Genomic DNA, 230,686 nt, shown 5'->3' with positions numbered 1-230,686 from the left:
AGTTCTTAGAAGAAGAAGTGGTGAATTTCATGGATGAAATGTTGACCGAAGAAGGAGATACAACCATGCATAACGATGAAGATCAAGAAGTATTTGAATGCGCTGTTCATGATAACGCTTGCTTCGATTTCATGTTCTAGTTTATGAGCTTCTTCAGCACTGATTTCTTTGTGGTTTTCTAGGTATGCTTTTAAAGCAGGTCCTACGGCACCAATAGAAATCGCGATGGATTGTGGGGACAACATTTTGCCGATACCAGCTGCACCGGAGTTAACTGCTGCCAACCAGAAACCAAGGTCTTCGAAGTTTGTAGGATCTAAGCCTTGGGCTGCAGCAATTTGAAGTGGGCCAAACAATACGTTGGAGTTTGTACCAGAACCAGTCAAGAAGGCACCTAACGCACCTACGATAGGTGCGAATAGAGGGTACAATGTACCTGTACCAGCAACCATTGCTTTTGCAATATCTGCAGTCATACCAGAGTAAGTCATCAATTTAGCTGTCATAACAACTGTGATGATTGTAAGGTATGTGAATTTCAAGTTTTTAACTGTGCTACCCAATGTACCGAAGATTTCGCCAGCTTTTGCTTTTTGGATGAAACCACCAACAATACCAGCGATAAAAATCATAATACCAGGAGTTGCAATCCATACGAATGTGTAAGGTTTTGCACCAGCACCTTGATAAATAGGTACAGATGTTTTAATGGACGCAAGAGGACCATTAATTGCAGGGAACAATTTAGAAGTTAATAACAATAATACGAAGATTAAGATGAATGGCATTGCAGCTACAAGGCCTTCGCCACCAGAAACTTTAGGGACTTCGCCAGTTTGTTTAACTGCGTATTTAGGATCATTAGGAGGCATGATTTTTGCACAACCAATGATAACTGCCATGATAACGATGGATGCAGAAATTACGGATAATTCTGGACCCATTACAGCGTTGATTACAGTTTCAGGAACTGCTAATGCTAAACCAGAAAGTAATGTTACAAGGAATACGCCTTTTAACGCTTTAATACCGCCACCAATAATCATAACAACAAAGAATGGAGCGATAAGGTTAAGCAAGAACAATTGTACGGAAATGAATGTACCTAAATGGCTTGGATCAAGGTTTGTTAAGGATGCCAATGTAGTTGTTGGAATCCCGATAGAACCAAATGTTGTTGGTACGGAGTTTGCAACGAGACATGCGATGATAGATTTAAGTGGGTCAAAACCTACGGCAACCATCATAGCTGCAGGAATTGCAACGGCAGTACCGAAGCCAGCCATACCTTCCATGAAGGCACCAAAGCCCCATGCAAGTAGTAATGCAAGTACACGAGTATCAGATGTTACAGAAGAAAGCATGGTTTTAATAGTTTCCATTGCTTTCGTATGTACTACCAAGTTATAAACGAAGATAGCAGCTGTAATAACTAATAGGATTGGCCAGATTGCCAATGCGGCACCTTCAAGGGCACCAGTGACCATAATAAATGGGTCAGCTTGGAATGCTGTAATAGCGATAATGAAAGAACCAATCGCAGCAACACTTGTTGCTTGCCATGCAGGTAATTTCAAGATGGATAACGCTACAATCAACCAAATGATTGGAGATAGCGCTAATAGAACGGTGATAGCACTCATTTCTAAGATCATCCTTTCAAGTAAAACAAAAATATATGCTCAACAGGACGACGTAGTTTAATCAATTTAATTGATGAATAAATCGCTATGATGTTAATTTGTAAAAGTTCAGTTAAAATAAAAGCTTACAATAAAATAACAGATATACTTATCATAAAAATTGATATAGTACATAAAATTTTTTAACCTCATAGCCTATGAGGTTAAAAACATAAGAGAGGGGACATAAACAGTGTTTATGTCCCCTTCTGTACTAACTACAAGTCCTTGTTAGGGCCATTACTAAGTTTAGGTATTAGTAGTTACCTTTGAACATTGTAGCAGGAGCTTCTGGTACATAATCGCCGAAGTAGGATTTGAAGTCTAGACCTAATTCATTGCAAAGGTCTTGAACTTCAAGCATTGTACCGTTAAGTACAGGGATGCCTTCAGCTTTAACTTTTTCAACGGATTCATGTTCTTTTTCGCCATGAGTATAGATACGATCTTGACCTTGAGCTTTAGGTGCTTCACGTAATTCTTGTAAGAATTGGGAGAAGTGTTTTTTGATTTCCGCAGGGTCACCGAAGAATTCAGGGTTGATAGCCATGAAGCCGTGGCAGATATTGGATTTACCACCAACCATACATTTGTTGGAAGTACCACCTTGGGACAAGATAGAGGAGAATAATTCAGCAATCATGCCGTTACCATAACCTTTGTGGCCCCCAAGAACTTCTGTAGCACCACCTAAAGGAAGGATACCGCCGCCTTCATGACGGGAGATGTTGCCCAATACTTCAGCTGCATCAGTGGAAGGAACGCCGTCTTTATTAACAGCCCAACCATCTGGAGTAGCTTTGCCCATTTTATTGTACATTTCAAGTTTACCACGAGTTACTACTGTAGTGGAGCAATCGAAGAAGAAGTCAACAGGATCAGCTGGTACAGTCCAAGCGATAGGGTTAGAACCAAGCATAGCTTTACGAGCATATGTAGGAACCATGATTGCTTCGGAGTTTGTACAAGAGAAACCGATTAAGCCTTGGTCGGATGCCATTTTAGCATAGTAACCGGCGATACCGTAGTGGTTGGAGTTACGTACGGATACGATACCAACACCGGATTTTTTAGCTTTTTCGATAGCCATTTCCATAGCTTTATGACCCAATAATTGACCCATGCCGTCATGACCGTCGATAACTGCAGAAATTGGAGTTTCTTTTACGATTTCAGGTTTAGCGTCGATTTTAATCAAGCCATTAGTGATACCTTTATGGTAACGAACCATACGTTGCATACCATGGCTTTGAATACCGAACAAGTCAGAAGTCAAAAGTACGTCTTGGATGATGTCAGCTTCTTTTTCGGAGAAACCAAATTTTTGGAAAGCGTCCATGCTCAATTTTTTTAGTGTTTCATAAGGGAATAACACAGTGTTTTTTGCGTCTGCCATCGTTAAAACCTCTTTTCAGAAAATATGTACCTGATATAGCTACTTCACATTAGATAACCATGAATTCAAAATGATTTCTTGTGAGTTCTATATCCTCTCAAATGACACTGTCAGTATAGCACAGAAACAAGTGAGATTGAATAGTCTTACAGTCTGAACGACATTACTAAATACGCATACGTACCGGTGATTTTTGTCACATAATCTATACGACACTATTAAAATGTCTGATTATACCTAAAACTATATGGTTATGACTTTTAGTAATGATTACATGATTTTTTTGAAGAATTTTGGTATTTTTATAGAACTTATTAGTATATCTGTTTAGGCATTGGACAAGAATGATAATGGATAGATATCGATAAAACTTGAAATGTCTAACTATATATATCAAAATAAATGATGAGGTCATAAATGTAATGTGATAATCGAATGCATTGATATACATAAAATAATCATTTCTAAAACCTTTTTAATTCAGAAGATGTGCAAAAGGTTATACTTATACGAGTCATACTATAATATAATATAAATATACATCCTATAGTTTATACAATTTATAAGCGAGGTGCTTATTATGAAAGAATATAAATCTGTATGCCCATACGATTGTCCCGATGCATGCGGTCTCATTGTATCAGTCGATAATAATAAAGTAATATCTGTTCGAGGGGATAGAGCACATGCTTTCACAAGAGGTACACTATGCCCTAAGATGGCACATTATGAAAAGGTAATCCATTCTCCATTGCGCTTGAAGTCCCCTATGAAGCGTGTCGGTAAAAAGGGAATTGGTGAAGATCAGTACACTCGTATTAGTTGGGATGAAGCCCTTGATGCAATTGTCAATAATTTCAAAGAAACTATTGATACTTATGGCAGTGAAAGTATTTTGCGTTACTCTTATGCAGGAACAATGGGGGTTATTCAGAGTCCTGCAGCAGATTATTTTTTCCGTTGTATTGGTGCTACAGACCAAGATCGAGGTATTTGCTCTCCTGCTAAACAAGCGGGGTTCCGTTCTGTTTACGGTGATACCTTAGCGATTAAACCACAAGAGGCGCAACATAGTGATCTTATCGTCTTGTGGGGGATAAATGCGACAGCCACAGATGTTCATATTTTACATGATGTGAACATTGCGAAAAAGAAGGGGGCTCGCGTTTGGATTATCGACACTCATAAAACTTATACTTTTAGCCAAGCTCATGAACATATTTACGTTAAACCAGGAAGTGATGGGGCACTAGCTTTAGGGATGCTCCATATCATTCATCGTGATGGCTTGGCAGATATAGATTTTATTAAGAAGCATGTCCAAGGCTACGATGAGTTGGTAAAAGAGGTGTTGCTTGACTTTACGCCGGGAAAAGCGGCTGAAATTTGCGGTGTTTCTGTGGAGCGGATGACTGAGTTTGCTCATGCTTATGCAAAGTCAAAAGCGCCGTTTATTCGTCTCGGCAGTGGACTATCTCGATATGGCAATGGTGCTATGACATGCCGTGCTATTAATGCCTTGCCTGCTGTGGTTGGAGCATGGCAATATCCTGGGGGTGGATTGTTGTCGAGTGCTAGTGGTAGTAAATTTATTGGCAAAGATGTGATGCAACAGGCTCATGTTCATGCGCCAGCTAAACGATTGATGCCTATGATTAAACTGGGTGAAATGCTTATAAACCCTGAAGGAACTAAAGTTCATAGTTTATATATCTTCTCTTCAAATCCGGCTATCACAGCTCCTGACCAGAATGTTGTACGTAGAGGGTTGATGCGCGATGACTTATTCACTGTGGTACATGAGCGTTTCTTTACGGATACTTGTAAGTATGCTGATATTATTTTACCAGCCACAACATCTGTGGAGCATGATGATATTTATAATTCTTATGGTCATTACACAATTGGGACGGGTTACAAATTGATTGAGCCAATTGGTGAATCTCGTTCCAACTGGCAAGTTATTGCTGAGTTAGCAAAACGCATGGGGTTGGAGGATGATTTTTTTGACCTTAGTGAAAAAGATCTTATTGAACAAATTGTGCGGACTTCGAGTCGTATATCCAAGAGGGACCAAGAGTTGATTTTAAATGGTGAGCCTGTGGAGATGACGGTACCTGAGAGTTATAAGATGGATTTCAAAACACCGTCTGGAAAAATTGAATTATATAATCCGCAGGATGTAGAACCATTAATTCGGTATATGCCTCCATATGGTGATAATGCACCGTTTTGGCTTATAAATGGTAATGATATTCGAATTTTGGACTCTAGCTTCTGCGAATTAGACTTTAATGATCCTGAGTTGATGAAACTTCGCATCCATCCAGAAGATGCAAAAATGTATAACATAAACGATGGTGCTGAGGTAGAAATCTATAACGATCGTGGCAGTGTAAAAATTAAAGCATACTACGACGATGAAGTACAGAGAGGGACATTGGTAACACTAGGTGTATGGTGGCAATCTCAATCGAGTGATCCTCACGTGGCAATCAATGCGCTTACCGCAGCTCGTCCTACCGATCAGGGATGGGGGAGCACCTTTTATGATGTACAAGTTCATATAAGAAATCTTTTGTAGTGAATGACCAATTAATAGTCTGTAATGATTACTGTAAAATAGGAATTTATCTACTTATTTCTATAAGTAAAAGTTAAAGTCTGTTACTTATGGGAATAACTCTATACGGATATAGAATAGTGAGGATATTTTTCTTGTATACCCAAGCCCCTTTAGATTATAATAGTAATATTATTTTTATATAACCTAAAGGGGGTTACATTTATGAATGGTAACGATAATCTGTCGACCCGTGCTTATCTGGCTATAGGCATGATGTTATTTGCCCTATTCTTTGGGGCAGGGAACTTGATCTTCCCAGCGGCCTTAGGTCAACAAGCTGGTGATAATGTAGGTTGGGCTTTGCTTGGCTTTGTGTTAACTGGTGTAGGACTTCCACTCTTAGGTGTTGCAGCAATGGGCTATTCTTCCTGTAAAGATGTTGAAGAACTAGCAAGCCGTGTTCATCCGATTTATGGCTTGTTGTATACTATTTCTCTTTACTTGAGTATTGGACCAATGTTTGCGACGCCGCGTACTGGTACTGTAGCTTATGAAATCGCAATTAAACCTTTTGCTGAAGGTTTAAGCATGAATATGGAACCAATTTTCTTGGCATTATTCTTTGGTATTTCTTTGTGGTTATCTATTAGTCCACAAAAACTTGTTAACCGTATCGGTAATATTTTGACACCAGCTTTACTTCTTGTAATTCTGTTGTTGATTGTTAAATCTTTTATTACTCCACTTGGTGGGTATGCGGCACCACAACCGGCATATGGTGATGCACCAACGGCTGTGTTACAAGGCTTCTTAGATGGCTACAATACAATGGATGCCTTAGCTTCCGTAGTATTTGCTATTCTTGTAATCGATTTTGTACGCCTCAGTGGTGCTACATCTCGTGCTGTGATTACAAAAACAGTAATGGAGGTAGGTGCAATTGCGGTAGGCCTTCTTGGTATCGTGTATGTATTTATCGCTAATATTGGTGCTACAAGTGTTGAACGCTTTGGTTTGTTCGAGACAGGGGCTCCTGTATTGTCCGTAAGTGCTAACTATTTGTTTGGTGAGTTCGGTCAAATCATCTTGGCTATCATCGTGCTGCTAGCTTGCTTGTCTACAAGTATTGGTCTTATCACTTCTTGCGGTACATATTTCCACAAGCTGACTCCAAAGATTAGTTACAAATTATATGTAGTAATTTTCTCTCTAGCGGCCTTTGGCCTTAGTATGTTTGGCTTGAAAACAATCATCAGTGCAGCAATCCCTGTGTTGATGCTCTTGTATCCGTTGACTATCGTAATCATTTTGTTGGCACTTCTTCATAATGTGTTCGGTGGTCGTCGTTGCGTATATGCATGGACTGTAGCGTTCACAATGATCTCTGCTCTTATGACTGGTCTTGAGACTGCAGGTATTGCACCTATAGCTTTGGAACAGCTCTTTGCTCAATATATTCCATTCCAAAGTGCTGGTATGGGCTGGGTAAGCTTTGCGGTATTAGGCTTTGTTGTGGGTCTTATCCATAAAGGTCTTGCTTCCGATAATAAGTAATAAAGATAAAGGCTCTATGCTTTCATTTTGTGAGAGTATAGAGCCTTTTTATGTTTTGATTGTTGTCATATAAAATTGATTTTGTGTGTAGAAGTTTCTATAATAAGGATAAATAAGGATATAAATGATAAAAGAAGGAAGGAAATTTTATGCGTAGTACTCATTGTTTACCTAGTTATAGTTTTGGAGGTCATGATGTATTTGACGCTATTCCAAAGTTTACAAAATTATATGGCAAGTCTGTAGCTATCATCGGTGGCGAAACAGCTCTTTCTAAAGCTTTGCCACACATTCGTCCAGTGCTTGATAAAGCGGGGATTAAGGTGCTAGATATTATCCACTTTGGTGGAGAGTGTACTTTTGCTCGAGGCAAGGAAATTGCACAAATGGCATCTGTAAAAGATGCGGACTTTTTGTTTGCTGTTGGTGGTGGTAAGGCCATGGATATAGTAAAAGTAGTAGCTATAGAGTTAGATGATAAACCATTCTTTACAATTCCAACCATTGCATCTACTTGTGCGGCAACGTCAGAAGTGGCAGCTGTATACACGGCAGATCATACTTTTGATGACGTAGCTTTTGTAAATCATCCTCCTGTGCACTGCTTTATTGATGCTGATATTCTCGTAGAAGCACCAAGCCGTTACTTGTGGGCAGGAATGGGAGATACTATTGCAAAACACTATGAAACTCATCTTTCTGCTCGCAATCGCGAGCAAGACTATAATACTCAGTTAGGCCTTACTCTAGCTTCTATGTGTAGTGAACCAATTTTAGCACATGGTATACAAGCCTATAAAGATAGTCAAGCTAATAAACGTAGTGATGCCTTTGATACCATTGCTATGACTGTTATCTTTACTACCGGTGTTGTATCAGGTTGTGTTCCTATGGCATATAATAGCAACATGGCTCATGCTGTATGTTATGGCTGTGTTACTAATAAAGAAACAGAAGAAAATCATTTGCATGGTGAAATAGTAGCTTATGGCTTACTTATTTTGTTAACCGTTGACCAACAAATGGATGAGTTACAACGGTGGTTGCCAGTATATCGCGAATTAGGTTGGCCTACTAAACTTTCACAATTAGATCTTACTGCATCGCATATTCCTCAAATTGTTGAAAAGGCTACATCTGTTCATGATATTGATGTATCTCCATATAAAATTACAGCAGATATGTTGACTAAAGCTATTCAATATATGGAATCTCTTGATTAATATGGTTTGTAACTATTTGTGTATGTTATGTGATGAGGTTATAAATGCAAGAAATTGTAAAGGGTGGCTTGTATCGTCATTTTAAAGGAATGTATTATTACGTGCTAGATGTAGCGACTCACTCTGAGACGGGTGAAAAGTTTGTAGTATATCAAAAACTGTATGATGAGCGCGATATGTATGTACGTCCCTTAGAAATGTTTTTGAGCGATGTGGATCGTGAAAAATATCCAAATGTAGCGCAAAAAGAACGGTTTAAGTTAATGAGTGGACGTGATTAGGAGGGACCGTGGAGCAGAAGTTTTTCTTTTTCGATATAGATAATACTTTAGCTGTATGGCCTGAAGGTAAAATCCCTGAAAGTGCTCAATACAGTTTAGATGAGTTAAAGCGTCGTGGTCACCGTGTAGCCTTAGCAACTGGTCGTATTCAAGTAGATGCTAAGCGTTTTGCAGAGCAAGCGGGTCTTACTGATTTTGTAGCAGATGGTGGTCACAGTATCACTGTTAATAATGAATTGGTATCTATGATAGGTATGGATCGTGATGCATGTATTAAATATTTAGAGTATTTAGAATCACATAATATTCCTTGGGCCGTAACTGATCGCAATAAACTCGGTCGTATTACGCCATATAAGGAAATTCTAGAGTGGCATCCTAATTGGGATGTATTTAAAACAACTGTAGACCCTAATTTTGATTTTCATAGTGTTGAAGAATTTTATAAGATTTATGTGTTTTTCAAGGAAGGAGAGGAAGAGGAGAAGGATATCGAGCATATGACACATAAGCTCATTCGTTATGGTGATGGCTGTGTTCTATATGAGCCTATGGAAAAGGCGTTGGGTATTCGTAATATGCTTGAATACTTTGGAATGAAGCCAAATCAAGCTGTTGTATTTGGTGATGGGTATAATGATTTGTCTATGTTTAGACCTGAGTGGCTAAATATTGCTATGGGTAATGCACGCCCTGAATTAAAGGCAAAGGCGGATTATATTACTACAGATTGTGATAAAGATGGTATTTATAATGCGTGTAAGCATTTTAAATGGATCGATTAATTATTGATAATTCCTCTAAATTAGGTGAAGTTTATATGAAGATTTGATTTTGTAGCTGTGGCTACAGAATTGGTGTAGTATAGTTAGTATAATGCGCTTAGTTTAATATTCATGTGTTAAAAGGAGAAGAGAAGATATGAACAATAAACGCAGATTATTTTCAACTTTACTTTGTGTAGCGGCATTGACAGCAGGTTTATTTGTTTCTGGTTGCGGCAGTGATAAAGCGGGTGGCATTGGCTCCGTAGTATCCTCCGTTGTTGATGGCGGTAGCGATGAGAAAGCAGCTGCTAAGCTTAATACACTTATTGATGCAACAAACAACTTCAATGGTGACAATGCAACTTGGGGTCAAAACTATGCAGACAGTTTGGCTAAATTAAAAGGTGGTTTCCAAGAAGGTGCTATTGGTCGTCAACCTCATTATGATACTTTAAAAGATGCTTTGGAAAAATCTAAAAAAGAAGGCTCTACGTTCAAAGAAGTTGATACAGAACGCGATAATGTATTAAATATTCTTAATGAATTAGTACCAACATTCAAAGATTTGAAAGCTTATGATGATTCTAAAGCTTACATGAACGATGGTGGTGCTAAAGGTAAAGAACTAGCAGCTAAATACGTAGCACAAGTAGAAAAATTTGATGCTGCTTATGCGAAGTTCAATGATGCTCTTAACAAAGCTAACACTGAACAAACTAAGAAACAAATCGAAAAATTGAAAAAAGACGGTAAAAAAGGCTATGCAGCAGCAATGGAATCTACGCTTCGCTTGACTAATCTTGTAGAAAATGTAGAAAAAGCTCCTAAAAATGCAGACAAACAAGCTGTAGAAAAAGAACTTAATGAAATTCAAACATTGCTTAAGAGCATAAATAATGATCGTGGAGAAGTGCTTGTTAACTCTTATAACTCTGTAGTTGGTTCTGTTCGTCAAGTACTTAACGATGCAAATGAAAACAACCTTAACGACATGATTGAGAATTTCAATAATTATATTGAGTCTTATAACAATACAACTCCAGATCAATTTGACTCTAAATAATCGAATTAACTACGTGATTATCTGAGGATTACAAAAACAGAGCTCCTTTGAAGCTCTGTTTTTTGTTGTTATTATTTATTGTTATATTATTTTTTTATATTTTTAATCTCAATAGTGCCATAATATGATATACTAAAAAAGAGCCGCTCATGGGTTGAGCGGTTTTTCTATGTAAATTTTAAATCTACATTTTAGTTAAATATAATATTAGTATTTTGGGGGACATATGAACTGGAAACGCTTGGCTTTATGCGCAATGTTGGGGATTACAGTGCTTGGTACAACTGCATGCGGTACAAACAGTGGTGAACAACCACAAGGTAACACCGTGAAAGCAGAAACTGTAGCTATGCCCAATTTTACAAACGCACCAATTGCTGATGAATATGCTATCTTTGATACAAACTATGGTCAATTTAAGGTTCGTTTGTTAGGGTCTAAAGCGCCGATTACGGTCAAAAATTTTGATTATCTCGTGAAAAAAGGCTTCTATAATGGTGTGACATTTCACCGTGTTATCGAAGGCTTTATGATTCAAGGTGGAGATCCTGATGGCACAGGTGCTGGTGGCCCAGGCTATACAATTCCTGATGAATTCTCCAATGATTTACACTTCAATAAAATGGGCGTTCTAGCCATGGCTAACCGTGGTCCTAATACAGGAGGATCTCAATTTTTTATTACCTTGGGACCTACGGATTGGTTAGATAATAAACACACCATCTTTGGTACTGTAGTACAAGGCATGGATGTAGTTGAAAAAATCGGCAAGGTTAAAACCGGTCGCAATGATAAGCCAGTAGAACCAGTAATCATCAATACCATTACATTGGAGCCGATTACTGATGATGCGAAAAATGGCAAATAAGAAAAGTACTTCTCAAGAGTCTCTTTCTGGTGAATGCGCATCTACACAAGAGGTACAAGGTATAATTGTAGATTGTGATACAATCTTGAACGACGCTAGTGTTCAAGGCGATGAATCAAAAGAAATGCACTATATTTACTTAGTGCGTTGCTCTGATGATTCTTTGTATTGTGGATGGACTACAGATCTCAAACGTCGAATAGATGCTCACAATGGACATATCCCAGGCGGTGCAAAATATACGCGAGGACGTCGTCCTGTGACCTTGGTATATGCTGAAAGCTTTCACCAAAAACAAGAAGCACAACGCAGGGAATATGCTATTAAACGGATGACGAAGAGTAAGAAATTGAGACTCATTAAGGGTGCAAAATAGTCCTTGATTATGGTATAATATGATGATTAATTACTACCACGGAGGTTGAAAATGAAGCGGGTTCTAGTGTCCGTAAAGAGTGTACAACGAGATATGGATGGCAAGGATACCGTAGTGGAACTGATTTCCCCAGGTACGTCACATGAAAAAGGTAATGCTCAATATGTGCGTTATGAAGAATCTAGTGTGACTGGATTGGATGGGGTTAAGACGACCATTAAAATTCATGATGATTCTATCGTGTTGCTCCGAACAGGGGCTGTCAATATGCGTCATCAATACGTCCGTGGTGAAGAACGTGAAGCCGTATATGAAACACCATATGGTGATTTACATATGGCTGTAAATACTCATGAATTAACAGTAGACTTTCATGATGGCGTAGGTCATGTTCATTTAGGATATGATATTTCCGTTGAAGGTGAATGGCAATTTTATAATCAGTTAGATATAGACGTGCGGGAGGATATAGAGCATGGACATGAAGGAAATCCTGAAATCGGGGATTGAACAGGCATTACAAGATACGATTAACAGCGGTGATTTGCCGGCTGGGGAATATCCAGAAATCGTTCTCGAAGTGCCACCTCAAAAGGAATTCGGTGATTTTTCTACAAACATCGCTATGCAATCCGCTCGTGTAGCTCGTCAAAATCCTCGAGCCATTGCTGAAGCTTTGATTAGTCATATGAATTTTGATTGGCTTGAACGTGCTGAGGTTGCCGGCGCAGGTTTTATTAATTTCTTTTTGAAATCTGATATGGTGTACGATACGTTAAAAGCCATTTTGAATGCTGGTACTGAGTATGGTGTTCAACCATTGCGTGCGCGCGATACAATTCAAGTAGAGTACGTAAGTGCAAACCCAACAGGTCCATTGCATGTTGGTCATGGTCGCGGTGCTGCGTACGGTAGTGCTCTTGTAAACTTGTTACGTGCAGCGGGTTATAATGTACAATCCGAGTACTATATCAATGATGCAGGTAATCAAATCGACAACATGGCTATTTCCATTGAGTACCGTTTCCAAGAGTTACAAGGTGCTACATTAGTATTCCCACCTAAACGCAATGAAGACGGTTCTATGCCTGAGTTCGATATTCCAGAAGGGGCGTTAGTGTTCCCTGAAAATGGCTATCGTGGCCCAGATATTATTGAAACAGCGAAAGCGATTGCAGAACGCGAAGGCTTTGATAAATTAAATGCTATGAACGAAGCAGATCGTGTAGCCTTGTTTAAGGAAGAGGGCTTAAAAGAAAAATTAGCTCGCTTAGAGGAAACATTAAGAAACTTCCGCGTTACTTTTGATAATTGGTTCTCTGAACGTACAGTTCATGAAACGGATGAGATTCATCATTCCGTAGAGGCATTAAAGGCCCTTGGCAAAGTTTATGAAAAAAACGGTGCTTTATGGTTAAAATCTACTGATTATGGTGATGATAAAGACCGCGTAGTTATTCGTGATAATGGGGTTCCTACATATTTGGCGGCAGATATTGCGTATCATCGCAATAAATTTGATCGTGGCTTTAAAGAAATGATTGATATTTGGGGCGCTGACCATCATGGCTATGTATGTCGTGTAAAAGCGGCTATGGCGGCATTTGGTTATGACCCTGATAAATTAACAGTATTGTTATTACAAATGGTAGCATTGTTCCGTGACGGACAACTTGTTAAATTGTCTAAACGTAGTGGTGATAGCGTTACATTAGATGAATTGATTGAAGAGGTTGGCGTAGATGCGTCTCGCTATTTCTTCTTGATGCGTTCCTTAGACAGCCAACTTGATTTCGATATTAACTTGGCAAAATCTCGCAGTAATGACAACCCGGTGTATTATATCCAATATGCTCATGCTCGTATTCACAGCATTTACAACCAAGTGCGTGAAGCTGGCATCGCATTTGGCGATTATAGTGAAACTGATTTCACAACACTTACAAGTGAAATGGAATTAGAATTAATTAAGAAATTAGCTGAATATCCGGAAGAGGTCGTTCAAGCTGCTGAACATCGTGCACCTCATCGTATTGCTCGGTACTTATACGATTTGGCAAGCATGTTCCATTCATTCTACCGTCAAGGTCGTATCATTGGCGTAGATCCAGCGTTGCAACAAGCTCGTCTTGGATTAATCACAGCGATTGCCCTCGTTCTTCGTCAAGGCTTGGGTATTTTAGGTATTTCCGCTCCGGAAAAAATGTAATAGGTGGGAGGCATCATGGCAACTAAGTATATTTTCGTAACTGGCGGCGTTGTTTCTTCTCTTGGAAAGGGGATTACAGCAGCATCTTTGGGTCGCTTACTAAAAAACCGCGGTTTCAATGTAACGATTCAAAAATTTGATCCATACATTAATATCGATCCTGGTACGATGAGCCCTTACCAACATGGTGAAGTATTCGTAACAGATGACGGCGCCGAAACGGACCTTGATTTGGGGCATTATGAACGCTTTATCGATATTAACCTTAGCAAACGTTCTAATATTACAGCTGGTAAAGTATATTGGTCTGTAATCAATAAAGAACGCAAAGGTGATTACCTAGGTAGCACTGTACAAGTAATTCCACATATTACAAATGAAATTAAACAAAATGTTTACCGTGTAGGTAAAGAGGATAATGCTGATGTAGTTATCACTGAAATCGGCGGTACTGTAGGTGATATTGAAAGCTTGCCATTTATGGAAGCTATTCGCCAGGTGAAAAAAGAAGTAGGCCGTAACGATGTACTTTACATTCACGTTACGTTAGTGCCTTACATCAATGCCGCAGGCGAGTTGAAAACAAAACCTACACAACATAGTGTAAAAGAATTGCGTAGCATTGGTATTCAACCAGATATTTTGGTATGTCGTAGTGAGAAACATATCTCTGATGATATGAAAGAAAAACTTGCTTTGTTCTGCGACGTAGAACCTGAAGCAGTTATTGAAAATCAAACTTGTAGCTCTATCTATGAAGTGCCATTGATGATGCAAGATCAAGGTCTTGATGATATTGTTATCAAAAAGTTAGGTCTTGAAGATCGTCCATGTGATATGACTGCATGGAAAGAAATGGTTCATAAGATCTTGAATCCTAATAAAGATATTACAGTTGCTATCGTTGGTAAATATGTAGCGTTGCATGATGCGTATTTATCCGTAGTTGAAGCTCTAGATCATGCTGGTATTGCTACAGGTACTAAAGTGAATATTCGTTGGATTGACTCTGAAGAACTTGATGATACTTCTGTAGATCCTAAAGAGGTATTTGAAGGTGTTGAAGGTATCATCGTGCCTGGTGGCTTTGGTTCCCGTGGTGTAGAAGGTAAAATTCGCACAATCCAATACGCTCGTGAAAACAATATTCCATATCTTGGCCTATGCCTTGGCATGCAATCTGCAGTAATGGAATTTGCTCGTAACGTATGTGGCATGGAAGGAGCAACCTCTAGCGAATTCGATGAAAATGCTAAGTACAAAGTAATTGACTTGATGAGTGATCAAGTTGATGTAGATAAAAAAGGCGGTACAATGCGCCTAGGTATCTATCCATGCAAAGTGGAAGCCGGTACGAAAACTCACGAAGCTTATGGGGAAGATTTGATTTATGAACGTCATCGTCATCGCTATGAGTTCAACAATGAATACCGTCAACAATTGACTGATGCAGGCCTTGTAATTTCCGGTACATCTCCAGATGGCCGTCTTGTTGAAAGTATTGAAGTAAAAAATCATCCATTCTTTATTGGTACACAAGCACATCCAGAACTTAAATCTCGCCCAAATAATGCACACCCATTATTCCGTGGTTTCGTAGATGCAATCTTAGAACTAAAAAAATAGATTAAAGCGATGGGATCTATTTTATCTATTATAGGTTTATTTATATTAGCTGCACTCAAACTAGAGCAGTTTGTATATGGTAAATCGGGAAAAGAACAATCTACAACTGGTCACATAGCACGAAGAGGGCTTGCTAATATAGCAGGTTTAATAGCTTTTGATCACGCTACTGTGAACAGTAAGTCTGTTGTAGTACGTAAAAAGAAGAAAGATGCTCAGAAATGAGCATCTTTCTTCTTTTTTTGCTTACATCGAAAAAAGTTGGGAAAATATATCGATAAATTTAAAAATAACGCTTGCAATATTGAATGATATTTGTTATTATATAGACAAAGATAGATATAGATATGGTGTTAAGTACACCAATATAAATATATTCGTTAAATATGGAACTCAAATAAGGAGGACATAACATGTCTATTATTGGTAAACAACTTCCTGAATTTACACTTGATGCTTTCAAAAAACCTGAATTGGTAAAAGTTAGCACTGCAGACGTGTTGGGTAAATGGTCTATATTCGTATTCTATCCAGCAGACTTTACATTCGTATGCCCTACTGAGTTGGAAGACGTACAAAACTCTTATGCAGAGTTGAAAGAATTGGGTTGCGAAGTTTACTCCGTATCTTGTGACTCCGAATTCGTTCACAAAGCATGGTCTGATGCTTCTCCAAGTATCAATAAAATCGAGTACTACATGTTAGCTGACAAAAAACATGAATTGGCTGACTTCTTCGATGTATTCCAAGAAGAATCTGCTATGGCTTACCGTGGTACATTCGTAGTAGATCCAGAAGGCTTCGTGCGTACAGCAGAAATTCATGATATGGGTATCGGCCGTTCCGCTGAAGAATTGGTTCGCAAAGTACAAGCTGCTCAATTCGTAGCTAAACATGGCGATCAAGTGTGCCCTGCACGTTGGAAGCCAGGTAAAGACACTTTGAAACCAGGTCTTGATCTTGTAGGTAAAATCTAATTAAGAAACTTATACTTAAATGCTAGAGTAATCTAGATAACTCCTCAAATGACATAAACACGGGCGCGCATCGTTTTCCTGACGATACGGTAAGTCCCAATACCAGATGAACCCTCTCCAATTCATCATGGTAAACCTCATATAACAAACTACAAACTATACGCAAAAGGACTGGTCTTCGGGCTGGTCCTTTTGTGTTGTTAATATCCCTTTATAAAAGTAGGGAATAAGTTCTTGCATTTTTATAGTGAGTGGTCTATAATGAAATTAATTCCTATTAATATGAAAGGTTTTATAAATAGCTTTATAAATATAATATAAGCACTTTTTAATATGGGTGTGTTTAACACTAACGTTTACAAAGAAAGGCAAGATATATGAGGATTTCCACAAAAGGTCGTTATGCATTGATGGTTCTCATCGATTTGGCAGAGCAAGGGCAAGATAAACCAGTTTCCTTGCGATCTGTGGCAGAACGACAAGGCATATCTGAAAAATACCTAGAAGGTATCGTAGCTCGTTTAGGCGCTGCTAACCTAGTGGATAGTATCCGCGGTAAATACGGCGGATATCGATTGTCTAAAAGCCCTAAGGAGTACACAATTATTGAAATATTGCTTGCTACTGAGGAATCGATGGCTATCATATCTACCCTTGATGAAGGGGTGAGTACTGATACAGTAATCAACGAACGCACCGTTGGTTTCTGGGCAGGCTTACAAAACTATATTCATGATTATTTAGAAAACGTAACCCTACAAGATGTAATTGATGGGACTTACGCAAAACTCGATACAAAATATGATAATTGGGATGGTTCTATTTAATAAGGAGTGACCACTATGTCTAAAATTGCAAAATCTTTTGTTGAATTAATTGGTAAAACACCATTATTAGCTGCTACACGTTTTGGTAAAAAATATGGTGCAAACGCTAATATTTTCGCAAAATTGGAATACTTTAACCCAGGAGGTTCCGTAAAAGACCGTATCGCAGCAGCAATCATTCAAGCTGCAGTTGAATCTGGTGAATTACAACCAGGCGGCACAATCGTAGAAGCTACATCTGGTAATACTGGTATTGGCTTGTCTGCTGTAGGTGCTGCGCTTGGCTATAAAGTTGTAATCGTAATGCCTGAAACAATGTCCATTGAACGCCGTAAATTAATGCTTGGTTATGGTGCTCAGCTCGTATTGACTGACGGTTCTCTTGGTATGAAAGGCGCTATTGCTAAAGCTAAGGAAATCGTAACGGCTACATCCGGTGCTATTGAAGCAGGTCAGTTCGTAAATCAAGCTAATCCTGCAATTCACTACAGAACAACTGGTCCTGAAATCTGGCAAGATACTGATGGTACTGTAGATATCTACGTATCTGGTGTTGGTACAGGCGGTACGTTGACAGGTGCAGGTCGCTACTTGAAAGAACAAAACCCTGATGTACATGTGGTTGCCGTAGAACCAGCAGATTCTCCTGTATTGTCTAATGGTAAACCAGGCCCTCATAAAATCCAAGGTTTAGGTGCTGGCTTCATTCCAGATACATTGGATACTAACATTTACGATGAAGTAATCCAAGTTTCTAACGAGGATGCTTTTGCTACATCTCAAGCCTTCGGTCACACAGAAGGTGTATTGGTAGGTATTTCCTCTGGTGCTGCGCTTTGGGCGGCTCAAGAAATGGCAAAACGCCCTGAAAATAAAGGCAAAAATATTGTAGTAATTCTCCCTGATACAGGCGAACGCTACTTATCTACAGCTTTATTCCCTGAAGTTTAATCACCTATCATGGTGAAAGCATAACAGTTGCTTTCTACTGGCTCAAACACATGGATGTTTCCCTGTATTTTACAGGGAGCATCCTTTTTTTCTGAATTCATTTGTTATTGTAATAGGTAATGTACTGAGTAGATAATAGTGCAGATTATTGATAGTGGGAGAGGGTCTTTTACAATAATATTTATTATTGAATACACAAAAAAATTTATAATTGTATATAAAAAAGGAGCTACTAGGTAGCTCCTTTAGTATTTTGGTATGTATTTAATTGTAATTATCTACCGTTTTTAACAATATTATCCATCCAGTTGAATAATTCTTCTAGATCGTAATCACCAGAATGATCTACATCAAATGGTGTTGCCATATCTACTCTGTACCCAAGGTCTTGAGCACGCGTACCTACGATTAAAGGAATTGCAACAGATGTATTGCTGTCAGCTGTGCCGTAACGGATACGATAGAATCGTGCATTTGTCGCAGCTGGAGAACCGAGATAGTTCATTGGGTTCATCATAGTAACAATCTTAGCATTTTCTACGTATACATCTTGATTAGTAGTTGTATCGTGTAATGCAGCAGTAATTGTAAAGTGATTATTATCTGTAGTACTTGTACCAAATAGACTGTTTTCACCAGTATCATTGGAGCGGGAGTCAAAGGCGCCTGGCGCTTTAGAACGGCTTACAAAGTGGTTATATGCTTCCCAGTTAATGTCTTTGATAGTCCCTGTTTTATTATCACGTACAAGGTATGTATGCTTAGATAAATCAGTACCTTTAGCTTGTGCTTTATTAGCAGCAGCAACGATAAATTCTTTTACATAATTTTTGAAAGTACCATTACCATTCTTATCGAGTTTTAGAACACGACCTAGAGAGTCACGTAATTGTAAGTTATTTACGTAATCAGGGAAGTGTTTACTAAGCATTTTGGAGTATGCTAGATCGTCTGCATTCAAGTTTACACGTTGCATTGTGCGTTGTGGTTGAGCAGGAGTACCGCCTACATTGGCTTGTGGTAATTCACCTGGGGACATAGTCACTTTATTAAAGGACGAAATGCCGTTATAACTCCATTCGTAAGCCATATCAGCTGCATCGAGGTTAGTGATAGGGGCATACGCAGATACTGCGTATACATTAGTTGCCGCGGTAGCTGCACCTAATGCTTGTAAATATGGTTGGAAGTCGGAGCTGTTACCAGTTGCACCTTGTAACAAGGATACACCACCGCCTGCACTTGTACCATTTGTGATAATGCGGTTTGCATTACCTGGCATAGCGGAATCGTTGGCGTGTAAGTAGGCTGTAGCCGCTTGTAAGTCAACGATTACTGCAGGGGCCTTACCGATGAAGTTGCCATCGGAAGCTTTATTGGTACGACCACGTGTAGCAGGGGAAGCTACTACATAACCACGGGATAATGCGTAAAGAACACTGTTAGGTTTACCATTTTCCATTTTTGGAGTCATAGCTTGACTTGGCATATAACCGCCTACCGCATTTGGCATGAAGATAGGGGCTGTTTGGGTGTTGTAACCGTTGATAGTGCCGTTGTTGAAATATTCCTCTGGTACATAAATGTTCATGTATTGCTGATCTATGTCGATTGGATTAGCCACGTAAGGGATGTACTCGAAGGCACGATATTTGATTTCCTTATTATCTACTGTCGTAGACATAGATTCGTAATTTTTCGCGTCAAAGGCAAGGCTAATCTTTGCAGATGCATTGGCTTGCAATGGTGGATCCATTGGTTGGGAAAGAATATTTTTCTCTTCTGTTACAGAAGAGCCTTTTGTAGAGGCTGTATTACGAGCATCTACATAAGATTGCGGTAATTTACTTTCTTGAACCTGTTTAGTCTCTGCCTCAGATTTAGCTTTTGCTTCGGCTTCAGATTCAGCTTTAGCTTTTGCCTCGGCTTCAGCCTGCGCTTTAGCTGCAGCATCTGCTTCTGCGTTAGCTTTTGCCTCGGCTTCTGCCTGAGCTTTAGCAGCAGCATCTGCTTCTGCTTTAGCTTTTGCCTCAGCTTCAGCTTGCGCTTTAGCAGCAGCGTCCGCTTCTGCTAAAGCTTTTGCCTCTGCTTCAGCCCGAGCTTTAGCTGCAGCTGCCGCTTCTTCTTTTGCTAGTTGTTCAGCAGCTAAACGTTTTTGTTCTTCTTGGATCGCAGCTTGTCTTGCAAGTTCCGCTTGTTTAGCAGCAATACGTTCTTGCTCTGCCTTAATAGCAGCTTCGCGTTCTGCTTTAGCTTTCTCGGCCGCGATACGCTCTTGTTCAGCTTTTAAAGCGGCTTGCCGTTGAGCCTCAGCTTGTTGAGCAGCAATACGTTCTTGTTCTGCTTTAATAGCCGCTTGACGTTGAGCTTCAGCCTGTTGAGCTGCCATACGTTCTTGTTCTGCTCTAATAGCTGCTTGTCGTTCGGCTTCGGCTTTAGCGGCAGCTTCGGCACGTTGGCGAGCTGCTTCTTCAGCAGCTAAGCGTTCTTCTTCAGCTTGTTGAGCGAGGATACGCTCACGTTCAGCTTTTAAAGCCGCTTGGCGTTGAGCTTCCGCTTGTTGAGCAACGATACGTTCTTGTTCTGCTTTAATAGCTGCTTGGCGTTGCGCCTCGGCTTGTTGAGCAACGATACGTTCTTGTTCTGCTTTAATAGCTGCTTGGCGTTGAGCCTCGGCTTGTTGAGCGGCGATACGTTCTTGTTCCGCTCTAATAGCAGCTTGTCGTTGAGCCTCGGCTTGTTGAGCGGCGATACGTTCCTGTTCAGCTCTAATAGCTGCTTGACGTTGCGCCTCGGCTTGTTGAGCGGCGATACGTTCCTGTTCAGCTCTAATAGCCGCTTGACGTTGAGCTTCAGCTTGTTGAGCTGCCGCCATATGCTCTTGTTCAGCGCGTAAAGCTTCTTGTCGTTGCGCCTCAGCTTGTTGAGCGGCGATACGTTCCTGTTCAGCTCTAATAGCCGCTTGACGTTGCTCCTCGGCTTGTTGAGCGACGATACGTTCTTGCTCTGCTCTAATAGCCGCTTGACGTTGCGCCTCGGCTTGTTGAGCGGCGATACGTTCTTGCTCAGCTCTAATAGCAGCTTGGCGTTGCGCCTCGGCTTGTTGAGCCGCTAAACGTTCTTGATTTGCTTGTTGCTCAGCAATACGGCGTTGTTCCTCTTGGATACGGATGCGTTCTAGCTCAGCCGCTTGACGGCGTTCTTCTGCAATACGAGCTTGCTCAGCTTGTTGAGCCGCAATACGTTCCTGTTCAGCACGTAAAGCCGCTTGTCGTTGTGCCTCGGTTTGCTGAGCTACCACACGTTCTTGTTCCGCCCGCAAAGCTTCTTGCCGTTGTGCTTCTGCTTGTTGTTGTGCTTGTAGTGCTGCTTGCCGTTGAGCTTCAGCTTGTTTTTGAGCGAGTTGTTGTTGATCAACTTGTGATACATTTTCTTGTTGAGCTGCTTCTTCCGCGGCTAGTTGAGCTAAACGTTCACGCTCAGCACGTTGAATATCGCGAATTGTAAGTCTTTGTTTGGCTACCACGGCTTTTGTTACTGTAGTATTAGATACAGTTAATGGCGCTATGGATTCTTGTTGAATAACAACAGGCGTACGCTGTACTTGTGTAGTTTGTACTTGTTGCTTACCATCTACTGGTTTCTCTACAGTAACAGGTTCAGTTTTTCGCTGTACATTTATCAAGCTGTGCATTGCTAATGTAGGTTCCATGACAGCCTTTGTATCTTTATTGACAACATACTGAGGTTGAGTTTGAACCTGTTGTTGAGATTGCATTGGTACTACTTGTTGCGGTACTGCTTGTAATGGTGTAACTTGTTGAGTTTGTATAGGGCTAACCGTTGCTGGTTGCATCACGTAGGATGGTTGAGGTTGTGCCATCGGTGGTGCTTGTTGTTGTACAATGGTGGCTGGTTGTGGTGTAGTTGGTAAGACTGGCTGAGTTGCCATTGGTTTCACGACTGGAGTTGCTACACTTGTAGTACTTTGTGTCGTTGATTCAGCACTGGTACTCGTACCTACTAAATCATTCATGTTAAGTGTAGGCTCTGCATGGGCAACACCACCCAGCGCAGCTGCGGCAAGAAATGCAGCAGTAACCTTACAATTTTTGGATGATTTCATGAATTAGTTCTCCGAACTAGATTTCTAATAATAATTTATAATTTTAAAGTTAATTAATATTTATATAGTTTAACATAAATCGATGTGATTGTACAATTTTGAGGACTTGCTTCCACTTTTGAAAGTAGTCTAGATTATAAAATATAAAATAATATTAATTATTTTTGAATATCAGAAAAGGACTAGATCACGTATACTTCTGAATTGTTGTTCCAAAATTGTGTCCAATTTTAGGTCAGTTCAGAATACGTATATTCTAGTCCTTTTACTATATCTACTGGTGTGACACCAGCTTTCACCATCGATAAGAGTCATTAATCAATTAGTCGCTAAATGTTAACTATTAGTTACTAACTGCTAATCGTCGAAACTCATCATAAACAATCAACAATTATCAGCCATCAATCAATCATATATAAGCTATAATTGATGGTTAATTTTAATGATTTATTTTGTGATACTATTTTTTAAGCTTGGCTTTACAAGTGCTAAGATAAAGCAAGCCACAACGGAACCGATTGCGATGGACGCAAGGTATAGTAGTGGATTACCAATTGTTGGTACTACAAAAATGCCGCCGTGTGGAGCGCGTAGTGTGCATTCGAAGAACATGGATAACGCACCGGCTGTACCAGCACCGATAATACAAGCTGGTAATACGCGAACTGGATCGGCTGCTGCAAATGGGATGGCACCTTCTGTGATGAAGGAAAGGCCCATGATGTAGTTTGTGATACCAGATTTACGTTCAGCCTCTGTGAAGCGGCTAGGGAAGAATGTAGTACAAAGAGCGATTGCCAATGGAGGAACCATACCGCCTGCCATGACAGCCGCCATAATACCGTATTCGCCAGTTGCAAGAGCACCAGTACCGATAACATAAGCTGCTTTGTTTACAGGGCCGCCCATGTCAACGGACATCATAGCACCAAAGATAAGACCTAACAATACGCGGCTCGTTGTGCCCATGGATTGCAAGGAGTCCATCAACCAGTGGTTAAGTGCGGATACAGGAGGATTGATGATAAAGGTAATGGCGATACCAATGAATAATACGCCAAGCACAGGGTAGAAGAGAACCGGTTTTGTACCTTCTAAGGCTTGAGGTAAACCAGATACTAATTTCTTAACTAATAATACCAAATAACCTGCTGCGAAACCGGCAATCAATGCACCTAGGAAACCAGAGCCACCTTGGTTAGCTAATAAGCCTCCAACAAAACCAGCTACAAGACCTGGACGGTCCGCAATACTCATAGCGATGTAACCCGCTAATACGGGTAACATGAAGCCAAAGGAAGCGCCACCGATTTGCATTAAGAAAGCTGCAAGAGGTGTACCGGAACCAAAGTTTTTAGGATTTGCTGGGTCGAATACATCGAATAAAAAGGCAAGGGCAATTAAGATACCGCCACCGATAACGAATGGCAACATGTGGGAGACACCATTCATCAAATGTTTGTAGATTTGACGACCAAAGTTATCTGCCGCATCGAATGCAGCCACTGCACCATTTTTGTCAGATGGGGAAGCATGGTATACAGGTGCTGTACCAGCCATAGCTTCACGCAATAACTCTTCCGCTTTATTGATGCCGTTCGCAACCTTAGTTTGAATCATAGGTTTGCCATCAAAGCGTGCCATCTCTACTTGACGGTCAGAAGCTACGATAATGCATTTAGCGTGCTCGATTTCTTCTGCTGTAAGAGCGTCTTTAACACCAGATGCACCATTCTTTTCTACTTTTAAAGAAACACCCATTTCTTTAGCTTTGCGTTCTAAAGATTCAGCCGCCATATAGGTATGTGCAATGCCTGTAGGGCAACCAGTAACAGCAAGTACATCATAATGCGGGTTATCTACAGAAATCTTAGGTGCAACCTTTTCAATTACTTCTGTAGCCTTCGCTTCGATAGCATCAGTAATACCAGTTGCTTTTTGATCTTCTGCACGTTTGATAAATCCTTCTACAGATGGATCAAAGTTTCCTTCTTCTTTAGCTGTAATGAGATCTAAGAATCGATCAACAGTAGCCGCTTGAATTAGGGCTTCTTTGAAGTCTGGGTCAATCACCATAGTTGCTAGTTTGCTCAATACCTCTACATGAGTGTCAGTGGCGCCCTCTGGAGCCGCAATCATGAAGAATAGGCGGGAGGGTTGACCATCAAGCGCTTCAAAATCTACACCGTTAGGCACGACCATAGCGGCTAGGCCTGCTTCTTTTACGCCTGCAGATTTAGCGTGTGGTGTGGCAATACCGTCACCAAGGCCTGTAGAACCAGACTCTTCACGAGCGAACACTGCTTTTAAATATTCTGCTTTGTCTGTCAAGTGGCCGCCTTTGTCCATCAATTCACCTAAGGTGTAAATGGCGTCAGCCTTTGTGACAGGATCTGCATTCAACAGGATAGATTGAGGTTTTAATAAATCAGTGATTTGCATATGTGTACTCCTTGATGCACATAAAATATAAAACTATTTAACTCGTACTTGTGAAAGCAGTGTTTCTACTTCTTCAAGGGTTGCGAGGTTTTCAGAGTAAGCGGAGGCAGAGCCACTGGAGATACCCCAATAGAGCGCCTCTTGTAAGTCACCCGTCTTTTCATAGCCCGTAATAAAGCCGGCTACCATGGAGTCGCCAGCACCCACGGAATTCACGAGAGTTCCTTTAGGGGCAGGACTTGTATATACAGTGCCGTCAGTAGCGACCAAGATAGCTCCATCACCAGCCATAGAGATAAGCACATGTTGTGCACCTTTCTCTTGCAATGCTTTGGCAGCTTCTACAAGGTCATCCTTTGTAGCGAGAGTGCGACCAAAGATTTCGCTAAGCTCGTGATTATTTGGCTTAATTAAAAATGGTTTATAAGGCAAGACTTTTGTGAGTAGATCTTTTGTAGCATCTACTATGATGCGGATACTTTTATGTTGTAAGCGCTCCATAATGAGTTCGTACATATCGCTTGGTAGGCTAGAAGGAATGCTGCCAGCAAGGATTAAGGTGTCCTTTTCGGTCAACGCATCAAGCTGTTTGTATAGAGCTTCTAATTCGTCGGTACTGATGATTGGGCCGCGGCCATTAATCTCTGTTTCCTCATTAGAGGCTTTTACCTTAACATTGATGCGGGTTAATCCTTCGCGAAGCCGGATGAAATCTTCTTTCACGCCGAATTTCTTGAGTTGTGTTACGATTTCTTCGCCAGTAAACCCTGCGATGAAGCCGAGTGCTGTCGTATCCATGCCAAGATTGTTGAGCACGATAGATACGTTGATACCTTTGCCGCCACCGAGAACGTATTCTTGGATGGTGCGATTAATAGTACCCGTCTTGAGGTGATCAAGGCGCACGATATAATCGAGAGCTGGATTAAAGGTAATAGTGTAAATCATACAATTTCCCCTTTTGAGATAATACTAATTAGCGTATGATCGGTTGATCTTGCTTCCGTAATCGTAACCAATAGATGAGTGGTACTAGATATAGGAAGAAGGCAAATGGTACATAACCTGCTGAACTTGTACCCATCATGACAACAGGCACGTAGGCAGCGATATTCCACGGTTGCAATGGAGCGATGAGAATACCGCTATTTTCAAAGTCTAGCATTACATCTTCGTCTTGAATACCTCGCTGTGCGTAGGTAATGCGCATAATAGAGTGCGTCATAACTACCGCAATAGCTTGGCTGCATCCAACCGCACCTGTTAAGAAGGCAAGACCTACATTGGCAGCAAATACATCGCTCCGTGTTTTAGCTCGCTCTAATAGTTGTCGTATATCGTTCCAGAAGCCAACCCCTTCGAGCATGCCTGAAATAGCAGTAGCCATAAAAATTGATAGGGTAGGGATAAACATCGTTTGTAGACCGCCGCCATGAATGATATTAGCTAGTGGATTATAGTGCGGTAGTTCAAAGCCTGTTAAAGTATACCATCCCAACTCTGAGAGGCTCGCATCCTGATTGGTATAGGCTAGAATGGCCGCCGCTAATGCACTTAGTCCGATAGGCCAACGGATAGATACTTTCAAAGGCAATAGACCAATGACGATGATGACTGGAATCCATAATGTCCAATCGATGTTGAAAATAAAGTGAATTGTATCGGATAGTAAACTATTTTCGTAATTGAGTGGGTACCACTGAGATAGTAATAGATACAACACTGTAGAGATGATGAGTGCTGGAATACCATCTTTAAACATAATGGGAATATTCGTCGATACCTTTGTATGGGTTAAGGTTGCTACGAGAGACGCACTAGATGATAGTGGTCCGTTTCGATCACCAAAGTAAGCACCTGCAATAATAGCACCGGCCACAATATTTTCTGGAATATTACCAGCTCTTGCCATGGTGATGAGTACGATGCCTATCGTTCCTACAGTGCCTAGTGCAGTACCTAACAACATACTCACTATAGCTGTTATTAAAAAGGCACAGACGATAAAGATAGACGGATCAATCAAATCGATACCTGTGGCGATGATCATAGGGATAACGCCTGCTGCTTGCCACATGGCGATGAGCCAACCGATAAGAAGGAAGATTTGCATCACCACGATGGACGTTTTAGCACCTGTCCACGATAGGTTTAATAGTTCCTTTGGTTGATATCCTTTGCGATAAAATACAAAGGCCATGATGCACCATACGACAATCAAGGCGTAACCAATGGCGATGCTATTGGCTACAGCAATGAGGATGACGAGAATGGATGTAAGTAGTCCTAAGAGGGGCTCTATATTCCGTGGCATGAGTGAGCGACCTTGTTGGTATCTTAGGAACGCATTTAATATAAGTTGTAACCACTTCATCTTAGTCGATAGGAAGTTCTGTTTCGAAGACTTCCTCAGCAGGGCCTGTCATGAGCACCGTGCCATCCTCCAAGTATGAAATATGCAATGTACCTAAATAGAGTTCCACATCTACTTCGCGGTCTGTTAATCCCTTTTCAAAGGACATAACGGCAGAGGCACAAGAGCCTGTTCCACAAGCTAAGGTAGCACCAGCGCCGCGCTCCCAAGTGCGCACCTTGATGTGTTTGTCGTTTACCACTTCAATGTAGTTTACATTTGTGTTAGCAGAGAAGGCATCGTGCTTTTCAAGGATTGGGCCTTGTGTTGTAACAGGAGCCTTTGTAATGTCATCGATGAATACCTCCGTATGAGGTACGCCGAGCAATACGGAGCTTACCGTTACGGTCTCACCGTTTACATCTAGGTCTACGTCGATAACCTTATCCATGTTTACATTCATAGGAATGTCTTGGGCATTGAAGAATGGTTTGCCCATGTCTACAGTAACTTGTGTGACTATTCCGTTTTCGATAGTCAAGGTAGGCTTCATTACGCCTGCCAAGGTTTCGATGGTGAAAGTCTCTTTCGTAGTTTCACCGTGTTCATAAGCGTATTTGGCAAAGCACCGAATCGCATTACCGCACATTTCTGCTTCACTACCATCGGAGTTGATGATACGCATGCGCACATCACAAGTTTCGGAAGGTACTAGGATGGCAAGACCATCGGCACCAATACCCGTACGACGATCGCAAAGGCGGATGGCGAGGTCTGTGTAGTCTTTAGAAGTCCCTTGTGTGTCGGCAAATAGGATGAAATCATTACCGAGACCATGCATTTTTGTTAATTTCATAAAGTCTCCTATCAATAAGTAAGACTTTCACCATGAAGCCCGTGAAAGTCTCATATGTATATTATTATATATTCTATATTATAATATTATATCATAAATAGGCCTTAAGCATGGCATGGAATCGTATAAATTTATAGCAAAATAAAGGGAAAATAAGGAAAGCTTACAGCGTTTATTAAGAGTTATAATAAAATAAAAAATGCCCCATGTGGAACGGTTATTTAAGGGAATATAGGGATTTGGATTACTTTATTGTTTAACCGAGAAATGATAAAATAAAAAGTAATGTAGCTAATCGTAATAGAAAGAGGAACACATATGCGAATTCAAGGGATTTCTGGATCTCGTGGCGTTGCAGTAGGCAATGTATATAGATATATTCAAGAGGAAATTGTCATTCCTGATTACACTGTAGCGGAAGACAAGGTAGAAGAAGAAATTAGTAAGTTTGCAACTGCTATGGCATCTACCTTAAAACAATTGGATACTATTCGTAAAAAAGCGTTGGATGAAATGGGACCAGAAGAGGCGGCTATTTTTGAAGCGCACATGCAAATCGCTCAAGACCCATCCTTGTCTGACGGAATTAAATCCCTTGTTGAGTCTAGCCATATGAACGTGGTAGCGGCCACGTCTCAAACAATTGAAAGCTTTGCCAATATCTTCCTTGGTATGGAAGATGCCTACATGCGTGAACGAGGTGCAGATATTAAGGATATCGGCGATCGTTTGATGCGCAATATATTAGGTATGAATCCTCGCGGTTTATCACATATTTCTGGCGAAGTTATCTTGGTGGCTCATGATTTGGCACCATCTGATACGGCTTCTCTCGATAAAAATGTGGTAAAAGGCATCGTCACTGCGGCGGGTGGTCCTACATCTCATGCGGCTATCATGGCTCGTACACTCGAAATCCCCGCTGTTATGGGAGTCGGCGATATTGAAAGTTTCGCTGATGGCGACAAAGCAGTCGTTCTTGGTACCGATGGTATCGTAGAAATCAATCCATCTGATGCGGATTGGACGGAGTATACAAATCAAGCGTTGGCGTTCCAAGAGGAATTAAAACGGTTGCGCGAATCTGCTAATCTTGAAGCTACCACCACTGATGGTCACCATGTAGAATTATTCGGTAACATCGGCAAGGCAAAGGATGCTAAATATGCGCTCACTATGGGGGCACAAGGTATTGGTTTGTACCGCACAGAATTCCTTTACATGGAAAACGACGAACTGCCTACAGAAGATGTACAATTTGAAGAATATAAAAAGGTAGCCCAAGAGATGAAGGGGCAACCGGTTATCATCCGTACCATGGATATCGGTGGCGACAAGGAATTAAAATGCCTTGATTTGCCAAGTGAAATGAACCCATTCCTCGGTTATCGTGCCATTCGCATTTCTTTAAATCGTCCAGATATCTTTAAGGTACAATTGCGTGCCTTGTTACGAGCTAGTGCGTTTGGTGACATTCACATTATGTATCCTATGATTGCTTCCGTTGAGGAAGTGAAACAAGCGAATGATATGCTTAGTGAATGTAAGACGGAGCTGGCGGCTGAAGGAAAGGATTTTAACAAGGATATCAAGGTTGGCATCATGATCGAAGTACCGGCGGCAGCTGTTATATCTCCAATCCTTGCTAAATATGTAGACTTCTTTAGTATCGGTACGAATGATCTTTGCCAATACACATTGGCAGTTGACCGTATGAACGAAGCAATCGGTAGCTTGTATCAACCATTGCATCCAGGCGTGTTACGTCTTATTAAGCACGTCATTGACGCTAGTCATGAGCAAGGTAAATTTACAGGTATGTGTGGTGAGCTTGCTAGTGATCCTGTGGCGACCATGATTCTATTAGGTCTTGGCCTCGACGAATTCTCCATGACTGCTTCTTCGATTCCTCTTATTAAAAATATCTTGCGTTCTGTTTCCAAAGCAGAATGTGAAGAGGTGGCAAATAAAGCACTTACTATGGATACAGCAGAAGAAATTACAGAATACGCTAAATCTGTATTAGCTGAAAAAGGTTTACTATAATCCAGTTTTGCCTTAATTGCCTTAAATAGAATCATTATATAGCAAATAAGATGTAATATACTTGAATTGAAATACTTGATATTGATACAATATATCTATTAGAACGTATGAGATAGGCACCACCTATCGAGATAGAAAGAGGTTATCATGAAAGAATTAACAGTAGAAATTACTAACGAATCTGGTTTACATGCTCGTCCTGCTACAGCCTTCACACAATTGGCTGCTAAGTTCACTTCCAAAGTGACTATTGCTGCCAATGGCAAAACAGCGGATGCTAAGTCTATCTTAACTGTATTGACTTTGGGGGCTACAAAAGGTACATCCGTTACATTGACTGCTGACGGAGCTGACGAAGATGATGCACTCGCTGCATTGAGCGAATTCTTAACAACTAACCACGATTAATATTGGGGTAATAAAAAGGACCCTACATTTTGAACTGCATCTCCCAAAATTATGTCTAATTTTTGGGTGCAATTCATTTGTAGAGTCCTTTTTTATTTACCCATATTTGCAAAGCGTTCTACAGCTTTTGTAAAGTCGCTAATGGTTTTTTCTACGTCACCATGTTCGATACCATCTCGTACGCAGTGGTTGATATGTCCTTCAAGAATTACTTGTCCTACTTTATGTAGTGCAGACTTAGCTGCATTAATTTGGCTCAACACATCTTCGCAGGGAATGTCTTCTTCAATCATTCGATCAATAGCTTGCACTTGACCTAAGATTTTACGCAATCGACGATGCAGATTTTCTGAATCCATACACTGTTTCATTTTACTCCTCCATAGGCATGTTTTTATCATCTCATACATTATACTCTATTTAAAGTTTTTAATACAACTTAATAAGTATAACTAATATGCATTAATCGGTATATACAGATGTATATATAGATATATTTTTTTCCGTACTATTGTAAGATATATTAAAATTATTTGTAGTATGAGCAGTGGTAAAAAACAAGTGCACTACATATCTTCTTCTTGATTGATGTGATACAATACATTTGATACACTTTATAATTGTATATGTATATAAGGTATTGTAGAGATGGCTAGATTATAACTAAATCCATAGGTGTTTATACTACAGACCTTTAAGAGATAGGTGAAAGAAATGAAAGTATTTCGCTACCTTCGAAATTTAGTGGTATTCGTGTTGGTTATGATCTTGGCCATGTTTATATATGATGGATACCATAGCTTTCAAGGGACAAATCGTGAGAGTAAAGCTCATACAATTGTTGAAAAACAAATAGAACAAAGTGAAGACACGCTTAGTCGTACGGATCGGATTATACGACTATTTACATTTAGAGATAAAGTACAGATAGCTCTTAATCAACGTGTTTCAAAAGAGCATTGGGTGAAAGGGGATGTTATTCCTGAGTATACAAAAAATGCACTAATTGCTATTGAAGATAAGCGGTATTATAAACATGGAGCTATTGATGTACTCGGTATTATTCGCGCCTTGTACACGAATGCCATAGCAGGTGAAACGCTAGAAGGCGGTAGTACTATTACGCAACAACTCGTAAAAAATCTGTTCCTTTCCTCGAAACGCATCATGAGTCGTAAGGTGGAAGAGGCCATCCTCGCTAGTGAAATGGAACATTACTACTCTAAGGAAGAAATCCTTACCATGTACTTGAATACCGTATATTATGGTCATAATTATTACGGTATCTATGAAGCTGCTCATGGCTACTTTGGAACGAGTCCTAGCCGATTAACATTGGGGCAAAGCGCTATGCTTGCAGCATTACCCAATGCACCGTCCTATTTAGATCCTTATACGAACTATGAAGGCGCAAAGGCTCGACAAAAGCTGGTGCTCGAACAAATGGTAGACCAAGGCATGATTACACAAGCCGAGGCAGACTATGCGTACGAACAAGAGCTGGAACTCGTTGAAGAATAATTAAATTACTATTTTAGAATCTCTGTTGGCTGATTAATAATTGGCTAATAGAGATTTTTTTGATACATTTGTGTTATTAAGATGATTTTTTAGAGAGAATTTGGAGCATAAGGAGCGTAGATATTGGATAATGTTGTATTAAAGCGCTATGAAAAGGGTAACTTTTCTTCTATCTATATAGGTGCAAAACCTATTATTAAGTTTGCCATGCTTAGGCTGGAGAATTTTATATTCTATTATTTAAGAGGCCCTGGAGGAGTAGATTATAAGTCTGAATTACTTGATGTAGATTCCTATGCTCGTGAAATCTTTTACATCGAACAAGCTGATGCTAATAAAATTGAAAACTGGATAGTTTATTATGATGATGAACATGATTGTATGGCTGTAAGACATTGCTTTTGGGATAAAGCCTTGGATAGAGAGTTAATAATGGCTGATGAATCGTTGCGAGCTACTGTTAGAGAAGAATATATTGTTGATACAATTCCACATATTTGTAATCAGACCATTGTCAGTGTAAATGTAATGGCGAAACATAATATTCTAAATGCTATAAATGCTTTTGATACAGCAATATCTAAGATGAATATATTGGAGTTATTTAGAAATGTAGATTACTCTACAGGTAATTATAAAATTTCTAGATCTTATGATTTAGACGTTCGCATTGAAGCTATTATTAATGAAGAACAAAATGAGCTTTACTCGATTATAGGTGAAATAAAGTCTTTTATCATTGAGACTTTAAAAGAACCCCTTGATACAACTGATGATTATAAGATAGCTTTAGATTACCAATTTTCGCCTATTGATCTAATTTAAGACCACATATTTTAAAGTGGAAATTAAAACTATATAAATAATGATTTGCTTGAACCAATAAATGATTTACAGGTATTAATAATTAGTAACACAAAAAGAGCTATAACATATGTTAGTTTAAAATTTTGTAGTTTTATTACTCTCGAATAGTTACGTTCCGAAAAGTATTATTTAATTGTATAAAAATAATACTTGCATTTATAATTATACAGGTGTATACTATTTTTTGTCAGAAGGAGAAAATGCCTGTTGGTGATAGAAGATACCACGGTGCTTTCACAATTATCTGATACTGTATTGATTATATGAGTCTAAATAGATAGTGGTTTATGAGGTGTTATCATGGGTAAAGCAAATAAAGTAGTACTCGCATATTCTGGTGGTTTAGATACTTCTGTTATCATTCCTTGGTTGAAAGAAAATTATGGCGCTGAAGTCATTGCTGTGTGTGTAGATTTGGGCCAACCTGAAGATTATGATGCAGTTGAGAAAAAAGCGATCAAATCTGGCGCATCTAAAGCGTACATCGTTGACGCTAAGGAAGAGTTTGTAAAAGATTATGTATGGCCTACTGTAAAAGCTGGTGCAATCTATGAAGGTAAATATTTATTAGGTACATCCTTCGCGAGACCTTTAATTGGTAAAATTCTTGTAGATATTGCCAAAAAAGAAGGCGCTGATGCAATCGCTCATGGTGCGACTGGTAAAGGTAATGACCAAGTTCGTTTTGAGTTGACTATCAAAGCATTAGCTCCTAACATGAAAATCATCGCTCCTTGGAGAGAATGGGATTTGAAATCTAGAACAGATTGCATGGAATATGCTGCTAAACACGATATTCCAGTTGTAGCTACAAAATCTCATCCATATTCTATGGACCAAAACGTATGGCATTTGTCCCATGAAGGCGGCGATCTTGAAAATCCAGCAAATGCACCTAAAGATGATGTGTACTTGGTAACACATACACCTGAACAAGCTCCAGATGAAGCTGGTTATGTAACTGTCTCCTTCAAAGAAGGTGTACCTGTAGCTGTAGATGGTCAAGAAGGTACTCCATTACAAATATTAGAAAAACTCAACGAAATCGGTGCACACTATGGTGTAGGCGTTGTAGATATCGTCGAAAATAGATTGGTAGGCATGAAATCCCGTGGCGTTTATGAAAACCCAGGTGGCTCTATCATCATGTATGCTCATAGAGAACTTGAATACCTATGCCTCGACAGAGCTACATACCACTACAAAGAACTCATTGCTAACAAATACGCTGAACTCGTATATGATGGCATGTGGTTCGCACCATTGATGAACGCGTTACAAGCGTTTGTTGACGAAACTCAAAAAACTGTAACAGGTGAAGTAAAACTTAAATTGTACAAAGGAAATATCATTTCTGCAGGTAGTACTTCTCCATATTCCTTGTACAGCGAAGATTTCGTAACATTCGAAGAAGATGATGTATACGATCAATCTGATGCAGAAGGTTTCATCAACTTGTTCGGTTTACCTCTCAAAATTAATGCATTGATGAAAGAGAAAGCAGGTAAATAATGGCTAAATTGTGGGGCGGGCGTTTCACAAAAGGCACTGATAAAGCGGTAGAGGATTTTACATCCTCTATCGCTTTTGATGCGCGGATGTACGCCGAAGATATTGCAGGCAGCAAGGCTCATGCGACTATGCTGGCAAAACAACATATTATCTCCGACGCAGATCGAGATGCTATTTTAGCAGGTTTAACGAAGATTAAAGATCAGATTGATAAAGGAGAGTTCCCGTTCTCCGTGGCTCTTGAAGATATTCATATGAATATTGAAAAACGCCTTACTGATGATATCGGTGAAGCTGGTGGTCGTTTGCATACAGGCCGCAGCCGTAATGACCAATGTGCAGTAGACTTGCACATGTACGTGCGTAAAGCTGTTGTGGAAATGGGTGAACTCATCGTAGATATGCAGAAGGCTCTCATCGAAACAGCTGAAAAGTATAGTGATGTTATCATGCCTGGCTATACGCATTTACAACGGGCTCAACCTGTATTGTTTGGGCATCATATGATGGCCTATTTCTCTATGTTGGAACGTGATTTTGATCGTTTGTTGATGGTATTCAAACATGCTGACATCATGCCACTTGGGGCCGGCGCATTAGCTGGTTCTACATACGGCATTGATCAAACATATACGCAAAAGCTTTTGGGCTTTTCTCGTATTTACGAAAATAGTATGGACGCCGTATCTGACCGTGACTACGTAGTTGAATTCTTGTCCTTTGCATCTCTAGTAATGATGCATTTGAGTCGTCTTAGCGAAGAGTTGATCTTGTGGTCTACCAATGAGTTCAATTTTATTGAACTTGATGATGCTCACTGCACGGGCTCTAGTATTATGCCGCAAAAGAAAAATCCTGACGTTTGCGAGCTGGTTCGTGGTAAAACAGGCCGTACCTATGGTCATTTGTTAGGCCTTTTAACAACTTTGAAAGGCTTGCCTCTTACATACAACAAGGATATGCAAGAGGATAAAGAAGGTATCTTCGATGCTATTGATACAGTACACTTCGCATTGTCCATTAATGCGGCTATGATTCGTGGTATGAAGGTCAATGGGGCTCATATGAAAGCAGTCTTGGATGACGACTTCTCCAATGCTACAGATATGGCGGATTATCTTGCGAAGAAAGGTGTTCCATTCCGTGAAGCCCATGAAATCGTAGGTAATGCGGTGCATCATTGCATCGAAAAAGGTTGTGTACTCCTTGATCTATCCGTAGAGGACTTCAAAGCTATTTCCAACCATTTTGATGCAGATATTCTTGACGCTATCTCCATCGAAGCTTGTGTTGCAGGTCGTAATAACTATTCTGGTACGGCTCCAGAATGTGTGGAACGACAACGTAATAATGGTAAAATCATTATCGCTGCTGAGGAAAAGCAAATTGCTGAATGGAAAGAAATCGTTGAATCTGTAGAAGAGTAGAGCTTAGTGCGGAATAAGTAGTAGATAAAAATAAAGAATAGTTATCAATAAAATCTGGAAAAATAAGATCGATATACATATAAGGATTTCATTAAGGGTCTAATATTGCCCATTATACTTATATGTATATCGATTTTTTATTTAAAAGCTAGACGATACCTATAAAGCCCAAAATTCTAATTGATAATCCACTATTAAAATGATGTATTTACATGTACATATATAGTGGACTGTGAGAGAATAATAGTCTTGTACTAGGACACTATAACCGTGATAGATAGGAAAAATTACATCTATACACAGAATAAAATGGGGTAAAAATATACTTTGCTACGATTAAAATGAGTTCTGTTCGATTTTGATGATAAATTACCTATGATTTATTCAATTCGTGTAATATGCCTTGTCCGCCAATAAAGTACTTTTATTTTGGTTTCATAGGTGTTATTATTTAACTCGTAATAAGAATAAAAACGGTAAATTCACATTCAAGCCCATCACAGCACGAACTGAATTTACTTAGCGGTATATATATTTTAAGTGAATTATGGACGAGAAAAAATTCACCTTAGTGAAAGGGGATTGATACATGAAAACCACCGCTAAAAAAATGTCTGTATTCCAGCTAACCACAATGGTAGCAGCCAATATGCTAGGAGCTGGGATCATTATGTTACCAACTAATTTGGCTCAAGTTGGTACTATTTCAGTTTTATCTTGGCTCGTGACAGCTGTGGGTGCGCTTTTACTAGCGTATATTTTTGCTCAAGCGGGTATGTTCTCCCAAAAACAAGGGGGCATGGGCGGTTATGCAGAACATCGCTTCGGTAAAACTGGACATTTTATGGCGAGCTATGCTTACAGCATATCTCTCATCATTGCTAATATCGCCATCGCGGTATCTGCCGTAGGTTATGGCGCAGCTTTCTTTGGTGTTGACCTCAATGCGACACAAACAAGTCAAGTAACAATTGTGCTCTTGTGGTTTGCAGCGATTCTAAACTTCAGAGGGAATCGTTTCACAGGTCGACTCAGCAATATGACTATTTGGGGCTCTATTGTTCCGGTTTTATTAATCGGTACAATCGGCTGGTATTGGTTTGATCCATCTATCTATTGGGCGGCATGGAACCCAAATGATCTTCCGCTTTATGATGCGGTAAAACAATCTATTTCCCTAACTTTATGGGGATTCCTAGGATTTGAGTCCGCAGCGGCTAATGCTGATGCTGTTGAGAATCCAAAGAAAAACGTACCTATCGCAACTGTGGCGGGTACATTAGCAGTGGCAGTGGTTTATATCTTGTCCACAAACGTTATGGCAGGTATTGTGCCTAACGTTGATTTATTAAATTCTAACGCACCATTCGGTTTGACATTCGTATACATGTTCAATGATACAATTGCAAACATCGTTATGGCTGCTATGGTTATTTCTTGCTTTGGCGCTTTGCTTTGCTGGCAATTCACATTGTCTCGCGTCTTCAAAAGTGCAGCAGAACATGGTTACTTCCCTAAAATATTCGCTCGTGTAAATAGCAAAGATGCTCCTGTTCGTGGTGTATTGATTTTACTCGCTGTTGAAACATTACTTACTTTATTCACTGCAAGCGAATCCTTGCGTGAGCAGTTTGAAATCCTAGTAAACTTAGCGGTTGTAACTAACGTAGTACCGTATGTATTGTGCATCTTGGCAGTACCTACAATGATGCGTATGGCTGGCGTAGCTGAAAGTCGTATTAAACGCTCTAATTACTTGTTCGGTATAGGCGTTCTTTACTGCCTATATGCAATCTACGCATGTGGCTTTGATGCTATGGTAGGTAGCGCAGTGGCAGTAAGCATAGGCTTGGTGATCTATGTTTTGCGTAAAGCGTGGGATACACGCAGAGCACACCGCTTACAACAAAGTATTGATTAACTGAATACATCTCGTCTTATTAGAGGCTATTACTTGGTAATAGCCTCTTTTTTATCATAATCATGCATTAGACTTATAATTAATGCGAGCTAGATATGAAAAAATATAAAGAGTATTATTATTAATCAAATTTTTGCTGTGTATAAAAAGATTTTATAATAAAGTTTTTACATTGCTTTATTATTATTAAAATTAATATATATACCGTCATATACAGTAAATATAATAAAAAATTATTTATATAAGTTAATTTATATAATTTTATGCAGGATTGTGAATTTAATCATTAATCAATATTTTTTATCAGTATAAAAATTATATTGAAAATATGCGAAATACATATACCCATAAGGGGTATATGTATTGTAAATAGAGTGTTAATATAGTATATTTATAATCGATAAAAATGAATGAACTAGTGAGTGTCGGTATTTACCGAGCGTAAAAGAGGAAAATGGGTGAAAAACCCATACTATGCAAATAGCTGTAATGAGGAGCAAGGTTTCATTATAGGGTCACTGGGAAACTGGGAAGGCCGAAATGTTGCGATGAATCAGAGTCAGAAAGCCTGCTCTAAAGGCATGGTATGCATATGCTGTGCTTAATTTGGGTTAGTCGGGCAACTAACCTTTTTTCGTTCCCTAGCCTTTAAGCTTCATCGCTATATAAAAAGCTAGTACCATTAGTTTGTCATTTGAATTGTTGTTAGTGTTTAGAGAGTTTAGGAGGCGCCTATGGGCAAACGCTTTGTCAAACAATTGGGGCAATTTATTGTTACCTTGTTTGGCATCACATTTTTGACATTTTGTCTCACCTATTTAGCACCAGGTGACCCAGTAACGATGTTACTTGAAACGGCAGATACTATCGTATCTCAGGAGCTTATCGATGAAACTCGAGCTCAGCTTGGGTTAGATAAACCATTTGTAGTACAGTATGCAAACTGGGTCGTCAATGCCGCACAAGGTGATTTAGGGATGAGTTATTCTGCTAAAAAACCAGTAGTAGATCGTATGTTGGAGGCTTTACCAGGTACATTAATGTTAGCGGGTACGGCTTTAGTATTTACGCTGCTCTATGCATTGCCTGCAGGTATTATAAGCGCCTTAAATCGTAACAAATGGGTTGATTATGTGTTGAGATTTCTATCCTTCGTAGGCGTATCTATGCCTACGTTCTGGTTAGGTCTTGTACTGATTTACATCTTCGGTCTTAAATTGGGCCTTGTACCGATTGCATCCTCTCGAGTGACTGCGTCTGGTGTTATTTTGCCCGCTATTACTTTGGCAGTTGTTGTTGGGTCTAAATACATGCGTCAAGTGCGGCTAGTTATCCTTGAGGAAATGCAAAAGGATTATGTTATTGGCGCTCGTGCTCGCGGTGTTAGTGAGATAAAAATTTTATTCGGTCATATTTTACCTAATGCGGTGTTACCACTCATCACTATTCTTGGTGTTGTTATTGGTTGGTTACTAGGTGGTGTGGCAGTCGTAGAAATGGTATTCTCTTGGCCGGGACTTGGGAATATGGCAATTTATGCTATTACTATGCGCGATTATCCATTGATTGAAGGTTTTGTGTTGTGGGTTGCTTTAGCATATATGTGTATTAACGCATTGGTTGATGCATCATATATCTTATTAGACCCTAGATTGAAAAGGGAGAGAGCATAATGGCAGAATTTATTCAAAAACATAAATTGTTCTCTTTCTATAGTGGGTTGATGATTATCATTGTTCTCATCGCTATCTTTGCACCCTGGCTTGCACCGGGTGATGCTTTCACCTCAAATATAAGTCAGGCATTGCAAGCACCAAGCAGCCAACATTGGTTTGGTACAGATAAATTAGGACGTGATGTATTATCTCGTATCATTTATGGTACTCAATTATCCTTGTTCATGGGCGTATCCATCGTCGTTATCATGGTGAGCATTGGTACTATCATCGGTGCTATAGCAGGCTATTTTGGCGGTAAAGTTGAAATGGTTCTTATGCGTTTAGCAGACATCATGTTATCATTCCCTGGTATCGTATTGGCTATTGCTATTGCTGGTATTCTAGGTGGTAGCATTGTAAATACGATTTTAGCCTTATCTGTTGTAGGTTGGGCAAAATATGCTCGTCTAGTACGTTCTATGACATTAAAAGTACGTGGTGAAGAATATGTAACGGCTGCGGTTATGATGGGGGCATCTACAGCAACTATCTTAAGACGGCATATTATTCCTAATATTATGCCTCTTGTTGTTACTACAGGTGCACTTGATATTGGGGCTATCATGATTGAGGTAGCAGGACTTTCTTTCCTTGGTTTCGGTGCACAGCCACCAACACCTGAATGGGGCCTTATGCTTAATGAAGGCCGCCAGTACTTGCAAACGAGTCCATGGCTTATGGCATTCCCTGGTATGTCGATTTTAATTGTAGTATCTATTTTTAATCTTTGGTCTGACTCCTTACGAGATGTAGTGGATCCTAAAAATCAAGGATAAAATTGTTTTTATCTTCATAAATTTGAACTTTCATCTAGTGAAAGTTTCATTATGAATGGTAGGAAATTATGTTTTTTCCATCACAACTATTTTAGATAGTGATGATGTTAAATGTTTTTATGTTTTGCATGTAGTTGTAAAAGGAGATTTTAAATGAAAAAATCTTGGAAAAAGGCTCTTTTAGCAGGTCTTAGCATTGTAATGATGGGTTCCTTCATCGCAGGGTGTGGGTCTGATAATAATGGTGCTGCTAACAAAGATGTATTAAAAGTAGGCGTTACTAACTTCGCATCCACATTAGAACCTACAGAAAACTTCTTCGCATGGGTTGTAATGCGTTATGGCGTAGGTGAAACATTGGCTAAATTTGACGAGCAAATGAAACCTCAACCATGGATTGCGTCTAAATGGGAGGTATCTCCAGACCATAAAACATGGACTTTCACAATCAATGATAAGGTGAAATTCTCCAATGGTAAAAAAGTTGATGCAGCAGCTGTAAAGGCATCTATTGAACGTGCTTTTGCAAAGTCTAATCGTGCGAAAACATTCTTCGAATATGACTCTATGGAAGCTAATGGTCAACAATTAGTTATTCATACAACAAAAGAATATCCTAATATGCCTGGTCTTTTAGCGGATCCATTGTTCCTAATCGTTGACGTCCAAGCTGAAAAAGATGGCCGTAACTTTGCGAAGGAAGGCCCTATCGGTACAGGCCCATATGTAGTTAAATCCTTTACTAAAGAACGTGCTGAAATGGTTGCGAACGAAAACTACTGGGATGGTACAGTACCTTTTAAAACTGTAGAAATTCCTTCTATTGACGACCCTAATACGCGTGCTTTGAGCTTACAATCTGGTGACGTAGATATGGCTGTTAACATCGGCCCTGGTGAAATTGGTTTGTTCCAAGGCAATGACAAATTCAAAGTAGATGAAATTGCATCTCTTCGTGTAGTATTGGCACGTATTAATCAAAAAGGTATTCTTGGGGACGATAAAGTACGCGCTGCTGTAATCTCTGCAACAGATCGTAAAAACTATGCTGATGTATTGTTAAAAGGTACATTCATTCCTGGTTCCGCTCCAATTCCACCATCCATGGACTATGGTTTCAAAGACTTGAAAGATCCAAATACATATAATCCTGAACGCGCTAAACAATTGTTAGCAGAAGATGGCTGGAAAGATACAGATGGCGATGGCATCCTTGATAAAGATGGCAAACCATTAACATTCAACTTCGTAGTATATAATTCTCGTGCAGAATTACCACTTTATGCAGAAGCTGTTCAAGCAGACCTCAAAAAAGTTGGTATCGACATGAAAATCAAAACAGTTGACTATAACTTGATCGATAAAATGGGTCAAGAAGGCGACTATGATATGCTTATCTCCAACATTGTAACTGCTAATACAGGTGACCCAATCTGGTTCTTGGCTAACTACTGGCATACAAATAACAATGGTTCTAACCCTCAAAATGGTTCTGGTTACTCCAATCCACAAGTTGACCAATTGTTAGATGCAGCTGAAACTGAATTCGACCCAGCAAAACGTCGTGACTATGCAATCCAAATTCAACAATTGTTGATGAATGATGGCGCTGCATTATTCTTAGGTTATCCTAAAACTAATATCGTTACTGGTTCTTACTTGAAAGGTGCTGTAATGTACCCAAGTGATTACTACTGGATTACTAGCAAAATTACAAAATAATGAGGAGCTATAATGGCAGAAAACATACTAACTGTAGAAAACCTTAACATAGCGTACCAAGGTGTGCCTGCTGTTATGGATGTGAACTTTACCTTGGAACGCGGTAAGGTATTAACCATCGTAGGCGAGTCCGGATCCGGTAAAACTACTGTGATCCGGGCCCTCATGGGCTTATTACCTGTAGGTGGCGAGGTTACAGACGGTACAATGATCTTTAACGGTCACGACCTTCGTACTCTATCCAAGTCAGAATGGAGAGCCATACGTGGTAAAGATATGGCGATGATCTTCCAAGATAGTGGTAGTGCATTAGATCCAATTGTTCGTATTGGTAAACAATTTAGAGAATTGTTTAGGTCTCATATTGAAATCACTAATGATGAATGTGATCGTCGCGCAATTGAGTTGTTAGAGTCTGTATCACTTCCTAACTGTGCGGATATGCTTCGCCGTTATCCTCATGAGTTGTCTGGTGGTCAACGTCAACGTGTAGGTATTGCTATGGCGTTAGCCTTAGATCCAGCATTACTCATTGGTGACGAACCGACATCTGCACTAGACGTAACAACACAATCTCAAGTGGTTATGCAAATGCTTGAACTAGCCAAAGAGCATAATTCTGCAATCGTTATGGTAACGCATAATCTTGGTGTAGCAGCGTATATGTCTGACTATATTATTGTTATGAAAAAAGGCCGCGTTGTAGATGCTGGTACACCACAAGATATTTTGGAAAATCCATCTAATGAATATACGAAACAATTAAAAGATGCTGTACCAACATTGGGAGGAGGTCGTTACATTGACTAATTATGCAGTAGAAATTAAGAATGTATATAAACGATTCCCACTTCCTACTGGTGGTGAGCTCGAAGCATGTAAGGATATTAATATAACTCTCGAAAAAGGTCAGTCCCTTGGTATTGTAGGTGAATCTGGCTCTGGGAAAACAACATTGGTTCGTATGATCATGAAGATGCTTCCTATTACGGAAGGCGAGATTTATGTAGATGGTGTAGAGATTCAACATATGAACTCTGAACAAACGAAAGAATATCGTAAAAAGATTCAAATGGTATTTCAAGATCCATCTGCAGCTTTTAATCCACGTATGAAGGTCAAAGATATCATCCTTGAGCCACTCTATAATTTTGGTCTTCTTGAAAAGGGAAAGGAAGAGCAAATCGCAGGTGACTATTTGGAAATGGTAGATTTACCACGTGAGTTTATGCATCGTTATCCTCATGAAATGTCTGGTGGTCAACGCCAACGTGTTGCCATTGCTCGTGCTATCGTTTTAGAGCCTGAAATCCTCGTATTAGACGAGGCTACTAGTGCTCTAGATGTATCCGTACAAGACTCCATTGCGTACCTTTTGGCGCGTTTACAAAAAAAGAAAAATTTAACATACCTATTTATTGCTCATGATATTGCCTTTATTCGTACGATGTGCCACAAGGTGGTCGTAATGTACAAAGGTGCTATCGTTGAAGAACTAGATGCTTTCCACTTGGCGGATGCAAAACATCCATATACAAAGGTTTTATTGAGCTCCATCTTTGAAATTGGTCAAGATCATAAGCCACTTACCTTGGATGAGGCTGCATTAGAAGCTTAGAGAGCTTGTTTTAAAACTTTTAAAAGTATAGCTTTGAAACGTAGAGGCTTAGAGCGGATAGGTAAACTTAAAATAGCAGTTAGTTTCAAGACTAACTGCTATTTTTTTATGTATAGTTAAGATATGAAATTTTTTAATAGATATATTGAAATGTTTCTCAAATTATACATTGTGTTAACACCTAATCTATAGTATAGTTGACTGTATGAAATATACCCCTATGGGTATAATAAGATATGCTCATATGAAGTGATGTACATAGATTCTCTCTATATTAACTATTGTAAAAGCAGGTTATATTTACTAGATTATGTTAATACAAAACATAGTGAGTATCTGAGCATAAATAGATAGTTAATGTGTGTAGAAAGGTTAGGTGTATAAATGAAAGGATTACGCAAGGCTTTACTAATAGGTATGACCCTTGGTATGACTATGCTCGGGACTGTTGGCTGTATGAATCAAGACTCTTCTTCATCTAATGATGTATTAAAGGTAGGGGCTATTAACTTTGCTGGCACATTAGAACCAACAGAAAATTATTTTAGTTGGGCTGTTGTACGCTTTGGTGTAGGTGAAACGCTTATCAAGTTTGATGATCAAATGAAGGCAACCCCGTGGCTTGCTACCTCTTGGAAACAAGGTGATGATAAATTGACGTGGACTTTCACTATCAATGATAAAGTCAAATTTTCAAATGGTAATAAATTGACAGCTGAGGCGGTAAAAGCATCTTTAGAACGGACCTTTGCTAAGAGTAAACGAGCAAAAACGTTCTTTAACTATACGGAAATTACTGCTAACGGTCAGGAGTTGACCATCAAGACTGACAAGGAATATTATAACTTGCCTAACTTGTTAGGCGATCCATTGTTCTTGATTATGGACGTGACAGCAGAAGCGAATGGTCGTGATATTGCAAAGGAAGGTCCTATTGGTACTGGTCCATATGTAGTATCTTCTTTCACAAAAGAGCGTGCCGAACTAAAACGTAACGATAATTACTGGGACGGTAAGGCTGGCTTTGCTAAGGTTGAAATCCCATCTATTAATGATGCAAATACGCGTGCTATGGCATTACAATCTGGTGATGTAGATATGGCTATTAGTATTGGACCTGGCGAATATAGTATCTTCCAAAATGATAAGAACTTCACTATCTACGAAATGGCTTCCTTGCGTGATGTATTTGTTCGTATGAGTCAAAAGGGGAAACTACAAAATCCAAATCTACGTGCAGCCCTCATTGCAGCGGCTGACCGCGAGTCTTATGCGAAAAATCTCATGAAGGATACGTTTGTAGCTGGTGCGGCTCCATTGCCACCATCTATCGATTATGGTTTTAACCAATTACGGGATCCTAATAAATATAATGTAGAGCGAGCCAAAGAATTACTTAAACGGGAAGGTTATGAAGATACGAATGGTGATGGCATTGTCGATAAAGATGGTGAAAATCTAGTACTTGATTTTTATGCCTATACAACTCGTCCTGAGTTGCCATTATATGCGGAAGCATTGCAAGCGGACTATAAGAAAATCGGTGTAGATTTACGAATTAAAATCGTAGATTATGCTGTCATCGACACATTAGCTCAATCTGGTGATTATGATATGATTATATCTAGTATTGTAACCGCTAATACTGGTCAACCAGTATGGTTCTTGAAACAATATTGGGGGACAGGCGTTGAAACTAATGGCTCTGGCTTCTCCAATCCTCGTTTCGATGAATTGTTGGCTCTTGGTGAAAGCAGTAACGATCCAGTGGTGCGTCGTAATGCGGTTATCAATGCTCAACAACTGATGTTAGATAACGCTGTAGCATTATTCCTTGGATACCCTAAAATCAATATTGTAGGTAATAAACATATTGATGGTATTAAGATAACACCGTCTGAATATTACATCATCACAAAAGATTTGAAAAAGAAATAAAGTTTGATGCTTACATAAAAATAAAAGGACTAGCTTACACGGGCTAGTCCTTTGTGTTATCTAACTATTATTTTTTCTCTATTACGTCTAAGTCCGCCATATTAACTGCATTGGCCTTACTAATCATTTTATTATACTTGGTAAATAATTGCGTATAAGCTTCGCCATATGACGAGTTGATAATGATGTAGTTGCGTGCCTCTGCCACAAATTCTTTTACTGAGTCTTGATACTCTCTTACTGCATTTTGTACTTCTGGTGTAGTACCAGGTTGTAATTTATTGAGGCGTTGTGTAATTTGTTGTAAGTTTGATTCTACCTTTTGGGTGTCTGTATTCCCATCTGGATCAATAAGGTCAATAGTTTGTGCGGTTATGAGATTTATCTCTATAAAGTTAACCGCATTTTCCCGTTTTTCTCCCTGATACTCAGTCATGCGCTCGTTATAAAGCTCATTATTACGGTTATCTAAAGCTAAATCTAATGCATTATATGTAGCATAGAACTGTTCAGCTAACGGTACATATTGAGCGGCTAGCTCATCGCTGCCTTTATAATTATCCTTTTCGTAACGACGTTCCACATAGTAAGATTGCAACTGATCTGCAATAGGAATAATTTGATCAAGCACTACGAGGACATCATTTGTCGCTTGGTTTACATCTTCGTAGGGCGTTGAACTATCTTGTTTTGCTACCTCTAATGCAGCTTTAAGTTCCTTATATTTAGGTAAGGTAATCGTCGTATTATGAGAACCATTGCGCAACTCTTCAAGCGTTGGTTGTAATTGGCTAGCATAGGCTACACTGTACGAGTTATATGCATCTAATGCAATAATATAAGGTCGTATGGCGTTGATTTTATCGTCAACGGTTGATCGATATAAAATTGTCGTTGTATTGGATGATAAGAGTGTATACACCCCATAGATCCCACCACCGATAATAGCAGCACCAAGCACAATGGCTGCTATTAACTTGATGTACCCCTTTTTCAACTGCGCACGCTCCTTGAAAACACACTAACTCTTTTGGATCCATTTGGACAGATTAATGCCCTAAGAGTAATTATTTACATTATATCACAACTTTACGTGGCAAAAAAGACGTATAGATACGATAATTATAAGGAAAAGATGAAAATGTTAGATTTGGACATGTATTTATATTTATAATTAGCGATTAAACGATAAATTAGGCTATAAACTGATTCAATAAATATACTTTTGAAAGTAACATTATATATTCTCTAGACGTTGCAGCTACGGCTGGTATAATAGCAAGTATAGTATTCATTATATGGGGAGTTCGTTATGTCAGAATCGAATCAGTTAATCAATTTTGCTACATCTTCGGAACTTATTGCTAATGGGGAAGGGCGTAATGTATTATCTGCTATTGAAGATGGATTACGCAATTGTGATGAGTTTTTAATATCCGTAGCATTTAATTGTATATCCCGTTGTAGTCGTATATAATAATATTAAAAGATTTGTATTTTTCGATATAATCAAAGAAAGGAGTACAACATGTCAAATTTTATCACTCCTAAAGAATTATTAGCTTGTCTCGATGGGGTCATCATTTTAGATGCTAGAGGATATCAAGATTATAAAAAAGGCCATATTAAGGGGGCTTATGCGGTAGATTTAGATAAGGATTTGACTGGTCCTTTAGGTGAGCATGGTGGTCGTCACCCATTGCCAGATATGGAACAGTTGGCTCATACCTTTGAGTCTTATGGCATCACTCGTAATTCAAAGGTTGTAGTATATGATTCTTGGCTATTCTTAGCGGGCCGACTTTGGTGGACGCTACGTTACATGGGTTTAACAGATGTACGCGTTTTGTCTGGTGGTATTGAACGTTGGGTTCGAGAGGGCCATCTCCTAACTAAAGAGCCGACCCCGTTACCTGCTGAACCATCTATCTTTAACTACGAGTTGCAAACGGATATGGTTATGAGTCGCGATGAGGTGCTCAAGGCTAGTGAAAGCGGAGATCATATTATCATTGATGCTCGTGCGCCATTTCGCTATGATGGATCTCAAGTAGATACGATGGATGGCATGACAGGACATATCCCTGGGGCTGTTAATCACTTTTATGAAAGCGGTTATACTGTAGATGGTCCTAAGTCTTTGAAAGACTTAGAGGCTGAGTATTACAACGAAATTTATCAAAATCGACCAGTTGTAACGTACTGTGGCTCTGGTGTGACTGCCTGCAATGCGTTGTTAACCATGAGCGAAGTAGGCCTTGAATCTGCTTTATATGTTGGTAGTTCTAGTGACTGGGTAACGTATGAAGGTTTTCCTCTTAGCACAGGTGTAGAAACATTAAACTAACATAGGAGGACGAATGAATTTATTAAAACAATTATTAACAGTCGTTGCCTTTGGTTATTTGTGTTATCACATCTATACCTTCGGACCAGGTATGTTTAATGTAACTGTATTAGTAATCCTTGTCTTGTCGGCGGTGGCTAACTATTTTCGTGAGAAACGTGAAAGCGATCTTAAAGCAAATGAAAATGCCCGCAAGGCTCGTGCAGAAGCAAGACATGCTAAGAAACATAAAAAGCAGTAGTATTGCTAACATATAATCCTTAGATTAGCTTACATTAAGCAAAAACTTGACGTATATTTTATGTGAAAGAGACTTTCACCAATTTAAATACGGTGAATATTATTAGATTGATGCGACGTATTGTAAAGGAGTAAGAATTGAAATTAATTTCTTGGAATGTAAACGGTCTACGCGCCGCTGTAACAAAGGGATTTATGGAATCCTTTAACGAATTAGATGCTGATATTTTCTGCCTGCAAGAAACAAAATTGCAACCTGATCAAATTTCTTTGGAATTGCCAGGGTATGAGCAATATTGGAATAGTGCAGTTAAGAAGGGCTATAGTGGTACGGCTGTATTCACGCGTATCAAGCCATTGTCCGTAACTAATGGCATCGGTATTGAAGAACACGATCAAGAGGGCCGTGTTATTACTGCTGAATATGATAATTTCTATTTAGTATGCTGCTACACACCGAATAGCCAACGAGAATTAGCACGCCTTGACTATCGTATGACTTGGGAAGATGCGTTCCGTAATTATCTACTTGAATTAGATAAGAAAAAGCCTGTAATTCTATGTGGCGATCTCAATGTAGCCCATCAAGAAATCGACCTTAAAAATCCTAAGACAAATCGTAAAAATGCAGGCTTCTCCGATGAAGAACGTGCTAAAATGACTGAGCTCTTAGGTGCAGGCTTTACTGATACATTTCGCCATCTCTATCCAGATGCGATTGAAGAATACAGCTGGTGGTCCTACATGGGGAAAGCTCGTGAACGAAATACAGGATGGAGAATTGACTATTTCATCACATCTAAACGTCTTGACGATAAAATCCAAGAAGCTAAGATTCACCAACAAATCTTTGGCTCTGATCACTGTCCAGTAGAATTGGTTATTGATCTATAAAATTTCAGCGAATGTAAATGCACAGCCTCATCTACGGATGAGGCTGTTGTAATAGCGTTAGGACTTTTACTATCGAAATATATATATTGTTGAAATATATATTTATGTTTGTATTCTTTATTGTTCGAGATATTTTGAAAACTGTTATTCAGAATAAGGAGATAATATGGCTCAAAAACAAAAAGCTGTCGTTCTATTTAGCGGAGGTGTAGATAGTACTACGTGTTTAGCCCTTGCTATTGAACGATTTGGTAAAGATAATGTGGTACCCTTATCGATTCAATATGGTCAAAAACATAGTAAGGAATTAGAGGCTGCTATAGCTATTTTAGAGTACTACGGCATGGAAGGTAAAACGATGGATGTTGCTAAGCTATTTGCCTTTAGTAACTGCTCCTTATTAGTACAATCTAGTGAAGATATTCCACAAGGTTCCTACAAAGAACAACAAGATATAGAAGGCAAAGGGATAGTAAGCACCTATGTACCGTTTAGAAATGGTCTATTCCTATCCGCCGCAGCATCTTTGGCGCTATCTCTAGACTGCGGTTATATCTATTACGGTGCTCACAGTGATGATGCGGCGGGTAATGCATACCCTGACTGTACAGAACAATTCTACAAATCTATGGGCGACGCCATCTTTGAAGGATCCGGTAAAGAATGCTCCTTAGAAGCACCATTCATTACTTCCAACAAAGCTGACATCGTAAAAGAAGGCCTACGCCTCGGCGTACCATACCACCTCACTTGGTCCTGCTACGAAGGCGGAGACAAACCATGCGGACACTGCGGCACCTGTATCGACAGAGCAAAAGCCTTCCACGCAAACGGAGTTGAAGACCCAGCACTATAATTCCCATAAACTGGCTTAGACAAGTAGTCGCCTTTTAGGCGGCTACTTTGGCAGGTCAAGGCCCTAGGCCGATGACCGGTTCGCCAGTGGAGCGATGAGGAAAGGTATCTGCCACCACCCCCACCTTACAATCTTGATACTAATCGTAGATGATCCTACAAGTCCGCCTTAATCCCAATTAATTGCGAAAATATTAGATATATGATATATTAGTACTGCCTAAAGGCGACAACTAAATAAGACAGTTTGAAACCATCCTGTCTCTAAACAAAACTACGGAAATTCATAAGCATTGTAAGCATGGTAGTTTTGCCATGCTTTTTTATTTTGAGGAGGTGAGTGTTATGATTTCTACACGCAAATTGACTATTTCTGCCATGGTTGTGGCATTGTACATCGTTGTACTGTATGTAACGCAAAGCGTTTCCTTCGGGGCTTATCAAATTCGTATAGCAACATCATTATATGCACTTGCTTATGCCTTTCCGTTCTTGGTAATTCCCATGGGGATTGGCAACCTCATTTCTAACTTCCTTTTCGGTGGTCTTGGCATCCTCGATATGATAGGGGGCTTTGGTGTCGGTGTAGTAACGACAGGCATCATCGTAGGGATGCGCAAGCTTGGCCTCAGCACTTGGTGGGCAATGCTTCCAATCGTATTTGTGCCAGCACTATGTGTACCAATGTGGCTCAGTCCATTACTTGGTCTACCGTACTGGCCATTAGTGTTGAACCTCATCGTGGGTCAAACTATTCCAGCGATTCTTGGTTCTGTATTGGTGAAAGTTTTGATCAGTCGTCCTAGCATGGCTGCATTATTAGGTGCTTTCAAATAAAACTAAAGAGAGGGCGTTAATTTCTATTCATATGGAGCATTAACGAATACAAATAAAAAGGCGTAAGCTCAAATCGAGCTTACGCCTTTTTTATGGCTAACATGTATGGAGGTATAGGAGTTTAGCAGTTATAGCCACGCCATCTAGTTTCAACTACGAGGCGTTCAAGAGCAACCATGTACGCTGCTTGACGAGGAGGTACATTGTATTTATGTTGCATTTCCCAAACAGCTTCGAAACTATTTTGCATATTCTTAGTTAATCTTTCATTAACTTCTTCTTCAGTCCAGTAGAAGCTTGCTTTATTTTGTACCCATTCATAATAGGATACAACTACGCCGCCGCCGTTAGCAAGAACGTCAGGGATGATGTCGATGCCTTTTTCATAGAAGTATTTATCCGCATCATTAGTAGTAGGACCATTAGCGCCTTCCAAGATAATCTTAGCTTGGATATTTTCCATGTTGTCTTTGTTTAATTGGTTTTCAAGGGCTGCCATGTATAATACATCAACTGGTTGAGCCAATAACTCTTGAGGTCCAATTGTAGTCATGCCTGGTTCGCTGTAACCTTCGAGGGAACGACCATGGGAGTTAGCATATTCATATGCTTTTTCAACATCGAGACCGTTAGGATTGTAGATGTTAACGCTTACGTCGCCGATAGCCACAACTTTTGCACCTGCTTGTGCAATGAGACGAGCACCTACGGAACCTACGTTACCAAAGCCTTGAACTGCAACAGTAAGGTTTTTGATATCCAAGTTTTTCTTAGCAAGGTAGCTTTGCAATGCGATGAGGCAACCACGACCAGTCGCTTCATTACGGCCTAAGGAACCGCCAACTTCGATTGGTTTACCTGTAACGATACCTGGGCTCCATTCGCCTTTTAATGTGCTGTATTCGTCAGCAATCCAGCTCATGATTTGAGCATTCGTATTTACGTCTGGTGCAGGAACGTCTGTATTAACACCGATGATAGGTGCAATACGGCGTACGAAGTTACGAGTTAAGCGTTCTAATTCACGAGGGTTTAAAGTTTTTGGATCGACTTTGATGCCGCCTTTACCACCGCCATAAGGAATGTTAGCGATAGCGTTTTTAATGGTCATCCAAGCCGCAAGTGCACGCACTTCGTTTTCATCGGAATCTGGATGGAAACGAAGACCGCCCTTAGCGCTACCACGCAATGTGGAATGTTGGCAACGATAGCCTTCGTATACTCGAACTTCACCATTATCTAATTGAAGAGGAACCGCTACTTTTAGTTCCCGTTCTGGGTGACGTAACACTTCGTATTCACTACGAGTATAGCCGAGCTTTTCAGCTGCTACGTCTAATGTGTTTAACATGTTTTCATATGGGTTATAACCGCTCATAATTACCTCCTGGATAATAGAGTAAATTAATAGTTTAATTAGTGCTAATTTTATCGCATACTTAAGTATTCGACATTGTAAACAGAATACCCTTTATATTTTCATAAATATATTCTATAGTTTTTGACCTTTGAATATTGTAAAAATATAGATAATTACTGTGATCTTTATCACGGTACAATCTGCTAGTGAACAATATTTTTATCTATGAAAATGGATACTTTTACAAAAAAATAAAGATCTATATTCTGAAAAATATAGACCTTTATATATGTACTAATAAACTATTTTGAAGATTATACGAAAAAGACTGGTGAAAGATACTTTCACCAGCCTCATACGTCGATATATTTTATTTTTCCACAGTATCTTCAATCGGAGTAGGAGGTACGGAGGAGTCTGTAGTTTGACCATCACCCCACCATACGATGCCGTACGTGTGGTTTAGAATAGAACGGTTAAATACTGGCGTTTCAATACCTGCTTTACGTTGTTTGATATAGTCATCAAGCGCAAGACCTGCTGTGCGCCCCATGCGTACGATGGAACTTACGTTAGTTAATACTAAGAAAGCCATGAATAAATCGGCTAGGTTCCATACGAGATCTAGAGAGGCAATAGAGCCAACAAATGTCATAAGAATTACGCCAATACGGAACAAATGTAGGTAGAATCGTTTGTTTGTTAAGTGGCTGATATTGATTTCACCGTAGTAATAGTTACCAATTAAGGAACTAAAGGAGAACATAACGATGAAAATGGCTACGGCTGTAGGCGCCCAAGACCCAAGCTGTTGAGCTAGATTATGTTGTACAAGAGCAATACCTGTTAGACCTGTAGTGCTGTAATCACCCACGATGAGTACGATGAAAGCAGAAGCTGTACAAATGATGAATGTATCAAGGAATACGCCGAATGCTTGTACAAGACCTTGTTCTACAGGGTGGTTAACAGCTGCCGTAGCGGCTGCGTTTGGAACAGAACCTTCACCGGCTTCGTTAGAGAAGAGCCCCCGTTTGATACCATTCATAACAGTAGCACCTAATAAGCCACCACCTGCTGCAACAGGCTCGAATGCGGAGGAGAAAATAGTATAGATTACATGTGGGAATTGGGTGATATTCATAATTACCACAAATAACGCAGTAGCAATGTATAGAATCGCCATGATAGGAACAATGATTTCAGATGCTTTTGCAACGCGGTTGATACCACCGAATATGATAATACCAAGAAGGACTGCTACTACAGCGCCTGTATAGGACACATCAAGGTTAAATACCTGGAGAGATGCAGCCAAAGTATTGGCTTGTACAGAATTATAAATCCAACCATAGGTAATACTGATTAAAATAGCAAATAGAACAGATAATGCCTTGTTGTTTAGACCATACCAAATATAGTAAGCTGGTCCGCCATAGAAACCGCCCTTAGCAACAGGTTCTTTGTAGATTTGTGCTAATGTAGATTCGATGAAGCCAGTGGCAGCACCGATGAGTGCGATAACCCACATCCAGAAAATAGCACCAGGGCCACCAAGTACAACGGCAATAGCTATACCTGCGATGTTACCAACACCTACACGAGATGCGGTACTAACACAGAATGCTTGAAATGAGGATACATGGTTCTTTTCTGTAGAGCTACCTGCGCCGTTAATTACGAGGCGAATCATTTCTTTAATCATGCGAATTTGTACAAAATTCGTTGTCATCGTAAAGAAGAGACCTGCGCCGATGAGAATAAAAATGATGAAATAACTCCATAAATAACCGTTTATGGTGGATATAGCATCATTGAGCATTGCTTCCATAAAAACTCCCTTTCTTATAAAAAATCCATATTTCATACTAATCAATGATATTGTATCAATTTCTATAGACTATGTAAAACAAAAATCCTTCACAAATAGGAAGGATTTTTGCTTTATATAGTATTTTTGTAGGATGTTGTTTATGCCTTAGTAAATTCTTGTGACTCTTCCATTCCTTGCAACAAGGTTTGTTCAGAATGTTCCATGTGAATTCGAGCTAGTTTGCGAGCTTGCGCAGCATTGTGAGAGGCAATGGCTTCCACTAATTGACGATGCTCCTCCCAAGTTTTTCTAAGACGACCTGGTTGGTTCATGGAGAAACTGCGGAAACGGTAGGTTTGTTCTCGTAAATTGTGAACAATATCAGCCAATCTTTCGTTACGAGAAGCGCGGTAGAGGACTTCGTGGAACTCTACATCCGCAGCGACGACGGATTCCATATTTTTGTTTTCCATATGATCGCCAATTTCTACGAGCATTCTTTCCAGCGTTTCGATTTCCTCTTCTGTAATGCGTTCTGCTGCAAGGCCTGCTGCAAGTTCTTCAAGGGCAGAGCGAATTTCAAATACTTGAGTGATATCCTTTAAAGATATGTTGGCAACGTAGGTACCGCGACGAGGAACCATAACGACAAAGCCTTCTAGTTCTAGTTTACGTATGGCTTCACGAATGGGGGTACGACTTACACCTAACTCTTCGGCAAGGGGAATTTCCATGAGGCGCTCCCCAGGTTTTAACACCCCATCTTGGATGGCTTGACGCAATGTTTCACTTACCACTTCTCTTAGTGGTTTATACGCATCGAGTCGTATAGGTTGTAACCGTTTTGTCATACTAAGTCCTCCTGTGTACATGTTTTAGTAATGAGTGACAGCCAATCATGACCAGCTGCTTTAATCTCTTCTTGTAATTGTAAGGCTTCCATAGGTTTGTTAAGTAATACTACCATCGTAGGACCGCTTCCTGTCATGATGGTTGGGTAACCACGGTTGGTGAAAAACTCCTTACATATTCCTAGTTCTTCGTGATCTGGGAATAATAATTCTTCGAAAGTATTAGCGCTACTAGTGAAAGCAGATTGTAAATCATTATTCTGAAGATGATTCAGAACGGTATCGATTGTTTTTGCGGTGGCATTAGATTTACCGTTGAAGCGACCATAAGCAACCGCTGTAGAAATAGATACCTTTGGCTTTACTAGTAATAGCCAATGTGCTTCTGGCGATTGGCTATAGGTTAACACTTCGCCACGACCAGTTCCGCGAGCTGTACCACCTTGTAGTAGGAACGGCACATCAGATCCTAGTGAGGCACCAATATTTAAAAGTTCCTCTTGTGTGAGCCGTAAGTCCCAAAAGCGGTTGAGACCTAATAACATGGCTGCTGCGTCTGCACTACCGCCACCAAGACCCGCTTGAATAGGAACGCGTTTTAATAGGTGGATGGCGGCACCGGCTTTACAACCCGTATAGGCCTGTATGGCGCGTAACGCTTTGAGCGCGAGATTATCTTCTCCATAGCTTACGAGTTTTTGCATGTAGTCAGGCAATTCGGGAGCGCCACCAGAAAATACTACGGAATGATGCTTAGCGAAATAAATAGAATCACTAAGGCGAATCGATTGAAATATAGAATCGATGTCGTGGTATCCATCGTCACGCTTGCCTGTAATAGCAAGCCCAATATTAATTTTGCTGCAACCGAGTTGCTCAAAACTTTTACTCATAATAGCCTCGTTTGTAATGTACAAAATATATGCAGTTTATATGTTTATTTTATACTGTTATAAAGTGATTGAAAATAACCATTAAGTGGTTTATGATGATTTTGTATATACCTGTTGTTTGATTATTAAAAGCATTGTAAACAGCGTATGTTTTAATTAGTTCATTATAGAATATTTATAGTGAAATGGCAATTTGGAGGGAGCTATGTTCGCCAAGTATAAAGATGTTGTCTATCAATGTGTCATAGTTGCTATTGGTTGTGCAATTTTTGGTGCTGGTTTAGATGCCTTTGTACTACCTCACAAACTGGTTAGTACTGGTATTAGTGGGGTAGGGTTGATTTTGTATTATCTAACGGGATTATCCGTTGGTTCTTGGAACGTTATTTTGAACGTCCCTATATTTTGGGCTGCTTGGAAGTGGCTTGGTAAACGTGTAGTGCTTAATACCTTGTATGGTACGCTCATGTTATCGTGGATGATTGATCTGTTTAGTTTCTTGCAATATGACATGATTATTAAGGATCCACTACTCAGTTCTATGATGGCAGGTATCACAACTGGACTAGGGCTTGGTATCGTCTACCGTGTAGGTGGTAATACAGGAGGCCTTGATCCAATTGCACTTATCGTTCGTAAATATTATGGCCTTCAAATGGGGTCCATTAATAGCGCTATCAACTGTGCCATCCTCTTAGTTGCTGTCGGCGTTGTTGGACTTGAAGCGGTAGCTGTAACTCTTATCAGTGTGTATGTGTATACTATTATTACAAATAAGGTGGTAATCGGCTTTAATCAACGTAAAGTTGCTTTTATCATTACCTATCGCACCGATGAAGTATGTGAGTGTATTATCAATAAGGTTGGTCGTGGTGCCACTATTATTAATGGTATTGGTGCCTATACACGGACGCCTAAGCAAATTGTGATGGTTGCAGTCAACTTGCTGCAGGTAAATAAATTGAAAGAGGTTATTCAAGAAGCGGACCCAAATGTGTTTATCTTGATTACTGATGCCCAAGAGGTTATCGGGCAAGGTTTTACTCAACCTATTGTTCCTGCGGAAATATCTAAACAGCTGAAATCAAAAGATAGAACTACCGAAGCGAACAATAATGTTGTAATAGATATAGATGAAAATAGTTGTAATAAATCAAAATAAAGAATTATGATAAAATCTCTGGCTGTTGTCATCTTATATTAATTATGTGTAAATATAATATTTTATGAATGATACATACATTTTGGAAATAATTTAATGTAATTGATCGAATATCAAGGTTGTAAAATGAGAGGGCTTGCCCTCAAGATAAGATTAGAGGTTTCTATGACTCACAAATTAGCAGGTACGCCTGTACAAGAACAAGATATTATCGATGTGCAAACCCTTGTGGATGCATATTTTGATAATGCTCCGGATATTACAGATCCGACACAACTCGTATCCTTTGGCACATCTGGCCATCGCGGTACATCTTTAAATAGTACGTTTACAGATTTACATGTGGCCGCTATTACACAGGCTATTTGTGATGGCCGTGGTCAATTCGGCGCTACAGGTCCGATTTTCGTCGGTCAAGATACACATGCTTTATCTCAGCCAGCCCTTGTGACGGTTCTAGAGGTCCTTGCTGGCAATGGTGTAACTGCAATGGTTGATTCCGATATGGATTTCGTGCCGACACCATCTATATCTCGTGCTATTATTCGTTATAATGAAAGCCACGATGATAAGGCTGATGGTATCGTGATTACGCCGTCTCATAATCCTCCAGATAATGGTGGCATTAAGTATAACGCTACCAATGGTGGTCCAGCGGATACGTTGATTACTAAATGGATTGAAACACGTGCCAATGAATATGTTCACGCATATTGTGAATTAGAAGGATTTAAACGTATTAGTATCGACAATATTGAACCCGACCAACAGGTTCCATATGACTATAAAGGTCTATATGTAGAAGAACTATCTTCTATCATTAATATGGAGGCAATCCAAAGTGCAAAACCTAAGGTCCTCGTTAATGCTCTCGGTGGTAGTGGGCTAGGTTATTGGCGTGCTATTAAAGAGCGGTATAATCTAAACCTAGATATTATTAATGATGAGTATGATCCGACCTTTAGCTTTATGACCTATGACCATGATGGTAAGGTACGTATGGATTGTTCATCTGAATATGCCATGGCTGACGTAATTAAACAAATTGGTAATTATGATCTCGCTGTTGGGAATGACCCTGATTATGACCGCTATGGTATCGTTAGTCCGTATGGGCTAGCTTCTCCAAACGCATTCCTTGTGACTGCGGCGGATTATTTGTTTACGACTCGTGGTTGGACAAATAAAGGGGTCGGTAAAACCGTTGTTTGTACCACTATGATTGATAAATGGGCTGCTAGTAAAGAGGTTCCTGTTTATGAGGTTCCAGTAGGTTTTAAATATTTTAGTTCCCTATTATTCGATGGTGAGATTGGCATTGGCGGTGAAGAATCTGCTGGTGCATCGTTCCTTAAAAAAGACGGTACCGTATGGACTACTGATAAAGATGGCATGGTAATGGCTCTCCTTGCGATGGAAATGTATGCCGTTATGGGGGCTACTGTTGACCGTCTCTATAATAATCTTGTTGTAGGGTGTGGCGATCCTCGATTTGGTCGTATTGATGCACCTTGTACAAAGGCGGCCAAGGCTAAGTTGAAACAATTAAATGCAAGCTCCATTACGGCTACCGAAGTAGATGGTGATGCGATTACTAATGTTCGCACTACTTCTCTGTATAAAGATATGCCTATCGATGGCGTTCGTGTGGAAACGGAAACGGGCTGGTTTGTAGCACGTCCATCTGGTACTGAAGATTTATATAAAATTTATGGTGAAAGCTATAAAGGGGATAAAGGTCTTATCGCATTGTTAACTGCTGGTGAAGAGATTGTAACAAGTGCTTTGTCTGACGAAGTGTAACATGTTGTTTTCACTAGAAAACTCATAAAGATTTCACTCATGAAAAATAATAAATGTGTTATAATATATTAATATAGTTTATTGAATGCCCTATACTGGCTATATAGTTTGTAGTGCTTAGAGAAGGTGATGTTATGAAATTAGTTGTTACCGTTGTCGGCGTAGACCGCGTTGGTATCATTGCTGGAGTTAGTACTGTACTCGCTAACTACGGTGTAAATATTATGTCCATTAATCAGACCATCCTCGATGGCGTTTTCAATATGATTATGATGTGTGAAACCAAGTCTGAAGATATGAAAAATCTTACAGCTATCCAAGAGGCTTTGACGACTCAAGGTAAAGAACTAGGTGTTGAAATCCGTGCACAACATGCTGATATTTTCTTGAGCATGCACCGTGTAGGATAGGAGGCACTATGTTATCTATCGACAATATTTTAGAAACGAATCAGATGATTCACGATAACAAGCTTGATGTTCGTACTATTACGATGGGAATTAGCTTGCTTGAATGTGCATCTAGTTCTGGTAAAGAGCTATGTGACCGTATTTATGACCGTATTACAAAAGAGGCAGAACATCTTGTATCTACAGGGGAAGATATTGAGCGAGAATTCGGCATCCCTATTATCAATAAGCGTATTTCTGTAACACCCATTTCTTTAGTTGCAGGAGGTAGTGATTTAACATCTTATGTTCCTGTGGCGGAAGCTATGGATCGTGCTGCAAAAACTGTAGGTGTTAATTTTATTGGCGGCTTTTCTGCGCTTGTAACAAAGGGCGCCACTCGAGCTGACCGCATTTTGATTGACTCTATTCCTGAAGCGCTGGCAACTACGGATATCGTTTGTAGCTCTGTTGCTGTGGGCTCTACTAAAACTGGTATTAACATGGACGCAGTGCGAGACATGGGAATCATCGTTAAGAAAACTGCAGAGCTTACAAAGGATAATGATGCTCTTGGTTGTGCTAAGCTCGTAATATTCTGTAATCCTGTAGAGGATAATCCATTTATGGCGGGTGCTTTCTTCGGGGTAACAGAAGGGGATAGTGCTATTTCTGTAGGTGTATCTGGCCCGGGCGTTGTAAAACATGCGCTTGAATCCGTTCGAGGTCAATCCTTTGACGTTGTAGCAGAAACGGTTAAACGTACTGCTTTTAAAATCACGCGCGTAGGTCAATTGGTAGCCCAAGAGGCATCTCGCCGCCTAGGTAAACCATTTGGTATTATTGATTTATCTTTGGCGCCAACGCCAGCTGTAGGTGACTCTGTAGCTCATGTTCTTGAAGAAATGGGCTTGTCCTCTTGTGGTTGTCATGGCACTACAGCGGCACTAGCATTACTTAATGATGCGGTGAAAAAAGGTGGTCTTATGGCTTCCTCTCACGTAGGTGGTCTTAGTGGTGCATTCATTCCTGTCTCGGAAGATGCAGGCATGATTGATGCTGTATCCTGTGGTAGTTTGACACTTGATAAATTAGAGGCCATGACATGTGTTTGTTCTGTAGGGCTTGATATGATTGCTATTCCTGGAGACACTACTGCTGACACCATTTCTGCTATCATTGCAGATGAATCAGCAATTGGTATGATTAATAATAAGACAACTGCGGTTCGTGTAATTCCTGTACCTGGTAAGACTGTTGGAGAGGTTGTTGAATTTGGTGGATTATTAGGTTATGCTCCTATTATCGAAGTGAGTCCATATAGTGCAGCCGAGTTCATCGCCCGTGGTGGCAGAATTCCTGCTCCTATTCGTAGCTTAACGAACTAATCCGTTTTTACAACCTACTTGTTGGAGGTGTCTTATGAGTGAATATGTGCTCGATTATGTGTGGGCCTTTGCACTAGCGCTCATCATAACCTTTGCACTTACCCCATTGGTAAAACGCTTTGCCGTTGCTGTTGGGGCAATAGATAAGCCTGATGCTCGAAAGGTGCATCATGGTGCGATTCCACGACTTGGTGGATTAGCAATCTTTCTCGGTTATGTGGGATCGGTTCTTTTTAACGATTCCATTCCGCATGATCATAAATTGTTTGGGTTTGTCCTTGGTACAGTCATTTTGGTGCTAGTTGGTATTTGGGACGACATTAAACAAATTGAGCCAAAAACTAAGTTAATGGGCCAAATTATAGCAGCCGCTATTTTGGTGGCTTATGATATTCGAGTAGATTTCATTAACCTTCCTTGGGGTGGTGTAGTATATCTCAAGTATTGGGCTATTCCATTGACTATTTTCTGGATAGTTGGTTTTACAAATATTGTAAACCTCATCGATGGCCTTGATGGCTTGGCTGCAGGTATTTCCTTTATCGCATGTATCGCTGTTTGTGCAATGACATTGCAACTTGGTCAAACTGATCTTGCTTGTATCTCTCTTGCTTTAGCAGGTGCGACTGTAGGTTTCTTGCGGTATAACTTCAATCCTGCAAAAATATTCATGGGTGATACGGGATCCATGTTATTAGGCTATACATTAGCAGCTATTTCCGTTATGGGCGCTGTGAAGACGGCGGCTATGATTGCTCTAGTGGTACCTGCCATTGTGTTAGGCTTGCCTATTTTAGACACCTTATTTGCCATTGTGCGCCGTAAAATCAGTGGACGTCCCATCTTTAAACCCGATAAAGGTCATGTTCACCATCGCTTATTGGCACAAGGATTAACACAAAAGCAAGCTGTATTGTTGATGTATGCAGTAACAGCTCTTTTCGGCGGTGTATCTGTTATCGTTGCAGAGGTCAATGCTTGGGTCGGCGCGACTTTGGTATTAGTAATTTTCTTGTGTAGTATTTATATTGCACGACGTCTTGGCGTTATCATGCATAGTGATGCGGCAGGGCATCCGTTACCACGTCCTACAATTGAACGCAGCGACTCGGATGATACCATATCCTTTGATCGCGATGAATTGGCTAAAGCCTTGGAGAATACTGATGATTCTCATAAGGAATAACCATCTGTGGGGCGCTTGGCGCCCCATTTTTTCTATCCTACTACGTTGGAGGCAACTATGTTAAAAGTTATGACAATCTTTGGTACAAGACCTGAGGCTATCAAGATGGCTCCTCTTGTAAAAGCATTACAAGCAGCACCAGATATGGAACCTATCGTCACCGTTACGGCACAGCATCGAGATATGCTTGATCAAGTACTAAACTTGTTTAATATTACCCCAGACTATGATTTAAATATTATGAGCCAAGGTCAAACACTATATGATGTAACTAATCGTGCTTTGATGGGCCTTAAAGATGTATTAGAAGAAGCAAAACCTGATGTGGTACTCGTTCATGGTGACACTACAACTACCTTTGCTGGGGCATTGGCTTCTTTCTACCAAGAAATTCCTGTAGGTCACGTGGAAGCAGGGCTACGGACAGGTGATATTTACTCTCCATTCCCTGAAGAGATGAATCGAAAATTGACGGGTTCGATCGCGACGTATCACTTTGCGCCTACTTCTAGTTCTGAAAGCAATTTAAAAAAAGAAAATATTAATACAGAACATCTTTATGTAACAGGGAATACTGTTATCGATGCTCTTGATACGACGGTACAAGACAGCTATGTATTCGATGATGCAGCTATTAATGCTCTTGATCCTAAAAAACGTACGGTTCTTGTTACCACACATCGCCGAGAAAACTTAGGTGAACCTATGCGCCATGTATATCAAGCCATTCGAGATTTAATCAATGAATTTGAAGATATTCAAGTTGTTTTCCCTGTACATAAAAATCCTAAAGTTCGCCAAGTTGTACAAGAGGAACTTGGTTCTGTGGAGCGTGTTACATTAATTGACCCTCTTGACTATGAACCGTTTGCAAACTTGATGGCTAAATCTTACTTGATTTTGACTGATTCAGGTGGGATTCAAGAAGAAGCCCCAGCTCTTGGTAAGCCAGTTCTCGTATTACGTGATACGACAGAACGTCCTGAAGCGGTAGAAGCAGGCACTGTTCGCCTTGTAGGTACTGATAAGGATGCGGTACATAAAGCCGCTTATGAATTATTGAGCAATGCTGAAGCGTATAAGTTAATGTCTAATTCTGTTAACCCCTATGGTGACGGAAAAGCCTCTGAACGCATCATTCAAGCGTTGCGACATGAATTCTTAGGTGATGCGCATCGTCCTGAACGTTTTGGTAAATAATATGGATAAGGATCTTGTGAAAGCCCTCGCCATGGCAACTTCGGCGGGGGTCACACTGGTCTCCTGTATAGGTGGTTTTATTTGGCTAGGTCATAAATTAGATAGTTGGCTACAAACGGAGCCACTCTGTATGGTCATATTTGGCCTAATAGGAGCTATAACAGGATTTTATATGCTATATAAACAAGTTAAGTAGTGAGGTATGTATGAATCAATATATAAAATTCATAGTGCGCGTGCTGCTGACTTGTTTTTTTATTGCCTTTTTAGGGGTGATAATACAGGTTGCATGCGGATTACAACACTATGTATGGGGCTGGCTGTGGGGCATTTTTATAATGGTGCTCTACTTGCTTAGCCTTGCACTACATGGTCAAGCAATTATATTAGGTGATCCTTATAAGGCTGTTCGTAAGGCGCGTAGACAGATGGTGTGGCGTCTTATGCTTGTTGGATCTTTAGTCGTATTAGGTTTGAAGATTCCCCATGTAGAAGCAATTAGTATGTTTGTAGCGATTGCACTTATCCAGCCTGCACTTTATATAGTGTATTGGCGGCTTAGTGGACGGTTCTAATTTTTATTATTTTAATTAAGAATTTTATTGCATTTAAATTAATGTATTGATGTGGATTTTAATAAGACATGGAGTCGTATTCTAATAATGCATTGAATACATTCTATTTATGATTATTTGGAATTGTTTACCCTTTAAGTGTTGATTATATATCTATAACGATGTATGATGATACATATATATTATATTTATATTAATGTAAATATATTAGGTTTTTATTAGGTTTATGGAAGGGGTTGAGAACGTGGAATTACATGCGGGACACCATGAGGTCGTGCAGTGGTTGGGGTTAACATTTAATATTGATACCTTGATTGCTACATGGGTTACTATGGCTATTGTAATACTGGTAACAGTATTGGCCACCCGAGGACGTAAATTGGTGCCTGTAGGCTTGCAAAATATAGTGGAAGCTATATTAGAAGGCTTAGAGGGGCAGCTAGCTCCGAACTTGGGTCGTCATTGGCCGATGGTAAGTTCCTTGTTATTTACGTTTTTCTTATTTATTTTTGTAGGGAACGAACTGGGTTTAATGCCAACGTTTAAGGCTTTAACATCACCAACATCCGATATTAATACTACAATTGCATTAGCTCTATGTAGCACATTAGTGGTATGGGTTATGGGGATTAAAGTTAAAGGCTTATCCTATTTCAATCATTTTGTACAACCTTATAAGGCTTTGCTAATCCTTAATATTTTTGAGGAAATTGCAAAACCAGTTACACTTGCTTTCCGTCTATTCGGCAATATCGTAGCTGGTGAAATTTTGTTAGAAGTATTGTATAACTTGCCTTGGTTTGTACCTGTACCATGGGTTTGGATTGCTTTTAGTTTATTTATCGGTATTATTCAAGCCTTTATTTTCACAGTTCTTACTGCCTCCTACTTGGGGATGGCTCTTAGTGAGGAACATTAATTATTTTATATGGAGGATATATTATGGAAGCTCAAGGTTTATTCGCATTAGCAGCAGCAATCGCAGTAGGTTGTGGTGCCATTGGTGCAGGTATCGGTGATGGTCTTGTATCTAGCAAAGTAATCGAAGGTATTACACGCCAACCAGAATTACGTGGTCAATTGATGTCTACAATGTTCGTAGCGATTGGTTTGATCGAAGCGATGCCTATCATCGGTGTAGTAGTAGCATTTATTTTGTTATTCAGATAATAACGAGGAGGAATAACCTTGGTTGACTTAAGCCTTGGAACGATTCTTGCTCAAATGTTGAACTTTTTTATATTAGTTTGGCTATTGGCTCGTTTTGCATATAAACCATTATTGGCTATGATGACAGAACGTAAAGAACGAATTGCTAAAGACTTAGAAGCTGCAGAAAAAGCTCGTGCAGAAGCAGAGGAATTTAAAGCTGATTATGCAGCTCAAATTTCTAATGCTCGTGTAGAGGCACAAAAAATTGTTGAAAAAGCAATTCAAGAAGCAGAAAATACAACACGTGAACAATTAGCAACAGCTCGCGAGCAAATTGAACAAGAAAAAAATCGTGCTCGTCAAGATATTGCCATTGAACGTGATCGTGCTATGAACAGCTTGCGCAATGAAGTTGTTTCCTTATCTGTAGCTATGGCTGGTAAAGTTGTTGCTAAAGATATGAACAGCGAAACTAATACGAAATTGATCGAAGACGCTATTCGTCAACTTGATAGTAAAACGATAGGGTTGTGATACGATGAGCATAGAAATTGTAGCAGATAAATACAGTTCAGCTATGTTTGAATTAGCTCAAGAACAAAATAAGTTGGATCTCATGGAGGAGCAATTAGGCTATGTAGCATCTGTAATGGATGAGCAACCTGAATTAAGCTCATTCCTTGAAAATCCAACTGTTACAGAAGATGCAAAGATTAAGCTGATTGGTAAAATTTTTGAATCTAGTCTCGATAAGGTTGCTTTGCATTTTATTTATGTGATGATTAAACGTGGTCGTGATCGCTATATAAAGCAGACTATTGCGGCATTTATTAAGAAATCACGCGAAGCTCGTGGTATTCTAGAAGCTACTGTCACTGTAGCAGAACCAATCACAGCTGATATAGAAGCATCTGTACAAGCTAAATTACGAGAGGTAACGGGCAAAGATGTTATTCTATCCGTGCGTCAAGATCCTTCCATTATGGGTGGTATTATCATTCAAGTAGGGGATAAACGCATTGATGGCTCTGTATCTCGTCGCTTGCAAGAATTAGAAAAATCTTTATTAAGAACGAACTCTATTAGATAGGGGTGAATGGGTATATATGAAAATGAAGCCTGAAGAAATCACTGCTATAATTAAACAGCAGATTCAGGACTATGATGTTGACCTCAATGTCGATGACGTGGGTACTGTTCTCGACGTAGGGGATGGCATCGCCCATATTTATGGTCTTGAAAGAGCCATGGCCGGTGAGTTGTTAGAGTTACCACACGGCGTATATGGCTTGGTTTTGAACTTAGAATTAGATAATGTTGGTGCCGTACTATTGGGTGATGACTTCTTGATTAAAGAAGGTGACCAAGTACGCCGTACTGGCAAAATTATGGACGTACCAGTAGGTGATGCACTTATTGGTCGTGTAGTAAATCCGTTGGGTCAGCCTATCGATGGTAAGGGTGCTATTCAAGCGACAGAACGTCGTCCTGTAGAACATCCAGCTCCTGGTATTGCGGATCGTCAATCCGTAAATGAACCTTTGCAAACTGGTTTGAAAGCCATTGATGCAATGGTACCAATTGGCCGTGGCCAACGTGAGCTCATCATTGGTGACCGTGGTACTGGTAAAACTGCAATCGCTCTTGATACAATCATCAACCAAAAAGGTAAAGATGTTATTTGTATCTATGTAGCTATTGGTCAAAAAGAATCTACCGTAGCTCGTGTAGTACAAAAATTAGAAGAAACAGGTGCGTTGGATTATACAATCGTCGTTTCTGCTAGTGCTTCTACAGGTGCTCCATTACAATACATTGCTCCGTATGCAGGGGTTGCTATGGGTGAATACTTCATGTACAAAGGCAAACATGTACTTTGCGTATATGATGACTTAACTAAGCAAGCAGCTGCTTACCGTGCTATGTCTCTATTATTACGCCGTCCACCAGGGCGTGAAGCGTATCCAGGCGACGTATTCTACTTACACAGCCGCCTATTAGAACGTGCTGCTAAACTTTCACCAGAACTTGGCGGTGGTTCTATTACAGCGTTGCCAATCATTGAAACACAAGCGGGTGACGTATCTGCATACATCCCAACAAACGTAATCTCCATCACTGATGGTCAAATTTTCTTGGGGACAGATATGTTCTACTCTGGTATCCGTCCAGCTGTTGACGTAGGTTTGTCCGTATCCCGTGTAGGTGGTAGTGCACAAACTAAAGCGATGAAACAAGTAGCAGGCCAATTGCGTTTGGACCTTGCACAATATCGTGAATTGGCAGCCTTCGCACAGTTCGGTTCTGATCTTGATGCGGCTACTAAAGCACAATTAGACCGCGGTGAACGTTTGACTGAAATGTTAAAACAAGGTCAATATGAACCTATGAGCGTAGCAGAAATGGTTATCAATCTTTACGCTGGTACAAAAGGATACTTAGCTAATATTCAAGTAGCTGATGTATTATCATTTGAATCTGAACTTTTACGTTTTGTGAAAGCTAACTATCCTGAAATTATCACGAATATTGAAACGTCTAAGAAAATTGATGAAGATACTGAAAATCTATTGAAGCAAGCAATCCCAGAATGTGTAGAAGCATTTGGTTCTACGCATACATTAGTGTCTCATAAGGAGGCGTAATGTATGGCTAGTGCACAAGATTTGCGAAAACGCATAAAAAGTGTTACCAATACGCAACAAATTACAAAAGCGATGAAGATGGTTGCTTCAGCTCGTCTTCGTAGGGCACAAACAAAAGCGGAATCTACACGTCCTTACGCAGAAAAAATTGGGCAAATCTTGCGTCATATGTCTAATAGTGATTTAGAAGGCTTTAGCAGTCCTTTACTAGAGGTACGTCCTATAAAACGCACATGCTATGTTGTAATAGGTGCTGATAAGGGCCTTGCAGGGGCATTCTCGTCTAATGTATTGAAATTTGCTATGGAGCAATTGCATGGCAAATCTTCCGATACATATCGTGTTATCACGGCTGGTAAAAAGCCAAGAGACAGCATGAAATCCAGAGGAATTCATATTGATAAGTCCTATGCGGGCTTCTCTGATAAACCTTCCTATGAACATGCGCGTGCCATTATGCATGAAGCACTTTCACTATACGAAAGTCATGAAGTTGACGAAGTCATCATGATATATACACGTTTTGTAAATTCTATGACGCAAATTGCACAGGCTGAACGCTTGTTGCCAATAGAGCAACCACAAGATGAGGTAAAAGGGCAGGAGTATGATTTCATGCCATCTGCTGTATCTGTCTTGGAGGCGTTGCTACCAAAATATTTAGAAATTACTGTTTATAATGGATTGTTGCAATCTGCAGCAAGTGAATTGGGTGCTCGTATGACAGCCATGACATCTGCTACAGACAATGCAGGGGAACTCATTGATTCCTTAGGTCTTGAATATAACAAGTTACGTCAATCTAGCATTACAAACGAAATTTCTGAAATCGTTGGTGGCGCTAATGCCTTGCAATAAATAAGGAGACATCTGTCGATGAGTAATAATATTGGTAAAGTTGTGCAGGTCATCGGCCCAGTTGTAGACGTGCGCTTTGATGCTGGTCATTTGCCAAGCATCTACAACGCCATCAACATCTACCATGATCATAAGGCACATGATAGACAAAAAATTGTAGTAGAGGTTATGCAACACTTAGGTGATGATACTGTACGTTGCGTTGCAATGAGCTCTACTGACGGTATGACCCGTAATATGGATGCTGAAGATACTGGTGCTGCAATTGCCGTTCCTGTAGGTGAAGGTGTATTGGGGCGTATCTTTAACGTATTGGGTGAAACTGTAGACCATGATCCAGCTCCAGTTGTAGCTGACGAAAAATGGCCTATTCATCGTCCAGCACCTAAATTTGATGACCTTTCTCCAGATACACAAATCTTGGAAACAGGTATTAAGGTTGTTGACCTTATCGCTCCATACGTAAAAGGTGGTAAAATTGGCCTCTTCGGTGGTGCCGGCGTAGGTAAAACCGTATTAATCATGGAATTGATTCACAATGTTGCTACAGAGCACGGTGGTTACTCCGTATTCTCCGGCGTAGGCGAACGTACTCGTGAAGGTAACGACTTGTGGAATGAAATGAAAGAATCCGGCGTTATCAATAAAACGGCCCTCGTATATGGCCAAATGAATGAGCCACCTGGGGCTCGTATGCGCGTAGGTCTTACAGGCCTTACAATGGCTGAGTATTTCCGTGATGTGAAGAAACAAGACGTGCTCTTGTTTATCGATAATATCTTCCGCTTTATCCAAGCGGGTTCCGAAGTATCTGCCCTCTTAGGTCGTATGCCATCTGCCGTAGGTTACCAACCTACATTGGCTAATGACGTAGGTGCATTACAAGAACGTATTACATCTACAAAAGAAGGTTCCATTACTTCCGTACAAGCTGTATATGTACCAGCCGATGACTTGACTGACCCTGCTCCAGCAGCAACATTTGCTCACTTGGATGCAACAACAGTATTGTCTCGTTCCATTGCGGAACTTGGTATTTATCCAGCTGTAGATCCACTCGATTCTACTAGTCGTATTTTGGACCCACATGTACTTGGCGAAGAACATTATACGGTAGCTCGTGGCGTACAAGAAGTATTGCAAAAATACCGCGATCTTCAAGATATTATCGCAATCCTTGGTATGGAAGAATTGTCTGACGAAGATAAATTGACTGTATCACGTGCTCGTAAGATTCAACGTTTCTTGAGTCAACCATTCTTCGTAGCCGAAGTGTTTACAGGTTCTCCTGGTAAATACGTACCATTGTCCGAAACATTGAGAGGCTTTAGAGAAATCCTTGATGGTAAACATGACGATTTACCGGAAGGTGCATTCTACATGGTTGGTACCATTGATGAAGCCGTTCAAAAAGCAAAGGAAATGCAAGAGAAGGGGGAATAATCCATGGCGGAACCTATGTCCCTACAGATCATCACACCTGATGCGATTGTCTTTGAAGGCAAGTCTACATTCTTTGTAGGCAAAGCCATCGATGGTCAATTTGGTGTTTTGCCAAATCATGCACCTATGATTATCGCATTAGACTTGGCACCTTTACGCATTGATCAACCAGATGGAACATCTCGTGAATATGCTGTATTTGGGGGCTTCTGTGAAATTGAACATAATAAGGTGAGTATTGTAACCCCTGACTGTCAAGATCCAACATCCATTGATGTGGAACGTGCTCGTCGAGCTAAAGAGCGTGCTGAAGGTCGGTTATCAAATCCTACACCTGATATTGATGTAGAAAGAGCGGAAGCAGCATTGCAACGTGCCTTATTGCGCTTGCATGTTACAAAAATGTTATAAGAAAAAGGCTAGCCAGCTGGCTAGCCTTTTTATCTTTCTAATTTTGATTATAAAACGCTCACACCTTTTAAGGAGTACGCAGTATTCTTAGGTTGTTCTACTTGAAAATCTAGTACAACAGGTGCCTCAGAATTGATACCAGGTGCTTGGTAACGGTCACGGTCTGTTGGAATTCGTTTATATGGTAATTTATCAAGTAATATAGTCATAACTTTGTTCCAAACTGATTTATGTGTTGGCATAGTCAAAGAGTCATCAGTTTGGTTGAAGCCCGTACGAACAGTATGGATTATCTTATCGTTTACATCATAATAGTATAAAAGGGCATTAACCTTTGCGGCGATATAAATTTCATGATTATCCTTATTATACGGATCTGGGCTATTAATAGTATTAACTTGTACATATACGTCTTGTAATGGTACAGGCATAATAACGATTTCAGAATTTTGGGCCTCTGCAATTTGAGCAAGATCAGCGGCTTTAATTTCTGCAGTTGGTGTGTTAGTACTTACGATGGTTGTATTATAGTAAGGATATTTAAGTGTATTTGATAAGCGATCTGTCATGTAGCGACCAAATTGAGCTGTGTTTTCATTGCGCAAATTTGCTGGTACAACAATAGTAACTTTACGGCTCGGAAAGTTTTCTAAGTGTCCATCATGACTTGTACTAGAAGTATTAATTGTGGCTTTTTCTGGAGCTCCAGAAATCGGTGTAGATGTTGGTGTTGCAGCCACTTTTATGACAGGCTCCATATTCGTTTCAGGGGCTAATGTAGGAGCTTCATTACTTGTGCTACTTTGTATAGTGCTAAGAGCTACAGGTTGTGTTGTATTTGGTGTTAACTGACTCAAATCGATCATAGCGGCACTGGCTGTTGTAAATGCAGTTGTGAGTAGTACAGCAAGTACTGTAAGTAGTGGACGTTTATAGAGTCCGAAGTTATGTAACATAATTCCTCCTCTTAATAAAACTCTTTTAAAATTACAAATTATACAATTTATATTATTATATCATATATACAAAAAAAAGAAGCAAGCTTAATAGCTTGCTTCTTTAGTCTGGTGGACGATGACAGGATCGAACTGCCGACATCCTGCTTGTAAGGCAGGCGCTCTCCCAGCTGAGCTAATCGTCCATGGTGGTGACCCGTCCGGGAATCGAACCCGGGATACCGCCGTGAAAGGGCGGTGTCTTAACCGCTTGACCAACGGGCCAAAATGGCTCCTCGAGTAGGACTCGAACCTACGACCGATCGGTTAACAGCCGATTGCTCTACCGACTGAGCTATCGAGGAATGGTACGATTGTTATTATATGTTAGTTTAATTATAAAAGCAAGCATTTTTTTTAGAACACTATAAAATAGATATTGTCAATTATGACTAAAAGACATAACTTTATAAATAAAATTAGTTATCAATAATTTTGATGAGAGAGTCATTAAAATTAATAAAATCTATAGAGCTTATTAACTATAGATATTTACTGCGTTCTAAGGTGATTGTATGGCTCTAAATGAATGGGAGTTAGCAATATAAGTATATTGAAGATAATCGGTATACATATGCATTATAGAAAAGTTTAAAAGATTTAGTTGAAAAGTAGTATCAGTTAAGATGAAAGTGTATTTATCTTATTAGATATAGTCTATGTTTGTGGTTCATTTTAAACCAAATTTATATATAAGAAAGTAGGTAAAAATATAAGATATTAAAATCTTATTGATATGTGATAGACTATGACTTTTATCACAGAATGGGGCTTTTTTAGTGACTGGAGAATAAAGTCTATGTAGGCTATTGAAAAACCGAAATATATACAAAAATATTCATGAAAACAATTCTCAAAAACTGGAAAAGCATTGAGAAAACTGTATAGGTGAGACGTTGAATCCCCTTATATTGTGTGCTACGATTTATGTATAGAGTTAATCTCATCGGTTTGAGATAGATATTCTTTCATATGTTTGAGAATTTTATTTTATCTCATCGGTATTAGAATTAATATTCAACTATTTTCCTGAGGAGGGATTATCTTGCGCGAGATTCAAGTATCTGAAATCACAAAAACAGTCCGTCAAATGTGTATGGACGCAGCTTACCACTTGCCAAAAGACATCTATGAAGGTTTGAAAAAAGGCCGTGAAACAGAAGAGTCTTCGGTAGGTCGTATCGTTCTTGATCAAATTATTAAAAATGCAGAAATTGCCGATGCTGAAGATCGTCCATACTGCCAAGATACTGGTATGACTATGGTATTCTTAAAAGTTGGTCAAGATGTTCATTTCGTTGGTGGTGATCTTACAGAAGCTATCAATGCTGGTGTTGCAGCTGGTTATGTTGAAGGTTATCTTCGTAAATCCGTTGTAGCTGAACCATTGTTCAACCGTAAAAATACACAAAATAACACACCTGCAATCATCTACACTGAAATCGTTCCTGGCGATAAAGTAGATATTCAAGTAGAATTAAAAGGTTTCGGTTCTGAAAATAAATCCGATGTAGCTATGCTCGTACCTGCTGATGGTGTGGAAGGCGTTAAAAATGCAGTCCTTGAAATCGTAAAACATGCAGGCCCTAACCCATGCCCTCCAATCGTACTCGGCATTGGTATTGGCGGTACTATGGACCAAGCAGCTGTTATGTCCAAAAAAGCGTTGCTTCGTGACATTAGTGTACCTCATAAAGATGCAGACTATGCAAAATTAGAAGAAGAAATCATGGAAATGGTTAACAAAACTGGTATTGGACCACAATTGGGTGGCACTACAACTTGTATCGGTGTAAACATCGAATGGGGTGCAACTCACATCGCAGGTCTTCCTGTTGCAGTTACTATCATGTGCCATGCTGCTCGTCATGCTCACGTAGTACTTTAATCGATAGGAGGTAAAAACAATGGCTGAATCAATTCGCATTAATACTGAAGAATATAATGAAGAGTTTTCCCGCAAATTAAAAGTTGGTGATAGCGTTCTTATTACTGGTAAAATTTACTCCGCTCGTGACGCTGCTCATAAAGTTATGACTGAAGCTTTAGCGCGTGGTGAAAAATTGCCAATCGACTGGACAAATAAGTTTGTTTATTATCTTGGACCAACACCTGCAAAACCTGGTGATCCAATTGGTTCCGCTGGTCCTACAACTTCCGGTCGTATGGATGCTTACACACCAACAATGCTTGATCAAGGTATCAAAGGCATGATTGGTAAAGGTTCCCGTAAACCAGAAGTAGTTGAATCCATGAAGAAAAATGGTTGCACATACTTCGCAGCAGTTGGTGGCGCGGCAGCATTGATTGCAAAATCCATCAAAAAATATGAAGTACTTGCTTATGGTGAACTTGGACCAGAAGCTTTGGCTGAATTGACTGTTGAAGATTTCCCTTGCATCGTAGTTGGCGATACTGAAGGTAATAACTTCTACGAATTAGGCCAAAAACCTTACAGAAAAATCTAATATCACCATTGAGTGATAGAAAGAGGCTTGCTAAAGCAAGCCTCTTTTTGTTGTTAAGCCATAATCATATGATGTTCATCCGTTACGTGTAGAGTTTAGTCTACCGATTCTGTCGGTTTTATGATAATATACATATAGATTTTATACATTCAATTTGAGTGAGGCGATAACATGACTTCTGTAGAAACTATTCGTCAGTCAACTCGCAACGCGATGGCTGAATTACTTGATTTAGCAAAGGTTCGCGAAGGTCAATTATTCGTTGTTGGCTGTTCCACTAGCGAAATTGTAGGTAAAAAAATCGGCACTGACTCTCACCTTGATGTGGCTCAGGTCGTATTTGATGAAATATACAATGCTGTTAAGGCTAAAGGACTTAACTTGGCGATTCAATGTTGTGAACATATTAATCGTGCACTTGTTATGGACCGTAGCGCTATGACATGGGAGGAGGAAGTTAATGTTGTTCCTCAACGTCATGCGGGTGGTGCCCTGGCTGTGGTGGCGTACGAACATTTTGATGATCCTGTGATGGTTGAATTTATTCAAGCTGAAGTGGGCATCGATATTGGAGATACTTTCATTGGTATGCACATGAAACACGTTGCAGTGCCTGTACGTCTTTGTGTGAAAGAAATTGGGAAAGCACATGTGACCGCTTGTCGTGTTCGTCCGAAGAGCATTGGCGGTGAGCGTGCTGCATATAATGAAGCATTGATGTAGGGGGATAGTATGTCAAACCTAATACCGTATTTTGTATTAGCCGTCGTGGCATTGGGATTCTTTGCTGTTTGCTATGCTGTATTTAGCGGTGGTGATGGTGAAAGTAAGGCAAAAGAAAAATCCTATAAAAACATAAGTAATAAAAATAATCTTAAAGAGCATCATGATGTTATATTTGCAACGGAGTCGCAAGAGGGCAATGTAACAATCACACATACGAGTGGGACTAATGTATATACTGCATCAATTCCGGATACAGTTGAAACGGTGGTCGGTGAAGAGCGAGAACCGGCTGAACCTCTGGTTGATCCTATAGATACCTCTTATAATAGAAGAAGTACTCTAAAGTCTAATTCAAGTCATGTTTCAGAGGGAGAATATGCGTTAGCATTAGGTTCGGATAATGGCACACCAATAGGGGATGAAACCATTGTGATGACAGCCGTATCAGATCTTAAGCAAGCTAATCAAGCTAATCAAGGTGTTACTCCGTTGGTGGATAAAACTATTGTCCTCGATGTTGTTACAGATGAACTTCTCAATAACGCAAACTCTGTTGAAGATACAATTGCTATGGGTGAATCTGTGGAAGCCTTTGAAGCTGATGAAGCGGATAGCATAGATGCTACACAGATGATAGGTGGTGCGAACGAAATACAAACCGCGGAAGGTCCATCGGTATTAGATGAAACGCGTTTGTTTGATGCTTCTGAAATTGAAGCACAATTGGCGGCAACAAGTTTAACTGAAGAGGAGGAACCGCATGGTCAATGGGCAAAAGCGGCGCATGAGGATAAATGCGTTGAGTTGGCTATAGCACCATTTGTTCATTCCTTTGGGGTGTTACATGGTGATACGCAACACTATGTAGAATCTATTACAAGAGATGCTTTAGCAGCTCTCAATATTACAAAAATTGTTGAAGTGAATGCATTACTAGAGAATATTGTTATTCAAGAAGCGTTGATGAGTATGCAAAAGGCATATGCCGCTACAAATACGGAGTGGATGAAGTCCGCTGCGTTAGGTGCTTTTCTAGATGTAGTTCAATCTCCTAAATCTAGTACGCCATACCTCGTAGCATTTGATGCATTGCGTGTATTACCTCATTTAACACTAGGCCATTTCCAAGTTATGGCTTTAACATTATTGTTGCAATATTCTAGAAATTCCAATAACTATGGATTAATTCACTTCCAACATTATGTGGAAAAATATATTGAGCCATTCATCTCTGATTTGCCTCGAAATGATTCCTTCTATCGCCAGCTAGACTATTTACGCTGTACACAAGAAGAACAAGAGCCTATCACTTTATGCCAAGTGTTGTCTAATTCATATCCGTTTGTATTTAACTATCGTGGTTTTTCTAAGGAAGAACTCTTCCGTGCTACAGATGGTCATGGTGTAGATCCACGTTATGTGGTGCGTAGCTTGAACTCCAATCTTTATAAATTAGCCTTGGTAGATGAGTCTTTGGCACCACAATTCTTTAGACAAACACGAATTTCTAATGCTATGGTTCAACGTGATCTTTTAGCTCTGATGAAGAGCAAACCTACTGCTTTCAGGGGCCAAGAGGCGCGTGATATTATGGATGATATTTCACCGGTTCTATTGGATTTAGCTGATGTCTTTGATAGCACGCCAATGTCTAAAATTAGCTTAACATTGTTAGGCCTTTACTTAGGCCGTGCTCATGTGAAAGCAACCATTGGTGAAGAATTTGATTTGTCTCATTGGTTCTGATGTATAATTTTAAGTACTATATAATTTGAAAAATTATATAATATAGTTATTAATATGGGTATATACTTAAAACCGTTATATACTTTATGAGTCGTGTAATAAAAAAGTCTCTCAAGATAATCTTGAGAGACTTTTTAGTTTGTTAAATTTAATAGCCATTAAGTATTAAAAGGTGTTAAAGCCGAATTCTTCAATGTCTTCAATGTTTTTAATTGTTACGGTGCGCCCTGTAATATCAATGAGACCTTCATCGCGAAGGCGCCCTAGTTCACGGCTAAGGGCTGTGCGAGATACATTGAGTACCTCAGCCATTTGCTCGCGGTTGTGGGGTAATTGAATTGTGTTAGAATGCTGACGTTTATAAATATCTGTTAAGTACGCAAAAATCTTTTCGCGCATCCCTTTTAATGTGAGGTAGTGGACTTTTCTGGTTAATAGAATTGCTTTTTCAGATAAATCCTCTAATAGATTAGATAGGATTTTAGTTTGGCATTGATGACAATCCGGCAATGTTTTAATAAAGGTTTCAAGCGGAATAAACATAATTTTAGTTGCTTTTGTTGCCTTAATGGTAGCAGGCCATAAAGGCTGTTTACTAAATAGTAGTGCTTCTCCGAAAATATCTGATTGTTCTAAGTTTGCCATAATAACCCGTTGGCCCATGACATTTTCACGAGTTAGTAAAGCGCTGCCCTCAAGGATGACGCCGATACCCTCCATAGGATCTCCAGCGAGGGCTATAAAATCGTTTTTTTTGTAACTGTGGATGATAACTTTGGCATTATTTAAATAGCCACGCAGCTCTGGCTCTCCTAATGTATTGAATAAAGGACATTTCACGAGGGTGGGCATATATTGATTAATGATATCGTTTGAAAGTATTTGTTTCATAGGCACCTCCGGTGTGATAAAGTCTATAGCAATTAAAAATGATTATTGTATAATAAAAGTATAAGACCGAATGGTCTACCTGTTCCATAAGGGGAGTCAGGAAAATTTTTGAAAAAGTTTTTATTTGTTGCTCAAGCTACAGAAATTGTATCATCTTTACGTTATACTTTCAAATGTAATCAATCAGACAACTGATAAAACATCAGTGTAATGTATAGGTTTTATATTATCTAGCTTGACTGCGAGGAAGTCTCGCAAAGGAGGATTTTCAAATGAGCATGTTCTGTTATCAATGCGAACAATCTGCAGCACCAGGTGGCTGTACTGTACAAGGTGTATGTGGTAAAACTGCACCAGTTGCTAACTTACAAGACGAATTAACTGCTGCTTTAGTTGGCTTGGCTCGCGCTTTAGACGTAAAGGGTCATACTAAAGAAGGTATCGATTATATTATGCGCGGTTTGTTCATGTGTGTAACAAACGTAAACTTCTCTGAAGACCGCGTTCAAGAATTCATTGACGAAGTAAATGCTTACCATGCAAAAGTGGATAGCGCTCAACAAAACTTTGATTGGGAACAATTGTGGAAAGGTGAAGAAGACATCGTATCCCTTCGCTCCACATTATTGTTAGGTATGCGTGGTATGGCTGCGTACGCATGGCATGCTGCTCGCCTTGGCTTCCACGATGCTGATGTTGACGCTTGGTTCGTTAAAGGCATGGTAGAATTCGCTAAAGATCACAGCGCTGAAGAATGGCTTGATCTTTTGATGGAATTTGGTCAAATTAACTTGAAATGTATGGCTGTTCTTGATAAAGCTAATACTGAAACATATGGTACACCTGTACCAACTACAGTTCCTTTGACTGTAGAACCAGGTCCTTTCATCGTTGTAACTGGTCATGACCTTCATGACTTGAAACAATTATTGGAACAAACTGATGGTAAAGGTGTAAATATCTATACTCATGGTGAAATGTTGCCTTGCCACGCTTATCCTGAATTGAAGAAACATCCTCAATTGAAAGGTAACTTCGGTACAGCATGGCAAAACCAACAAAAAGAATTTGTTGATGTTCCTGGCGCATTCTTGTTCACTACAAACTGCATTATGCCACCAAAAGAAAACTACAAAGCTAATATCTTCACTACAGATATGGTAGGTTTCGATGGTTGTGCACATATCGAAGAAAAAGAAGATGGTACTAAAGACTTCTCCGCAGTTATCAACCGTGCTATCGAATTGGGCGGCTACAAAGAAGCTCAAGAATTCACTGGTATCAACGGTGGTCATGAAGTAACCACAGGTTTCGGTCATGGCACAGTATTGGGTATTGCTGATAAAGTAATTGATGCTGTAAAAGCTGGCGCTATTAAACACTTCTTCTTGGTAGGTGGTTGTGACGGTGCTAAAGTAGGCCGTAACTACTACACTGAATTCGTTAAACAAACTCCAAATGATACTGTAGTATTGACATTGGCTTGTGGTAAATTCCGTTTCAACGACATGAATATCGGCGAAATCGGTGGTATCCCTCGTATCCTTGATATGGGTCAATGTAACGATGCTTACTCCGCTATTCAAGTAGCAGTAGCTTTAGCTGGTGCATTTGAATGTGATGTAAACGACTTGCCATTGACATTGGTATTGTCCTGGTACGAACAAAAAGCGGTATGTATCTTGTTAACATTGTTAGCATTGGGTATCCGTAACATTTACATCGGACCTTCCTTGCCTAAATTCTTCTCCAGCAATGTATTGAACATTTTGGTAGAAAAATTCCAATTACATCCAATTACAACTCCAGAAGCTGACATGAAAGCTATCTTGGGCTAATAGGATCTATTAATCTGTTAACTACAGTCCTACGTCCCCTCTCTTTTATGATTTAGGACTGTTGTTATAAATAACGCACCTAGGGTTATCCTTAGGTGCGTTTTTTTACTATTATTGTGAAAGCTATCTATCGAGTGTTTGTATATTGATGGGGCCCAGTTTTGTATCCACAACTTAGTTAAAAAGGAAAGACTATACTTCTTTGCTCCTCGTGACCTGATGTCGCTGCATAAGTATAGTCTTTCCTTTTTATAACTGTAGATATAAAGGCGTCTTATCAATATACTATTCTTTGATAGTTTTCATATAAATAGTAGTCCTTCATAGACGCACAAAGATGCCTCTAATGTGCATATAGACATTTATCAATATTGATTGTTATACTATAGGTAAGTAAGATATTTCTCACATTATTTGTGTGTATATAGAGGTATGTATGAACAGTATTTTTGATATTATAGGGCCTATTATGATTGGTCCGTCTAGTTCGCATACAGCGGGTGCTGCGCGACTAGGCAAGATGGCGCGGTGTATTTTTCGTGCTACTCCCAAAAAGGTAGATTTAACATTATATGGATCTTTTGCAAAAACTTATAAAGGGCATGGTACGGATCGTGCTTTGATTGGCGGCTTATTAGGTTATAAAGAGGATGATGCGAACATCCGAGTTGCTCATGAATTAGCGAAAAAAAAGGGGATGGAGTTTTCTTTTATTGAGTCTCCTCTTGATGTAGGGCATCCGAATGTGGTGCGTTTTGATATGTATGATGAACATAATCGTCATATGACTGTTATTGGTCGCTCTCTCGGCGGTGGTCAGATTATGATTACCGAAGTAGATGGAAATGATATGTCCATTACAGGAGATGAGTTTACGCTCGTTGTGTTCCATGAGGATAGACCTGGTGCGATTTCTCTTGTTAGCCAAGCATTGAGCGAGTCCGATATTAACATCGCTACGATGCGCGTATTCCGTAAGGGCAAGCATAAGGATGCAGTCATGGTTATTACTACAGATACGGTGGTAAATCCTATTACAGTTCAGTTTATGCGCGAGTTTCCAGGCATCCAGGATGTGATGACATTTGAAGCATTATAGGAGGGCGAATGATGAGTTATGCATATGATACAATTGCAGATATTATTCGCCTAGGTGAGGAAAACAATATTTCTTTTGGCGATGTAGTATTGCGTTATGAATTAGAGAATTACGACCGCAGTAAAGATGCGGTTGTTCATGAAATAGAAAATCGCTTAGATATTTTTGAAAGCTCCATTCAAGATGGCATAGCTTATGCGGAGAAAACGGCTTCTGGTATGTCAGGCGGTCAAGCGGCACAGCTTAATGGGCAAACACCTCGTTTTATGAGTGTTATTGCTTATAAGGCAATGACGTATGCTATTGCTGTAAATGAGGCAAATGCAAAGATGTTCCGCATTGTTGCTTGTCCTACGGCGGGCTCTTGTGGTGTTATGCCTGGTGCTGTGAAAGCCGTAGCGGACCACTACCAATTAGATAGAGCTACAGTGGTAAAAGGCTTCTTAGCTGCGTCTGGTATTGGTAATGTAGTAGCAAATCGCGCTTGTGTTGCTGGTGCTGTTGGCGGTTGCCAAGCGGAAATCGGTACAGCGGCGTGTATGGCGGCAGGGGCCATTGTTGAAATGATGGGTGGATCACCACGTCAAGTAGGTCATGCTATTGCATTGTGCATGAAAAATCTATTGGGACTTGCTTGTGATCCGGTAGCAGGGCTCGTAGAGGTGCCATGTGTTAAGCGTAATGGCTTTTATGCAGTCCATGCTATTACTGCATCTGAAATGGCGTTAATGAATATTGAAAGCCAAATTCCACCAGATGAAGTCATTGAAGCGATGAATAATATAGGCCGTGCTATGCCGGCAGCATTGCGTGAAACAAGTGATGGCGGCCTTGCGGTGACACCGACAGGTACAGCTATTGCAGAACGAGTGCAATCCTTATAAGGATTGCACTTTTTTCATGCTTTCATTTGTAGTAAAATAAAGATTAGACTAGTTCAGAAAGGAGCGTGTATGATGGAACAAGCAAATCGAATATTGACCGTATTAGAAGAAGCCGGCCATGAAGCTTATATCATAGGCGGCGCTGTGCGCGATATTTTGATGCATCAAAAGCCACATGACTTCGATATTGTGACGTCTGCACGTCCCGATACAGTGATTGAGGTTCTTCGCGGTCATGATATTCAAACGACAGACCTCGTAGGAAAATCTTTTGGCGTAGTGGTAGCTACATTAGAGGGCAAGCCATATGAAATTGCTACATATAGAACAGAACGATATGGTGCAGATAGCCATCGTCCCGAAGAAATTACTTATGCCGATACCTTAGAAGAAGATGTGTTGCGTCGTGATTTTACTGTCAACGGCATGGCTATGAACCGTTATGGTGAAGTTATAGACCTTGTAGGTGGACGACGTGATATTAAACATAAGATGTTACGAACCATTGGTAATGCGCAGGAACGTTTTGAAGAAGATGCGTTACGATTATTTAGGGCGTGCCGTTTTGTGGCGAAGTTGGATTTCTTGCCGAGTAAAGATCTATTAGAGGCTATGCCTAAGGCTTTTCACCGCGTACCTGGCTTGTCTTTAGAACGTGTACGAAATGAGATTAATCGTCTCATGTTAGAGCCTGCGGTGGCTAAAGGCCTTGATGTCCTTGTTCAATCCCGCTTGGCAGAATGCTCTTGTCGTGTTGTAGAAAATGGTACGGCTCGGGAGGTTCCCATCTTGCCTGAACTATATCATCTCGTGAATTTGCCCCAAGAAAAGGACTTTCACGAATTCGATGGTTGGTATCATACACTAGCCGTTGTGTCCCATACGGAGCCGGATTTGGTGTTGCGTTGGGGTGCCTTATTACATGATGTGGCAAAGGGAATGCCAGCGATACGTGCTGTTATTAATGGACGCCTTACGGATCGTGGGCATGATACACTAGGTGCGGAGATGGCAGAAACGTTATTAACCCGACTAGGATATCCGAAGACCTTTGTAAAACGCGTGGCGTGGATAGTGAAAAACCACATGCGTTTTCACTATTTTGTACAAAATGGCGATGCAAATGAGAAAAAATGGCTTCGCAAGGAAGCCCGTAGTGGTGAATTCCGAGATAGCCAAATTATGCGCACTGCATGGGAGCAATTAGCTAAGGTTTGTGCTGCCGATGTATTAGGTTGTGGGAAACCTTACTCGTCTACAGACGGAACATTAGCCTTTGGAGAATGTATGGCAGATCTTAGTTTAGAGATGCCTGTACATACCAAGGACTTAAATTATGACGAACGAGTGATTAAGCTCGCTGGGAAACAAGTAGGGGAAGGATTGCAGTATTTATTAGGTCAGGTACAAAATGGGGTTATTCCTAATAAACCAGATGCGCTATATGACGCATTAGACCATAAGTTACGCCGTCCAGTGGAGAAATGATGAATTTACTAAATAAAGCGTTGCGACGCATGAGTGGTTGGAGTCGTACTACTTGGTGTCTTGCCATTCTCATGACTGTTGCCTTTGTCCTCATAGGGCGTTTGGCACAGTTGCAGGTCTTTGATACATTTGACTTGGAGAAGAAAAATTTATTACAGGTTCAAGTAGATAGAAAATTACAATCACCGCGCGGTACGATCTATGACCGTAATGGTAAGCCTTTGGCGATGAGTGTGGTTACAAAATCTTTGTATGCGGACCCTAAGATGATTAAACAGTCTCCCCAAGAGATTGCGGAACTCATTTCGCCATATGTAACCATGTCAAAAGAAAATATTGTGAAAGCTCTGCAAGAGGATTCTGCCTTCGTATGGATTAATCGCATGATGGATGCGGACAAGTCTAAGGCGGTGGCACAAGTCATTAAGGATAATAATATTGCGGGCCTTAACTTTGTGGAAGAGTCCAAACGTTATTACCCAAATGGTGTACTAGCGGCTCAAATACTGGGGTTTGTAGGAACCGATGATAAAGGCCTTGATGGTCTCGAAATGGTCCTTGATGAAGAGTTAAAGGGTGGTGTGCAGCAAGAAATCGTTGCTACCGATAACAAAGGTAATGCTATCTTTGGTTCCGTTTTGTCCAAGTTCTTACCTGATAAGGGTAAAAGCGTAACATTAACAATCGATGCGACCATCCAATTTATTGCAGAACGTGCGCTTGATAAGGCGATGGCTGATACAGGGGCTAAACATGCTAGCGTTATCGTTATGGATCCTAAGACTGGTGAAATTCTTGCGATGGCAAATCGTCCAAGCTATGATCCTAACAATTATAACCAAAGTGGAGAAGAGGCTTTCAAAAATATTGCTGTTACTAACTTATACGAACCAGGTTCTACATTCAAACCAATCGTTGCATCTGCAGCTCTTGCATCAGGAAAGTGGAAATTAGAAACAGTGTACAATGATAAAGGGGCCTTTGTAGCGAATGGTCATGTGATGAGAAACTGGAATGGTGAAGGTTATGGACCAGTTCGATTGCTAGATATCTTGAAGTATTCTATCAATACAGGTATGGCAGAAATTGGTACAACAACTGGAGCAGATATCCTTTCTAAATATGTACGCGATTATGGTTTTGGCTCTGAAACAGGTATTGAATTGCCTGGTGAAGGGGCAGGTATCCTGTATAATCCAGAAGATATGAGTAAGTTGGATGTAGCGACTATGTCTATCGGTCAAGGTATTGCGGTTACGCCATTACAAATGGTACGTGCCTTTGGTGCTCTTTCTAATGGGGGCGCTATGATGCGTCCGCATATTATCAAGTCTTATAGCAATGCGCAAGGGGAAGTAACAAGCACTACTGAAAATACTGTAGTAGGTCAACCAGTGCCAGAGGAAACAGCAAAAACTATTGTAGATATCTTGGAAAAAGAAGTGTCTGAAGGCGGTGGTAACAAAGCGATGGTGGAAGGCTACCACTTCGGTGGTAAAACTGGTACCGCAGAAAAACTAGACACTAAACGTGGGGGCTATTTAGATGGTCAATACATTGCATCCTTTATCGGCTTTGGCCCTGTAGAGGATCCAAAATTTGTGGTCCTTGTAGCCATTGACGATCCTCAAAAAGGGTCTATTTATGGTGGACAAATTGCAGCGCCAGTATTTAAAGACATCGTGTCTCAACTTGTACGGTACTACCAATTGAGCCCATATGTTAAAGATAGTACTCCTGTAGCTGTTAAACCTAGCAATACATTACCAGAGCCACATCTTTCTGGTGATGGTTCCGTAACATTACCTAATTTTACGGGCTTCACCTATGGTGAGGTACGTGATTGGTTACATAAGGCGGGACTTGCGTTTAAGCCAGATGGAACGGGTATTGCCGTTTCTCAAGATGAAAGTGGGGGCACTACTGTTCAACCCGGGACGGCAATTACCGTTCACTTTAGTAGATAATTAGAAATTATAGACAGTTCGTTATATAATAGAATAAGAGACTTTGGTGCCTCTCAGGAGGCACCTTTTTTATAAATAGTTTGAATGAATGGAGATACTTATGATCGAATTACGAGGGAAAGCGGTAGCAGATGCCCACAAGGCGATTTTACAAGAAAAAGTTGCAGCAGTAGGCAACTCTGTGATTACTATGGCAGTGTTACTTGTCGGTGAAGACCACGGCGCTCATATGTATGCTACATTTATGGAAAAAACAGCTAAAAATTTTGGCTATGGTTTTGTGCTAAAGCAATTGCCTGAAACGGCAACGCAAGATGAAGTAGTAGCGGCGTTGCATGAATTAAATACTGATCCATCTATTCATGGAATTTTACCGCTAATGCCAATGCCTAAACACATTGATACAGAAGCTCTTATCGATATGTTAGATCCTAAAAAAGATATTGATGGTCTTACAACATATAACATCGGTTTAGTAACAGCTGGTAAGGGTGGCTTTGCTCCTTGTACGGCTAAGGCTTGTATGGCTATTTTAAATCACTATAATATTCCTTTAGAAGGAAAACATGTGGTTGTAGTCGGTCGTAGCCAAGTTATCGGTAAACCTGTAGCGCTTATGGCACTCGCTGCACATGGTACTGTTACAATGTGCCATTCTAGAACTTCTGATCTAGTAGAGCAAGTAAAGCGTGGTGATATTATTATTGCTGCGGCTGGTCGTGCTCATATGATTACTGCTAATATGATTAAGCCTGGTGCTGTTGTTATTGATGTAGGTATTAATGAACTGGACGGCAAAACTGTAGGTGATGTTGATTATGATGCGGTAAAAGATATTGCATCTGCCATTACTCCTGTACCAGGAGGTGTTGGATCCGTAACAACGACAATGATGCTAGAAGCGGTATACGAGGTATACCATGCATGAGATGTCTATAGCAGAAGGTATTCTTGATGTAGCGCTCGATACCTTACGTCAACACGATGCGACAGTCATTCATTCTATTCAACTAGACTTAGGGTTAATGAGTGGGGTAGAACCTGATTCATTGTTATTTTGTTGGGAAGCCATTACAAAGGGAACCCCTGCGGAAGGCTCACGCATAGAAATCAATACTATTCCTATTGAAGGAAAGTGTTTAGATTGTGATAAAATATTTTCTGTAAAAAATTATACGTTTATTTGTCCTTATTGTGACAGCCATTTCGTACAAACTATAGGCGGTCGTGAGTTACAAGTGACCTCTATGGATATCGATTGATAGAAAGGTTAGGGCATGCAAGTTCAAGTTAAAACTAATGTACTGGCAAAAAACGATGCTATTGCAGAGGCTTTACAACAGTTGTTTAAGGAAAAGAATATATTTGTATTTAATCTGTTAGGTTCACCTGGGGCAGGTAAGACTTCCCTTTTGGAGGCAACCCTACAAGATTTAAAAAAGGAGTATCGCTTAGCCGTTATTGAAGGCGATTTATTTACGGCAAAGGATGCCAAGCGCATTCATGAGTTGGGTGTGCCTGTTATCCAGATTAATACGGTTGGTGGGTGCCATCTCGATGCACAGATGATTCAAGATGCCTTAGGTGATCTGAATCTTGATGACCTCGATATGATTATTATCGAAAATGTAGGCAATTTAGTGTGCCCTGCGGAATTTGAGATTGGTGAAAGCATGAAAGTGACGGTTTTATCTGTTACCGAAGGTGAAGATAAGCCCCTTAAGTATCCGTTAATCTTTAAAGAGTCTAAGGCCATCCTTATTAACAAGATTGATTTATTGCCCTATGTGCCTTTCAAAAAGGAGCAGGCAATACAAGATATCCGTAATTTAAATCCAAATGGAGAAATTTTTGAAGTAAGTTGCACGGCCCACAACGGTCTTGAACCATGGTTGAATTGGTTGCGTGCACAGTTGGAGAATAATCGATGAACTATTCTATGAAGAGCCGTATTGTAGCGGCCCTCCTTGTGGGCTTGTGTGCTACTACAATCAGTTATGCAGCAGAGCCTGCCATTTCCACTGTTAATCCAGTTGCAGTAGAAACTACTGATGACACTAACGTTGTAGCTCAAGATTCCGCTAATGCGAGCAATGATGGTAGTGTAGATGGAACTGGTGAGGTTGATAGCTTGTCTTACCTTGATAATGCACCAGTTAGAGTTGTTAAGCTAGATCCAAAAACGAAACAGGAAGGTTCTAAAACCGGATGGCTCGCAGAGCAAATGGCTGTAACTGAATTTGGTGATTCTATACAATTCTGGCAAGCGGCTAGTGAGAACGAAGGTCCTTTGCCGAGTATCACTCAAAATAATTTAGCTGATATTGGTAAGTCTTATACGGCAAACAGTTTACCGCCTTTAGGTTCTCAGGATGACTATGCTATCGGCACATACCGATTGGGAGATCAGTTTGAAGTTCCAAAAGATGTAGAAAAAACTGAGGTACGTGATAACTTTACTACGTATTACATGAAAGATGTAGCAGTAACTGTATATACTGGACCTGCTCAAGAATTGTTGGTTAACAATCAATTACGTGGGCAAGGGGCGACTTACTTCTTTGAACCAAATACTATTACAAATATTCATAGTACGAAAAAAGGCTCTAATACAGTACGCGACATTGGTTCTGGTAGCACACGGATGGAATTGATATTTGCCTATGGCAGTCCTAATGCGATGTGGCGTGATAAGAAAAATGAGACATATATTTTCCTTTATGAGGGGCATTCCGAAAATTCATTGCCTCAAAAAAAGGAGTTTAAGAGTCCCGTAGAGAATACAAATAGTAATAGCCAACAACAATCTATGCTTGGTCAGCAAAAAGAATATATTGCTTTCACCATTAAACAAAGTAATATAGAGGCTGTAGATATTATTAGTGGACAAGTATGGCCTAGATTTGGATTGCCGAAAGCTGAAGTGTATGATTTTGAAGCTGGTACACTTACGGCTGATGATTTTGTATTGCGTGGGTTCAAGTTGAATGACCATTTTGTTAATGATCCTAATAATGATTGGAAACATCAAGGCATATTGTTTGGTTCCACTTTTATTGGCTATAATGAATACGGTGTGAGTGTAGATAAAAAAGATCTTATCAATCGCGTATTATTAAATGTGTATACGCCTACACGTCGTGGAATCGCAATGGGTGATACCAAATATTTATTGCTCTTTGTGTATGGTATGCCAACTCGTATTGTTGAATCTACAACAAAGGCGGGGACGTCTACCGTATATGAATATAAAAATCCAGCGGCAAGCAACTCTTATTTACAGTTTGCCCTAGATGATAAAAACCAATATATCAAATCCGTTATGTTATCTGACCGTCCTGTAAAATAGGATAGGTCACAGCGAGGAGGCAAAGGGTATGGTTACTGTACAAGATGTAAAAGAACGTTGGGAAAAGATTCAAGGTGATGATGAACGTATATTGTTTATCGTTGGTGGTCCAGGTTCTGGTAAAAGTTTGCTAATTCGTGAACTGTCTGAGCAGAAGGGCTGGAAATACTTGGAAGCTAAGCAACTCATCGAGGAAGAGTTTTTGCTCGTGCCTCGTGATGAACGGCCTCAATTAGCGGAAGAAGTTATTTGCCGTGCTCTTAGCCGTAGCGATACGGAAGTAGTTCTGCTAGATGGTATTAATGTATTCTTTGCACCTATCTTAAATCTAAAACCATTTGAGTTGTTAAAAACTATTAGTAAGAAGTATCCTATTGTCGTTGGCTGGCGTGGACATATTGAAGGGGACCAGTTGTACTTAGAACATAACAATAATCCTAAACATGCTGTAGTTAGTATTGCACATCCAGATCATGTTATTGCAATCGACTAAATGCATGTTTGAACATATTGGTTGAATATAGGGAAAACTATAGATGTATAGAAGGAGATAGCGGGCTATCTCCTTTTTTAGTTATATAATTACAGTTATTAGGTAAAAAATATAGTTTTGTAATTTCCTATTATTTGATTTTAGTAAACCTGAAATATGGATGTTAGCAGACATGGACTGGTAAGGAATGAAACTATGTAAAGGTATATAAAGAATATACTAGTAAATAAAAGTTGATTACTGGATATATACTGAAAACGAGGCATTTTATAGAGGATTGATAAAATATAAATTTTTTTTGACAAAATACTTGCATAGGGTATCGTTTCATGTTATTATGATTAAGCACTAAGAGTGACCACAGTGAACGAAAAACTTCAAAAAAGTTTTTAAATGTTCTTGACACTTAGTGTGCTAGGTGATACAATTCATCTTGTCGTAATGATGCTGGCGTAGCTCAATAGGTAGAGCAGCTGACTTGTAATCAGCAGGTTGTGGGTTCAATTCCTATCGCCAGCTCCATTTTATTTATGGAGGGATTCCCGAGCGGCCAAAGGGAGCAGACTGTAAATCTGCCGTCTTCGACTTCGAAGGTTCGAATCCTTCTCCCTCCACCATTCATAGCGGGGTGGAGCAGTTGGTAGCTCGTCGGGCTCATAACCCGAAGGTCGCAGGTTCAAGTCCTGTCCCCGCAACCATAAAAACCACAGTGAAATGATCGTTCATTGTGCTGGTGTAGCTCAGTCGGCAGAGCGTATCCTTGGTAAGGATAAGGTCACCGGTTCAATCCCGGTCACTAGCTCCATACATGGCGGCATAGCTCAGTTGGCTAGAGCAATCGGTTCATACCCGGTGTGTCCGCGGTTCAAATCCGTGTGCCGCCACCATTAAACCTCACCTTGGTGGGGATTTTTTTATTTCTTTACATATGACATGCTATTCTAAGACTTTGTATATATGGTATAATAATAGGTAAGGAAATCTTATATTCCATTGATAAATTAGGGTTAATATATTATATTAATACTAGAATGTAATTTGTTTTTGTGAAGGAGGATATAATCCTAATGGCAAAAGAAAAATTTGAACGTACGAAACCGCATGTTAACATCGGTACAATCGGTCACGTTGACCATGGTAAAACTACTTTGACTGCTGCAATCACTAAAGTATTGGCTGAAAAAGGTCAAGCTGACTTCCAAGATTACAGCATGATCGATAAAGCTCCAGAAGAACGTGAACGCGGTATCACAATCAACACTGCACACGTTGAGTATGAAACTGCTAACCGTCACTATGCACACGTTGACTGCCCAGGCCATGCTGACTATGTTAAAAACATGATTACTGGTGCGGCTCAAATGGACGGCGCTATCTTGGTTGTATCCGCAGCTGACGGCCCTATGCCTCAAACTCGCGAACACATCTTGTTGGCTCGCCAAGTTGGTGTTCCTGCAATCGTAGTATTCTTGAACAAAGCTGACATGGTTGACGATGAAGAATTGATCGAATTGGTAGAAATGGAAGTTCGTGAACTTCTTTCTTCCTACGAATTCCCTGGCGACGAAGTACCTATCGTTGTAGGTTCCGCGTTGAAAGCTTTGGAAGGCGATGCTCAATATGTAGCTAAAATTGACGAATTGATGGACGCTGTAGACTCCTACATCCCAACACCAGTTCGTGACACTGATAAACCATTCTTGATGCCTGTGGAAGACGTTTTCACAATCACTGGTCGTGGTACAGTAGCAACTGGCCGTGTTGAACGTGGTCAAGTAAACGTTGGTGATACTGTTGAAGTAGTAGGCTTGAAAGAAAAAGCTGAACAATACGTAGTAACAGGTCTTGAAATGTTCCGTAAAGTGTTGGATTCTGCAGTAGCAGGTGACAACGTAGGTGCATTGCTTCGTGGTGTTGATCGTAAAGACATCGAACGTGGTCAAGTATTGGCTAAACCAGGTTCCATCAACCCACACACAAAATTCAAAGCAGAAGTATACGTATTGACTAAAGAAGAAGGTGGTCGTCATACTCCATTCTTCTCCAACTACCGTCCACAATTCTACTTCCGTACAACAGACGTAACAGGTGTTGTAAACCTTCCTGAAGGTGTAGAAATGTGTATGCCTGGCGATAACGTAACAATGGAAATCGAATTGATTACTCCAATCGCTATCGAAGAAGGTCTTCGCTTTGCGATCCGCGAAGGTGGCCATACAGTAGGCGCTGGCGTAGTAACAGAAATCGAAGGTTAATACAAGTTTATAGCTCAATGTATCGATACATTAGCTATATAATTGAATTTTAGATTCAATAAAAGGGACCCAATGGGTCCCTTTTATTTTGTATATATTGATGATTAAGAGTATAGAATTGAATCGCTAATATATTGAAACAATGATGATTTTGTAAGGTGATATATACGTTGTATTCAGGCTTCAAAGGATAATCATACTATTGATACAAATTGAGAAGAAATTTTAATATATTGTAACCTTAGATACAACTTTATTTATAAAATTAGTGTATATTATATATAAGGAGAGCATAGGCTCTCTTTTTGTGCTTTTATAGAAAAGGAGGTAATGTGATGGGCGAATACAAAAAGTATTGGATAGCCGTAGTAGCAGTTCTTATTATTGGATTCTCTATTCTTGGCTATTTGGGTACTGATGTATATCATCAAGCGCCACCGGTACCAACCGCGTATGTATCTCAAGATGGACAGGTTTTGTTCACTAAGGATGATATCTTACATGGTCAATCGGCTTGGCAATCTACAGGTGGTCAATCTGTAGGGACCGTACTAGGTCATGGCGCATATCAAGCCCCGGACTGGACAGCTGATTGGTTGCACAAAGAAGTGTCCGTAATGCTTGATATCAAGTCTCAAGAAGCTTTTGGTGTTCTTTATGAACAGTTAGGTGATGTGCAGAAAGCGGCTGTTAAAGAAGCAGTTAAAGCAGAGTACTTTAACAGTGCTGTTCGTGAAGATGGAACTGTTGTGCTTTCACCGGAACGTATTACAGCGATGAATTTAACCGGACAATATTTTATTGAACTGTATGGTGATAACCCTAAATTGTCCGAAACACGCGATCATTTTGCGATGAAAGACAATACGTTGCCAGAATTAAAAGATCGTATTGATATGGCACGATTCTTCTTCTGGACTACGTGGATGGCATCGACTCAACGCCCTGGTACAGATGCAACATACACCAACAATTGGCCTCACGAGCCATTGTTAGATCATAATCCAACACCGGAAAGCGTAGCTTGGTCTGTTGTGAGTGTTATTATTTTACTTTGTGGTATTGGTATTGTCGTATGGATGTGGGCATTCGGTCGCAAACAAGATGAACATGAATTAACACCACCTGCGGAAGATCCAATTTCCAAATTGCATCTCACACCATCTCAACGGTCTTTAGGAAAATATTTATTTACGATTTTGGCATTATTTTTACTCCAACTTGGTATGGGTGGTATCATTGCGCACTACACCGTAGAAGGACAGGCTTTCTATGGCATTCCATTGGCGCAGTATTTCCCATATTCTATTGCTCGTACTTGGCATATTCAAGCATCCTTGTTCTGGATTGCGATGGCATTCTTGAGTGCCGGTTTATTCTTGGCGCCGATTATTAATGGCGGTAAAGATCCTAAGTTCCAAAAATTGGGCGTGGATATTTTGTTCTGGGCACTCGTTGTGTTGGTAGTGGGTTCCTTTACAGGTACATATTTAGGTGTTGCTCATGAGATTCCGGCGTCTCTAAACTTCTACTTGGGTCACCAAGGATATGAGTTTATCGAGTTGGGGCGCGTATGGCAATGGATTGAATATATCGGCATTCTATTTTGGCTTGTACTCATGGTGCGCAGCATCATTGGTGCTTTCAAAAATAAAGGGGATAAAAACCTTATTGCTGCCTTTATTTTCTCCGTTGTGATGGTCGGTATTTTCTATGGACCAGGTCTTTTCTACGGAGAACACAGCCACTTGGCAATCATGGAATACTGGCGCTGGTGGGTTATTCACCTTTGGGTAGAAGGATTCTTTGAAGTATTCTCTACTACGTTGATGGCCTTTATTTTCGTAACACTTGGTCTCGTATCTTACCGTGCAGGTACCATAGCAGCGATTTCGTCCGGTGCCATTTACCTTATCGGCGGTATCCCTGGTACATTCCATCATCTTTATTTCACCGGTGTTACATCGACTATCGTGGCCACAGGGGCATCGTTCTCCGCGTTGGAAGTAGTGCCTCTTGTACTCTTGGGATATGAAGCGTTTGAAAATTATACACGCCTTCATAGTGCTCCTTGGATGCATCGACTAAAATGGCCTGTATACTGCTTCATTGCCGTATCCTTCTGGAACTTGGTGGGTGCAGGCATCTTCGGCTTCTTAATTAATATGCCGGTTTCCTTGTTCTATATTCAAGGTCTAAATACGACAGCTGTTCATGCTCATACGGCGTTGTTCGGCGTATACGGGTTCTTGAGTTTAGGCTTTGTATTCCTCATCGCTCGTTATATTCGACCTGAAGTGGAATTTAACGACAAGTTGATGAAATTCGGTTTCTGGGCATTGAATTGGGGCCTTGCGTTAATGGTTCTTATCAGTCTATTGCCAATTGGCTTGATTCAAAGTTGGGCAAGTGTTACACAAGGCTTATGGCTCGCTCGCAGTGAAGACTTTATGCAACAACCATTGTTACAAAATTTGCGTTGGCTTCGCATGGTTGGCGATACCATCATGATATTGGGGGCATTGGCCTTCTTCTGGCAAATCGTGAAAGTAACTTTCACAAAGAAACAGTAATAAACGAAGCAATAATAGTAAATATGTAATTATAATATTAAATATAATATATATAAGCTAACTATAAGCTAATATGACATGGCGTTCTTTGGGTAGACAAGGGGCGCCATTGTCTGTTATACTATCCATGTCAGGCATACGTGCCTGGCTTTTTTGAGTTGCTTAATTTCTTGACATCGCTTGCTACGTATGATATAGTTTTTTAGTATGTAGTCGAGCGTTTTCGAGTACAAGAGACAGATTAGTAAATATAAAGCGAGGTGTATCCGGATGCGTAATGCCATTACTTTAGCTTGCACAGATTGCAAACAACGCAACTATCAAACGAACAAGAATAAAAAGAACAATCCTGATCGTATTGAAATGATGAAATATTGCAAATTCTGCGGTAAACATACATTACACCGTGAAACAAAATAATTCTTATCATTCATTACCTGTTGATTTGAGGATGTGAAAACAATGGCAAAGTCTAACTCAGCAGTGCAGCAGCGTGGTGGATTTGGAAAATTCTTCCGCGGTGTGAAAGCTGAACTAAAAAAAGTAGTCTGGCCAACAAAAAAAGAGCTTATCAATTACACAATTGTAGTATTCTTAGTGACCATATTCATCGCTTTGATTATTTCTGTGCTTGATGGACTCTTTGCCCAACTTTTTAATACGTTGTTGCACTTTGTTGGATAAGGGGGCCATTACATGGAAGCAGATAAGAAGTGGTATGTAATTCATACCTATTCAGGCTACGAAAATAAAGTAAAAACCACTCTTGAACTTAAAGTTCAATCTATGGGGCTACAAGATGTGATCAGCCGAATTTTGGTGCCTCTTGAAGACGAAATAGATGAAAAAGATGGGGTTAAAAAAGTAGTAAAACGCAAGATATTTCCTGGGTATGTATTGGTGGAAATGGAAGTTAATGACCGTTCTTGGTATGTTGTACGCAACACGCCAGGTGTAACAGGTTTCGTTGGCTCTGCTACAAAGCCAGTTCCACTTTCTGATTCCGAAGTAGAACATATACTTAAGTCTCAGGGCTTGGATAAGAAACCAACCATTAACGTTGATGTAGAAGTTGGTGAAACGGTTCGCATTACGTCCGGTGCCTTTGAAGATAAACTAGGTGTTATTACCGAACTTAACCCTGAAAAAGGAACATTGAAACTTAGTGTGGAAATGTTCAATCGAGATACCGAGGTAGAGGTAGAGTTCTCTCAAGTTGAGAAAGCTCTTTAATATATAAATATAACTCTAAAAAGAGCAATCGATTTTGGTTGCCAGTGGGAGGATGTATATCCGTTACCACCACAGTATAAGCATAGGAGGTTTAATTACCCATGGCTAAGAAATTAGTTAAACAAGTAAAACTACAAATTGAAGCCGCTAAAGCTACTCCAGCACCACCAGTTGGTCCTGCACTAGGTCAAGCAGGTGTTAACATCGTTGCTTTCACAAAAGAATTCAACGAACGTACTGCTAAACAAGCTGGCTTAATTATTCCAGTAGTTATTAACGTATATGAAGATCGTAGCTTCGACTTCATCACTAAGACTCCACCAGCTGCAGTATTGTTGAAAAAAGCTGCAGGTATTCCAAAAGGTTCTGGTGTACCTAACCGTGATAAAGTAGCAAAAGTAGGTCGCGATAAAGTTCGTGAAATTGCTGAATTGAAAATGCCTGACTTGAATGCTAATACCGTAGAACAAGGTATGCGCATGGTGGAAGGTACTGCTCGCAGCATGGGCATTGAAATCGTTGACTAATAAGCGTACGACTTGCGCATAAGGCGCAAATCGGTGGGAGGGAATTCCCGTTTGACCACATAAGGAGGATATTATAATGGCAAAAGTAGGTAAGAAATACGCTGAAGCAGTAAAACTTATTGAAGCTGGTAAATTCTACGAACCAGTAGAAGCAATTGAGTTGGTTAAGAAAACTGCAACTGCAAATTTCGATGAAACAGTTGAAATTGCTTTCAACTTGAATGTCGACCCTAAATACGCTGATCAACAAGTTCGTGGTGCAGTAGTATTGCCTCATGGTACTGGCAAAACTAAACGCGTTCTTGTATTCGCAAAAGGCGACAATATTAAGGCAGCTGAAGAAGCTGGCGCAGATTTCGTAGGTTCTGAAGAGTTAGTAGCTAAAATCCAAGGTGGTTGGAGCGACTTCGACGTAGTAGTTGCTACACCAGACATGATGGGTCAAGTTGGCCGTCTTGGTAAAATCTTGGGTCCTAAAGGCTTGATGCCAAACCCTAAAGTTGGTACAGTAACTCCAGACGTTGCTCGTGCAGTAAACGAAATCAAAGCTGGTAAAATCGAATACCGTACTGATAAAGCAGGTATTATCTCTTGTTCTATCGGTAAAGCATCTTTCGATGAAGAAAAATTACTTGACAACTACCGTACAATCGTTGATACTATTATCAAGGCTAAACCTGTAGCAGCTAAAGGTCAATACATTAAATCTGTAACCTTGTCCGCTACAATGGGCCCTGGTGTACCTTTGAACGTGTTCAAATTGAGCACTGTTTCTAAAGAGCAATAATTAAATATGTCTCTTAGCTGTAGACGGCTGGTATGTATAATGGATGAAAATCCGCCCGCTGAGGCTGACACTAGAACAACCTAGGACTAGTTACGACCTCATCGCGTGCGATGGGGTCGTTTTTACGCTAAGATAGTACATAGAGCACCAAAAAAATCTACAAGGAGGTAATCTAATGGCTGTCACTGAATCAAAAAAAGCAATCGTTGCTCAAATGAAAGAAACTCTTTCTGAAGCAAAAGGTGCTGTATTGATTGGTTACTCTGGTTTAACTGTTGCGCAAGCAACTGATCTTCGTCGCAAAATGTTGGCTGAAGGTGTTGAATACAAAGTAATCAAAAATACTTTGACTCGTATCGCTGCAAACGAATTGAATCTTGAAGGTTTCGCTGAGCATTTAGAAGGCCCAACTGCGTTGGCTACTTCTAAAGACGATGCTGTTGCACCTGCTCGTGTAATCGAACAATTCATCAAAGCAACTGAAAAAGAAGTTGTAACAGTTAAAGCTGGTATCGTTGAAGGCGAAGTTATGGACGCTGCAGGCATTAAAGCAATTGCATCTCTTCCAAATCGCGAAGGTATGCTTTCCATGTTGCTTTCCGTATTGCAAGCTCCTGTTCGCAATGTTGCATACGCTGTCAAAGCTGTTGCAGAAGCAAAACCTGCAGAATAATATTTTTTGCAAAGTATTCGTTGGCCGCTTGAGGCTGGCACTATAAACTAATTTATGGAGGAAATCTAAAATGGCATTGAACATTGAAAACATCGTTGCTGAATTGAAAGAAGCAACAATCCTTGAACTTAATGATCTTGTAAAAGCAATCGAAGAAGAATTTGGCGTAACTGCAGCAGCTCCTGTAGCTGTAGCAGCTGCTGGTGGTGCTGAAGGCGGCGCTGCTAAAGATTCCTTCGACGTAATCTTGAAAGATGCTGGCGCATCTAAAATCAACGTAATCAAAGTTGTTCGTGAAGCAACTGGTCTTGGCTTGAAAGAAGCTAAAGCTATCGTTGACGGCGCTCCTGCACCTGTTAAAGAAGGCGTAGCTGCTGAAGCTGCTGAAGCTTTGAAAGCTCAATTAGAAGAAGCTGGCGCATCCGTAGAATTGAAATAATTCTAGCTATATTAAAGGCGTACCCATAGGGTACGCCTTTTTCTATTGGAGTTTATAAATTGATGCGAGTTTTGTTTTGTTAACTAATTTGGCTTTTGGATACGGTAATGTATTAGAGAAATCCTTATCATATTTTTTAGGAACGATGACATAGGCACCGCGATTATTTGATGTATTACTTAAAAATGTTTCTTTAGTTATGGTAGGCATTAATGTTTTGTCTTCGGTCCATATAGAATCATCAGTTGTATCTACGAAAACTTGGGTGGGTATAGTATCCATGTAATATACAATAGAAGTATAGTAACTGCCATATACATATATTGGTTTTGATGTATCTTCGATGAACGTTCTAAACTGTAAACCAGATTGATTAAATAATATTGGTGGTACTGTAATTGTAATAGCTGAGTATAAAGTAATTAGTGGAACTAAAGCATATATTGCTAGTTTAAAAAATGATGTTATGTAGTATCGACCGATTAAAATCATACATACTATAATAAAGGAACCTACGATTAACGGTTTACTATCAAGACTTTTATCAAAAGCTGTAGTAAATGTAAAAATCATGTAGTAAATACCTAGTGGTAGGGTAATTAAATAATTAAACTTTTTGAATGATTGAGTAAATTCACCGGTTTCTTTGTCAGTAACTAATTCACAAATTTTTACAGCCGCCCATATTATACAAGGGATAATGGCAGGTAATGTGTAGGTTAGATACTTTGTAGCTACTAGAGAGTAGAATAGAACTATAACTATAAACCATATAATACCTAATAGATCAAAATCATCTTTCCAGTTAAGATCTTTTAAATGATAGACTATTACAGGTGTCCATGGTAATAGTGAAAGGGGTACAATTAATAGATAGTAATACCATACATTAAATTTAGGATGCTCAGATATAAGAGCTCGATCTACATTGTGTAGACCTAAGAATCCGGAAATAAACTGCTCACCGTGAATGGAATACATAGCGATATACCAAGGGCTAGCTATCGCTATAAAGGCTAATAGTCCTAAGGGATTAAATAGTAATTTAATATCCTTTGAAAGCTGATAACTTTCATCTTTTCTATGGACTATATAGCGAGCGCATACATAAATGAGTAATATCAGGCCGGGCAAGATGATGCCTATAGGTCCTTTGGTAATTACAGCTAAGGCAGCAGCAATGTAAGCTTTCACCATAGCTGACTTGTCATTATTGGTAAAAGCTAAATAGCTATATCCAAATATAGCTAAGGTGAAGAGAAGTAGAAATCCGTCGGTTATAATTGCATGAGATATGTACCAAAACTGTAGTGTACTCATTAATAGAATAGCACAGAGTACACTAGCAAAAGTATTTTTAGATATGCGGTAAATTATATGGTACATTAGGGCCACGCTGGCTCCCGCAACAAGCGTATTTGGTATACGAGATGTAAAGTCAGATATGCCAAATAGTTTGTACGTAATCATAAGTGCCCAATAGGTGAGCGGTGGTTTATCATACCATACGTGATCGTATATCATGGGGGATATCCATGAGTTATGTTTTAGCATGGTGATGGCGGAGAGAACATAGTTGGACTCCACCGGATCAGTGATTGGCAAATAGGCATTATAAAAGCCGTAGCTCAAAACGGTTAATAAAAAGAGCGCACCTATGCGCAGCATGTGATTGTTAATCATAATTACTCCTTACTTACATAGTTTATATTATTGTACTATAGGGCGTGTAATATTTAAACCAATCAAAGATAAAAACAGAGCCTTTATAAATATGGAGATAATATGGAGATAATTACAAAAAAATAATTATTTATGAAATAATATATTGTATAGAATATTGTTTATTCGGAATACATGAAATAACTTTTATGTATACAAAATACATGCTATAATGAGCGCATAAGATAAAACCGTTTCATTAAACTATCATCTAATATATGAAATAGTGGAAAGAGGATCTATTATGAGAAAAGAACATGATTTCCTAGGTGAATTAGAAGTAGCGGATGAGTTATATTATGGTGTGCAAACGATTCGTGCCTTAGAAAACTTCCATATTACAGGGAAACATTTAGACCAAGATTTTATTAAAGCTCTAGCGATGGTAAAAAAAGCATCTGCTTTAGCTAATATGAAAACAGGTCGTCTCAATGTATCTATCGGTAAAGCGATTGTTCAAGCAGCTGATGAAGTTATTGCAGGTGAATTTGCTGACCAATTTCCAGTTGATCCAATTCAAGGCGGTGCTGGCACTTCTGTGAATATGAATATGAATGAAGTGTTGGCAAATCGTGCTTGTGAAATTTTAGGCCATCCAAAAGGTAGCTATGATATTGTAAGCCCTAACAATCACTGTAACATGGCACAATCTACAAATGACGCCTTCCCAACAGCGATTAAAGTTTGTGCAATTTTGAAATCTAAACCGTTACTTGAAGCTTTGCAACGTCTTGTTGATGAGCTTGAGAAAAAAGCTGAAGAATATAGTGAAATTTTAAAAATGGGGCGTACTCATTTACAAGATGCGGTGCCTATTACATTGGGACAAGAGATGGGCGCTTATGCATCTGGTATTCGTCGTGGTATTAAACGTATTAAATCTGCCGTTGAAGGTGCACATGTAATCAACATGGGGGCCACTGCAGTTGGTACAGGCCTTAATGCTGAACCTAATTATATTCATGATGTAGCGTACGAATTAAGCGAAGTAGTAGGCGAACCGTTCTACACTGCGGAGAATTTAATCGATGCCACAAACAATACAGATGTATTTGCTGATATCTCTAGCGGTTTGAAGGTAACTGCACTTGTGTTGATTAAGATGGCAAATGATTTCCGCTTAATGGCATCTGGACCTCGCTGTGGCATTGGTGAATTAAAATTGCCTGCCCGTCAACCAGGCTCCTCTATCATGCCAGGAAAAGTAAATCCTGTTATCGCTGAAGTATTGAATCAAGTGTGTTACCAAGTTATCGGTAATGACCTTACTATTACATTAGCTGTAGAAAATGGTCAATTCGAGTTAAATGTTATGGAACCTGTATTGGCATACAACTTGTTCAATAACCTTTGTTACCTCAAAAACGGTGTAAATACATTCGTTGATAAATTGCTCGTTGATCTTGAAGTAGACCGTGAACAATGCGAATACTGGTTGAACCGCTCCGTTGGTATCGTAACAGCATTGTTGCCACATCTTGGCTATGAAACAGCTTCTGCATTGGCGAAAGAAGCGTATGAAACAGGTCGAGCTATTCGTGATATCATCTTGGATCAAGGCTTATTGACTGAGGATGAAATCAATCATATTCTTTCTCCTAAAGAAATGACTCGCCCTGGTATTGCTGGTGCGAATCTTTTAAAACAAAAAGGTAACTAATCTTATAGTTCTCTTTTGATACATGAATAAAGCATGAAAATGAAAGACTGTCAACCCTTTTGGTTGACAGTCTTTTTTAATACTGATAGAATTATATATTGCAAAAGTAGCGTTTTCTGCTTTTGGATGTAAAAACTATAACACAAATAGTGATGAGGTTTTCTTCCAAGGTTGTGCTTGGTTAATGGGAAGCAAGGTTATTTTAAAAATGAAATGGACCTTGCTTTATTTGACGTTGCCCGAGCAGGAAAACTGAGACCTGTAAGATGTCTTTTTCATGCCGTTATAGAAAATGGTAGACCAGTGTGTTTTGATAGGGGTGAAAGCAAATATGTTCAAACCTGAACAGGTAGGCAAACGAACTCGTTATACGTACGCTAAAATTAACGAAGTTATCAAGATGCCGCATTTATTGGACATTCAACGTAAATCGTATGAGTGGTTCTTGGAGAGTGGTTTACAAAATATTTTCAACGATATTTCTCCGATTAAAGACAATTCAGGTAATCTAGTACTTTCTTTTGAAGGTTTCAGCTTAGGTGAACCTAAGTATGATATTAATGAATGTAAAAACCGTGATGCTACTTACGCAGCACCACTTCGTGTAAATATTCGCTTGGTAAATAATGATCCAGAAAATATGGACATTAAAGAACAAGAAGTCTTCATGGGCGATTTTCCATTGATGACGGATACAGGTACTTTCATCATCAATGGTGCAGAACGTGTTATCGTATCCCAATTAGTACGTTCTCCAGGCGTTTACTACAATAAAGAAATCGATACAATGGGTAACCGTTTGTATGATTCCACAGTTATTCCTAACCGTGGTGCATGGATTGAACTTGAAACAGATGCTAGTGAAGTGGTGGCTGTTCGTATTGACCGTAACCGTAAATTACCAGCTACTGTATTGGTACGTGCATTAGGTTGGGATACGAATGAAAGTATCCTCGACCTCTTCTGGAATGGTAAAACTGATGAGGATGGTTTACCAGTATATGATGAACGCATCGTTCGTACATTAGAAAAAGATACAACTCAATCTGCTGATGAAGCATTGGTTGAAATCTATAAAAAATTACGTCCAGGCGAGCCTCCGACTGTAGAGTCTGCTCGTAACTTGTTCGATAACTTGTTCTTCGATGCACGCCGTTATGACTTAGCGCGCGTTGGTCGTTATAAATTGAACAAAAAACTTGGCTGGCGCCAACGTATGTTGGGTCAAACATTAGCTCAACCAATTGTAGATCCAGAAACTGGCGAAATTATCCTTGATGCAGGCGTACAAGTTGGGGAAGAACAACTTGATATCGTTGCTAATAGCCATGTTTTCGATGGTGAAGGTTTTGCTGAATTCTATATCGTAAATAATGATGGTGTAGAGTCTAAAGTTATCTGTAATAACTGCAACTTACCATATGATCACCGTACAGTAACACGTGAAGACATGATCGCTAACATTTCTTACTTGCTCAACCTTATGGATGGTGCAGGTCATACAGATGATATCGACCACTTGGGTAACCGTCGCCTTCGTTGCGTAGGCGAATTGTTGCAAAACCAATTCCGCATCGGTTTAACTCGTATGGAACGTGTTGTTCGTGAGCGCATGACCATTCAAGAAACTGAATCCATTACACCTCAAGCGTTGATCAATATTCGCCCTGTAGTGGCAGCTATCAAAGAATTCTTTGGTTCTTCTCAATTGTCTCAGTTCATGGACCAAACAAACCCATTGGCGGAATTGACTCACAAACGTCGTCTTTCTGCCCTTGGCCCTGGCGGCTTGTCTCGTGAGCGTGCAGGTTTCGAAGTTCGTGACGTGCATCATTCTCACTATGGTCGTATGTGTCCTATTGAAACTCCAGAAGGTCCAAACATTGGCTTGATTAACTCCTTGTCCAACTATGCAAAGGTAAACGAATTTGGCTTCATCGAAGCACCATACCGTAAAGTAGAAAAAGTGTATGGTAAAGGCAAGGATGCTGATAAAGTTGTTAAAGTGCGCGTATCTGATAGCGTAGTATACATGACCGCTGATGAAGAAGAAGGCATGACAATTGCCCAAGCAAACTCTCCGCTTGATGCAGAGGGGTACTTCACAACTGAACATGTTGCTTGTCGTCGTGGTCATGACGTATTAGAAGTTACACCGGATAAGGTTGACTATATGGACGTAAGTCCAAAAGAAGTTGTATCTATTGGTACAGCTATGATTCCATTCCTTGAAAATGACGATGCTAACCGTGCCTTGATGGGCGCGAACATGCAACGTCAAGCGGTACCACTTTTGCGCGCCCAAGCACCACTTGTTGGTACAGGTATGGAATATACAGCAGCTACTGACTCTGGCGTTTGCGTATTGGCGCGTGAAGCGGGTAAAGTTGTACGTTGTTGGGGTAATGAAATCCACGTTCTTCGCGATAGCGATGGTCGTGTTGATACATACCATTTGAATAAATTCCTTCGTTCTAACCAATCCACATGCTTTAACCAAAAACCAATCGTCAATCGTGGGGACCATGTTGTAAAAGGCCAAGTACTGGCTGATGGTCCTGCTACAGATGGCGGCGAATTGGCATTAGGTTATAACGTTCTTGTAGCGTTCATGCCTTGGGAAGGTTATAACTACGAAGATGCTATCTTGCTTAGTGAAGAACTCTGCAAAGAAGATATCTATACATCCATTCATATTGAAGAATACGAATGTGATGCTCGTGATACCAAATTAGGTGCTGAAGAAATTACTCGTGAGTTGCCTAATACAGGTGACGACACACTTAAAAACTTAGACGAAGATGGTATTATCTGCATTGGTGCAGAAGTACATCCTGGCGATATCCTTGTAGGTAAAGCTACTCCAAAAGGTGAAACTGAGCTTACTCCAGAAGAACGTTTGTTGCGTGCTATTTTTGGTGACAAAGAACGTGAAGTTCGTGATACTTCTTTGCGCGTGCCTCATGGCGAATCTGGTAAAGTCGTAGATGTAAAAGTCTTCACTCGTGAAAATGGCGACGAATTACAACCAGGCGTAAATAAACTTGTTCGCGTATATATCGCTCAAAAACGTAAGATTCATGAAGGCGATAAAATGGCGGGCCGTCATGGTAACAAAGGTGTCGTTTCTCGCGTTATGAGAAAAGAAGATATGCCATTCCTTCCAGATGGTACTCCAGTACAAATCGTATTGAACCCATTGGGCGTACCTTCTCGTATGAACATCGGTCAGGTTCTTGAAACTCACTTGGGGTGGGCTGTTCAAGGCTTAGGTATGAAAATCAAAGCTACAGACCTTCACATTCAAAACGTGTTGAAAGAAGCCCGTACTGATGCATCTTACTGGGAACAAATCGATACAATCCGCGACCTTTATGCTCAAATTGAGGTATTGGAAGCGAAAGTTGCGGAAGATGTTACGGTAAATCATTTCGAAGAAAATGAGCAAATCATTGCTTTGAAAACTAAAATTTTAAAACATGTAGAAGCAGCAGCGCAAAAGAAATTGGATGCTATGGGTGGCGAAGCTCGTTACCAAGAGCTTAAAGCTATTGAAGCTAAATACAATGCACTTCATGTAGAATTCTTTGATTCTGAAGAAGAGGCTCCTGAAATGGATCCTGCGCTTGTAGAAGAATTAGAGGCAATTAGCAAAGTCAAGAATACTCTTAACAACATTCACTCTGCTGAAGAAAAACGCGTTGAAATTCGCAAAGAGTTGGAAAGCCTTGGCTATGATTTTGACAAATATGGCATGCCAAAACCAGATGTAGCAGGTATTCATATTGCTACACCTGTATTTGATGGTGCTCACGAAAAGGACGTATTCGAAACATTGGCGATTGCAGGTCGTCCTGATGATGGTAAAACTGTTCTATATGATGGTCGTACTGGTGAACCGATGGATAACCGCGTCACTGTTGGTTACGTTTACATGCTTAAACTCCATCATTTGGTTGATGACAAAATCCATGCTCGTTCTACAGGTCCGTACTCCCTTGTTACACAACAACCTTTGGGCGGTAAAGCTCAGTTCGGTGGCCAACGTTTCGGGGAAATGGAAGTTTGGGCTCTAGAAGCATATGGCGCAGCCTATACCCTTCAAGAGCTATTAACTGTTAAGTCTGACGACGTTGTTGGTCGTGTGAAAGCATACGAAAAAATCGTTAAAGGCGAAAACATCCCTGAACCAGGTGTACCTGAGTCCTTCAAGGTATTGCTTAAAGAACTTCAAAGTATCGGTCTCGATGTAAAAATCTTGAATGAAGACCAAGAAGAAGTTGTTATGAAAGAACTTGAGGACGAAGATGAGGTGGTAGAAACTGGTATTGAAGAAGTTATGGAAGGCAGTGCTGTAGAAACTGATGAAGTAACTGTAGTAGAACCAGAAGTAGAGGAAGAGGAAGAATTACCAGCTGATAATGGCGGTGAAGATGATATCCTTAGCCAATTGGCGTACCCAATGGGCGACTCCTCTAACGATGAAGACTAAAACTATCTATAAGGAAGGGAGCGATAGTAGTGCTAGACGTAAATGAATTCGATTCCATGCGAATCGGTTTAGCCTCTCCAGAGCAGATTTTATCCTGGTCTCATGGGGAAGTTAAGAAACCTGAAACAATTAACTACCGTACGTTGAAGCCAGAACGTGATGGTCTATTCTGTGAACGCATTTTTGGACCAACAAAGGACTGGGAATGTCACTGCGGCAAATATAAACGCATCCGCCATAAGGGCGTAGTCTGCGACAAATGTGGTGTAGAGGTTACCCGTGCGAAAGTACGTCGTGAACGTATGGGCCATATTCAATTGGCTACTCCTGTATCTCACATTTGGTACTTCAAAGGAATCCCATCCCGTATGGGTCTTATCCTTGACATATCACCACGTTCTTTGGAACGCGTATTATACTTTGCTTCCTACATCGTAGTAGATCCAGCTGGTACACCATTGACAAAACGTCAATTGTTGTCCGAGCAAGAATACCGCGAATACGAAGCTCAATTTAATGAAGACGGTTATACTATCGGTGGTAAATCCGTCGTAATCGAAACAGTGGCTCAACGTAATGAACGTTTAGCTATTGTTCGTGAAGCACAACGCAAAGAGCGCTATAATGCGGCTCTTCGTGATGATGCAACAATACCAGAAGCTGATAAGGAATACGAAGAATTAACTCGCGAAGAACGCTATGAGTTAGGCGCTGCTGAAGAGGTTCTCTTCGCATGTATCGACATGGGTGCTGAAGCGGTAAAAGCTCTCTTATCAGAACTTGATCTTGAAGCATTGAATGCCGAATTGCGCGAAGAGTTGAACACTGCTAGTGGTCAACGTAAAATCCGTGCAGTTCGTCGTTTGGAAGTAGTAGAAGCATTCCGTCAATCTGGGAACCGTCCAGAATGGATGATTATGGACATCGTTCCTGTAATCCCACCTGAATTGCGTCCTATGGTCCAATTAGATGGTGGCCGTTTTGCTACATCTGACCTCAACGATTTATACCGTCGTGTTATCAACCGTAACAACCGTTTGAAACGTTTACTCGACTTGGGTGCTCCTGATATCATCGTGCGCAACGAAAAACGCATGCTTCAAGAAGCGGTTGATGCATTGATTGATAATGGTCGTCGCGGTCGTCCTGTTACAGGTCCTGGTAACCGCCCATTGAAATCCTTGTCCGACATGCTTAAAGGTAAACAAGGTCGTTTCCGTCAAAACTTGCTCGGTAAACGTGTTGACTACTCCGGTCGTTCCGTAATCGTAGTAGGTCCTGAACTTAAAATGCACCAATGTGGTTTGCCAAAAGAGATGGCATTAGAATTGTTCAAACCATTCGTTATGAAACGTTTGGTAGAACGTGGTCAAGCATCCAACATCAAGGCTGCTAAACGCCAAGTTGAAAGAATTGGCCCTGGCGTGTGGGAATCCTTGGAAGAGGTAATTAAAGAACATCCAGTTCTCTTGAACCGTGCCCCTACATTGCATAGACTTGGTATCCAAGCCTTCGAACCAATCCTTTGGGAAGGTCGTGCTATCAAATTGCATCCATTAGTATGTACAGCCTTCAATGCCGACTTTGACGGTGACCAAATGGCGTGTCACTTACCATTGTCCGTAGAAGCACAAGCGGAAGCTCGTACATTGATGCTTTCTAGCCATAATATTTTGTCTACTAAGGACGGCAAGCCAGTAGCAGTACCTTCTCAAGATATGATCTTAGGTACATACTACCTAACAGTTGTACGCGAAGATACTCGTGATAAAGCAAAAACATTTGCTACCTATGATGAAGTTATGCTTGCCTATGAGTCTCATATCATTGGTTTGCAAGATATTCTTTATATCCGTTTACCTGATCATGGCCGTGTAGAAACAACAGCAGGTCGCTTGATCTTCAACAATGCTTTATTCCCAGAATTGTGGCAATACGAGAAACGTGAAGATGGCACTTACTCTTTAGGTAAGGTTATGGATAAGAAAACAGTTGGTAAATTGGTTGATCAATGTTTCCAATTGTTTGGTAATGAAAAAACAGCAGAACTATTGGACCGCATCAAGTCCTTGGGTTACTCCTTCGCTCGTCGCGCAGGTATGACGGTAGCTATTGCTGATATTAAAGTACCAGAAGTTAAAACTAGTTTGTTAGATACAGCGGAACAAGAGGTAGAAAAAGTATCTCGTATGTACCGTCGTGGTCTTATTACAGAAGAAGAACGTTATCGTAAAACTATCCAATTATGGACAAAGGCAACAGAAGATGTTACCGATGCGATGATGGATAATATGGCGTGCGATAAAGACGGCTTTAACCCTGTTTACATGATGGCTATCTCTGGTGCCCGTGGTAATAAACAACAGATTCGTCAGCTTGCTGGTATGCGTGGTTTGATGGCCGATCCATCTGGTCGAATCATTGACTTGCCAATTAAAGCAAACTTTAAAGAAGGCTTGACTGTATTGGATTACTTTACATCCTCTCATGGTGCTCGTAAAGGTTTGGCCGATACAGCGCTTCGTACAGCTGACTCTGGTTACTTGACACGTCGTCTCGTTGACGTATCTCAAGACGTAATCGTTCGTGAGGACGATTGTGACGTTGTAGGTATCGATCTCGTTCGAGAACGTGCTCGCTTGGCTACATCCCCACGTCAAGCATTAGAATTGCTTAAAGATAAACTTATTGGTCGCGTTTTAGATAAAGATGTTGTGAATGCTGAAACAGGGGAACTTGTTGTACCAGCTGAAACTATCTTGGATGAACAATGCTTGGCAGATATTGCTGAAGCTGGTGTTACATCTATCGCATTGCGCGGTGCACACTTGGGCTCTGATAGCGATATTAATCATACTAACTTGGTTCAAAAAATTATTCTTGGTGAAAGCGACGATAGTATCCGTGCAACATTGAAAGAAACTATGGTTCAAAATATGTTGAACAAGGATACTGTACAAGCAATCGTTGACAGCGAAGGTGTAGAAATCTTCCCAGCTGATACACGTCTTACAGAAGAAGGCATCGAAGCTATCCTTAACTCCGATGTAAAAGAAGTACAAGTACGGAACAATGAAATCCACGGTATTGAAGTGGAAGCTATCGTTGAAGGTACTGGTGTTATCGAGCCATTAAAAGACCGTATTGTAGGTCGTATTGCAGCTGAAGAATTAGTTAACAAGGAAACTGGCGAAGTTATCGTTCCTCTTAATGGTGAAATCACAGAGGCGTTAGCTGATGAAGTTGTAAAACACTATGAAACAGTAAAAATCCGTTCCGTATTGACTTGTCGTAGCCCATATGGCGTATGTCGTAAGTGCTATGGTCGTGATCTAGGAACTGGCAACCAAGTTCAAGTTGGTGAAGCTGTAGGTATCATTGCAGCACAATCCATCGGTGAACCTGGTACTCAGTTGACAATGCGTACGTTCCATACTGGTGGTGTCGCAGGTGACGATATTACACAAGGTTTGCCACGTGTCGAAGAATTGTTCGAAGCTCGTAAACCAAAACGTAACGCTATCATTGCCGAAAACGAAGGTACAGTTCGTGTTGTGCCTAATGAAGGTAAGAAAGGTACGAACACTATCTTTATCACTGGTGAAGATGGTATTGAACTTGATTACCTCATTCCTTACGGCTCCCGCATTATCGTTAAAGACGGTGACGTGGTATCCTTGGGCGCTCGTTTGACAGAAGGCTCCATCAATCCTCATGACATTATGCGTGTCATGGGTACTGAAGCAACTCAACGTTATCTCGTATACGAAGTACAAAAAGTATACAAATCCCAAGGTGTAGAAATTAACGATAAACATATCGAAGTTATCGTTCGTCAAATGCTTCATAAAGTTAAAATTGAAACAGCTGGCGATGCGGATATGCTTCCAGGGGATATGGTGGACGTTAATACCTTTGACGAAGAAAACCGTCGTCTTACCCTCAATGGTCGTGAAAATGCTACAGGCAAACGCACACTATTGGGTATTACGAAAGCCGCTTTGGCAACGGACTCCTTCTTGTCCGCTGCGTCCTTCCAAGAAACAACACGTGTTCTTACCGACGCTGCCATCAAGGGTAAAATCGATCCATTATTGGGCTTAAAAGAAAACGTAATTATCGGTAAGTTGATTCCTGCTGGTACAGGCATGAGTCGTTACCGTAAGATTGAAGTTGTAAAAAATACACCTGAAATCATTGATATTACGGAAGAGGTTATGTCTGAAGATTAATTACTTTGGATTAGCCGTTAAGCTATATTAACTGTATAGACTTGTTGCATAGTTGATATTGTGCGACATAATAAAAAGGGTGCACCTGCGAGGTGCACCCTTTTGTTATAGATATTATTGGTTTCTATTCAGCTGTTTCTTCCGCGTCATGAGACATGATGTCATAACCGACGTCATCCGATAAAGTAAGATATCGTTCGTACTGACGAATGATATCGGTAATGATATCCTCCCGTGTCATATACTGCGCATCGTATCCGGCGCGTCCGTCACTGAAATATGTCATAGGAATTGCGTTGGTACTTTCAGTAATGTGAGGAATGTTAGGATCTTCGATGAGATGATCCGATACCTCTTGCGTAACGAGTTTGATGCCGTAGGTAAAGTTGCGCATTGATTCTTTTTCGATGGTTAACTCTACGGAGGCGTCGTTACCGTTGAAATGTTTGTCAATTCTCGTAGTTAATCCGTACTCTTCGGTTAATTCTTTATTGAGCTGATACATAGCAGGCAATGCTGTTGTTTTCATAAAGGAAATAACATCTTCCGATTGCGTTTGGTTGAGTATTTTGGCAAGACCTTGTTTCCAGTTCTTGCTGTCCCAGTAGATGGATGTGGTTGAAAGTTTTGTGTTAAAGTATTGCGTATCTGTTAATAATCCTTGCCATAAGCTGTAGCACATGATAACCATCAAGGCTGCAAATGGTAAGGCGAGAATGAGCGTTACCGATTGTAGTACATTAAGCCCACCAATGCTGAGCAAACTGATGGCAAGAAAGGACATTACAGAGCCCCACATTAAGCATTGCCACTTTGGAGATGAAGTGGATTTATCATAGGCCGCAATATTATTTAACACATAAATGCCTGAATCGGCAGATGTGATAAAAAATAATGCTAATACGATAATTGATAGAAGACTAGTTAAACTGGATAATGGTAAATATTCAAGGAATGCAAAGAGTAGTTGTTCTGGTTTATCGGTTAATGCACCGAGTGCACCGTTTGCTACTGTTTCATCGATATAAATTGCAGTATTACCAAAGATAGTAAACCAAACGATAGTAAAAACAGTTGGAATAATGAGTACCCCAAAGATGAACTCTCGAATAGTCCTACCTTTTGAAATACGCGCAATGAACATGCCCACAAATGGTGCCCAAGATAACCACCAAGCCCAGAATAGTATGGTCCAGCTGAAGAACCATGGACGGGTTTCTGGTGTATAGATAGATGTATAGAAGCTTTGCCCTAAAATATGTGATAGATAGTATCCAAAGTTTTCTACCATTGTATTTAATAGGAGTAATGTAGGACCTGCACAGAGTACAAAAAGCATTAAGACTAATGCAACAGATATATTAATTTCGCTGAGCAGCTTAACGCCTTTATCAATACCTGTAACAGCAGATAGAACGGCAATGGACATAATGATGATAATGATGACCGTTTGGGCGGAAAAGTCATTAGTGGAGATGATATCAATATATAGGAACCCTGCACCTAGTTGGGCCGCACCAAATCCTAAGGTGGTTACGATACCTAATAAAGTTACACAAAGTGCGATGATATCGATAATGTGCCCTCGTGGGCCATTGATCTTATCCTTCCACAGCGGATAGAAACATGAACGTAGTGATAAAGGCAACTTATAGCGAAAACCAAAATACGCTAATGCTAAAGCCATAATTCCGTATACCGTCCATGCATTGATGCCCCAGTGGAAGATGGAGCGGAATAACGCTTCCTTGGCGCTAGGAGCACCATCGACTAAGCCTACAGCGGAGTGATAATGTGAGAGCGGTTCAGCAGTACCGAAGAACATGAGACCTACACCGGTACCTGCCGCAAATAACATGGCGAGCCAAGCTGTATAAGAGAATTCCGCTTCTTCATCGTCGCTACCAAGTTTGATGTCACCTAGCGAACTAAGTGCAAGAAAGATATTGAAGATAAAGAAGAGACTTATGGATAAAACATAAAACCAGCTGAAATCTTCAAATATAATATCACGAATCCCTTGGAGGATCGTTTGAGATATTTGCGGAATCAGAAGGGCACATAAGCTCAGCCCTAAGACGATAGACAAGCTACCTATAATTACAGGGGGATTAAAGTTTGAATAACGTTTAATGAGTTTAATCATATAATCTCCTTTCTTTAGTAACTTATAAATACAAATATTTGTTCTGTATTAATTTATATCATAATAAAATGGTGTTTATATTAATTTTGCATAATTGGTAAAAGAAAAAATAATAGCAAATGCATAGAATGATTATTTATACATGAAAATAATGATATATGAATAAAAAATCACTCTTCATTTATAATTTAAGATTGAATGAAACACACGGATGAGTGTACACATAAAATGCAGCTGTAGAGCGGTGTGTGACATTGGAAATTGTTTGACATGGACTGCTGTAATTGATATACTTACATAGTGCTTTAGGCGAGGTATGCCTAATGGGCATAATTTCGTAAGGAGAATTAGTACAATGGACATTGCCCATCTGAAGTCGGTGAACAAAACAATCGGTGCCAAGCAAACGTTGAAACAAATTGCTAAAGGTGCTGTGAAGTACGTGTTCCTGGGTTGTGATAGTGATGAACGTGTGGTACAGCCTTTACGGATTGCTTGTGAAGAACAGGGAATACCTGTGAATGACAAACACACCATGGATGATCTCGGTCGTGCGTGTCGCATTAAGGTGCGGGCCACAGCTGTAGGCGTCCTACGTTAATCTTGGTAATATCCGATGTAACACTTTGTTATGACGGATCAATTATAAATCTCAAATTTGGAAAGGAGGTGCCCAAATGCCAACAATTAATCAGCTAGTACGCAAAGGCCGCATGAGCTTGACTAAAAAATCTACAGCTCCTGCCCTTCAAGAATCTCCACAAAAACGTGGTGTATGTACTCGTGTGTACACAGCTACTCCAAAGAAACCAAACTCCGCGCTTCGTAAAGTTGCCCGTGTACGTTTGACAAACGCTATTGAAGTAACTGCTTACATCCCAGGCATTGGTCACAATTTACAAGAACACAGTGTTGTACTTATCAGAGGCGGTCGTGTAAAAGACCTTCCAGGTGTGCGTTATCACATCGTTCGTGGTGCATTGGATACAGCTGGCGTACAAAATCGTATGCAAAGTCGTTCCAAATACGGCGCGAAAAAAGCTAAAAAATAATTTTAGCCATTAAACGAAATTAACACACATCATTATAAAGGAGGAATTGAACATGCCAAGAAAAGGCCCTGTTCCGAAACGTGATGTACTTCCAGATCCGGTGTACAACAGCAAATTAGTAACACGTTTCATTAACAAAGTTATGTACGATGGTAAAAAAGGCATTGCTGAAACTATCGTATATGATGCATTCGAAATTATTCGTTCCAAAATGGGTCAAGACCCAATGGAAGTTTTTGATCAAGCATTGAAAAATGTTATGCCTGTACTTGAAGTGCGTGCTCGCCGTATCGGTGGTGCGAACTATCAAGTGCCAGTTGAAGTTCGTGCTGATCGCCGTCAAACCCTCGGTATTCGTTGGGTTGTAAATTATGCTCGTCTTCGTGGTGAACGCACTATGAAAGAACGTTTGGCAGGCGAATTGATGGACGCTTTCAACAATGCAGGCGCTGCAATCAAGAAAAAAGAAGATACTCATAAAATGGCAGAAGCTAATAAAGCATTTGCTCATTATCGTTGGTAATAAGAGGTGACAACTGTGGCAAGAGAGTTTTCCTTAGCAAAAACTCGTAATATCGGTATCATGGCTCACATCGATGCTGGTAAAACAACAACTACAGAACGTATCCTCTACTATACAGGTATCGTTCACAAGATCGGCGAAGTACATGAAGGCGCTGCTACGATGGACTGGATGGAGCAAGAGCAAGAACGTGGTATCACAATCACTTCTGCTGCAACAACTTGTCAATGGAAAGAACATCGTATCAATATCATCGATACTCCTGGTCACGTTGACTTTACTGTAGAAGTAGAACGTTCTCTACGTGTACTTGACGGTTCTGTTGCGGTGTTCAGTGCTAAAGGTGGCGTTGAACCTCAATCCGAAACAGTATGGCGTCAGGCTTCTAACTACGGCGTACCTCGTATCGCTTATGTAAATAAGATGGATACTGTAGGTGCTGACTTCTTCAACGTAGTTGACATGATGAAAGCTCGTTTGGGTGCAAATTCCGTAGCTATTCAAGTACCAATCGGTGCTGAAGATACTTTTGAAGGCATCATTGACTTGATGACTATGAAAGCGGAAATTTATAAATCCGATGACGGTAAAGAATATGAAATCACTGATATCCCTGCTGAATATCAAGAAGTAGCAGAAGCTCGTCGCGAAATGATGATCGATGCTATCGCTGAAACAGATGATGATATCATGATGAAATATTTGGAAGGCGAAGAAATTTCTGTGGAAGAATTGAAAGCGGCATTGCGTAAAGCTGTTATTGCTAACCAATTATTCCCAGTTCTTTGCGGTTCTTCCTATAAAAATAAAGGTGTTCAAATGTTATTGGATGCTGTTATCGATTACATGCCAGCTCCAATCGATATCCCACCTATTAAGGGTGTTGTTCCTGGTACTGAAGAAGAAACAACTCGTCCTTCTTCCGATGAAGAACCATTCTCTGCGTTGGCATTCAAAATCATGGCTGACCCTTATGTTGGTAAATTAGCGTTCTTCCGTGTGTACTCCGGTACATTGGAATCCGGCTCCTACGTTTTCAACTCCACTAAAGGTAAAAAAGAACGTATCGGTCGTATTCTTCAAATGCACGCTAACTCCCGTAAAGAAATCGAACGCGTATATTCTGGTGACATCGCTGCGGCGGTTGGCTTAAAGGATACTACTACAGGCGACACATTGTGTGATGAAAAATCTCCTGTAATTCTTGAGTCCATGGAATTCCCTGAACCAGTTATCTCCGTTGCTGTTGAACCTAAAACAAAAGCTGACCAAGAAAAAATGGGTACAGCTCTTGCTCGTTTGGCAGAAGAAGATCCTACTTTCAAAGTTCGTACTGATGAAGAAACAGGTCAAACTATTATCTCCGGTATGGGCGAACTTCACTTGGATATCATCGTTGACCGTATGAACCGTGAATTCAAAGTAGATTGTAACGTAGGTAAACCTCAAGTAGCATACCGCGAAACTATCCGTAAAGCTGTTAAGGCTGAAGGTAAATTCGTACGTCAATCTGGTGGTCGTGGTCAATATGGTCACTGCTGGTTGGAATTGATTCCTCAAGAACCAGGTGCTGGCTTCGAGTTTGAAAACAAGGTTGTAGGTGGTGCGATTCCTCGTGAATACATCGGACCTGTTGAAAGCGGTGTTAAAGAAGCTATGGAATCCGGTGTTATCGCTGGGTACCCTATGGTTGATGTTAAAGTTATCGTATTTGATGGTTCCTACCATGACGTTGACTCCAACGAAATGGCCTTCAAAATTGCTGGTTCTATGGGCTTCAAAGAAGGTGCTCGCAAAGCAGATCCTGCATTGCTTGAACCATACATGGCTGTAGAAGTAGACGTTCCTGAAGAATATATGGGCGACGTTATCGGTGACTTGAACTCTCGTCGTGGTCGCATGGACGGCATGGAAGCTCGTAATGGTTCCCAACATATCAAAGCATATGTTCCATTGAGCGAAATGTTCGGTTACGCAACTGACCTTCGTTCCAAAACGCAAGGCCGTGGTAACTACTCCATGACATTCGATCATTACGAAGAAGTTCCTAAGAAAATTGCTGAAGAAATTCAAGCAAAGAAAAACGGTTAATCTCATATTAGATTAATAGAATTACTATTTTCCTCGGAGGATAATTTAAAATGGCAAAAGAAAAATTTGAACGTACGAAACCGCATGTTAACATCGGTACAATCGGTCACGTTGACCATGGTAAAACTACTTTGACTGCTGCAATCACTAAAGTATTGGCTGAAAAAGGTCAAGCTGACTTCCAAGATTACAGCATGATCGATAAAGCTCCAGAAGAACGCGAACGCGGTATCACAATCAACACTGCACACGTTGAGTATGAAACTGCTAACCGTCACTATGCACACGTTGACTGCCCAGGCCATGCTGACTATGTTAAAAACATGATTACTGGTGCGGCTCAAATGGACGGCGCTATCTTGGTTGTATCCGCAGCTGACGGCCCTATGCCTCAAACTCGCGAACACATCTTGTTGGCTCGCCAAGTTGGTGTTCCTGCAATCGTAGTATTCTTGAACAAAGCTGACATGGTTGACGATGAAGAATTGATCGAATTGGTAGAAATGGAAGTTCGTGAACTTCTTTCTTCCTACGAATTCCCTGGCGACGAAGTACCTATCGTTGTAGGTTCCGCGTTGAAAGCTTTGGAAGGCGATGCTCAATATGTAGCTAAAATTGACGAATTGATGGACGCTGTAGACTCCTACATCCCAACACCAGTTCGTGACACTGATAAACCATTCTTGATGCCTGTGGAAGACGTTTTCACAATCACTGGTCGTGGTACAGTAGCAACTGGCCGTGTTGAACGTGGTCAAGTAAACGTTGGTGATACTGTTGAAGTAGTAGGCTTGAAAGAAAAAGCTGAACAATATGTAGTAACAGGTCTTGAAATGTTCCGTAAAGTGTTGGATTCTGCAGTAGCAGGTGACAACGTAGGTGCATTGCTTCGTGGTGTTGATCGTAAAGACATCGAACGTGGTCAAGTATTGGCTAAACCAGGCTCCATCAACCCACACACAAAATTCAAAGCAGAAGTATACGTATTGACTAAAGAAGAAGGTGGCCGTCATACTCCATTCTTCTCCAACTACCGTCCACAATTCTACTTCCGTACAACAGACGTAACAGGTGTTGTAAACCTTCCTGAAGGTGTAGAAATGTGTATGCCTGGCGATAACGTAACAATGGAAATCGAATTGATTACTCCAATCGCTATCGAAGAAGGTCTTCGCTTCGCGATCCGCGAAGGTGGCCATACAGTAGGCGCTGGCGTAGTAACAGAAATCGAAGGTTAATTTAACCTTTTATGCTCATCGTAGAATGCGTTGAGCACAATACATGCAGCACTCAGAGCGGCAGATAATGCCGCTCTCGTGTTGTGTTTTTAAACTATGAAGTAGAAGGTTGCCTCTGCGGAGGAGAATTTCTATGGAGCAGCCCATTCACGAAATGGACGACAGGAGGAATTATTAATAATGGCTAAACAGCAAAAAATCCGTATTCGCCTTAAGGCATACGACCACAAAGCTCTCGATCAAAGCGCTGCTAAGATCGTAGACACTGCAAAAAGAAATGGCGCTATGGTATCTGGTCCGATTCCATTGCCAACAGAAAAGAATATCTTCACAATTCTTCGTTCTGTACACGTAAACAAAGATTCTCGTGAACAATTCGAAATGCGTACACATAAACGCTTAATCGATATTCTTGAACCAAATTCGAAAACAGTAGATGCTATCACTCGTTTAGATTTACCAGCTGGTGTATCTATTGAAATAAAACTATAAGGAGGTGCGATAATGTCTAAAGCTATTTTGGGTAAAAAATTAGGAATGACACAAGTCTTCACAGCTGAAGGCCAATTAGTTCCTGTAACAGTAGTGGAAACTACCCCAAGCGTTGTAGTGCGCGTAAAGACTGTAGAAACAGACGGCTACGAAGCAGTACAAATTGGTTACGGTTCCATTAAAGAAAAACATTTAACAAAACCTGTAAAAGGTCAGTTCGACAAAGCTGGCGTAGCTCCAGTGAAATATCTTCGCGAAGTTCGCGTAGCTAATGCAGCTGACTACACAGTAGGCCAAACTCTGGCAGCTGATATCTTCGCAGAAGGTGAATTGGTGGACGTAGTGGGTACAGGTAAAGGTAAGGGTTTTGCTGGCACAATTAAACGCCATAACTTCTCCCGTGGTCCTGAAACTCATGGTTCTAAATCTCACCGTGAACCTGGTTCCATCGGTCCTATGATCTCCGGTGGCGGCGGTAAGGTATACAAAGGTAAAAAACTCCCTGGACAAATGGGTGGTTACAGAGTTACCGTACAACGCTTATCCGTTGTGAAAGTTGATGCTGAACGTAACCTTTTATTGGTTAAAGGTGGTATCCCAGGCGCTAAAGGTAGCTTGGTTATGGTTCGCAACACGGTTAAACCTGTTAAATAATCATTTGTCGAAAGGAGGATTATGTAATGCCTACAGTAGCAACATATAATCAATCCGGCGTTAAAGTCGGTGAAATACAGTTAAACGATGCAGTATTCGGCGTTGAAGTTAACGAAGCCGTAATGCATCAAGCCGTAGTTCGTCAATTGTCTAACGAACGTCTCGGCACACATGCAACAAAAACTAGAGGTATGGTTCGTGGCGGTGGCCGCAAACCTTGGAAACAAAAAGGTACTGGCCGTGCTCGTGCAGGCTCCAGCCGTTCCCCAATCTGGATCGGTGGTGGTACTACATTTGGTCCACAACCTCGCAGCTATTACAAAGCTATGCCTCGTAAGGCTAGACGTTTAGCAGTTAAATCTGCTCTTAGCGATAAAGTGAATAATAGCGAATTATACGTTTTGGAAGAAATCACATTAGCAGCTCCTAAAACAAAAGAAGTGTTGAACATTATTAACAGCTTCAACGTTGGTGATGCAAAAGTATTGTTCATCACTGAAGGTGATGTAAATGTTGAACGTTCCGCTCGTAATATCCAAGGTGTTAAAGCTTTGGCTTGCGAAGGTATGAACATTTTCGATCTTCTTCATTACGATAAGCTCTTCATTACTAAAGGCGCTGTCGCAAAAATCGAGGAGGTGCTCGGATAATGCAATTACATGATGTACTAATCCGCCCGGTTATTACCGAAAAATCCACTATGCTTATGGAAGAAGGCAAATACACTTTCCGTGTGCCTTTGACTGCAAATAAAGTGCAAATCCGTCAAGCAGTTGAAAAAATCTTCAATGTAAAAGTAGAAAAAGTAGCTACTATTCGTGTTTTAGGTAAGACTAAACGCATGGGTCGTACACAAGGTAAACGTAGCGATTATAAAAAAGCTATCGTAACCTTAAAAGCTGGCGAATCCATTGAATTCTTTGAAGGTGTCTAAGAGTCTAGTTGTAAGGAGGCCCACTAATGGCAATTAAATCATTTAAACCGTACTCCGCTGGTCGCCGGTTTATGACAGTATCCGCCTTCGACGAAATCACAGCAAGCAAACCAGAAAAATCCTTGCTCGCTAAGATTTCTCAAAAAGGTGGTCGTAACAATACTGGTAAAATGACAGTTCGTCACCAAGGTGGCGGTCACAAACGTCAATACCGTATTATTGACTTCAAACGTACTAAAGATAATATTCCAGCTAAAGTAGCAACAATTGAGTATGATCCTAACCGTTCTTCTCGTATCGCTTTGCTTAACTACGCTGATGGTGAAAAACGCTACATTTTAGCTCCTAACGGTCTAAAAGTTGGTGACGTTGTATTCTCCGGTCCTGAGTCTGATATTAAACCTGGTAACTGCTTACCATTGGCTAATATTCCAGACGGTACACAAATCCACAATATCGAATTGAAAATCGGTAAAGGTGGTCAAATCGTTCGTTCCGCTGGTACATCTGCTCAATTGATGGGTAAAGATAATGGCTACGCTATTCTTCGTTTACCATCTGGTGAAATGCGTCGTGTTCGTCAAGAGTGCCGTGCAACAATTGGTGTTGTTGGTAACGCTGACCACAGCAACCTTGTAATTGGTAAAGCTGGTCGTCATCGTTGGATGGGTGTTCGCCCTGGCAACCGTGGTGTTGTAATGAACCCTTGTGACCATCCACATGGTGGTGGTGAAGGTAAATCTCCTGTTGGTCGTAAACATCCTGTTACACCTTGGGGCAAACCAGCACATGGTGTTAAAACTCGCGACAAGAAAAAAGCTTCTAACAGCTTAATTATTAAACGTCGTACAAAATAGGATAAAGGAAAGGAGATAAAATAGTGTCCAGATCTATTAAAAAAGGCCCTTTCGTAGCAGATCATTTGCTTAAGAAAGTTGAAGCTTTAAACGAAACTAACGAAAAGAAAGTTGTAAAAACCTGGTCCCGTGCCTCTACTATTATCCCAAGTTTTGTAGGCCACACAATTGCTGTGCATGATGGTCGCAAACATGTACCTGTATTCATTACAGAAGATATGGTAGGTCATAAATTAGGTGAGTTCGCTCCTACACGTACTTATAGAGGTCATGGTAAGGACGAAAAATCTACAGGCAAAAAATAGGAGGAAATAATACATGGAAGCAAAAGCAATCGCTAGACATATCCGAATCGCGCCTCGTAAAATCCGTATCGTTGCAGATTTAGTGCGCGGTAAAAACATCGGCGAAGCATTTGCCATCTTGAAGTTCACTCCGAAAGTTGGCGCTGATGTAGTAGAAAAAGTTATGCGTTCTGCAATCGCAAACGCTGAACATAATTTCGATATGAATGTTGACAATCTTTACGTATCCGAGATCTTCGTTGATCAAGGCCCTACATTAAAACGCATTCATCCTCGTTCCCGTGGTCAAGCTTTCAAAATTTTGAAACGTACTAGCCACGTAACAGTAGTAGTTAAAGAAAGAGCTTAAGAAGGAGGGAAACAGAGTGGGTCAAAAAGTTAATCCACACGGTTTGCGTGTCGGTATCGTAAAAGATTGGGACGCAAAATGGTATGCAGATAAAGATTTCGCTGCTAATCTTCATGAAGACGTAAAAATTCGTAACTTCTTGAAAGAAACCCTTTTCATTGCTGGTATTTCCCGCATTGAAATCGAGCGTACAAATAAACGTATTAAATTGACTATCCACACTGCGAAACCAGGTATGGTTATCGGTCGTGGTGGTGCTGGTATCGAAGATATCAAAAAAGCAATGACTCGTTTCACTGATAAACAAGTGGACGTTAACATTGCAGAAATTAAACAAGCAGACATGGATGCAACATTAGTTGCTGAAAACATTGCGGGCCAATTGGAACGTCGTATCGGCTTCCGCCGTGCAATGAAACAAGCTGTAGGTCGTACAATGCGCTTAGGTGCAAAAGGTATTAAAATCATGGTAAGCGGTCGTCTTGGCGGTGCTGAAATCGCTCGTAGCGAATCCTATCGTGAAGGTTCTATTCCTTTGCATACACTTCGTGCAGACATCGACTACGGTACTGCTGAAGCTCATACAACATATGGTTGTATCGGCATTAAAGTATGGATTTACAAAGGTGAAGTTTTGCCAGAAGCAAAACAAGCACCTGCTAAGAAGGAAGAAGGTGGCAAGTAATGCTTATTCCAAAGCGCGTAAAACATCGTAAGCAATTCCGCGGCCGTATGAAAGGTCGTGCTATGCGCGGTAATACAGTGTCTCATGGTGAGTTCGGCTTGGTAGCATGCGAACCATCTTGGATCACTAACCGTCAAATCGAAGCTGCCCGTATTGCTATGACTCGTTATATCAAACGTGGTGGTAAAGTATGGATTAAAATCTTCCCTGACAAACCAATCACAGCTAAACCAGCTGGTACTCGTATGGGTTCCGGTAAAGGTTCTCCTGAATACTGGGTAGCAGTGGTTAAACCAGGTCGTGTAATGTTTGAAATGGACGGTGTGCCAGAAGCTACAGCTCGTGAAGCTATGCGTCTTGCAAGCCATAAACTTCCAATCAAATGCAAATTTGTTGTTAAGGGTAAAGAATTGGGTGGTGACGTAAATGAAGGTTAATGACATTCGCAATATGAGCGCTGCCGAAATGGAACAAAAAGTTTCCGGTCTTAAGGAAGAGTTATTTAACCTCCGTTTTCAGCTTGCAACAGGTCAATTAGAAAATCCTATGCGCATTCGTGAAGTTAAGAAGACAATCGCTCGTATTAAAACTGTACAACGTGAAGTTGAACTTAAATCTGAAAACGCATAATAACAGATTTGTTAAAGTTTGAAAAGGAGGCTTAAAATCGTGGCAGAAGAAAGAAACGTACGTAAAGTCCGCGTAGGTAAAGTTGTTAGCGACAAAATGGACAAAACTGTTGTTGTTGCTGTGGAACGTAAAGTACCTCACGCATTATATAACAAGCCAATGGTTAGCACAAAACGCTTCAAAGCTCATGATGAAAATAATGAGTGTCAAATTGGCGATACAGTTAAAATTGTAGAAACTCGTCCACTTTCTAAAGATAAATGTTGGAGAGTTGTTGAAATTCTTGAAAGACAAAAATAAGAGTGATGTAAGGAGGAATAGACGATGATCCAGCAACAAACAATTTTGAATGTTGCCGACAACACTGGTGCTAAACGTATTATGTGCATCCAAGTCATGGGCGGTTCTTATCGCAAATTCGGCAATATCGGTGACGTAATCGTTGCTTCTGTAAAAGATGCATCACCCGGTGGCGTTGTCAAGAAAGGCGACGTAGTTAAAGCTGTTATTGTTCGTTCTAAAAAAGGTATCCGCCGTCAAGACGGTTCCTATATTCGTTTCGATGAAAACGCAGCAGTAGTTATTAAAGATGACAAGACCCCTCGTGGTACTCGTATCTTTGGACCTGTAGCTAGAGAACTTCGTGAAAAAGACTTCATGAAAATCGTTTCTTTGGCTCCAGAAGTATTATAAGAAGGAGGAACGCAGCATATGGCTAAGCTACAAATCAAAAAAGGCGATACAGTTGTTGTTATCTCCGGTAAAGATAAAGGTAAGCAAGGTACAGTTATCGCAACTGAACCTAAAAAAGAACGCGTATTTGTTGAAGGCGTTAACACTGTAAAACGTCACACAAAACCTTCCCAAGCTAACCCACAAGGCGGCATCGTTACTAAAGAAGCTGGCATTCATGTTTCTAACGTAATGGTTGTCGACCCAGAAACTAAAACAGCTACTCGTATCAAAAAGGTAGAAGGCAAGGACGGTAAATTCGTTCGCGCTACTGTTAAATCCGGTACAGTACTTAAATAATCAGGAAAGGAGGAGCTACATAAATGTCTCGTTTGTTTGAACAATACAACTCTGAAATCAAAAAGAGTATGCAAGAAAAATTCCAATACGGCAATGTAATGGAAATTCCTAAATTGGAAAAAATCGTTATCAACATCGGCGTAGGTGATGCAGTAGGCAATGCAAAAGCATTGGAAGCAGCAGTTAATGACTTGACTATTATTGCTGGTCAAAAACCTGTTATCACAAAAGCTAAAAAATCCATTGCGAACTTCAAAGTTCGTGAAGGCATGGCGTTGGGTACAAAAGTTACTCTTCGTGGCGAACGCATGTATGAATTCCTTGATAGATTGATCAATGCGGCATTACCTCGTGTACGTGACTTCCGCGGTATCAGCGCTACTGCATTCGATGGCCGTGGTAACTACGCTTTGGGTCTTAAAGAACAGCTCATCTTCCCTGAAATCGAATATGATCAGGTAGAACGTGTTACTGGTATGGATATCATTATCGTAACAAGTGCTAAGACAGATGAAGAAGCTCGTGAATTGTTGACTCAATTCGGTATGCCTTTTGAAAAATAATAGGAGGAACATATAGATGGCTAAAAAATCTATGATTGAACGCGAAAAGAAACGCGCTAAAATCGTTGAAAAATATGCAGCTAAACGTGAAGCGTTAAAAGCAGCAGGTGATTATGAAGGCTTATCCAAATTACCAGCAAATGCATCCCCAACACGCTTGCACAACCGTTGCAACTTAACTGGTCGTCCTCACGGCTATATGCGTAAATTCGGTATCAGCCGTATTGCGTTCCGTGAATTGGCGTACAAAGGACAAATTCCTGGTGTTAAAAAAGCCAGCTGGTAATATTAGACGAGAGGAGGTTTTTAGATTATGGTAATGACCGATCCTATCGCGGATATGCTTACGCGCATCCGTAATGCAAACGCTGCACTTCATGAAACGGTAAACATTCCTGCATCTAGAATGAAAGCAGCCGTTCTTGACATCCTTTTACAAGAAGGCTTTGTAAAGAACGTTGAAAAAGAAGAAAACACTTTAAAAGTAACTTTGAAATATGGTTCCAATAACGAGAAAGTTATTACAGGAATTAAACGTATTTCCAAACCAGGTTTACGTGTTTACGCGAAAAAGGAAGAACTTCCTCGTGTACTTGGTGGTTTGGGTATCGCAGTTATTTCTACGTCCAAAGGCGTTATGAGCGACAAACAAGCTCGTAAAGAAGGTCTTGGTGGCGAAGTAATCGCATACGTTTGGTAATAGTAGCAATAGGAGGTAGAAATAATGTCACGTATCGGTAGAATGCCTATCGAGATCCCTGCAGGCGTTACTGTTACATATGATAACCATCATATGAACGTAAAAGGCCCTAAAGGTGAATTATCTCGCGATTTGCATCCAGATATGAATATCACTGTAGAAGGTAACACAATCACAGTAACTCGTCCTTCCGACGATAAAAATCATCGTTCCCTTCACGGTTTGACTCGCGCTCTTGTTGCTAATATGGTAACAGGCGTATCTGAAGGATTTACAAAAACTCTTGAAATCAACGGTGTTGGTTACAGAGCGGCTAAACAAGGCAATAAATTAGCTCTTACACTTGGCTTCTCTCATCCAGTAGAAATGGAAGCTCCAGCTGGTATTACAATCGACGTTCCAGCTCCTAACAAAATCGTTGTGTCTGGTGCAGACAAAGAAGTTGTAGGTGCAGTAGCAGCTGATATCCGTAAATGGAGAAAACCTGAACCTTACAAAGGTAAAGGTATCCGCTATGAAGGCGAAGTTGTTCGTCGCAAAGCTGGTAAAGCTGGTGCAAAAGGTAAATAGTAATATCATCTATATGAATGAAAGGAGTGAATATCTTGCCTCGTAAATCTAGTAGAAATATCGCTCGAGCAAAACGTCATCTTCGTATTCGCCGTCACATCTCTGGTACGGCAACTTGCCCACGTTTGAACGTTTACCGTTCTTTGAGCAACATTTACGCACAAGTAATCGATGACGTAGCAGGTACAACTTTGGTTGCTGCTAGCTCTTTAGATAAAGATTTGAACTTATCCTATGGTGGTAACGTAGCCGCTGCTAAAGCTGTTGGTGAAGCAGTTGCTAAAAAAGCTATCGCTAAAGGCATTGACACTGTAGTGTTTGACCGTGGTGGTTACATTTACCACGGCCGCGTAGCAGCCCTTGCAGAAGGTGCTCGTGAAGCAGGCTTAAAATTCTAAGAAGGAGGAACTATAGACATGGCGAGAATTGACTACACCAGTCTTGATCTTAAAGAAAGAGTAGTATTCATCAACCGCGTAGCCAAAGTAGTTAAAGGCGGTCGTCGTTTTTCCTTCAGCGCTCTTGTAGTTGTTGGTGATGGCAACGGTTATGTAGGCGTTGGCTTAGGTAAAGCAGCGGAAGTACCAGAAGCAATTCGCAAAGGTATCGATGATGCTAAGAAAAATATTGTAAACGTAGCTATTAAAAATGGTACAATCCCTCACAGCGTAACAGGCGTATTCGGTGCAGGCCGCGTATTCTTGAAACCAGCTGCTGAAGGTACTGGCGTTATCGCTGGTGGCCCTGTTCGTGCCGTATTGGAATTAGTAGGTGTTCGTAACATCTTGACTAAATCTTTGGGCTCTTCTAACCCTAACAATATGGTTCGCGCTACAATCGAAGGTTTGAAAGATTTGAAACGCGCTAGCGAAGTTGCTGAGCTTCGTGGTAAAACCGTTGAAGAAATCTATAACGCGTAATAAGGAGACAAGAAATGGCACAAGTTAAAGTAACATTAACAAGAAGCTTAATCGGTCGTCCTGAAGATCAACGCGCGACAGTTAAAGCTTTGGGCTTGAAAAAAACTAATTCTCAAGTCGTAAAAGAAGTAACACCTCAAATCGAAGGTATGCTTCATAAAGTTAGACATTTAGTAAAAGTTGAAGAAGTTTAATACTGATAAGGAGGTGCACTGAATGAAACTTCATGAATTACAACCAGCAGCTGGTTCTAAAAAAACTCGTACTCGTGTAGGCCGTGGTTTAGGTTCTGGCTTGGGTAAAACATCTGGTCGTGGTCAAAAAGGTCAAAACTCCCGTTCTGGCGGTGGCGTTCGCTCCGGTTTTGAAGGCGGCCAAATGCCTCTTTATCGTCGTTTACCAAAACGCGGTTTCAACAACAGCGTTTTTGCTAAACAATATGCTGAAGTTAACGTAGCACAATTAAATCGCTTTGAAGATGGTGCAACAGTTGATCCAGTAGCTCTTATTGAAGCTGGCATTTTGAAAAATGTACGCGATGGTATTCGTATTTTAGGTAACGGCACATTGGAAACTAAAAACTTGACTGTTATCGCTAATGGCTTCACTAAAGCTGCTGAAGAAAAAATCACAGCAGCAGGCGGAAAAGTTGAGGTGATCTAGGGTGCTAGATAGCCTCTCGAACATCTTTAAGATTACTGAGTTACGTAACAAGATTTTGTACACATTGATGATGTTTGCTGTGTTTAGAGCCGGCATTCACATCCCAGTACCAGGTGTAGATGCATCTGTTATCGAATCCTTGTTTACATCCGGTAACCTATTTGGTCTATTAGACTTGTTTGCTGGTGGTGCGCTAAGTAAGTTCTCTATCTTTGCGATGAGTATTACCCCTTACATTAATGCTTCCATCATCATGCAACTGCTTCAGTCTGTAGTTCCTCAGTTTGAAGCATGGAGTAAAGATGGTGAAGACGGGCGTAAGAAAATAGCGAAGGTAACTCGTTATGGCACCGTAGTCCTTGGCTTTGTACAAGCCGCTGGTATGGCATTTGCTCTTAGAGCAAACAACGCTTTGGTAAATAATGATTTCCTTAGCGTATTCGTTGTGGCCATCATCCTCACAGCAGGCACATGTTTGTTGATGTGGATTGGTGAGCAAATCACAGCATATGGTATAGGTAATGGTATTTCCTTGATCATCTTTGCTGGTATCGTAGCTCGATTGCCAGATGGTCTCGAAACTATTTATCAATATATCCAAAACGGAACCATTAACATGTTCCAAGCATTCTTATTTGCTGTAATTGCACTTGCGATGATCGCTGTCGTAGTGGCAGTTACACAAGGCCAACGTCGCATTCCTATCCAATACGCAAAACGCGTAGTAGGGCGTAAAATGTACGGTGGTCACTCTACATTCTTGCCGTTGAAAGTCAATCAGGCAGGTGTAATCCCAATTATCTTTGCGTCATCTGTGTTGATGTTCCCTGTAACAATTGCACAATTTATTGACAATGAATTTGTTCATAAAGCTGCTGATTTATTTACATGGGGGACGCCGTTACAAACGGCATTGTATGCGATATTGATCTTTATCTTTACGTATTTCTATACTGCAATCTCTATCAACATTACAGATATGGCAGATAATATGAAAAAATACGGTGGTTTTATCCCAGGTATTCGTGCGGGTAAACCAACTGCTGATTATGTGGATAACGTGATGACCAAGATCACTTTGGCTGGCGCTGTATTCTTAGCTGTCGTTGCTATTATACCGAATTTCCTCGGTAGTATAACCGGCGTCCAAGGCGTATACTTTGGTGGTACGGCTCTTCTTATCGTTGTAGGTGTAGCACTTGATACAATGCAACAAATTGAGTCGCTCATGGTAACACGCCACTATAAAGGCTTTGTGAAATAGGAGGGAAACGATATGTATATTTTATTAATGGGACCTCCTGGTGCAGGTAAAGGCACTCAGGCAGCTCGACTTATTGAAAAATACGGTATTCCCCAAATTTCAACAGGTGATATGTTCCGCGCTGCGATTAAGAACGAAACACCTCTTGGAGTTGAGGCTAAGAAATACATCGATGCTGGTCAATTGGTACCAGACAGTGTAACTGTTGGTATCGTACGTGATCGCTTGGTGAAAGATGACTGCAAATCTGGATTTATTCTTGATGGATTTCCAAGAACTACAGCGCAAGCTGTATCCTTGGATGCAATCCTTAAAGAATTAGGAATTTCTTTGGACGCTGTACTTAACTTAAACGTTCCTTCCGAGGAATTGGTTAAACGTATTAGCGAACGAGCTGTTCTAGAAAATCGTGCTGATGATAACCCTGAAACAGTACAGAAACGTCTAGCTGTGTACGAAGAATCTACTAAACCGTTAATTGATTACTATCGCAATAGCGGATTATATCAAGAAATTAATGGTTTACAAGATGTAGACGCAGTATTTGCTGACATCATTAAGGCGTTGGAGAAATAATCTATGATTATTTTAAAATCGCCCCATGAGATTGAATGTATCCGCAAGGCAAGTAAGCTTACAGCAGACACGTTGTCCTTGTTAGTAAAAAAGGCTAAACCTGGCATCACGACGCTTGAGTTAGATACAATTGCCGAAGAATATATTCGCAGCCACGGTGGTATACCAAGTTGTAAAGGGTACTATGGATTCCCCGCTACAATCTGTGCTTCTATTAACGAAGAAGTCGTTCATGGTATTCCGAGCGCTAAGCGTAAGCTTAAAAACGGTGATGTCCTCAGTATTGATCTCGTATCATCTATTGATGGATATCACGGCGATTCGGCTGTGACGATTCCTATCGGTCACGTCAAACCCGATGTGATGAAATTGTTAAAAGTTACAGAGGAAAGTCTGTTCAAGGGAATTGAACAAGTGAAAGTCGGTAACCGTATTGGTGCTATCGGTCACGCTGTTCAAACGTATTGTGAGAAACATGGTTACGGTGTCGTACGCGACTTCGTAGGTCATGGTTTAGGCCGCGAAATGCATGAAGATCCGCAAATACCAAACTATGGTAGTCCTGATCAAGGACCTCTTATGAAACCAGGTATGGTATTGTGTATTGAACCGATGATTACATTAGGTACTCACCGTGTTCGTGTATTAGGGGATGACTGGACAGCAGTTACAGTAGATGGTAAACCTGCTGCTCATTTCGAACATACAGTGGTTGTTACAGAAAACGGCCCTGAAATATTAACTATGCGGGAAGAACCGCGGTTAATTAAATAAACAGGTAACCGGAGGAAAAGATATGTCAAAAGAAGACGTTATTGAGGTGGAAGGTACGGTCGTTGAGGCATTACCGAATGCCATGTTCCAAGTTGAATTGGAAAATGGTCATATCGTATTGGCTCATGTGTCAGGTAAAATGCGTATGAATTTTATCCGTATTCTTCCTGGTGATAAAGTTACTATGGAACTGACACCGTATGACTTAAATCGTGGTCGCATCACCTATCGCTTTAAATAAGCATAGGGTCCACAAAGGAGGTACTAATGAAGGTTCAACCATCAGTTAAAAAGATATGCGAAAAATGTAAAATCATTAAACGCAAAGGCCGTGTAATGGTTATTTGCGAAAATCCAAAACATAAACAAAAACAAGGATAATCTGATAGGAGGTGGATGATTAGATGGCACGTATCGCCGGTGTAGATTTACCTCGTGATAAACGAGTGGAAATTGGTTTAACTTATATTTATGGTATTGGTCCGACTTTAGCATCTGAAATTATTGCTAAAACTGGCATCAATCCTGACACACGCGTTCGCGATCTTTCTGAAGATGAAGTAGCGAAAATCCGTGAATTGTTAGATGCTGATTACAAAGTAGAAGGTGACCTTCGTCGTGAAGAAGCTCTTAACATTAAACGCTTAATTGAAATCAACTCCTATCGAGGCAAACGTCATCGTATGGGTTTACCACTTCGTGGTCAACGTACTAAAACGAATGCACGTACTCGCAAAGGTCCTAGAAAAGCAATTGCTGGTAAAAAGAAATAAGATAAAGGAGGGATAAAGCGTGGCTAAAAAAGTTGTTAGAACTAAAAGAAAAGAAAAGAAACATATTGAATCCGGTGCGGCTCATATTCGTTCTACATTCAATAACACTATCGTAACTTTGACAGATACAAACGGTAATGCGTTGTCTTGGGCTTCCGCTGGTGGCTTGGGCTTCCGTGGTTCTCGTAAATCCACTCCATTTGCTGCTCAAATGGCTGCTGAACAAGCTGCTAAAGCTGCAATGGAACATGGCCTTCGCACTGTTGAAGTATTCGTAAAAGGTCCTGGATCCGGCCGTGAAGCTGCAATCCGTGCTTTACAAGCTGCAGGTCTTGAAGTTACTTCCATTAAAGACGTAACTCCAATTCCTCACAATGGTTGTCGCCCTCCAAAACGCCGTCGTGTATAATTTATAGCGACCGATATGATACGGTGCTATAATTAACTATGAACGTGTGTTATATAGGAGGATGTTCCTGATGAGCGAAGAAAAGAAACTTAAAATCGAGAAAGTGGACATCGCCGATGGCGGTCGTTATGGTAAGTTCGTATGTGAACCATTAGATCGTGGTTATGGTATCACTCTCGGTAATAGCTTACGCAGAATTTTGCTTTCATCCTTGGATGGGGCAGCTATCACCTCTATCAAAATTGATGGAGTTCTTCATGAATTCTCTACTATTCCTGGTATTCGCGAAGACGTTACGGATATCATCCTTAACTTAAAGCAATTGTGCATCAAAGTTGAAGAAGAAGCACAATTACCTTTGGAAGTTCATTTTGACTTCCAAAAGGATGGAATATTGACAGCTGCTGATTTGGCTGAACAATTCCCACCAGAGGTAGAAGTATTGAATCCTGAACTCGTGATTGCGACAATGGATGAGACAGCTCATCTCGTAATGGACGTAGTAATCGAACGAGGTAAAGGCTATGTTCCTTCAACGAAGAATAAAAAAGATACTGATGTTATTGGTTGTATTCCAATCGATTCCATCTTCTCTCCAATTCTTCGTGCTAAATACGAAGTGAGTGATGTTCGTGTAGGCAATGAAATGGACTTCGACAAACTTACATTAGAAGTTTGGACTGATGGCTCCATTACTGCTGCTGATGCAGTGGCAAAATCTGCTGCCATTATGATTGGTTATTTAGGGAACTTCACTAAATTAGCGCATTCTGCAGATGTTGTAGATGTAAACACTGGTGAAGGCGGTATCGTTATAGATCCAGTAGGTTCCGATAATGAAGAACCAGCTGTAGATGACGGCCCAGCAAAGATTTCCATCGATGAGTTGGAACTCTCTGTTCGTGCGTATAACTGCTTGAAACGTGCTGGCATTAATACAATTGCAGACCTGCTAGACAAAACCATTGATGACTTAGGAAAAGTTCGCAACTTAGGTAAAAAATCTATCGATGAAATTGAGGAAAAACTCAATAATCATCCAGGTGGTTTTCAACTTAAACAAAAAGGCGAATAAGGAGGAAGACGAATGTACAGAAAATTAGGCCGCGACAGCTCCGCTCGTAAAGCGTTGTTCCGTAGCATGTTAACATCTTTCTTCCAATATGAGCGTATTGAAACGACTGAAGCTAAAGCGAAAGAACTTCGTTCTTTAGCTGATCAAATGGTAACTTTGGCTAAACGTGGTGATCTTCATGCACGTCGCCAAGTTCTTGCATACCTCATGGATGAAAGTGTAGTAAAAAAATTGTTTGATACAATTGCTCCAAAATATGCAGACCGTCAAGGCGGTTACACTCGTGTAATCAAAACTGGTCTTCGCAAAGGTGACGCTGCACCTTTGGCTATTATCGAGTTAGTTTAATCAAACTCATACGGTGTTGTAACTTATGTTGCAGCACCGTTTTTTTATTGTCAATTTTATGGTACAATCGACTAGTATAATATCGTAATATGTTAGCAGTTATCGTAAAGGATGAATATGTATTGTCAACCTTTTGCATAATATCTAAGACATTATTAAATTCAAGTTCTATTAAATAGGATAAATTGAAATATGGGGATTATGCACAACATGAGTATGATAGATGATGCAAATGGTTCTACTTTCATAGAAACGAAATTGACTAGAAAGATATGAGGTTATCCATGAATGAACAAGACATTATGATTGAGGTCAATCATATGAGTCATATTTATACTGATGAAAACGGCAATGATGTACGTGCCTTGGATGATGTGAATCTATCCATTAAGCGTGGTGAATTTGTTTGTATCATTGGCACTAATGGCAGTGGTAAAAGTACGCTTGCCAAGCATTTTAATGTGTTATTACAACCTAGTGAAGGTCATATCAATGTATGTGGCTTTGATACGCGGGATGAAGCGCATATTTGGAATATTCGCCAACATGTAGGAATGGTATTCCAAAATCCTGATAACCAAATCGTAGCGGCCGTTGTAGAGGAGGACGTTGCCTTTGGTCCAGAAAACTTAGGTATTCCTAGTGCAGAAATTAGACAACGTGTCGATGCAGCGTTAGCTGCTGTTAATATGACTGAATATAGAGAACATGGTCCCCATTTATTATCGGGCGGACAAAAACAACGTATTGCTATCGCAGGTGTATTAGCGATGAAGCCTGATTGCATCGTTCTTGATGAACCAACAGCGATGCTCGATCCAAAAGGTCGCCGCGAAGTGCTTGAAACAGTTCACAAGCTCAATAAGGAAGAGGGCATTACGATTGTATATATTACGCACTTCATGGAGGAAGCTGTTACGGCAGACCGAGTTGTGGTTATGAAAAATGGTGTGAAATTACATGATGGTACGCCTCGTGAAATTTTTAGCCATGTAGATACTTTAAAAGGGCTGGGCCTCGATGTACCGGTAGCCTCTGAGATTGCTTTCAAATTGAATGCTAAAGGTTATGAAGTGGGTAAGAGTATCATTAATAATGAAGAGTTAGCAAAGGGGCTTAAAGGCTCAAAGTTAGGCAAGCAATTATCCGCTATACACTCAACAGATGCTCCAAGAGGGGAGGGAACCCATTAATGGCGATTGTGTTAGATAATATTACATATACCTACGGCATGGGTACCCCTTTTGAAAAAACTGCGCTTCGTGGTGTATCACTTACCATTGAAAATGGGGAGTTTCTAGGTGTTATCGGTCATACTGGTTCCGGTAAATCCACCTTTGTACAACATCTAAATGGGCTATTACATCCTACAACTGGTACAGTTACTGTCAATGGTGTAGATATTAGCGCCTCCACAGAGGAAGCTAAAAAAATGCGTCATAAGGTGGGGATGGTATTCCAGTATCCAGAGCATCAATTGTTTGAAGAAACCATCGCTCAAGATATCGCCTTTGGTCCTAAAAATTTAGGGCTTAGTGCTGATGACGTAGACGAGCGTGTGCGAGATGCGATGAAGTTCGTAGGGCTCGATTATGACACATATGCAGAACGTTCTCCCTTCCATTTATCTGGCGGTCAAATGCGCCGCGTGGCTATTGCTGGCGTAGTGGCTATGGACCCAGATTTTCTCGTGCTCGATGAACCATCTGCTGGTCTTGATCCATTTGGACGGGAAGAAATCTTTGAAGAAATCATTCGACTTCATAAAAAAAAGGGGATCACTGTAATTCTTGTATCTCACAATATGGAAGATATTTCTCGCATGGCTTCTCGTCTTGTGGTACTCGATAAAGGGCGTATCGTTCTCGATGGTGAACCGATGGACATCTTTAATAATCATCGTGATGAATTACAGGCCGTCGGTGTAGATGTACCGCCAGTGTCTGTTACCATGGAATATTTGCGCGAACAAGGTCTTGATGTGTCTAATCGCGTACTATCTGTAGATGATGCGGTACAAGCAATTCTCGAAGGAGGTAACCATGTTAAATAATATTACTATTGGTCAATACTTCCCAGGAAACTCTTTCTTGCATCGCATGGATCCACGCGCAAAGATTATTGCTACTACCATATTCGTTGTAGCCATATTCTTGGCGAATTCTCCATTGGCATATGGCGTTGTAGGTGGGTTCACCATCTTTGCAATGTTGTTATCACGTTTGCCGTTACGTCTGATGTGGTCTGCTATTAAACCGCTTTGGATTATCATCGTATTTACTATGGGGATTCATATTTTTACGACACCAGGCAATCCAATTTTTCAATGGGGGATTATCAATATTACCGACCATGGCGTGGCAATGGGCCTTCAAATGGCGGCACGCTTAATCTTCTTAATCTTGTTTTCTTCTTTGTTGACCTATACCACATCACCAATTCGCTTAACTGATGGTATCGAGCACTTGCTCAATCCGTTTCGTCACATAGGTGTTCCTGCTCATGAGCTGGCTATGATGATGACTATTGCGCTGCGTTTCATCCCTACCTTATTGGACGAGACGGATCGTATTATGAAAGCACAATCTGCTCGTGGGGCAGACTTTGTGACAGGCTCTATCATTCAACGCGCAAAAAATATGGTGCCTCTTTTAGTGCCATTATTTATTAGTGCGTTTCGACGGGCCGATGAATTAGCTATCGCTATGGAAGCGCGTTGTTATAGAGGTGGCGTCAATCGTACACGTATGAAAGAATTACAAGTTACCTATGTCGATTATATTGGCGTCGGTGCTGTTGTCTTGATTACGATTATACTTATTGCATTATGGTGGCTTGGCCTATGAGAAATATACGAATCATAGTGGCTTATGATGGTACAGATTTAGCAGGTTATCAAAAGCAACCTAATGATAAGGGGTTAACGGTACAAGGTTGTTTGGAATATGGTTTATCACGTATTTGTAATGAACCCATTCAAATTTATGGTGCCTCTCGTACGGATGCAGGTGTACATGCTAAATTTCAAGTTTGTACATTTCAAACGTCGGGGACTATACCAGTAGAAAATATTCCTCGTGCTATGATAGCTCATATTCCTAAGGATATAGTCGTTCTAGAAGCGGTAGAAATTCCGCTAGATTGGAAGCCACGGTGGAATATATACGGTAAAGAGTATGTATATACGATTCATAATCAGCTTATTGCAGATCCTTTGACGCAGCGATATCATTGGCATGTGAAAAAGCCCTTAAATATTGCTCGTATGCAGGCTGCAGGTAATGAACTAGTAGGTACGCATGACTTTACAACCCTAAAGGGAACGAACTCAACTCCGGCGGATCCTGTAAAGACAATTATGGGAATTCGTGTTGAGGCCCGAGGTTCACAGGTGACGATTTCTGTGATTGGTGATGGTTTTTTATATCATATGGTCCGCAATATTGCAGGTTTACTTGTAGATATAGGTCTTGGTCGTCGCAAGGTTGAGGCTATTAAAGGATATTTAGCCGCTAAAGACCGGCGTGCTATAGGGAAAACTGCACCTGCTCAAGGCTTATGTTTAGAAGAAATATTCTTTACTGAAGAGCGACAACAAGAGGTATTACGGAATAAATATTTTAGATGATTCGAGAATAAATATTCTATATAATTTTATATAGACTCTTTTTTTGATGTGAAAGTATAAAACGTTGAGCATAAATACTAAAAGGATACTACTTCAAAAGTAGTATCTTTTTTTTCTTATAATTTTTAGTTATAATACCTTAATTTATACCTATTATTATGTGAAATGATACATTGTAAACCTAAAATATACATGATACAATGACGATATAAGACAGGTTCGTACTATAAAACATTAACATAGTAAGGTAGACTCTTGTCAGCAGTGTAATTTTTATCCTAAGGAGGGTGAATCTCTTGCAAAAACGTAAAGATTTTATCTGGAAAATGGGCGGCCAACAAGGTGAAGGTATTGAGAGTTGCGGCGAAATTATGGCCACAATCCTTGCTAAAGAAGGCTACTCTTTGTATAGCCAACGTTTATTTGCATCTCGCATCAAAGGTGGTCATACTACATTCGCATTGCGCGTAGCATTGGAACAAATTATGTCCATTGGTGAAGGGGTAGACTTCTTGCTTTCCCTTGATCAAGAAACCGTTGATATGCACGGTTCCGAAGTACGCGATGGTGGATATATCATCTGTGATAGCAAAGTTAATCCAGACTTTTCTAAATTTGAAGGTACAAAGATTAATTGCTTATCTTTGCCTATCTCTGAAACAGCAATGAAACAAGGCTCCTTGTTGATGCGTAATATCGTAGCACTTGGGATGTCCGTAGCGCTTCTTGGCTTTGATACTAAGATGTTTAAAGATGCTATTACTGAGAAATTTGCAAAGAAATCCCAAGAGATTATTGATAAAAACTTGGCTGCTTTCGATGATGGTCATAGCCTTGTAATGGAAAAATTAGGCGATGTTGAAATCGATACATTGCCAGCGCCTGGTAAGAAAGATCAAATGTTCTTATTAGGTAACGAAGCATGTGCTCTTGGTGCTATTGCTGCGGGTTCCCGTTTTATGGCCTCATATCCTATTACGCCAGCATCCGAAGTTATGGAATACATGATTAAAACTATGGATAAGTTGGGCTCAACTGTTGTTCAAACAGAAGATGAAATCGCAGCATGTATGACAGCTATGGGTGGTGTATACGCAGGTGTTCGTGGCTTCACGTGTACTTCTGGCCCAGGTCTTTCCTTGATGGCAGAATCCTTGTCCATGGCTTCTATGGCTGAATTGCCAATGGTTGTTATCGACGTTCAACGTTCTGGCCCATCCACTGGTATGGCTACAAAAGTTGAACAATCCGATATTGATGCAGCTTGCTACAATGCACATGGTGACTATTCTGGTATCGTAATTTCTCCAACATCTATCGAAGAATGTTTCTATGAAATTCAAAAAGCTTTCAACTTGGCAGAAATGTACCAATGTCCAGTTATCTTTATGCCTGACTTACAACAAGGTTTGAATAAACAATCCGTTCCTTCCTTCGATTTGAACCGTGTACCTATTAATCGCGGTAAAATGATGAAAGAAGCTGAACTTCCTGAATTGGTACAACCTAACTACTTCAAACGCTTTGAATTGACTGAAGATGGCATTTCTCCGCGTACAATTCCGGGCATGAAAAATGGTCTATTCCTTTCCACAGGTTTAGAGCATAATGAAGAAGGTAAACCAGCAGAAGCGCCTACAATGCACGTAGCGCAAACTGATAAACGGTTCCGCAAATTGGAAACTGTAGCTGATAACTATGAACCATTCTTGAACAATGCTAAATACGACGAAGCAGATGTGCTCGTTGTAGGTATGGCTTCTAGCCGTGGTGCTATTGAAGAAGCCGTTGCTGAATTCGATCAAGAAGGCGTTAAAGTTAACCACTTACAATTGCGCCTAATTAAACCATTCCCAGCAAAGCAATTACAACCGTTCTTTGATGCTGCGAAAAAAGTAGTTATCGTAGAACACAATAAAACTGGTCAATTGGCTAACTTATTTAAAATCAACATGCATAAGAAACATAAGATTTCTAGCTGCTTGAAATACGATGGTAATCCATTCACAAAAAGTTATGTGAAAAATGCGATTAAGGAGGTCCTATAATATGACAACAGCTAAAGATTACAGAAATGATATTCGTCCTAACTGGTGTCCAGGCTGTGGCCATTATGGGGTTCAAGCGGCGATTACTGACGCTGTAGTAGCGAAAAATATTCCACCAGAAAAATTAGCCGTAATTTCCGGTATCGGTTGTTCTAGCCGTATCGGTGGCTATTTCTACGCTTATGGTGCACATACAACTCATGGCCGTGCGCTTCCTTATGCGCAAGGCGTTAAACTTGCTAACCAAGACCTTGAAGTTATTGCATTTTCTGGTGACGGTGATGCCTTTGCTATCGGTATGGGTCACACCATTCATGCTTTCAAACGTAATGTAAACATGACATACGTAGTAATGGATAACCATGTATATGGTTTGACTAAAGGTCAAGCATCCCCTCGTTCTGATATCGGTTTTGTTACAAAAACAACTCCTCATGGTGCGTTTGAGTCTCCATTGTCCGTTTGTGAAACTGCGATTGCTGCAGGTGCTACATTTGTAGCGCAAAGCTATATGGTGAATCGTAAAGAGCTCGTTGATTTGATTCAACAAGCTATGGATCATGAGGGCTTCTCCTTCATCAATGTATTTAGCCCATGTGTTACATACAACAAACGCAATAGTTATGATTGGTTCAAAGAACATTTAGTAGCATTGCCTGAAGGGTATGACCCAACAGATCGTGCAACAGCGCTTAAAACTTTGGGTGATACTGATGGCTTGGTTACAGGCCTTATCTATCAAAATACATCTAAACCTTCCTTTGAAAAAGCATTGGCTGCTGCAAATGGTGGTCCACATCCTCGTCCATTGACTGAAGATGTGGTTAAACCTGACCAAGCATTATTTGATAGTCTTTGCAATCAATTTAAATAATATTAGCATCGTACTCCTTAGGTAGGATGCTGACTAAAAAAACGTGTCACCTTTGGGTGGCACGTTTTTTGTATGTTATATGTTTATAATTTTATCCCATGTGGTTATGAACATGTTATAATAAAAACGCTGTATGATATTCATTGTTGAGGTTTTTATGAAAGCATACGAAAAAGAGATTAGCTTGATAAATTATATGTAGCATTATATGAGAGCATATACATTCCTAGATAGTTTATGAAAGTAGGTTTATATGAGTAAGACCGTGGGTATTATTGGCTTAGGTTTATTAGGTGGATCCTTGGCAAAGGCTCTAAAGGAATATACAGATTATGAGGTAGTAGGCTATGCACGTCGTCAAGAGGTCTGTGATGCGGCCATTCAAGATGGTGTGGTAAAAGCTGCGTGGACTGAAGTTGAGCCATTGATTAAGAACTCAGATATCGTTGTGTTCTCCTTGCCACCTGATACAAACGCACGGCTTTTTACTGAAACGGCTCATCTATTTAGACCGGGGCAAGTCGTAACCGATGTATCTAGTGCGAAGGAAAACTTTGTACGAGCCGTTTATGAATCGATTCCTAAGGGGACCGTTTTCGTATCTGTCCATCCTATGGCAGGATCCGAAAAGGGTGGGTATGAAGTATCTCATAAAAACCTATTCAAAGGTATGGGCTGGATCGTGTTAGAAGATAAGGCATCTGATGTATATAGTGAAGAAGTAGCTCAAGAATTAGCTGACATGGGTCGTGCCTTAGGGTCTCGTATCGAGTTTGTCGATATTTATGCTCATGATGCATATCTGGCTATGGTTAGTCATATGCCTCACTTATTGGCCTCTATTTTAACACAAGTTTCGGGAGGCGATGAATTGGGCGAATTGCGTATGAAATTGTCCGCAGGGGGCTTTAGAGACTGTACACGTGTGGCTGGTGGATTACCATCGATGTGGCGCGAAATTATCTATGGCAATCGTCATAATGTTATTGAAGGCCTTACACAAATTGAATCAGAAATTGAACATGTTAAAGTGATACTTTCACAAGATGACGAAGGACAAGAATTAGAAAGCTATCTTGAACGAAGTCGCGAGATTCGAGGAAAGTTACCGTATTTAACTGGTCAAATCAAGGATAATTAAAATGGCGTAGTTTTGTATCCTATAAGAGAGTAAATGTAACTGAAAAAACATGACATATATCAAGAATCGTGTATACTATATATCGATATGAGTATGTAAATATATTATGTTAAGGGAGCTTTTATGAGTTTGTTACAAGAAACTTGTGGCGCTATTACAGGTCGCAGCCTAGAGATTGAACAATATATATTTAATAGTTGGAATGCAGAATCGCCGGTGGAACTATATGGTAGTCTTGTAGATGTTGTGGCTCAATATGGGGCGGCTACAAATCAAGAGCAGGTAACCGTGCCAAAACCATGTATGATTATTGCTTCTGCAGATCATGGCGTAGCTGATATGGGCGTCAGTGCGTATCCAAAAGAAACGACCGTTGGGATGACACAAAATTACCTGATTCCTAAGGGGGCTGGCGCTAATTCTCTAGCGAATTACTGTGGAGCTCAAATGGAAGTTATCGACATGGGCATTGATGCGGATATGAGTTGGGTTCCAGGCCTTCGTATTCATAAACTTGGGATGGGTACGAAAAACTTCGTAGAAGAGCCCGCCATGACGCGCGAACAAGCCGTGGAGGGCATCGAAACAGGGATTCGTCTAGTAAAAGAAAAAATTGATGAAGGCTTCAATGTATTTTTAGTAGGCGAAATGGGCATATCGAATACGACAGCTAGTGCCCTTATGACCGCTAAGTTTGCAGGACTTACAGCGGAAGAGGCGACGGGACGAGGAACGAATATTTCCGATGAACGACTCAAACTAAAACAGCGGATCGTTCATGATGTGCTAGAAAAATATAAGGATATTAGTAAGGATGATGCTCTTGGTATTTTATCTTCTGTAGGCGGTTTTGAATTTGCTTGTATTGTGGGTGTTATCTTAGGCGCTGCAGCAAATCATGGGTTAGTTATTATCGATGGATTTAATACATCGGCTTGTGCATTGGTGGCTAAAACATTGGCTCCAAAAGCGATGGATTATGTGATGGCTTCACATTTATCTGCTGAAAAAGCGGCCAAATCTTCCTTAGAAAATTTAGGCCTTGAAGCCTATGTAGATTTAGGCCTTTGTTTAGGTGAGGCTTCTGGTGGGTCCATACAAATGGGGATGCTAGATCTTGCGGTGCATATGTATATGGCCATTACAGGAGGTAATAAATGAGAACTTTCAAAGTTGAGCCGTTAGATACACAAGCAATGGAAATATGTCGATTCCGTATTGATAATTTGACAAAGCCTATCTATAGCCTGGCTACGTTAGAAACTATAGCGGAGCGTTTTGCAGGAATTTTAGGAGACCCTAAACCGAATCATTTGCGTCAAGGTGTGCTCGTTGTGGCAGCTGATCACTTGGTAGATGGACCGCAAAATAATCAACATGGTAGTGAAAGTTATGCTGCCATAAAACGCTTTAATGAGGGAAGAACAGCTACACAAGGGGCTGCAGCTAAATTAAATGCTGTTGTACACGTGGTGAATGTAGGTCTAGAACAAGACACTTCTGATTTAGCAAATATTGAGCAACAGGTGATTCGAAAAGGATCCCATTTCTTTGGCGTAGAACCTGCTATTTCTCGTGAGGAATTAGAGCGTGCTCTTGAGCTCGGCTTTACCTATGCAGATAGATTACATGCTGATGGATTACAAGTGGTGGCGATTGGTAACGTAGGGGAGAGGGCCTTTCTAGATTCTCTTGTCACGACGGCGACGATCACAGGTTGTGCGTATGAGGATATTCTCGTTCATAATGAATATGGACCTACAGTAGAGCAACGTGCTGCTCATATTCATTCTTTTGTAGATCGATTTAATATCGGTGTTGATGATTGGTCTGCTTTGAGTGAAAGCGAGCGCCGTGATGCGGTATTGAACTTGCTTCATGTAGCAGGTGGTTTAAATATTGCGTTTTTAACGGCCTTCATCTTGGGGGCTGCTAGCCATCGCATGGCTGTAGTCTTTGATAATGTAGTAACTGGTGCAGCTATTTTGGCGGCGGTTACCATTGATCCCCTAGTTAAGGACTATGTGTTCCCATCAGCTGTCTATGATGAGCCTATACATGATGAACCTATACATAAGGAACAATGTCGTTTCTTAGGGGTAAAGCCTTATTTGCACTATAATCTGCTAATCGATGAAGCCTTAGGTTCAACTATGGGACTATCTATAATCGATGCATCCATGCATATGCTAAATGACATGAAGACCTTCATCGAAGCGGAAGTTAGCGTGGCTGAAGATGGGGCTGGTAAAGGTAGACAAAAGGATAAAGAATAATCTATTTTAAAGGGGGATTGTATATCCCCCTTTCTCGGGTAAAAGATGTTCTTGTATGCTATATTTTCAAGGAACTTTACGGAAAAACCATTGACACTATATGTGTAAATTGATATTATTATATGGCAGTCAGGATGGACTTAATTCATCCTTGACGACAGATTGATAATTATGTTATAGTAATTATCGGTTCTGTATGCGGGAATAGCTCAGCGGTAGAGCACCGCCTTGCCAAGGCGGGGGTCGCGAGTTCGAATCTCGTTTCCCGCTCCATACATTCCTCGATAGCTCAGTCGGTAGAGCAATCGGCTGTTAACCGATCGGTCGTAGGTTCGAGTCCTACTCGAGGAGCCACTTGACTCACTAGCTCAGTTGGCAGAGCACCTGACTTTTAATCAGGGTGTCCCGCGTTCGAGTCGCGGGTGAGTCACCATTTCTGGCCCGTTGGTCAAGCGGTTAAGACACCGCCCTTTCACGGCGGTATCCCGGGTTCGATTCCCGGACGGGTCACCACATATGGACGATTAGCTCAGCTGGGAGAGCGCCTGCCTTACAAGCAGGATGTCGGCAGTTCGATCCTGTCATCGTCCACCATTTGCGGGAATAGCTCAGCGGTAGAGCACCGCCTTGCCAAGGCGGGGGTCGCGAGTTCGAATCTCGTTTCCCGCTCCATAAACATTCCTCGATAGCTCAGTCGGTAGAGCAATCGGCTGTTAACCGATCGGTCGTAGGTTCGAGTCCTACTCGAGGAGCCATTTTTATTGGCCCGTTGGTCAAGCGGTTAAGACACCGCCCTTTCACGGCGGTATCCCGGGTTCGATTCCCGGACGGGTCACCACATGGACGATTAGCTCAGCTGGGAGAGCGCCTGCCTTACAAGCAGGATGTCGGCAGTTCGATCCTGTCATCGTCCACCAAAGCAAACGGTTATCTTCGGATAGCCGTTTTTTAGTATGTAAAATTATCGCGGTGCGTACATGATGATATATACACCTACAAGACATACGATACCACCGATGATATCATACATGTCTGGTCGCAAGCCGTCCACAAGCCATCCCCAGAGAATAGAGAGGGCAATGAATACACCGCCATAGGCGGCGTAAACTTTACCAAAACTAGCTTCTGGTTGAAAGGTAGGGATAATACCGTATAAAAATAATATAAATGCACCTGCGATCAGGTAAATCGGTCCTTTGTCATCGCGCATATAAAGCCATACGAGATAGCCACCACCGATTTCCGCAAGTCCTGCCAATATAAAGAAGAGAATAGATAAGAGCATAGTAACCTCACTGTATTCTTGCAGTATTAATTGAAATCTATTCTCTATTTTACAACCTGAGTTAGAAGAGAGCAATTATTTTATACCCTTAGACTATTAACTGTTTAGAATGAAAGAGAAAATTTACTTAAATATAGATTTTAGCAGTGATGGAATTGAGTCGTGTTGTAAATATAACAAAACCCCGTACACCTAAAAAAGTATACGGGGTTTTGTTATTTTTTATAAACGTGGTGGTGATTCGCTTTGTACATAATCCATGAAGGTATGCATGGTTTCTGTTTTAGAATTGTTCTTCTTAAATGCGAAACACACTTGAAGTTTGAATGGTTTTTCTAAAGGTACAAAGCCATCATTGATATTTAAGGAACTTAAAATTTGACGTGCTACAATGCAGCCAGATTTATTCTTTTGACAATAGTCAATCATTGTATATGGATTGGACAGGCGACTACCGCGGATATGTAGGTTTTGCTGACCGTTTCCAACATAGTTTTTTAATGTGCGGTACATAAAGTATTTAGGAGGATACATGAGCAATGGTTGCTGCTGGATAGCTTTCAAACTAGCCGTTTCCATACCGTTCACTAAGTTTGGCGCATAGTATACAAACTCATCTTCTCTAAGTGCAGTGGATTCGTATGCAGACATATCCTTATTGTTTGGCAAATAGAGTAATGCAATGTCGATGCGATTTTCGCGCAAGTCGAGCATCAATTCTTCTTCCTCCATGTCGTAAATACTGACAGAGAATTCAGGATGGTTTTGGAAGAAGTGGGATACGTAACCATTTAGACGGATATCCCCGAGACTACGTAATACGCCAATGTTTAGAATTGGTCGTTCAACCTTGCTGGACAAACGAATGGATTGGATCGCTCGTTCCAATGTGTCGAGAACTTGTTCTGCTTCTGGTAGAAATAACTCACCTTCTGGTGTTAAACGGCTACCTCTTGTAGAACGGGAGATTAATTTTACACCAACTAAACGCTCTAATTTTTTCATTTGAGCGCTGAAAGCTGATTGTGTAATATTCATAGATTGTGCTGCTAATGTAAAGCTTCCTGTTTTATTATAGGTAATAAAACTTTGTAGCTCTTGCATTGTAGGTAACTCTTTCATGCTATTCCCCCAATTTAGTTATAAGAATCCAATGATACCTATTACCTTACTTATTCATATTGTAGCATACTATAATTGATTTTTCATCTAAATCTATAAAATATGATGAAACATGCACAATCGATATAGAGAGTAGTATTATCGTAAAAAAGTGTAATCAAAAAATGTGATTATGCACTTATTTCAATAACTTTCACAAGTATCGATAATTGACATAAGTAGATGAAAATGATATTATACTTGGGTACCATTATGTGTAGGTACAAGTTTATTTTAATCTTATGAGGTGATAATCACATGGCAACGAGAAGAGAGGCTCGATTCAAACTTTGTCGTCGCTTTGGTGTGAACGTATTCGGTCACGCAAAAGCCTTGAATCGCGTCAAAAAAGACCAACGTCAGAAGAAAATGTCTGAGTATGGCACACAATTATTAGAAAAACAAAAAGTTAAAGCTTACTACAACTTGCTAGAACGCCAGTTCGTACGCTATTATGATAAAGCGAAAAAAATGCAAGGTGTTACAGGTCAAAACATGTTGATCCTTTTGGAACAACGCCTTGATAACCTTGTATATCGCATCGGCTTCGGTAACTCCATTCGTCAAGCTCGTCAAATGGTAAACCATGGCCACATCTTGGTAAACGGTCGTCGTGTAGACATTCCTTCCTTCTCCTGCAAACCAGGCGATGTAATCGAATTACGCGAAGCATCTCGTGACAACGAAATGTTCAAAACTAATTTCCAAGAACTTCGTTCTTTCGAACTTCCTTACATTGAAAAAGACTTGGACGGCTTCAAAGCTACTTTCACTCGTCTTCCTCAACGTGAAGAACTTCCTATCGAAGTTAACGAAACACTTATCGTCGAATTGTACTCCAAATAATTTGGCGCTTTTGGGAAAACCACTCAGAATTGGGTGGTTTTTTCTTTATGAATATTAGTGTCAAAGGGCTATGACAGTGCAAAAAACAATTGACATAGACAACCAAAATCTGTATACTATTTTGAGTAAGCTTTAGTCGTGTTTCCATTAGCCCCGGAAGCAAAGGACAAGCTGATTTTGGTAGAATTATGACGTTATTAGGAGGATATGCAGCATGAAAACTACATATATGGCCAATCCGAACACAATCGAACGGAAATGGTATGTTGTTGACGCTGAAGGTAAAACTTTAGGACGCCTTGCTGCCGAAGTTGCAAAAGTTCTTCGGGGCAAAAATAAACCAACTTTCACACCACATGTAGACACTGGTGACCATGTGATCGTTGTAAACGCAGAAAAAATTCGCGTAACTGGTAAAAAATTAGAGCAAAAGGAATACTTCCGTCATTCTGGTTATCCAGGTGGTGCTCGTTTCACTAAATTAGCTATGATGCTTGAAAAACAACCTGAACGTGTTGTTGAGATGGCAGTTCGTGGTATGCTTCCAAAAAATAAATTGGGTGCACAACAATACCGTAAATTAAACGTATACGCTGGTCCTGAGCATCCACATGCAGCTCAAAAACCAGAAGTATTAGAAATTTCCGTACGATAATCTAGAGGGAGGAACATATAATGGCAGTAGCACAATATTACGGCACTGGTCGTAGAAAATCTTCCGTTGCTAGAGTTCGTCTGGTACCGGGCACAGGTAAAATCACTGTTAACAAACGTGAACTTAATGATTATTTCGGTCGCCAAACTTTGGAATTGATCGTAAAACAACCTTTGAATTTAACTAACACAGTTGAACAATACGATGTTATCGCAACTGTAGCTGGTGGCGGTCCTTCCGGTCAAGCTGGTGCAATTCGTCACGGTATCTCCCGTGCGTTATTGGACGTAGATGGCGAACTTCGTCAATCTTTGAAAAAAGCTGGCTTCTTGACTCGTGACCCACGTATGAAAGAACGTAAAAAATACGGTCTTAAAAAAGCCCGCAAAGCAAGCCAATTCTCCAAACGTTAATATTTGGACAACAGGTTATTACACCTGCAGACAATGTCTGCAGGTGTTTTTGCATTTCTATCATTTACAGGGACATTTAATTCTCCTATAATAGATATATAATAATCGAATTTTTTCGAAAATAGATTTTCATATAGGAGAAATCATATGATTTATAATACAATTCAATACGTAGTGGACAACGGCATTGGTACGTTGACATTTAATCGTCCTACAGTGGCGAATGGTTTTAATATCGAGATGTGCAAGGAGATCCTTGAGGTCTTAGATAAAGCACATAAAGATGATAGTGTTCGTGCATTACTTATCAATGCTGAAGGCAAGGTATTCTCTGCTGGTGGCGACTTAACAGAAATGGAACGCGCTGTAAACGAAGGGGATACAGAGTCTTTGTTTGAAATCGTTGAGCTTGTAGCTCAAATTTCTATGGCTCTGAAACGTTTGCCTAAACCTGTTATCATGAGCCTTCAAGGTGCTGCGGCTGGTGCGGCCTTTAACATGGCGTTGGCTGCCGATTTTGTTGTAGCTGCTAATAACGTACGCTTTATTCAGGCTTTCGTAAACGTAGGTCTTGCTCCTGATGCAGGTGGTTTATACTTGTTGACTCGAGCTATTGGTATGAACCGTGCTATGCATATCGTTATGACTGGTGAAGCCGTATCTGCTGAAAAAGGTAAAGAACTTGGCTTTGTATATAAAGTTTGTGAATTAGAAGATCTAGAAACGGCCACAAGACGTCTTGTAGAGAAGTTAGCTAAAGGTCCTGCACAATCTTACCGCGTTATGAAGGAAATGATGTGGAATAGCTTCTTAGCTGGCTGGGAAGAATACAAGAAATTTGAAGTAGAAAAACAATGTGAATTAGGTCTTTCAGAGGACTTCAAAGAGGGGGTTCTGGCTTTCACAGAGCGTCGTCGTCCTAAATTTGGTCAAAAATAATAATTATCCTCTTGTAATTGTACTAAATATCATGTAATTTATAAGCAGTTACTAATATAATTCGAACCGATGTGGCTCCCTATATTGAGTTACATCGGTTTTGCTTTCATAAAAAAGCAAAAGTGTATATAATAGTACTATTATAATAGTTTAGGAGGTCATTATTACATGGCTCAAAATACAATTAAATGTTATGACAGTCCTAGTGATGTAGTCCAAGCATTAGCGGAGGATTTCATTGCTTTTACCAATGAAGAGATTAGCCGCACGGAATCGTGCATTGTTGGTATCACAGGTGGCACTGTTGTTAATGGTTTGTTAGAATTGCTTAATTCCCCTGAATATATTGAGCGCCTCAATTGGGAGCGCATATTCTTTGTGTGGACTGACGAGCGTTTCTTGCCGCAAACTCACGAGGATAATTATTTTAATCGCGTTAAACCCCATTTGCTCTGTAAGGCAAAAGGGGCGGCTCATTTCTTGCCAATCAATACGGATTCTAGAACCGTTGTAGAGGCGGCTGAGGAATATCAGAAAGAGATTAAGAATGTGCTCAAGGCTTGCAAGAAATCTGGCCTCGATTTAGCATTGCTCGATCTAGGCGAAGATGGGCATACAGCAGGGCTGTTTGCAGGCTCTCATGCACTTCGCGTGGCAGATCAAGAGGTAGTGGCCGTAGAGGATGGCAAGGTATGGGAACGTATTTCTATGACCTTTTCTTTCCTTGCTAAATCCGATGCTGTTTGGTTCACTGTAACGGGTGAAAGCAAGAAAACCGCACTTACTAAGGTGTTGTACCAACGCGAGGATTATGAGGATTTACCTTGGGAAAAACGCATTGGTCGCGTACTACCTGGGGCAGTGCTTTCACAAGAAGCCACTTGGTATGTGGACAAGTCTGCCTATGATGATGTACACTAAAAAGTGTAGAATTAAGTAACAACGAAGGAGATACATATGTTTAATGTAGGAACGACGGAATTACTATTTATATTAGTGATTGCTCTAGTTATCTTCGGACCTGGTAAATTGCCTGAAGTCGGCAAAGCAATCGGAAAGAGTATTAATGAGTTTAAGGATGCTGTTTCGGGGCCTAAAAAAGCTGTGGATGAAACGAAAGAAGCCGTTAAAAAAGCGACTACTATCGACGTAACAGCTGGGGCTAAGAACGACGACAAACATAAAGAAGCTAATGATTAATAGGAGGTAACACTATGTGCAAAGATTGTGGTTGTGGCGAAGAAAATGGCGTTGTAACAAAGGTATTTAATGTACCTGGTATGATGTGCAACAACTGTAAGGAAACAGTGGAAGGGGCATCTCTTGCGCTACCAGGCGTATTGAGCTCAGAAGTAAATTTGGACGATAAAACGGTAACGATTTCTTTTGATCCTACTAAATCTGCAGTAGAGGTTATTTCTATGGCCATTGAAAAAACTGGCTTTGAAGTAACAGGTGTTGCAGATGGTGTTCAACAACATAGTCATGGTTTAATGGGAACCTTGAAACGTTTCTTCAAATAATCGAACCTTTGGTGCTGTATTGAAACATTGTTTCGATGCAGCACTTTTTTGTATGAAGAGGTAATATATGATACGCAAGTTTGATGCTAAAAATTTCAAGTGGGATGGCGTCGACACCTTGGTATATAAACAAGATGGTAGTCCTTTTAAAGATGTAACACGTCAAGTACTATACGATGGTGCTTATGATATTCCATGCCAATTCCGTTATTTTGAATGTTTGCCAGGTGGTTATTCCACGTTAGAATATCACGAGCATACGCATATGGTTATGATATTCCGCGGCAAAGGTCAGCTTTTATTAGGTGACGAAATTCATGATGTAGAGTCTGGTGATTTCATTGAAATTCCAGGCAAGACAATTCATCAGTTCCGCGCTAATAAAGGGGACTATATTGGTTTCCTATGTTTGGTAAACCAAGAGCGGGATAAGGTTAAATTATTATCCTCAGAAGAAATGGAAACATTACAGGCAAATCCTAAGATCAAAGAATTCTTAGAAAGTTGCTAATCTATATGGCGGTTATGTGTGATGACCGCCATATCGTTTTATAATCAACTGTAACTGTAACTGTAACTGTAACTGTAACTGTAACTGTAACTGTAACTGTAACTGTAACGGTTGATTTGTGTAGTTTGATAGGGAGGTTCTATGAATACTTTTACACGTGCGGCCCTTACCGTTTTGGTGGGCTTAGTGATCTGGTTCTTGCCTCACACGGAGGCCATTAAGCCTGAAGGGTGGCATTTATTAGCTATCTTTACGGCTACCATTGTAGGCTTTATTTTGCGCCCTTGGCCAACTGGCATTATGGCACTCTTTGGTATCGTTGCAGCAGTAGCCACGAAGTCTATTACGATGGTGCAAGCCTTAGGTGGTTATGCAGAGGCGAATGTATGGCTTATTGTAGCGGCCGTATTCTTTTCTAGAGGCATTATTAATTCTGGTCTTGGTAAGCGCATTGCCTATACTTTGATTCGTTCTTTCGGCACAAGTTCTTTAAAACTAGCCTATGCATTAGCCTGTACGGATTTGATTATCTCTCCAGCGACGCCATCTAATACGGCGCGTGGGGGTGGTATCGTATTCCCCATCGTGCAAAATATTTCTTTAGCTTTTGATTCTGAACCATATGGGAAGACAGCTCGTCGCATTGGAGCGTACTTGATGACGACGGCTCATACCATCAACACTATTACTGTAACGATCTTCTTGACTGCATGTAGTGGTAACTTGCTCATTACGTCCTTAGGTGCGAAATTATTCGGCTATGATATTTCTTGGTGGGAATGGTTCCAAGCGGGTGTGATTCCTGGTGTGATTTGTATGATTTTGATGCCTTGGTTCATCTATAAAATCTATCCACCAGAAATTAAAGAAACCCCACAAGCGGCGGCGATGGCTCAAAAAGAGTTAGATGCTCTTGGACCTATTACAAAAGCCGAAATTTCTGTAGCCATTATCTTTGTGCTTTGTATCTTGCTTTGGGCTACCGCGATTTGGACTAAGCTTCATCCAACCGTAGTGGCTATGATGGGCGTTCTTGCATGTGTAGTAACAGGCTCTCTTACGTGGGATGATATCTTAGGTGAGCGCACTGGTTGGGATATCCTCATTTGGATGGGCACTCTGGTTGGCATGGCAGGCTTATTAGGTAAACTCGGTGTAGTTGCTGTCTTTGCAAACTTTGTTAGCCAACATCTTGCTGGTATTGACTGGTTCTGGGCATCCTTTATTATCTCTGCAACCTTTGTATACTCCCAATATTTCTTCGCTAGTGGTACGGCGCGTATTACAGCATTATTCTCCGCCTTTGCGGCCATTCTCGTGGCTATGGGCGCACCAATTCCGTTTACCATCTTGCTCTTTGGTTTGATGAACAGCCCTGGTTGTACATTAACTCACTATAGCTCTGGCGTAACGCCAATCTTCTTTGGCGCTGGTTATGTACCGCAAGGTACGTGGTGGCGCGTTGGGCTTGCCATTTCCGTGGTAAGTTTCCTCATCCATTTCTGGGGCGGCGCCCTTGGTATGTGGATCTTTGGTATCCTATAATATAAAAATCCCTCACTACGGTGGGGGATTTTTTCGTGTTATATGTACGTTTTTTATACCTAACTAGCTTTGCTATAGCTTTTTTGTATGGTGAACTTCATAAAAAAACTATAGTGAATCTATAGAATTTATAGCGAATTATCTTGCACAGGATAATGTAACGTGTTATTATTATTCCGTGATTAATATTACAGATTATTTTAGGAGGAAACATGTTAGGTTTAGTCATTAGCTTATTGATTATTGCGCTAGTCGTGATTATTAATGACATTCGAATTATGAACAACAACTTAACACGTTTTTGTCTTAGAAGTTCCGCGAATGGGTTAATATACAATCAATAAGATTTTGGCTATATAGTTTGTTTCTTATGTGTATATTTTCCAAGGGGTACATAGGTCTATTTATGTATATAGGAATTCTGTAAACAAAAGGAATATCATTTGTAAACTTTTAAGACGATTCATTGGAATCGTCTTTTTTTATGCGTTATGAAAGCCGTCCAAGTGGATGCTTTCAAAAGTGAGGAGATTAACATGAGTTGTAGAAGTGACAATTTAAAAACAGGCGTAGCACGTGCACCACACAGATCTTTGCTAAAAGCTCTAGGTTTCGTTGACGAAGAAATGGGCAGACCAGTCATTGGTATTGCGAACTCTTTCAACGAGATTATCCCTGGTCACGTAGGCCTGAAAAATATTGTACAAGCCGTAAAAGACGGCATCCGCAACGCAGGTGGTGTGCCAATCGAGTTCAATACAATCGGTATTTGCGATGGCCTCGCAATGAACCACATCGGCATGAAATACTCCTTGGTTACACGCAATATCATTGCTGACTCCATCGAGGCAACTGCAATGGCAACACCATTCGATGCGATGGTATTCATTCCAAACTGCGACAAAGTAGTACCAGGCATGTTAATTGCGGCGGCTCGCCTTAACATTCCATCTGTATTCGTATCTGGTGGTGCAATGCTTGCTGGTGTACATAAAGGTAAAAAAATTGGTTTGTCCGACGTGTTCGAAGCAGTAGGTAAACACCAAACTGGCGAAATGGGCGATGAAGAATTGGCAAGCATTGAAGATAATGCATGTCCTACATGTGGCTCTTGCTCTGGTATGTACACAGCAAACACAATGAACTGCTTAACAGAGGCTCTTGGTATGGGCCTTCCTGGTAACGGTACAATCCCTGCTGTATACTCTGAGCGTTTACGTTTGGCTAAATTAGCAGGTATGCAAGCTGTAGAGGTATTGAAAGCAAATCTTCGTCCAAAAGATGTTATGACTCGCGAAGCTTTTGAAAATGCAGTAGCTCTCGATATGGCGTTAGGTGGTTCCTCTAACACAGCACTTCACTTGCCAGCCATTGCTCACGAAGCAGGTGTACCATTATCCTTAGACGATTTCGATCGCATTGCTCAAATTACACCTCAATTATCTAAATTGTCCCCATCTGGCGTATACTTCATCGAAGACTTGTATGCAGCAGGTGGCGTATCTGCAGTATTAAAACGATTAGCAGAAAATGGTCGTCTCCATACGGAGTGCCAAACAGTAGCCCTTAAAACACAAGGTGAAATTGCTGAGGCTGCTTATGTAGCTGATGAAGACGTAATTCATCCTTGGGATAATCCAGTTCACGAAACTGGTGGTATTGCTGTACTTAAAGGCAACCTTGCTGAAGATGGTTCTGTTGTAAAAGCTGGTGCAGTAGATGCAGATATGCTCGTTCATTCTGGTCCAGCAAAAGTATTCAACAGCGAAGAAGAAGCTGTTGAAGCTATTACAGGCGGTAAAATCGTAAAAGGCGATGTGGTAGTTATCCGCTACGAAGGCCCTAAAGGTGGTCCTGGCATGCGTGAAATGTTGACACCAACATCTATGATCGCAGGTATGGGTCTTGATAAAGACGTAGCCTTGTTGACTGACGGTCGTTTCTCTGGTGCTACTCGTGGTGCATCCATTGGTCACGTATCTCCAGAAGCTGCGGCAGGTGGCACAATTGCCGTTGTTGAAGATGGTGATATCATTAACATCGACATTCCAAACGGTAAATTAGAATTAGCAGTATCCGATGAGGAAATCGCTCGTCGTAAAGCGGCATTGAAGCCATTCAAATCCAATGTAACTGGTTACCTTAAAAAATATGCTCTTCATGTATCCTCTGCAGCACAAGGTGCTATCGAAGTATTTGAAGACTAATAGTAGATTTTCATTAATACTAACTAGAGGAGATAGAGTACATGCATAAGTTGTATGATTTTATGGAGGCTCGTGAGCGATTAAGCACAATCACAGTGAAAACAAAATTGCTTCATAGTGATGTGTTCTCTGACGAGTGTGGCAATGATGTATATATCAAGCCAGAAAACTTACAAATAACAGGCTCCTTCAAGGTCCGCGGAGCTTATAATAAAATTGCAAAGCTGACAGAAGAGGAAAAGGCGCGCGGTGTTATCGCCGCGTCTGCCGGCAACCACGCACAAGGTGTGGCACTTGCCGCAAAACGCCTCGGCATTAAAGCGACAATCGTAATGCCAAAACATACACCTCTCATTAAGGTCAATGCAACGAAACAATACGGCGCAGAGGTCGTACTACACGGTGAGATTTATGATGAAGCTTACCAAAAGGCGATGGAGCTCCAACAAGAACACGGCTATGTGTTTGTTCATCCTTTTGATGATGAAGATGTAATCGAAGGGCAAGGTACAATTGCATTAGAGGTTCTAGAGGAATTGCCTGATGCAGATGTGTTGCTAGTCCCAGTTGGTGGTGGCGGCATTGTTTCTGGTATCGCAGCGGCTGCTAAATTAAAAAATCCGCGCGTTAAGATTATTGGTGTAGAACCAGAAGGCGCAGCTAGTGCTCTAGTAGCGTTAAAGGCTGACCATCCAGTACCACTTGATGAAGTGGCCACAATTGCGGATGGTACGGCAGTACGCCAAATCGGTGAAACTACATTAGAATATATCAAACAATATGTAGATGAAATTATTACTGTTTCTGACTATGAGTTGATGGAAGCATTCTTGTTACTCGTAGAAAAACATAAATTAGTAGCAGAAAACTCTGGTATTTTACCATTAGCAGGCCTTAGAAAATTAAACTGCACTGGTAAAAAGGTTGTAGCCATCGTCAGCGGTGGCAATATCGACGTACTTACCATTTCCTCTATGATCAATAAAGGTCTTGTCGTACGTGGTCGTATCTTTACCTTCTCCGTTAACTTGCCTGATAAACCAGGTCAGTTGGTAGCTGTATCTCAAATGCTGGCAGAGGCAGATGCAAACGTAATTAAACTCGATCACAATCAGTTTAAAAATCTTGACCGCTTCCACGAAGTGGAATTACAAGTAACAGTTGAAACCAATGGTGAAGAACACATCCAACAGATTATTGATACTTTCAAAAATAATGGTTACATTATTAAACGTTTAAATTCCAGCGAGACCTTGTCTGAATAGCTGGTTGAAAGGGTTCCTATGAGCGCAGAAACAATCAATGGGGCACGCATTGTCCTTGAAACATTGCATCGCCTAGGTGTAACCGATATGTTCGGCTACCCAGGTGGCGCAGTCATTCCAATTTACGATGAAATTTATAGCTTCCCTGAAATTAAACATTATTTCGTTCGTCATGAACAAGGTGCAGCACATGCAGCAGACGGTTATGCTCGCGTATCTGGTCGCGTAGGTGTATGTCTTGCTACGTCTGGTCCTGGTGCGACAAATCTTGTAACAGGCATTATGACTGCGTACATGGATTCTGTACCAATGGTAGCCATTACTGGTCAGGTAGGTCGTCCTTTCATCGGTAAGGACTCCTTCCAAGAGGCGGATATTCAAGGTATTACAATGCCGATTACAAAGCATAACTATCTTGTACAAGATATTCATGATTTACCTCGCATCATTAAAGAAGCGTACTTTATTGCTGGTACAGGCCGTCCAGGTCCAGTACTTATCGATATTCCAAAGGATATTCAAACAGAAAAAATATCTATGACAGAATACAATAAATTATATGAAGTACCGATTCAACTTGAAGGCTATGATCCAACTTATAAAGGTCATCAAGGTCAAATTAAGAAGGCTGCTACACTCATTAAAAACGCTAAGCGCCCTCTTATCATAGCTGGTGCAGGCGTATTGAAATCTGGTGCTGTGGATGAGCTTAAAGCATTGGCTGAAACAGCTAATATTCCTGTAACGAATACTTTAGTAGGCCTTGGCGGTTTCCCTGGGGACCACGAATTAGCCCTAGGCATGGTAGGTATGCACGGTTCTGTGGCGGCTAATAATAGTACAGACGAGGCAGACCTTGTTATCGCAGCAGGTATTCGCTTCCACGACCGCATTACAGGTCATCCTGATTTCTTCTGTAAAAAAGCTAAGATCATTCACATCGATATCGATCCAGCTGAAATCGACAAGAACGTCACAATCGACGTGCCGATCGTAGGCGACTTGAAACGGGTATTAACAGAGCTTAACGCACTTGTGGAGCCCGCAAAACATGAAGCATGGCTTGAGCAAATTCGTCAGTGGCAAGAGGAGTATCCTATTGTTGTTCCAGAATCTACTGATGGTGAATTACATCCACAATATGTATTATCTGAACTTAATAAAATTGTGAAAGATGATGCCATCATCGTTTCTGATGTAGGTCAGCATCAAATGTGGGCAGCTCAATTCTTAACACATAAAAAACCTCATACCATCGTTACATCTGGTGGTGCTGGTACAATGGGTTATGGTTTACCGGCCGCTATTGGTGCACAAGTAGGTGCTCCAAAGAAACAAGTCGTTCTTGTTGTAGGTGATGGTGGCTTCCAAATGACTTGCGAAGAGCTCATGATGGTTCGTCAGTACAACTTGCCAATTAAAATTGTAATCATCAACAATGGTTATCTTGGCATGGTTCGTCAATGGCAACAAATCTTTAACGATCGTCGCTACTCCTATGTAGATTTGGAAATGAGCCCAGACTTCTTGAAATTGGCTGATGCCTTTAATTTAAAGGCGGCGCGTCTCGATAATGTCGAAACTTTCAATAAAGATTTCAAATCTTACATTACGTCTGATGAAAGCATTGTCCTAGATTGTCGCGTTGAGCGTGAAGACAATGTATTGCCAATGATTCCAGCAGGCGGCACTGTAAGCGGCATGATGGGTAAGAAAGGGGTGCTATAATGGCTAAAGAACATCAAGTCTTAGTAATTGCAAAAAATACACCAGGTATTGGTACACGTATTTTGGCACTCTTTAATCGTCGTGGTTTTAACGTTACAAAAATGACCTCTGGTATTACTAATAAGCCAGGTTATGCGCGTATTACCCTCACTGTTGAGGCGGATGACCGCATCTTAGATCAAGTTCAAAAGCAAATTTACAAGCTTATTGACGTTGTAAAGGTTAAAGTCTTTGAAGATCATGATGTAGTATGTCGTGAATTGATGCTTATTAAGGTAAAAGCGACGGCTACAACACGTTCTCAAATTGTACAAATTGCCGATGTATATCGCGGTAATGTACTTGATATTTCTCCTACGTCCATGATTATTGAAGTCATCGGTAGTGTTGAAAAGTTGCGCGGTTTCATCCAAATTATGGAAACGTATGGTATCCTTGAAATTGCAAAAACTGGTATTACAGCGATGAGCCGTGGAGAAAAAATGTAGGAGATGATAGAGTGGGGAATGAATTACTCCATTATGAAAATGTCTGCTTTCGTCGCGATGGCAGACATATCCTAGATAATGTAAATTGGCATATAGAGGAAGGTGAACATTGGGCCCTCTTAGGGCTCAATGGGGCTGGTAAATCGACGCTTCTCAGCATGATACCAGCCTACCAAATTCCAACGACAGGCACCTTGCGTGTCTTTGGTCATGAATTTGGGAAATATGCATGGCCTAAAATTAAATCGAGATTAGGCTTTGTTAGCTCTGCTCTAGGACAGTTTCAGTCTACCTTGGATAAGCAAGTTGTAGAGGATGTCATCATTTCTGGTGCTTTCAGTAGCATCGGTATATACCAAGAGGTAGCACCTGAGGTGCGTCAACGAGGTATGCAATTATTATCTGAATTTGGACTAGACTATTTGGAAGGTCATCGTTTTCGAACCTTATCTGCTGGCGAACAGCGCCGGGTATTGTTAGCGAGGTCTATTATGGCAAATCCAGAATTATTGATTTTGGATGAGCCTTGCTCTGGTTTGGACTTACCAGCGAGGGAGCAGTTTTTACGCATCGTATCTACTTTGGTAGCTGAGCAGCAGACACCGATTATCTATGTGTCACATCAAATTGAAGAGATACTACCGTTTATTACTCATGTAGCTATCTTGCGAGAGGGCAAGATGATTCATGCAGGTCCTAAACACAAGGTACTAACTGATGATATTTTATCTGATGTCTTTGGACTTTCCGTACAAGTTGTATGGAAAGATGATCGTCCATGGGTGATGGTTCGGTAGTTATCAATTTTTTTTATCAGAGGCTTAAAACTTGGCTTGCTGATACTAAATTAATGTACGCCACATCTTGCAAAAATTTGTTAGATTGTGTACAGTATATATAATCTATATTCTATTGAATATGTTTGGAGGTTGTCTAATATGGCAGGTAAAATTTTAGGTACTACAGTTTATTATGATGCAGATTGTAATTTGAGCAAATTGGAAGGCAAAAAAATTACAGTTTTAGGTTACGGCTCCCAAGGTCATGCGCATGCATTGAACTTGAAAGAAAATGGTATGGATGTAACAATTGGTCTTCGTGGTGGTTCTTCTAGCTGGAAAGCTGCTGAAGAAGCAGGCCTTACAGTTAAAGAAACTGCAGAAGCAGTTAAAGGCGCTGATATCGTTATGGTATTGATTCCAGACGAATTGCAAGCAGACGTATATGCACAAGATATCGCTCCTAACTTAAAACAAGGTGCATACTTGGCATTTGCTCACGGCTTCAACATTCACTTTGGTAAAATCGTACCTCGTGAAGACATCAACGTATTCATGGTAGCTCCTAAAGGCCCTGGTCATTTAGTACGTCGTACATACCAAGAAGGTTCTGGCGTTCCTTGCTTATACGCTGTAGAAAAAGATCCATCTGGTGATACTGAAGAAGTTGCATTAGCATGGGCTTCTGGTATCGGTGGTGGCCGTTCCGGTATCTTGGAAACTAACTTCAAATCTGAAACTGAAACTGACCTCTTCGGTGAACAAGCTGTATTGTGCGGCGGTGTTACTGAATTGATCAAAACTGGTTTCGAAGTATTAACAGAAGCTGGTTATGAACCTGTAAACGCTTACTTTGAATGCTTGCATGAAATGAAATTGATCGTAGACCTTATCTACGAAGGTGGCTTCCAAAAAATGCGCCACTCCATTTCCAACACTGCTGAATACGGCGATTACCATGCAGGTCCTCGCGTAATCACTGCAGATACTAAAAAAGCTATGGAACAAATCTTGGCGGATATTCAATCTGGTAAATTTGCTGATGAATTCTTAGCAGATTCCAAAAATGGTCAAAAATTCCTTAAAGAACATCGCGAAGCAGCTGCTAATCATCCAATTGAACCAGTTGGCGCAGAACTTCGCAACTTGATGAGCTGGTTAAAATAAGAGTATTACTTAGGTAATCTTTTGTGAGATTATATGCTTATTAAAAGCGACCCCGTAAGGGGTCGCTATTTTTTATCTTTTCTTACATTATTTTGGGCCATCTTGACGATTACATCGAAAATATTGGAATCAAATATGGTATAATAAAAAGTAATATTTGAAAGGAGTGTGGCATGGATTTTTACACATTAGCCTATGTTGAAAGTCAGGCTGTAATAGGTCAAACTTGGGGCTTTATTATAATTGTAGCTGTTCTATTAGCATTGCTCATTTTGGGAGTACAAGTATTGCGAAATGGTTTTACTAGTCGCTATCGTGACTTGATGATTATATTGTCTTTAATCGTAGTGTTCTTCTTAGGGCTTGAATACCAAGAGTATAATCGAATGAAAACCTATTCTGAGGACTCCTCTCGTATGGCTCAATTTTTACATTCTTTTAGTTCAGATCGTTCCGTACCGAGCGACCAATTGGCGGTTAACTCCTTAAAGATTCGTAATGGTATGATTTTAAAAGTAAGTGACGCTTACTATGAGGTTCAATTTAATCCAGAATTTTCAACCTATACTATTACACGTGTTTATAAGGTAAGCCCTATAGATCGAATTCACGATAAAGAGGATGCATTACAATAAGGAGGACCACATATGACAGAAGCTATGGCCGTCTATGGGATGGTCTTTGCAAAACTCGCCATCGGTCTCTTGGCGATTATTTTACAAATCAATTTAATGGGTAAGGGCAATTTAGCCCCAACCTCTGCCTTAGATCAACTGCAAAACTACGTACTTGGTGGTATTATCGGTGCCATTATTTACAATGATCAAATTGGTATTTTACAATTTATGTTAGTCCTTATTTTATGGACTATCCTCGTAATGACTCTTAAGTTTTTAAAAGGGAATCTTCGTATTTTTAAAGCAATTCTTGATGGTCATCCAGTTATAGTAATCGAAAAAGGTCATATTCTAACAGAAGAATGTATGCGTTATGGTATACAAGCGGCTGAACTTAAATTAAAACTTCGTGCTGCCGGTGTTCAATATGTTACGGATGTTAAGCGTGCCGTATTGGAGCAAAACGGTCAGCTCAACGTGGTTCAATTCGGTGAAGATAATATCCGATTTGATCTTATCGATGATGGTCAAATTAATCAGTTTACCCTCGATGTAATTGAAAAAGATAGAGAGTGGCTTGAACAAGAAATCCAAGCTCAAGGATACTCTGTTAAGGATATATATATTGCAGAATATAAAGATGGTAAAGTTGTTGTATATCCTTATGATAAAAGAGAGAGACCTAATTTAGTAAGCTCTATAAAAAATAAGACTAAGAGCAAATTAAAGCCTTAATATATAGCTTGGAATATGAAACGTATAAATCTATTAACATTTTAATAATAGATACATAGTATTTAGTTTTTATTAAGCCCACTATTCGTAGTGGGCTTATATAGAAAGGAAATTAGTGAATCGTAAAGATTTAATTGATCGATTACAAGAATTATATAAAGATGAAGACAGTCGGGTAACAGTAAATCCTCATGCAGGACAAAAAGTAGCTATCGTTTATCCGAATACATACTTTGTGGGCATGAGTAATCTTGGACTTCATATCATTTATGAGGAAATCAATTTACGAAATGATAGCGTCTGCGAACGAATCTTCTTGCCTGAGAAAAAGGAATTAGAAGCTTACGATAAGACTAAGACTCCGCTTATGAGCGTTGAAACACAAAGGCCTATGCATCAATTTGATGTAGTTGCTTTTGATGTCACCTTTGAAATGGATTATTTCCATATTCCTTTGATGTTGCGCCATGGCCGTGTACCTATCATGGGAAAAGACCGTACCGAATTTGACCCTATCGTTATTGCAGGGGGCCCTTGTGCGACCTTTAACCCTGAGCCTTTTGCCGACTTTATCGATGCTTTTATCATCGGTGAAGGGGAAGGTATCGTTAGTCGCGTACTAGATATCATTCGAGATGGAAAAATGGAAGGCTTGGATCGTCACGCTATTTTACGTCAATTAGCGGATGTATCGGGTGTTTACGTACCATCCTTGTATGTGCCGATTTACAATGAAGATGGTGAATTTAAAGGCTATGATATTGTCGAGGGCGTACCTAAGACGATTAAACGTCACTTTGAAATGCTCACCAGCGGTGGTGAAACGGTAGTAGCTACGAACTATACTGAATTTGGTGCTATGTATATCATCGAAGTAGCCCGTGGTTGTGGTCGGCACTGTCGCTTCTGTATGGCTGGATATTGCTTCCGCGTACCGCGTGTACGTCCTTTAGACATTTTGAAAGAAGGCGTAGAGCGTGCAGAAAAGCTTGGTAAAAAGGTGGGCCTCATGGGCGCTGCTATCTCGGATTATCCTGAGGTAGATGAACTCGTTAATTATATTCGCTCTAAAGATATGCGCTATTCTTGTGCATCCTTGCGGGCTGACTCGTTAACACAAGCCGTGGTGGATGGATTGGCAGACAGTGGACAAAAGACGATTACCATTGCGCCAGAAACGGGCAGTGAACGTTTACGTCGGGTCATTAACAAGGGTATCAGTGAAGAGCATTTACAAAATGCAGCCACCTTATCTGCAAAGTCAGGTATTCAGCATATGCGCTTATATATTATGATTGGGCTGCCAACGGAAACCGATGAAGACATTGAGGCTATTGTAGGCCTTGCGGAGAGAACACAGGCTCATATGGAAAAAGTAGGCTGTAAAGGTCGTTTAACGCTCAGTATTAATCCATTTATTCCTAAACCTTTTACACCGTTCCAATGGATGGCCATGGATAATCAAAAAGCGGTGGAGAAAAAGCTACAATATATAAAGAAAGCATTGCAAAAGAATCGCCGCATTGAGGTTCTCGTAGAATCGCCTAAAGAGGCGTATATTCAAGGCGTTCTTGCTCGTGGGGATCGCCGCTTAGGCGCTGTTATTGCAGCGTGTGCAGCCGATCGGGGCAGTAAATCTTTTAAGTCCGAAATGAAGGCTGCTGGCCTGGATATGGATAATATGAATTATCGTGAACGCAGTTTTGATGAATTCTTGCCATGGAGCCATTTAGACATGGGGATGCAGGAGGGCTATCTTGAAATGGAATGGCAAAGATCCCTTGATGAAGCATATACACCTCCATGTGCAGTAGGTTGTAAACGCTGTGGTGTATGTAAATAGGAGTAATAGATGAATCAATCTGTAAAACGTATAGATGTGAAAGGTCCTCATGGTATATGGTCTTATGAGACGCCAAGCTGGAGTGAGCGATTTCCTATTGTTATGGGCGATACCTATCGTCATGGTGGCGTATCTAAAGCCCCTTATGAATCATTAAATCTAGCTTTTCATGTAGGCGATGAAGCTCAGAGTGTACGAGAAAATCGAGCTATTGTTGCGAAATATTTAGGTGTTGAACCAAACCGTATTTCTTGTGGCAATCAAGTCCATGGTTTAAAGGCTGTAGAAATCACAGAAGACCTTATTGGGGCCGGTGCTTTTGGAGAAGATACGGCCATCGATGATTGTGATGCGGTATTTACAAATCTACCTCATGTGCCATTATTTCTGTTCACTGCAGATTGCGTTGGCGTAGGCATTTACGATGCCAAACATCATGCGATTGCAACGGCACATGCAGGTTGGCGTGGTGCCATTGGCCGCTTACCAGTACTTACTATTGAGGCCATGAAAGAGGCTTATGGGACCGAGTTCAAAGATTGCTATATATATCTTGGGCCTAGTATTGGACCAGAGTCCTTTGAAGTAGATATAGAACTAGGTAAACGCTTTGAATTAGCCTGGAGAGATATGACAGACAGAGATTCATCTGATGTTGTCAATTATCCTGGTGATAAATTGGACAAGGCTTATATCAATTTATGGAACTTTATTGGTGAGGATCTCGTTGTAAATGGAGTTCCTCCAGAGCATATCACGATTGGTGGTACCGATAGTGTAAGTGAAATAGACTGTTATTCCTATCGTCGAGAGGCAGGCCTAACAGGTCGGATGGCCTTATTTGCGATGTTACAAGACCAATAAAATTCGACTTTCACAGGAATCATAATAAAGTATGATATTTTAAGTATATACATGCTTGGATTTGTGGAGGGAATAAGCCCTAAATCATGTACATTTGACCTTAAATACTATATAATAGAATAGTCTATACAAATATATTTGATGATTATGATATATAGATTGAAGGGGGCATTCACGTGATTGAAGAATCCCTACACGCTATACAGCAGCGCATGGCCGATGCTATGGCGCGTGTTGGTCGCGTAGATACAGCATTATTAGTGGCGGTTACAAAGAACCACCCTGTGTCGGCTGTGGAAGAGGTCGCACGGCTCGGTGTCACTCATGTAGGAGAAAATCGAGTACAAGAGGCCAAAGAAAAACAGCTAACCTATAAGGGGCCACAATTAACATGGCATTTGATTGGTCATTTACAGGTCAATAAGGTGCGCCAAGCGGTTCCTATGTTTGATTTAATTCATTCTGTGGATAGCCGTAAATTATTAGATGAAATCGAAAAGGTTGCTACAAAGCACGACAAGATACAAGATGTATTATTGCAAGTCAATGTGGCCCGCGAAGCTTCTAAAACGGGAATGACCGTTGAAGAGTTTCCAGAAATACGAGACTATGCAAAAACATTGCCTCATGTACGCGTACGAGGCTTGATGTGTATGGCACCATTTTTCGATGATCCACAGGAAGCTCGTCCAATCTTCCGCGTAGCGAATGCCTTGTTTGAGGATATGAAACGCTACTTTGAAGAAGGGCAGATTCAATATTTATCTATGGGGATGACTCACGACTTTGAGGTCGCTTTGGAAGAAGGGGCTAACATCGTTCGTGTAGGCACAGCAATTTTTGGGGAACGTGTATATTATTAAGGTTCGGGTTACCTGATAATCGGAAGCGTTAATTGTATTAGGAGGAAATCCAAATGGCATTGGGAGATTATTTAGACAAAGCAAAAAACTTATTCTTAGGCAGAACTGATGATGACTATGAATATGATGATTACGAATACGAAGATGAAGAGGAATACGAAGCTGAACCTACCCCAGTAGCAACAGCGGCTCCCGTGTCCGGTGCATCTGAATTTCATCCACGCAAGGTAGGAGGCCAATCTACGATGACACAACGTCCAACAGCTATGAAAGTAGTTGTAATTGAACCAAAAGTATTTGAAGACTCTGAAAATATTACACATCAATTGCGCGACATGCGTCCTGTATTGATTAATTTTGAAAATACAGACCCTCATGAAGCAGCTCGTATTGTAGATTTCGTATCTGGTGCGACCTATGCATTGGATGGCAAATTGGAAAAAGTAGGTAAAGACATTTTCATGTGTGTACCTGTAAATATTTCCATTGATTATAATGATAATGAAAGCAACACAACTGAGCAAAACGAATATTCTTGGGAAAACAAATAATCTCTCTATAAATGGTGGTGATAACTATGTTAGGTAAAACCCTATGTATAGGCGTTGGCTCAATGGGGGGCGCTCTATTGCGCGGTGCATTACAGCATGGTGTGTTGAAAGCCTGTGATACACACATTCTAGTGCGTCGCGAAGAACAATGTAAGGCTCTCACTGAGGAGCTTGGTGTAGTAGGTTTTACTACATTGCCTAATGTAAACGAGTACAATACCATTCTATTGGCCGTAAAACCACAAGTGTTACCATCTGTGTTAGAGACTTTAAAAGAAGTACCTTATGGGACTGTTATGATTTCTGTTGCCGCAGGTGTCACCTTAGATACTCTTGATGCGGCTATTCCACAAGCTAACTGGTTTAGAGCTATGCCAAATACACCGGCTTCTATCGGTGCGGGCATGACGGCACTTGCCGGGGATGATGTGAATACTGACTTAGGTCGTGCTGTACAAGCCTTATTTGAGGCTGTAGGCGAGGTAGCAGTGGTGAGCGAAGCCGATTTAGATCGCTTAGGTGCACTATCTGGTGCGGGCCCTGGCTATATGTTTGTCATCCTTGATGCATTGGCTGATGCGGGCGTTCGCATTGGTTTGCCACGTCAGTTGGCTATAAAGGCAGCGGCTCAAACGATGTACGGTGCAGGTAAGATGGTTCTTGAAAGTGGCAATCATCCAGCGGTACTACGAGATCAAGTGACAAGCCCTGGTGGCACCACCATTGCGGGTATTGGTGCCATGGAAAAAGGTGGACTTCGCAGTTCTCTCCAAGATGGCGTAGTAGCATGTCTTGCTCGGTCGAATGAGTTGGGGAAATAATTTTGGCAGATACTAGTAAATTAATACGATATTTCGAGGCCAGTGGCAGTGGCGAGGAAGCTCGTCGCATGCTAGATTTGGCTGAGCAGGTCGTAAAAGGTCGCCCATACCGTGTGGCGGATTTTACGAGTCCTGCAGGCCTTGTTATTGCAGATGCTATCAAGGCTAATTACCCACAGTTAACAGTTAAAACTGACGGTGGCTATGAAGGGGCGGAACGTATTCGTATCGCTTTTGTAGACAGCGATTTTAACGGTACTGTGGATATGGGTATTCGCGCTCTTAAGGTGAATTGGGACCCTCGGTTCCGATTGCTCACTCACCGCGATGTGCTAGGCTCCTTGATGGGACTAGGTATTGATCGCTCCAAATTTGGGGACGTTATCGTCCAGCAAGGGGGCGCTCAGATTATGGTGGATGAAAGCGTGGCTGATTTCGTAATTCAAAACTTTACGAAAATTGCTATGGTTTCTGTATCTGTAGAGGCTATTGAGTTATCAGATATTGCACCAAAAGAAGAAAAAATTAAAGAAGTTCGCACTACAGTCGCTTCCTTGCGCTTAGATGCGGTAGCAAGTTCTGGATTTAGTGTATCTCGCACTAAATTGGTGAGTGCTATCAATGCGGGCTTATTACAAGTAAACTGGCAACCAGCTAAGGGGGCATCCCAAGAGGTTAAAGAAGGAGATGTCATTTCCATGCGTGGTCGTGGCCGAATGAAGGTAGAAGCTATTACAGGTACCTCTCGTAAAGGGCGTATCGGCGTATATCTGAAACGATTTATGTAGGCAGTTGAAAATCGGCTTGACCATCAAGCCGATTTTTTTGTATATAGTAGGACAGCCATGGTATCCATAACATTTCAACCTACAACTGAAGATATAATCCTATTCGTAGGCGGCGGAGAAGTAGCGGAACGACGGATGCAGCTTTTTATTGAGGAGCCTTGCCAAATTGTCGTTATCGCTCCTGCTGTAACGGATACGATTAGCCAATGGGCAAAGGAAAATCGCATCACTTGGTGTGATCGGGCTTTCACAATGGACGACGAAGAGCATATTATTTCGAGTAGTTTGCTGTTTATCTGCACAGATAATCATGAACTAAACGATACCTTGTATGAGCTAGGAAAAAAACATCGTGTGTGGACCAACCGCAGTGATGATCCGAGCGCGTGTAGATTTACTGTGCCGTCATCCCTTGAACTCGGCGATCTTCATATTGCTATTAGTGCCAATAATGTAGGACCTCGTATCAATCGTCTCGTACGACAAGATATGATGAATCGTTATGGTCAGTTGCAAAAGGCTATGCCTAGACTTAAAATATTTAGAGAAGAAGTAAAGTTACTACTTCCTACTCCAGAGGCTCGACAGAAATTTTGGCGAGACAATCTGACGGTAGAAACATTTGAAGCCATTCTCAAGGGAGAGTGGATGATTATAGAGGAGAAACTAAACTATGCAATTAGTGGTATTAGGTCTAAATCATAGAAGTGCCGCTGTAGAGGTGCGTGAACGTTTCTCGTTTGATAAAGACGAGGTAGTTGCCGCACTAAATCGCCTCTATGAATTTGACTGTATCTCAGAATGCGTTATATTATCCACCTGTAATAGAACGGAAATTTATGCTGCTTTAGAAGGTGTAGAATTCCCGAAGGATTACATGTTGGCAGTGTTAAAAGATTTAAAAGGAGCAGATCATATCGATGCAGATGCATTCTTCTTCTACGAAGAACGAGATTGTATTGAGCATCTATTCCGCGTTTCTGCTAGTCTTGATTCCCTTGTGTTAGGGGAAGGCCAAATCTTGAGCCAATTAAAAGGGGCCTATATTCAGGCTTATAGCGCAGGCTGTACGGGCACAATATTTAATATTTTATTCCAACGTGCTATTGGGGTTGGTAAAAAGGTGCGTACCAATACGGGCATTGCAAATACGCCTGTATCCGTTAGTTACACCGCTGTTAACCTAGCTGAGGATAGCTTAGATAAGCCATTATCTGAAGCTACGGTACTCATTTTAGGGGCAGGTACTATGAGCGAGTTGACGGCTACACATTTACAAGCGAAGGGTGTAAAAACGATTTTCGTATCTAATAGAACCTTTGCTAAGGCTGAAATGTTAGCGCAACGCTTTAATGGTAAAGCTGTTAAGCTCGATAACTTTGTAGACTATGCTAAAGATGCGGATATTCTTATCACATCTACAGGGGCGCCACATTATATTATTACGGAACGAGAAGCCAAGAAAATTACGACTCTTCGTAAAGGTGAACCTATCGTTATGATCGACATAGCGGTGCCTCGCGATATCGATCCTGCGGTGGCAGACTTGGACGGTATTTACCTATTTAATATTGATTCTCTTGAAAGTGTAGTAGAAGAAAATAAGGCGCAGCGCGAAGAGGAAGCTCGTCGGGCAGAACCTATTATTCATGATGCTATTGAAGATTTGTTGGATAAATTGAGCTATTTAACAGTGCGTCCTATGATGGCATTGCTCACAGAAAAGGCAGAGCGGATTCGCCGTCGTGAGTTACATCGCGCATTAGCTAAATTGCCAGATATTTCCGATAAAGAGCGCCGTGTTATGGACTCGATGAGTCGCATGATTATTCGCAAAATGTTGCGTGAACCGATGATTCACTTCAACGAAATTGCTGGTACAGAGGAAGAAGGCTTGTACTGGGACTTATTCAAAGATATGTTTAATCTTGAGAAAGAAGGCTAATGCCATGAGAGATTATATTCGAATCGGCACGCGAAAAAGTGCCCTTGCCCTATGGCAGGCTGAACATATTAGTGCAGAATTACAACGTCTGTACCCCAATATTACGGTAGAGCTAGTTCACTTTAATACAAAGGGTGACCGTATCCTAGAGAAACCACTGGCTCAAGTTGGTGGTAAAGGTTTATTTACTGCTGAGCTAGAAGAGGCTATGCATAAAGGCGATATTGATATCGCCGTACATAGCTTAAAGGATATGCCTACAGAGTTGCCAGAAGGCCTCACTCTTGGGGCTATTTCTGCTCGTGAAGTGCCTTATGATGCACTGGTGAGCCCTGTGTATAAAACACTAGACAAATTGCCACAAGGGGCTCGTGTTGGTACCAGTAGCTTGCGCCGTCAAGCTCAATTGCTACACGTTCGCCCTGACCTAAAGGTAGAGGTTATTCGCGGCAATGTACAAACTCGTTTGAGCAAGATCGAAACGGAAAAGCTAGATGGTGTTATCTTGGCTCAAGCAGGGCTTAAACGATTGGGTTTAGAAGACCAAATTACACAAGTCTTCAAGGCTGATGAAATGATTCCTGCCGTTGGACAAGGGGCGCTCGCTATTGAGTGTCGCGCCGACGATACGGAAATGCTTGATATGTTGGCTCCTATCAACGATGAAGCAACGCGCTATGCCGTTGAAGGGGAACGCAGTTTCTTGCGTCAACTAAACGGTGGTTGCCAAGTGCCAATGGGGGTGCATGGTACCATAAATAAAGGACAATTAACCTTGAAAGCCATGATTGCATCCCTCGATGGAAAAACTGTGTACGAAGGGGAAATCTCTGGCCCTGCTAAAAAAGGTGAAATTCTTGGGAAAAACCTTGCAAAAGCTTTATACGAAGAAGGGGGCAAACGTATTGTGGATGCTCTCATAGAGGAAGGAATCATAAAATGACAGGTATGGTATATCTAATTGGTGCGGGCCCTGGCGATGTTAAACTCATCACTGTAAAAGGTCGTGAATGCATCGAAAAGGCAGATGTAATTGTATATGATTATTTAGCGGATGCTCATTTGTTAGAATGGGCGCGCCCAGACGCAGAGTTGATTTACGCTGGTAAGCAGTGTAAAGATCACACAATGCATCAATGGGAAATCAATGAGCTATTAGTCCAAAAAGGTAAAGAAGGCAAAATTGTAGCGCGATTAAAAGGCGGTGATCCGCTCGTATTCGGTCGTGGTGGTGAAGAAGCGATGGCTCTTGGCGAAGCCGGTGTACCATTTGAATTCGTGCCAGGTGTAACATCTCCCATCGCAGCGCCTGCTTATGCGGGTATTCCTGTAACACAACGCGCTATGGCTACATCCTTTGCGGTGGTAACAGGTCATGAGGATCCTACAAAAGCAGTATCTGGCATTCATTGGGAAGGCCTTGCTACGGCGGTAGATACACTTTGCTTTGTAATGGGCGTTGGTAACTTGCCTGTCATTGCAGAAAAGTTGATGGCTCATGGGCGAGCAGCTTCTACACCTGTAGCGCTTGTTCGGTGGGGAACAAAAACAGTACAAGAGGTATTAGTTTCTACCCTTGAACATGTCGTTGAAGATGTAGCAAAGGCTCAATTGAAAGCGCCAGCTATCATCGTAGTAGGTGATGTTGTCAACCTTCGTGAAAAATTACAATGGTTTGATAATAAACCTTTATTCGGCAAAACTATCGTAGTCACACGCGCTCGCTCCCAAGCAAGTGCATTCCGTGAAAAATTAGCGGCTCAAGGTGCTAATGTAGTGGAAGCAGCAGCAATTAAAACATCTCCATTGGAATTGTTTGAGGAAGATAAACGCATCATCAACAATACAAAAGAATACCAATGCATCGTATTCACATCTGGTGAAGGGGTTCGCTACTTCTTTGATGCTCTATATAAAGAAGGCAAAGATACACGTGCTTTAGGTAATTCTAAAGTGGCGGCTATCGGCTGTGCTACAGCTCGTGAACTTCAAAAATATGGCATCGTACCGGATATCATTCCTGTAGACTATAAGGCTGAATCTGCTGTAGAGGCTCTTGAAGAAGAACTCAATGCAGGGGATTCTGTACTGTTGATTCAACCAAAGGTAGCACGCGATGTGATTCCACGTTGCTTGCGTCACCGCGATATGAATGTAGATATCTTGCGTTTATACGAAACTACACAAGATACATCTCAACAAGAAGCATTAGTAACAGCGTTAACAGAAGGCAATGTAGATTACATTACCTTCACAAGTTCTTCTACTGTAACAAATACAATCCAATTATTGGGCGACAATGCACTAGAGCTATTAGGCAATACTAAAGTGGCTTGCATCGGTCCAATTACGGCTGCTACGGCTATGAGTGCAGGTCTTAAACCGGCTATCATTAGTGATGTATATACAACTGATGGCTTAGTAAACGCTATTGTAAAAGATATTTAGGAGGATTACATGTACGATTTAACATACCGTCCTCGCCGCTTGCGTATCAATCCAGAAATGCGAGATTTGGTACGCGAAACGACACTCGACGTAACTGATTTGATTTATCCATTATTTATTGTGCCTGGAGAAGGTATCAAAAAAGAAATCGACACATTGCCAGGGCAATATCATTTGTCTGTTGATGAGGCTGTGAAAGTAGCGCAAGAGGCGTATGATCTTGGTGTGCGTGGTGTAGAAATCTTTGGTATTCCTACATACAAAGATGAGCAAGGTTCCTCTGCATGGGATATGTCCCAACCAGTACAACAAGCCATCAAAGCCATCCGCGAAGCCGTGCCAAATCTCTTGGTTATTTCTGACGTATGCTTGTGTCAATATACCTCTACTGGTCACTGTGGCATGATCGATGACCATGAAATCTTGAACGATGAAACATTGCCATTGCTTTGTAAAGTAGCGGTGAGCCAAGCGGAAGCAGGTGCACATATGGTGGCTCCATCCGACATGATGGACGGTCGTGTAGGTGCCATTCGTGAAGCCCTTGATGCGGCAGGCTATACCAATGTATCCATCATGAGCTATGCTGCAAAATACGCATCTGCTTACTATGGTCCGTTCCGCGGCGCTGTTAATTCTGCGCCAAAATTTGGTGATCGTAAATCTTATCAAATGGATCCAGCCAATCGCTTGGAAGCTTTCAGAGAAATCGAACTCGACATCGCTGAAGGTGCGGATATTATCATGATTAAACCGGCTTTGTCCTACTTGGACATCGTTCGTGAAACGCGTGACCGCTATGAATTGCCGGTTGCAGTATACAATGTATCTGGCGAGTATGCGATGGTTAAATCTGCCGCAGCGGCTGGTCTTATCGACGAAGAACGCCTAGTTATGGAAACAATGCTTTCCATGAAGCGTGCTGGTGCTAAAATCATCATTACGTACCATGCCTTAGATATTGCTAAATGGTTACAACAATAAGGAGGAACTATGTTCCAACTCGGTAAATCTGAAAAGGCCTTTAACGAGGCTAAACGTTATATGCCTGGCGGCGTAAATAGTCCTGTTCGTTCCTATCGCAGCGTAGGATCCAACCCTCCGTTTATTAGCAGTGCCAGTGGTAGCCGTATTTATGACATCGATAATAACGAATACATCGACTATGTATTGAGCTGGGGCCCTATGATCTTGGGCCATGCGAACCCAGAGGTTATCGCGAGCCTACAAGAGGCTATTCCTCGCGGTACTAGCTATGGTGCGCCTACATTACTAGAAACAGAATTGGCTAAAAAGATACAAGCCTTCATGCCATCCATGGAGGTTATCCGCCTCGTAAACTCTGGTACAGAGGCTACCATGAGTGCCTTGCGCGTTGCTCGTGGCTATACTGGTCGTGATCGCATCGTGAAATTTGTAGGCTGTTACCATGGTCATAGCGATGCTCTCTTGGTAAAAGCTGGCTCTGGCCTTGCTACCTTTGGTGTACCAGATAGCCCTGGGGTTCCACAAGGCGTAGCAGAAAATACCATAACATTGCCATACAATGACTCTGATGCGGTTCGTAAATTATTCGACGATATGGGCGATACTATTGCGGCAATCATCGTTGAACCTGTAGCTGGTAACATGGGTTGTGTGCCTCCAGAACCAGGTTTTCTCGAAACCTTGCGTGAAGTAACTAAGGCTCACGGTGCTATACTGATTTTTGACGAAGTCATGTGTGGCTTCCGTGCTAGCAGCGGTGGGGCTCAAAAACGTTACAATATCAAACCGGACCTTACATGCCTTGGTAAAATCGTTGGTGGCGGCATGCCACTTGCTGTATTCGGTGGCTCTCGTGAGATTATGAACCAAATTGCTCCAGCTGGTCCTATTTACCAAGCTGGTACATTGAGTGGTAATCCTATTGCTGTTACTTCTGGTTTGGCAACACTTTCCATTCTGCAACGGGATCCAACGGTGTTTAAACAAGTAGAAGATACGACGATTGCCCTTTGCGAAGGCTTTGAAAGATTGGCGGCACAATACAATGTGCCTGTTGTTGTGCAACGAGTAGGCTCTATGTTCACCATCTTCTTTACTGACAAACCAGTTAAGAACTTTGATGATGCAGCATCTTGCAACGAAGAACAATTTAAAATGTTCTTCCACCATAACTTGAGTCATGGTATCTACTATGCGCCAAGTCCTTATGAAAGTAATTTCGTATCTATCTGCCATAAGAGCAGTGAAGTGGAACGCACATTAGCCGTTGCTGATGAAGCTTTCAAAAAAATCAGTGATACATTATTATAAGAAGTTATAGTTTGTAGTTGTTTATGTATCGATACAGGTGATGAACATGCAGTTTTACAAGAACTTAAAGCGTGCTCGCGTGCGCATGGGTAAAAGCCAAATCGAAGTAGCAAAGGCCGTAGGTATCAGTAATGCGGCGCTTTCAAATTACGAAACAGGGTATCGCGAACCAGATTTAGATACACTCTGTGCTCTGTCTCGATATTATGGATTGACCTTGGATGAGCTGTTGGATGTAAATGGAGAACAACACGAGCCCATCTATGATCTCAGTCCTGTATTAAAAAATAAATACATCGCCTATAAAGGTGAAGTATTCGAGTTGAAAGACTCACAAAAACGTGCGCTCTTGCGTGAGCTAGACAATCTATTTACTAAATTTGAGAAATCAAAAGTAGAAGATAAAGACAGCAAGCCAAAGACGTACAAACATGGGAACCCACATATCAATCGGGCTGGACTAGCTAGCAGTGCTGGTAGTCTGGCGGCACGACGGAATATAAAGTAGAAGGCCTATTATTGAGTACAGAATAATTGAACTAGATTTTGGATGCCGTATAGTAAATCAGCAAAGAGAATCTTATAAATTAATTTAGTTAGCCTAGAGAAAGAAGCACTTATAGATAATTATGAATGCACTCTAGGCTATTTTAATATATATAATTCAGCTTATTAAAGACTTTAATTGCTTTGGTTATTTTTTGTGCAAATTATTAGCATAAAAATTAAAAATATAGTACAATATTTATGAGGAGGTGTTAATATGTTAATGGAAGTAAGATTAAATAATGTATTAGCATTTAATAAACCTGTTGTATTTTCTACGAATGCAGATATGCGAACTAAAAGGTTTATATCAAATGTACACTTAGAGAATGGAAATAATATTGTAAAAAGTACGGCTGTATATGGACCTAATAATACAGGGAAGACTTGTTTAATTAAAGGCATAGCAAGTATTATTGATATTTTACTAAATAATGAGACCCATTTAATACCTAATTTATTTACGCATAGTCCTATTTGTGAACTAGGTATTGCTTTTTTATATGAACAGAAGAAGTATGATTATACTATAACGTATGATGCCCAATTAGAAGAAATTATATATGAACATTTTGTACATAAATATTATGATGATTATAATAATGAGAAGTCAGATACGTTAATTTTAAAAGATATAAAAAAACAGGAATTTAAATGTATCGATCCTAAGGTTGAACCTTTGATGGAAGTAGTTGCAAATAAAGCTTTATTGTGTCATGCTATCGATACATCTAAGTTTAGTAAACTGGCAGAGATTAAACGAATTATTACTGGATTTGCTAGTTCGATAGATATTATTAATATGAATAATATTCCAATTGATAGAACTATCAAATTATTAAAGAATAAAAATAATATTCAGAAAAAGGTTGTTAATTTTATTAAACAAGCTGATGTATACTTAGATGATTTTAAATATGCTGAATCAGATATGGATATAAAATTAAAAAAGAATGGTAAAGCTATTGCGGACGAACGTGCCTTAGCTTTGCCTGAACAATTGTTAGATCAATTAAAGTTAATTTCTGTGTACAAAGGACATCCAGTACCAAGTATGGTATTTGATTCTACGGGAACAAAAAAAATTGCTGCTTTAGCAAGTTATATTATTGAGGCATTAGAGGAAGGTAGAATTTTAATTGTTGATGAATTGGATAGTAGTTTACACTTTTCTTTAACACGTGCTATTGTGGCTCTTTTTAATAATGAATTAAACAATATGGCCCAGCTTATATTTACTGTGCATGATGTAACTTTATTAGACTGTAAAAGGCTATTTAGAAAAGAACAAATTTGGTTCGTTCATAAAGACAAGGAACAAGTGTATCTATATTCATTGGCTGATTTTACAACCGCCAATACTGGCATTCGAGATAGTACTAATCTTTTTGATAAATATAAAAAAGGTGTACTAGGTGCCTTGCCTGATCCATCATTTTTTGATTCATTGTTAGAAATTAAATCGAAATACTAGGAGGTCTATATGGTTCCATTATTACCGCCTCTGAAAGATAATAAGAAGATTTATATCATATGTGAAGGTTCAGAAGAATATGATTATCTAACTCAGCTTAAAACATTAAATGTATGGTCAAATGTGTATGATATTACGCTTAGAGATGCAAAAGGCAATGGAAATTTGTATCCTATTTACCAAGATGTATATCAAAAGGGAAATTATGATTTAGTTGTTATCGTTTGTGATACGGAAAAGAAACCGCACGAACAATTTAATGATATTTGTAATAAAGTTAACTTGCTCCATGATTGTCAATTTGCATGCCAACATGTGGTGATGTTTACAAATCCATGCACTATGCAAGTTATTTTATTGCATTGGGATAATTCTGTTAGATTACGTACACCATCGAAACGTCATAGTGCTTCTTATATTGAAGAATATACAGGTATTAAAGATTATTCGGCTAAGGAAGCTCAGCGAACTCAATTGGTTTCAAATATTACAAAAGATAGTTATAAAATTATGATGAGAGGTGCGATGGAATTAGGAACGGATGCAGCATTAATTAATAGTACTAATTTACATGTATTCTTTTCCAAATTGGAGCAATCTGATACAAATTGGATTGAAGAGATTAATAATTTAATATAGTACTACTAGATAGTGAGAAATCTAGTAATTGATATAAAGGTGCTAATCAATATGATGGTTAGCACTTTTTGTGTATTAATAATAGAAGTTTAAGGCAATGAATATATTAGTGAAGAAGGTCTGGTGATAAGATATAGCCTCTACAAGAAAAGGGGTGGGACTCAACCAATAATCATGAGGCAAAGTATAAAAATACTAAAATAAATCCAAAAGATGTATTTGTTGCTGTATATTGTGGTCATGTAAAATACAGTAAAAATGATGCTATAGTAGATGAATCTTTGCTAAATAGTATGAGTCAGTTATCCACTAATCCGAATACAACGTATGCGATGGAAACTGACCCAAATTTTACCAATCGAAGAAGCTTCTTATCCTCTGATTATGTTATCAATCGTTTACAACTCAATCCTATGCGTACACAAAAACGATTAGGTGATGGTTACTACGAACAACAATTGGTAATGCAGGCTATTTTACGTCAAACAGGTAAAAGTAGACTACAGGCAGGACTTACGGAAGAAGAGCAGTACCGTAAATTAATGGATGCAGGTCTTACCGTGATGAAGTCTAAATCGATGATGCTCGGACAAGGATTAACTGAGTCGGAGCAACAGCAATTGACGGAAGATGTGGTAATGCTTGTCAGTCAACCGGTAGTATTGCCGAACGGTAAGACTGAAACCTTACTCGTACCAACATTATATTTGGCGCCGACCACACAACGTGTTGAGGGGGCTGCGAATATGCAGGCTCAATCGATTAATTTGCAAGTAGGTACGATGCATAATCGCGGTAGCATAGTGGCGGATGATGCGATAACTGTACATGGTAATACGATACACAATGATAACGGACTGATTAAAGGTCGCACAACAACAGTGGTGGCGGATACCGATGTTCGTAATACACAAGGCACGATAGAAGGCCGTGACCGTACAACTGTGTATGCTAAGCATGATGTGATAAATGAGGGCGGTACGATTAAGCAAACCAATGAAAAAGGAAAGCTTGTCGTAGCGGCAGATCGTGATGTTATCAATAACGGCGTCAAGTATGAAGCCAGCAATAGTAAGGTTGTATGGAATAGTGCCAATAGCCGCCGTGAAACGATAACCGCTGTAGATCGAGGTCAAATTGCGGCGAAAGGCGATGCTATGGTGACGGCCGGTCGTGATGTCGCTATGCAGGCCGGTACGGTGACGTCGGGTAAGGATGCTACCGTGGCAGCTGGACGCCAGGTCACGATGAAGGCCATGACAGAGAATCATGAGTTAGAGGAACATCGATATGACAAAGGTAAATCCGGTGGCGGTCATTCTCAGACTACAGAAACACATGATTTAGTGAATGAAGCAACCTCTGTAGGCAGCAGTGTGGAAGGTAACAATGTAACTGTGGATGCTAATGCTGATGTAGCACTTAGTGGTAGTGAAATTCTGGCTGTTGATAAGGCACAGGTGAAAGGTAAGAATGTAAAACTTGATACTGCAGCGGCTACAAGTACTGTTGACCATGTGTATAAGGACAAGAAGAAAAGTTTAGTTAAACGGGAACGTACAGATGCAACCAGTGTGGCACAAGTGACTGCTGTAACAGGTTCTGTTGTGAGTGGTAAAGACGTTACGATTAAATCTGGTCATGATGTGACGGGACAATCCGTTAAACTGATGGGGGAACAAGGCGTTCAAGTGTCAGCAGCTGGCAAGGTTGAACTCGGTGCAGATAAGAATGTAACGAAAGAAACGAGTACATATCGTCATAAAACTTCAGGTTTAATGGGAAGTGGTATCGGATTTACTATTGGTACAGAAAAACGAAATATAGATGATACCAATCGTGAAGAGGAAACCGTACGTAATACTATTGCTAGTACGAAGGGCAATGTAAACATTACGGCAAATGATACGGTACATCTTACTAGTGCCGATGTAGTAAGTAAAACCGTTACTACAATTGAGGGCGCTGCAGTGACCCTTGATGGTAATACTGATACGCAACATATGACACATGATGATCGCTATAAAAAGTCCGGCTTAACGGTGGCATTAGGTGGTGCTATAGCTGATAGTGTAACGAATGCAACGCGAACTATTAAACAAGCTGGAGGCCGTGATGATAAACGTTTGACAGCACTTGAACTTAATGAAGCTCGTAAACAGTTACAAGACGGATATGAAGCTGTAGATAGTGCTTTACATGGAGTTAAAATACGAGATGCAGTGACTGGTAAAGTTGAAAAAGTAAATGGTAAAGCTAAACGAGGTCCTAAAAATATTGATGATGCTGTTAATTTATCTGTATCAATTGGTAGTACATCACAGAAACAAGGTCAAACAGTAGATACTGCAACTTATAAAGGTGGTACTATTATTAGTGACGGTGATGTTCATCTAACGGCTCGTGATGCTAAGAAAAATGGTATTACTCTTACTGGTGAAAGCGTATCTGCTGAATCCATTAGTCTGGCTAGCGCTAGCGATATTAATATAAAGGCTGGTAAGAATACAGTAGATGTGAAAAATGATTATAAGAGTTCTGGCTGGAGTGCAGGAGCGAGTATCAGTTTAACTGGTGGTGGCCTTCTCGATATTAATGCGAGTGCTCATATGGCTCGTCAAAATGGAGAAACTCATCAAGAAAGTTATGTACCTACTAAGATTAAAGCTGCCCAATTAGCACAGCTTAAAGCAAAACGAGATACAAATATTATTGGTTCTACCGTATCTGGTAAAAAGGTAGAAGTAGATACAGGTCGTAATTTACATATTCAAAGCTTACAAGATGTAGATAATTTTAAAGAACATAGTAAGTCTGCGGGATTCTCTGTTTCCTCTAAACCTAACTTCAAAAATCCAACTGGTAGTATCAATGCTAGTGTAGGACGAATTGATAGCAAATGGAAGAGTGTAACAGAACAAGCTGGCATTTATGCAGGAGAAGAAGGCTATGACATTAATGTAGGTAACAGTACTACATTAGAAGGTGCTCTAATTAAAAGTAACGCTCCAAAAACTAAGAATAAACTGACTACAAAATCTCTAGAGATGAAAGATATCAAGAACGAAGCCGAATATACATATAGCAACAACGGTATTGGCTATAACTACTATGGCAGTAAAAAGAAACTCGAAGAGATGAAGACTAACGATAAAAAAGGCTATGATAAGATTTATAACAATATCGGTCTAGTTCCAAACTTAGGCGTAGGATCTAAAGGTAAAGCAAGATCTACTACTCAATCTGCAATCTCTGATGGTATACTAACTGTAGATGGTAAAGAAATTGATACTAAAACCATTAACACAAACACAGAAAATACATTACATCAATTAGATAAGATTTTTGATAAAAAGAAAATTGAAGAGCGTCAAGAATTAGCACGTCTATTCTCTAAAAATGCATTTGAACAACTACATAACTGGCAACCAACAACGAAAGATGGCAAAATCGCTAAATCTATTGCACATGGCATCATAGGTGAAGTAGCAGCACGTATGGCTGGTAATGCACCGGGTAGCGGGTTTAAAGCTACTATGACTAATGAGTTGCTAATTGGTGAAATAAAGAAAGTAGCTAAACATGATCCAGCTGTAGCACAATGGTTGAGTGCTGCCGTAGGCGGGGTTGTTAATAAAGTAAGTGGTGAATCAAGTAATAGTGGTGCGGCATCAGCATCTTATGCTACAAAATGGAATGAGGATCTTGTTTGGAATCCAGGAGTCTCAAATACTATAGCCTCTTTAGCTTCAGTTGGTAAAGGTGTTTATGGCCTAGCAAAGAATGCATCACCAGCTTTAATTGCTGGGAATTTAGTAAGTACTCCACTCGTAACTGGTTCGGGCGAGCCTACTACTTTTGATGAAAGTACAATGGCTAATATTCCTGGCAGTGCATTTTATAGAGGCAAAATAACTTCTGGTGTTGAATCAGGTGGAACATTGATGGAGCGTGTTGATGATAGCTCTATTGAAACTGGAGCGGCTCCAGTTTATAGTGGTCCATGGGCTATAACCGTATCTTATCCTGGCACTTCATTACGGGTTCAAGAAAATTATAATTTAGATACTGGGTTTCAGCCTATTAATGTATATCATGCAGCAGATGGAAATACATATAAAGACACCGGTGAATATGATAGTCTTGGTCGCCGATATTTTAGAGGCATAAGCACATCGGGGGCAACTATATTCACAGGACGTGTTATTGGTCCTGATGGTACAGATAATTGGGTAGATATTGGTTCTGATGGCAATTCTCCATTTTCTAGATTGCAAAACATATCAACAGGCCAGGTTGTACATTCAACACATACTGAAGGTGATGCAATATTTGTAGATAATCCAAATGATAATTTGGTATTTAATACTCATACTAATTCTTTTCAATCAACGTTAACTGGGAAAACGATTTCTACAACAGTTGCACTACACTATGCAGACGAACGATTGAGTCCGGAATCGTCATTTACAATAGATGAAATTAGAGCAGGGAGTCCATTACCTGATGGGATTCATTTTGCAAATAAATATCCGGATAAGAGTAAGGCTAAATCTATATCGGAAGAAAATTCTAAGAAAAATTTAGATAATCTTAATAGAAACTCTAATAATAAAAATAAGAATGATAATAAGTCTAATACTAATTTATCTAGTGGATTATATTCTGTAAATGATCGAATTAAGAAGGTTTATAACTCCTTGAAGGAGTTAAAGTCATTACCTAAAGGGTTTAAGAGTTACCAAAAAGATAAATTAAATATAAAAAATGAGGATGGTCTCGGTAAACAATTAAAAGAAGATGTAGGGGGCGATTGGAAAAAAATATATGACCATGGGAAAGATATTAATGGAAATGATATAGAAATCCATTATTTCCAAAATAGAAATGGACAAATATTTAATCCAAAGATAAAAAGAATTAATGATGAACCGGTAAATCGAAAGCTAAAATAAATTAGTGGACAGAGGTATAAATATGATCTATTTTAAAAATAAAAAAAGTTTAGATACATTTTTAATGGTCTTTATATTGGGCGCTGTTAAGGCATATAGACGAAATTATATTGATTTGACCATTCTAGAATATTACATATTTAGTATGTTAATTCGATTAATGTGTAGAAAAGCACATCTGTCCGATAAATTGTTAAATATTATTGGAGATGGGATGAGTTTAGAGGATGTTGATGAGTGGATGGCTCGTAGGATTCCTATACCACCATTAAATGATATGTTAGATGATATTGAATGCAGTAGTTGGATTGCTTTAATAGAACGGGAGTTAGAGGGTAATACTTTATCTGAAGCGTTAAAGATTTCTACACATGATGAAAAGAAGTTCGGTATCTATTTCTTTACCGATTATGTAGAGGAGATATTTTGGGCGTTGTTTTTGTTAGGATTGTATGAAGTCTTACAAAAACCTGAATTCATTTCTGAATCAATCTTAAGTTGTATTAAACAGACCTATTTGTCTGAAATATATACGTGTGAACGTATTCAGAATGAAGATTTTCAAGCATGTATTTCCAATTTACAGGAGATAGTTGATACTAATATATCCGGGCAATTAAGTAAAGAATTAATTACTATGAAAGCAAAATTAGCATCATTACAGGTATTATTACCATTTTATGATGTGAGTTTTGATAAGTTAAAAACAGACATTGATTTAAAAGCTACTAGAGGGATGTTCTGGCAAATTAAAGTTTTAGGGAAGTTTATAGACTTGGGATTATAGATTCTAAAAGATTATTAAGTTGGTTCTATACTTATGATTACTTTTAATTTTGGGATTAACCTTTATTAACTTCTATCCTTAAATAATATTTAGTGTTAAATGTTATAAGCTTATTTTAATGACATCTATACCTTTCATAAGGGACTGGTATAGGTGTCATTTTTATATTGAAAACTAATAAAAATCAGTATTGATTAAAATCTAAGTAGTTCTATTAAAATTACCAGAATTCTACGTTTTCATGAGTGTTTTATGATAAAATAAAAGGTATGAATACTTCAACAACTAGGTCTATTACCTATAATGGCGACAGAATTGAATATGAGTTAACCATCAAGCGTGTGAAGAACATGAACATGCGCATTACAAAGGATGGTGTGATCCATGTGTCGGCGAATGGGTATGTGCCGGATTATAGGGTGGACAAGTTTGTCATCGAGAATATGTCCTTCATTGAGCGGGCTCGTTACAAGATTGATGCATTGAATGCCAAGCGCGTCGATGCGTTGCAGTATGTGAATGGTGAAAGTTTATCCATCCTCGGCATTCCAGTTACGTTGCGCTTAGTTGAGCAGGATGGAAAGCCTCACATAGGCTTTGACGGGAAAGCCATTCTTACCATGGTTGTACCTCAGGGTACGACCTTTGAAGCAAAGCATAAATTAATGCAGAGTTACTGGCGTAATTTAGGGGAGAAGGTCTTTGTCCACTGGGCAAAGGTCGTGTATCAGCGCTTTCACAAGCAAGGTATTGATGTGCCTATGCCAATCATAAAACAGCAGCGAATGAAGAGTCGTTGGGGTTCTTGTACGCCTGCAAAGCAGCTCGTCAAGATGAACACCCGTTTGTTAGAGGGACCACAGGCGTATATTGAGTACGTTATGGTTCATGAGTTTGCTCATTTTAAATATTTAGACCATTCCAAGAACTTTCACAATCTCGTGGCACAGTTTTTGCCAGATTGGAAGGCTCGTAAGAAGTCATTGAACGTGTATTTTGCTCATCGCCCTTAAAGGAGGTGTACCATGCAGCCATTTGTACATTTACATAGTCATACAGAGTTTAGTTTGCTTGACGGCATCAGTCGTTTGCCTGACATGGTACGTCGTGCGAAGGAGTTAAATCAGCCCGCCCTTGCCATTACGGACCATGGCAATATGTACGCAGCCATTTATTTCTATAAAGAATGTATAGCCCAAGGCGTTAAGCCTATCATCGGTTGTGAAGTGTATGTAACGGAACATAGCCGATTCGATCGTCCCGAAGGTCGTAGCCGTGAACGATTAAAACATCTCATCCTATTGGCAGAGACCATGGAAGGGTATCGTAATCTCGTTAAAATCGTGTCTAAAGCATCTACGGAAGGTATGTTGTATCGTCCTCGTGCAGACCGCGATTTATTGCGTCAATACAGCAAAGGAATTATTGCTCTTAGTGCGTGTATTCAAGGAGAAATTCCTCAGTATATTTTGCAAGACAATATGGAAGGCGCCAAGCGTTCCATCGAATGGTATATCGAGACGTACGGCAAGGATAATTTCTTCTTAGAAATTCAAAATCATGGCTTGCCAGAGGAGGCTAAGGCCCAAGAGGAGCTCATTAAGCTCAGCAAGGAATATGGTCTTGGCATTGTAGCGTCTAACGATTTCCATTATGTCTTAAAAGAGGATGCGGACGCGCAAGATATTAAGGTTTGTATTTCTACAGGCCGTCGCCGTGCTGAGGTAGACCGCTTAAAATTCCCTAATGATGAGTTTTATCTCAAGTCTGGGGATGAAATGGTAGAGCTATTTGGACATATTCCGGGGGCCATCGAAAACACCTTAAAAATTGCAGACCGCTGTAATGTAGAGTTTAATTTTGATGAACATCACTTGCCGCACTTTGATGTGCCAGAAGGGGAAACCTCTAAAACGTATTTACGTAAGGTTTGTGAACGAGAAATTCCACGCCTTTATGGTGAAACGTCTGAAGAGTTACAAAAGCGTCTCGACTACGAGTTAGATGTTATCGGTACGATGGGTTTTGAGGATTACTTCCTCATCGTGTGGGATTATGTGCGGTATGCCCGTGAGCACGATATCTTAGTAGGACCAGGCCGTGGTTCTGCGGCAGGTTCTGTAGTAGCGTACCTTTTAGGTATTACAGGTCTCGATCCACTAAAATACGATTTGCTCTTTGAACGATTCTTGAATCCAGAACGGGTAAGCATGCCCGATATCGATATTGACTTCTGCTATGAAAAGCGTGGTCAAGCCATCGAATATGTGACGAGAAAATACGGTCAAGCTCGTGTATCTCAGATTATTACCTTTGGTACAGAGGCGGCTCGTGCTGTTATTCGTGACGTAGGTCGTGTACTAGACTTGCCACTAGCCGAAGTAAACCGCATCGCTAAGATGATTCCCAACGAACTGGGGATTACCTTAGATAAGGCTCTACAAGGCAAAGAGTTAAAAGCTTTATACGAAGCCGATCCAAATGTTAAAGAGTTATTTGATTTTGGTAAAAAGCTAGAAGGCATAGCGCGAAATTCGTCCACTCATGCGGCGGGCGTTGTAATTTCTGCAGATCCTTTAGATGACCATGTACCGGTACAAAATGCTAACGATGAAGGCTTTGTAACGCAGTACGATAAGGACAATATCGAGGAGTTAGGCCTCTTAAAGATGGACTTCTTGGGCCTCCGTACCTTAACGGTTATGGGGGATGCCTTAAAGCTCATCAAGGCGAACCGTGGTATTGACCTCGATTTAGATGCTATTCCACTCGACGACAAGGCAGCTTGTGATATCCTCACTAAGGGCGATACCTCTGGCGTATTCCAGCTCGAATCGGAAGGTATTACAAAGCTCGTTATGGACCTTAAGCCTGAGCATTTTGAAGACTTAATTCCATTGGTAGCCTTGTATCGTCCAGGCCCACTAGGATCTGGCATGGTGGCGGATTTTATCGACCGCCGTCACGGTAAAAAAGAGGTTACCTACTTACATCCCATATTGGAACCCATATTGAAAGATACCTTCGGGGTAATCTTATACCAAGAACAGGTTATGCAAATTGCGTCCGCTATGGGGGGATTCTCCCTTGGTCAAGCGGACTTGATGCGCCGCGCCATGGGTAAGAAAAAGGAATCTGTTTTAAAGGCACAGCGGGAGTCCTTTATTCAGGGCTCCGTTAAAAACGGTATCGATGAATCCGTGGCGAACGAAGTATTTGATTTGCTCGTATACTTCGCGGGCTATGGCTTTAATAAATCACATAGTGCGGCGTATGCGTATATTGCGTACCAAACGGCGTATTTGAAAGCCCATTATTTCCCAGAGTTTATGGCCGCAACCATGACTAGTTTCATGCAGAATATGCAGAAATTGACTTATTATATCAATGCCTGCAAGAAGCACAATGTTAAGGTACTAGGCCCAGATATTAACTATTCTGAGCGCAGTTTTGCCGTGCAAGACGACGCTATTCGTTTCGGTCTTGGTGGTATCAAGAACGTAGGGGACAATGCTATCGATCGCTTGATTCGCGAGCGCAATGAGCACGGCCTCTATACGGATATTGTAGATTTCTGTAAACGGGTGGATAATCGAGTTGTGAATAAACGACTTCTTGAAAGTCTCATTCGTTGCGGTGCTATGGATGGTTTCCAGGAAAACCGGAATCAGTTGCTACACATGTATGAAAGCGCCCAAGCCGTTGGTGCTAAAGAGCAAAAGGATGCCGCTATGGGGACGATGAGTCTCTTTGGTGATATGGAAGAGGCGGTAGAGTTTATTCCAGTTCCCAATGTGGAAGATTTATCGGAAGACGATAAGTTAAAGGATGAAAAGGAATACACTGGCTTTTATATTACGGGACATCCATTGCAAGGATATGCGAAGGAGTTGGAGGGCCTCTTTGAACTGGGCGCTCTCGTAGAAAATCCAGAGCAATACGATGGTCAAACCATTACCTTTGGCGGTCTTATTGAAAATAAATCGGATCGCATGACAAAGCGCAATGAGGTTATGTCCATTCTTCGCATTGAAGATTATTCTGGTGCGGCTAATATAGTGGCATTCCCTAAGGTCTTTAGTCAAAGCCAGCAATTCCTTGCAGTCGATATGATTGTTAAGGTAAAAGGTCGGGTTGATGCGGATGAAAAGGGCGTGCAAATTATTGCAGACCGCATTACGCCATTAAAGGTAAACTATAGTCAGGCAAAACAGGTGGCAATCCACATTTATAGCCAATATGATACGCCAGAAAATAGCGAAGCCTTAAAACGCGTATTGACTAGTACCGCTGGCTCTGTGCCAACGTCATTATATTTACATCGTCAACGAAAACGGATTAATCTGCCACCAAATATGTGCTTTGACCCTAGTGATGAATCCATCAAGGCTATTGAATCTATTCTAGGCGAGGGCTCCGTAGAGGTGCAATAACATATGTTGCGTGGAGCACAGATAGCTTTTACCAACATTGATATAATAAGAAATGAAAGATCCAATCTTGGATGTGCTTTCATAGGAGGAAAGATGAAACGTACAAAGATCGTATGTACTGTAGGTCCGGGAACGGATAAATTTGGTATCTTAGAAGATATGATGCGGGCGGGCATGAACGTAGCTCGTTTTAACTTCTCTCACGGATCCCATGAAGAGCAGGCAGAACGCATGCAAATGGTGCGCGATGCAGCGATGATTGTGAATAAACCAATCGCATTATTGCTCGACACAAAAGGCCCTGAGGTGCGTCTCGGTCTATTTAAAGAGGGCAAGGTATTCCTCGAAGCGGGTCAACAATTTACGTTGACTACAGATGAGGTGGAAGGCACAAAAGAGCTTAGCTCCGTGAACCACAAAGGTCTTACAGGTGATGTGTCCGTAGGGGATAAAATTCTCTTGGCTGATGGGCTTGTAACACTTACCATCGATGCTATCGAAGGCAATAATATCATTACAACGGTTCAAAATAGCGGGGAAATCGGCAACCGTAAGCGTGTAGCCGTACCAGGTGTAGCATTAAGCTTGCCACCTGTATCTGAACAGGATGAAGCAGATTTGCGCTTTGGCTGTCAACAAGGGGTAGACTTTGTGGCCGCATCCTTCATGCAACGCGGTAAAGACATTGTGGCTATTCGCCGCATTCTTGAGTCTGAGAAAAAAGATATCAAGATTATTGCAAAAATTGAAAATGCAGAAGGCGTTAAAAATATTGATGAAATCTTGGAAGTAGCTGATGGCCTCATGGTTGCGCGTGGCGATCTCGGTGTAGAAATCCCTGCAGAAGAAGTGCCAGTACTTCAAAAGATGATGATTGAAAAATGCAATAACTTGGGTAAACCCGTTATTACGGCGACACAAATGCTTGAGTCTATGATTCAAAATCCACGTCCAACACGTGCGGAAGCAAGTGACGTAGCTAACGCCATTTTGGATGGTACCGATGCGATTATGTTATCTGGCGAAACAGCCAATGGTTCCTATCCTGTAGAAGCTGTTGCGACCATGACTCGCATTGCAGAAGTAACGGAAAAGGCTGCTATTTATGATAGCTATAGCCGCGCTCGTGAGGATGAAGAAATGACTACTACAAGCGCCGTATGCTTGGCTAGCGTGCGCGTAGCTCAAAACCTCGGGGCCGCAGCTATTTTGACATGTACTGAATCTGGCCACACCGCACTTAGCGTGGCTCGTCATCGTCCAGATTGTAAAATCATTGCTGTCACACCTCATGAGGAAACTATTCGTCGCATGCAATTATGCTGGGGCGTAGAGGCTATTAAAGGTCATGAAATCATCAACTCCGATGAAATGGTTAAGCAAGCCATTACCGGTGCGCTTGGCACTGGCGCCATCGAGTCTGGTGACCTCGTAGTTGTTACCGCTGGTGTGCCATCTGGTGCCACAGGTACGACCAATATGATTCGTGTTCACATTGCAGGTCGAGTGCTCTTGTCTGGCAATGGTATTTTACGTAAATCCGTTACAGGTAATGTGTACATTGCGGCTAATCATAAGGGTAATTATGAAAGCTTCAAAGACGGCGATATTCTCGTGGTAGGCACAATGGAGCCTGAATTGATGGCCATTGCCAAACGTGCTGGCGGTATCATCGCAGTAGAAGATGGTTATACATCGGACAGCGCTATTGCGGGCATTACCTATGGTATTCCTGTTATCTTAGGTGCTAAAAATGCCCACGAAGTGCTCCTTGAAGGTCAAGAAGTGACAATCGATGGCGAACGTGGCAAGGTGTTTGCGGGCATTGCAAATGCTCGATAATCTCTATGAGTGATAATTAAATAAGGAGGGATAGTATGAATCCATATAATGTAACAGGACCTACTGCAGCTGAGGTTGCACAGGTTGAAAGTATCGTATCCCAACGATTAAAAGGCTCTTTCTTGTGGATGGTTGTAGGCTTACTTACAACTATTGGTGTTGGTTTCGCTGCATTAGTGAATCCAAATTGGTTACGCTTTGCGTACCAAAATTTTAATATTATCTTATTAGTAGAGCTAGGTGTGGTATTCCTTTTTAGTGCTCGTGCATATTCTGCTAATGTAATGACGTTACGAGGTATGTTCTTCCTCTATAGTGCTTTGAATGGTCTCACATTGACCTTGGTATCGTTGCGATACAATGTGTTTGATGTAGTTATTCCGGCGTTAATAGGTACGCTTGCTTTCTTCATTGGCTTTGCAGTGGTAGGGGCAACTACAAAACGCAATTTATCATCCCTTACACCATATGTGATGGCGGCATTGTTCGGCATGATCATCGTATCCTTGGTGATGATGGGGGCCCGCTTCTTTAACTGGACTGTACTCAGTGGCTTTAGTGATACTGTAAGTTTAGTTCTAGGTTATGTAGGTGTTGTAGTATTCTCTATCTTTACAGCTATCGATGTGAACCGCATTAAAAATAATGTGACACAAGTGGCGCTTATGGAGGATGAAACAATTTTAGACCGCATTGAAATCACAGGCGCTTTGAGCCTATACTTAGATTTCATTAACTTATTCTTATCCTTATTACGCATCTTTGGTAATAAGCGATAACAAAGGAGTTTGTATGGACGATAGAGAATGGCAAACCTTTGTTACTGTTGTGGATGAAGGCAATATTACAAGGGCTGCTGAAAAATTATTTTTATCGCAACCAGCGTTGAGCTATCGGTTGCGCCATATGGAAAAAGCCTTGGGCCATTCTCTGTTGTTGCGGACTGCTGAAGGGATTGCCCTCACGGCACAAGGCGAAATTTTCTATGATTACTGCAAGCGAATGATGCAAGAACAAGAGGCTTTGGAGCACGCTATGAACTCCGCTTCTGGCAAGATTCAAGGGACCTTGAAAATCGCATCATCTATTAACTTTGCAGATTATGAACTACCGGCTTTATTGAGATCTTTCCGCGAACAATATCCTGATGTTCATATTCAAGTGAAGACTGCTTTCAGCCATCAAGTAGTAAAGATGTTTAATACAGGTGATTGTATGGTCGCCTTTGCTCGTGGTGGTTATGATGTATCTGGTAAGTCTGAACTGTTATTAGCAGAGCCATATTGTTTAGTATATAAAGAATTAGTGCCGCCTGAATCTTTAGTAAAGGTACCGTTTATTAAATACCAAACAGATGCATCGGTGGCAAATATCATCGAAACTTGGTGTGCAGAACATTTTGACGAGCCCCCAAGTGTGGCGATGGACGTAAATTCTATGAGTACGTGTCGTCACTTTGTTCGTGCCGGCCTCGGTTGGTCTATCTTGACGTATATGGGACTTGGATCCTGTAAGGATAAAGATATCTATGTAAGCCCATTACGCAATAAAAATGGTGAATATATCACCCGTGATACCAATATGGTGTACACAAAAGATTCGGAAAATTTAATCGTTGTTAAAACCTTTATTGAATATGTCCGTAATTATTACAAGGAACACACCGTTGTAGATAATAGTATATTTAGAGAATATAAGGCTTAGGAATTATCAATAGAGCATATCTATGAGGTTTTCTAACTGTTTATCCATGCTGTTTCAGTATTGGACTTTTTCGATATAATAGATAATAATAAAAGTGTCTCGAAAGAGAAAGGCAGTACCATGTAAGTGCATGTATACACCCCTTTGGGGACGTATACATGCATTTTTTTCATTTGGAACTGTAAAACTATGCTCAAAATGCATAAAAAGTATGAATAGTAGATATAAAAGTTTTTATAACCCCTATAAAGGTAATCTATTATTCATATTTCTTTTAAACATTTATAATGAATATAGACTTAATCAATGTAATCGACGTCGCGAGCGATTATGTTGTTGAAGACTAGATGATTTTATGTATGCCTAAGTTAATTAAGAAAGGGAAAGACACACATGAAAGACAAATTATGGCGCGTTGCCGTTATGGCTGCCATCGTCGCAATCGCTTGGTTTGGTGGCACACCAGAAGGCCTCAAACCACAAGTATGGCAATTATTTGGTATTTATTTAGCAACTATCGTGGGCTTGGTATTAAAACCATTCCCAGTTCCTATTACAGTATTATTAGGTGTTGCTACATCCTCTATTTTATTGAATAACACAAAAGATGTATTAACTGGCTACAGTAACACAGCATTATGGTTAATCTTCGCAGCTTTCGCATTATCCGTTGCGTTTGGTAAAACTGGTCTTGGTCACCGAATTGCATATCACTTGGTTCGCGCCTTTGGTAGCACTACACTTCGTCTTGGCTATGTAACTGCATTCCTTGATATGATCTTATCTCCTGCAACACCATCCAACACAGCTCGCGCGGCAGGTATCGTATATCCTATCAATTTGTCCATCGCTGAAGCTGTTGGTTCCTATCCTGGTGAAACTGCTAAAAAAGCCGGTGCTTACCTCTTGCAAAATGGTTACTTCGCAACAAAGGTCACATCCTTCTTCTTTGCTACTGCAATGGCGCCAAACTTATTAGCATTAGACTTTATCACTAAATTGACAGGTGTATCCTTGAACTGGGCGCAATGGGCGTTGGCTATGTTTGTACCTGGTTTCATCATGCTAATGTGTATCCCATTCATCGGTTATATGTATGAACGTCCTTCTGTAAAAGAAATCGACAACAAAAAAATTGCTGAGGATGGTTTGGCAGAATTAGGACCTATGAAAGCGTCAGAAAAAGGCCTTATTGCCATCGCACTTCTTGCAATCGTAGGTTGGGTTCTTCCTACTTTTGATATTAATATTAATGCTACTGCAGTGGCTATCGTAGCTATGCTTGCTACATTTGTATGTGGCATTATTAATTGGGATGACTTGCTCAAAACTAAAGCGGCTTGGAACACATTGATTTGGTTCGGTGGTATCTTGGGCTTATCCTCTGCATTAACTAAAGGTAAATTCTTCGAATGGTTGGCTAAATACTTAGAAGCTCATATGAACTTTGGCCTAGATCCATTCATGATGCTTATCCTTATTTCTGTGATCTCCGTTGCTGTTCGTTACTTCTTTGCATCTGGTACTGCATATATTTCTGCAATGTTACCAGTATTCTTGATTGTAGGTATCAATGCAGGTATCGATCCTACATTATTAGCTTTCATCTTAATTGGTACAAACTCCTATGGCGGTTCCGTAACTCACTATGGTGCGGCTCCTGGTCCAATCATTTTCTCTGCTGGTTACAATAATGTAAAAGACTGGTGGACAGTTGGTCTTATCTCCGCCGTTGTATGTTTAGTTTTGAACTACGTAATCGGTATCCCTTGGTGGAAAATCATTGGTTTCATGTAATCAGAAACCTTCACTATGGAGTGTTAGAATTTAGTTGTTAGTATTCAATATCTGTATAGACTCTCGCGACGAGTCTGTACAGATTTGGGTTTTATAAATGTTTCACAAGGAAAGGATGCAACATGGCACAATTAGTAAAAGCTGCACAAGCTGGCTTCGACGAAAAAAATGATGCATTAGTAACGGTTGAACCGATTGCTAGCGGTATCGAAATTGAATTAACATCCAAAGTTATCCGCCAATACGGCGACCAAATTAAATCCGTTATCTTGAACACAGTGAAAGAAGCTGGTTATGATGGCGTAAAAGTAATTGTACAAGATAAAAATGCTTGGGATTACACAATTAAAGCTCGCGTATTAGGTGCATTGGAAAGGGGGAGCAAAGCATAATGGCTAACGATAAAACATTCCCAGAAGTTAAAACAAACCCATTAACAGAGGCTGCTAAAAAACGTTTGTCTCGTTCCATGATGTTCGTACCAGGTAATACACCTAAAATGATTAACAGTGCAGATATTCACGGTGCTGACTCCATCATGATCGATATCGAAGATTCCGTGCCAATTACAGAAAAAGACACAGCTCGTCTTTTAACTGCAGAAGCATTGAAATCCCGTAAATTCCGTGCAGAAACAGTTGTTCGTATCAACCATCCTACACAAACTCCTTATGGCTATGACGATCTTGATGTTATCGTTCCAGCTAAACCTGATATGATTCGTTTACCTAAAACTGAAGATGTTTCTGAAGTTGAAATCGTAGCGAAGAAAATTGAAGAAGTAGAAAAAGCTAACGGCTGGCCAGAAGGTACAATCAATATTATCGTAGCTATCGAATCCGTTCGTGGCTTATACAATGTTCGTGAAATCTGCCACGGCCCTCGCGTAGTTGCTATCGCTCTTGGCGCTGAAGACTATCGTGCAGACCTTCGCACAGGTAAACATAAACCAGCTGTTGAATTGTTGTTCGCTCGTCAAACAATCCTTCATGCAGCACGCGAAGCAGGTATCCGCGTAATCGATACTGTATTCTCCGATGTGAAAGACCCACAAGGTTTCCGCGAAGAAGTTGAATTCATTAAAGCTTTGGGTTATGATGGCAAATCTTGTATCCACCCAAGCCAAATCAAAATTATCCACGAAGTATTCACTCCTGACGAAAAAGAAATCGCTCATTCCGTTAAGGTATTGAACAGCTATGCAGATGCATTGCGCAACAATAAAGGCGTAATCTCCGTAGATGGTAAAATGATCGATGGTCCTATCGTAGTTCGTGCACAACGCGTAGTTGATAAAGCACGTGCAGCAGGCATTAAAGTTGAATTAGAGGAAGGAGCAGAATACGATGTTAAATAAAGTAGGTCGCGATATCCCAACAAATATCCCAGCACTAGAAGGTCGCGAAGTATATCAAGGTGAATTCGTCATTGAACCTAAAGTTCATCGTGCAGGTAAACCTGTACACATGAGCCGTGTTGGCACTAATAAAGTACTTGCTTCCATCGATGAAGCAATCGAAAAAGCTGGCGTAAAAGATGGCATGACTTTGTCCTTCCATCATCACTTGCGCAACGGTGACTATGTAATGAAAATGGTTATGGAACGCGTTCAAGCAAAAGGCATTAAAGACATTACAATTGCGTCTTCTTCCTTGTCCCCATGCCATGAATTCTTGGTAGAAATGATTCAAGACGGTACTGTAACAGCTATCGAAACATCTGGCTTGCGCGATCGTCTTGGTAAATTCTTAACTCAAAACCCAGGCGTATTGAAACGCCCTGTAGTGATTCGTTCCCATGGTGGCCGTGCTCGTGCTATCGAATCTGGTGAAGTTCATATCGACGTAGCTTTCATGGGTGCTCCTACAGCTGACCCACGCGGTAATGCAACTGGTCGTATGGGTAAATCCGCATGTGGTGCTCTTGGCTATGCTAAAGTTGACTCCCATTATGCAGACACAACTGTTATCATCACTGATAACTTAGTTGACTATGTACACAACTATGCAATCCCTCAAACTGACGTAGATTATGTTGTTGAGGTTGAAAGCATTGGTGATCCAGAAGGTATCGCTTCTGGTGCGGTAGGTTTCACTAAAAACCCTATCCAAATTAAAATTGCTGAACTAGCTGGTGAATTCCTTGACCAAGCTGGCATCATCAAAGACGGTTTCGTATTCCAATTGGGCGCTGGTGGGGCTCCATTGACTGTAGCGAAATTCATCGCTGAAAAACTTCGTAAACGCGGTGAAGTAGGTGGTTTCGCTATTGGTGGCGCTACTGGTATCTTGACTGGTATGCTTGAAGAAGGCTTGATTCGTGCTATTTACGATACTCAAACATTCGATACTACTGCAGCTGCATCCTTGGATAAAAACCCTGCACACATCGAAATGTCCGCTTCCATGTATGCTAACCCTTGGACAGACTGCACTACAAACTACTTAGACGTAGTATTCCTTGGTGCTACTGAAATCGACCTTGATTTCAACGTAAACGTAATGACTGACTCCAACGGTGTATTGATGGGCGCTTCCGGCGGTCACTCCGACACAGCAGCAGGTGCTAAATGCACAGTTATTACTTGCCCATTGATCCGCGGCCGCTTGCCAATGATTCGTGACAAAGTCGCTACTGTTATTACACCAGGCTCCTCTGTTGACGTACTCGTTACTGAATACGGTATTGCAATCAACCCAGCTCGTACTGATTTGATTGAACGCTTCAAAGATAGCAACTTGCCTATCTACACAATTGAAGAATTACAACAATTAGCATTTGACTTAGTAGGTAAACCACAAGATATCCCTGTATCCGACAAAGACGAAGACATCGTGGCAATCGTAGAATACCGCGATGGTTCCATCCTTGACGTGGTTCGTAAACCTCTATAATTAAAACAAAGACCCTCTCTATGGTCCTCGAACTCACACATGACTGAAGTTCGTCTACGGACCACGGAGAGGGCCTTTTTGTATTTTTATGAATTGTAGGGCCGTAGGCAGGGGATAATGTGAGATTTTTATATATTAAATATGATGCTATGGGTGAAAATTTGGGCATTCATAAAGTTATAATATCTATATAAAAGAATGTGATTATATATTAGGGGGATATCTATGTATCAATATAGAGCTAATGTAGAATTTGATATAGATGGATTAAAGGACTTTTATATAGATGACTTAATGGAGCAAGAATTAAATATTTACTTAATGGTTGAATGTTGGATTCGAGATTATATTGATATTAATGATATGTATATTAGAATGGTTGAAGATGGACATGAAATACTAGAATGGGAATCTTTTCTCCCGAGTGAATTATCATATCGTAGTTTATTTGTGGCTAGCAATTATAAACTTGGATATAAAAATCAGTGTATTGATTATTTATATGCAAGATTTAAACAAGTTGTTAAGGGTGAACTTATAAGAAATTCTTTAATAGATAGATTAGAAATTGAACGAGTATATCTATTGCAAAACTCTATGCAAATTCTATTAAATTGTAATTTTAACATTGATTTTGAGAAGTTTGTAGAACGATGGATGGCGATTTGTAGTACTGAATATCATCCTGTATACTATAAATTAAAAGGTAATGTATTTATTGTATGAAGTTTGTATTATTTAATTTGGAGGTTGACACAATGGGGTCTGTATGGAGATTACAAACAAGAACAGATAGTAACGATGGTAAAAAAATATCAAAATATTGTTTGAAGCATAAAGTAGCAGCTTTAGGTTGGAGTATTAAGGATGACCATATAAAGAATTATAACCCTGAGGCTATAATTGAAATACAAGAAAAACGTAAACAAATAAAAAATATAGAAGGGTATTATGATGTTGTTAGAACGTATGGTTTATATGGGATGAATCAAAAAAAACGATTAGTCGCTGTTGATATGTTGAAGGAAGTAGAAAAGGGCGACTATATTTGGATGCGTGATAATGGTATTTATTATCTAGGACGTGTAAACGAAAATTCTAATTTTACTTATAATTGTGACAAGGATGCATTAGATTTTGATGCAGCTAATCAACTCACAGATGTTAAGTGGGAACGGATTGGTGATGAAAGCCAGGTACCAGGTGCAGTAGCAACTGCTTTTATTCGCGGTCGAACTATACAACGTATAAATAAAAATTATATGTTTGAGTATGCTGAATATGCATTTGGGGGAAACCCTTTGATATTAGAGGATTCAAATGAAGAATTTTTACAACAATTATTTTATGATTGTTTATCTCCAAATGATTGTGAGGATTTAGTTTGTTTATATTTATATGATCTTAAAGGTTATGTGACAATTCCATCTACGAATAAAATTGCAACTGAGCTATATGAATGTGTATTAGTAAATCCAGAAAATGGGATGCTTGCATATCCTCAAGTTAAAAAAGGAAATGTTGATTTAGATTTTGTTAAGTATATTGATTTGGTAGATGATCATAAACGAAAAAAAGAAGTATACCTATTTACATCGGAAGGTGAGGTAAAAAATTCCAATATTCAAAGTGATTCAATCCATATTATTGCTCCAAATGACTTATATCTATGGGTAAAGTCTAAGATGGAAAGTGTAAATTATCTAATTTCTGAGGGTATTGTAAAATGGTATAAATTAATACACTCGTCAGAAAAATAGTTAAAAATGAGGAGAGAGCATATGAGCCAAGTTTTTAAGCAAGATTTAACAGATACTTCAGTCCGACCAGGGGGTATCTTTTTTGTTGAGTTATTAATGCCGAAGCAGTGTGATATGCCTGGCCGCGATACAATGGTAGAGGTACTCACAAAGTATTTAGGACCTGTGGATTGTTTTGATCATCGTCGTGATTCCGCAGGTTTTGCACCTCAGAATTATAAGGTGCATTACGAGGATACTGATGCAGATATTCCACCGACCTTGATGGTGACGAATTGTGAGAAAATCGATAAGCCTGTATTAGATGATTTTGATCGTAGTCAGGTATGGGATTGTCCAAATGTGGATGAGTTATTAGCAGAGTGCCAATACAGGGTGTTTGCTACGGATATGTTAGCCTCTGGTTTAGCGGCCAAAGAACGTGCAGATATGCTTGTAAAGTATGTAGATGCATTACTAGAATTATATCCCTCTTGTAAAGCCGTTGTATTTGGACCATCTCGTAAGTTCTTAAGTCGAGAATCGATTGAAAATCATCCTGATAAAGAGGTGACTCGTTTCATGTATTATGCTGTAAATGTGCGTTATTTTAGTATTCAAGGTACCAATGATATGATGGTAGATTCTGTGGGTATGAGTACATTATTTTTACCTGATTTACAGTATCACTTTCACGGTGTAGATCCTAATCATGTAGTATTTCATGCTTATAATGTGCTGAATTATATTTTCGAACATGGTAATATAATAGGTGATGGGGAAACCATTGCGGGGTTACAAAATGGCGAGATGAATCAGGATATTCAGTGGAAGGTTCAATACGAGGATTCTTTAATCCAGCCCGTTCGAGAGGTTCTAGATATTAATATGGGTGAATACGCATCTGGAACTCGGTAGTTGTTAATCAATGAAAGGTGTGAGCATTATGAGTGATCAACGTGTTTTTGATATGGAACTTGTGAAAGTTGAAAGTTTGGAGAACGCTGTTAGGACGCCATTTTATCAAACTGATTCCACAGGTGGTTCAGTATGGGTTATTAAACCTGGTCAAATCTTACCAAAACATTATCATCATCACTCTGATGATATATGGGTTATATTGCAAGGCAAGGGTGTATTTTATCCAACGCCTAATACAGAGGTGCCTTTTACAAAGGGGCAAGTTATAGTATCTAAAAAGGGTGAATGTCATGGTGCAAAAAATACTGGAACGGAAGATATTGTCTTTGTGAGTATCGTTGCTCCAGTGCCTGCTGATTATGATCCTGTTAAGACTAATTAATATGAAAGCACTTTATAGTATTTTCTTCTCTTGTGATAGAGATATATTCATACTATAAAGTGCTTTTTTATTTTATACAGTCATTTCTAGCGAATATACCTTTTCTATTTTATATGTCATTATTTTGGTTTTACTATTCCTATTTGTTATTTCTATACTCTATAAAATTCCATTGACAGAGGACGTTTGTTCTTTTAAGATGGTAAAGTATGTAATATTTTAATAAGTAGAAAGGAATTATATGAACTCATCTACACTAGAGCCTCAAAGTGGGGATATCAATTTCAGAGATTTTACGAAACGTCGTATGCTTCACGTAGTCTTACCATTGTTTATTGTTTCTATTATTGCCTTCCTGGATCGCGTTAACATTGCTTATGCAGGCTTGACTATGAAGGAGAATTTACCATGGTTGACGCCAGAAGTATTTGGTATGGGGGCAGGCATTTTCTTTATTGGTTATGTTTTGTTTGAAGTGCCTGCATCTTTAATTGCAGCTCGTTGTAATGCTATGCATTGGGTGGCGCGTATCATGTTTAGTTGGGGGCTCGTATGTATTCTTATGACGACGATGACCACTGAGTTGGAATTTTATGTTTATCGATTTTTACTTGGTCTATGTGAGGCTTCTTTATATCCTGTAATTTATTCATTACTCATTCCAAATTGGTTCTTGCCAAAGGAGCGAGCGAAGGCAATCTCCTTGATGTTGACATCTTTATTGTTCTCTAACATCATTGGTGGGCCATTGGCAGGTATTTTATTGGATACAACGTTCTTTGGTCTACATGGTTGGCGTACACTCTTTATCGTTGAAGCTATTCCTGCTGTGATCTTTGCGTTCATTTTCGCATTCTGGATGAAAGAGCGTCCTGAACATGCATCTTGGGTAACTGATGTAGAAAAGGTATATATTAAAGCCGAGCTTGAAAAAGAAGAGCAACAAAAGCAAGCCGCAAAGAAATATACTATTTGGCAAGCGTTAAAAGACCCAAAAGTATTGCGTTTAGCGTTAATCTATTTCTTGTGGGTTATTGGTTTCTGGGGCTTTAGTTTTTGGATGCCTCAAGTTCTTAAAAGCTTATCTGGATGGCCACCAAGCGTGGTAGCGTGGTCTATTGCTATTCCAATGACAGCAGCCTTACTTGTACAAATATACTGTGGTTACTCTTCTGAAAAGCGCAATGAAAAACGTTGGCACGTTGCTACTACATTGTTCATTGGTACTATTGGTTTCTTAGCAACACCACACAGTCCATCTCCAGAAGTTAGCTTATTCTTTATATGCTTAACTGCAGTAGGTGTTTACGGTGGTATGGGTGTATGGTGGACCATGCCAACAACCTTCTTATCTGGCGCTGCTGCAGCGGGGGCGATGGGACTCATTAACTCTTCAGGTAATATGGGGGGCTGGGTAGGTCCTTATATGCTTGGATTCATCAATGGTCACACTGGTAGCTTTGCTTATGGTTACTATGTAATGGGGGCTTGTATGTTCCTTGCTGGTCTATTAATTTTGACACTTCCAAAATCTATGGAACATAAAGAGGATTAAGTAGAGCTATATTATAGATAACTAGATTATAGACAACTTAATAGGAAAATATTTAACGAATGCTTCAATGGTGTGATTTTGGATACTATTCAATTTTATGTTACAATTTACAAAATAGTATTATTTAAACTTGAGGAGACAAATATTGAAAGAGTGTAGACCTAAGTTTGATGAAATTACATCATTTGATGAATTTAATAAATATTATTGGTATCGTGATGAACTTTCACAAATATGTAAATCATTAGGATTAGAATATAGGGGAACAAAACAAGAACTCAATTATATTATTGAGCAGTACTTTAAAGGCGATTTAATTAAAAAATCATCAATAAAAAATAGAAGAAGGCAAGTGGAAAGTATTACTTTAGATACACCATTACTTGAATGTAATTTTTCCTTTAATACGAAGTTTAGAGAATATTTCTCTGCTTTAATAGGTGTTTCACGATTTAAATTTAATGCTGATATGGCTACTGCCTGGAGAAAAGTAAAAAGTGAAAAAAATACAAGCTTTACAATTGGAGATTTGCTGAAAGTATATTATGGTGAATCAGATTATGCAAAGTATGACAATTCGGCTTGTCAATGGAATCAATTTTTTAAGGATTTTTGTGCAGACGAATGTAGTGGCAATTATTCGAATAAATTAAAAGTAGCATCTATTATTTGGAAAGAAGTTAGAGATTCAAAAAATGAAAAAATCTATTCAAAGGATCTTTTAAGTGAATATGCATATAAATTAGAAGCGTATCGCAAGTAGAAGTAACTTGTCATTGCAGAGACGTATGGGAAAACTAGCAATTAAATTTATAATAGAATAATGATAAAAGCACCTTATATCCTATGAGAAGAGTCATTTGTGATGACTTTTGTAGGTATATAAGGTGCTTTTATTTATTCCTGATTTCTTTATTGATTTTATTTTGTTACATCAGGCACTTTCCCAGGATTCATATCGAGGTTTAGATCTGTGGATTTGAATGGGTGTGGGTTTGCCTCTGGTGGTTGTACTTTGAGTTCTGGATGCAACCATTGTAATTGTTTTAGTTCCCAGTCGTACTTGGCACCGTCATTTTGTAGCTGACGAATATCTTTTAGGATTTCGTCTAGTTGGTCGCTATGTTTATTAGCCATCCCTTCAAGAATGTAAAGACGACCTGCTACACTGTCGATGGTAGAGCCATCGTGGTCTTCATCGACACGCCATTGTAATTCAGAGATTTGTATTTGCTGGAATATGATAACGATAACCAGCACAATGATAACGCCCCACATGGGCGCTTCTTTAGCTTTCAAAAGGGCTCGCAATTTACATGCGAGCCCAGATGGTTTGTTCATTATTGACGATCCTCGAGTTGTAATCCAGGTAATGGTAATTTGGAGTTTACGAAGTCTAACCACAAGCGAGAAGCGTGGGAGAGGTAATGACCCTTTTTCCAAATTACATAAAGGGTATGAATAATTTCAGGTACGAGAGGTCTTACGACAACCTTAGAACCAACCTCCGTATTTTCACCTACCTCAGGGCAGAGGCGAGATGGTAATAATGCAATAGCAAGGTTTGCACTAACTGTTTGTAACATGAGATCACGTTGGCTCGTTTCAAACACGATATGCGGTTGGAAGCCGGTGTGTTTACAAGCTTTGATGATTTCATCATGTAAGTTGAAATCGTCTTTATGCAATACAAAGGATTCATCAGCTAGCATTTCTAAGCGAATTTCTTTTTCTTTTGCCAAAGGGCTAGATTTAGGAATGATAACGGATAGTGGGTCACTTGTAAGGTAGAAAGATTCAAATTCTTTAGGGTTTGGTTTAGTACAGATGATGCCAATATCGATTAAACCTTCCTGAACGCTGATCTCAACCTTTTTAGAACCTTGTTCGTAGAGTTCCAATTCGATTTGTGGATATACTTTTTTAAATTCACCTAATAACTGGGCAAAAATGGGAGCATCAGTAATTGGTGGAATACCAATTCTGATGGAACCTTGTTCCAAACGAAACTCGTTTTCAAAATCAGTTTTTAGATGTTCAAACATAAACACAACGCGTTTAGCGTGGGTTAAGAAGATGGTACCCCCATCAGTAAGTTCTACAGATTTAGCATTACGCATGAAGAGAACAACACCAAGTTCGTCTTCTAAAGCTTTAATTGTACGGCTGATTGCAGATTGGGAGATGTGTAAATTCCTTGCAGCCTTACTAAAGCTTTTTTGATCAGCTACTTCAACGAAGTATTTCAAATGATGAAAATCCATAATTAACCCCCTAAAAATAAAACTTGGTTATAGGACGTGACCTAACTAAATGAGAATAGTTATTACTGTAATGCAATTAGCTATTACTTTATGTAAAGCATGGATAGCAATATTGGCAAAGCGACAGTCACTGTATGTGTTGCGTTGATAGGGCCCAGCACGTTATAATTAGCATATAGGGCTATATCAAGTTATGATATTAGGAATTATGGTTGTGCCCATCACAAAAAAGTATGCTCACACATAATGCCATATTATATATAACATATATATTATTGCATTATTTTTTCATGTGCGCAAGTTTGTAATGGTTGTTATTCCTAAACATAATGATAGATTAAGCAAGTGTTCTATTTTTGCTAAATGCTTAAGGAGGCAATAATCACATGAGTCGTAAATTTAAAACTATGGACGGCAACCAAGCGGCTGCTCACGTTTCTTATGGTTTTACAGAAGTTGCTGCGATTTATCCAATCACTCCATCTTCTCCAATGCCAGAACACATTGATGAATGGGCTGCATCTGGTCGAAAAAACATCTTCGGCAACACTGTTCAAGTTGTAGAAATGCAATCTGAAGCAGGTGCTGCTGCTGCAACCCACGGTTCTTTACAAGCTGGTGCATTAACAACAACTTTCACATCTTCCCAAGGTTTGTTATTGATGCTTCCTAACTTATATAAAGTAGCAGGCGAATTACTTCCAGGTGTATTCCAAGTAGCTGCTCGTGCATTGGCTGCACATGCTTTGGCTATCTTTGGTGACCACCAAGACGTAATGGCTGCTCGTGCAGCTGGCTGTGCTATGTTAGCTGAATCCTCTGTACAAGAAGTAATGGACTTGTCCGCTGTAGCTCACTTGACAGCTATTAAAACTCGCGTACCTTTCATCAACTTCTTTGACGGTTTCCGTACATCCCACGAAATTCAAAAAATTCAAATCTGGGACTATGAAGATTTAAAACCATTGGTTGACATGGATGCTGTTAAAGCTTTCCGTAAAAATGCTTTGAATCCAGATGCTCCTGTAACTCGTGGTACTGCTGAAAACCCTGACGTTTACTTCCAACATCGTGAAGCATCCAACAAATTCTACTTGAACGTTCCTGACGTTGTAGAACACTACATGAACGAAGTTAACAAATTGGCAGGTACTAACTACCAATTGTTCAACTACCATGGTGCTCCTGATGCTACTGACGTTGTTGTAACTATGGGCTCTTCCGCTCAAGTTGTAGAATCCACTGTTGATTACCTCAACAAATTGGGCCGCAAAGTTGGTTTTATCAACGTTCATTTGTTCCGCCCATTCGCAACAGATCGTTTGTTGAAAGCTCTTCCTAAAACTGTAGAACGCATTGCAGTTCTTGACCGTACTAAAGAACCAGGTGCTTTGGCTGAACCATTGTTCTTAGACGTACAAGCAGCTGTAGTTGACGGTGGCCGTAATGTAAAAGTTATCGCTGGTCGTTATGGTTTGAGCTCCAAAGACGTTATCCCTGCAGATATCGTTGCTGTATTCGATAACTTAGCTGCTGAAAATGGCAAGAAATTCTTCACATTGGGTATCAATGATGATGTTACATTCTTGTCCTTAGATCGTGCTGAAGGCGTAGAAGTTGAAACTCCAGGCTTGACTGAATGTAAATTCTGGGGCTTCGGTTCTGACGGTACAGTTGGTGCGAATAAATCCGCTATCAAAATCATCGGTGACCACACTGATATGTATGCTCAAGCATACTTTGACTACGACTCCAAAAAATCTGGTGGCGTAACAATGTCTCACCTTCGTTTTGGTAAAAACCCAATCAACTTGCCTTACTTGATTACTGAACCTCAATTCGTAGCATGTCACCGTCAATCTTATGTACATGAATACGATTTGATTCGCGGCATCAAAAAAGGCGGTACATTCTTATTGAACTGTACTTGGTCTCCTGAAGAATTGGATGAACATTTACCTGCTAAATTACGTCGTCAAATCGCAGAAAAAGAATTGAACTTCTATATCATCAATGCTGCGAAAATCGCTTCCGAAATCGGTTTGGGCGGTCGTATCAACATGGTAACACAAGCTGCGTTCTTCAAATTGACTGAAATCATCCCTGTAGATGATGCTGTTAAATACCTTAAAGAATCCGTAGTAACTTCTTACGGTAAAAAAGGTCAAAATATCGTTGACATGAACAATGCTGCTATCGATCAAGGTGTTAACGCTTTGGTAAAAGTAGATGTTCCTGCTAGCTGGAAAGACGCAGTAGATGATGGCAATCATGCAGTTAAACCTGGTTGCGAATCTTGCCCATCCTTCGTTCAAAATATTGCACAACCAATCAATGCACAAGCTGGTTATGATCTTCCTGTATCCACATTCTCTGGCTATGAAGATGGTACATTGCCTGCTGGTACTGCTAAATTCGAAAAACGCGGTCCTGCATTGTTCGTTCCAAAATGGTTGCCTGAAAACTGTATTCAATGTAACCAATGTTCCTTCGTATGTCCTCATGCTACAATTCGCCCAATTTTGGCAACTGAAGCAGAAGTGGCTGCGGCTCCAGAACATTTCGATACAATCCCTGCATTGGGCGCTAAAGACCTTCAATTCCGTATCGCTGTATCCCCATTAGATTGCTTGGGTTGCGGTAACTGTGTTGATATCTGTCCAGCTCCTAAAGGCAAAGCTATCGTGATGACATCCATCGATACTGAAATCGAACAAGCTGAAGCTTGGAACTATGGTGTTAACCTTCCTGTAAAAGAAAATCCTATGAAGAAGGAAACTGTTAAAGGTTCCCAATTTGAACAACCATTGTTCGAATTCTCCGGTGCTTGCGCAGGTTGTGGTGAAACTCCTTATGCTAAATTGTTAACTCAATTGTTCGGTGACCGTATGATGATTGCCAATGCAACTGGTTGTTCCTCCATCTGGGGTGCTTCCATGCCTGCATCTCCATACACAACTAACCAACAAGGTCATGGTCCTTCTTGGGCAAACTCCTTGTTCGAAGATAATGCTGAGTATGGTTATGGTATGTACATCGGCGTTAAGAAAATCCGCCAACAATTAGTAGAATTGGCTGCTAAAGCAGTTGAAACTGCTACTGGCGAATTGAAAGACGCTTTAGAACAATGGATTGAATTTGCTAACCTTGGTGCAGCTACTCGTCAACGTTCCGAACGTTTAGTAGCAGCTATCGAAGCTGAAGGCGCTACAACTCCTGAATTGAAAGAAATTCTTGAGAAAAAACAATTCTTGATCAAACGTTCTCACTGGATCTTCGGTGGTGACGGCTGGGCATACGACATCGGCTTCGGCGGTGTTGACCATGTATTAGCTTCTGGCGAAGACGTAAACATCTTCGTATTCGATACTGAAGTATACTCCAACACTGGTGGTCAAGCATCTAAATCCACTAACGTAGCAGCAGTTGCTCAATTCGCAGCTTCTGGTAAACGTACTAAGAAGAAAGACCTTGGCATGATGGCTATGTCTTATGGTTATGTATACGTAGCACAAGTAGCTATGGGTGCAGACAAAAACCAATTGATGAAAGCTGTTACAGAAGCTGAAGCATATCCAGGTCCATCCTTGATCATCGCTTACAGCCCATGTATCAACCATGGTATCAAAGCTGGTATGGGTAAAGCTCAAGAAGAACAACGTAAAGCAGTTGCAGCTGGTTACTGGGATCTTTACAGATACAACCCTCAACTTAAAGAAGAAGGTAAAAATCCATTCTCCTTGGATTCCAAAGAACCAACTGAAAGCTTCCAAGACTTCCTTAAAGGTGAAGTACGTTACGCTTCCTTGGCTAAAGCAGCTCCAGATGTGGCAGAAGAATTGTTCGCTAAAACTGAACAAGATGCTAAAGAACGTCGCTTAAGCTATGTTCGTTTACAAAAAGGTTTCGAAGACGTAAAATAATTCGTTATTTAACGACTGAGAACTATATGAGGCACCCTTTCGAGGGTGCCTCTTTTGTATGTAAATTAAGTTTTTCTAAATATCATATTAAGTATCTTCCATAAATCAGTTATAGTGCTGGTTACTATTGTATTACTTACGTATTAACTGCTTAAAAAAATAGGTAATATACTAGGAATTTGGTATAATGATAAGGAGTCATGCATAATTTTAGCAATATATATTTTGGATAATTCTAATATTAAATATAGAGGTACATATGGCTAAGGATAATACACAAATGACAACGGAAGACATGCAACAAACGATATATAAAGAGTTAGGCTATAAATCCTATCCATTTCCTTTTACGACGCCGGCCTATTTAGAAGCGTATGGTGCTCTTGTAGGGCTAAATACTCCACCTGCGAAGACAGCTCGCGTTCTTGAACTAGGTGCTACTTATGGCGGTAATATTATTTCTCAAGCCGTATTTAATCCAGAGGCGACCTTTGTAGGGATTGAGCTTTCACAAGACCAAGTAGAGAAGGGCAATCAAATCATCAGTGATGCCAAACTAGATAATGTATCCTTGATACAAGGAAACATCTTGAATTTTGAGGAATCGATGGGGACCTTCGATTACATTATTGCCCATGGATTCTACTCTTGGATTAGTGATGAAATGAAGGATAAATTGCTCAATATTATTTCTAGTCATTTGGCTGATAATGGCATTGCCTATGTGTCGTACAATACGTATCCAGGCTGGCATACTATGGAAGAGGTTCGTCAGCTTATGCTATTTGCTAATCGTGAACAAGATAATTTGACTCATAAGGAAAAGGTATTGCGCGGGAAGACCGTAGGCAGTCTTGTAGGTGCTCAGATTCTTAACTATGATAATCTTAAAGAACGAAATAGTAAATTTCTAGGTGCATTGCGCTCTGTCATGCAAAAGGATGACTATTATGTAGGTCATGATCATCTAGAGCCTCATAATGATCCATGCTATTTCTATCAATTCAATGATCATTTGAAAGCGCATGATCTTGCGTATGTATGCGATGCAGACCTTACACTATCTATGGTTCGTACCTATGATGAAAGTATTGCAGCTAAACTTGAGCAATTGGCACCTAATAGTCAAGTGGATCAAGAACAATATTTAGATTTTATACTAGATACGACATTCCGCAAGTCGATTATTTGTAAAGCTAGCGTTGCCAAAGATATCAACTTTGCTGTTGCAAATCCGGCTGAAGTGAATACAATTCCTGTACGTACTATTGTAAATAGCTTTGTTTTCCAAATTCTCTTTGATGAGGAAGCACTAGAAATGTTTGAAAATGTACTCGTAAGAGATACCTTCCAAGCGCTTATTAAAGATGGTGGTACGTTCAATATGATCGAGGCTCTAGCTATTTTAAAAGCAGCTCATGAGGCAGCTCATGCATCTGATGATGAATTAGAACCTGCTGTATGTAGCTTGTATCGTGCTGTAGTAGAGCATATGGTACGTGGTGGTATTCGCTTTTATAAAACATTCCCTGTAAAAGAAGAGTATATGGAGGGCTTATCTTATATACCTGCCCGTTTTACAAACTTTGTAAAAGCTATTGTTCATGGTGGCAGTGAATATATGTATGGAGCAGATATGTTCAATGATGCTATTGGTGATATTTCTGAAGAGGATTTATTATTTATGGAGTTGTTGAACAAACCAAAAGCGAAATCTACGGTAATTAAAAAGATTAAAGATGCTCTCTTTAGTGCAGATCAGTCTCAAACTACAAAGCATCAAAATGCCATGGCTGAAGCTTTTTATAATGAATTAACAACGCGTATGGAACAATTAGGCTTTATTAGAAGTAAGAAAACAGGTAGTATTTCCTAAGTGATAGCTCCCTTTATTTGATTCTGTTGCTATGGGGCTGTATTATATTCTGCTGATTTTATAGCTAAAATAGAAACCCGTTACACTTATAACATATATATGTATTAAGTGTTAACGGGTTTTGTTTTATATAATTAAATTTACTTTTATTTTATATTTATTACTTTTAGTTATTTTATATTGCTGAAAAAGTATAGTAAATCGATAATTTTAATGAGGAAAAAATGAACCGTTCATGAAAGTATGGTATAATGTGTTTGGGTATTTTGTAAATATCATCCGATGTGTTGTGGATGATTCTATAAATTGTATTAGTTGATAAAGTTGTATTAATTGTATTATTTGTAAAAGGAGTCTTTTATGGCATCTAAAAAGGCAGTTCTAGTATACATACTAGAAATCCTGAAAGACGAAACAGATGCTAATCATACGTTATCTCAAGAGGAGATTCGCAGTATATTAGCCGAACGGTACGAGGTATCCGTCGATCGGAAAACCTTAGGCCGTCATTTAAATGATTTATATGAATCTGGAGATTTTGGTATTCAATGTGAAGAGTCTGCTGTGGGAGCAGATGGCACCATTCGACGTACTGATTTCTATATGATTCATACCTTTGAAGATTCTGAATTGCGGTTATTGATTGATGGTATATTGGCATCTCGCCATATTACTGCATCTCAACGTAAAGATTTAATCGGGCGTGTTGCAAAATTGGGGAGCTCCTATTTTAAGCCTCATGGTATTGATATTGAAAGTAATACGGAGTACCTTCATAGAAGCCAAGATTTATTTCTTAATATTGATCTCATAGAAGAAGCAATACAAAAGGGTAGAAAAATTTCGTTGGCCTATTGCCAACCAGATGTGGATAAGCGATTACACATTAATCTTGGCCCAGATCATAAGGAACGGAAGTATGTATTTAACCCATTCCAACTAGTAATGAATCGAGGACATTATTATTTAGTAGGAAACCACGAAAATTATGATGACATGTCTACATTACGTGTTGATCGAATTGCACATATTACAGTGCTGAATGAACGTAGAAAACCTTTACGGGAGATAAAGGGATACCAACAACAACGTACCTTTAACGTGTCACAATACGTAAAGGAACATATTTATATGTTCGGCGGTGAATCTATTACTGTTACGTTTAAAGCTAAACGTTCCATTGTAAATCAAATTTTAGATTGGTTTGATGGCAATGTAGAGTTTACGAATATAACAGCCGATAATGTTGTATGTCGTGTACGTGTTAATCATGACGCCTTTAAATATTGGGCGCTCCAATATATGCAAAGTGTAAAAGTGCTTACTCCAGCCTCTTTAGTGACAGAGGTAAAAGCCGCAATTGAGGAAGGTTTACACCAATACTCATAAATAAAAAGCTAGTTGATCGATGAATCAACTAGCTTTTTTATGTTTCCTTATAGAACGTGCATTTTTTCTGCTTCTCTATAGTCTTTTAGAACCGGACGTGGAGGCAATTTACCCATGAGGCTTACAATATAGATTGCGATAGAAGAGAAAATGAAGCCTGGCACAATTTCGTATAGTCCAAAGAATCCAAATTGTTTCCAAATGAGTACTGTTAAACCACCTACAACAATACCAGCGATACAGCCGTGACGCGTCATGCGTTTCCAGAACAAAGAGAACAAGATAGCTGGACCGAAGGCTGCGCCGAAGCCTGCCCAAGCATAGGCTACCATCGTCAAGATATAGCTGTCAGGGTCCATTGCCATATAGATGGCAACCAATGCCACTAGAAGTACTACGATACGGCTTACTAATACAAGCTCTTTATCGCTTGCTTTTGGATGGATGATATTAGCATAGAAGTCATTAGAAATAGCAGAGGCTGTTACTAACAACTGTGCAGAAGCGGTACTCATGATGGCTGCCAATACGGCGGACCAGATAAGCCCAGCTACAAATGGAGTAAAGAGGCGTTCTGTCATGATGAGGAATATTGTTTCCGCATCAGTGCCTACTAATTTATTTGGCAGCATGTAAACATGACCGATGAGACCTACTGCAATAGCTGCCATAAGGGATAAGATAACCCATACCATGGCGATATTCGTAGATTTCTTAAGTTCTTTCGCATCAGAGATAGCCATAAAGCGCACTAGGATGTGAGGTTGACCGAAGTAGCCAAGACCCCAACCGAGAGAAGAAATTAGGCCGATAGCCCAAGTAAACCAATCAGACGGATTACCAAACAAGCTAAGTCCTTGTGGGAACTCATGTTGGATGAGCTGGAATGTTTCTATAGGGCCACCCATATACATGGCTGCCGTAATTGGTACTGCCAAGATGGCAAAGAACATTAATGCGCCTTGAATACAGTCTGTCCAAGATACGGCGAGGAATCCGCCAAGGAAGGTATAAAATACGACGATACCAGCGGTGATGAAGAGGGATACGGTGTAATCAAGACCAAAGATGGTATTGAACAATTTGCCCCCTGCCACAAAGCCTGATGATGTATAAATCAAGAAGAAAATCAAGATAAATAAGGCGGAAATAACAGCTACCGAATGAGATTGATCGTGGAAACGATTCTTCAAATAATCCGGTAATGTCAAGCTATCACTGGCTACCTCGGTATGGTTACGCAAGCGTCTAGAAACAAATTTCCAGTTCGCCCATGTACCTAATGTGAGTCCTACGGCAATCCATACACCAGAAATCCCCGTTGTATACGCTAGGCCCGGTACCCCCATAAGCATCCAACCACTCATATCTGATGCTTCCGCACTAAGTGCTGTAATCCATGGTCCTAATTGTCGGCCACCGAGGATGTAATCACCAATGCTGTTTGATTTACGATAATAGTAGACCCCGATATACATCATGAGTCCTAGATATAAGGCAAAGGCGATAATAATCATTAAGTTGTCTTGTGTCATGCCTATATAAGACCTCCTTAGGTTCTAGTTATATTCTATAGTATAGTAAATAATTTTTATTGTACCACATATTAGTACTTTAGAGGGTAAAAAATTGGTGATATCAATAAGATTCCTATACTAATTTAGGCTATATACTTTAGAGATACGCATTAGCTGATTACTTATGAAATCATATATTAATAAGCCCCATACCAAATGAAATATGATAAAATAAAAGAATGAAAAAACGATATTTCGTATTGAGTGTACGAAATATTTGTCAGTAGAAATCGAAATTAATACTTATATTTCTGGAACGTGAAAGGAGGACCTTATGGAACAACAGGTAGGCGGAAAACAAGATGTATCTAAACAACATCAAGTTATGATGAAACAAGAAGCATTGCGCATGTTGGAGACCTACTTTGGGTATACCTCCTTTAGACCAGCCCAAGAGGCTCCTATTGCATCTTTGTTGCGGAACGAAGATGTAATTGGAATCATGCCGACAGGGGCTGGGAAGTCTATCTGTTTTCAGATTCCTGCGCTCTGTAAGGCGGGTTTGACTATTGTATTTTCTCCTCTCATTTCTCTTATGAAAGACCAAGTGGATGGTCTCTTAGTGCAGAATATACCAGCAGCGCTCATCAATAGTACACTTACACAATCTGAGTTTAATAAGACCATGTACGAAGTACGTAGTGGTAAGATTAAACTCTTATATATTGCACCAGAGCGGTTGAGTTCTAATTTTTTCTGTAATGTACTGCGAGCGTTACCGATTGCTCAAGTTATCGTGGACGAGGCTCACTGTATCTCTGAGTGGGGGCATGATTTTAGACCATCTTATCGCCTCATCGGCGAGTGGCTCAATTCATTGCCTAAGAGACCTATCGTGGGGGCTTTCACGGCGACGGCGACAAAATATGTAGAAAATGATATAAAAAAATTATTAGGCTTAGATAAGGCTAATGTATACGTGACGGGTTTTGATCGGCCTAATTTATCTTTCTCTGTTATCCGTACACCAAAGCGGATGGATTACGTTGTCCACTATGTGCGTCAGCACGCTAATGAAAATGGTATTATCTACTGTGCAACGCGTAAGGATGTAGATCGTGTGTATGAAAATTTAACTCGTGCGGGAATCAAAGCTGGCCATTACCACGGGGGGCTCAATGACGAGGTGCGCCGTGAAATGCAGAATGCCTACGCAGACGATAAATTACAGGTTATGGTGGCTACCAATGCCTTTGGTATGGGCATTGATAAAAGTAATGTACGTTATGTACTACATTATCAAATGCCACGTAATATGGAGTCCTATTATCAGGAGGCAGGACGAGCTGGCCGTGATGGGGCACCTGCTGAATGTATCTTGCTTTATAGTGGGCAGGATGTACAAGTTCATAAGTATTTGATTGAACAGTCTATCGAAACGCCGGAACGACAAAATGTGGAGTTACGCAAATTGCAGTCCATGATTGATTACTGTTTCTGTAGTAATTGCTTGCGTAAATATATGCTTAATTACTTTGGTGAAAGCACCGTTTGGACAACCTGTGATAATTGTAGCTCTTGTAAGGGTTCTGCTGATAAGGTCAATGTTACGAAAGAAGCAAAGGCTATTTTCCGTGCCATCATGGGCACCGATGAGCGATATGGAGCATCCATGATAACTTCTATTGTTCGCGGGGAGCGAACGGATCGTATTATGCGTGCTGGACATGATGCATTGCCTGTCTTTGGCTTACTGAGCAATGTAGATGAAAAATCTATTAAAGGACTTATTCAACAGTTTGTAGCATCTGGCTACTTGCGCAGTTCGACGGGAAAATACCCTGTGTTATCCTTAACGGCTGGTGCCGAGGAAGTATTAGCCGGTCGCAAAGAGGTGGAGGAAATTAGACAACATGTGTCTGTGCCTTCTCGCACTAGTAAGTCTGCTGCCTCAGTGGTGCGAGGAAAATCCAGCTCTACATCGGGCGGCTTATTTGAACATTTACGTCAACATCGCAAACACTTGGCAGAAAAAGCGGGTCTTAGACCGTATCTTATCTTCCCTGACACAGTACTCATAGATTTGGCAAATTTACGACCTACAACATTAGGTGAGTTTGGAAATGTTAAAGGCGTAGGGGAAGCAAAATTAAAAAAATATGGACTTACCTTTTTACAGGCTATTGCAGAATATAAGGGATAATAAATTTTACTGTATATATGGTAGTACTGTATATTTTTTAGTATGATAGTACTATATATTTTAGTAAGATTATCAAGATATACATTAGTATTTTTTGCTTATTATAAATAGATCTAGGGGGATAAATGAGCTTAGCAGATACACAATACCTCGGTATTATTGAAAATATTTTAGATCATGGCATTTATGGTCAAAATCGCACAGGCATTGCAACGTACAAATTGCCTCAACAAATCATGCAATTTGACTTGCAAGAGGAATTTCCAATTTTAACCACTAAATTTGTAGCTTTCAAAACAGCTGTAAAAGAATTATTGTGGATTTGGCAAATGCAGTCCAATGACGTGCGCAAATTGCAAGAAATGAATGTGCACGTATGGGATGAATGGATGCGTGAAGATGGTACTATTGGTAAAGCATACGGCTATCAAATTGCGAAGTATAAGCAATTAGACAAGCTCATCAAAACTATTAAAGAAGATCCTGATAGTCGCCGAATGATTGTAACCCTTTGGAATATTGAAGATTTAGATGACATGGCGTTGCAACCATGTGCGTATGAAACTTTATGGGATGTAGGGGATGGTTACTTGAACTGCATGCTCATCCAACGCAGTGGCGACATGGGGCTTGGCGTTCCATTTAATACGGCTCAATATGCGGCATTACAATGTATGATTGCTCAAGTAACCGGCCTAAAACCCGGTAAATTTACACATGTTATCAACAATGCTCACATCTATGAGAATCACGTAGATGCATTGCGTGAGCAATTAGCACGTCGCGATCAAGCGTTGTCTGCTCCAAAAATTATTGTGAATCCTGAGGTAAAAGACTTCTATGACTTCACACCAGAGGACATTACCTTAGATGGATATGAGCATTTAGGTAAATTATCCATGACTGTTGCTGTATAGCATTGTATTCATGACAATTGTTAAATAGCATAATATGTATGGCTATTGCTATATAGTATTGTGTTCATAGCCATTGCTAAATAGTATAATTTATGACTGTTGCCATATAGTATTAACCGAAAGAGGGCAGTATGTTAGCATTAATCGTAGCCGTAGCACATAATCGTGTAATCGGTAAAGATAATACTTTGATTTGGCATTTGCCAAATGATTTGAAATTCTTTAAGGAAAAAACAACGGGCCATGTTATCATCATGGGCCGTAAGACCTTTGAAAGCTTACCGTTTTTGTTGCCAAATCGTGAGCATTGGGTAATTACTCGTGATAAAGGCTTTGATGCACCAGAAGGTGTTAAGATTTTCCATAACCCTGAGGCGGCTGCTGAAGCCGCACGTGCTCTTGATGCGGCCTACGTTATTGGTGGTGCTCAAGTATACGAGGCCTTTCTACCTTATGTAGATACTATGTATATCACTGAAGTAGACCATGAATTTGATGGAGATGCATTTTTCCCTGAATTCTCAGAGGATGCTTTCACCATCGAATCCGTTGTAGACGGCATTGTGGATGAAAAGAATCAATATCCTCATCGTTTTGTAACCTATCGCAGAAAGGCAGCTAAATGAGTGAAAGAATGTTTGCCATTATCGGCAGTGAATTAAATGTTAAGCCAAAGCAGGTGCAAGCTGCCGTAGAATTGTTGGACGAAGGCAATACAGTGCCATTTATTGCACGGTATCGTAAAGAGGTAACGGGCGAATTGCAAGATGAGCAATTGCGCACCATTGAAGAACGCATTAAATACTTGCGCAACTTAGAAACACGGCGCCAAGAAATCATTGCTTCTATTACAGAGCAAGAAAAGATGACAGACGAGTTGATGAAGTCTTTGGAAGCTGCTACAAAGCTACAAGAGTTAGAGGATTTGTATTTACCGTACCGTCCAAAGAAACGTACGCGTGCTATGATTGCCCGTGAACGTGGATTAGAGCCATTGGCTGATATGATTATCAACGATACGGTTACCTCTGGAGATCCGTTAGAGATTGCAAAAGAATACATAACAGAAGAGGTTCCTACGCCAGAGGATGCCATACAAGGCGCTTCTGATATCGTAGCGGAAATTGTCAGTGATAGTGCAGACTTCCGGGCGTACTTGCGTAAGAAGATGTGGAATGAAGGCTTTATTCAAGCTGAATTGAGCGGTGAAGAGGAAGAACAACAACAATTCTTGCAATACGCTGAATATGCTGAGCCAGTTCGTCAAATGCCGTCTCACCGTATCTTGGCAGTAAATCGTGGCGAAAAATTAGGTGCTTTAAAACTAGCTCTAACTGTACCTGGCGATACTTATGTCGCTTATATGTTACAAAAGTTAGAGAAAAATCCTAAGTCTATCTTCGCAGAGTATAAAGCGGCTGCTGTAGCTGATGCGTACAAGCGTCTTATTTTCCCAGCTTTAGAGCGTGAAATCCGCAATGAATTGACGGAAAAAGCCGATGAGCAAGCTATCAAGGTATTCGGTGTAAATCTCAAAAATCTATTGTTACAACCACCATTGGCCGGACATGTTATCATGGGCCTTGACCCTGGTTACCGTACTGGCTGTAAAATGGCGATTATCGATCAACAAGGCAATGTGCTCGATTACGGTGCGTACTATTTAACAAATAGTGAAAAGCTTCGCAAGGAAGCTCAAAAGGTATTGGCTGATAAAATCCGTAAGTTTAAGGTTACTCTTTTATCTATCGGCAATGGTACTGCATCCTACGAAACAGAGCAATTTGCATCTACCATGATTGAAGAGGAACAATTAGATTGCCACTATATCATCACTAATGAAGCAGGTGCATCTGTATACTCTGCATCTAAATTAGCTATCGATGAGCTACCAGATTTAGATGTAACCATTCGCGGTGCCGTATCTATTGCACGCCGCGTACAAGATCCATTGGCTGAATCTGTTAAAATCGATCCAAAATCTATCGGCGTAGGTCAATATCAACATGATGTAAACCAAAAACAATTGACTCATACCTTAGATCAAGTGGTTGAAACTGTAGTAAACCATGTTGGGGTAGAGCTAAATACTGCATCCCCAGCTATTTTGCAACATGTTGCAGGCATTTCTAGTGCGGTGGCTAAAAATATTGTTGCATACCGTCAAGAGAATGGTGTATTTAAAAGCCGTAAGGAATTGCTAAAAGTGCCTCGTTTAGGCCCTGCCGCCTTTACTCAATGTGCGGGTTTCCTCCGCTTACAACATGGTAAAAATCCGTTGGATAATACATCTGTTCACCCAGAGTCTTATGAATTGGCAGAGCGCATCATTGGTGAGTTAGGCTTTACCTTAAAAGATTTGCAAGATAAATCTCAATTAGAAGCGTTGCAAGTTAAATTACCTCTTGTAGATGCTGAGAAAATGGCTGCTAAACTTGATGCAGGGGTACCAACCGTGCGAGATATACTCGGTGCACTGGCAAAACCAGGACGCGATCCTCGTGAGGATTTGCCAGCTCCATTGACAAGAAAACACGTAGTGAGCCTTGAAGATATTAAGGTGGGTACCATTGTAAAAGGTACCGTTCATAACGTAGTTGATTTCGGAGCTTTCGTAGACTTTGGGCTTAAAACGAATGGTTTATTACATCGCAGCGAGCTTTGCAACAGCCGTCAACATCCATCAGATGTGCTTGCTGTAGGTGATATTATCGAAGCACAAATTATTTCTGTTGATGTAAAACGCAATCGCATCGGTTTGTCTGTAAAAGCATTACAACCAGAAAAACCGAAGAATAACGATAATAACCGTAATAGAAATAATAACGGTCAGCTTCGAAATAATGATAACCGAAATAATAACCGTAATAATGGTGGACGTCAAAATGAGAATCACAATAATGGCTCTCGTAATAATGGGAGTCGTCGTAATTCATAATTTAATAGAAGTCTAGTTAATCTACATTAATAGATTTTAAATGATAGTCATTCTTGACTAAAAGTCATTATACTAAAAACCACACCCTCTATGGTTTTAGAGGGTGTGGTTTTTCTATATAGCTAAAATCTATGTATATTAATGCAGAATAGATATATCGAAAATAATATATCTGATTGAAAATTTTAGATATGAGGAGTATGATGAAATCAAAGAGGGGGAATTCCTAAATCATATTCCTAAAGAGGAGGTAATGCAATGAGCTTGAACCTTAAAGAAAGATATGGACTTTTAATTAATAATGAATGGGTAAAGGCATCTGACGGTGCTGAATTTAATGTATATAACCCTGCTAATGGCGAACAACTCGCTATCTGTGCAGAGGCGACGAATGATGATGTTGATAGAGCGGTAGAGTCTGCAACAGAAGCTTTCAAAACATGGAAAAAAGTATCTCAAGTAGAACGTGCCGATTATTTGTTAAAAATTGCGGATGCTATCGATGCGCATAAAGAACATTTGGCGCAAGTTGAAACATACGACAATGGTAAACCTATCCGCGAAACATTGAATGTGGATATTCCACTTGGGGCTGACCATTTCCGTTATTTTGCAGGCGTGTTTCGCTCCGAAGAAGGTTCTGCACAAGTATTTGATGAAAATACATTGAGCCTTATCGTGCGCGAACCAATTGGCGTTGTAGGCCAAGTTGTACCTTGGAACTTCCCATTCCTAATGGCCGCTTGGAAATTGGCTCCAGCTCTTGCAGCAGGATGTACAGTTGTTATCAAACCTTCTAGCCACACATCTCTTAGCTTATTAGAACTTGGCGATATTTTGAAAGAAATCTTGCCGCCAGGTGTTGTAAACATCGTAACTGGTAAAGGTTCTAAATCTGGTCAATATATCCTTGATCATCCTGGCTTTAGCAAACTTGCTTTCACAGGCTCTACAGAGGTAGGTCTTGATGTATATAAAGCAGCATCTGAACGCTTGATTCCTGCCACATTGGAATTAGGTGGTAAATCTGCGAATATCTTCTTTGACGATGCGAACTGGAAACAGGCTCTTGATGGGGCAATGCTTGGTATCCTCTTCAACCAAGGTCAAGTATGCTGCGCAGGTTCCCGTATCTTTGTACAAGATACAATTTATGATAAATTCGTAGCTGAACTTGCCACACTATTTGATAAGGTAAAAGTCGGTTTACCTTGGGAAGAATCTACACAACTTGGTTCCTTAATTTACGAAGATCAAGTGAACAAAGTACTTAGCTATGTAGACCTTGCAAAAGAAGAAGGTGCTCGCATTGTAGCCGGTGGTGTACGTGTTACTGATGGTGAACTTGGTAAAGGGTGCTTCGTAAGACCTACACTTATTGCAGATGCTACAAATGATATGCGCGTAGCTCGTGAAGAAATCTTCGGTCCTGTAGCCGTTGTAATTAAATTCCACAGCGAAGAAGAAGTGATTGAACAAGCTAATGACAGCCTATACGGTCTTGGCGGTGGCGTATTCACGCAAAACATCAACCGTGCTATCCGCGTAGCTCGCGGTATCGAAACAGGTCGTATGTGGGTAAATACATATAACTCTATCCCTGCAGGCGCTCCATTTGGCGGTTACAAACAATCCGGTATCGGACGTGAAACTCACAAAGTTATTCTTGAGCACTACACTCAAATGAAAAACATCATCGTAAACTTGAGCGACAAACCATCTGGTTTCTACGATTTAGATTAATAACATATAAACTTCTCTGATGAACTATAATAAAGAGGCACCTTGAAAGAGGTGCCTCTTTATTAATATTGAGATAAACGGAATATTTTTCTATACGCCTCTGGTGCATTAGAACCATCAGAAGGTTTTATAATAACTCTAATATATATATCTTCTTTGAAGTCTGGATATGTTGTTGCATATTCTTTGCAGAATTGATCCATTCGATTGTAAAAATTTGTTACATCTTGGTTTTGTATGGCCGAATAGGGAATAGGCATTTCAATATACAAAGAAGATGTATCGTATGTAGCATAGGATAACTCCTCTGCTGTTAGATAATTCTTCATTAATGGGAATGCAGTTATTAACGGGATGTTGGTTATCAGTATTCGCTCCACTTGTGGTACAACAGGTGCAGAGGTATGCAAGGCCTCAGATATTTCAATGGGCATTTGTGGATATTTGTCAAAGGTGACTTGCCATCTATTGTTCCTATGAGACTCTAAGTGATATGTTAGATTAGGATAATCCTCATTTATATATTGTTGTACCTCATCTTCACTATAATGTGAGAGAAGATGACAACCCGTTGTTAGTATGAGGGATAGTATAATCAGTGGCAATAATATAAATCGTTTTAGGGTAAAAGGTTTCATTGTATATTCCTTTTATACTACTTTAGGAAGTTTAGTAAATCGTAATTGCTTAACAGGCATTGTTTAATTTATTGGCGGAATTTTGGAGTACACTATTTTAATTATATTATATCTAAATTAAATGTTTACTCATATAGCTGATTAATACCACACAACTCTCAATAAACCATAATAAAGAAGTAGCCCGAAAGAGGTGTTTTTTGTACTTAAGAATAGTCTATTATATGTAAAAGTATAGTGTATGTTATAATTGTAGCCATATAAAATCGTGTTATTTATAGAGGGCTATTATGAATTTGAAGAGAGTAATTAAATGGATTGGATATATTATTGGCATAATAGTAGTGCTTTATATACTCATATTGGGAGTATTGATATATTTCTTGGCAAGTGGTGACTTTAAAAATAGTTTGATTTATTTAAGTGATCTTCAAGAGAGTGGATTATATTATGGCAATGAAAACCGTAAGATTGCTGATAATGTAGTTGCTGTTCATGAGGTGGATAATAAACTCTATTACATAACGTTAGACGGTATTGGTATTTTTGATGAAAATGTAAGTTTACTAGATGCTTGGAATAAAAATCTTAATAAATATAATACTTTCATTCCTCGGATAGATTCTAAAGAAACACAATTTAATGTAAGTCTTGATCAGTTATACCCTAATATTCCTAGTCTTGATGAAAGTGATAGAGATATATGGCATGAGATCTTTTATGATAGTGAGAAACGATATACAGGTCCAAACGCTGGATATACTATAAAGTTACCTTTCTATGTATCGTATAGAAAGGAAGACTTGATTAAGCATAATGATATAGTAGATCTTTCTACAGGGACTATTATTGGTGAGTATGGTAGTGAGCATATTTTAAGAAATAATGCTTATTATAATTTTGAATTCGGGAAATTGACTAAAATTGATTTCTATCAGAAGGCTATATATAGCTATTATTCTGATAATCTTGATATAGGTCGGTTTAGCAAGAATAATGCAGGTGATGAGAGATATGAATCTTATGCACGAAATGAGTTAAATAAAGTAAGAACGAAAGATATAGAGGTATTAACTAATTTACTAAATCAACGATTCATCGTGTTTAATTCCTTTAACGAGTTTTCTGATTTTGATAAAATTACCTTTGAAGCATTAACCATTGATGCAATTAAAAATCGGAAGGCATTGCAGTTAGGGCCGTTAGAAAACCAGACACTTCGTCAGTATTTGAGTCGGTAACCATATAGTGGAAGGTGGAAGATGAATAAACTTGAAATATTAGGATATATTTGGATTTTTATATCTATGTCGTTATCTATGGGATTATATAAACTTGAGATTCGTAATCATCCAATTGATAAAAAACATGAATATATAAAAGAACATAGGATTTTTGGTAGCTTAACAAAGTATTTATCAATAATTTCTATTATAAGTTTGGTGATATTAAATCTTAAATTTTTAATTGATAAAGATTATAAATTTATAGTGAATTATGGCAGTATTTGGTTGTTTTTCTTTTTTTTAACAATGCTTACAGGGTTTTGTCAGAAGAGAGACAGCGTATATTTTAAACGGAGTCTTATTGCTATAGTTTCTGTGTTGTTTGGTATGATCGTGTTTGCTTATGCATTTAGGAAAGTACTATTTTAATAGACCATATACCAACTCAGATATTATTAAAATAATGTTGTTTTGTGTGGGCACTTATGGAATGATTTTTAGAAATTAAAAATCATTAAAAGGCAGTATAAATCATGATTCAGTTAGATTATCTATTAATTATAGGAATATTCCTTAGTGTTTTACTTTTTCTTTTGGTTGGCGTATTTCACTATAGTAAATCTAAACTTTTAAAGAGACTCAATATTTGGTTTTTAATAATACTTAGCGTTTTATTAAGTTATTTATTATATCCCTTATATGAATTGACTGATTATAGAGAAGAATTTACGACATTAGTTATTATTGCTGCGATAATCATTAAAATAATTATCAATTTATCTATATTTATAATCGCTGATCAAATAAGAACGAAATGGATTTCTAAATTACTATTAATTATATGGGTTGTTCTTGTTGAATGCTTGTATACGCCTATTCATTTGTCATATCTTGTTTTGTTATGCGTATCAGGTGGAATTGTGTTGATTGAACATTTTAAGGGGAAAAGAAATCCTATTTAGCTTAGATTCAGAATTACTTTTATAGCGCTCACCATCGAAATATGATATACTAATTAAATGCGCATAGTTCGTGCGCGATAGGAGGAAACACATTTAGATGTTAGAAAAATTTGAACAATTAATGATTAGCGAACCTGTTCTAAGAGCGTTAAACGATATGGGCTTTGAAGAGCCTACGCCAATTCAACAGGAAGCTATCCCAGTTGCCATGAGCGGTAAGGACATGATCGGTCAGGCTCAAACAGGTACTGGTAAGACAGCAGCATTTGGCTTGCCTGTATTGGAACGCGTAGACGGGAATGAGCGTCACGTTCAAGTAGTTATTTTATCCCCTACACGAGAATTAGCTATTCAAGTAGCTGAAGAGCTTAACAAAATGGCTCAGTACACGAATATTACAGCACTGCCAATCTATGGTGGTCAAGATATTAATCGTCAGTTCCGTGCCTTGAAAAAGAACCCTCAAATCATCGTTGCCACTCCTGGCCGATTGATGGATCATATGGATCGTGGTTCTATTAAATTTGACCATGTGAAAGTTGTGGTATTGGACGAAGCCGACGAAATGTTAAATATGGGCTTTGTTGATGACATCAATAAAATCTTGGGTGCTATCCCAGAAGACCATCAAACATTGTTGTTCTCTGCAACTATGCCTAAAGCTATCCAACAATTAGCTGAAACATATTTGACAGAGCCAACATTGATTCGCATGAAACCGACTCAAGTTACGATGGACTTGATCGAACAATACTATATCGAAGTGCAAGACCGTCAAAAATTCGATGTTCTTTGTCGTTTGTTTGATATCCAAACACCTGAACTTGCTATTATCTTTACGCGTACAAAACGTCGTGTTGATGAAGTGACAGAAGGTCTTAAGAAACGTGGTTACATGGCGGAAGGCATCCATGGCGACTTGTCTCAACAAAAACGGGACAGCGTAATTCGCCAATTCCGCGAAGGTACTATTGATATTCTCGTGGCTACAGATGTGGCAGCTCGTGGTCTTGATATTTCTGGCGTATCTCACGTATATAATTATGATATGCCTCAAGATCCTGAAAGCTACACACACCGCGTAGGTCGTACAGGTCGTGCCGGTAAAGCAGGTCAAGCTTTCACGTTCGTTATCCCTCGTGAAATGGAGCATTTACATGCTATCGAGCGTTTAACAAAACGTAAAATTGCACGTCGTCGTGCACCTTCCTTAGGTGAAGTTCTTGAAGGTCAACAACGTTTGGCAATTGAAAGCCTCGTTGAAATGACAGATAATCTAGAAGCATTGGCGCCTTTCAAATCTAGTGCTGAGGAATTGTTGAATGATACAGATTCCGTAACACTTTTGGCAGCAGCTCTTAAATTGTTAACAAAAGAACCAGATACTACTCCTGTAAATATTACAGAAGAAAAACCATTGCGCGTACGCCGTCGTCGTGAAAGTGGTCGAAGTGATCGCCGCCGTCGTGATGGTGAACGTCGTCGTGATGACCGCCCACGTCGCAGTCGCGATGATCGTAGAAGTGATCGTCGCAATGACCGTAAAGGTGACCGCCGCAGAGATGAGCGTAAATTTGATCGTCCGCGTGGAGAGAAAAAAACTCGCCATCAAAGTGAAGGTTTTAAACCTTACTTTAAAGACTAATAGGATGTGGATTGCTTCTGGGCAATCCACATTTTTTATTACTTAATAGTTAATACTATTTATCTTGATAAGTATTGAGAATTTTGGTATAATAAATAATAATTATTTCTTGTAAACGGTCGATAATGGCCTATGCCTTATAGATTTCCAAGTGGAGAAAGGTAGATTATTATGGATATCGCACAAATTTTGCGTAGCCAGGGGTTTAAAGTAACCCCACAACGTATTGCGATTTATGATGCTTTGCGTGGTCATCATGATCATCCAACAGCAGAGATGTTGTATCATACGTTGCGCCCAGAACATCCAAGCATGAGTTTGGCTACAGTGTACAAGACGATGGAGATTTTTGAAAAAATCGGTCTTGTTAAAATTCTAGAAGTTGGTGATGAGCGCGCTCATTACGATTGGGACACACAAGCTCATTCCCATATCCGTTGCATTCGTTGTAATAAGGTAGAGGACATGATGGGTATTGATTTGAAAGCTATCAAAACGATTGCTGATCAAGGTAGTGAATATCAAATTACAGGTCAACATATTACCTTCGAAGGTGTTTGTCCTGAGTGTGCAAAAAAAGAAAGTCATTAATAGATAACCCCTGTTGTTGAAGGGCTCCTTCACGGCAGGGGTTATATTAGTTATCATATATCTTTATCTATTAGTGTTATAGAATAGCTATAGTAACAAAAATAGCTATAAGCATAATACAATAGATATTAGAGTTAGGCGTTTTATAATTATAAAATTGTAGAAATCGTATAGTCATATATAGAGGAGTATTATGTTTGTAATAGGCAGTCACTCATCAATTAGCAAAGGTTATTTACATATGGGCAAGGAAGCGACTAAAATTGGGGGCAATACGTTCCAATACTTTACTCGCAACCCTCGTGGTGGTAGTATGCGAGCTCTCGATGTTGAGGATATGAATAACCTTAGTGCATATATGAAAGAACATAACTTTGGTACCTTGTTGGCCCATGCACCGTATACCTATAACCCATGTGCCGCTAAAGAGGATTTACGCGCTTTTGCGAAGCAATCTATGATGGAAGATTTAGAGCGTATGGAACATTTGCCAGGTCAAATGTATAACTTTCACCCTGGTAGCCATGTGAAGCAAGGCGTAGATCAAGGTATTGAGTACATTGTAGAGTGCTTGAATGAAATCTTATTCCCAGGTATGAAGACAACAGTCCTCTTGGAAGTAATGGCTGGTAAGGGTACAGAAATTGGCTCTCGTTTTGAAGAAATTGCACGCATCATCGATGGCGTAAAACTAAAAGAGTACATGGGTGTGTGTGTTGATACTTGCCATATTCACGAAGGGGGTTATGATATCGTACATAATCTCGATGGCGTTATTGACGAGTTCGATCGAATTGTAGGTCTTGATCGTTTGAAAGCCATTCATTTGAATGACTCTAAAAATCCTATGGGTGCTCATAAAGATCGTCATGAAAAAATTGGGGAAGGACATATTGGTATCGATGCTATTGCTCGCGTTGTAACACATCCTAAATTGACGAACTTGCCATTCTACTTGGAAACACCAAATGAATTGGACGGTTACGCAAAGGAAATTGCTATGCTACGCTCTATCGTAGAAAATAAATAATTAAAATACAGATGTTAATTTAGTTATATAATAAATATGTAGAATACCTGATGCTATACTAGTTATTGCAAATACATAAAGTTATTAAAACTATTAAGGCTATTAAAGCTATATAAAGTTATTGAATTTCTATAAACTTATGGGACTAACAGCTTGTTTTGGCATTTGAATTCATACATTGTGTAAGGTATAGGGAGAACTGGAAAGGGGGACAAAATGCGTTTTTTACATACTGCTGATTGGCATTTAGGGCGTATTTTTTATGGCCAGTACTTAACAGAGGACCAAGCTCATGTGTTGGAACATCAGTTTTTTAATATTTTGAAAGATGAAAACATCGATGGCATATTGCTTGCAGGGGATATTTTTGATAGAGCGGTGCCACCCATTGAAGCTATCGAATTGTGGGACTCCATCATCACTCGTCTCGCTATGGACTACAAGGTGCCTCTCTTTGTGGTGAGCGGTAATCACGATGGGGCAGAACGTCTTGAAGTGGGACGCTCTATGTTGAGTCAATCGGGTATCCATATTTGGGGCTCTCCTCATCACGCGTTGAAGCCTTTTGAATTTGAAGGGACAGATGGCAAGGTGGCTATTTGTCCTATGCCTTTTAGTGAGCCCCGACGCATAGGGGAGGCTTTATTTGCTGATGTAGAGTCTACTAATACAGAAACTACCAATATTGAAATTGCTGACATAGTAACACCGTGTTATGAACAAAATTGCGAAAGCGCTTTGAATCTGCACAATTATGACCAAATGTATCAGGCTTGGAGTAATTACTTGTATAAACAAGTGCCTAAGGGGATGCGCAGTATCGCCATTAGCCATGCCTTTGTTATGGGCGGTGAAGTAGGGGGCTCAGAGCGTACCTTGTCTGTAGGTGGTAGTGAACAGGTAAATCCTCAAGTCTTTAAAGACTTTCACTATACTGCCTTGGGACATTTGCATGGGCCTCAGCGAATGGGAGCTGATCATATTCGCTATAGTGGATCCCCATTAAAATATTCCTTTGATGAACATATGCAGAAGAAGTCTTTTACCATCATTGATATGGATACAAAGGGGAACGTAGATATTAACACGATTCCTGTAGAGGCGAAGCGAGACGTAGTCATTTTGGAAGGATATTTTGAAGACCTGTTAAATGATAAAGCATTGCAGGCTAAACATAGGGATGATTATGTACAAGCCCGTTTACTTGATACGATGCCGATTATGGATGGAATGGCTAAACTGCGCCAGGTATATCATCGTTGTATGACCATTGATCTAGTTGGTCGCGTGGCAGGGCCTATAGCAGATATGGGTGAGGCAATTTTCAAAGAATTAAATGAACGGGATCTATTTAATCAGTTTGCAGAAATTGTGTGGAAGGAACCTTTAACAGAGAAAGAACAGCAATATATCAACTCTGTATGGAACCGAATTCTTAAGGAGGACTAAATGAAGCCTATATCATTAACTATAGAAGCCTTTGGTCCGTATCGTGATTCGGTCACTTTAGATTTTAATGAGCTCCAAGACCATTCCATGTTTCTCATTGCTGGTCCTACGGGGGCAGGGAAAACATCAATCTTAGATGCCATAGTGTATGCCTTGTATGGTGAGCCGAGTGGAGAAGTACGCAAAACAGATGCTATTCGCAGTGACTTTGCAGAACCTCATCGTATGACTCGTGTCGATTTCTCCTTTGCTATTGGCAATGCACAATATCGTGTTGAACGATTACCGAAACAGATGGTAGCAAAGAAACGTGGTACAGGGATGCGTGAGCAGAATGCTAGCGCTACTGTATATGAGAAGAAAGATGGTGAGTGGAAGGTCATTGCTACCTCGGCTGTCGCCATTCGCGATACTATTCAGCAAATTATAGGATTTCGTAAGGATCAGTTCTTACAAGTTGTGCTATTACCTCAAGGGGAATTCCGAAAGTTGCTAGTGGCCTCTACGAGTGAACGTGAGGAATTACTACATACACTTTTTAGAACGGAGCTATATCGAAAATTACAAGAAGCACTGAAGGCTGCTTATGATGAAGCAAAGGCAGGTATTGAAGAAAATCTAACTAAGCAAACTGCATTTATGCAGTCTATCCCTCATGATGGAGCGACTCCAATGGTAACCATTGAGCATGTGCGTGAGTTACTAGCAAATCGGGGCCCACATCGAGATGCTCTCGCGGTAGAACGAGATGAGGCAGTAACCGTGGTAGAACAGTTTAATGTGCTCCGAAATCAATGGTCTTTATATAATCAGGCTCAACAATCTCTTGCTGAGGCTACTTCGAAACTTGACATGGTGAAAGCAAGGGAAACTGAGCGTGTAAATCTAAGCGAAAAGGTTCAGTTCCTTAACTCTTTGGCACCAACTCATGAATTATATAAACAATATATTGAGAAACAAGCTATATTAAAAACTTTAGAACAGGCCCTTTCAGATGCGAAAGAACATGTAGAACTAGCAACTCAACATGAGGCTAAATGTTTAGATTTATACAGTGACTTAGAAGGTCGAGCTGAAAGTATACAAGATAAAAGAACTACTTTGGCTCAATTTCAACAACAAGCAGAGAAGTTTAATGAATTAGATGTATTGAAAAAGGAATTGTCCACATTACAGAGTAATTTAGAAGAATTAGATAGTAAAAAAAGCGAAGATGCCTTAGCTAAACAACGGAAGCTTGTAAAGACTTTAGAAAACGACTTAGAAGCTTTGCGTAAACAGTTACAAGATAATAATAAATTTTTAGAGAATACTACTGTTATTCAAGGGCAACTAAATGATTTATATAGATATTCTGAATTGCTAGAAGAAATTAATAAGGTACAAAAAGAAATCGACGATAAAGGTCAAACGTTAGCGTCTTTAGATGAAACCTTGCAGGTTGCAAAGGTACATCTTGAACGATTAGAGCATCTAATGCAAGAAGGACGTGCCTTTGAGCTAGTTCATTTAGTTGTAGATAATGAGCCTTGTCCGGTTTGTGGCTCTACAGATCATCCACGGTTAGCTGCTAAGCCGGAGATGTATCCGACTAAGGATGAAATTGAAGAGGCTCGCAAAACCCGTGACGTGGCACTGCAAAAGCAAGCTAGCGAAGTGGGACAACAGAAAACATTAGATGCTCGTCTTAAGGAGTTAGCTAAGTTAGAAGTAGAACAATGTTCCAAACTTAAGTCATCTATGGATGGTTTTTCTAAGAAAAACTTTACATCTGTTCAACAAGATTTGTTGACTAAAATGGAGCGACTTACAGCTTTACATGGTGAGTCTGAATTGTTGAGTAAGACTATAGCTGACAATGAACATAAGTTAAAAGTAGCTAGAGATAAGTTAGCAACTTTAGAACTTGCCCATAATGAATTACTTAAAAATCTACACGACCTAGAAATTCGTATTAGCTCAGTACAAGCTAATATTGATGCTCTATCTAAAACCTTACCAATCACGGATATAGATGCATGGCAAAAACAGTTAGAGTCATTGGATAGTGATATTACGGTCTACGATGAGCAGGTGAAAGTTAGCAAAACTAATTTAGATACTGCTCGAGAACAATTGAATGCCAAACGCGGGCGCTTAGAAACTTTGTCCTCTCAAGTAAAAGAAGAAACAAAAAATCTTATTTTGATGTATAAGAACTATACAAAGTCATTACAATCCATTTCTTTAACAGAGAATGATTTTGTAGAGTCTTTACGTGAGATTAAAGAGATAGAGATCTATAGAACACAGCTGAACGTTTTGACTGAAGCCTTTAATAAAGCACAAGCTGTATATGATGCGGCATTAAAAGCCACAGAAACTGTGGTTAAGCCAAGTGATACTATTACTGATGAAATTTATTCTACAGCAGTAGAGCATCGGGATACACTAGTAGGTAATCTTGCGGCATGGGATAAAGAAACAAAGCATATTGAAACTACGCTTAACTCATTAGAAGAACTTGAAACTGCTATGGGTAAGGCTCGTGAAAAGGTGAAGTTCTTAAGCCGATTAAATGATCTCGCTAATGGTGGGGAGCAAGGCTTTAAAAATGTTACCTTTGAACGCTATGTACTGGGGGCGATTTTAGATGAGGTTGTATATGCTGCTAATTTACGACTTCAAAAGATGAGTCGCAACAGATATTCCTTGGAAAGATCCGACTATACAGGTGGTGGGCGTGGCAAGCAAGGCCTCGATTTGGCGGTTATGGATGCTTTTACAGGCCAATCTAGACCAGCAAATACCTTATCTGGTGGTGAAACATTCTTGGCCTCTATGGCGCTTGCCTTGGGATTAGCGGATGTTATCCAAAGCTATGCTGGTGGCATCCATATGGATACGATGTTTATTGATGAAGGTTTTGGTACACTCGATCCAGATACATTGGAACTCGCCATGGAAACATTGTTACAGTTGCAATCGTCAGGACGTCTCATTGGGATTATTTCTCATGTACCTGAGTTAAAGTCTCGTATACCTGCTCATTTAGAAGTGACTCGAGGTGACGACGGTAGTACGGCAAAATTTGTTATTAACTAGATATCATAAACTAGATATAGATTTGCCAAATGTGTTACTATAAAAAGAGGAGAATTCCTACAAAAACATCCTGTATTTACGAAGGGGGTTCTATGAAGTTTTCGTTTGCTCATAATAATATAAATGTTAAAGACCTTGATAAAAGTCTAGCATTCTATAAAGAGGCATTATTGCTCGAGAAGTCTCGTCGTTTGGAAGACCCAAGCGGTGCTTTTACCCTCGTGTATTTAAAAAGTCCTTATACAGCACATGAATTAGAACTTACATGGTTGCGTGACTGGGATCGTCCTTATAATTTAGGGGATAATGAATTCCACTTGGCATTCTATGTAGATGACTATGAAGCGGCTCTTAAAAAGCATAAAGAAATGGGTGTTGTTGCTTATGAGAATGCTGATATGGGTATTTATTTCATAGCAGATCCAGATGGATATTGGACAGAAATCATTCCGGCGGGGAAATATTAATGGAATATATGTTAACCCGTTTAGAGTGGTTGGTTGGTCCCAATAAAATCCAAACATTAAGAGACACGTCTATCGCGCTCTTTGGTGTAGGTGGCGTAGGCGGTGGTGCCCTTGAGGCATTAGTGAGAGCTGGTGTAGGTCGCATTGTTATTATCGATGGAGATTCTATAGCGCCTAGCAATTTGAACCGTCAAATGATTACGACTCATAATACGATTGGGGAACGTAAGGTAGAGGTAGCAAAGACACGAGCTCTTGCTATCAATCCTGATGTGGTGATAGAAACTCATGATATTATGTATACTGAGGAAAACTATCCTGGATTTATTCAAAGCTTGAACGTTGATTATGTTATCGACGCCATCGATATGGTAACGGCGAAACTTAATATCATTGAGGTTTGTCAACGTGAAAGCATCCCTGTTATTTCTTGTATGGGCGGAGGTAATCGCTTTTACCCAGAAAAACTTATGATTGCAGATATCAATAAGTCTCATACATGTCCTTTGGCACGCGTTATGCGTCGGGAACTCAAAAAACGGGGTATAAAAAAACAATTAGTTTTATTTTCTACTGAAAAACCGAAAAAACCACAGTTCCGTGGTGATGCCACAAGTCCTGGGACATGTAGTTTTGTGCCACCCGTGGCAGGTTTTATATTAGCAGCACATGTGTTGCGTACAATTTTGGAGGTACCTGAACAATGAAAAAAGCGAAAATCCATATGGCTGACGGCGGCGATATCGTAATTGAATTATTTGAAAAAGAAGCGCCTGGCACAGTACAAAACTTTATCGACTTGATTAACAAAGGCTTCTACAATGGTCTTCGTTTTCACCGTGTAATTCCTGGTTTCGTAGCACAAGGTGGTTGTCCTAATGGTAATGGTACAGGCGGTCCTGGTTATACAATTAAAGATGAATTAGTTGGCAATCCGCATAAACATGAGCGCGGTGCTTTATCTATGGCTCACCGTGGCCCTAATACTGGTGGTAGTCAGTTCTTTATTGTATATGAGCCACAACCTCATTTAGATGGTGTACATACTATATTTGGTAAAGTCATTGAAGGTATGGATGTAGTTGATGGTATCCAACAAGGTGCTATCATGGAAACTGTAGAAGTAATCGAAGGTTAATCTCATGAATGAAGTATCTATTAAACATCCAGAATGGCTATATATCGATGTAAATGGTAAAACATCATATGGGTATGACCAAGAGTGGTTCACTGATGAGTGGCAACGCTTGTCTGGTTGTGGGCCTACATCGGCATCACAAGTATTGGGCTATTCGCTATTTAGGGATGGCTTATTAGATCTAGAAACCACATCCGACCAAACGCTTGCTTTAGAACGGATGAACTTAGTTTGGAAATATGTAAAGCCACGTTTTGGTGGTGGTGTTTATAAAACTCAATGGATGGAACGTGGTCTTACTCGCTTACTCGAGGATAAAGGCCTATCTTATGATGTACATATGTTGAATGTATCTCCGTTCTGTGCATCACGCGTAGAGGTGGAGGCTGCAGCTCAGTTTATACATGATGCATTGGCACAGGATGTGCCTGTAGCATTTTTAAATCGTCATAAAGGAAAAGAAAAGGCTCTTTATACATGGCATTGGGTTCCGATTCACAAGATGTTTATGGACGGTGATGATATCCGCTGTGGCATCTTTGATGAAGGTGAAATTCGTGATTTTTCTTTGGCGAATTGGATGAAAGACACTATTTTAGGTGGTGGATTCTGTTACATTAGTCGCAAAGAGTAAGTAACAGGATAATTAAAGTAATATATATACGCATCGCAGTGATTTGCGATGCGTATTGTAGTATAAATAGTAGGAGGTACTACATGAGTCAATGGATTACTGAGGAACAAACACCTCACTTACGTCTAAGCGCTGAAGCGGAAGAAGTGCTTTACTCTGGGGAATCTGAGTTTCAAAAAATTGAAGTTTTTAAATCAAAAGAGTATGGTATGATGCTCGCTTTAGATGGTGTTTTTCAAACATCTGAGCGTGAAGAGTTTATCTATCATGAAATGATGAGCCATATCCCTTTGTTCTTACATCCTAATCCTGAGCGCGTTTTGATTATCGGTGGTGGTGATGGTGGCGTAGCTAGAGAATGTGTACGTCATGATTGTGTAAAAGAAGTAACAATGGTTGAAATCGATGGTAAGGTTGTAGAGTTGGCAAAACAATATCTACCAACTATTGCTAAAGCTATGATTGAAAACCACCCTAAATTGACTGTAAAAATTGGTGATGGTATTGGTTTCATGGCAGAAGCAGAAGATTACTATGATGTAATTATCGTGGATTGTTCCGATCCAATCGGTCCTGGTGAAGGCTTATTTACAGAAGAATTCTATAAGAATACATTAAAAGCTTTGAAAGCTGATGGCTTGTTTGTACAACAAACAGAATCTCCGATGTTACATCAACCATTAGTGGAAAAAGTTTTTGGTTACGTTAATAGCCATTTCCCAATTGCTCGCTTATATACAGCTTTCATTCCAATCTATCCTGCAGGGATGCATTGTTTCACCTTGGGGTCCAAAACATTTGATCCTCTAACATGGACTCCAAACCGAGAACAAAACTTTGAAACTAAGTACTATAATGCAGACATTCAAAAAGCTGCTTTTGCATTGCCAAATTTTGTAAAAAATTATTTGCCAACTAAGTAAATAATGTGTATAATGGGGAAGCACCATTTGTGAAACGAAAGTTTCCGATAGTGCTTCCTTATTTATATGGGGATTAAAGGGCTTATATTAGAGATAACACAATTAAAAGTTTCGTTTGTAAAAATTAATGAAATTGAGAAAAAGGTGTTGACACAAATCTCTAGAAAAGATATAATTCTCTTTGTTACGAAGACAATGTCTTCGATACCTACAAGGTGGTGGGTATGGTGAAGCGGTTAACACGGCGGATTGTGGCTCCGTTACGCGTGGGTTCGATCCCCACTACTCACCCCATAACCTACACATCGTAATCACTGTAGGGGTGTCGCCAAGTGGTAAGGCAACGGACTTTGACTCCGTTATGCGCTGGTTCGATCCCAGCCACCCCTGCCAACATGACTCACTAGCTCAGTTGGCAGAGCACCTGACTTTTAATCAGGGTGTCCCGCGTTCGAGTCGCGGGTGAGTCACCAAATTAAAACTCACAAACTTCGGTTTGTGAGTTTTCTATCTCTATTTTTAGAGATTTTGGTTATGATTGTGAGTATAAATTTAATCAAAAATCGGTTGAAAAATCTTTGGAAAAGAGGTTGACGATTTAAGGTTAGATTGATATACTATACAAGTCGTTAGGGCGCAGAACTAACGTAACAGATCTTTGAAAACTGAACAATGATAGGTAATCAATCATAACGATTGAACATATGCCAGAGTGCGGGTTTTGACATAGTCAAAACCAACCATAATTCAAAGTTACTTAAAAGTAACGACAACAAATAATGAGCTATTCAAATAGCTTCAAGATATCTTGGAGAGTTTGATCCTGGCTCAGGACGAACGCTGGCGGCGTGCTTAACACATGCAAGTCGAACGAAGAGCGATGGAAGCTTGCTTCTATCAATCTTAGTGGCGAACGGGTGAGTAACGCGTAATCAACCTGCCCTTCAGAGGGGGACAACAGTTGGAAACGACTGCTAATACCGCATACGATCTAATCTCGGCATCGAGGATAGATGAAAGGTGGCCTCTACATGTAAGCTATCACTGAAGGAGGGGATTGCGTCTGATTAGCTAGTTGGAGGGGTAACGGCCCACCAAGGCGATGATCAGTAGCCGGTCTGAGAGGATGAACGGCCACATTGGGACTGAGACACGGCCCAGACTCCTACGGGAGGCAGCAGTGGGGAATCTTCCGCAATGGACGAAAGTCTGACGGAGCAACGCCGCGTGAGTGATGACGGCCTTCGGGTTGTAAAGCTCTGTTAATCGGGACGAAAGGCCTTCTTGCGAATAGTGAGAAGGATTGACGGTACCGGAATAGAAAGCCACGGCTAACTACGTGCCAGCAGCCGCGGTAATACGTAGGTGGCAAGCGTTGTCCGGAATTATTGGGCGTAAAGCGCGCGCAGGCGGATAGGTCAGTCTGTCTTAAAAGTTCGGGGCTTAACCCCGTGATGGGATGGAAACTGCCAATCTAGAGTATCGGAGAGGAAAGTGGAATTCCTAGTGTAGCGGTGAAATGCGTAGATATTAGGAAGAACACCAGTGGCGAAGGCGACTTTCTGGACGAAAACTGACGCTGAGGCGCGAAAGCCAGGGGAGCGAACGGGATTAGATACCCCGGTAGTCCTGGCCGTAAACGATGGGTACTAGGTGTAGGAGGTATCGACCCCTTCTGTGCCGGAGTTAACGCAATAAGTACCCCGCCTGGGGAGTACGACCGCAAGGTTGAAACTCAAAGGAATTGACGGGGGCCCGCACAAGCGGTGGAGTATGTGGTTTAATTCGACGCAACGCGAAGAACCTTACCAGGTCTTGACATTGATGGACAGAACCAGAGATGGTTCCTCTTCTTCGGAAGCCAGAAAACAGGTGGTGCACGGTTGTCGTCAGCTCGTGTCGTGAGATGTTGGGTTAAGTCCCGCAACGAGCGCAACCCCTATCTTATGTTGCCAGCACGTTAGGGTGGGAACTCATGAGAGACTGCCGCAGACAATGCGGAGGAAGGCGGGGATGACGTCAAATCATCATGCCCCTTATGACCTGGGCTACACACGTACTACAATGGGAGTTAATAGACGGAAGCGAGATCGCGAGATGGAGCAAACCCGAGAAACACTCTCTCAGTTC

The 230,686-nt window shown here is 40.2% G+C and carries 212 protein-coding genes, 20 tRNA genes, 1 rRNA gene, 1 pseudogene and 1 riboswitch (1 of these 235 only partly in view); of the genes and pseudogenes, 208 read left to right on the top strand and 26 right to left on the bottom strand.

The genetic code is table 11. The features are described from left to right. Positions 1–5 precede the first annotated feature (5 nt). Both ACGHIY_RS08355 and ACGHIY_RS08350 read right to left on the bottom strand, forming a co-directional pair. The gene (locus tag ACGHIY_RS08355) at positions 6–1,643 is read right to left on the bottom strand and encodes an L-lactate permease (RefSeq protein WP_004694986.1); all 1,638 of its coding nucleotides are present in this window, start codon (positions 1,641–1,643) and stop codon (positions 6–8) included. Positions 1,644–1,938: 295 nt separating this feature from the next. Beyond that, positions 1,939–3,078, bottom strand: coding sequence for an Ldh family oxidoreductase (locus tag ACGHIY_RS08350; protein WP_004698291.1), 1,140 nt, complete (start codon positions 3,076–3,078; stop codon positions 1,939–1,941). A gap of 580 nt (positions 3,079–3,658) precedes the next feature. Between ACGHIY_RS08350 and ACGHIY_RS08345 the strand changes: the two genes are divergently transcribed. From ACGHIY_RS08345 to cysK, 15 genes are all read left to right on the top strand, one after another. Further along, positions 3,659–5,662 (top strand): molybdopterin-dependent oxidoreductase, encoded by a 2,004-nt coding sequence (locus ACGHIY_RS08345; protein WP_021148570.1) that lies wholly within the window; start codon positions 3,659–3,661, stop codon positions 5,660–5,662. A gap of 204 nt (positions 5,663–5,866) precedes the next feature. Beyond that, entirely contained in the window at positions 5,867–7,198 is a 1,332-nt protein-coding gene (brnQ, locus tag ACGHIY_RS08340) for a branched-chain amino acid transport system II carrier protein (RefSeq protein WP_008602374.1), read from the top strand. 149 nt (positions 7,199–7,347) lie between these two features. Then, complete coding sequence (locus ACGHIY_RS08335) at positions 7,348–8,421, top strand: iron-containing alcohol dehydrogenase family protein (protein ID WP_287511001.1); 1,074 nt, start codon at positions 7,348–7,350, stop codon at positions 8,419–8,421. 44 nt (positions 8,422–8,465) lie between these two features. After that, the gene (locus tag ACGHIY_RS08330; protein ID WP_390525473.1) at positions 8,466–8,702 is read left to right on the top strand and encodes a DUF1653 domain-containing protein; all 237 of its coding nucleotides are present in this window, start codon (positions 8,466–8,468) and stop codon (positions 8,700–8,702) included. A gap of 8 nt (positions 8,703–8,710) precedes the next feature. Beyond that, entirely contained in the window at positions 8,711–9,487 is a 777-nt protein-coding gene (locus tag ACGHIY_RS08325) for an HAD family hydrolase (protein WP_278606452.1), read from the top strand. Positions 9,488–9,623: 136 nt separating this feature from the next. Next, positions 9,624–10,532: a DUF3829 domain-containing protein gene (locus ACGHIY_RS08320; RefSeq protein WP_278606451.1), complete on the top strand. Its 909-nt coding sequence runs from the start codon at positions 9,624–9,626 to the stop codon at positions 10,530–10,532. A gap of 226 nt (positions 10,533–10,758) precedes the next feature. Then, on the top strand, positions 10,759–11,400 hold the full coding sequence (locus ACGHIY_RS08315; RefSeq protein ID WP_004695007.1) for a peptidylprolyl isomerase: 642 nt from the start codon (positions 10,759–10,761) through the stop codon (positions 11,398–11,400). A gap of 124 nt (positions 11,401–11,524) precedes the next feature. Next, entirely contained in the window at positions 11,525–11,776 is a 252-nt protein-coding gene (locus tag ACGHIY_RS08310) for a GIY-YIG nuclease family protein (RefSeq protein ID WP_390525774.1), read from the top strand. 51 nt (positions 11,777–11,827) lie between these two features. Further along, positions 11,828–12,286 (top strand): DUF1934 domain-containing protein, encoded by a 459-nt coding sequence (locus ACGHIY_RS08305; protein WP_004695011.1) that lies wholly within the window; start codon positions 11,828–11,830, stop codon positions 12,284–12,286. Then, on the top strand, positions 12,252–13,985 hold the full coding sequence (gene argS, locus ACGHIY_RS08300) for an arginine--tRNA ligase (protein WP_004698104.1): 1,734 nt from the start codon (positions 12,252–12,254) through the stop codon (positions 13,983–13,985). The genes ACGHIY_RS08305 and argS overlap by 35 nt, the downstream gene beginning before the upstream one ends. 15 nt (positions 13,986–14,000) lie before the next feature. Further along, a complete protein-coding gene (locus tag ACGHIY_RS08295) occupies positions 14,001–15,611 on the top strand; it encodes a CTP synthase (RefSeq protein WP_004695015.1) in 1,611 nt (536 codons plus the stop codon). 9 nt (positions 15,612–15,620) lie between these two features. After that, positions 15,621–15,836: a hypothetical protein gene (locus ACGHIY_RS08290; protein WP_004698120.1), complete on the top strand. Its 216-nt coding sequence runs from the start codon at positions 15,621–15,623 to the stop codon at positions 15,834–15,836. A 188-nt stretch (positions 15,837–16,024) separates the two neighbouring features. Beyond that, positions 16,025–16,588 carry an alkyl hydroperoxide reductase subunit C gene (gene ahpC, locus ACGHIY_RS08285; RefSeq protein WP_004698190.1) on the top strand — a complete coding sequence of 188 codons (564 nt, stop codon included), beginning with the start codon at positions 16,025–16,027 and terminating at the stop codon, positions 16,586–16,588. A 377-nt stretch (positions 16,589–16,965) separates the two neighbouring features. Further along, positions 16,966–17,415, top strand: coding sequence for an Rrf2 family transcriptional regulator (locus ACGHIY_RS08280; RefSeq protein WP_004698292.1), 450 nt, complete (start codon positions 16,966–16,968; stop codon positions 17,413–17,415). 15 nt (positions 17,416–17,430) lie between these two features. Beyond that, the gene (gene cysK, locus ACGHIY_RS08275; protein WP_004698220.1) at positions 17,431–18,366 is read left to right on the top strand and encodes a cysteine synthase A; all 936 of its coding nucleotides are present in this window, start codon (positions 17,431–17,433) and stop codon (positions 18,364–18,366) included. Between the two features lie 274 nt (positions 18,367–18,640). Here the strand turns inward: cysK and ACGHIY_RS08270 are convergent, their stop codons facing one another. The 5 genes from ACGHIY_RS08270 to dapF all read right to left on the bottom strand — a co-directional run bounded on the left by ACGHIY_RS08270 (position 18,641) and on the right by dapF (position 28,143). Further along, entirely contained in the window at positions 18,641–22,492 is a 3,852-nt protein-coding gene (locus tag ACGHIY_RS08270; protein ID WP_390525472.1) for a subtype B tannase, read from the bottom strand. A 447-nt stretch (positions 22,493–22,939) separates the two neighbouring features. Continuing rightward, positions 22,940–24,934, bottom strand: coding sequence for a fructose-specific PTS transporter subunit EIIC (locus ACGHIY_RS08265; protein ID WP_390525471.1), 1,995 nt, complete (start codon positions 24,932–24,934; stop codon positions 22,940–22,942). A gap of 33 nt (positions 24,935–24,967) precedes the next feature. After that, complete coding sequence (gene pfkB, locus ACGHIY_RS08260; protein ID WP_287501267.1) at positions 24,968–25,882, bottom strand: 1-phosphofructokinase; 915 nt, start codon at positions 25,880–25,882, stop codon at positions 24,968–24,970. Positions 25,883–25,910: 28 nt separating this feature from the next. Further along, positions 25,911–27,248 carry a Na+/H+ antiporter NhaC family protein gene (locus tag ACGHIY_RS08255; RefSeq protein ID WP_390525470.1) on the bottom strand — a complete coding sequence of 446 codons (1,338 nt, stop codon included), beginning with the start codon at positions 27,246–27,248 and terminating at the stop codon, positions 25,911–25,913. Between the two features lie 61 nt (positions 27,249–27,309). After that, positions 27,310–28,143 carry a diaminopimelate epimerase gene (dapF, locus tag ACGHIY_RS08250; RefSeq protein ID WP_390525469.1) on the bottom strand — a complete coding sequence of 278 codons (834 nt, stop codon included), beginning with the start codon at positions 28,141–28,143 and terminating at the stop codon, positions 27,310–27,312. 318 nt (positions 28,144–28,461) lie between these two features. Here dapF and ptsP point away from each other — a divergent pair, with 318 nt between their 5' ends. Both ptsP and ACGHIY_RS08240 read left to right on the top strand, forming a co-directional pair. Beyond that, on the top strand, positions 28,462–30,189 hold the full coding sequence (gene ptsP / locus ACGHIY_RS08245; RefSeq protein WP_390525468.1) for a phosphoenolpyruvate--protein phosphotransferase: 1,728 nt from the start codon (positions 28,462–28,464) through the stop codon (positions 30,187–30,189). A 147-nt stretch (positions 30,190–30,336) separates the two neighbouring features. Further along, positions 30,337–30,597, top strand: a complete 261-nt coding sequence (locus tag ACGHIY_RS08240) for an HPr family phosphocarrier protein (protein WP_205112708.1) — start codon at positions 30,337–30,339, stop codon at positions 30,595–30,597. Positions 30,598–30,689: 92 nt separating this feature from the next. Here ACGHIY_RS08240 and ACGHIY_RS08235 read toward each other — a convergent pair whose 3' ends face one another. Then, on the bottom strand, positions 30,690–30,968 hold the full coding sequence (locus tag ACGHIY_RS08235; protein ID WP_004697521.1) for a metal-sensing transcriptional repressor: 279 nt from the start codon (positions 30,966–30,968) through the stop codon (positions 30,690–30,692). Between the two features lie 343 nt (positions 30,969–31,311). Here ACGHIY_RS08235 and ACGHIY_RS08230 point away from each other — a divergent pair, with 343 nt between their 5' ends. The 11 genes from ACGHIY_RS08230 to ACGHIY_RS08180 all read left to right on the top strand — a co-directional run bounded on the left by ACGHIY_RS08230 (position 31,312) and on the right by ACGHIY_RS08180 (position 45,617). Next, the gene (locus ACGHIY_RS08230) at positions 31,312–32,118 is read left to right on the top strand and encodes a transglycosylase domain-containing protein (protein ID WP_390525467.1); all 807 of its coding nucleotides are present in this window, start codon (positions 31,312–31,314) and stop codon (positions 32,116–32,118) included. Positions 32,119–32,241: 123 nt separating this feature from the next. Next, positions 32,242–32,943 (top strand): hypothetical protein, encoded by a 702-nt coding sequence (locus tag ACGHIY_RS08225; RefSeq protein WP_390525466.1) that lies wholly within the window; start codon positions 32,242–32,244, stop codon positions 32,941–32,943. A 342-nt stretch (positions 32,944–33,285) separates the two neighbouring features. Further along, positions 33,286–34,497, top strand: coding sequence for an argininosuccinate synthase (locus ACGHIY_RS08220; RefSeq protein ID WP_004697508.1), 1,212 nt, complete (start codon positions 33,286–33,288; stop codon positions 34,495–34,497). Next, positions 34,497–35,924 (top strand): argininosuccinate lyase, encoded by a 1,428-nt coding sequence (argH, locus tag ACGHIY_RS08215; RefSeq protein WP_390525465.1) that lies wholly within the window; start codon positions 34,497–34,499, stop codon positions 35,922–35,924. The genes ACGHIY_RS08220 and argH overlap by 1 nt, the downstream gene beginning before the upstream one ends. A gap of 589 nt (positions 35,925–36,513) precedes the next feature. Continuing rightward, positions 36,514–37,845, top strand: a complete 1,332-nt coding sequence (potE, locus tag ACGHIY_RS08210) for a putrescine-ornithine antiporter (RefSeq protein WP_004697529.1) — start codon at positions 36,514–36,516, stop codon at positions 37,843–37,845. Between the two features lie 403 nt (positions 37,846–38,248). Continuing rightward, positions 38,249–38,436: riboswitch (cobalamin riboswitch) on the top strand. A gap of 143 nt (positions 38,437–38,579) precedes the next feature. After that, on the top strand, positions 38,580–39,518 hold the full coding sequence (gene nikB, locus ACGHIY_RS08205; RefSeq protein WP_004697516.1) for a nickel ABC transporter permease: 939 nt from the start codon (positions 38,580–38,582) through the stop codon (positions 39,516–39,518). Beyond that, positions 39,518–40,339, top strand: coding sequence for a nickel transporter permease (gene nikC, locus ACGHIY_RS08200; protein WP_390525464.1), 822 nt, complete (start codon positions 39,518–39,520; stop codon positions 40,337–40,339). The genes nikB and nikC overlap by 1 nt, the downstream gene beginning before the upstream one ends. A 153-nt stretch (positions 40,340–40,492) precedes the next feature. Continuing rightward, entirely contained in the window at positions 40,493–42,061 is a 1,569-nt protein-coding gene (locus tag ACGHIY_RS08195) for an ABC transporter substrate-binding protein (protein ID WP_128114506.1), read from the top strand. A 12-nt stretch (positions 42,062–42,073) separates the two neighbouring features. Beyond that, positions 42,074–42,871 (top strand): ABC transporter ATP-binding protein, encoded by a 798-nt coding sequence (locus ACGHIY_RS08190; RefSeq protein ID WP_270278928.1) that lies wholly within the window; start codon positions 42,074–42,076, stop codon positions 42,869–42,871. Beyond that, a complete protein-coding gene (locus ACGHIY_RS08185; RefSeq protein WP_024061594.1) occupies positions 42,864–43,679 on the top strand; it encodes an ABC transporter ATP-binding protein in 816 nt (271 codons plus the stop codon). The genes ACGHIY_RS08190 and ACGHIY_RS08185 overlap by 8 nt, the downstream gene beginning before the upstream one ends. Positions 43,680–44,063: 384 nt before the next feature. Then, positions 44,064–45,617, top strand: coding sequence for an ABC transporter substrate-binding protein (locus tag ACGHIY_RS08180; protein ID WP_390525463.1), 1,554 nt, complete (start codon positions 44,064–44,066; stop codon positions 45,615–45,617). 67 nt (positions 45,618–45,684) lie between these two features. Here the strand turns inward: ACGHIY_RS08180 and ACGHIY_RS08175 are convergent, their stop codons facing one another. Continuing rightward, on the bottom strand, positions 45,685–46,614 hold the full coding sequence (locus ACGHIY_RS08175; protein WP_270278926.1) for a DUF3829 domain-containing protein: 930 nt from the start codon (positions 46,612–46,614) through the stop codon (positions 45,685–45,687). A 315-nt stretch (positions 46,615–46,929) separates the two neighbouring features. Here ACGHIY_RS08175 and ACGHIY_RS08170 point away from each other — a divergent pair, with 315 nt between their 5' ends. The 6 genes from ACGHIY_RS08170 (at position 46,930) to ACGHIY_RS08145 (ending at position 50,790) form a co-directional block, all read left to right on the top strand. After that, complete coding sequence (locus tag ACGHIY_RS08170; RefSeq protein WP_270278925.1) at positions 46,930–47,094, top strand: hypothetical protein; 165 nt, start codon at positions 46,930–46,932, stop codon at positions 47,092–47,094. Positions 47,095–47,145: 51 nt separating this feature from the next. Beyond that, a complete protein-coding gene (locus ACGHIY_RS08165; RefSeq protein WP_270278924.1) occupies positions 47,146–47,964 on the top strand; it encodes a sulfurtransferase in 819 nt (272 codons plus the stop codon). 13 nt (positions 47,965–47,977) lie between these two features. Beyond that, positions 47,978–48,205: a hypothetical protein gene (locus tag ACGHIY_RS08160; protein WP_008602417.1), complete on the top strand. Its 228-nt coding sequence runs from the start codon at positions 47,978–47,980 to the stop codon at positions 48,203–48,205. Between the two features lie 137 nt (positions 48,206–48,342). Then, positions 48,343–49,098 carry an exodeoxyribonuclease III gene (locus ACGHIY_RS08155; RefSeq protein WP_128114504.1) on the top strand — a complete coding sequence of 252 codons (756 nt, stop codon included), beginning with the start codon at positions 48,343–48,345 and terminating at the stop codon, positions 49,096–49,098. Between the two features lie 166 nt (positions 49,099–49,264). After that, positions 49,265–49,954: a 7-cyano-7-deazaguanine synthase QueC gene (queC, locus tag ACGHIY_RS08150; protein WP_316063898.1), complete on the top strand. Its 690-nt coding sequence runs from the start codon at positions 49,265–49,267 to the stop codon at positions 49,952–49,954. 344 nt (positions 49,955–50,298) lie between these two features. Then, complete coding sequence (locus ACGHIY_RS08145; protein WP_390525462.1) at positions 50,299–50,790, top strand: QueT transporter family protein; 492 nt, start codon at positions 50,299–50,301, stop codon at positions 50,788–50,790. A gap of 121 nt (positions 50,791–50,911) precedes the next feature. Here the strand turns inward: ACGHIY_RS08145 and ACGHIY_RS08140 are convergent, their stop codons facing one another. The 4 genes from ACGHIY_RS08140 to ispE form a co-directional block, all read right to left on the bottom strand. Beyond that, entirely contained in the window at positions 50,912–52,168 is a 1,257-nt protein-coding gene (locus ACGHIY_RS08140) for a Glu/Leu/Phe/Val dehydrogenase (protein ID WP_004695052.1), read from the bottom strand. A gap of 352 nt (positions 52,169–52,520) precedes the next feature. Further along, positions 52,521–53,981, bottom strand: coding sequence for an alanine/glycine:cation symporter family protein (locus ACGHIY_RS08135; protein ID WP_390525461.1), 1,461 nt, complete (start codon positions 53,979–53,981; stop codon positions 52,521–52,523). A gap of 140 nt (positions 53,982–54,121) precedes the next feature. Further along, on the bottom strand, positions 54,122–54,814 hold the full coding sequence (locus ACGHIY_RS08130) for a GntR family transcriptional regulator (RefSeq protein WP_004697535.1): 693 nt from the start codon (positions 54,812–54,814) through the stop codon (positions 54,122–54,124). Further along, positions 54,811–55,707, bottom strand: a complete 897-nt coding sequence (gene ispE, locus ACGHIY_RS08125; RefSeq protein WP_004697538.1) for a 4-(cytidine 5'-diphospho)-2-C-methyl-D-erythritol kinase — start codon at positions 55,705–55,707, stop codon at positions 54,811–54,813. Before ispE ends, ACGHIY_RS08130 begins: the two co-directional genes overlap by 4 nt. A gap of 205 nt (positions 55,708–55,912) precedes the next feature. Between ispE and ACGHIY_RS08120 the strand changes: the two genes are divergently transcribed. The 16 genes from ACGHIY_RS08120 (at position 55,913) to atpC (ending at position 69,919) form a co-directional block, all read left to right on the top strand. Beyond that, positions 55,913–56,869, top strand: a complete 957-nt coding sequence (locus tag ACGHIY_RS08120; protein ID WP_004697517.1) for a YitT family protein — start codon at positions 55,913–55,915, stop codon at positions 56,867–56,869. 165 nt (positions 56,870–57,034) lie between these two features. Continuing rightward, entirely contained in the window at positions 57,035–58,672 is a 1,638-nt protein-coding gene (locus ACGHIY_RS08115; protein ID WP_004695057.1) for a phosphoglucomutase, read from the top strand. Positions 58,673–58,806: 134 nt separating this feature from the next. Continuing rightward, a complete protein-coding gene (locus ACGHIY_RS08110; protein WP_004695058.1) occupies positions 58,807–59,082 on the top strand; it encodes an ACT domain-containing protein in 276 nt (91 codons plus the stop codon). Positions 59,083–59,090: 8 nt separating this feature from the next. Further along, on the top strand, positions 59,091–60,449 hold the full coding sequence (locus ACGHIY_RS08105) for a PFL family protein (protein WP_004697539.1): 1,359 nt from the start codon (positions 59,091–59,093) through the stop codon (positions 60,447–60,449). Between the two features lie 34 nt (positions 60,450–60,483). After that, a complete protein-coding gene (locus tag ACGHIY_RS08100) occupies positions 60,484–61,635 on the top strand; it encodes a glycosyltransferase family 4 protein (protein ID WP_004697504.1) in 1,152 nt (383 codons plus the stop codon). Between the two features lie 57 nt (positions 61,636–61,692). Further along, entirely contained in the window at positions 61,693–62,835 is a 1,143-nt protein-coding gene (wecB, locus tag ACGHIY_RS08095) for a non-hydrolyzing UDP-N-acetylglucosamine 2-epimerase (RefSeq protein ID WP_227037341.1), read from the top strand. Position 62,836: 1 nt separating this feature from the next. Continuing rightward, complete coding sequence (locus ACGHIY_RS08090; protein ID WP_367268436.1) at positions 62,837–63,031, top strand: AtpZ/AtpI family protein; 195 nt, start codon at positions 62,837–62,839, stop codon at positions 63,029–63,031. Positions 63,032–63,173: 142 nt separating this feature from the next. After that, positions 63,174–63,410: a hypothetical protein gene (locus tag ACGHIY_RS08085; protein ID WP_287540994.1), complete on the top strand. Its 237-nt coding sequence runs from the start codon at positions 63,174–63,176 to the stop codon at positions 63,408–63,410. 226 nt (positions 63,411–63,636) lie between these two features. Then, on the top strand, positions 63,637–64,329 hold the full coding sequence (atpB, locus tag ACGHIY_RS08080; RefSeq protein WP_390525460.1) for a F0F1 ATP synthase subunit A: 693 nt from the start codon (positions 63,637–63,639) through the stop codon (positions 64,327–64,329). Between the two features lie 23 nt (positions 64,330–64,352). Continuing rightward, positions 64,353–64,580 carry a F0F1 ATP synthase subunit C gene (atpE, locus tag ACGHIY_RS08075; protein WP_004695064.1) on the top strand — a complete coding sequence of 76 codons (228 nt, stop codon included), beginning with the start codon at positions 64,353–64,355 and terminating at the stop codon, positions 64,578–64,580. Between the two features lie 18 nt (positions 64,581–64,598). After that, entirely contained in the window at positions 64,599–65,096 is a 498-nt protein-coding gene (gene atpF / locus ACGHIY_RS08070; RefSeq protein WP_105089726.1) for a F0F1 ATP synthase subunit B, read from the top strand. Between the two features lie 4 nt (positions 65,097–65,100). Further along, positions 65,101–65,652 carry an ATP synthase F1 subunit delta gene (gene atpH, locus ACGHIY_RS08065; protein WP_105089725.1) on the top strand — a complete coding sequence of 184 codons (552 nt, stop codon included), beginning with the start codon at positions 65,101–65,103 and terminating at the stop codon, positions 65,650–65,652. Between the two features lie 16 nt (positions 65,653–65,668). Continuing rightward, positions 65,669–67,207 carry a F0F1 ATP synthase subunit alpha gene (gene atpA / locus ACGHIY_RS08060; RefSeq protein WP_005385431.1) on the top strand — a complete coding sequence of 513 codons (1,539 nt, stop codon included), beginning with the start codon at positions 65,669–65,671 and terminating at the stop codon, positions 67,205–67,207. Between the two features lie 3 nt (positions 67,208–67,210). Further along, entirely contained in the window at positions 67,211–68,065 is an 855-nt protein-coding gene (gene atpG / locus ACGHIY_RS08055) for an ATP synthase F1 subunit gamma (protein WP_295869072.1), read from the top strand. An 18-nt stretch (positions 68,066–68,083) separates the two neighbouring features. Beyond that, entirely contained in the window at positions 68,084–69,508 is a 1,425-nt protein-coding gene (gene atpD / locus ACGHIY_RS08050; protein ID WP_005385435.1) for a F0F1 ATP synthase subunit beta, read from the top strand. Positions 69,509–69,511: 3 nt separating this feature from the next. After that, positions 69,512–69,919, top strand: a complete 408-nt coding sequence (gene atpC / locus ACGHIY_RS08045; protein WP_390525459.1) for an ATP synthase F1 subunit epsilon — start codon at positions 69,512–69,514, stop codon at positions 69,917–69,919. A gap of 47 nt (positions 69,920–69,966) precedes the next feature. On the opposite strand, the gene ACGHIY_RS08040 is transcribed toward atpC, so the two are convergent. The 4 genes from ACGHIY_RS08040 to ACGHIY_RS08025 all read right to left on the bottom strand — a co-directional run bounded on the left by ACGHIY_RS08040 (position 69,967) and on the right by ACGHIY_RS08025 (position 71,219). After that, positions 69,967–70,875 carry a hypothetical protein gene (locus ACGHIY_RS08040; RefSeq protein ID WP_058948096.1) on the bottom strand — a complete coding sequence of 303 codons (909 nt, stop codon included), beginning with the start codon at positions 70,873–70,875 and terminating at the stop codon, positions 69,967–69,969. 109 nt (positions 70,876–70,984) lie between these two features. After that, positions 70,985–71,060, bottom strand: a tRNA-Val gene (locus ACGHIY_RS08035). A gap of 4 nt (positions 71,061–71,064) precedes the next feature. Continuing rightward, positions 71,065–71,139, bottom strand: a tRNA-Glu gene (locus tag ACGHIY_RS08030). 4 nt (positions 71,140–71,143) lie between these two features. After that, positions 71,144–71,219, bottom strand: a tRNA-Asn gene (locus ACGHIY_RS08025). Positions 71,220–71,959: 740 nt separating this feature from the next. Between ACGHIY_RS08025 and ACGHIY_RS08020 the strand changes: the two genes are divergently transcribed. The 4 genes from ACGHIY_RS08020 to ACGHIY_RS08005 all read left to right on the top strand — a co-directional run bounded on the left by ACGHIY_RS08020 (position 71,960) and on the right by ACGHIY_RS08005 (position 75,854). Beyond that, positions 71,960–72,802: a fumarate hydratase gene (locus ACGHIY_RS08020; protein ID WP_004695072.1), complete on the top strand. Its 843-nt coding sequence runs from the start codon at positions 71,960–71,962 to the stop codon at positions 72,800–72,802. A gap of 19 nt (positions 72,803–72,821) precedes the next feature. After that, positions 72,822–73,382: a Fe-S-containing hydro-lyase gene (locus ACGHIY_RS08015; protein ID WP_004695073.1), complete on the top strand. Its 561-nt coding sequence runs from the start codon at positions 72,822–72,824 to the stop codon at positions 73,380–73,382. Between the two features lie 171 nt (positions 73,383–73,553). Further along, positions 73,554–74,105, top strand: coding sequence for a TIGR01440 family protein (locus ACGHIY_RS08010; RefSeq protein WP_287550391.1), 552 nt, complete (start codon positions 73,554–73,556; stop codon positions 74,103–74,105). 9 nt (positions 74,106–74,114) lie between these two features. After that, the gene (locus tag ACGHIY_RS08005) at positions 74,115–75,854 is read left to right on the top strand and encodes an LPO_1073/Vpar_1526 family protein (RefSeq protein WP_287550392.1); all 1,740 of its coding nucleotides are present in this window, start codon (positions 74,115–74,117) and stop codon (positions 75,852–75,854) included. Positions 75,855–76,019: 165 nt separating this feature from the next. Here the strand turns inward: ACGHIY_RS08005 and ACGHIY_RS08000 are convergent, their stop codons facing one another. Then, positions 76,020–76,745 (bottom strand): Crp/Fnr family transcriptional regulator, encoded by a 726-nt coding sequence (locus ACGHIY_RS08000; RefSeq protein ID WP_004695080.1) that lies wholly within the window; start codon positions 76,743–76,745, stop codon positions 76,020–76,022. Positions 76,746–77,017: 272 nt separating this feature from the next. Between ACGHIY_RS08000 and hcp the strand changes: the two genes are divergently transcribed. From hcp to rplL, 24 genes are all read left to right on the top strand, one after another. Then, complete coding sequence (gene hcp / locus ACGHIY_RS07995) at positions 77,018–78,583, top strand: hydroxylamine reductase (protein WP_004695081.1); 1,566 nt, start codon at positions 77,018–77,020, stop codon at positions 78,581–78,583. A 436-nt stretch (positions 78,584–79,019) separates the two neighbouring features. Further along, positions 79,020–79,682 (top strand): L-serine ammonia-lyase, iron-sulfur-dependent subunit beta, encoded by a 663-nt coding sequence (sdaAB, locus tag ACGHIY_RS07990; RefSeq protein WP_042976031.1) that lies wholly within the window; start codon positions 79,020–79,022, stop codon positions 79,680–79,682. Between the two features lie 11 nt (positions 79,683–79,693). Further along, complete coding sequence (gene sdaAA, locus ACGHIY_RS07985) at positions 79,694–80,566, top strand: L-serine ammonia-lyase, iron-sulfur-dependent, subunit alpha (protein WP_316692916.1); 873 nt, start codon at positions 79,694–79,696, stop codon at positions 80,564–80,566. A gap of 69 nt (positions 80,567–80,635) precedes the next feature. Next, positions 80,636–82,054, top strand: coding sequence for a CCA tRNA nucleotidyltransferase (locus tag ACGHIY_RS07980; RefSeq protein ID WP_278618754.1), 1,419 nt, complete (start codon positions 80,636–80,638; stop codon positions 82,052–82,054). Further along, positions 82,054–84,021 carry a penicillin-binding transpeptidase domain-containing protein gene (locus ACGHIY_RS07975; RefSeq protein ID WP_004695087.1) on the top strand — a complete coding sequence of 656 codons (1,968 nt, stop codon included), beginning with the start codon at positions 82,054–82,056 and terminating at the stop codon, positions 84,019–84,021. Before ACGHIY_RS07980 ends, ACGHIY_RS07975 begins: the two co-directional genes overlap by 1 nt. 100 nt (positions 84,022–84,121) lie before the next feature. Beyond that, positions 84,122–84,949 (top strand): bifunctional 5,10-methylenetetrahydrofolate dehydrogenase/5,10-methenyltetrahydrofolate cyclohydrolase, encoded by an 828-nt coding sequence (locus tag ACGHIY_RS07970; RefSeq protein WP_287518259.1) that lies wholly within the window; start codon positions 84,122–84,124, stop codon positions 84,947–84,949. Then, the gene (locus ACGHIY_RS07965) at positions 84,942–85,283 is read left to right on the top strand and encodes a hydrogenase maturation nickel metallochaperone HypA (RefSeq protein ID WP_008602471.1); all 342 of its coding nucleotides are present in this window, start codon (positions 84,942–84,944) and stop codon (positions 85,281–85,283) included. The genes ACGHIY_RS07970 and ACGHIY_RS07965 overlap by 8 nt, the downstream gene beginning before the upstream one ends. 15 nt (positions 85,284–85,298) lie before the next feature. Then, positions 85,299–85,952: a hydrogenase nickel incorporation protein HypB gene (gene hypB / locus ACGHIY_RS07960; RefSeq protein ID WP_060919012.1), complete on the top strand. Its 654-nt coding sequence runs from the start codon at positions 85,299–85,301 to the stop codon at positions 85,950–85,952. After that, positions 85,949–87,370 (top strand): hypothetical protein, encoded by a 1,422-nt coding sequence (locus ACGHIY_RS07955; protein WP_390525458.1) that lies wholly within the window; start codon positions 85,949–85,951, stop codon positions 87,368–87,370. The genes hypB and ACGHIY_RS07955 overlap by 4 nt, the downstream gene beginning before the upstream one ends. A gap of 28 nt (positions 87,371–87,398) precedes the next feature. Next, complete coding sequence (brxF, locus tag ACGHIY_RS07950) at positions 87,399–87,863, top strand: BREX-3 system P-loop-containing protein BrxF (RefSeq protein WP_004695092.1); 465 nt, start codon at positions 87,399–87,401, stop codon at positions 87,861–87,863. 446 nt (positions 87,864–88,309) lie between these two features. After that, positions 88,310–88,385 (top strand) — tRNA-Thr (locus ACGHIY_RS07945). Positions 88,386–88,395: 10 nt separating this feature from the next. Continuing rightward, a tRNA-Tyr gene (locus tag ACGHIY_RS07940) sits at positions 88,396–88,480 on the top strand. 5 nt (positions 88,481–88,485) lie between these two features. Next, positions 88,486–88,561 (top strand) — tRNA-Met (locus tag ACGHIY_RS07935). A 31-nt stretch (positions 88,562–88,592) separates the two neighbouring features. Then, a tRNA-Thr gene (locus tag ACGHIY_RS07930) sits at positions 88,593–88,668 on the top strand. Between the two features lie 5 nt (positions 88,669–88,673). Continuing rightward, positions 88,674–88,750: transfer RNA gene (locus ACGHIY_RS07925), tRNA-Met, on the top strand. Positions 88,751–88,930: 180 nt separating this feature from the next. Further along, positions 88,931–90,118, top strand: a complete 1,188-nt coding sequence (gene tuf / locus ACGHIY_RS07920) for an elongation factor Tu (protein WP_012864763.1) — start codon at positions 88,931–88,933, stop codon at positions 90,116–90,118. Positions 90,119–90,453: 335 nt separating this feature from the next. Then, entirely contained in the window at positions 90,454–92,691 is a 2,238-nt protein-coding gene (locus ACGHIY_RS07915) for a nitric-oxide reductase large subunit (RefSeq protein WP_004693527.1), read from the top strand. A gap of 270 nt (positions 92,692–92,961) precedes the next feature. Continuing rightward, entirely contained in the window at positions 92,962–93,111 is a 150-nt protein-coding gene (gene rpmG, locus ACGHIY_RS07910) for a 50S ribosomal protein L33 (RefSeq protein WP_004693530.1), read from the top strand. A 42-nt stretch (positions 93,112–93,153) separates the two neighbouring features. Then, entirely contained in the window at positions 93,154–93,375 is a 222-nt protein-coding gene (gene secE / locus ACGHIY_RS07905) for a preprotein translocase subunit SecE (protein WP_004693531.1), read from the top strand. Positions 93,376–93,387: 12 nt separating this feature from the next. Beyond that, positions 93,388–93,924 carry a transcription termination/antitermination protein NusG gene (gene nusG, locus ACGHIY_RS07900; protein ID WP_004696753.1) on the top strand — a complete coding sequence of 179 codons (537 nt, stop codon included), beginning with the start codon at positions 93,388–93,390 and terminating at the stop codon, positions 93,922–93,924. Between the two features lie 101 nt (positions 93,925–94,025). After that, entirely contained in the window at positions 94,026–94,451 is a 426-nt protein-coding gene (gene rplK / locus ACGHIY_RS07895; RefSeq protein WP_004693535.1) for a 50S ribosomal protein L11, read from the top strand. 76 nt (positions 94,452–94,527) lie between these two features. Continuing rightward, the gene (gene rplA, locus ACGHIY_RS07890; RefSeq protein ID WP_004693536.1) at positions 94,528–95,238 is read left to right on the top strand and encodes a 50S ribosomal protein L1; all 711 of its coding nucleotides are present in this window, start codon (positions 94,528–94,530) and stop codon (positions 95,236–95,238) included. Positions 95,239–95,413: 175 nt separating this feature from the next. After that, on the top strand, positions 95,414–95,911 hold the full coding sequence (gene rplJ, locus ACGHIY_RS07885) for a 50S ribosomal protein L10 (protein ID WP_004693539.1): 498 nt from the start codon (positions 95,414–95,416) through the stop codon (positions 95,909–95,911). Positions 95,912–95,981: 70 nt separating this feature from the next. Beyond that, on the top strand, positions 95,982–96,350 hold the full coding sequence (rplL, locus tag ACGHIY_RS07880; RefSeq protein WP_004693540.1) for a 50S ribosomal protein L7/L12: 369 nt from the start codon (positions 95,982–95,984) through the stop codon (positions 96,348–96,350). Positions 96,351–96,392: 42 nt separating this feature from the next. On the opposite strand, the gene ACGHIY_RS07875 is transcribed toward rplL, so the two are convergent. Further along, on the bottom strand, positions 96,393–98,033 hold the full coding sequence (locus ACGHIY_RS07875; RefSeq protein WP_390525457.1) for an ArnT family glycosyltransferase: 1,641 nt from the start codon (positions 98,031–98,033) through the stop codon (positions 96,393–96,395). 283 nt (positions 98,034–98,316) lie between these two features. Between ACGHIY_RS07875 and ACGHIY_RS07870 the strand changes: the two genes are divergently transcribed. The 3 genes from ACGHIY_RS07870 to rpoC all read left to right on the top strand — a co-directional run bounded on the left by ACGHIY_RS07870 (position 98,317) and on the right by rpoC (position 108,456). Then, positions 98,317–99,732: an aspartate ammonia-lyase gene (locus ACGHIY_RS07870; RefSeq protein WP_004696758.1), complete on the top strand. Its 1,416-nt coding sequence runs from the start codon at positions 98,317–98,319 to the stop codon at positions 99,730–99,732. Between the two features lie 331 nt (positions 99,733–100,063). Further along, positions 100,064–104,224 (top strand): DNA-directed RNA polymerase subunit beta, encoded by a 4,161-nt coding sequence (gene rpoB / locus ACGHIY_RS07865; protein ID WP_004696761.1) that lies wholly within the window; start codon positions 100,064–100,066, stop codon positions 104,222–104,224. Positions 104,225–104,253: 29 nt separating this feature from the next. After that, on the top strand, positions 104,254–108,456 hold the full coding sequence (rpoC, locus tag ACGHIY_RS07860) for a DNA-directed RNA polymerase subunit beta' (RefSeq protein ID WP_004693548.1): 4,203 nt from the start codon (positions 104,254–104,256) through the stop codon (positions 108,454–108,456). 124 nt (positions 108,457–108,580) lie between these two features. Here the strand turns inward: rpoC and ACGHIY_RS07855 are convergent, their stop codons facing one another. Continuing rightward, a complete protein-coding gene (locus ACGHIY_RS07855) occupies positions 108,581–110,602 on the bottom strand; it encodes a BCCT family transporter (protein ID WP_004696751.1) in 2,022 nt (673 codons plus the stop codon). 355 nt (positions 110,603–110,957) lie between these two features. On the opposite strand from ACGHIY_RS07855, the gene ACGHIY_RS07850 reads away from it, so the two are divergent. From ACGHIY_RS07850 to ACGHIY_RS07590, 53 genes are all read left to right on the top strand, one after another. Beyond that, positions 110,958–111,203: a ribosomal L7Ae/L30e/S12e/Gadd45 family protein gene (locus ACGHIY_RS07850; RefSeq protein ID WP_004693552.1), complete on the top strand. Its 246-nt coding sequence runs from the start codon at positions 110,958–110,960 to the stop codon at positions 111,201–111,203. 76 nt (positions 111,204–111,279) lie between these two features. Then, complete coding sequence (gene rpsL / locus ACGHIY_RS07845) at positions 111,280–111,654, top strand: 30S ribosomal protein S12 (RefSeq protein ID WP_004693554.1); 375 nt, start codon at positions 111,280–111,282, stop codon at positions 111,652–111,654. 52 nt (positions 111,655–111,706) lie between these two features. Beyond that, positions 111,707–112,177 (top strand): 30S ribosomal protein S7, encoded by a 471-nt coding sequence (rpsG, locus tag ACGHIY_RS07840; RefSeq protein WP_004693556.1) that lies wholly within the window; start codon positions 111,707–111,709, stop codon positions 112,175–112,177. 15 nt (positions 112,178–112,192) lie between these two features. Continuing rightward, positions 112,193–114,268 carry an elongation factor G gene (fusA, locus tag ACGHIY_RS07835; RefSeq protein ID WP_004693557.1) on the top strand — a complete coding sequence of 692 codons (2,076 nt, stop codon included), beginning with the start codon at positions 112,193–112,195 and terminating at the stop codon, positions 114,266–114,268. A gap of 50 nt (positions 114,269–114,318) precedes the next feature. After that, complete coding sequence (gene tuf / locus ACGHIY_RS07830; RefSeq protein ID WP_012864763.1) at positions 114,319–115,506, top strand: elongation factor Tu; 1,188 nt, start codon at positions 114,319–114,321, stop codon at positions 115,504–115,506. Between the two features lie 180 nt (positions 115,507–115,686). Continuing rightward, positions 115,687–115,998: a 30S ribosomal protein S10 gene (gene rpsJ, locus ACGHIY_RS07825; protein WP_004695100.1), complete on the top strand. Its 312-nt coding sequence runs from the start codon at positions 115,687–115,689 to the stop codon at positions 115,996–115,998. Between the two features lie 12 nt (positions 115,999–116,010). Then, complete coding sequence (gene rplC, locus ACGHIY_RS07820; protein ID WP_004695102.1) at positions 116,011–116,652, top strand: 50S ribosomal protein L3; 642 nt, start codon at positions 116,011–116,013, stop codon at positions 116,650–116,652. Between the two features lie 26 nt (positions 116,653–116,678). Continuing rightward, positions 116,679–117,302, top strand: coding sequence for a 50S ribosomal protein L4 (rplD, locus tag ACGHIY_RS07815; RefSeq protein ID WP_004695105.1), 624 nt, complete (start codon positions 116,679–116,681; stop codon positions 117,300–117,302). After that, a complete protein-coding gene (rplW, locus tag ACGHIY_RS07810; RefSeq protein ID WP_004695108.1) occupies positions 117,302–117,586 on the top strand; it encodes a 50S ribosomal protein L23 in 285 nt (94 codons plus the stop codon). The genes rplD and rplW overlap by 1 nt, the downstream gene beginning before the upstream one ends. A gap of 26 nt (positions 117,587–117,612) precedes the next feature. Next, positions 117,613–118,443 carry a 50S ribosomal protein L2 gene (rplB, locus tag ACGHIY_RS07805; protein WP_004695109.1) on the top strand — a complete coding sequence of 277 codons (831 nt, stop codon included), beginning with the start codon at positions 117,613–117,615 and terminating at the stop codon, positions 118,441–118,443. Positions 118,444–118,466: 23 nt separating this feature from the next. Continuing rightward, positions 118,467–118,748 carry a 30S ribosomal protein S19 gene (rpsS, locus tag ACGHIY_RS07800; protein WP_004695110.1) on the top strand — a complete coding sequence of 94 codons (282 nt, stop codon included), beginning with the start codon at positions 118,467–118,469 and terminating at the stop codon, positions 118,746–118,748. 13 nt (positions 118,749–118,761) lie between these two features. Continuing rightward, the gene (rplV, locus tag ACGHIY_RS07795) at positions 118,762–119,097 is read left to right on the top strand and encodes a 50S ribosomal protein L22 (RefSeq protein WP_004695112.1); all 336 of its coding nucleotides are present in this window, start codon (positions 118,762–118,764) and stop codon (positions 119,095–119,097) included. Between the two features lie 16 nt (positions 119,098–119,113). Continuing rightward, entirely contained in the window at positions 119,114–119,782 is a 669-nt protein-coding gene (rpsC, locus tag ACGHIY_RS07790) for a 30S ribosomal protein S3 (protein WP_004695113.1), read from the top strand. Beyond that, on the top strand, positions 119,782–120,219 hold the full coding sequence (rplP, locus tag ACGHIY_RS07785; protein ID WP_004695114.1) for a 50S ribosomal protein L16: 438 nt from the start codon (positions 119,782–119,784) through the stop codon (positions 120,217–120,219). The genes rpsC and rplP overlap by 1 nt, the downstream gene beginning before the upstream one ends. Beyond that, positions 120,209–120,412: a 50S ribosomal protein L29 gene (rpmC, locus tag ACGHIY_RS07780; RefSeq protein ID WP_004695115.1), complete on the top strand. Its 204-nt coding sequence runs from the start codon at positions 120,209–120,211 to the stop codon at positions 120,410–120,412. Before rplP ends, rpmC begins: the two co-directional genes overlap by 11 nt. Before the next feature lie 39 nt (positions 120,413–120,451). Next, positions 120,452–120,712: a 30S ribosomal protein S17 gene (gene rpsQ / locus ACGHIY_RS07775; RefSeq protein WP_004695116.1), complete on the top strand. Its 261-nt coding sequence runs from the start codon at positions 120,452–120,454 to the stop codon at positions 120,710–120,712. A 24-nt stretch (positions 120,713–120,736) separates the two neighbouring features. After that, a complete protein-coding gene (gene rplN, locus ACGHIY_RS07770; RefSeq protein WP_004695117.1) occupies positions 120,737–121,105 on the top strand; it encodes a 50S ribosomal protein L14 in 369 nt (122 codons plus the stop codon). Positions 121,106–121,123: 18 nt separating this feature from the next. Further along, positions 121,124–121,444, top strand: a complete 321-nt coding sequence (gene rplX / locus ACGHIY_RS07765; RefSeq protein WP_004695118.1) for a 50S ribosomal protein L24 — start codon at positions 121,124–121,126, stop codon at positions 121,442–121,444. Positions 121,445–121,467: 23 nt separating this feature from the next. Continuing rightward, positions 121,468–122,007 (top strand): 50S ribosomal protein L5, encoded by a 540-nt coding sequence (gene rplE / locus ACGHIY_RS07760; RefSeq protein ID WP_004695119.1) that lies wholly within the window; start codon positions 121,468–121,470, stop codon positions 122,005–122,007. A gap of 16 nt (positions 122,008–122,023) precedes the next feature. Beyond that, positions 122,024–122,293 (top strand): 30S ribosomal protein S14, encoded by a 270-nt coding sequence (gene rpsN / locus ACGHIY_RS07755; RefSeq protein ID WP_004695122.1) that lies wholly within the window; start codon positions 122,024–122,026, stop codon positions 122,291–122,293. Between the two features lie 27 nt (positions 122,294–122,320). Further along, positions 122,321–122,707 (top strand): 30S ribosomal protein S8, encoded by a 387-nt coding sequence (gene rpsH / locus ACGHIY_RS07750; RefSeq protein ID WP_004695128.1) that lies wholly within the window; start codon positions 122,321–122,323, stop codon positions 122,705–122,707. A gap of 24 nt (positions 122,708–122,731) precedes the next feature. After that, positions 122,732–123,277: a 50S ribosomal protein L6 gene (rplF, locus tag ACGHIY_RS07745; protein WP_004695131.1), complete on the top strand. Its 546-nt coding sequence runs from the start codon at positions 122,732–122,734 to the stop codon at positions 123,275–123,277. Between the two features lie 17 nt (positions 123,278–123,294). After that, positions 123,295–123,675 carry a 50S ribosomal protein L18 gene (rplR, locus tag ACGHIY_RS07740; protein WP_005385510.1) on the top strand — a complete coding sequence of 127 codons (381 nt, stop codon included), beginning with the start codon at positions 123,295–123,297 and terminating at the stop codon, positions 123,673–123,675. 18 nt (positions 123,676–123,693) lie between these two features. Next, a complete protein-coding gene (gene rpsE, locus ACGHIY_RS07735) occupies positions 123,694–124,197 on the top strand; it encodes a 30S ribosomal protein S5 (protein WP_004695136.1) in 504 nt (167 codons plus the stop codon). 14 nt (positions 124,198–124,211) lie between these two features. Beyond that, entirely contained in the window at positions 124,212–124,391 is a 180-nt protein-coding gene (gene rpmD / locus ACGHIY_RS07730) for a 50S ribosomal protein L30 (RefSeq protein WP_004695138.1), read from the top strand. 22 nt (positions 124,392–124,413) lie between these two features. Then, complete coding sequence (rplO, locus tag ACGHIY_RS07725) at positions 124,414–124,860, top strand: 50S ribosomal protein L15 (protein WP_004695141.1); 447 nt, start codon at positions 124,414–124,416, stop codon at positions 124,858–124,860. 1 nt (position 124,861) lies between these two features. Then, positions 124,862–126,124, top strand: a complete 1,263-nt coding sequence (gene secY, locus ACGHIY_RS07720) for a preprotein translocase subunit SecY (protein WP_004695143.1) — start codon at positions 124,862–124,864, stop codon at positions 126,122–126,124. A 12-nt stretch (positions 126,125–126,136) separates the two neighbouring features. After that, positions 126,137–126,700, top strand: coding sequence for an adenylate kinase (locus tag ACGHIY_RS07715; RefSeq protein WP_004695145.1), 564 nt, complete (start codon positions 126,137–126,139; stop codon positions 126,698–126,700). A 3-nt stretch (positions 126,701–126,703) separates the two neighbouring features. Continuing rightward, positions 126,704–127,474 (top strand): type I methionyl aminopeptidase, encoded by a 771-nt coding sequence (map, locus tag ACGHIY_RS07710; RefSeq protein WP_004695146.1) that lies wholly within the window; start codon positions 126,704–126,706, stop codon positions 127,472–127,474. Positions 127,475–127,496: 22 nt separating this feature from the next. Beyond that, positions 127,497–127,715 (top strand): translation initiation factor IF-1, encoded by a 219-nt coding sequence (infA, locus tag ACGHIY_RS07705; RefSeq protein ID WP_004695147.1) that lies wholly within the window; start codon positions 127,497–127,499, stop codon positions 127,713–127,715. Positions 127,716–127,741: 26 nt separating this feature from the next. Then, positions 127,742–127,855: a 50S ribosomal protein L36 gene (gene rpmJ, locus ACGHIY_RS07700; protein ID WP_004695148.1), complete on the top strand. Its 114-nt coding sequence runs from the start codon at positions 127,742–127,744 to the stop codon at positions 127,853–127,855. A 23-nt stretch (positions 127,856–127,878) separates the two neighbouring features. Continuing rightward, positions 127,879–128,247 (top strand): 30S ribosomal protein S13, encoded by a 369-nt coding sequence (gene rpsM, locus ACGHIY_RS07695; protein WP_004695149.1) that lies wholly within the window; start codon positions 127,879–127,881, stop codon positions 128,245–128,247. 19 nt (positions 128,248–128,266) lie between these two features. After that, on the top strand, positions 128,267–128,656 hold the full coding sequence (rpsK, locus tag ACGHIY_RS07690) for a 30S ribosomal protein S11 (protein ID WP_004695151.1): 390 nt from the start codon (positions 128,267–128,269) through the stop codon (positions 128,654–128,656). 70 nt (positions 128,657–128,726) lie between these two features. Continuing rightward, a complete protein-coding gene (locus ACGHIY_RS07685) occupies positions 128,727–129,731 on the top strand; it encodes a DNA-directed RNA polymerase subunit alpha (RefSeq protein WP_004695153.1) in 1,005 nt (334 codons plus the stop codon). Between the two features lie 12 nt (positions 129,732–129,743). Beyond that, on the top strand, positions 129,744–130,079 hold the full coding sequence (gene rplQ, locus ACGHIY_RS07680) for a 50S ribosomal protein L17 (protein ID WP_004695155.1): 336 nt from the start codon (positions 129,744–129,746) through the stop codon (positions 130,077–130,079). A gap of 284 nt (positions 130,080–130,363) precedes the next feature. Then, positions 130,364–131,272, top strand: coding sequence for an energy-coupling factor transporter ATPase (locus ACGHIY_RS07675; RefSeq protein ID WP_004695158.1), 909 nt, complete (start codon positions 130,364–130,366; stop codon positions 131,270–131,272). Further along, positions 131,272–132,132 (top strand): energy-coupling factor transporter ATPase, encoded by an 861-nt coding sequence (locus tag ACGHIY_RS07670; protein ID WP_004698099.1) that lies wholly within the window; start codon positions 131,272–131,274, stop codon positions 132,130–132,132. Before ACGHIY_RS07675 ends, ACGHIY_RS07670 begins: the two co-directional genes overlap by 1 nt. Further along, positions 132,122–132,925 (top strand): energy-coupling factor transporter transmembrane protein EcfT, encoded by an 804-nt coding sequence (locus ACGHIY_RS07665; RefSeq protein WP_004698096.1) that lies wholly within the window; start codon positions 132,122–132,124, stop codon positions 132,923–132,925. The genes ACGHIY_RS07670 and ACGHIY_RS07665 overlap by 11 nt, the downstream gene beginning before the upstream one ends. Next, positions 132,922–133,707, top strand: a complete 786-nt coding sequence (gene truA, locus ACGHIY_RS07660; protein ID WP_004698095.1) for a tRNA pseudouridine(38-40) synthase TruA — start codon at positions 132,922–132,924, stop codon at positions 133,705–133,707. The genes ACGHIY_RS07665 and truA overlap by 4 nt, the downstream gene beginning before the upstream one ends. A 296-nt stretch (positions 133,708–134,003) precedes the next feature. Next, the gene (locus ACGHIY_RS07655) at positions 134,004–135,755 is read left to right on the top strand and encodes a 2-oxoacid:acceptor oxidoreductase subunit alpha (RefSeq protein WP_004698101.1); all 1,752 of its coding nucleotides are present in this window, start codon (positions 134,004–134,006) and stop codon (positions 135,753–135,755) included. Position 135,756: 1 nt separating this feature from the next. Beyond that, positions 135,757–136,629, top strand: coding sequence for a 2-oxoacid:ferredoxin oxidoreductase subunit beta (locus tag ACGHIY_RS07650; RefSeq protein ID WP_004698097.1), 873 nt, complete (start codon positions 135,757–135,759; stop codon positions 136,627–136,629). A gap of 253 nt (positions 136,630–136,882) precedes the next feature. Then, positions 136,883–137,770: a prephenate dehydrogenase/arogenate dehydrogenase family protein gene (locus ACGHIY_RS07645; protein WP_008602533.1), complete on the top strand. Its 888-nt coding sequence runs from the start codon at positions 136,883–136,885 to the stop codon at positions 137,768–137,770. A gap of 123 nt (positions 137,771–137,893) precedes the next feature. Continuing rightward, positions 137,894–138,931: a nicotinate-nucleotide--dimethylbenzimidazole phosphoribosyltransferase gene (locus tag ACGHIY_RS07640; RefSeq protein ID WP_008602535.1), complete on the top strand. Its 1,038-nt coding sequence runs from the start codon at positions 137,894–137,896 to the stop codon at positions 138,929–138,931. Further along, complete coding sequence (locus ACGHIY_RS07635; RefSeq protein WP_390525456.1) at positions 138,928–140,046, top strand: nicotinate-nucleotide--dimethylbenzimidazole phosphoribosyltransferase; 1,119 nt, start codon at positions 138,928–138,930, stop codon at positions 140,044–140,046. The genes ACGHIY_RS07640 and ACGHIY_RS07635 overlap by 4 nt, the downstream gene beginning before the upstream one ends. A gap of 198 nt (positions 140,047–140,244) precedes the next feature. Further along, a tRNA-Gly gene (locus ACGHIY_RS07630) sits at positions 140,245–140,319 on the top strand. Positions 140,320–140,324: 5 nt separating this feature from the next. Continuing rightward, positions 140,325–140,400 (top strand) — tRNA-Asn (locus tag ACGHIY_RS07625). Positions 140,401–140,403: 3 nt separating this feature from the next. Beyond that, a tRNA-Lys gene (locus ACGHIY_RS07620) sits at positions 140,404–140,479 on the top strand. Positions 140,480–140,484: 5 nt separating this feature from the next. Next, a tRNA-Glu gene (locus tag ACGHIY_RS07615) sits at positions 140,485–140,559 on the top strand. A gap of 5 nt (positions 140,560–140,564) precedes the next feature. After that, positions 140,565–140,640: transfer RNA gene (locus ACGHIY_RS07610), tRNA-Val, on the top strand. A gap of 3 nt (positions 140,641–140,643) precedes the next feature. Next, positions 140,644–140,718, top strand: a tRNA-Gly gene (locus ACGHIY_RS07605). 7 nt (positions 140,719–140,725) lie between these two features. Then, positions 140,726–140,801: transfer RNA gene (locus ACGHIY_RS07600), tRNA-Asn, on the top strand. A gap of 8 nt (positions 140,802–140,809) precedes the next feature. Beyond that, positions 140,810–140,884: transfer RNA gene (locus tag ACGHIY_RS07595), tRNA-Glu, on the top strand. Positions 140,885–140,887: 3 nt separating this feature from the next. Then, positions 140,888–140,963, top strand: a tRNA-Val gene (locus ACGHIY_RS07590). A 44-nt stretch (positions 140,964–141,007) separates the two neighbouring features. On the opposite strand, the gene ACGHIY_RS07585 is transcribed toward ACGHIY_RS07590, so the two are convergent. Continuing rightward, positions 141,008–141,331, bottom strand: coding sequence for a YnfA family protein (locus tag ACGHIY_RS07585; protein WP_008602538.1), 324 nt, complete (start codon positions 141,329–141,331; stop codon positions 141,008–141,010). A 222-nt stretch (positions 141,332–141,553) separates the two neighbouring features. Then, complete coding sequence (locus ACGHIY_RS07580) at positions 141,554–142,453, bottom strand: LysR family transcriptional regulator (RefSeq protein ID WP_390525455.1); 900 nt, start codon at positions 142,451–142,453, stop codon at positions 141,554–141,556. A gap of 297 nt (positions 142,454–142,750) precedes the next feature. Here ACGHIY_RS07580 and rpsD point away from each other — a divergent pair, with 297 nt between their 5' ends. The 49 genes from rpsD (at position 142,751) to ACGHIY_RS07335 (ending at position 196,762) form a co-directional block, all read left to right on the top strand. Then, positions 142,751–143,338 (top strand): 30S ribosomal protein S4, encoded by a 588-nt coding sequence (gene rpsD / locus ACGHIY_RS07575; RefSeq protein WP_008602541.1) that lies wholly within the window; start codon positions 142,751–142,753, stop codon positions 143,336–143,338. Between the two features lie 214 nt (positions 143,339–143,552). After that, entirely contained in the window at positions 143,553–143,993 is a 441-nt protein-coding gene (rplM, locus tag ACGHIY_RS07570; protein WP_390525454.1) for a 50S ribosomal protein L13, read from the top strand. A 20-nt stretch (positions 143,994–144,013) separates the two neighbouring features. Beyond that, a complete protein-coding gene (gene rpsI, locus ACGHIY_RS07565; RefSeq protein ID WP_004695188.1) occupies positions 144,014–144,406 on the top strand; it encodes a 30S ribosomal protein S9 in 393 nt (130 codons plus the stop codon). 147 nt (positions 144,407–144,553) lie between these two features. Beyond that, on the top strand, positions 144,554–145,345 hold the full coding sequence (locus tag ACGHIY_RS07560; protein ID WP_390525453.1) for an enoyl-CoA hydratase: 792 nt from the start codon (positions 144,554–144,556) through the stop codon (positions 145,343–145,345). A gap of 168 nt (positions 145,346–145,513) precedes the next feature. Further along, positions 145,514–146,266: a 6-phosphogluconolactonase gene (pgl, locus tag ACGHIY_RS07555; protein ID WP_105097386.1), complete on the top strand. Its 753-nt coding sequence runs from the start codon at positions 145,514–145,516 to the stop codon at positions 146,264–146,266. Between the two features lie 36 nt (positions 146,267–146,302). Then, positions 146,303–146,545 carry a twin-arginine translocase TatA/TatE family subunit gene (locus tag ACGHIY_RS07550; RefSeq protein WP_316055578.1) on the top strand — a complete coding sequence of 81 codons (243 nt, stop codon included), beginning with the start codon at positions 146,303–146,305 and terminating at the stop codon, positions 146,543–146,545. Positions 146,546–146,559: 14 nt separating this feature from the next. Next, a complete protein-coding gene (locus ACGHIY_RS07545) occupies positions 146,560–146,868 on the top strand; it encodes a heavy-metal-associated domain-containing protein (protein WP_273299310.1) in 309 nt (102 codons plus the stop codon). A 67-nt stretch (positions 146,869–146,935) separates the two neighbouring features. Next, a complete protein-coding gene (locus tag ACGHIY_RS07540; protein ID WP_054747915.1) occupies positions 146,936–147,379 on the top strand; it encodes a cupin domain-containing protein in 444 nt (147 codons plus the stop codon). A gap of 141 nt (positions 147,380–147,520) precedes the next feature. Continuing rightward, a complete protein-coding gene (locus tag ACGHIY_RS07535; protein ID WP_105081904.1) occupies positions 147,521–148,924 on the top strand; it encodes a DASS family sodium-coupled anion symporter in 1,404 nt (467 codons plus the stop codon). 536 nt (positions 148,925–149,460) lie between these two features. Beyond that, positions 149,461–151,131 (top strand): dihydroxy-acid dehydratase, encoded by a 1,671-nt coding sequence (gene ilvD / locus ACGHIY_RS07530; protein ID WP_105081903.1) that lies wholly within the window; start codon positions 149,461–149,463, stop codon positions 151,129–151,131. A 41-nt stretch (positions 151,132–151,172) separates the two neighbouring features. Beyond that, complete coding sequence (ilvA, locus tag ACGHIY_RS07525; RefSeq protein ID WP_390525452.1) at positions 151,173–152,396, top strand: threonine ammonia-lyase; 1,224 nt, start codon at positions 151,173–151,175, stop codon at positions 152,394–152,396. A gap of 18 nt (positions 152,397–152,414) precedes the next feature. Continuing rightward, complete coding sequence (gene ilvB, locus ACGHIY_RS07520; RefSeq protein WP_390525451.1) at positions 152,415–154,124, top strand: biosynthetic-type acetolactate synthase large subunit; 1,710 nt, start codon at positions 152,415–152,417, stop codon at positions 154,122–154,124. After that, positions 154,124–154,612 carry an acetolactate synthase small subunit gene (gene ilvN / locus ACGHIY_RS07515; RefSeq protein ID WP_009351165.1) on the top strand — a complete coding sequence of 163 codons (489 nt, stop codon included), beginning with the start codon at positions 154,124–154,126 and terminating at the stop codon, positions 154,610–154,612. Before ilvB ends, ilvN begins: the two co-directional genes overlap by 1 nt. Before the next feature lie 11 nt (positions 154,613–154,623). Then, positions 154,624–155,409 (top strand): ABC transporter ATP-binding protein, encoded by a 786-nt coding sequence (locus tag ACGHIY_RS07510; RefSeq protein ID WP_390525450.1) that lies wholly within the window; start codon positions 154,624–154,626, stop codon positions 155,407–155,409. Between the two features lie 141 nt (positions 155,410–155,550). Next, positions 155,551–156,558: a ketol-acid reductoisomerase gene (gene ilvC, locus ACGHIY_RS07505; RefSeq protein ID WP_004695212.1), complete on the top strand. Its 1,008-nt coding sequence runs from the start codon at positions 155,551–155,553 to the stop codon at positions 156,556–156,558. A 173-nt stretch (positions 156,559–156,731) separates the two neighbouring features. Beyond that, on the top strand, positions 156,732–157,193 hold the full coding sequence (locus ACGHIY_RS07500) for a DUF3290 family protein (RefSeq protein ID WP_008602566.1): 462 nt from the start codon (positions 156,732–156,734) through the stop codon (positions 157,191–157,193). A gap of 12 nt (positions 157,194–157,205) precedes the next feature. Beyond that, entirely contained in the window at positions 157,206–157,910 is a 705-nt protein-coding gene (locus ACGHIY_RS07495; RefSeq protein ID WP_278618698.1) for a DUF421 domain-containing protein, read from the top strand. 115 nt (positions 157,911–158,025) lie between these two features. After that, positions 158,026–159,753 carry a radical SAM protein gene (locus ACGHIY_RS07490; protein ID WP_215676346.1) on the top strand — a complete coding sequence of 576 codons (1,728 nt, stop codon included), beginning with the start codon at positions 158,026–158,028 and terminating at the stop codon, positions 159,751–159,753. A 9-nt stretch (positions 159,754–159,762) separates the two neighbouring features. Continuing rightward, positions 159,763–160,617, top strand: coding sequence for a polyphenol oxidase family protein (locus ACGHIY_RS07485; protein ID WP_215676347.1), 855 nt, complete (start codon positions 159,763–159,765; stop codon positions 160,615–160,617). 176 nt (positions 160,618–160,793) lie between these two features. Then, a complete protein-coding gene (locus tag ACGHIY_RS07480; protein ID WP_077707616.1) occupies positions 160,794–161,480 on the top strand; it encodes a YggS family pyridoxal phosphate-dependent enzyme in 687 nt (228 codons plus the stop codon). 53 nt (positions 161,481–161,533) lie between these two features. Next, positions 161,534–162,031 (top strand): cell division protein SepF, encoded by a 498-nt coding sequence (locus ACGHIY_RS07475; protein ID WP_004695224.1) that lies wholly within the window; start codon positions 161,534–161,536, stop codon positions 162,029–162,031. 26 nt (positions 162,032–162,057) lie between these two features. Then, positions 162,058–162,852 (top strand): pyrroline-5-carboxylate reductase, encoded by a 795-nt coding sequence (proC, locus tag ACGHIY_RS07470; RefSeq protein WP_215676348.1) that lies wholly within the window; start codon positions 162,058–162,060, stop codon positions 162,850–162,852. Between the two features lie 2 nt (positions 162,853–162,854). Beyond that, positions 162,855–163,640, top strand: coding sequence for an RNA-binding protein (locus ACGHIY_RS07465; protein ID WP_004695229.1), 786 nt, complete (start codon positions 162,855–162,857; stop codon positions 163,638–163,640). 57 nt (positions 163,641–163,697) lie between these two features. Further along, positions 163,698–164,345, top strand: coding sequence for a bifunctional precorrin-2 dehydrogenase/sirohydrochlorin ferrochelatase (locus tag ACGHIY_RS07460; RefSeq protein ID WP_021148480.1), 648 nt, complete (start codon positions 163,698–163,700; stop codon positions 164,343–164,345). After that, entirely contained in the window at positions 164,314–165,585 is a 1,272-nt protein-coding gene (gene hemA, locus ACGHIY_RS07455; protein ID WP_021148479.1) for a glutamyl-tRNA reductase, read from the top strand. The genes ACGHIY_RS07460 and hemA overlap by 32 nt, the downstream gene beginning before the upstream one ends. 4 nt (positions 165,586–165,589) lie before the next feature. Next, positions 165,590–166,528, top strand: coding sequence for a hydroxymethylbilane synthase (hemC, locus tag ACGHIY_RS07450; RefSeq protein WP_287511357.1), 939 nt, complete (start codon positions 165,590–165,592; stop codon positions 166,526–166,528). After that, complete coding sequence (gene cobA, locus ACGHIY_RS07445) at positions 166,525–168,033, top strand: uroporphyrinogen-III C-methyltransferase (protein ID WP_039965272.1); 1,509 nt, start codon at positions 166,525–166,527, stop codon at positions 168,031–168,033. Before hemC ends, cobA begins: the two co-directional genes overlap by 4 nt. A 9-nt stretch (positions 168,034–168,042) precedes the next feature. Further along, a complete protein-coding gene (gene hemB / locus ACGHIY_RS07440; protein ID WP_008602583.1) occupies positions 168,043–169,017 on the top strand; it encodes a porphobilinogen synthase in 975 nt (324 codons plus the stop codon). Positions 169,018–169,026: 9 nt separating this feature from the next. Further along, on the top strand, positions 169,027–170,331 hold the full coding sequence (gene hemL, locus ACGHIY_RS07435) for a glutamate-1-semialdehyde 2,1-aminomutase (RefSeq protein ID WP_008602585.1): 1,305 nt from the start codon (positions 169,027–169,029) through the stop codon (positions 170,329–170,331). Positions 170,332–170,377: 46 nt separating this feature from the next. Continuing rightward, positions 170,378–170,839: a helix-turn-helix domain-containing protein gene (locus tag ACGHIY_RS07430; RefSeq protein ID WP_287551548.1), complete on the top strand. Its 462-nt coding sequence runs from the start codon at positions 170,378–170,380 to the stop codon at positions 170,837–170,839. A gap of 255 nt (positions 170,840–171,094) precedes the next feature. Further along, on the top strand, positions 171,095–172,351 hold the full coding sequence (locus ACGHIY_RS07425; protein WP_287533426.1) for an ATP-binding protein: 1,257 nt from the start codon (positions 171,095–171,097) through the stop codon (positions 172,349–172,351). A gap of 9 nt (positions 172,352–172,360) precedes the next feature. Next, positions 172,361–172,990: an RloB domain-containing protein gene (locus ACGHIY_RS07420; protein WP_287533427.1), complete on the top strand. Its 630-nt coding sequence runs from the start codon at positions 172,361–172,363 to the stop codon at positions 172,988–172,990. 281 nt (positions 172,991–173,271) lie between these two features. Further along, complete coding sequence (locus ACGHIY_RS07415; protein ID WP_390525449.1) at positions 173,272–177,945, top strand: hemagglutinin repeat-containing protein; 4,674 nt, start codon at positions 173,272–173,274, stop codon at positions 177,943–177,945. 22 nt (positions 177,946–177,967) lie between these two features. Next, complete coding sequence (locus ACGHIY_RS07410) at positions 177,968–178,732, top strand: DUF3969 family protein (protein WP_039965274.1); 765 nt, start codon at positions 177,968–177,970, stop codon at positions 178,730–178,732. Between the two features lie 245 nt (positions 178,733–178,977). Continuing rightward, positions 178,978–179,745, top strand: coding sequence for a M48 family metallopeptidase (locus ACGHIY_RS07405; RefSeq protein ID WP_042975903.1), 768 nt, complete (start codon positions 178,978–178,980; stop codon positions 179,743–179,745). Positions 179,746–179,757: 12 nt separating this feature from the next. Continuing rightward, entirely contained in the window at positions 179,758–183,165 is a 3,408-nt protein-coding gene (locus ACGHIY_RS07400; protein ID WP_390525448.1) for a DNA polymerase III subunit alpha, read from the top strand. Positions 183,166–183,258: 93 nt separating this feature from the next. Further along, a complete protein-coding gene (gene pyk, locus ACGHIY_RS07395) occupies positions 183,259–185,007 on the top strand; it encodes a pyruvate kinase (protein WP_155086600.1) in 1,749 nt (582 codons plus the stop codon). Between the two features lie 35 nt (positions 185,008–185,042). Then, positions 185,043–185,786 carry a Bax inhibitor-1/YccA family protein gene (locus ACGHIY_RS07390; protein WP_004695271.1) on the top strand — a complete coding sequence of 248 codons (744 nt, stop codon included), beginning with the start codon at positions 185,043–185,045 and terminating at the stop codon, positions 185,784–185,786. Positions 185,787–185,799: 13 nt separating this feature from the next. Further along, positions 185,800–186,711: a LysR family transcriptional regulator gene (locus ACGHIY_RS07385; RefSeq protein WP_008602605.1), complete on the top strand. Its 912-nt coding sequence runs from the start codon at positions 185,800–185,802 to the stop codon at positions 186,709–186,711. A 393-nt stretch (positions 186,712–187,104) separates the two neighbouring features. After that, positions 187,105–188,508 carry an anion permease gene (locus tag ACGHIY_RS07380; RefSeq protein ID WP_060919688.1) on the top strand — a complete coding sequence of 468 codons (1,404 nt, stop codon included), beginning with the start codon at positions 187,105–187,107 and terminating at the stop codon, positions 188,506–188,508. Positions 188,509–188,630: 122 nt separating this feature from the next. Further along, complete coding sequence (gene citD / locus ACGHIY_RS07375) at positions 188,631–188,900, top strand: citrate lyase acyl carrier protein (RefSeq protein WP_004696923.1); 270 nt, start codon at positions 188,631–188,633, stop codon at positions 188,898–188,900. Further along, positions 188,900–189,865 carry a CoA ester lyase gene (locus tag ACGHIY_RS07370; protein WP_004695279.1) on the top strand — a complete coding sequence of 322 codons (966 nt, stop codon included), beginning with the start codon at positions 188,900–188,902 and terminating at the stop codon, positions 189,863–189,865. Before citD ends, ACGHIY_RS07370 begins: the two co-directional genes overlap by 1 nt. Continuing rightward, on the top strand, positions 189,855–191,402 hold the full coding sequence (gene citF / locus ACGHIY_RS07365; protein ID WP_008715025.1) for a citrate lyase subunit alpha: 1,548 nt from the start codon (positions 189,855–189,857) through the stop codon (positions 191,400–191,402). The genes ACGHIY_RS07370 and citF overlap by 11 nt, the downstream gene beginning before the upstream one ends. Before the next feature lie 225 nt (positions 191,403–191,627). After that, positions 191,628–192,128, top strand: coding sequence for a hypothetical protein (locus ACGHIY_RS07360; protein ID WP_008602610.1), 501 nt, complete (start codon positions 191,628–191,630; stop codon positions 192,126–192,128). 32 nt (positions 192,129–192,160) lie between these two features. After that, positions 192,161–193,162, top strand: coding sequence for a hypothetical protein (locus ACGHIY_RS07355; RefSeq protein WP_390525447.1), 1,002 nt, complete (start codon positions 192,161–192,163; stop codon positions 193,160–193,162). A 21-nt stretch (positions 193,163–193,183) separates the two neighbouring features. Continuing rightward, positions 193,184–194,059: a DUF4261 domain-containing protein gene (locus tag ACGHIY_RS07350; protein ID WP_039965279.1), complete on the top strand. Its 876-nt coding sequence runs from the start codon at positions 193,184–193,186 to the stop codon at positions 194,057–194,059. Positions 194,060–194,087: 28 nt separating this feature from the next. Further along, positions 194,088–194,444 carry a cupin domain-containing protein gene (locus ACGHIY_RS07345; protein WP_024066296.1) on the top strand — a complete coding sequence of 119 codons (357 nt, stop codon included), beginning with the start codon at positions 194,088–194,090 and terminating at the stop codon, positions 194,442–194,444. Positions 194,445–194,685: 241 nt separating this feature from the next. Beyond that, positions 194,686–195,999: an MFS transporter gene (locus ACGHIY_RS07340; RefSeq protein WP_120055971.1), complete on the top strand. Its 1,314-nt coding sequence runs from the start codon at positions 194,686–194,688 to the stop codon at positions 195,997–195,999. 145 nt (positions 196,000–196,144) lie between these two features. Then, positions 196,145–196,762, top strand: a complete 618-nt coding sequence (locus ACGHIY_RS07335) for an SAP domain-containing protein (RefSeq protein ID WP_278605127.1) — start codon at positions 196,145–196,147, stop codon at positions 196,760–196,762. A 158-nt stretch (positions 196,763–196,920) separates the two neighbouring features. Here the strand turns inward: ACGHIY_RS07335 and ACGHIY_RS07330 are convergent, their stop codons facing one another. Together ACGHIY_RS07330 and ACGHIY_RS07325 are read right to left on the bottom strand one after the other, a co-directional pair. Continuing rightward, positions 196,921–197,340: a hypothetical protein gene (locus ACGHIY_RS07330; RefSeq protein WP_012864710.1), complete on the bottom strand. Its 420-nt coding sequence runs from the start codon at positions 197,338–197,340 to the stop codon at positions 196,921–196,923. Next, positions 197,340–198,263 (bottom strand): LysR family transcriptional regulator, encoded by a 924-nt coding sequence (locus ACGHIY_RS07325; RefSeq protein ID WP_008602616.1) that lies wholly within the window; start codon positions 198,261–198,263, stop codon positions 197,340–197,342. Before ACGHIY_RS07325 ends, ACGHIY_RS07330 begins: the two co-directional genes overlap by 1 nt. Positions 198,264–198,649: 386 nt before the next feature. Between ACGHIY_RS07325 and nifJ the strand changes: the two genes are divergently transcribed. The 3 genes from nifJ (at position 198,650) to ACGHIY_RS07310 (ending at position 205,451) form a co-directional block, all read left to right on the top strand. Beyond that, a complete protein-coding gene (nifJ, locus tag ACGHIY_RS07320) occupies positions 198,650–202,186 on the top strand; it encodes a pyruvate:ferredoxin (flavodoxin) oxidoreductase (RefSeq protein ID WP_390525446.1) in 3,537 nt (1,178 codons plus the stop codon). 259 nt (positions 202,187–202,445) lie between these two features. After that, complete coding sequence (locus ACGHIY_RS07315; protein WP_390525445.1) at positions 202,446–204,062, top strand: methyltransferase regulatory domain-containing protein; 1,617 nt, start codon at positions 202,446–202,448, stop codon at positions 204,060–204,062. A 360-nt stretch (positions 204,063–204,422) separates the two neighbouring features. Continuing rightward, positions 204,423–205,451 carry a YafY family protein gene (locus ACGHIY_RS07310; protein WP_077707594.1) on the top strand — a complete coding sequence of 343 codons (1,029 nt, stop codon included), beginning with the start codon at positions 204,423–204,425 and terminating at the stop codon, positions 205,449–205,451. 47 nt (positions 205,452–205,498) lie between these two features. On the opposite strand, the gene putP is transcribed toward ACGHIY_RS07310, so the two are convergent. Further along, positions 205,499–206,986, bottom strand: a complete 1,488-nt coding sequence (putP, locus tag ACGHIY_RS07305; RefSeq protein ID WP_287529332.1) for a sodium/proline symporter PutP — start codon at positions 206,984–206,986, stop codon at positions 205,499–205,501. 316 nt (positions 206,987–207,302) lie between these two features. On the opposite strand from putP, the gene recQ reads away from it, so the two are divergent. From recQ to ACGHIY_RS07280, 5 genes are all read left to right on the top strand, one after another. Next, positions 207,303–209,171 (top strand): DNA helicase RecQ, encoded by a 1,869-nt coding sequence (gene recQ, locus ACGHIY_RS07300; protein ID WP_287529334.1) that lies wholly within the window; start codon positions 207,303–207,305, stop codon positions 209,169–209,171. A 125-nt stretch (positions 209,172–209,296) separates the two neighbouring features. Beyond that, entirely contained in the window at positions 209,297–210,088 is a 792-nt protein-coding gene (locus ACGHIY_RS07295) for a thymidylate synthase (protein ID WP_390525444.1), read from the top strand. 131 nt (positions 210,089–210,219) lie between these two features. Beyond that, positions 210,220–210,714, top strand: coding sequence for a dihydrofolate reductase (locus ACGHIY_RS07290; protein ID WP_008715045.1), 495 nt, complete (start codon positions 210,220–210,222; stop codon positions 210,712–210,714). After that, on the top strand, positions 210,711–213,026 hold the full coding sequence (locus ACGHIY_RS07285; protein ID WP_243624563.1) for a Tex family protein: 2,316 nt from the start codon (positions 210,711–210,713) through the stop codon (positions 213,024–213,026). The genes ACGHIY_RS07290 and ACGHIY_RS07285 overlap by 4 nt, the downstream gene beginning before the upstream one ends. A 258-nt stretch (positions 213,027–213,284) precedes the next feature. Then, complete coding sequence (locus ACGHIY_RS07280) at positions 213,285–214,769, top strand: aldehyde dehydrogenase family protein (RefSeq protein ID WP_390525443.1); 1,485 nt, start codon at positions 213,285–213,287, stop codon at positions 214,767–214,769. A gap of 62 nt (positions 214,770–214,831) precedes the next feature. On the opposite strand, the gene ACGHIY_RS07275 is transcribed toward ACGHIY_RS07280, so the two are convergent. Continuing rightward, the gene (locus tag ACGHIY_RS07275; protein ID WP_390525442.1) at positions 214,832–215,407 is read right to left on the bottom strand and encodes a hypothetical protein; all 576 of its coding nucleotides are present in this window, start codon (positions 215,405–215,407) and stop codon (positions 214,832–214,834) included. A gap of 290 nt (positions 215,408–215,697) precedes the next feature. On the opposite strand from ACGHIY_RS07275, the gene ACGHIY_RS07270 reads away from it, so the two are divergent. The 17 genes and pseudogenes from ACGHIY_RS07270 to ACGHIY_RS07190 form a co-directional block, all read left to right on the top strand. Further along, positions 215,698–216,648, top strand: a complete 951-nt coding sequence (locus tag ACGHIY_RS07270; protein WP_390525441.1) for a hypothetical protein — start codon at positions 215,698–215,700, stop codon at positions 216,646–216,648. 21 nt (positions 216,649–216,669) lie between these two features. Then, positions 216,670–217,062, top strand: a complete 393-nt coding sequence (locus ACGHIY_RS07265) for a hypothetical protein (protein WP_024061604.1) — start codon at positions 216,670–216,672, stop codon at positions 217,060–217,062. A 630-nt stretch (positions 217,063–217,692) separates the two neighbouring features. After that, the gene (locus ACGHIY_RS07260; RefSeq protein WP_120055955.1) at positions 217,693–219,240 is read left to right on the top strand and encodes a DEAD/DEAH box helicase; all 1,548 of its coding nucleotides are present in this window, start codon (positions 217,693–217,695) and stop codon (positions 219,238–219,240) included. A gap of 171 nt (positions 219,241–219,411) precedes the next feature. Next, entirely contained in the window at positions 219,412–219,831 is a 420-nt protein-coding gene (locus ACGHIY_RS07255; protein WP_004695325.1) for a Fur family transcriptional regulator, read from the top strand. Between the two features lie 193 nt (positions 219,832–220,024). Continuing rightward, positions 220,025–220,861 carry a deoxyribonuclease IV gene (locus ACGHIY_RS07250; RefSeq protein ID WP_390525440.1) on the top strand — a complete coding sequence of 279 codons (837 nt, stop codon included), beginning with the start codon at positions 220,025–220,027 and terminating at the stop codon, positions 220,859–220,861. A gap of 216 nt (positions 220,862–221,077) precedes the next feature. Beyond that, positions 221,078–222,310 (top strand): exonuclease SbcCD subunit D, encoded by a 1,233-nt coding sequence (locus ACGHIY_RS07245; protein WP_390525439.1) that lies wholly within the window; start codon positions 221,078–221,080, stop codon positions 222,308–222,310. Further along, a pseudogene (locus tag ACGHIY_RS07240) lies at positions 222,311–222,907 on the top strand (AAA family ATPase); the annotation flags it as partial. It abuts the gene before it with no gap. Positions 222,908–224,497: 1,590 nt separating this feature from the next. After that, positions 224,498–225,394: an SbcC/MukB-like Walker B domain-containing protein gene (locus ACGHIY_RS07235; RefSeq protein WP_390525773.1), complete on the top strand. Its 897-nt coding sequence runs from the start codon at positions 224,498–224,500 to the stop codon at positions 225,392–225,394. Positions 225,395–225,486: 92 nt separating this feature from the next. Next, the gene (locus tag ACGHIY_RS07230; protein WP_390525438.1) at positions 225,487–225,861 is read left to right on the top strand and encodes a VOC family protein; all 375 of its coding nucleotides are present in this window, start codon (positions 225,487–225,489) and stop codon (positions 225,859–225,861) included. Then, positions 225,861–226,568 (top strand): ThiF family adenylyltransferase, encoded by a 708-nt coding sequence (locus ACGHIY_RS07225; protein ID WP_008715071.1) that lies wholly within the window; start codon positions 225,861–225,863, stop codon positions 226,566–226,568. Before ACGHIY_RS07230 ends, ACGHIY_RS07225 begins: the two co-directional genes overlap by 1 nt. Continuing rightward, positions 226,565–226,999, top strand: a complete 435-nt coding sequence (locus ACGHIY_RS07220) for a peptidylprolyl isomerase (RefSeq protein ID WP_390525437.1) — start codon at positions 226,565–226,567, stop codon at positions 226,997–226,999. Before ACGHIY_RS07225 ends, ACGHIY_RS07220 begins: the two co-directional genes overlap by 4 nt. Positions 227,000–227,003: 4 nt before the next feature. After that, a complete protein-coding gene (locus ACGHIY_RS07215) occupies positions 227,004–227,633 on the top strand; it encodes a hypothetical protein (RefSeq protein ID WP_118091589.1) in 630 nt (209 codons plus the stop codon). 83 nt (positions 227,634–227,716) lie between these two features. Next, entirely contained in the window at positions 227,717–228,556 is an 840-nt protein-coding gene (gene speE, locus ACGHIY_RS07210) for a polyamine aminopropyltransferase (RefSeq protein WP_004695340.1), read from the top strand. A 218-nt stretch (positions 228,557–228,774) separates the two neighbouring features. Then, positions 228,775–228,850, top strand: a tRNA-His gene (locus ACGHIY_RS07205). Between the two features lie 24 nt (positions 228,851–228,874). After that, positions 228,875–228,949 (top strand) — tRNA-Gln (locus tag ACGHIY_RS07200). A gap of 4 nt (positions 228,950–228,953) precedes the next feature. Further along, positions 228,954–229,029 (top strand) — tRNA-Lys (locus tag ACGHIY_RS07195). 332 nt (positions 229,030–229,361) lie between these two features. After that, positions 229,362–230,686, top strand: a 16S ribosomal RNA gene (locus tag ACGHIY_RS07190); it runs 239 nt beyond the window's last position.

The organism is Veillonella parvula (genome assembly GCF_042850485.1).
Taxonomy (GTDB): domain Bacteria; phylum Bacillota; class Negativicutes; order Veillonellales; family Veillonellaceae; genus Veillonella; species Veillonella parvula_Q.
This window is presented reverse-complemented; position numbering and strand designations above follow the sequence as displayed.

Bases quoted from the DNA above. Each gene is read 5' to 3' on its own strand.
- cobA (WP_039965272.1), top strand. From the start codon at position 166,525: ATGACAGGTATGGTATATCTAATTGGTGCGGGCCCTGGCGATGTTAAA.
- infA (WP_004695147.1), top strand. From the start codon at position 127,497: ATGTCAAAAGAAGACGTTATTGAGGTGGAAGGTACGGTCGTTGAGGCA.
- ACGHIY_RS07410 (WP_039965274.1), top strand. From the start codon at position 177,968: ATGATCTATTTTAAAAATAAAAAAAGTTTAGATACATTTTTAATGGTC.
- atpC (WP_390525459.1), top strand. From the start codon at position 69,512: ATGGCGGAACCTATGTCCCTACAGATCATCACACCTGATGCGATTGTC.
- secE (WP_004693531.1), top strand. From the start codon at position 93,154: ATGGCAAAGTCTAACTCAGCAGTGCAGCAGCGTGGTGGATTTGGAAAA.
- ACGHIY_RS07475 (WP_004695224.1), top strand. From the start codon at position 161,534: ATGGCATTGGGAGATTATTTAGACAAAGCAAAAAACTTATTCTTAGGC.
- ACGHIY_RS07550 (WP_316055578.1), top strand. From the start codon at position 146,303: ATGTTTAATGTAGGAACGACGGAATTACTATTTATATTAGTGATTGCT.
- ACGHIY_RS08190 (WP_270278928.1), top strand. From the start codon at position 42,074: ATGGCAGAAAACATACTAACTGTAGAAAACCTTAACATAGCGTACCAA.
- ACGHIY_RS08255 (WP_390525470.1), bottom strand. From the start codon at position 27,248: ATGCCACGGAATATAGAGCCCCTCTTAGGACTACTTACATCCATTCTC.
- ptsP (WP_390525468.1), top strand. From the start codon at position 28,462: ATGCGAATTCAAGGGATTTCTGGATCTCGTGGCGTTGCAGTAGGCAAT.
- rpsE (WP_004695136.1), top strand. From the start codon at position 123,694: ATGGCGAGAATTGACTACACCAGTCTTGATCTTAAAGAAAGAGTAGTA.
- rpoB (WP_004696761.1), top strand. From the start codon at position 100,064: ATGTTCAAACCTGAACAGGTAGGCAAACGAACTCGTTATACGTACGCT.
- atpB (WP_390525460.1), top strand. From the start codon at position 63,637: ATGGAAGGGGTTGAGAACGTGGAATTACATGCGGGACACCATGAGGTC.
- potE (WP_004697529.1), top strand. From the start codon at position 36,514: ATGAAAACCACCGCTAAAAAAATGTCTGTATTCCAGCTAACCACAATG.
- ACGHIY_RS07380 (WP_060919688.1), top strand. From the start codon at position 187,105: ATGAAAGACAAATTATGGCGCGTTGCCGTTATGGCTGCCATCGTCGCA.
- brxF (WP_004695092.1), top strand. From the start codon at position 87,399: ATGGTTACTGTACAAGATGTAAAAGAACGTTGGGAAAAGATTCAAGGT.
- hemC (WP_287511357.1), top strand. From the start codon at position 165,590: ATGAGAGATTATATTCGAATCGGCACGCGAAAAAGTGCCCTTGCCCTA.
- ACGHIY_RS08345 (WP_021148570.1), top strand. From the start codon at position 3,659: ATGAAAGAATATAAATCTGTATGCCCATACGATTGTCCCGATGCATGC.
- ACGHIY_RS07975 (WP_004695087.1), top strand. From the start codon at position 82,054: ATGAATTTACTAAATAAAGCGTTGCGACGCATGAGTGGTTGGAGTCGT.
- ACGHIY_RS08270 (WP_390525472.1), bottom strand. From the start codon at position 22,492: ATGAAATCATCCAAAAATTGTAAGGTTACTGCTGCATTTCTTGCCGCA.
- ACGHIY_RS08090 (WP_367268436.1), top strand. From the start codon at position 62,837: ATGGATAAGGATCTTGTGAAAGCCCTCGCCATGGCAACTTCGGCGGGG.
- ilvA (WP_390525452.1), top strand. From the start codon at position 151,173: ATGCATAAGTTGTATGATTTTATGGAGGCTCGTGAGCGATTAAGCACA.
- ACGHIY_RS07225 (WP_008715071.1), top strand. From the start codon at position 225,861: ATGGAATATATGTTAACCCGTTTAGAGTGGTTGGTTGGTCCCAATAAA.
- ACGHIY_RS07260 (WP_120055955.1), top strand. From the start codon at position 217,693: ATGTTAGAAAAATTTGAACAATTAATGATTAGCGAACCTGTTCTAAGA.
- pfkB (WP_287501267.1), bottom strand. From the start codon at position 25,882: ATGATTTACACTATTACCTTTAATCCAGCTCTCGATTATATCGTGCGC.
- ACGHIY_RS07875 (WP_390525457.1), bottom strand. From the start codon at position 98,033: ATGATTAACAATCACATGCTGCGCATAGGTGCGCTCTTTTTATTAACC.
- ACGHIY_RS07665 (WP_004698096.1), top strand. From the start codon at position 132,122: ATGTTAAATAATATTACTATTGGTCAATACTTCCCAGGAAACTCTTTC.
- ilvC (WP_004695212.1), top strand. From the start codon at position 155,551: ATGGCAGGTAAAATTTTAGGTACTACAGTTTATTATGATGCAGATTGT.
- ACGHIY_RS07685 (WP_004695153.1), top strand. From the start codon at position 128,727: ATGAGCGAAGAAAAGAAACTTAAAATCGAGAAAGTGGACATCGCCGAT.
- ACGHIY_RS07315 (WP_390525445.1), top strand. From the start codon at position 202,446: ATGGCTAAGGATAATACACAAATGACAACGGAAGACATGCAACAAACG.
- hemB (WP_008602583.1), top strand. From the start codon at position 168,043: ATGTACGATTTAACATACCGTCCTCGCCGCTTGCGTATCAATCCAGAA.
- ACGHIY_RS07350 (WP_039965279.1), top strand. From the start codon at position 193,184: ATGAGCCAAGTTTTTAAGCAAGATTTAACAGATACTTCAGTCCGACCA.
- ACGHIY_RS07235 (WP_390525773.1), top strand. From the start codon at position 224,498: ATGTATAAGAACTATACAAAGTCATTACAATCCATTTCTTTAACAGAG.
- rplL (WP_004693540.1), top strand. From the start codon at position 95,982: ATGGCATTGAACATTGAAAACATCGTTGCTGAATTGAAAGAAGCAACA.
- rplP (WP_004695114.1), top strand. From the start codon at position 119,782: ATGCTTATTCCAAAGCGCGTAAAACATCGTAAGCAATTCCGCGGCCGT.
- map (WP_004695146.1), top strand. From the start codon at position 126,704: ATGATTATTTTAAAATCGCCCCATGAGATTGAATGTATCCGCAAGGCA.
- rplK (WP_004693535.1), top strand. From the start codon at position 94,026: ATGGCTAAGAAATTAGTTAAACAAGTAAAACTACAAATTGAAGCCGCT.
- ACGHIY_RS07420 (WP_287533427.1), top strand. From the start codon at position 172,361: ATGGTTCCATTATTACCGCCTCTGAAAGATAATAAGAAGATTTATATC.
- ACGHIY_RS07585 (WP_008602538.1), bottom strand. From the start codon at position 141,331: ATGCTCTTATCTATTCTCTTCTTTATATTGGCAGGACTTGCGGAAATC.
- ACGHIY_RS07245 (WP_390525439.1), top strand. From the start codon at position 221,078: ATGCGTTTTTTACATACTGCTGATTGGCATTTAGGGCGTATTTTTTAT.
- ACGHIY_RS08290 (WP_004698120.1), top strand. From the start codon at position 15,621: ATGGGATCTATTTTATCTATTATAGGTTTATTTATATTAGCTGCACTC.
- ilvB (WP_390525451.1), top strand. From the start codon at position 152,415: ATGAGCGCAGAAACAATCAATGGGGCACGCATTGTCCTTGAAACATTG.
- rpsN (WP_004695122.1), top strand. From the start codon at position 122,024: ATGGCTAAAAAATCTATGATTGAACGCGAAAAGAAACGCGCTAAAATC.
- ACGHIY_RS07385 (WP_008602605.1), top strand. From the start codon at position 185,800: ATGGACGATAGAGAATGGCAAACCTTTGTTACTGTTGTGGATGAAGGC.
- ACGHIY_RS08110 (WP_004695058.1), top strand. From the start codon at position 58,807: ATGAAATTAGTTGTTACCGTTGTCGGCGTAGACCGCGTTGGTATCATT.
- recQ (WP_287529334.1), top strand. From the start codon at position 207,303: ATGGAACAACAGGTAGGCGGAAAACAAGATGTATCTAAACAACATCAA.
- ACGHIY_RS07635 (WP_390525456.1), top strand. From the start codon at position 138,928: ATGAGAACTTTCAAAGTTGAGCCGTTAGATACACAAGCAATGGAAATA.
- nifJ (WP_390525446.1), top strand. From the start codon at position 198,650: ATGAGTCGTAAATTTAAAACTATGGACGGCAACCAAGCGGCTGCTCAC.
- ACGHIY_RS07850 (WP_004693552.1), top strand. From the start codon at position 110,958: ATGGACATTGCCCATCTGAAGTCGGTGAACAAAACAATCGGTGCCAAG.
- rplQ (WP_004695155.1), top strand. From the start codon at position 129,744: ATGTACAGAAAATTAGGCCGCGACAGCTCCGCTCGTAAAGCGTTGTTC.
- rpsL (WP_004693554.1), top strand. From the start codon at position 111,280: ATGCCAACAATTAATCAGCTAGTACGCAAAGGCCGCATGAGCTTGACT.
- hcp (WP_004695081.1), top strand. From the start codon at position 77,018: ATGAGCATGTTCTGTTATCAATGCGAACAATCTGCAGCACCAGGTGGC.
- hemA (WP_021148479.1), top strand. From the start codon at position 164,314: ATGCAATTAGTGGTATTAGGTCTAAATCATAGAAGTGCCGCTGTAGAG.
- ACGHIY_RS07255 (WP_004695325.1), top strand. From the start codon at position 219,412: ATGGATATCGCACAAATTTTGCGTAGCCAGGGGTTTAAAGTAACCCCA.
- rpmD (WP_004695138.1), top strand. From the start codon at position 124,212: ATGGCACAAGTTAAAGTAACATTAACAAGAAGCTTAATCGGTCGTCCT.
- ACGHIY_RS08240 (WP_205112708.1), top strand. From the start codon at position 30,337: ATGAAAGAATTAACAGTAGAAATTACTAACGAATCTGGTTTACATGCT.
- ACGHIY_RS08115 (WP_004695057.1), top strand. From the start codon at position 57,035: ATGACTCACAAATTAGCAGGTACGCCTGTACAAGAACAAGATATTATC.
- ACGHIY_RS07325 (WP_008602616.1), bottom strand. From the start codon at position 198,263: ATGGATTTTCATCATTTGAAATACTTCGTTGAAGTAGCTGATCAAAAA.
- sdaAB (WP_042976031.1), top strand. From the start codon at position 79,020: ATGAACAGTATTTTTGATATTATAGGGCCTATTATGATTGGTCCGTCT.
- ACGHIY_RS07310 (WP_077707594.1), top strand. From the start codon at position 204,423: ATGGCATCTAAAAAGGCAGTTCTAGTATACATACTAGAAATCCTGAAA.
- rplN (WP_004695117.1), top strand. From the start codon at position 120,737: ATGATCCAGCAACAAACAATTTTGAATGTTGCCGACAACACTGGTGCT.
- ACGHIY_RS07535 (WP_105081904.1), top strand. From the start codon at position 147,521: ATGAATACTTTTACACGTGCGGCCCTTACCGTTTTGGTGGGCTTAGTG.
- ACGHIY_RS08130 (WP_004697535.1), bottom strand. From the start codon at position 54,814: ATGACAAAACGGTTACAACCTATACGACTCGATGCGTATAAACCACTA.
- ACGHIY_RS08160 (WP_008602417.1), top strand. From the start codon at position 47,978: ATGAATTTATTAAAACAATTATTAACAGTCGTTGCCTTTGGTTATTTG.
- ACGHIY_RS07290 (WP_008715045.1), top strand. From the start codon at position 210,220: ATGTTAGCATTAATCGTAGCCGTAGCACATAATCGTGTAATCGGTAAA.
- queC (WP_316063898.1), top strand. From the start codon at position 49,265: ATGGCTCAAAAACAAAAAGCTGTCGTTCTATTTAGCGGAGGTGTAGAT.
- ACGHIY_RS08140 (WP_004695052.1), bottom strand. From the start codon at position 52,168: ATGAGCGGTTATAACCCATATGAAAACATGTTAAACACATTAGACGTA.
- hemL (WP_008602585.1), top strand. From the start codon at position 169,027: ATGTTCCAACTCGGTAAATCTGAAAAGGCCTTTAACGAGGCTAAACGT.
- ACGHIY_RS07270 (WP_390525441.1), top strand. From the start codon at position 215,698: ATGAATTTGAAGAGAGTAATTAAATGGATTGGATATATTATTGGCATA.
- ACGHIY_RS08315 (WP_004695007.1), top strand. From the start codon at position 10,759: ATGAACTGGAAACGCTTGGCTTTATGCGCAATGTTGGGGATTACAGTG.
- ACGHIY_RS07915 (WP_004693527.1), top strand. From the start codon at position 90,454: ATGGGCGAATACAAAAAGTATTGGATAGCCGTAGTAGCAGTTCTTATT.
- ACGHIY_RS07495 (WP_278618698.1), top strand. From the start codon at position 157,206: ATGACAGAAGCTATGGCCGTCTATGGGATGGTCTTTGCAAAACTCGCC.
- dapF (WP_390525469.1), bottom strand. From the start codon at position 28,143: ATGAAATTAACAAAAATGCATGGTCTCGGTAATGATTTCATCCTATTT.
- ACGHIY_RS07675 (WP_004695158.1), top strand. From the start codon at position 130,364: ATGAATGAACAAGACATTATGATTGAGGTCAATCATATGAGTCATATT.
- ACGHIY_RS08135 (WP_390525461.1), bottom strand. From the start codon at position 53,981: ATGGAAGCAATGCTCAATGATGCTATATCCACCATAAACGGTTATTTA.
- atpD (WP_005385435.1), top strand. From the start codon at position 68,084: ATGAGTAATAATATTGGTAAAGTTGTGCAGGTCATCGGCCCAGTTGTA.
- ACGHIY_RS08355 (WP_004694986.1), bottom strand. From the start codon at position 1,643: ATGAGTGCTATCACCGTTCTATTAGCGCTATCTCCAATCATTTGGTTG.
- atpA (WP_005385431.1), top strand. From the start codon at position 65,669: ATGAAAATGAAGCCTGAAGAAATCACTGCTATAATTAAACAGCAGATT.
- rplE (WP_004695119.1), top strand. From the start codon at position 121,468: ATGTCTCGTTTGTTTGAACAATACAACTCTGAAATCAAAAAGAGTATG.
- ACGHIY_RS08230 (WP_390525467.1), top strand. From the start codon at position 31,312: ATGAAAGTATTTCGCTACCTTCGAAATTTAGTGGTATTCGTGTTGGTT.
- brnQ (WP_008602374.1), top strand. From the start codon at position 5,867: ATGAATGGTAACGATAATCTGTCGACCCGTGCTTATCTGGCTATAGGC.
- truA (WP_004698095.1), top strand. From the start codon at position 132,922: ATGAGAAATATACGAATCATAGTGGCTTATGATGGTACAGATTTAGCA.
- ACGHIY_RS07425 (WP_287533426.1), top strand. From the start codon at position 171,095: ATGTTAATGGAAGTAAGATTAAATAATGTATTAGCATTTAATAAACCT.
- ahpC (WP_004698190.1), top strand. From the start codon at position 16,025: ATGTCTATTATTGGTAAACAACTTCCTGAATTTACACTTGATGCTTTC.
- ACGHIY_RS07430 (WP_287551548.1), top strand. From the start codon at position 170,378: ATGCAGTTTTACAAGAACTTAAAGCGTGCTCGCGTGCGCATGGGTAAA.
- ACGHIY_RS07640 (WP_008602535.1), top strand. From the start codon at position 137,894: ATGAGTTTGTTACAAGAAACTTGTGGCGCTATTACAGGTCGCAGCCTA.
- ACGHIY_RS08280 (WP_004698292.1), top strand. From the start codon at position 16,966: ATGAGGATTTCCACAAAAGGTCGTTATGCATTGATGGTTCTCATCGAT.
- rpsH (WP_004695128.1), top strand. From the start codon at position 122,321: ATGGTAATGACCGATCCTATCGCGGATATGCTTACGCGCATCCGTAAT.
- proC (WP_215676348.1), top strand. From the start codon at position 162,058: ATGTTAGGTAAAACCCTATGTATAGGCGTTGGCTCAATGGGGGGCGCT.
- sdaAA (WP_316692916.1), top strand. From the start codon at position 79,694: ATGAGTTATGCATATGATACAATTGCAGATATTATTCGCCTAGGTGAG.
- ACGHIY_RS08265 (WP_390525471.1), bottom strand. From the start codon at position 24,934: ATGCAAATCACTGATTTATTAAAACCTCAATCTATCCTGTTGAATGCA.
- ACGHIY_RS07265 (WP_024061604.1), top strand. From the start codon at position 216,670: ATGAATAAACTTGAAATATTAGGATATATTTGGATTTTTATATCTATG.
- rplA (WP_004693536.1), top strand. From the start codon at position 94,528: ATGGCAAAAGTAGGTAAGAAATACGCTGAAGCAGTAAAACTTATTGAA.
- ACGHIY_RS07485 (WP_215676347.1), top strand. From the start codon at position 159,763: ATGAATCAATCTGTAAAACGTATAGATGTGAAAGGTCCTCATGGTATA.
- rplD (WP_004695105.1), top strand. From the start codon at position 116,679: ATGCCTACAGTAGCAACATATAATCAATCCGGCGTTAAAGTCGGTGAA.
- rpsM (WP_004695149.1), top strand. From the start codon at position 127,879: ATGGCACGTATCGCCGGTGTAGATTTACCTCGTGATAAACGAGTGGAA.
- ispE (WP_004697538.1), bottom strand. From the start codon at position 55,707: ATGAGTAAAAGTTTTGAGCAACTCGGTTGCAGCAAAATTAATATTGGG.
- ACGHIY_RS07965 (WP_008602471.1), top strand. From the start codon at position 84,942: ATGCATGAGATGTCTATAGCAGAAGGTATTCTTGATGTAGCGCTCGAT.
- atpE (WP_004695064.1), top strand. From the start codon at position 64,353: ATGGAAGCTCAAGGTTTATTCGCATTAGCAGCAGCAATCGCAGTAGGT.
- ACGHIY_RS07970 (WP_287518259.1), top strand. From the start codon at position 84,122: ATGATCGAATTACGAGGGAAAGCGGTAGCAGATGCCCACAAGGCGATT.
- ACGHIY_RS07540 (WP_054747915.1), top strand. From the start codon at position 146,936: ATGATACGCAAGTTTGATGCTAAAAATTTCAAGTGGGATGGCGTCGAC.
- putP (WP_287529332.1), bottom strand. From the start codon at position 206,986: ATGACACAAGACAACTTAATGATTATTATCGCCTTTGCCTTATATCTA.
- ACGHIY_RS08330 (WP_390525473.1), top strand. From the start codon at position 8,466: ATGCAAGAAATTGTAAAGGGTGGCTTGTATCGTCATTTTAAAGGAATG.
- rplM (WP_390525454.1), top strand. From the start codon at position 143,553: ATGAAAACTACATATATGGCCAATCCGAACACAATCGAACGGAAATGG.
- ACGHIY_RS07670 (WP_004698099.1), top strand. From the start codon at position 131,272: ATGGCGATTGTGTTAGATAATATTACATATACCTACGGCATGGGTACC.
- ACGHIY_RS08235 (WP_004697521.1), bottom strand. From the start codon at position 30,968: ATGAAACAGTGTATGGATTCAGAAAATCTGCATCGTCGATTGCGTAAA.
- ACGHIY_RS07345 (WP_024066296.1), top strand. From the start codon at position 194,088: ATGAGTGATCAACGTGTTTTTGATATGGAACTTGTGAAAGTTGAAAGT.
- rpsD (WP_008602541.1), top strand. From the start codon at position 142,751: ATGGCAACGAGAAGAGAGGCTCGATTCAAACTTTGTCGTCGCTTTGGT.
- ACGHIY_RS07955 (WP_390525458.1), top strand. From the start codon at position 85,949: ATGAACTATTCTATGAAGAGCCGTATTGTAGCGGCCCTCCTTGTGGGC.
- rpmG (WP_004693530.1), top strand. From the start codon at position 92,962: ATGCGTAATGCCATTACTTTAGCTTGCACAGATTGCAAACAACGCAAC.
- wecB (WP_227037341.1), top strand. From the start codon at position 61,693: ATGTTAAAAGTTATGACAATCTTTGGTACAAGACCTGAGGCTATCAAG.
- rplO (WP_004695141.1), top strand. From the start codon at position 124,414: ATGAAACTTCATGAATTACAACCAGCAGCTGGTTCTAAAAAAACTCGT.
- ACGHIY_RS07360 (WP_008602610.1), top strand. From the start codon at position 191,628: ATGTATCAATATAGAGCTAATGTAGAATTTGATATAGATGGATTAAAG.
- ACGHIY_RS07340 (WP_120055971.1), top strand. From the start codon at position 194,686: ATGAACTCATCTACACTAGAGCCTCAAAGTGGGGATATCAATTTCAGA.
- rplC (WP_004695102.1), top strand. From the start codon at position 116,011: ATGTCTAAAGCTATTTTGGGTAAAAAATTAGGAATGACACAAGTCTTC.
- ACGHIY_RS08010 (WP_287550391.1), top strand. From the start codon at position 73,554: ATGACTTCTGTAGAAACTATTCGTCAGTCAACTCGCAACGCGATGGCT.
- citD (WP_004696923.1), top strand. From the start codon at position 188,631: ATGGCACAATTAGTAAAAGCTGCACAAGCTGGCTTCGACGAAAAAAAT.
- ACGHIY_RS08015 (WP_004695073.1), top strand. From the start codon at position 72,822: ATGGCTGAATCAATTCGCATTAATACTGAAGAATATAATGAAGAGTTT.
- ACGHIY_RS08350 (WP_004698291.1), bottom strand. From the start codon at position 3,078: ATGGCAGACGCAAAAAACACTGTGTTATTCCCTTATGAAACACTAAAA.
- ACGHIY_RS08145 (WP_390525462.1), top strand. From the start codon at position 50,299: ATGATTTCTACACGCAAATTGACTATTTCTGCCATGGTTGTGGCATTG.
- citF (WP_008715025.1), top strand. From the start codon at position 189,855: ATGTTAAATAAAGTAGGTCGCGATATCCCAACAAATATCCCAGCACTA.
- ACGHIY_RS07645 (WP_008602533.1), top strand. From the start codon at position 136,883: ATGAGTAAGACCGTGGGTATTATTGGCTTAGGTTTATTAGGTGGATCC.
- ACGHIY_RS07650 (WP_004698097.1), top strand. From the start codon at position 135,757: ATGACAACAGCTAAAGATTACAGAAATGATATTCGTCCTAACTGGTGT.
- ACGHIY_RS08085 (WP_287540994.1), top strand. From the start codon at position 63,174: ATGGTGCTCTACTTGCTTAGCCTTGCACTACATGGTCAAGCAATTATA.
- rplB (WP_004695109.1), top strand. From the start codon at position 117,613: ATGGCAATTAAATCATTTAAACCGTACTCCGCTGGTCGCCGGTTTATG.
- ACGHIY_RS08165 (WP_270278924.1), top strand. From the start codon at position 47,146: ATGTCAAATTTTATCACTCCTAAAGAATTATTAGCTTGTCTCGATGGG.
- ACGHIY_RS07870 (WP_004696758.1), top strand. From the start codon at position 98,317: ATGAGAAAAGAACATGATTTCCTAGGTGAATTAGAAGTAGCGGATGAG.
- ACGHIY_RS08000 (WP_004695080.1), bottom strand. From the start codon at position 76,745: ATGAAACAAATACTTTCAAACGATATCATTAATCAATATATGCCCACC.
- ACGHIY_RS07250 (WP_390525440.1), top strand. From the start codon at position 220,025: ATGTTTGTAATAGGCAGTCACTCATCAATTAGCAAAGGTTATTTACAT.
- ACGHIY_RS07545 (WP_273299310.1), top strand. From the start codon at position 146,560: ATGTGCAAAGATTGTGGTTGTGGCGAAGAAAATGGCGTTGTAACAAAG.
- nikB (WP_004697516.1), top strand. From the start codon at position 38,580: ATGGGCAAACGCTTTGTCAAACAATTGGGGCAATTTATTGTTACCTTG.
- ACGHIY_RS08195 (WP_128114506.1), top strand. From the start codon at position 40,493: ATGAAAAAATCTTGGAAAAAGGCTCTTTTAGCAGGTCTTAGCATTGTA.
- atpH (WP_105089725.1), top strand. From the start codon at position 65,101: ATGAGCATAGAAATTGTAGCAGATAAATACAGTTCAGCTATGTTTGAA.
- ACGHIY_RS08295 (WP_004695015.1), top strand. From the start codon at position 14,001: ATGGCAACTAAGTATATTTTCGTAACTGGCGGCGTTGTTTCTTCTCTT.
- ACGHIY_RS07460 (WP_021148480.1), top strand. From the start codon at position 163,698: ATGGTATCCATAACATTTCAACCTACAACTGAAGATATAATCCTATTC.
- ACGHIY_RS08310 (WP_390525774.1), top strand. From the start codon at position 11,525: ATGCACTATATTTACTTAGTGCGTTGCTCTGATGATTCTTTGTATTGT.
- rplX (WP_004695118.1), top strand. From the start codon at position 121,124: ATGGCTAAGCTACAAATCAAAAAAGGCGATACAGTTGTTGTTATCTCC.
- ACGHIY_RS07400 (WP_390525448.1), top strand. From the start codon at position 179,758: ATGCAGCCATTTGTACATTTACATAGTCATACAGAGTTTAGTTTGCTT.
- rplR (WP_005385510.1), top strand. From the start codon at position 123,295: ATGAAAGGAGTGAATATCTTGCCTCGTAAATCTAGTAGAAATATCGCT.
- rpsJ (WP_004695100.1), top strand. From the start codon at position 115,687: ATGGCTAAACAGCAAAAAATCCGTATTCGCCTTAAGGCATACGACCAC.
- ACGHIY_RS07230 (WP_390525438.1), top strand. From the start codon at position 225,487: ATGAAGTTTTCGTTTGCTCATAATAATATAAATGTTAAAGACCTTGAT.
- nusG (WP_004696753.1), top strand. From the start codon at position 93,388: ATGGAAGCAGATAAGAAGTGGTATGTAATTCATACCTATTCAGGCTAC.
- ACGHIY_RS08335 (WP_287511001.1), top strand. From the start codon at position 7,348: ATGCGTAGTACTCATTGTTTACCTAGTTATAGTTTTGGAGGTCATGAT.
- ACGHIY_RS07390 (WP_004695271.1), top strand. From the start codon at position 185,043: ATGAATCCATATAATGTAACAGGACCTACTGCAGCTGAGGTTGCACAG.
- cysK (WP_004698220.1), top strand. From the start codon at position 17,431: ATGTCTAAAATTGCAAAATCTTTTGTTGAATTAATTGGTAAAACACCA.
- tuf (WP_012864763.1), top strand. From the start codon at position 88,931: ATGGCAAAAGAAAAATTTGAACGTACGAAACCGCATGTTAACATCGGT.
- rplF (WP_004695131.1), top strand. From the start codon at position 122,732: ATGTCACGTATCGGTAGAATGCCTATCGAGATCCCTGCAGGCGTTACT.
- ACGHIY_RS08220 (WP_004697508.1), top strand. From the start codon at position 33,286: ATGGGTAAAGCAAATAAAGTAGTACTCGCATATTCTGGTGGTTTAGAT.
- ACGHIY_RS07330 (WP_012864710.1), bottom strand. From the start codon at position 197,340: ATGAACAAACCATCTGGGCTCGCATGTAAATTGCGAGCCCTTTTGAAA.
- ACGHIY_RS08040 (WP_058948096.1), bottom strand. From the start codon at position 70,875: ATGTTACATAACTTCGGACTCTATAAACGTCCACTACTTACAGTACTT.
- ilvN (WP_009351165.1), top strand. From the start codon at position 154,124: ATGGCTAAAGAACATCAAGTCTTAGTAATTGCAAAAAATACACCAGGT.
- ACGHIY_RS08120 (WP_004697517.1), top strand. From the start codon at position 55,913: ATGTTCGCCAAGTATAAAGATGTTGTCTATCAATGTGTCATAGTTGCT.
- nikC (WP_390525464.1), top strand. From the start codon at position 39,518: ATGGCAGAATTTATTCAAAAACATAAATTGTTCTCTTTCTATAGTGGG.
- ACGHIY_RS07215 (WP_118091589.1), top strand. From the start codon at position 227,004: ATGAATGAAGTATCTATTAAACATCCAGAATGGCTATATATCGATGTA.
- ACGHIY_RS08180 (WP_390525463.1), top strand. From the start codon at position 44,064: ATGAAAGGATTACGCAAGGCTTTACTAATAGGTATGACCCTTGGTATG.
- rplW (WP_004695108.1), top strand. From the start codon at position 117,302: ATGCAATTACATGATGTACTAATCCGCCCGGTTATTACCGAAAAATCC.
- ACGHIY_RS07285 (WP_243624563.1), top strand. From the start codon at position 210,711: ATGAGTGAAAGAATGTTTGCCATTATCGGCAGTGAATTAAATGTTAAG.
- rplJ (WP_004693539.1), top strand. From the start codon at position 95,414: ATGGCTGTCACTGAATCAAAAAAAGCAATCGTTGCTCAAATGAAAGAA.
- atpG (WP_295869072.1), top strand. From the start codon at position 67,211: ATGGCTAGTGCACAAGATTTGCGAAAACGCATAAAAAGTGTTACCAAT.
- ACGHIY_RS08105 (WP_004697539.1), top strand. From the start codon at position 59,091: ATGTTATCTATCGACAATATTTTAGAAACGAATCAGATGATTCACGAT.
- rpmJ (WP_004695148.1), top strand. From the start codon at position 127,742: ATGAAGGTTCAACCATCAGTTAAAAAGATATGCGAAAAATGTAAAATC.
- ACGHIY_RS07280 (WP_390525443.1), top strand. From the start codon at position 213,285: ATGAGCTTGAACCTTAAAGAAAGATATGGACTTTTAATTAATAATGAA.
- ACGHIY_RS08305 (WP_004695011.1), top strand. From the start codon at position 11,828: ATGAAGCGGGTTCTAGTGTCCGTAAAGAGTGTACAACGAGATATGGAT.
- ACGHIY_RS08320 (WP_278606451.1), top strand. From the start codon at position 9,624: ATGAACAATAAACGCAGATTATTTTCAACTTTACTTTGTGTAGCGGCA.
- ACGHIY_RS07980 (WP_278618754.1), top strand. From the start codon at position 80,636: ATGATGGAACAAGCAAATCGAATATTGACCGTATTAGAAGAAGCCGGC.
- rpsG (WP_004693556.1), top strand. From the start codon at position 111,707: ATGCCAAGAAAAGGCCCTGTTCCGAAACGTGATGTACTTCCAGATCCG.
- ACGHIY_RS07370 (WP_004695279.1), top strand. From the start codon at position 188,900: ATGGCTAACGATAAAACATTCCCAGAAGTTAAAACAAACCCATTAACA.
- ACGHIY_RS07220 (WP_390525437.1), top strand. From the start codon at position 226,565: ATGAAAAAAGCGAAAATCCATATGGCTGACGGCGGCGATATCGTAATT.
- tuf (WP_012864763.1), top strand. From the start codon at position 114,319: ATGGCAAAAGAAAAATTTGAACGTACGAAACCGCATGTTAACATCGGT.
- ACGHIY_RS07855 (WP_004696751.1), bottom strand. From the start codon at position 110,602: ATGATTAAACTCATTAAACGTTATTCAAACTTTAATCCCCCTGTAATT.
- argS (WP_004698104.1), top strand. From the start codon at position 12,252: ATGGACATGAAGGAAATCCTGAAATCGGGGATTGAACAGGCATTACAA.
- argH (WP_390525465.1), top strand. From the start codon at position 34,497: ATGGCTAAATTGTGGGGCGGGCGTTTCACAAAAGGCACTGATAAAGCG.
- rpmC (WP_004695115.1), top strand. From the start codon at position 120,209: ATGAAGGTTAATGACATTCGCAATATGAGCGCTGCCGAAATGGAACAA.
- pyk (WP_155086600.1), top strand. From the start codon at position 183,259: ATGAAACGTACAAAGATCGTATGTACTGTAGGTCCGGGAACGGATAAA.
- ACGHIY_RS07275 (WP_390525442.1), bottom strand. From the start codon at position 215,407: ATGAAACCTTTTACCCTAAAACGATTTATATTATTGCCACTGATTATA.
- ACGHIY_RS07295 (WP_390525444.1), top strand. From the start codon at position 209,297: ATGAGCTTAGCAGATACACAATACCTCGGTATTATTGAAAATATTTTA.
- ACGHIY_RS08170 (WP_270278925.1), top strand. From the start codon at position 46,930: ATGTCAGAATCGAATCAGTTAATCAATTTTGCTACATCTTCGGAACTT.
- ACGHIY_RS07500 (WP_008602566.1), top strand. From the start codon at position 156,732: ATGGATTTTTACACATTAGCCTATGTTGAAAGTCAGGCTGTAATAGGT.
- ilvD (WP_105081903.1), top strand. From the start codon at position 149,461: ATGAGTTGTAGAAGTGACAATTTAAAAACAGGCGTAGCACGTGCACCA.
- ACGHIY_RS07355 (WP_390525447.1), top strand. From the start codon at position 192,161: ATGGGGTCTGTATGGAGATTACAAACAAGAACAGATAGTAACGATGGT.
- rplV (WP_004695112.1), top strand. From the start codon at position 118,762: ATGGAAGCAAAAGCAATCGCTAGACATATCCGAATCGCGCCTCGTAAA.
- pgl (WP_105097386.1), top strand. From the start codon at position 145,514: ATGGCTCAAAATACAATTAAATGTTATGACAGTCCTAGTGATGTAGTC.
- speE (WP_004695340.1), top strand. From the start codon at position 227,717: ATGAGTCAATGGATTACTGAGGAACAAACACCTCACTTACGTCTAAGC.
- rpsI (WP_004695188.1), top strand. From the start codon at position 144,014: ATGGCAGTAGCACAATATTACGGCACTGGTCGTAGAAAATCTTCCGTT.
- ACGHIY_RS07560 (WP_390525453.1), top strand. From the start codon at position 144,554: ATGATTTATAATACAATTCAATACGTAGTGGACAACGGCATTGGTACG.
- ACGHIY_RS07580 (WP_390525455.1), bottom strand. From the start codon at position 142,453: ATGAAAGAGTTACCTACAATGCAAGAGCTACAAAGTTTTATTACCTAT.
- ACGHIY_RS08005 (WP_287550392.1), top strand. From the start codon at position 74,115: ATGTCAAACCTAATACCGTATTTTGTATTAGCCGTCGTGGCATTGGGA.
- hypB (WP_060919012.1), top strand. From the start codon at position 85,299: ATGCAAGTTCAAGTTAAAACTAATGTACTGGCAAAAAACGATGCTATT.
- ACGHIY_RS08100 (WP_004697504.1), top strand. From the start codon at position 60,484: ATGAGTGAATATGTGCTCGATTATGTGTGGGCCTTTGCACTAGCGCTC.
- ACGHIY_RS07715 (WP_004695145.1), top strand. From the start codon at position 126,137: ATGTATATTTTATTAATGGGACCTCCTGGTGCAGGTAAAGGCACTCAG.